The 230686-nt window shown below is 42.4% G+C and carries 206 protein-coding genes and 2 pseudogenes (2 of these 208 only partly in view); 149 read left to right on the top strand and 59 right to left on the bottom strand.

All coding sequences use genetic code 11. The annotated features are described in order from the left end of the window. Nucleotides 1-495, top strand: the 3' end of a protein-coding gene (locus CKW03_RS18740; RefSeq protein ID WP_093099454.1) for a RagB/SusD family nutrient uptake outer membrane protein. Its footprint begins 882 nt before the window's first position; only the last 495 of its 1377 coding nucleotides appear in the window; its start codon lies beyond the left edge, outside the window; it ends in the stop codon at nucleotides 493-495. Between the two features lies 1 nt (nucleotide 496). After that, nucleotides 497-2029 carry a thioredoxin-like domain-containing protein gene (locus CKW03_RS18735; RefSeq protein ID WP_093099452.1) on the top strand — a complete coding sequence of 511 codons (1533 nt, stop codon included), beginning with the start codon at nucleotides 497-499 and terminating at the stop codon, nucleotides 2027-2029. 124 nt (nucleotides 2030-2153) lie between these two features. Here the strand turns inward: CKW03_RS18735 and CKW03_RS18730 are convergent, their stop codons facing one another. Beyond that, the gene (locus CKW03_RS18730) at nucleotides 2154-2504 is read right to left on the bottom strand and encodes a hypothetical protein (protein ID WP_093099450.1); all 351 of its coding nucleotides are present in this window, start codon (nucleotides 2502-2504) and stop codon (nucleotides 2154-2156) included. Nucleotides 2505-2537: 33 nt separating this feature from the next. Then, nucleotides 2538-3020 (bottom strand): MauE/DoxX family redox-associated membrane protein, encoded by a 483-nt coding sequence (locus CKW03_RS18725; protein WP_139185495.1) that lies wholly within the window; start codon nucleotides 3018-3020, stop codon nucleotides 2538-2540. A gap of 1030 nt (nucleotides 3021-4050) precedes the next feature. Here CKW03_RS18725 and CKW03_RS18715 point away from each other — a divergent pair. The 4 genes from CKW03_RS18715 (at nucleotide 4051) to CKW03_RS18700 (ending at nucleotide 8148) form a co-directional block, all read left to right on the top strand. Then, the gene (locus tag CKW03_RS18715; protein WP_139185494.1) at nucleotides 4051-5043 is read left to right on the top strand and encodes a hypothetical protein; all 993 of its coding nucleotides are present in this window, start codon (nucleotides 4051-4053) and stop codon (nucleotides 5041-5043) included. Between the two features lie 65 nt (nucleotides 5044-5108). Next, nucleotides 5109-6158, top strand: a complete 1050-nt coding sequence (locus tag CKW03_RS18710; RefSeq protein WP_095067926.1) for a sensor histidine kinase — start codon at nucleotides 5109-5111, stop codon at nucleotides 6156-6158. Then, nucleotides 6155-6904 (top strand): LytR/AlgR family response regulator transcription factor, encoded by a 750-nt coding sequence (locus tag CKW03_RS18705; RefSeq protein ID WP_093099441.1) that lies wholly within the window; start codon nucleotides 6155-6157, stop codon nucleotides 6902-6904. The genes CKW03_RS18710 and CKW03_RS18705 overlap by 4 nt, the downstream gene beginning before the upstream one ends. Before the next feature lie 74 nt (nucleotides 6905-6978). Beyond that, the gene (locus CKW03_RS18700) at nucleotides 6979-8148 is read left to right on the top strand and encodes a hypothetical protein (RefSeq protein WP_095067923.1); all 1170 of its coding nucleotides are present in this window, start codon (nucleotides 6979-6981) and stop codon (nucleotides 8146-8148) included. A 413-nt stretch (nucleotides 8149-8561) separates the two neighbouring features. On the opposite strand, the gene CKW03_RS18695 is transcribed toward CKW03_RS18700, so the two are convergent. Both CKW03_RS18695 and CKW03_RS20825 read right to left on the bottom strand, forming a co-directional pair. Beyond that, the gene (locus tag CKW03_RS18695) at nucleotides 8562-10235 is read right to left on the bottom strand and encodes a hypothetical protein (protein WP_093099437.1); all 1674 of its coding nucleotides are present in this window, start codon (nucleotides 10233-10235) and stop codon (nucleotides 8562-8564) included. 834 nt (nucleotides 10236-11069) lie between these two features. Further along, nucleotides 11070-11192, bottom strand: a complete 123-nt coding sequence (locus CKW03_RS20825) for a hypothetical protein (protein WP_261771987.1) — start codon at nucleotides 11190-11192, stop codon at nucleotides 11070-11072. Between the two features lie 695 nt (nucleotides 11193-11887). Here CKW03_RS20825 and dnaG point away from each other — a divergent pair. The 3 genes from dnaG (at nucleotide 11888) to CKW03_RS18665 (ending at nucleotide 15274) form a co-directional block, all read left to right on the top strand. Beyond that, nucleotides 11888-13870 (top strand): DNA primase, encoded by a 1983-nt coding sequence (gene dnaG / locus CKW03_RS18675; RefSeq protein ID WP_093099430.1) that lies wholly within the window; start codon nucleotides 11888-11890, stop codon nucleotides 13868-13870. A 119-nt stretch (nucleotides 13871-13989) separates the two neighbouring features. Next, nucleotides 13990-14220: a YraN family protein gene (locus CKW03_RS18670; protein ID WP_093099428.1), complete on the top strand. Its 231-nt coding sequence runs from the start codon at nucleotides 13990-13992 to the stop codon at nucleotides 14218-14220. 1 nt (nucleotide 14221) lies between these two features. Beyond that, complete coding sequence (locus CKW03_RS18665) at nucleotides 14222-15274, top strand: glutaminyl-peptide cyclotransferase (RefSeq protein WP_093099426.1); 1053 nt, start codon at nucleotides 14222-14224, stop codon at nucleotides 15272-15274. Here the strand turns inward: CKW03_RS18665 and CKW03_RS18660 are convergent. Both CKW03_RS18660 and def read right to left on the bottom strand, forming a co-directional pair. Beyond that, the gene (locus tag CKW03_RS18660; RefSeq protein WP_093099424.1) at nucleotides 15271-15906 is read right to left on the bottom strand and encodes a response regulator transcription factor; all 636 of its coding nucleotides are present in this window, start codon (nucleotides 15904-15906) and stop codon (nucleotides 15271-15273) included. The genes CKW03_RS18665 and CKW03_RS18660 overlap by 4 nt on opposite strands. Before the next feature lie 112 nt (nucleotides 15907-16018). After that, nucleotides 16019-17239 carry a peptide deformylase gene (gene def / locus CKW03_RS18655; protein WP_093099422.1) on the bottom strand — a complete coding sequence of 407 codons (1221 nt, stop codon included), beginning with the start codon at nucleotides 17237-17239 and terminating at the stop codon, nucleotides 16019-16021. 98 nt (nucleotides 17240-17337) lie between these two features. Here def and ruvX point away from each other — a divergent pair, with 98 nt between their 5' ends. Together ruvX and ybeY are read left to right on the top strand one after the other, a co-directional pair. Next, a complete protein-coding gene (gene ruvX / locus CKW03_RS18650) occupies nucleotides 17338-17751 on the top strand; it encodes a Holliday junction resolvase RuvX (protein ID WP_093099420.1) in 414 nt (137 codons plus the stop codon). A 1-nt stretch (nucleotide 17752) separates the two neighbouring features. Beyond that, the gene (gene ybeY, locus CKW03_RS18645; RefSeq protein ID WP_175486327.1) at nucleotides 17753-18187 is read left to right on the top strand and encodes an rRNA maturation RNase YbeY; all 435 of its coding nucleotides are present in this window, start codon (nucleotides 17753-17755) and stop codon (nucleotides 18185-18187) included. 18 nt (nucleotides 18188-18205) lie between these two features. On the opposite strand, the gene CKW03_RS18640 is transcribed toward ybeY, so the two are convergent. After that, nucleotides 18206-19240 (bottom strand): DUF6807 domain-containing protein, encoded by a 1035-nt coding sequence (locus CKW03_RS18640; protein WP_093099419.1) that lies wholly within the window; start codon nucleotides 19238-19240, stop codon nucleotides 18206-18208. A gap of 9 nt (nucleotides 19241-19249) precedes the next feature. After that, nucleotides 19250-20602: a Gfo/Idh/MocA family protein gene (locus tag CKW03_RS18635; protein WP_093099417.1), complete on the bottom strand. Its 1353-nt coding sequence runs from the start codon at nucleotides 20600-20602 to the stop codon at nucleotides 19250-19252. A 194-nt stretch (nucleotides 20603-20796) separates the two neighbouring features. Between CKW03_RS18635 and CKW03_RS18630 the strand changes: the two genes are divergently transcribed. Next, on the top strand, nucleotides 20797-22734 hold the full coding sequence (locus CKW03_RS18630; RefSeq protein ID WP_236736535.1) for a gamma-glutamyltransferase family protein: 1938 nt from the start codon (nucleotides 20797-20799) through the stop codon (nucleotides 22732-22734). Nucleotides 22735-22826: 92 nt separating this feature from the next. Next, complete coding sequence (locus CKW03_RS18625) at nucleotides 22827-24659, top strand: Xaa-Pro dipeptidyl-peptidase (RefSeq protein WP_093099416.1); 1833 nt, start codon at nucleotides 22827-22829, stop codon at nucleotides 24657-24659. A gap of 17 nt (nucleotides 24660-24676) precedes the next feature. Here CKW03_RS18625 and CKW03_RS20550 read toward each other — a convergent pair whose 3' ends face one another. Together CKW03_RS20550 and CKW03_RS20960 are read right to left on the bottom strand one after the other, a co-directional pair. Next, nucleotides 24677-24940, bottom strand: a complete 264-nt coding sequence (locus CKW03_RS20550) for a hypothetical protein (protein WP_139185493.1) — start codon at nucleotides 24938-24940, stop codon at nucleotides 24677-24679. A 566-nt stretch (nucleotides 24941-25506) separates the two neighbouring features. After that, nucleotides 25507-26307, bottom strand: a pseudogene (locus CKW03_RS20960) (TOTE conflict system archaeo-eukaryotic primase domain-containing protein). Between the two features lie 342 nt (nucleotides 26308-26649). On the opposite strand from CKW03_RS20960, the gene CKW03_RS18600 reads away from it, so the two are divergent. The 6 genes from CKW03_RS18600 to CKW03_RS18570 all read left to right on the top strand — a co-directional run bounded on the left by CKW03_RS18600 (nucleotide 26650) and on the right by CKW03_RS18570 (nucleotide 32936). Next, nucleotides 26650-27114, top strand: coding sequence for a DUF6088 family protein (locus tag CKW03_RS18600; RefSeq protein WP_093099403.1), 465 nt, complete (start codon nucleotides 26650-26652; stop codon nucleotides 27112-27114). A gap of 901 nt (nucleotides 27115-28015) precedes the next feature. Next, a complete protein-coding gene (locus CKW03_RS20955) occupies nucleotides 28016-28435 on the top strand; it encodes a lysozyme (RefSeq protein WP_197700956.1) in 420 nt (139 codons plus the stop codon). Next, complete coding sequence (locus CKW03_RS18590; protein ID WP_139185492.1) at nucleotides 28404-29279, top strand: hypothetical protein; 876 nt, start codon at nucleotides 28404-28406, stop codon at nucleotides 29277-29279. Before CKW03_RS20955 ends, CKW03_RS18590 begins: the two co-directional genes overlap by 32 nt. Before the next feature lie 1656 nt (nucleotides 29280-30935). After that, nucleotides 30936-31997, top strand: coding sequence for a fatty acid desaturase family protein (locus CKW03_RS18580; protein WP_093099397.1), 1062 nt, complete (start codon nucleotides 30936-30938; stop codon nucleotides 31995-31997). Nucleotides 31998-32271: 274 nt separating this feature from the next. Next, nucleotides 32272-32463 (top strand): cold-shock protein, encoded by a 192-nt coding sequence (locus tag CKW03_RS18575; RefSeq protein WP_093099395.1) that lies wholly within the window; start codon nucleotides 32272-32274, stop codon nucleotides 32461-32463. Nucleotides 32464-32714: 251 nt separating this feature from the next. Further along, nucleotides 32715-32936: a hypothetical protein gene (locus CKW03_RS18570; RefSeq protein WP_093099393.1), complete on the top strand. Its 222-nt coding sequence runs from the start codon at nucleotides 32715-32717 to the stop codon at nucleotides 32934-32936. Between the two features lie 238 nt (nucleotides 32937-33174). Here the strand turns inward: CKW03_RS18570 and CKW03_RS18565 are convergent, their stop codons facing one another. Further along, on the bottom strand, nucleotides 33175-33432 hold the full coding sequence (locus CKW03_RS18565; RefSeq protein WP_093099391.1) for a hypothetical protein: 258 nt from the start codon (nucleotides 33430-33432) through the stop codon (nucleotides 33175-33177). Nucleotides 33433-33530: 98 nt separating this feature from the next. Here CKW03_RS18565 and CKW03_RS20540 point away from each other — a divergent pair, with 98 nt between their 5' ends. Together CKW03_RS20540 and CKW03_RS18560 are read left to right on the top strand one after the other, a co-directional pair. Next, the gene (locus tag CKW03_RS20540) at nucleotides 33531-33707 is read left to right on the top strand and encodes a hypothetical protein (RefSeq protein WP_157739574.1); all 177 of its coding nucleotides are present in this window, start codon (nucleotides 33531-33533) and stop codon (nucleotides 33705-33707) included. A gap of 57 nt (nucleotides 33708-33764) precedes the next feature. Next, complete coding sequence (locus CKW03_RS18560; RefSeq protein WP_093099389.1) at nucleotides 33765-34085, top strand: hypothetical protein; 321 nt, start codon at nucleotides 33765-33767, stop codon at nucleotides 34083-34085. Nucleotides 34086-34117: 32 nt separating this feature from the next. On the opposite strand, the gene CKW03_RS18555 is transcribed toward CKW03_RS18560, so the two are convergent. The 6 genes from CKW03_RS18555 to CKW03_RS18535 all read right to left on the bottom strand — a co-directional run bounded on the left by CKW03_RS18555 (nucleotide 34118) and on the right by CKW03_RS18535 (nucleotide 39740). Continuing rightward, nucleotides 34118-34408 (bottom strand): hypothetical protein, encoded by a 291-nt coding sequence (locus tag CKW03_RS18555; RefSeq protein ID WP_093099387.1) that lies wholly within the window; start codon nucleotides 34406-34408, stop codon nucleotides 34118-34120. 84 nt (nucleotides 34409-34492) lie between these two features. After that, nucleotides 34493-34876 carry a hypothetical protein gene (locus CKW03_RS18550; protein ID WP_093099385.1) on the bottom strand — a complete coding sequence of 128 codons (384 nt, stop codon included), beginning with the start codon at nucleotides 34874-34876 and terminating at the stop codon, nucleotides 34493-34495. 511 nt (nucleotides 34877-35387) lie between these two features. After that, on the bottom strand, nucleotides 35388-37361 hold the full coding sequence (gene mobC, locus CKW03_RS18545; RefSeq protein ID WP_093099383.1) for a conjugal transfer protein MobC: 1974 nt from the start codon (nucleotides 37359-37361) through the stop codon (nucleotides 35388-35390). A gap of 19 nt (nucleotides 37362-37380) precedes the next feature. Further along, nucleotides 37381-38469, bottom strand: coding sequence for a relaxase/mobilization nuclease domain-containing protein (locus CKW03_RS18540; RefSeq protein WP_157739570.1), 1089 nt, complete (start codon nucleotides 38467-38469; stop codon nucleotides 37381-37383). After that, nucleotides 38457-38813 (bottom strand): hypothetical protein, encoded by a 357-nt coding sequence (locus tag CKW03_RS20535; RefSeq protein ID WP_157739568.1) that lies wholly within the window; start codon nucleotides 38811-38813, stop codon nucleotides 38457-38459. The genes CKW03_RS18540 and CKW03_RS20535 overlap by 13 nt, the downstream gene beginning before the upstream one ends. Before the next feature lie 18 nt (nucleotides 38814-38831). Beyond that, nucleotides 38832-39740: a DUF8464 domain-containing protein gene (locus tag CKW03_RS18535; protein ID WP_093099379.1), complete on the bottom strand. Its 909-nt coding sequence runs from the start codon at nucleotides 39738-39740 to the stop codon at nucleotides 38832-38834. Between the two features lie 301 nt (nucleotides 39741-40041). Here CKW03_RS18535 and CKW03_RS20530 point away from each other — a divergent pair, with 301 nt between their 5' ends. The 12 genes from CKW03_RS20530 (at nucleotide 40042) to CKW03_RS18475 (ending at nucleotide 50945) form a co-directional block, all read left to right on the top strand. Next, complete coding sequence (locus CKW03_RS20530; RefSeq protein WP_139185491.1) at nucleotides 40042-40488, top strand: hypothetical protein; 447 nt, start codon at nucleotides 40042-40044, stop codon at nucleotides 40486-40488. A 190-nt stretch (nucleotides 40489-40678) separates the two neighbouring features. After that, nucleotides 40679-40960, top strand: a complete 282-nt coding sequence (locus CKW03_RS18525; RefSeq protein WP_236736539.1) for a DUF4134 domain-containing protein — start codon at nucleotides 40679-40681, stop codon at nucleotides 40958-40960. Then, nucleotides 40849-41304, top strand: a complete 456-nt coding sequence (locus tag CKW03_RS20950; RefSeq protein WP_093099373.1) for a DUF4133 domain-containing protein — start codon at nucleotides 40849-40851, stop codon at nucleotides 41302-41304. Before CKW03_RS18525 ends, CKW03_RS20950 begins: the two co-directional genes overlap by 112 nt. Then, nucleotides 41295-43772, top strand: coding sequence for a TraG family conjugative transposon ATPase (locus tag CKW03_RS18515; RefSeq protein WP_093099371.1), 2478 nt, complete (start codon nucleotides 41295-41297; stop codon nucleotides 43770-43772). The genes CKW03_RS20950 and CKW03_RS18515 overlap by 10 nt, the downstream gene beginning before the upstream one ends. A 5-nt stretch (nucleotides 43773-43777) precedes the next feature. Then, complete coding sequence (locus CKW03_RS18510) at nucleotides 43778-44461, top strand: conjugal transfer protein TraI (protein ID WP_139185490.1); 684 nt, start codon at nucleotides 43778-43780, stop codon at nucleotides 44459-44461. Nucleotides 44462-44466: 5 nt separating this feature from the next. Continuing rightward, the gene (locus CKW03_RS18505) at nucleotides 44467-45132 is read left to right on the top strand and encodes a hypothetical protein (RefSeq protein WP_093099368.1); all 666 of its coding nucleotides are present in this window, start codon (nucleotides 44467-44469) and stop codon (nucleotides 45130-45132) included. Continuing rightward, on the top strand, nucleotides 45129-45779 hold the full coding sequence (locus CKW03_RS18500) for a hypothetical protein (RefSeq protein ID WP_093099366.1): 651 nt from the start codon (nucleotides 45129-45131) through the stop codon (nucleotides 45777-45779). The genes CKW03_RS18505 and CKW03_RS18500 overlap by 4 nt, the downstream gene beginning before the upstream one ends. Before the next feature lie 12 nt (nucleotides 45780-45791). Further along, nucleotides 45792-46991 carry a conjugative transposon protein TraJ gene (traJ, locus tag CKW03_RS18495; RefSeq protein ID WP_093099364.1) on the top strand — a complete coding sequence of 400 codons (1200 nt, stop codon included), beginning with the start codon at nucleotides 45792-45794 and terminating at the stop codon, nucleotides 46989-46991. 17 nt (nucleotides 46992-47008) lie between these two features. Next, nucleotides 47009-47629, top strand: a complete 621-nt coding sequence (gene traK, locus CKW03_RS18490; protein WP_093099694.1) for a conjugative transposon protein TraK — start codon at nucleotides 47009-47011, stop codon at nucleotides 47627-47629. Between the two features lie 388 nt (nucleotides 47630-48017). Then, on the top strand, nucleotides 48018-49322 hold the full coding sequence (gene traM / locus CKW03_RS18485; protein WP_093099362.1) for a conjugative transposon protein TraM: 1305 nt from the start codon (nucleotides 48018-48020) through the stop codon (nucleotides 49320-49322). 8 nt (nucleotides 49323-49330) lie between these two features. Further along, nucleotides 49331-50170, top strand: a complete 840-nt coding sequence (gene traN / locus CKW03_RS18480) for a conjugative transposon protein TraN (protein WP_093099360.1) — start codon at nucleotides 49331-49333, stop codon at nucleotides 50168-50170. A gap of 13 nt (nucleotides 50171-50183) precedes the next feature. Further along, complete coding sequence (locus CKW03_RS18475; protein ID WP_093099359.1) at nucleotides 50184-50945, top strand: hypothetical protein; 762 nt, start codon at nucleotides 50184-50186, stop codon at nucleotides 50943-50945. A 720-nt stretch (nucleotides 50946-51665) separates the two neighbouring features. Here the strand turns inward: CKW03_RS18475 and CKW03_RS18470 are convergent. After that, complete coding sequence (locus tag CKW03_RS18470) at nucleotides 51666-51968, bottom strand: hypothetical protein (protein ID WP_139185489.1); 303 nt, start codon at nucleotides 51966-51968, stop codon at nucleotides 51666-51668. 216 nt (nucleotides 51969-52184) lie between these two features. Then, nucleotides 52185-52379, bottom strand: a complete 195-nt coding sequence (locus CKW03_RS20525) for a hypothetical protein (protein ID WP_139185488.1) — start codon at nucleotides 52377-52379, stop codon at nucleotides 52185-52187. 19 nt (nucleotides 52380-52398) lie between these two features. On the opposite strand from CKW03_RS20525, the gene CKW03_RS20945 reads away from it, so the two are divergent. Then, the gene (locus tag CKW03_RS20945; RefSeq protein ID WP_373865673.1) at nucleotides 52399-52479 is read left to right on the top strand and encodes a hypothetical protein; all 81 of its coding nucleotides are present in this window, start codon (nucleotides 52399-52401) and stop codon (nucleotides 52477-52479) included. Nucleotides 52480-52504: 25 nt separating this feature from the next. On the opposite strand, the gene CKW03_RS18460 is transcribed toward CKW03_RS20945, so the two are convergent. Both CKW03_RS18460 and CKW03_RS18450 read right to left on the bottom strand, forming a co-directional pair. Next, nucleotides 52505-52924: a nucleoside-diphosphate kinase gene (locus CKW03_RS18460; RefSeq protein WP_093099354.1), complete on the bottom strand. Its 420-nt coding sequence runs from the start codon at nucleotides 52922-52924 to the stop codon at nucleotides 52505-52507. Between the two features lie 348 nt (nucleotides 52925-53272). Continuing rightward, entirely contained in the window at nucleotides 53273-53464 is a 192-nt protein-coding gene (locus CKW03_RS18450) for a hypothetical protein (protein ID WP_139185487.1), read from the bottom strand. 381 nt (nucleotides 53465-53845) lie between these two features. Here CKW03_RS18450 and CKW03_RS18440 point away from each other — a divergent pair, with 381 nt between their 5' ends. Next, nucleotides 53846-54334, top strand: a complete 489-nt coding sequence (locus CKW03_RS18440; RefSeq protein WP_093099348.1) for a CinA family protein — start codon at nucleotides 53846-53848, stop codon at nucleotides 54332-54334. A gap of 127 nt (nucleotides 54335-54461) precedes the next feature. Here CKW03_RS18440 and CKW03_RS18435 read toward each other — a convergent pair whose 3' ends face one another. From CKW03_RS18435 to CKW03_RS18410, 6 genes are all read right to left on the bottom strand, one after another. Next, nucleotides 54462-55049, bottom strand: a complete 588-nt coding sequence (locus CKW03_RS18435) for a YdeI/OmpD-associated family protein (protein WP_093099692.1) — start codon at nucleotides 55047-55049, stop codon at nucleotides 54462-54464. 11 nt (nucleotides 55050-55060) lie between these two features. Beyond that, nucleotides 55061-55444, bottom strand: a complete 384-nt coding sequence (locus CKW03_RS18430) for a DoxX family protein (protein ID WP_093099347.1) — start codon at nucleotides 55442-55444, stop codon at nucleotides 55061-55063. A gap of 6 nt (nucleotides 55445-55450) precedes the next feature. Then, nucleotides 55451-55915, bottom strand: coding sequence for an SRPBCC family protein (locus CKW03_RS18425; protein WP_093099345.1), 465 nt, complete (start codon nucleotides 55913-55915; stop codon nucleotides 55451-55453). 2 nt (nucleotides 55916-55917) lie between these two features. Then, entirely contained in the window at nucleotides 55918-56238 is a 321-nt protein-coding gene (locus CKW03_RS18420) for an ArsR/SmtB family transcription factor (RefSeq protein ID WP_093099344.1), read from the bottom strand. A 291-nt stretch (nucleotides 56239-56529) separates the two neighbouring features. Then, nucleotides 56530-56907, bottom strand: coding sequence for a response regulator (locus CKW03_RS18415; RefSeq protein WP_093099342.1), 378 nt, complete (start codon nucleotides 56905-56907; stop codon nucleotides 56530-56532). Beyond that, nucleotides 56876-59386 carry a PAS domain-containing protein gene (locus CKW03_RS18410; RefSeq protein WP_093099341.1) on the bottom strand — a complete coding sequence of 837 codons (2511 nt, stop codon included), beginning with the start codon at nucleotides 59384-59386 and terminating at the stop codon, nucleotides 56876-56878. Before CKW03_RS18410 ends, CKW03_RS18415 begins: the two co-directional genes overlap by 32 nt. A 240-nt stretch (nucleotides 59387-59626) precedes the next feature. On the opposite strand from CKW03_RS18410, the gene CKW03_RS18405 reads away from it, so the two are divergent. The 4 genes from CKW03_RS18405 to CKW03_RS18390 all read left to right on the top strand — a co-directional run bounded on the left by CKW03_RS18405 (nucleotide 59627) and on the right by CKW03_RS18390 (nucleotide 63405). Further along, nucleotides 59627-60064: a hypothetical protein gene (locus tag CKW03_RS18405; protein WP_093099339.1), complete on the top strand. Its 438-nt coding sequence runs from the start codon at nucleotides 59627-59629 to the stop codon at nucleotides 60062-60064. A gap of 106 nt (nucleotides 60065-60170) precedes the next feature. After that, nucleotides 60171-61019, top strand: coding sequence for a 4-hydroxy-3-methylbut-2-enyl diphosphate reductase (locus CKW03_RS18400; protein ID WP_093099338.1), 849 nt, complete (start codon nucleotides 60171-60173; stop codon nucleotides 61017-61019). Nucleotides 61020-61112: 93 nt separating this feature from the next. Further along, complete coding sequence (gene hemH, locus CKW03_RS18395) at nucleotides 61113-62147, top strand: ferrochelatase (RefSeq protein WP_093099336.1); 1035 nt, start codon at nucleotides 61113-61115, stop codon at nucleotides 62145-62147. A 1-nt stretch (nucleotide 62148) separates the two neighbouring features. Further along, nucleotides 62149-63405, top strand: a complete 1257-nt coding sequence (locus tag CKW03_RS18390) for a metallophosphoesterase (RefSeq protein WP_093099334.1) — start codon at nucleotides 62149-62151, stop codon at nucleotides 63403-63405. A 12-nt stretch (nucleotides 63406-63417) separates the two neighbouring features. On the opposite strand, the gene CKW03_RS18385 is transcribed toward CKW03_RS18390, so the two are convergent. Next, a complete protein-coding gene (locus CKW03_RS18385; RefSeq protein ID WP_236736533.1) occupies nucleotides 63418-64107 on the bottom strand; it encodes a FadR/GntR family transcriptional regulator in 690 nt (229 codons plus the stop codon). A 146-nt stretch (nucleotides 64108-64253) separates the two neighbouring features. Between CKW03_RS18385 and CKW03_RS18380 the strand changes: the two genes are divergently transcribed. From CKW03_RS18380 to CKW03_RS18305, 16 genes are all read left to right on the top strand, one after another. Next, nucleotides 64254-67541, top strand: coding sequence for a SusC/RagA family TonB-linked outer membrane protein (locus CKW03_RS18380; protein ID WP_093099331.1), 3288 nt, complete (start codon nucleotides 64254-64256; stop codon nucleotides 67539-67541). 10 nt (nucleotides 67542-67551) lie between these two features. Continuing rightward, nucleotides 67552-69123, top strand: a complete 1572-nt coding sequence (locus tag CKW03_RS18375; RefSeq protein WP_093099330.1) for a RagB/SusD family nutrient uptake outer membrane protein — start codon at nucleotides 67552-67554, stop codon at nucleotides 69121-69123. Between the two features lie 66 nt (nucleotides 69124-69189). Then, the gene (locus CKW03_RS18370) at nucleotides 69190-70113 is read left to right on the top strand and encodes a dihydrodipicolinate synthase family protein (protein ID WP_093099328.1); all 924 of its coding nucleotides are present in this window, start codon (nucleotides 69190-69192) and stop codon (nucleotides 70111-70113) included. Between the two features lie 23 nt (nucleotides 70114-70136). Then, nucleotides 70137-71234, top strand: a complete 1098-nt coding sequence (locus CKW03_RS18365; RefSeq protein WP_139185486.1) for a hypothetical protein — start codon at nucleotides 70137-70139, stop codon at nucleotides 71232-71234. A gap of 4 nt (nucleotides 71235-71238) precedes the next feature. Beyond that, nucleotides 71239-72465 (top strand): MFS transporter, encoded by a 1227-nt coding sequence (locus tag CKW03_RS18360; RefSeq protein WP_093099325.1) that lies wholly within the window; start codon nucleotides 71239-71241, stop codon nucleotides 72463-72465. Further along, complete coding sequence (locus CKW03_RS18355; protein WP_093099324.1) at nucleotides 72449-74527, top strand: GDSL-type esterase/lipase family protein; 2079 nt, start codon at nucleotides 72449-72451, stop codon at nucleotides 74525-74527. Before CKW03_RS18360 ends, CKW03_RS18355 begins: the two co-directional genes overlap by 17 nt. Before the next feature lie 6 nt (nucleotides 74528-74533). Next, entirely contained in the window at nucleotides 74534-75727 is a 1194-nt protein-coding gene (locus CKW03_RS18350; protein WP_093099322.1) for an AGE family epimerase/isomerase, read from the top strand. After that, nucleotides 75720-77663, top strand: a complete 1944-nt coding sequence (locus CKW03_RS18345; RefSeq protein ID WP_093099321.1) for a family 20 glycosylhydrolase — start codon at nucleotides 75720-75722, stop codon at nucleotides 77661-77663. The genes CKW03_RS18350 and CKW03_RS18345 overlap by 8 nt, the downstream gene beginning before the upstream one ends. A gap of 19 nt (nucleotides 77664-77682) precedes the next feature. Next, on the top strand, nucleotides 77683-78840 hold the full coding sequence (locus tag CKW03_RS18340) for a sialidase family protein (RefSeq protein WP_093099319.1): 1158 nt from the start codon (nucleotides 77683-77685) through the stop codon (nucleotides 78838-78840). Nucleotides 78841-78957: 117 nt separating this feature from the next. Beyond that, entirely contained in the window at nucleotides 78958-80064 is a 1107-nt protein-coding gene (locus CKW03_RS18335; RefSeq protein WP_236736532.1) for a family 43 glycosylhydrolase, read from the top strand. Nucleotides 80065-80073: 9 nt separating this feature from the next. After that, nucleotides 80074-81153: a glycoside hydrolase family 43 protein gene (locus CKW03_RS18330; protein WP_093099318.1), complete on the top strand. Its 1080-nt coding sequence runs from the start codon at nucleotides 80074-80076 to the stop codon at nucleotides 81151-81153. Nucleotides 81154-81193: 40 nt separating this feature from the next. Next, the gene (locus CKW03_RS18325) at nucleotides 81194-82246 is read left to right on the top strand and encodes a UDP-glucose--hexose-1-phosphate uridylyltransferase (protein ID WP_093099316.1); all 1053 of its coding nucleotides are present in this window, start codon (nucleotides 81194-81196) and stop codon (nucleotides 82244-82246) included. After that, the gene (galK, locus tag CKW03_RS18320) at nucleotides 82243-83400 is read left to right on the top strand and encodes a galactokinase (protein WP_093099315.1); all 1158 of its coding nucleotides are present in this window, start codon (nucleotides 82243-82245) and stop codon (nucleotides 83398-83400) included. Before CKW03_RS18325 ends, galK begins: the two co-directional genes overlap by 4 nt. 19 nt (nucleotides 83401-83419) lie before the next feature. Beyond that, nucleotides 83420-84592, top strand: a complete 1173-nt coding sequence (locus CKW03_RS18315) for an aldose epimerase family protein (protein ID WP_093099313.1) — start codon at nucleotides 83420-83422, stop codon at nucleotides 84590-84592. A 5-nt stretch (nucleotides 84593-84597) separates the two neighbouring features. Further along, on the top strand, nucleotides 84598-86256 hold the full coding sequence (locus CKW03_RS18310) for a sodium/sugar symporter (protein ID WP_175486323.1): 1659 nt from the start codon (nucleotides 84598-84600) through the stop codon (nucleotides 86254-86256). A 66-nt stretch (nucleotides 86257-86322) separates the two neighbouring features. Then, nucleotides 86323-88275: a glycoside hydrolase family 127 protein gene (locus CKW03_RS18305; protein ID WP_093099310.1), complete on the top strand. Its 1953-nt coding sequence runs from the start codon at nucleotides 86323-86325 to the stop codon at nucleotides 88273-88275. 43 nt (nucleotides 88276-88318) lie between these two features. On the opposite strand, the gene CKW03_RS18300 is transcribed toward CKW03_RS18305, so the two are convergent. Continuing rightward, the gene (locus CKW03_RS18300) at nucleotides 88319-89506 is read right to left on the bottom strand and encodes a trans-sulfuration enzyme family protein (protein ID WP_093099309.1); all 1188 of its coding nucleotides are present in this window, start codon (nucleotides 89504-89506) and stop codon (nucleotides 88319-88321) included. Nucleotides 89507-89619: 113 nt separating this feature from the next. Between CKW03_RS18300 and CKW03_RS18295 the strand changes: the two genes are divergently transcribed. Further along, nucleotides 89620-92115 (top strand): M14 family zinc carboxypeptidase, encoded by a 2496-nt coding sequence (locus CKW03_RS18295; protein ID WP_093099307.1) that lies wholly within the window; start codon nucleotides 89620-89622, stop codon nucleotides 92113-92115. A 187-nt stretch (nucleotides 92116-92302) separates the two neighbouring features. Here CKW03_RS18295 and mfd read toward each other — a convergent pair whose 3' ends face one another. Both mfd and CKW03_RS18285 read right to left on the bottom strand, forming a co-directional pair. Continuing rightward, nucleotides 92303-95638, bottom strand: coding sequence for a transcription-repair coupling factor (mfd, locus tag CKW03_RS18290; protein ID WP_093099688.1), 3336 nt, complete (start codon nucleotides 95636-95638; stop codon nucleotides 92303-92305). 57 nt (nucleotides 95639-95695) lie between these two features. After that, nucleotides 95696-96250 (bottom strand): hypothetical protein, encoded by a 555-nt coding sequence (locus tag CKW03_RS18285; RefSeq protein WP_093099306.1) that lies wholly within the window; start codon nucleotides 96248-96250, stop codon nucleotides 95696-95698. Between the two features lie 163 nt (nucleotides 96251-96413). On the opposite strand from CKW03_RS18285, the gene CKW03_RS18280 reads away from it, so the two are divergent. Together CKW03_RS18280 and CKW03_RS18275 are read left to right on the top strand one after the other, a co-directional pair. Further along, nucleotides 96414-97274, top strand: a complete 861-nt coding sequence (locus CKW03_RS18280; protein ID WP_093099304.1) for a helix-turn-helix domain-containing protein — start codon at nucleotides 96414-96416, stop codon at nucleotides 97272-97274. Between the two features lie 8 nt (nucleotides 97275-97282). Then, nucleotides 97283-97702: a DUF983 domain-containing protein gene (locus CKW03_RS18275; RefSeq protein WP_093099686.1), complete on the top strand. Its 420-nt coding sequence runs from the start codon at nucleotides 97283-97285 to the stop codon at nucleotides 97700-97702. Nucleotides 97703-97887: 185 nt separating this feature from the next. Here the strand turns inward: CKW03_RS18275 and galE are convergent, their stop codons facing one another. Next, complete coding sequence (gene galE / locus CKW03_RS18270) at nucleotides 97888-98916, bottom strand: UDP-glucose 4-epimerase GalE (protein WP_093099303.1); 1029 nt, start codon at nucleotides 98914-98916, stop codon at nucleotides 97888-97890. Between the two features lie 29 nt (nucleotides 98917-98945). After that, nucleotides 98946-99893: a UDP-glucuronic acid decarboxylase family protein gene (locus CKW03_RS18265; RefSeq protein WP_093099301.1), complete on the bottom strand. Its 948-nt coding sequence runs from the start codon at nucleotides 99891-99893 to the stop codon at nucleotides 98946-98948. 56 nt (nucleotides 99894-99949) lie between these two features. Here CKW03_RS18265 and CKW03_RS18260 point away from each other — a divergent pair, with 56 nt between their 5' ends. After that, entirely contained in the window at nucleotides 99950-101197 is a 1248-nt protein-coding gene (locus CKW03_RS18260; RefSeq protein WP_307724188.1) for a 3-deoxy-D-manno-octulosonic acid transferase, read from the top strand. Between the two features lie 11 nt (nucleotides 101198-101208). On the opposite strand, the gene CKW03_RS18255 is transcribed toward CKW03_RS18260, so the two are convergent. The 7 genes from CKW03_RS18255 to CKW03_RS18225 all read right to left on the bottom strand — a co-directional run bounded on the left by CKW03_RS18255 (nucleotide 101209) and on the right by CKW03_RS18225 (nucleotide 111363). Then, on the bottom strand, nucleotides 101209-102258 hold the full coding sequence (locus CKW03_RS18255) for a ThuA domain-containing protein (RefSeq protein ID WP_093099300.1): 1050 nt from the start codon (nucleotides 102256-102258) through the stop codon (nucleotides 101209-101211). 23 nt (nucleotides 102259-102281) lie between these two features. Next, on the bottom strand, nucleotides 102282-103541 hold the full coding sequence (locus tag CKW03_RS18250) for an MFS transporter (RefSeq protein ID WP_093099298.1): 1260 nt from the start codon (nucleotides 103539-103541) through the stop codon (nucleotides 102282-102284). Nucleotides 103542-103602: 61 nt separating this feature from the next. Further along, nucleotides 103603-104457 carry a sugar phosphate isomerase/epimerase family protein gene (locus tag CKW03_RS18245; protein WP_093099297.1) on the bottom strand — a complete coding sequence of 285 codons (855 nt, stop codon included), beginning with the start codon at nucleotides 104455-104457 and terminating at the stop codon, nucleotides 103603-103605. Nucleotides 104458-104484: 27 nt separating this feature from the next. Beyond that, on the bottom strand, nucleotides 104485-107637 hold the full coding sequence (locus CKW03_RS18240) for a PVC-type heme-binding CxxCH protein (protein ID WP_093099295.1): 3153 nt from the start codon (nucleotides 107635-107637) through the stop codon (nucleotides 104485-104487). A 415-nt stretch (nucleotides 107638-108052) separates the two neighbouring features. Beyond that, nucleotides 108053-108985, bottom strand: a complete 933-nt coding sequence (locus CKW03_RS18235; protein WP_093099294.1) for a ketopantoate reductase family protein — start codon at nucleotides 108983-108985, stop codon at nucleotides 108053-108055. 251 nt (nucleotides 108986-109236) lie between these two features. After that, nucleotides 109237-109503: a DUF488 domain-containing protein gene (locus CKW03_RS18230; protein ID WP_169919023.1), complete on the bottom strand. Its 267-nt coding sequence runs from the start codon at nucleotides 109501-109503 to the stop codon at nucleotides 109237-109239. 411 nt (nucleotides 109504-109914) lie between these two features. Then, entirely contained in the window at nucleotides 109915-111363 is a 1449-nt protein-coding gene (locus tag CKW03_RS18225) for a glyceraldehyde-3-phosphate dehydrogenase (RefSeq protein ID WP_093099292.1), read from the bottom strand. A 429-nt stretch (nucleotides 111364-111792) separates the two neighbouring features. Here CKW03_RS18225 and CKW03_RS18220 point away from each other — a divergent pair, with 429 nt between their 5' ends. Continuing rightward, nucleotides 111793-114258, top strand: a complete 2466-nt coding sequence (locus CKW03_RS18220) for a glutaminase family protein (RefSeq protein WP_093099290.1) — start codon at nucleotides 111793-111795, stop codon at nucleotides 114256-114258. Between the two features lie 59 nt (nucleotides 114259-114317). Here CKW03_RS18220 and hemW read toward each other — a convergent pair whose 3' ends face one another. The 3 genes from hemW to CKW03_RS18205 form a co-directional block, all read right to left on the bottom strand. Next, complete coding sequence (gene hemW / locus CKW03_RS18215) at nucleotides 114318-115445, bottom strand: radical SAM family heme chaperone HemW (RefSeq protein ID WP_093099289.1); 1128 nt, start codon at nucleotides 115443-115445, stop codon at nucleotides 114318-114320. Between the two features lie 56 nt (nucleotides 115446-115501). Continuing rightward, nucleotides 115502-115780, bottom strand: a complete 279-nt coding sequence (locus CKW03_RS18210; RefSeq protein WP_093099287.1) for a hypothetical protein — start codon at nucleotides 115778-115780, stop codon at nucleotides 115502-115504. 661 nt (nucleotides 115781-116441) lie between these two features. Continuing rightward, nucleotides 116442-117614: an FG-GAP repeat domain-containing protein gene (locus CKW03_RS18205; protein ID WP_093099285.1), complete on the bottom strand. Its 1173-nt coding sequence runs from the start codon at nucleotides 117612-117614 to the stop codon at nucleotides 116442-116444. 266 nt (nucleotides 117615-117880) lie between these two features. On the opposite strand from CKW03_RS18205, the gene CKW03_RS18200 reads away from it, so the two are divergent. From CKW03_RS18200 to CKW03_RS18180, 5 genes are all read left to right on the top strand, one after another. After that, nucleotides 117881-118300: a hypothetical protein gene (locus CKW03_RS18200; protein WP_093099284.1), complete on the top strand. Its 420-nt coding sequence runs from the start codon at nucleotides 117881-117883 to the stop codon at nucleotides 118298-118300. A gap of 55 nt (nucleotides 118301-118355) precedes the next feature. Then, nucleotides 118356-119426, top strand: a complete 1071-nt coding sequence (locus tag CKW03_RS18195) for a hypothetical protein (protein WP_093099282.1) — start codon at nucleotides 118356-118358, stop codon at nucleotides 119424-119426. A gap of 37 nt (nucleotides 119427-119463) precedes the next feature. Beyond that, a complete protein-coding gene (locus CKW03_RS18190) occupies nucleotides 119464-120018 on the top strand; it encodes a GNAT family N-acetyltransferase (protein ID WP_093099281.1) in 555 nt (184 codons plus the stop codon). Nucleotides 120019-120241: 223 nt separating this feature from the next. Then, complete coding sequence (locus CKW03_RS18185; RefSeq protein WP_236736531.1) at nucleotides 120242-122497, top strand: GH92 family glycosyl hydrolase; 2256 nt, start codon at nucleotides 120242-120244, stop codon at nucleotides 122495-122497. Nucleotides 122498-122618: 121 nt separating this feature from the next. Next, nucleotides 122619-124130, top strand: coding sequence for a sulfatase family protein (locus CKW03_RS18180; protein ID WP_093099279.1), 1512 nt, complete (start codon nucleotides 122619-122621; stop codon nucleotides 124128-124130). Between the two features lie 215 nt (nucleotides 124131-124345). On the opposite strand, the gene CKW03_RS18175 is transcribed toward CKW03_RS18180, so the two are convergent. From CKW03_RS18175 to CKW03_RS18165, 3 genes are read right to left on the bottom strand one after another with little or no spacing between them, the layout of a single operon-like run. Then, nucleotides 124346-126214 carry a M1 family metallopeptidase gene (locus tag CKW03_RS18175; protein WP_093099278.1) on the bottom strand — a complete coding sequence of 623 codons (1869 nt, stop codon included), beginning with the start codon at nucleotides 126212-126214 and terminating at the stop codon, nucleotides 124346-124348. Between the two features lie 41 nt (nucleotides 126215-126255). Next, entirely contained in the window at nucleotides 126256-126684 is a 429-nt protein-coding gene (locus CKW03_RS18170; protein ID WP_093099276.1) for a hypothetical protein, read from the bottom strand. 2 nt (nucleotides 126685-126686) lie between these two features. Then, on the bottom strand, nucleotides 126687-128072 hold the full coding sequence (locus CKW03_RS18165) for a WG repeat-containing protein (RefSeq protein WP_093099275.1): 1386 nt from the start codon (nucleotides 128070-128072) through the stop codon (nucleotides 126687-126689). Nucleotides 128073-128200: 128 nt separating this feature from the next. Here CKW03_RS18165 and CKW03_RS18160 point away from each other — a divergent pair, with 128 nt between their 5' ends. The 18 genes from CKW03_RS18160 (at nucleotide 128201) to CKW03_RS18075 (ending at nucleotide 144480) form a co-directional block, all read left to right on the top strand. Then, the gene (locus CKW03_RS18160; RefSeq protein ID WP_093099273.1) at nucleotides 128201-129724 is read left to right on the top strand and encodes a sulfatase family protein; all 1524 of its coding nucleotides are present in this window, start codon (nucleotides 128201-128203) and stop codon (nucleotides 129722-129724) included. A 13-nt stretch (nucleotides 129725-129737) separates the two neighbouring features. After that, entirely contained in the window at nucleotides 129738-131267 is a 1530-nt protein-coding gene (locus tag CKW03_RS18155) for a sulfatase family protein (RefSeq protein WP_093099272.1), read from the top strand. Between the two features lie 106 nt (nucleotides 131268-131373). After that, nucleotides 131374-132054, top strand: coding sequence for a response regulator transcription factor (locus CKW03_RS18150; protein WP_093099271.1), 681 nt, complete (start codon nucleotides 131374-131376; stop codon nucleotides 132052-132054). Then, nucleotides 132044-133426, top strand: coding sequence for a sensor histidine kinase (locus CKW03_RS18145; protein ID WP_093099269.1), 1383 nt, complete (start codon nucleotides 132044-132046; stop codon nucleotides 133424-133426). The genes CKW03_RS18150 and CKW03_RS18145 overlap by 11 nt, the downstream gene beginning before the upstream one ends. Before the next feature lie 74 nt (nucleotides 133427-133500). After that, nucleotides 133501-134697: a porin gene (locus tag CKW03_RS18140; RefSeq protein WP_093099268.1), complete on the top strand. Its 1197-nt coding sequence runs from the start codon at nucleotides 133501-133503 to the stop codon at nucleotides 134695-134697. Between the two features lie 36 nt (nucleotides 134698-134733). Then, the gene (gene ureA, locus CKW03_RS20810) at nucleotides 134734-135039 is read left to right on the top strand and encodes an urease subunit gamma (protein WP_093099266.1); all 306 of its coding nucleotides are present in this window, start codon (nucleotides 134734-134736) and stop codon (nucleotides 135037-135039) included. Nucleotides 135040-135057: 18 nt separating this feature from the next. Then, the gene (ureB, locus tag CKW03_RS20805; protein ID WP_093099265.1) at nucleotides 135058-135429 is read left to right on the top strand and encodes an urease subunit beta; all 372 of its coding nucleotides are present in this window, start codon (nucleotides 135058-135060) and stop codon (nucleotides 135427-135429) included. 17 nt (nucleotides 135430-135446) lie between these two features. Then, a complete protein-coding gene (gene ureC / locus CKW03_RS18125) occupies nucleotides 135447-137300 on the top strand; it encodes an urease subunit alpha (protein WP_093099264.1) in 1854 nt (617 codons plus the stop codon). Between the two features lie 6 nt (nucleotides 137301-137306). Beyond that, nucleotides 137307-137801, top strand: a complete 495-nt coding sequence (locus CKW03_RS18120; RefSeq protein WP_093099262.1) for an urease accessory protein UreE — start codon at nucleotides 137307-137309, stop codon at nucleotides 137799-137801. 22 nt (nucleotides 137802-137823) lie between these two features. Beyond that, nucleotides 137824-138489 carry an urease accessory protein UreF gene (locus CKW03_RS18115; RefSeq protein ID WP_236736530.1) on the top strand — a complete coding sequence of 222 codons (666 nt, stop codon included), beginning with the start codon at nucleotides 137824-137826 and terminating at the stop codon, nucleotides 138487-138489. Between the two features lie 11 nt (nucleotides 138490-138500). Beyond that, nucleotides 138501-139115: an urease accessory protein UreG gene (ureG, locus tag CKW03_RS18110; RefSeq protein ID WP_093099259.1), complete on the top strand. Its 615-nt coding sequence runs from the start codon at nucleotides 138501-138503 to the stop codon at nucleotides 139113-139115. 11 nt (nucleotides 139116-139126) lie between these two features. Then, nucleotides 139127-140056, top strand: a complete 930-nt coding sequence (locus CKW03_RS18105) for an urease accessory protein UreD (RefSeq protein ID WP_093099258.1) — start codon at nucleotides 139127-139129, stop codon at nucleotides 140054-140056. 1 nt (nucleotide 140057) lies between these two features. Further along, nucleotides 140058-140411, top strand: coding sequence for a hydrogenase maturation nickel metallochaperone HypA/HybF (locus CKW03_RS18100; RefSeq protein ID WP_093099256.1), 354 nt, complete (start codon nucleotides 140058-140060; stop codon nucleotides 140409-140411). Next, nucleotides 140404-141117 carry a hydrogenase nickel incorporation protein HypB gene (gene hypB / locus CKW03_RS18095; protein ID WP_169919022.1) on the top strand — a complete coding sequence of 238 codons (714 nt, stop codon included), beginning with the start codon at nucleotides 140404-140406 and terminating at the stop codon, nucleotides 141115-141117. The genes CKW03_RS18100 and hypB overlap by 8 nt, the downstream gene beginning before the upstream one ends. Next, entirely contained in the window at nucleotides 141117-141566 is a 450-nt protein-coding gene (locus tag CKW03_RS18090) for an urease accessory protein UreE (protein WP_093099255.1), read from the top strand. The genes hypB and CKW03_RS18090 overlap by 1 nt, the downstream gene beginning before the upstream one ends. A 34-nt stretch (nucleotides 141567-141600) precedes the next feature. After that, a complete protein-coding gene (locus tag CKW03_RS18085; protein ID WP_093099253.1) occupies nucleotides 141601-142605 on the top strand; it encodes a FecCD family ABC transporter permease in 1005 nt (334 codons plus the stop codon). Next, nucleotides 142605-143384 carry an ABC transporter ATP-binding protein gene (locus CKW03_RS18080; protein WP_093099252.1) on the top strand — a complete coding sequence of 260 codons (780 nt, stop codon included), beginning with the start codon at nucleotides 142605-142607 and terminating at the stop codon, nucleotides 143382-143384. The genes CKW03_RS18085 and CKW03_RS18080 overlap by 1 nt, the downstream gene beginning before the upstream one ends. Before the next feature lie 52 nt (nucleotides 143385-143436). Then, complete coding sequence (locus CKW03_RS18075; protein WP_093099250.1) at nucleotides 143437-144480, top strand: alpha/beta fold hydrolase; 1044 nt, start codon at nucleotides 143437-143439, stop codon at nucleotides 144478-144480. Nucleotides 144481-144533: 53 nt separating this feature from the next. Here CKW03_RS18075 and CKW03_RS18070 read toward each other — a convergent pair whose 3' ends face one another. Then, on the bottom strand, nucleotides 144534-145394 hold the full coding sequence (locus CKW03_RS18070) for a M23 family metallopeptidase (RefSeq protein ID WP_093099249.1): 861 nt from the start codon (nucleotides 145392-145394) through the stop codon (nucleotides 144534-144536). A 128-nt stretch (nucleotides 145395-145522) separates the two neighbouring features. Between CKW03_RS18070 and mutY the strand changes: the two genes are divergently transcribed. From mutY to CKW03_RS17985, 17 genes are all read left to right on the top strand, one after another. Continuing rightward, nucleotides 145523-146566, top strand: a complete 1044-nt coding sequence (gene mutY / locus CKW03_RS18065; protein ID WP_093099247.1) for an A/G-specific adenine glycosylase — start codon at nucleotides 145523-145525, stop codon at nucleotides 146564-146566. A gap of 25 nt (nucleotides 146567-146591) precedes the next feature. Continuing rightward, nucleotides 146592-147044 (top strand): single-stranded DNA-binding protein, encoded by a 453-nt coding sequence (locus CKW03_RS18060; RefSeq protein ID WP_093099246.1) that lies wholly within the window; start codon nucleotides 146592-146594, stop codon nucleotides 147042-147044. A 61-nt stretch (nucleotides 147045-147105) separates the two neighbouring features. Next, nucleotides 147106-148146: a phenylalanine--tRNA ligase subunit alpha gene (gene pheS, locus CKW03_RS18055; protein WP_093099244.1), complete on the top strand. Its 1041-nt coding sequence runs from the start codon at nucleotides 147106-147108 to the stop codon at nucleotides 148144-148146. Nucleotides 148147-148237: 91 nt separating this feature from the next. Then, complete coding sequence (locus CKW03_RS18050) at nucleotides 148238-148843, top strand: TetR/AcrR family transcriptional regulator (RefSeq protein ID WP_093099243.1); 606 nt, start codon at nucleotides 148238-148240, stop codon at nucleotides 148841-148843. A gap of 195 nt (nucleotides 148844-149038) precedes the next feature. Beyond that, nucleotides 149039-150448, top strand: a complete 1410-nt coding sequence (gene rlmD / locus CKW03_RS18045; RefSeq protein ID WP_093099241.1) for a 23S rRNA (uracil(1939)-C(5))-methyltransferase RlmD — start codon at nucleotides 149039-149041, stop codon at nucleotides 150446-150448. Beyond that, complete coding sequence (locus CKW03_RS18040; RefSeq protein WP_093099240.1) at nucleotides 150449-150850, top strand: hypothetical protein; 402 nt, start codon at nucleotides 150449-150451, stop codon at nucleotides 150848-150850. Nucleotides 150851-150906: 56 nt separating this feature from the next. Next, nucleotides 150907-151662, top strand: coding sequence for a hypothetical protein (locus CKW03_RS18035; RefSeq protein WP_093099238.1), 756 nt, complete (start codon nucleotides 150907-150909; stop codon nucleotides 151660-151662). A 125-nt stretch (nucleotides 151663-151787) separates the two neighbouring features. Beyond that, nucleotides 151788-152477: a YiaD family glycine zipper/OmpA-like lipoprotein gene (locus tag CKW03_RS18030; protein WP_307724189.1), complete on the top strand. Its 690-nt coding sequence runs from the start codon at nucleotides 151788-151790 to the stop codon at nucleotides 152475-152477. 178 nt (nucleotides 152478-152655) lie between these two features. Then, on the top strand, nucleotides 152656-154089 hold the full coding sequence (gene miaB, locus CKW03_RS18025) for a tRNA (N6-isopentenyl adenosine(37)-C2)-methylthiotransferase MiaB (RefSeq protein ID WP_093099234.1): 1434 nt from the start codon (nucleotides 152656-152658) through the stop codon (nucleotides 154087-154089). A gap of 22 nt (nucleotides 154090-154111) precedes the next feature. Further along, nucleotides 154112-155383 carry a sigma 54-interacting transcriptional regulator gene (locus CKW03_RS18020; RefSeq protein ID WP_093099232.1) on the top strand — a complete coding sequence of 424 codons (1272 nt, stop codon included), beginning with the start codon at nucleotides 154112-154114 and terminating at the stop codon, nucleotides 155381-155383. A 121-nt stretch (nucleotides 155384-155504) separates the two neighbouring features. Next, the gene (locus CKW03_RS18015; protein WP_236736529.1) at nucleotides 155505-155915 is read left to right on the top strand and encodes an LptE family protein; all 411 of its coding nucleotides are present in this window, start codon (nucleotides 155505-155507) and stop codon (nucleotides 155913-155915) included. A gap of 20 nt (nucleotides 155916-155935) precedes the next feature. Then, the gene (locus tag CKW03_RS18010) at nucleotides 155936-157051 is read left to right on the top strand and encodes a hypothetical protein (protein ID WP_093099228.1); all 1116 of its coding nucleotides are present in this window, start codon (nucleotides 155936-155938) and stop codon (nucleotides 157049-157051) included. Nucleotides 157052-157064: 13 nt separating this feature from the next. Further along, complete coding sequence (gene secG / locus CKW03_RS18005; RefSeq protein WP_093099226.1) at nucleotides 157065-157430, top strand: preprotein translocase subunit SecG; 366 nt, start codon at nucleotides 157065-157067, stop codon at nucleotides 157428-157430. Between the two features lie 241 nt (nucleotides 157431-157671). Further along, nucleotides 157672-157947, top strand: a complete 276-nt coding sequence (locus CKW03_RS18000; protein ID WP_093099225.1) for a co-chaperone GroES — start codon at nucleotides 157672-157674, stop codon at nucleotides 157945-157947. Nucleotides 157948-158039: 92 nt separating this feature from the next. Continuing rightward, a complete protein-coding gene (gene groL / locus CKW03_RS17995) occupies nucleotides 158040-159677 on the top strand; it encodes a chaperonin GroEL (RefSeq protein ID WP_093099223.1) in 1638 nt (545 codons plus the stop codon). A 133-nt stretch (nucleotides 159678-159810) separates the two neighbouring features. Continuing rightward, nucleotides 159811-160608 carry a M90 family metallopeptidase gene (locus CKW03_RS17990; protein ID WP_093099221.1) on the top strand — a complete coding sequence of 266 codons (798 nt, stop codon included), beginning with the start codon at nucleotides 159811-159813 and terminating at the stop codon, nucleotides 160606-160608. A gap of 89 nt (nucleotides 160609-160697) precedes the next feature. After that, entirely contained in the window at nucleotides 160698-161681 is a 984-nt protein-coding gene (locus CKW03_RS17985) for an aldo/keto reductase (RefSeq protein ID WP_093099219.1), read from the top strand. Nucleotides 161682-161732: 51 nt separating this feature from the next. Here CKW03_RS17985 and CKW03_RS17980 read toward each other — a convergent pair whose 3' ends face one another. Continuing rightward, the gene (locus CKW03_RS17980) at nucleotides 161733-162113 is read right to left on the bottom strand and encodes a hypothetical protein (RefSeq protein WP_093099217.1); all 381 of its coding nucleotides are present in this window, start codon (nucleotides 162111-162113) and stop codon (nucleotides 161733-161735) included. Between the two features lie 242 nt (nucleotides 162114-162355). Here CKW03_RS17980 and CKW03_RS17975 point away from each other — a divergent pair, with 242 nt between their 5' ends. The 3 genes from CKW03_RS17975 to CKW03_RS17965 all read left to right on the top strand — a co-directional run bounded on the left by CKW03_RS17975 (nucleotide 162356) and on the right by CKW03_RS17965 (nucleotide 167374). Beyond that, nucleotides 162356-164662 (top strand): hypothetical protein, encoded by a 2307-nt coding sequence (locus tag CKW03_RS17975; protein WP_093099215.1) that lies wholly within the window; start codon nucleotides 162356-162358, stop codon nucleotides 164660-164662. A 194-nt stretch (nucleotides 164663-164856) separates the two neighbouring features. Next, the gene (locus tag CKW03_RS17970; RefSeq protein WP_093099213.1) at nucleotides 164857-165975 is read left to right on the top strand and encodes an acyltransferase family protein; all 1119 of its coding nucleotides are present in this window, start codon (nucleotides 164857-164859) and stop codon (nucleotides 165973-165975) included. Between the two features lie 301 nt (nucleotides 165976-166276). Next, nucleotides 166277-167374: an acyltransferase family protein gene (locus CKW03_RS17965; RefSeq protein ID WP_186811866.1), complete on the top strand. Its 1098-nt coding sequence runs from the start codon at nucleotides 166277-166279 to the stop codon at nucleotides 167372-167374. 80 nt (nucleotides 167375-167454) lie between these two features. Here the strand turns inward: CKW03_RS17965 and CKW03_RS20605 are convergent, their stop codons facing one another. Then, nucleotides 167455-167616 (bottom strand): hypothetical protein, encoded by a 162-nt coding sequence (locus CKW03_RS20605; RefSeq protein ID WP_169919020.1) that lies wholly within the window; start codon nucleotides 167614-167616, stop codon nucleotides 167455-167457. 360 nt (nucleotides 167617-167976) lie between these two features. Between CKW03_RS20605 and CKW03_RS17960 the strand changes: the two genes are divergently transcribed. The 8 genes from CKW03_RS17960 to CKW03_RS17925 are packed head-to-tail and all read left to right on the top strand — an operon-like array spanning nucleotide 167977 to nucleotide 180247. Further along, on the top strand, nucleotides 167977-169623 hold the full coding sequence (locus CKW03_RS17960) for a ribulokinase (protein WP_093099209.1): 1647 nt from the start codon (nucleotides 167977-167979) through the stop codon (nucleotides 169621-169623). Further along, nucleotides 169616-170308 carry an L-ribulose-5-phosphate 4-epimerase gene (locus CKW03_RS17955; protein ID WP_093099207.1) on the top strand — a complete coding sequence of 231 codons (693 nt, stop codon included), beginning with the start codon at nucleotides 169616-169618 and terminating at the stop codon, nucleotides 170306-170308. Before CKW03_RS17960 ends, CKW03_RS17955 begins: the two co-directional genes overlap by 8 nt. A gap of 28 nt (nucleotides 170309-170336) precedes the next feature. Further along, nucleotides 170337-171833 (top strand): L-arabinose isomerase, encoded by a 1497-nt coding sequence (gene araA / locus CKW03_RS17950; RefSeq protein WP_093099679.1) that lies wholly within the window; start codon nucleotides 170337-170339, stop codon nucleotides 171831-171833. A 31-nt stretch (nucleotides 171834-171864) separates the two neighbouring features. Continuing rightward, the gene (locus CKW03_RS17945) at nucleotides 171865-173562 is read left to right on the top strand and encodes a sodium:solute symporter family transporter (protein WP_093099205.1); all 1698 of its coding nucleotides are present in this window, start codon (nucleotides 171865-171867) and stop codon (nucleotides 173560-173562) included. Between the two features lie 19 nt (nucleotides 173563-173581). Then, nucleotides 173582-175531, top strand: coding sequence for a glycoside hydrolase family 97 protein (locus CKW03_RS17940; protein WP_093099203.1), 1950 nt, complete (start codon nucleotides 173582-173584; stop codon nucleotides 175529-175531). A gap of 18 nt (nucleotides 175532-175549) precedes the next feature. Next, entirely contained in the window at nucleotides 175550-175762 is a 213-nt protein-coding gene (locus CKW03_RS17935; RefSeq protein WP_093099201.1) for a DUF3823 domain-containing protein, read from the top strand. Between the two features lie 36 nt (nucleotides 175763-175798). Beyond that, a complete protein-coding gene (locus tag CKW03_RS17930; RefSeq protein WP_093099199.1) occupies nucleotides 175799-177730 on the top strand; it encodes a glycoside hydrolase family 43 protein in 1932 nt (643 codons plus the stop codon). Between the two features lie 12 nt (nucleotides 177731-177742). Further along, nucleotides 177743-180247 carry a glycoside hydrolase family 2 TIM barrel-domain containing protein gene (locus CKW03_RS17925; RefSeq protein ID WP_093099198.1) on the top strand — a complete coding sequence of 835 codons (2505 nt, stop codon included), beginning with the start codon at nucleotides 177743-177745 and terminating at the stop codon, nucleotides 180245-180247. A gap of 86 nt (nucleotides 180248-180333) precedes the next feature. On the opposite strand, the gene CKW03_RS17920 is transcribed toward CKW03_RS17925, so the two are convergent. Beyond that, nucleotides 180334-181047: an NUDIX hydrolase gene (locus tag CKW03_RS17920; RefSeq protein WP_093099196.1), complete on the bottom strand. Its 714-nt coding sequence runs from the start codon at nucleotides 181045-181047 to the stop codon at nucleotides 180334-180336. A 316-nt stretch (nucleotides 181048-181363) separates the two neighbouring features. Here CKW03_RS17920 and CKW03_RS17915 point away from each other — a divergent pair, with 316 nt between their 5' ends. From CKW03_RS17915 to CKW03_RS17890, 6 genes are all read left to right on the top strand, one after another. After that, nucleotides 181364-183544, top strand: a complete 2181-nt coding sequence (locus CKW03_RS17915) for an outer membrane protein assembly factor BamB family protein (RefSeq protein WP_169919019.1) — start codon at nucleotides 181364-181366, stop codon at nucleotides 183542-183544. Then, complete coding sequence (locus CKW03_RS17910) at nucleotides 183541-183981, top strand: c-type cytochrome (protein WP_197700955.1); 441 nt, start codon at nucleotides 183541-183543, stop codon at nucleotides 183979-183981. The genes CKW03_RS17915 and CKW03_RS17910 overlap by 4 nt, the downstream gene beginning before the upstream one ends. Before the next feature lie 328 nt (nucleotides 183982-184309). Continuing rightward, nucleotides 184310-186679: a PSD1 and planctomycete cytochrome C domain-containing protein gene (locus tag CKW03_RS17905; protein WP_197700954.1), complete on the top strand. Its 2370-nt coding sequence runs from the start codon at nucleotides 184310-184312 to the stop codon at nucleotides 186677-186679. Between the two features lie 28 nt (nucleotides 186680-186707). Then, a complete protein-coding gene (locus CKW03_RS17900; protein ID WP_093099193.1) occupies nucleotides 186708-188186 on the top strand; it encodes a DUF1501 domain-containing protein in 1479 nt (492 codons plus the stop codon). Between the two features lie 13 nt (nucleotides 188187-188199). After that, entirely contained in the window at nucleotides 188200-190350 is a 2151-nt protein-coding gene (locus tag CKW03_RS17895) for a c-type cytochrome domain-containing protein (RefSeq protein ID WP_093099191.1), read from the top strand. A gap of 28 nt (nucleotides 190351-190378) precedes the next feature. Then, a complete protein-coding gene (locus CKW03_RS17890; protein WP_093099190.1) occupies nucleotides 190379-191404 on the top strand; it encodes an NHL repeat-containing protein in 1026 nt (341 codons plus the stop codon). A 2-nt stretch (nucleotides 191405-191406) separates the two neighbouring features. On the opposite strand, the gene CKW03_RS17885 is transcribed toward CKW03_RS17890, so the two are convergent. The 3 genes from CKW03_RS17885 to CKW03_RS17875 all read right to left on the bottom strand — a co-directional run bounded on the left by CKW03_RS17885 (nucleotide 191407) and on the right by CKW03_RS17875 (nucleotide 193872). Continuing rightward, nucleotides 191407-191709 carry a hypothetical protein gene (locus CKW03_RS17885; protein WP_093099189.1) on the bottom strand — a complete coding sequence of 101 codons (303 nt, stop codon included), beginning with the start codon at nucleotides 191707-191709 and terminating at the stop codon, nucleotides 191407-191409. Nucleotides 191710-191961: 252 nt separating this feature from the next. Continuing rightward, entirely contained in the window at nucleotides 191962-193230 is a 1269-nt protein-coding gene (locus CKW03_RS17880; RefSeq protein WP_093099187.1) for a hypothetical protein, read from the bottom strand. A gap of 18 nt (nucleotides 193231-193248) precedes the next feature. Next, the gene (locus tag CKW03_RS17875; RefSeq protein ID WP_093099186.1) at nucleotides 193249-193872 is read right to left on the bottom strand and encodes a Crp/Fnr family transcriptional regulator; all 624 of its coding nucleotides are present in this window, start codon (nucleotides 193870-193872) and stop codon (nucleotides 193249-193251) included. A 268-nt stretch (nucleotides 193873-194140) separates the two neighbouring features. On the opposite strand from CKW03_RS17875, the gene CKW03_RS17870 reads away from it, so the two are divergent. The 20 genes from CKW03_RS17870 (at nucleotide 194141) to CKW03_RS17780 (ending at nucleotide 216604) form a co-directional block, all read left to right on the top strand. Beyond that, nucleotides 194141-194629 carry a c-type cytochrome gene (locus tag CKW03_RS17870; RefSeq protein ID WP_093099184.1) on the top strand — a complete coding sequence of 163 codons (489 nt, stop codon included), beginning with the start codon at nucleotides 194141-194143 and terminating at the stop codon, nucleotides 194627-194629. A 36-nt stretch (nucleotides 194630-194665) separates the two neighbouring features. Further along, a complete protein-coding gene (gene nosZ, locus CKW03_RS17865) occupies nucleotides 194666-196654 on the top strand; it encodes a Sec-dependent nitrous-oxide reductase (RefSeq protein ID WP_093099183.1) in 1989 nt (662 codons plus the stop codon). A gap of 12 nt (nucleotides 196655-196666) precedes the next feature. Continuing rightward, nucleotides 196667-197278, top strand: coding sequence for a hypothetical protein (locus tag CKW03_RS20670; RefSeq protein ID WP_197700953.1), 612 nt, complete (start codon nucleotides 196667-196669; stop codon nucleotides 197276-197278). Next, on the top strand, nucleotides 197265-197714 hold the full coding sequence (locus CKW03_RS20665) for a nitrous oxide reductase accessory protein NosL (protein WP_197700952.1): 450 nt from the start codon (nucleotides 197265-197267) through the stop codon (nucleotides 197712-197714). Before CKW03_RS20670 ends, CKW03_RS20665 begins: the two co-directional genes overlap by 14 nt. A 10-nt stretch (nucleotides 197715-197724) precedes the next feature. Further along, entirely contained in the window at nucleotides 197725-198969 is a 1245-nt protein-coding gene (locus CKW03_RS17855; protein WP_093099181.1) for a nitrous oxide reductase family maturation protein NosD, read from the top strand. Nucleotides 198970-198971: 2 nt separating this feature from the next. After that, a complete protein-coding gene (locus CKW03_RS17850) occupies nucleotides 198972-199691 on the top strand; it encodes an ABC transporter ATP-binding protein (RefSeq protein WP_093099180.1) in 720 nt (239 codons plus the stop codon). A gap of 7 nt (nucleotides 199692-199698) precedes the next feature. Further along, a complete protein-coding gene (locus CKW03_RS17845) occupies nucleotides 199699-200466 on the top strand; it encodes an ABC transporter permease subunit (RefSeq protein ID WP_093099179.1) in 768 nt (255 codons plus the stop codon). Between the two features lie 86 nt (nucleotides 200467-200552). Continuing rightward, nucleotides 200553-201368 (top strand): DUF2249 domain-containing protein, encoded by an 816-nt coding sequence (locus CKW03_RS17840; protein WP_093099177.1) that lies wholly within the window; start codon nucleotides 200553-200555, stop codon nucleotides 201366-201368. 10 nt (nucleotides 201369-201378) lie between these two features. Then, nucleotides 201379-202650, top strand: coding sequence for a hypothetical protein (locus tag CKW03_RS17835; protein WP_093099176.1), 1272 nt, complete (start codon nucleotides 201379-201381; stop codon nucleotides 202648-202650). Nucleotides 202651-202699: 49 nt separating this feature from the next. Further along, complete coding sequence (locus CKW03_RS17830; protein WP_169919018.1) at nucleotides 202700-202969, top strand: metal-sulfur cluster assembly factor; 270 nt, start codon at nucleotides 202700-202702, stop codon at nucleotides 202967-202969. An 18-nt stretch (nucleotides 202970-202987) separates the two neighbouring features. After that, nucleotides 202988-203773 carry a FixH family protein gene (locus tag CKW03_RS17825; protein WP_093099173.1) on the top strand — a complete coding sequence of 262 codons (786 nt, stop codon included), beginning with the start codon at nucleotides 202988-202990 and terminating at the stop codon, nucleotides 203771-203773. Nucleotides 203774-203821: 48 nt separating this feature from the next. Then, nucleotides 203822-205840, top strand: coding sequence for a TonB-dependent receptor (locus tag CKW03_RS17820; protein ID WP_093099171.1), 2019 nt, complete (start codon nucleotides 203822-203824; stop codon nucleotides 205838-205840). 108 nt (nucleotides 205841-205948) lie between these two features. After that, nucleotides 205949-208066, top strand: coding sequence for a ribonucleoside triphosphate reductase (locus CKW03_RS17815; RefSeq protein WP_093099674.1), 2118 nt, complete (start codon nucleotides 205949-205951; stop codon nucleotides 208064-208066). Next, entirely contained in the window at nucleotides 208047-208232 is a 186-nt protein-coding gene (gene nrdD, locus CKW03_RS17810; protein WP_095067913.1) for an anaerobic ribonucleoside-triphosphate reductase, read from the top strand. Before CKW03_RS17815 ends, nrdD begins: the two co-directional genes overlap by 20 nt. Beyond that, nucleotides 208213-208890, top strand: a complete 678-nt coding sequence (locus CKW03_RS17805) for an anaerobic ribonucleoside-triphosphate reductase activating protein (protein WP_093099170.1) — start codon at nucleotides 208213-208215, stop codon at nucleotides 208888-208890. Before nrdD ends, CKW03_RS17805 begins: the two co-directional genes overlap by 20 nt. Nucleotides 208891-208976: 86 nt before the next feature. Beyond that, nucleotides 208977-209534 (top strand): RNA polymerase sigma-70 factor, encoded by a 558-nt coding sequence (locus CKW03_RS17800; RefSeq protein WP_093099169.1) that lies wholly within the window; start codon nucleotides 208977-208979, stop codon nucleotides 209532-209534. Between the two features lie 70 nt (nucleotides 209535-209604). Further along, the gene (locus CKW03_RS17795) at nucleotides 209605-210765 is read left to right on the top strand and encodes a FecR family protein (protein WP_139185485.1); all 1161 of its coding nucleotides are present in this window, start codon (nucleotides 209605-209607) and stop codon (nucleotides 210763-210765) included. 123 nt (nucleotides 210766-210888) lie between these two features. Beyond that, on the top strand, nucleotides 210889-214278 hold the full coding sequence (locus CKW03_RS17790) for a TonB-dependent receptor (RefSeq protein ID WP_093099166.1): 3390 nt from the start codon (nucleotides 210889-210891) through the stop codon (nucleotides 214276-214278). 22 nt (nucleotides 214279-214300) lie between these two features. Next, entirely contained in the window at nucleotides 214301-215818 is a 1518-nt protein-coding gene (locus CKW03_RS17785; protein WP_093099164.1) for a RagB/SusD family nutrient uptake outer membrane protein, read from the top strand. Between the two features lie 84 nt (nucleotides 215819-215902). After that, the gene (locus CKW03_RS17780; RefSeq protein WP_093099163.1) at nucleotides 215903-216604 is read left to right on the top strand and encodes a 3-keto-disaccharide hydrolase; all 702 of its coding nucleotides are present in this window, start codon (nucleotides 215903-215905) and stop codon (nucleotides 216602-216604) included. Nucleotides 216605-216662: 58 nt separating this feature from the next. Here CKW03_RS17780 and CKW03_RS17775 read toward each other — a convergent pair whose 3' ends face one another. Both CKW03_RS17775 and CKW03_RS17770 read right to left on the bottom strand, forming a co-directional pair. Further along, a complete protein-coding gene (locus tag CKW03_RS17775) occupies nucleotides 216663-217088 on the bottom strand; it encodes a DUF4374 domain-containing protein (RefSeq protein WP_139185484.1) in 426 nt (141 codons plus the stop codon). 33 nt (nucleotides 217089-217121) lie between these two features. Beyond that, nucleotides 217122-217367: a DUF4374 domain-containing protein gene (locus CKW03_RS17770; RefSeq protein WP_139185483.1), complete on the bottom strand. Its 246-nt coding sequence runs from the start codon at nucleotides 217365-217367 to the stop codon at nucleotides 217122-217124. Between the two features lie 528 nt (nucleotides 217368-217895). Between CKW03_RS17770 and CKW03_RS17760 the strand changes: the two genes are divergently transcribed. After that, entirely contained in the window at nucleotides 217896-218195 is a 300-nt protein-coding gene (locus CKW03_RS17760; RefSeq protein WP_093099157.1) for a hypothetical protein, read from the top strand. Between the two features lie 111 nt (nucleotides 218196-218306). Here CKW03_RS17760 and CKW03_RS17755 read toward each other — a convergent pair whose 3' ends face one another. Both CKW03_RS17755 and CKW03_RS17750 read right to left on the bottom strand, forming a co-directional pair. After that, a complete protein-coding gene (locus CKW03_RS17755; protein WP_093099156.1) occupies nucleotides 218307-218918 on the bottom strand; it encodes a response regulator in 612 nt (203 codons plus the stop codon). Further along, nucleotides 218911-220863 (bottom strand): tetratricopeptide repeat-containing sensor histidine kinase, encoded by a 1953-nt coding sequence (locus tag CKW03_RS17750; RefSeq protein ID WP_093099154.1) that lies wholly within the window; start codon nucleotides 220861-220863, stop codon nucleotides 218911-218913. Before CKW03_RS17750 ends, CKW03_RS17755 begins: the two co-directional genes overlap by 8 nt. 201 nt (nucleotides 220864-221064) lie before the next feature. On the opposite strand from CKW03_RS17750, the gene CKW03_RS17745 reads away from it, so the two are divergent. The 4 genes from CKW03_RS17745 to CKW03_RS17730 are packed head-to-tail and all read left to right on the top strand — an operon-like array spanning nucleotide 221065 to nucleotide 223853. After that, nucleotides 221065-221817 carry a carboxypeptidase-like regulatory domain-containing protein gene (locus CKW03_RS17745; protein WP_139185482.1) on the top strand — a complete coding sequence of 251 codons (753 nt, stop codon included), beginning with the start codon at nucleotides 221065-221067 and terminating at the stop codon, nucleotides 221815-221817. Between the two features lie 12 nt (nucleotides 221818-221829). Then, on the top strand, nucleotides 221830-222480 hold the full coding sequence (locus CKW03_RS17740; RefSeq protein WP_139185481.1) for a hypothetical protein: 651 nt from the start codon (nucleotides 221830-221832) through the stop codon (nucleotides 222478-222480). Nucleotides 222481-222519: 39 nt separating this feature from the next. Continuing rightward, on the top strand, nucleotides 222520-223311 hold the full coding sequence (locus tag CKW03_RS17735) for a hypothetical protein (RefSeq protein ID WP_093099150.1): 792 nt from the start codon (nucleotides 222520-222522) through the stop codon (nucleotides 223309-223311). A gap of 2 nt (nucleotides 223312-223313) precedes the next feature. Next, nucleotides 223314-223853 carry a hypothetical protein gene (locus tag CKW03_RS17730; protein WP_093099149.1) on the top strand — a complete coding sequence of 180 codons (540 nt, stop codon included), beginning with the start codon at nucleotides 223314-223316 and terminating at the stop codon, nucleotides 223851-223853. 264 nt (nucleotides 223854-224117) lie between these two features. On the opposite strand, the gene CKW03_RS17725 is transcribed toward CKW03_RS17730, so the two are convergent. Next, nucleotides 224118-224402, bottom strand: coding sequence for a hypothetical protein (locus tag CKW03_RS17725; RefSeq protein WP_139185480.1), 285 nt, complete (start codon nucleotides 224400-224402; stop codon nucleotides 224118-224120). Between the two features lie 140 nt (nucleotides 224403-224542). Next, nucleotides 224543-225163 (bottom strand): annotated as a pseudogene (locus CKW03_RS17720) (DUF5712 family protein); the annotation flags it as partial. A gap of 743 nt (nucleotides 225164-225906) precedes the next feature. On the opposite strand from CKW03_RS17720, the gene CKW03_RS17715 reads away from it, so the two are divergent. The 7 genes from CKW03_RS17715 to CKW03_RS17685 all read left to right on the top strand — a co-directional run. Continuing rightward, entirely contained in the window at nucleotides 225907-227007 is a 1101-nt protein-coding gene (locus CKW03_RS17715; RefSeq protein WP_093099143.1) for an efflux RND transporter periplasmic adaptor subunit, read from the top strand. 12 nt (nucleotides 227008-227019) lie between these two features. Continuing rightward, nucleotides 227020-227844, top strand: a complete 825-nt coding sequence (locus CKW03_RS17710; protein ID WP_197700951.1) for an efflux RND transporter permease subunit — start codon at nucleotides 227020-227022, stop codon at nucleotides 227842-227844. A gap of 1 nt (nucleotide 227845) precedes the next feature. Continuing rightward, nucleotides 227846-228112 carry a hypothetical protein gene (locus CKW03_RS17705; RefSeq protein WP_175486321.1) on the top strand — a complete coding sequence of 89 codons (267 nt, stop codon included), beginning with the start codon at nucleotides 227846-227848 and terminating at the stop codon, nucleotides 228110-228112. A 106-nt stretch (nucleotides 228113-228218) separates the two neighbouring features. Continuing rightward, complete coding sequence (locus CKW03_RS17700) at nucleotides 228219-228797, top strand: RNA polymerase sigma factor (RefSeq protein WP_093099141.1); 579 nt, start codon at nucleotides 228219-228221, stop codon at nucleotides 228795-228797. An 84-nt stretch (nucleotides 228798-228881) separates the two neighbouring features. After that, entirely contained in the window at nucleotides 228882-229256 is a 375-nt protein-coding gene (locus CKW03_RS17695; RefSeq protein WP_093099140.1) for a DUF1304 domain-containing protein, read from the top strand. 10 nt (nucleotides 229257-229266) lie between these two features. Further along, nucleotides 229267-230163 carry a 3-hydroxyacyl-CoA dehydrogenase gene (locus CKW03_RS17690; RefSeq protein ID WP_093099138.1) on the top strand — a complete coding sequence of 299 codons (897 nt, stop codon included), beginning with the start codon at nucleotides 229267-229269 and terminating at the stop codon, nucleotides 230161-230163. Nucleotides 230164-230569: 406 nt separating this feature from the next. After that, nucleotides 230570-230686: the 5' end (the start) of an ISAon1 family transposase N-terminal region protein gene (locus CKW03_RS17685; protein WP_197700950.1), read on the top strand. Its footprint extends 225 nt past the window's final position; 117 of the gene's 342 nt are visible here — the first part of the coding sequence; it begins with the start codon at nucleotides 230570-230572; the stop codon falls past the right edge of the window.

The raw sequence follows: 230686 nt of genomic DNA, 5'->3' as shown, positions 1-230686 counted from the left end.
ACGGCCCTGATCGACCTCTACGATAGGGACGACCTGCGGCGCTCGGTGTATTTCTTTGAAAGGGACCCTGGCCGCTACGTCATGAAAACGGGCTATAACGGGATCGCCCTTGTCCCCTTCACCGGGATGGCGGTCGACGAGGTCGTACTGAACAGGGCAGAGTGCCAGGCAAGGGGCAACAGGTTGGATCAGGCGGCCCAATCGATGAACCGGCTCCTGGAAAAGCGCTATAGGGAAGGGACCTATGAGCCGGTTACGTATCAGGATAGGGAGGTGGCCCTAGTCCATATCCTGCAGGAACGCCGTAAGGAACTTGTCTGGCGGTGCCTGAGGTGGGATGACATCAAGAGACTGAACAAGGAGGGTGCTAACATTACCCTGAAGAGGGTGCTGGGAGGCAGGGAATTTATCCTGCTCCCCAATTCCCCGAGATATGTCTTCAATATCCCCCAGGACGAAATTAACAGGAGCGGTATAGAACAAAACAAGAGATAACATGGAAACATCCTACAATAACTTCTACCGGGCTTTCATCACAGTGCTGATGGCCTTTGCAATAACGGGACCCCTGCACAGCCTACGGGCGCAGACCCTGTTCCAGGGAAATGTCTCTGAAACACTGGGGATCGATTCGTTCACGGTCCACTATTCAATTGAACCATTCCAGGAATTCAATATGTACGGTTTTCCGCAGGAGAAACTCGTAAAGGTCCGTAATGGCCGGTTCAGGTTGGTCCTTGAGGATGCACCTGGTCTGTTCTATATCCGGTTTTCATTCCCCAGGGCCGCATATAGAAAAACGGGCACTTCATTGCGGACGGTCGCTGACAGTCCCATACTGGTGAGAGGGAATGCCCCGATAGATGTAACGATTGACGAACAGGGGATATATATGGAAGGGGAGAGCAAGGCCATGTTCGATTTACAGATGGACCTATATTCACTGAATTACCAGCTCTCGGCTTCAAGGGCCGAGATCATGGGGGGATATAATGGGGCGGACATGGAAGATCTCGAAGTGGCGGCCATGGATATGCTGTCCGGGACAAAGGCGCTATATGACCAAGCCCAAGGAAATGCAATGGCAATCGCGGGGCCAGGATACGGGAACCTTCCGGACTCTGTCCGGAACCGCCTGCTCCTCGATTATCTGGGAGATCTGCGCCTGAGGCAACTGTTCGATCTGAAATTTCGCCTACAGGATTCAAGGGTGGGGAGGTTCGTTGCGGATTTCTATGTGGATAGTCTCCTATCGGAACCCGGAGGGGAGATCATTGGGACCTATAAGGGCAACTCTCCATTGTTCTCCAATTACCTGGCCGCCAAGATAAAGCTGGACCTGCAGATGGCCTCCTACCGGGTCGGTCGCAACATCGTTTTCGGCATGCCCGTTTACCTGGACCTCGCATCCAGGAAATTTACCGGCAGAGCGTATGACCAGGTCGCCTTTGCACTGTACATCAACGGCGCAATGAGGCAGGAGATATTGCCCCGTACCTATCAGAAGCTGCTTTCCACCATCGGGTCCGAGGCCTACCGGAAGTACCTCGAAGGTCAGAGGGCAATAAGGGAAGAGGCTTCCAGATCCTACCAGTTCAGCTTTCCCGATGAGACGGGCAGGTTAATCAGCAATAGCGACCTTAAGGGAAAAGTGGTCCTGATGGATTTCTGGTTCACCGGATGCGGAGGCTGCAAGAACCTGCACTTGGCGATGGAAGAGGTCAAGGAAGCTTTCAGGGACGAACCCGATATTGTCTTTGTGAGCATGAACGTCGACAAGAGCAGGGAAGCCTGGCTGCAGTCCGTCCGCTCGGGGGAGTATACGGATCCGGGGGACGTCAAGCTGTGGATTGGGAAGGGCAAAGGAGGTGGAATAATCGATCACTATCGGGTGAGCTCCTATCCGACGATGGTCTTGGTCGGTAAAGATGACAACCTGGTCATGGTAAACCCGCCCGATCCCCGCAACCCGGCAAAAAAGAAAGAATTGATCTACCTATTGCGTGAAGCGCTCAAAAAAGGGGAATGATCTCCAGGTAGCTTGGATGGTAATAGATGACTGGGGAATGGATAGGGACCCCAATTCCAAGAGGTCCCTGTCCTTCCATTCCCGAACCACGGAAAGAGGTCCAGAAATCTGGTGCAAACCAGGCCTATGGGTTCACGTAGGTTCCCTTGCTCATGCTATTGGGGGTGATTAGGCCAGCCTGCTCCAGGGAGTCCGCCTGGGAGGCATTGAAGTTGTCCGGGACGCTTCCCGGTACATCGGTCCTCTGCCAGGAACAGGTATGTTCTCCGAGATCCTCGCAGTTGGAATCCAGGTAATCGCCGGGAGATGGAAGTTTTTCATAGTCCCCGGACGTACTGGTGTTGACGTAGATCTCTCCGGCCATTTGTTTTGCGGCCTGTTCGCTGTTCTCGGTAAAAGCACTGGCCGACAGGGCCAGTCCGATCACGGCCAGTCCCAGAAGGAACGAACCGGATAGTTTTTTGATGGTTTTCATGATTTTTTGATTTATGTTTAAAATTCAGTTATGTTATTTCCTGGTGGACCATATCCCAAGGGCCAATATCGCGGCATTGAACATCAGGTGCTCCATCCATCCCAGGGAACCGATCACCCCGCCGCAGTGGCACAGCTTCTCCTTCACCAGGCTGACCATCAGCAATAGGTACAGCGTGAAGGTGGCCATCAGGGTTACCGAGATCCCAAAGGAAACCCTCTGGACACGGCGCTCCGGTACGACCATGCCCAGGGCCAGCACGAGCTCCAGGAGGGGAACGCCCCATCCGATGGCCTCGGGGAAATGGCCCAGGACCGGGATCCTGGCGATACCCCTGGTAAAGGGAACATGGTCCAGCAGTTTGCTGTAACCCGTGTAGGCGAACAGGAAGACATAGGACAGTCTCACCAAGTTGCGCCATCCTGGGAGGCGTGAGAGAAAGGGTCTTCTCTTGGACGGTACCGAGCACGGATTTCTGCCGTGGCCGGTACCTGGATCGTCTGAATATTTCTGCATATCGGTAAGTTTTGGACTAAGGAAACGGTCATGGAGTATATGTGCCAAAAGGATCTTATCCCCTGGGCAACCTGTTTTATTGGATCCTCCCCCGGACGGGGGGAATACGGCATGTTTCTTCGGTGTCAATTTCATGGTCAGTGTGATTTTATCGGTTATATCATCGGAGCGGGATCCCTTGGCCTTCGTGGTCACGTCCCGGAACGGATGGATGGCCAGCGGCAGGACATAAATTGACCTTCAGGGTTCCAACGGCAAATGCCCGGGATTACCGGCTCATATTTTTTCCGGTTCGCTTTGGGCTTTCCGCACATGGCCCGGCTCCCCTTTCCGGTAGGTGCAGGTGGCTGCGACCGGTCATGTAAAGTTCCGCAGAACATTTGGAAATCTGGAACGGAATTCGCCCAGGTGATAATTCCAGGGACCAGGTTCTGTTTTTGGCGGCGCTGAGAGTATGTAGTTGGGATCTTAGGCCAAATGCGGGACAATATCCCGGTATCGGGGCAGGCTTGATGGGTAAATTCGCCCAGGGTGGTATCCTGTGCCTTGTTGCAGTTTGTTGGTTATCAGTATTTTATATTCTTTTTTGCTGCGTAGGATGCTGTTTTTAACGTACAGGATGCTGTTTTTCCCATTTTTTGGAGGTTTGCCGGGATCCGTCCCGCGCAATCCCTTTTTGGCTCCTTTTGGTTTGCAGGTATCCATAAGTTCTACCATCTTTAGCATAGGATCCACAGAAGTCTTCGAGGCCTGAAGCCGCAGACCTGGTGCGAGACCAGGAAATTGTCACAATTAATTTGGAGGACCCAACAATGGAATGTCAACTGCGAGAGTTTCGCTATGGCATGCTCTCTGACCTGCCCCTTTCCGGGGCGGAGGCAAGGGAGCTGAGCGAGGTAACCGGGGAAGACCCGAAATGCAACATCGTATTTCCCTGACCGCCCGAGGAGCTGCGCACGGTAAGAACCGTGCGCATTCCCCCTTAGGCCCCTCTGCGACATCCATGTGGCCGACCGATGGACCGTTCAATATGCACAACAGAGAACCGCAACCAGTCCCAGGTGACACCGACAGGGTGTCATTTCTACCTATATCAACTGAATTCGCCTATTTTTCTGCCAACATGGGCCACATTTTTCCCGGATACGGCCTGCGGGGCCTGACCGCCGTTTACCGCAGGCTCAAGGACTATGCATCATGGCAGGCCAGGCTGGACCTTCGGCATGGACTGGGAAAGATATCCCCCCAGGCCCACCTGGGAGAACTCTCCTGCGCCGGCCCCGCCATGTACGTCAGCTTCCATTTCGGTTCCTACCGTACCCTTCCCCTGGAGCTGCTTGCCGGCGGGAGGTCCGTGTGCGTCGTGCTCTCGGGTGACCTGCTGGCTGCCTATGGGGAATACCATGCCGGGCTAATGGGGACCGGAATGCCCGGTGCGGGCCAGGGGAGGCTTTACCTGGCAAGCGCAGATGACCCCTCGCTGTTCTTCAGGCTGCGCGGGATGGTGAAGGCCGGAGCGCACATCTTCGTCTATGCCGATGGCGGGCACGGCGCCAGGCGGGACCCAGCTGGAAAAGGGCTCGCAAGGGTCCAGCTCGGCAGCGCTGCAGTGATGGTGCGCTCGGGGTACCTGGAAATCGCCCACCTGCTGGACCTTGAGGTCCATCTACTGCTGGACCATTCTCCCGGACCGTTCCAGCCCATGGGGGAAGGCAGGAGCATATCCTGTTACAAACTCCCCCGGAGAGGGTCAAGGGTAGATTCTGTGCGGGACGGCCTCGGGCTGCTGTATGCAAAGTTCCAGCAGGCGCTCCTGGAGTGCCCCGAGCGATGGGAGGCCCTTCTGTACCTGCACCGCCATAGCCTGCCCAGATCCCACATTGGTGGGTGGGGACCGCAAGGGAGGCTTTTGGGATTCACGGACGGGAAAAGGGCATATGCCCTGGACAGGTATACCTACAGGAAGTACCCCCTGGTGCCCCCCGGGTGTCCGGAGGCCCCAGGGGGAGCGGGCTGGTTCTGAAAAATATTTCATAAATTGGGGGATCACCGCGGGCCCGCTTGGGCCCTGCCAGACCAATTCGGCCTATGATCGCAACAAGGAAAACGCTCTTCAGGCATACCGCTGCCTGGACCCTCTACGGATTCTATTTCTACACCGTCAACGCCCTGGGGAACCGGGACCTTGGCATAGTGACCGCGCTGTGTTCCATGCCCCTGTTCATGTTCGTCTATTACGGGATATCCCATGCGCTGAACGTTCTCCTTTTCAACAGGAGGTACCTGGCGGCTGCACTGACGGCCTCGGCAGTGTATGCACTGGCATTTGCAGTGCTCTATCTCCTTTCACACCCCTCCTCGCACTGGGGATCGGCCTTTGACGACTACATGACCGGCGGGGACTTCAAGTTGAGAATGTTCGCCCAGACCTACCTCAAGCTGGTGGGCAATTTTTCGATTTTTGCGCTCCTGGGGTACCAGTTCAGGCTCCGGGACATGTGGAAGGGGCGCGAGGACCGGGAAAGGTCAAAGAGGCGCCGTTACGAATACACCGTCCTTGCCCACCAGGTCTCCCCGCACATGCTCGCCAATGCCTTCCAGTCCCTGGACGGCCAGCTGGCACGGGCCCTCCCGCAGATGCGCCAGGGGGTGCACGAGCTGTATTCGCTGATGAACCATTTCATGGCCTCGTGTGATCCTAATGCCCCCAGGACCGTTCTCCTGTCCGACGAGATCGGGGCGGCCAGGCAGTTCATTGCCGTCGAGCAGGGGATATCGGGGCGCTCCGATGGCTTCCTCTGGGAGCTCTCAGGGGACATGGGGTCCGCTTCGGTCCCCGCGACCACGCTGATCACGCTGGTGGGCAACGTATTCAAGCACGGGGGGATCTCTGGGGAAGGACCCAGGGGCAGCATCTCCATCCGTGCCGGCAGGGACGGGTTCGGAATCCGCGTGGAGAACCCCATAGGAGGTCCGGCGGAAGGCAGGCAGCAGGGCCACGGAACGGGCCTTGCCAACCTCAGGGGAAGGCTTGAATTCGTTTTCGGGGACGGCTTTGAGCTAAGGCACCGCCCGCACGGGGGGACGTACATCGTAGAGCTGGAAGTATATTATGACACAAAACATAGAATGAAATGAGGAAATACCACGCCATCATCATTGATGACCAGCAGTCCAGCATCGACCTGCTGCTGGAATATTTTGACCGGACCGAGCTGGTCCAGGTAGACGCACACTTCACCGATCCGATCAGGGCCCTTGCCCACGTGAGGGAAAATGTGGTGGACCTGGCCATAATAGATATCGACCTGGGGTCCAGGATGGACGGGTTCGACTGGATTTCCGCCGCGCCAAAGCGCGGGATCCGGTTCATCGTGTACACAGGGTTCCGGCACTTCGAGGACCAGGGTTACCTGATGAACGCCGTTGACGTGCTGCTCAAGCCGGTCAGCTACCCCAGGTTCGCCATTGCGCTTGACCGCCTGGACTCCCGCATCCGACTGGATGAAGGTACGGGCAGGGACCTGGACTCACTCGAGCACTGGTACGATTTCCTCCATATCAAGAAGGACGGGAAGTACATCGGCCGGATTGTGTGGTTCAAGGACATCCTGTACCTGCAGGCCAGCGGGAAGCTGGTCCTGATACACCAGGCCACCGATACCGAGGTGCTGATCTGCAATTCGACCCTTGCCCATGTCTATTCCAGGCTCCCCAGGAAATGGTTCAAGCAATGTGCCAGGGGCGTGGTCATCAACACCAAGTTCTTCCATTCATACACCGGAAGGAAGGTAAGGATGGTCAACCATGGGAAACTGCTTCCGGTAGGTAACCTTGCCAAGTACGCTGAATTCAGGGCCTTCCTGGAGTTCAACCAGGTGTGACGCTTCATCGAGGGTAAGCACGGCACCGAGGTGCCGTTCCGATACCATGGGGTCCTCCCTTGGAAAAACGAAAGATGAAAAAATTAAACCTAAAGGTAATGAACTATTTTGATGGACTACTGGACAGGACCAGCAGCGGGGAACACGTCCCTTCGGAGGCCAGCGGGGCACAGGGAGACCTGGTGGCGGAGATAGCCGCTAGAACGGACCGGTTCCTGGCAAAGATTAGGCGTTCTGCCTTGGACAGGCCGCTGGACGAGGGGGTCTCCCGCAATATCAATGCCCTCTATGCCAGGGCGAGCGCACTGATGGACAGGGCGGCCAGCGAGCGCTCTACTGGCCGGGCAGGTACCGGGGATATAGCCGCAGAGGTCCTGGGAAGCATGGGATCCATCCTTGAAAACCTGGAATCGGCCTATCCCGGAATCCTGGGACCAGAGCTCGCGCTTGGGAAGGGTTCCAGGCTCAGGAAGTTGCCCGAGCTGAGGGAAAGGTTCCTGCAGCTGAGGGAAGACATTCCAGAAGGGGAGATCGGCGAGGCTTTCGCACAAAAGGTCATGGACTTTACCCAGGTGGACCGCAAACCGAGCTTCCCGCTGACCCGCCGGTCCGTGACCTACATGGAGGAACTCCTGCGGAGGCTGGGCGACTGGGACCCGCTCCACCAAAGTGGCCACTTCACCGCCATGGAAAGTTTCCTGGTGTACGTGAACTTCAACAGCAAACGGTGCATGGACCTTATCCTATCGAGGATAAGGTCCAGGTTAGGGGAGGAGTGCCGGGGGGCGAAGGAGACGCTGCTGGCCCTGCTCGATATCCAGAGGGATTTTGCACAGCTGCACAGGAAGGAAGACCTGTGGCTGAATCCCGGTTACCTTTCCGTCGGCAGTTTCGTGGAATCTTTCCTGGAGAGCGAGATTGACTTCTGCAGCGGGGCGATCCGGGCAGTTGGAGAGGACGGGATCCCGAATGGGTTCAGGAAGAGGAATGTCAACAAGCTGACCTGTAACCTCTCAGCTGACCAGATAGCGATCATCCTGCGCCTGCTGGACGAGGAGAGGGTGGTCGATGCACGCTCGCTGAGCCAGGTGTACTCCACGATCGTGCCCTTTCTCAGTACACCTGACAGGACTTCCCTCTCACCGGGCTCCCTGCGGTCAAAGTCCTACCATCCAGAGGAGAGGGACCTCTCAAAGGTCATCGGGACGCTCCAGGGGCTCCTGGAAAGGGCCGGCAGATACTGAAAGAAGGTTCCGAGATTGTGCGTTGAGTTACATGCGACCAGCACCTTGCTTCCGATCCTGGGGGGTTACAGGGCGATGCCGGACGGGGGGCAGGGAAGTTTCCGTTGTTACGGACATTCAGGGACGGGCGGCACCGCTCCTGGCAAGTGAACCCGTAACCGAAACACGGAACACACCTGCCCTGGGGGAGCAGCCGGGGCGATGGTCAGGGAGTGAAAGCCGATCCGCCTGCAAAATTCACCGTTCCCATCTGCGGGACTGCAACTGCATTCCCTCTATCCCAGAGCTGTACCCATACCCGAAGGACGGCCGTCCTTCGGGTATGGGCCATTACATGCCTTATAGATGAACCGGTTCGGAACAGGATGCCTTTGTTTAGGGCCGGTTTCGGGGATCGTCCTGCCGATGGTGACCTATTTTGCGTCCCTGACGCAGCGGATAGGGTTCAGCTCCACCTTCCACCAGCCTCCTAGGCTCGAGTACGATGGCCTCACGTGAAGGGTCGAATAGTTCTCGGCGCCCTGTACGTTCGTTGACCAGTAGTTTGCTCCCTCAACGGTCTGCCTGCCGGTATTGTAGTTTACGAAATTTCCCGTGAACGGAAGGAACAGGTACCTTGACTGCTGGGCGGGATCGGTTGGGGCCTCCTTGAGCTCCACAGTTCCAAAGTATCTCCCGGAGACGTTGTTCTTGCCGTACTTTCCGGGTATCCCCGGGTTCCCCATGTAGCTGGCCCCAGCCATGAGCTTTCTGAAGTCGCTGTCACCTGGGGTTCTCCATTCGGGGGATACCAGCCTGCAGGGATCTCCCGAAGGGTAGTCCCCATATCTTGAAAATGGATAGTTCATGTCCGTATGTGACCTGCCTGGTATTTCCTTGCCGGCCATCCAATAGTCGCCCCCGCTCTCATTGGCGGAATAGTTCTCTTGGCTGGAATGAAAGCCATAGCTCCAGGATCCATTGGTCCTTTCGGCCTTCAGGTTGCCCGGTGCCCAGATCAGATCGCCGATCTGGATGCCATCCGAAGTGAATTCCCTGATGTTCAGCTCGATCCTGTACCGGGTTCCTTGTGTGAAAGGGAGAGGCACCTTGAGGTCGCGCTTGGTCACCGAGCCGATCGTGATGGACCCGATCAACAGGTTCGCTGCTGCCTGGGCAGCCTGCAGGCCTATCTTGATGGGCCCCGTATTTGACGAGGTTACGGTCCTGCCGTTACTGTTGGCGGGAAAAGGTATGCCCTTGAGCTCCTTATCCTGGGGATATGAAAGGGTTCCGCTGTGCAGGTTTGCCGAACCCGAGATGTTGGATTCTATCTTTACCTCGCGGATGGAAACTATGTTGCCCGGTACGGATTCCGAGGCAACGTTCAGCTGTACCGCCGAGATCTCCGCGATCTTGTTGTCCAGGAGGATATCGATCGGATTGTCGCTCCCTGCTGCAAGGGAGAAGGTGCCGGTCGAAAAGTACATGAAACGGTCGTCATCCCCCACGGGTACCGATGGACCTGTCGCTGCCAGTTCTTCGCTCGTTCCCACCGGACTTACCGTCTGGTTGCCGAACGAATAGGAAATGACCCTGTAACCCCCACCCGGCTCCAGGCCCGAGAACGGCTTGTTGTTGCCGTTGGCCGAAAATGTGCGCTGCTGGACGAATTTATTGTTCCTGTATATGACTACCTGGTATGCGGTGTTCGGGGCCAGTGCGGAGGTCTTGGATACCGCGGATGCCCTGGAACCGGGACCGGTTACCGGATTACCGTTGGAAGCGGGCATGGCGGCACTGCCTTCCGGTGTTACGGGGACGACCCTTACGTCCAGGTAATGCCTGCCGTCGAGCATGACTGCCGTGCCCGTATATCCCCGGTGCAACGTCCTTTCCATCGTGGACGATGAGGCCAGTGTGGTTCCGGTGGACAGGGAGGGTCCCTTTGCCCGTGCCTCCATGGTTGACTGTCCCAAGAGCCTGACCGATATGCTCGTGCCTTCCGGGCCCTGCCCGTCCTGGCCGTCCTTTTTGCAGGAGGACAGCGTTTGTAGCGCGATCAATAGGATAGGGAAGAAGAATGCGATCTTATTGTTGAGTTTCATGTTCAATCAATTATTGGTTACCAACTAACGTCATCAGTGAATTTTTCCTCCGTCCATTTCTCACTGGGCCGAAAGTCCCCATCCTGGCCCACTGGCCTGATCGATGCAGATCCACTTGCGATGCCTTCCTCTAGCTCTATGAACGTAACGGATATCTCGGGACTGAGGTATGCCCTTGATCTCCCACCTGTTTTTTCCATTTCTCTGAATTTTTAATTAAGGAACCTGATCTTCCAAGTGACTTGGAGGTCAATTGTGATTTTGCTGGGCAAAGTTAGTGATTGGCAGGTACTGTACCTGATTGGGAGGAGGGATAAAAATAATCTGTAGCCAGACTCCTACAGGGACCGTATTATCCCGCAGTTACGTGAATTGGAGAGCCCCCCGTCGATGGGCCATCAATTAGGTCACAATGTGCAGGTGCCGTTGGACCGGGCGGTGATTGGTCATGGACCCACATTGCCCACTCTAAAATTAAATGCGTGGATATATGGGTTTTCCTAGGGTAGGGGGGCAAGAGCAATCGGGCAATGTTATGGCCGCCTACCATCCATTCCGGCCAGCGGGCCTATCGGGACATATCGAATGTTCCTGTCGGTATAACCCAAGTGCGGGCACTGCGTGTATTGTGCGCCATTTGGCAGCATGTCGCCCGAGATCAGGGACGGACAGCGGCGCTGAGGCGGAAATGGACCTTCGACTTTTTGGAAAACAATATTTCCTTGACTGTTTGGGTTCGCCTCCCAGCCGAATAGAACAGGGTCAATGTAAAAATAATGGGTGCCTTCTAGAGATAAAAGGCACCCGTATGGTAGTATAAATAGTTGTTTCAGCCTACTTGGCTAGTGGACGATTGTCGGAATGGTCCGGATCCTCTATACCAAGGATTGCCAATAGCAATAGGTAATATCCTTTCTCCAGTCCAAGTTTTTTCGCTCTCTTTTCGATTCTTTCCATTTTTCCAGGTTTTAAGTTCTTTGATCCGTTATGTTTCCATTTATATAACAAATCCCGTACAAATGCCCGGGAACGGAAATGTTGACGGCAATAGTTTCCTTATTTTGAGCTGATTTGTCGTTTAAATTAATAGATGTTTCATCCATCGGTAATTATTTGACCTAACAAATGGTTTACCTCAACCATGACCTGTCCTAAAAAATGGACGATGAAAAAGCTTGGGATGGCATCCTTACTCAGTTTGGTGCTGGTAATTCGGTTGCGCCAATCGAGGGTTGGTCTTGGCTCCCTCACGATATTTGGGTCAGGCCTGGATCAGGGGAAGGAAGGGGAGCTGGGTTCCCCTTTGTCCCTTTCATGGTCACGCTGGGCTTCATGGTCACCGAGCTTCGCATACCGCGCCCCTACGTCGATTTCCCCCCAGGCTCGGATTTCCCTAACTGTCCGGTCCCGCGGTTCAGGGGATGTTCATGATGGCCCCTACGGATATGTGCCCCTGACGGTGCCATGAGGATCCTGGCGGGGGGGAAGGTTGACCAGACCGCGTTCGGGAAATCGGTGCATGTCCGCCCTCCGGTCACTTGAATTTCCGCACACCAAGATTTTCCAGCTGGACAAGTGGAATGTGCACTATTTACCATAAGGGGGCCATGTATTAGGGAATTAAGTCCGAGTATTGCTATATTTGTTCTGGCATGATCAAAAAAGAGACCATAGAGAAAGTACTTGACGCAGCTCGGATAGAAGAGGTGGTCGGGGATTTTGTCGATCTCAAGAAGAGGGGCACCTCCCTTATCGGGAACTGTCCGTTCCATAACGAGAAGACCCCTTCCTTCCACGTATCGGTCTCAAAGGGGATCTACAAGTGCTTCGGGTGCGGGGCCGGGGGGGATTCCCTGAAGTTCGTGATGGAGCATGAGAAGTATGCCTATCCAGAGGCCATCCGGTACTTGGCCAATAAATACAATATTCCTATCGAAGAGGTTGAGCGCAGTCCAGCACAGCTTGCAGCCCAGGATAAAAGGGAAAGTCTATACGTCCTGAGCCAGTGGGCTGGGAAGTACTTCAAAACCCAACTTTGGGAAACCGACCTGGGCAAGAGCATTGGCCTGAGTTATTTCCGCGAACGTGGATATCGGGATGAGACCATACAGAAGTTCGACCTGGGCTATTCGCCAGAAGCCTGGACAAGTTTGGTCGATGCAGCCTTGACAGAAGGGTTCAGTAAAGAATACCTAGCAGAGGTCGGACTCGCGGTTGAGCGGGATGATAAGTCGCTATATGATCGCTTCCGGGGCAGGGTCATCTTCCCGATCCATAACCTGACCGGTCGGGTGATCGGTTTTGGAGGCAGGACCCTAAAGACCGATAAGAACGTCCCTAAGTACGTGAACTCCCCGGAGTCCGAAATCTACCATAAATCCAGCGTCCTGTACGGCCTGCACCTCGCCAAGAAATCGATTTCAGAACATGATGTGTGCTATCTGGTGGAAGGTTATGCCGATGTGCTCTCCTGTCACCAGGCAGGAGTGGAAAATGTCGTTTCCTCTTCAGGGACCTCCCTCACCACAGGGCAGATAAAGCTGATATCCCGCTACACAAAAAATGTCGTGATCCTGTACGACGGTGACGAGGCGGGGATCAAGGCTTCCCTGCGCGGGACCGATATGCTATTGGAAGAGGGACTGAACGTCAAGGTCCTGCTATTTCCCGATGGCAATGACCCAGATTCCTTTGTACAGAAGTTTGGAGCCTCGGCCTTCAGGGACCATATCAATAGACATCAGGAAGATTTCGTCTTCTATAAGACCAATATCCTTCTGCGTGATGCAGGGGAAGACCCCATCAAACGTGCGGAAGTCATCCGGGAAGTCGTAAACAGTATTGCCCTGATCCCAGATGAGATCAAGGTCTCTGTTTATATCCGCCAATGTAGCGGATTATTGGATATCGAGGAACGCGTGCTCCTTACCGAACTGAATAAAATCCGGATGGACCGGAACAAGGCCAAGGATAGAAAGGCTTCCAGTGCGGCTTCTGGACCTGGCCCAGATTATCCTACGGATGATTTTATCCCTGCGGAGATGTTGGCTGCGATGGCGGCCGAGGGAATCACGGTTCCGGAACCCCAGGTCCAGCAGATAACATCCGAAATCCTGATGGAAAGGGAACTCGTGCGTGTGCTTCTGAACTATGGGCGTGAGCTGGTTGTCTGGGAAGGCGATGGGGATATCCCAGTTGCCCCATATCTATTGGCGAGCATGGACGATGTCAGATTTGAGGACAAAGCCAGCAGCAAGATCATAGAAGAGTTTAAAAAGCAAGCTGAAAGCTTTGAAGTACCGGAAGCCAAATTCTTTTTCTCCCATGAGGACGAGGAAGTCTCCAGGCTAGCGGTCGACAGCATAGCCACAAAATACGAGATCAGCCCTAACTGGAACGACGATAAGCGTAAGATCTTTGTTCCCGAGGAGAAAGATCAGTTGAAAGACCTGGTCAATCAATTGATCTATAGGGTAAAGAAGAATAAGATCGAACAGGAGATGCATAGGATCAGGGAAGAACTTAAGACATGTAAGGACCCTGATGATATGCTGGTCCTGATCGCTAAATATCAGAAGCTCAAAGAAGGAGAGAAGTTATTGGGCGATTTTTTAGGGAACACCATCGTTAAGTAGATATGATAGACCGCAAGGACCCTTGAACAAAAGGTGAAGAAATGACGGTTTTATTTATAAAAAAGATTGGTTTCCAGATTTTTGAATTAAATTGTCGACATAAAGATCTATAGGTAGATATGATCGCCCATGATAATGACGTTGTGGTATTTGTGGAAGTGAAAGTAAGGTCTTCTTCGGCGTTTGGAACCGAAAGGGATATGATCAATTCACAAAAACAAAATAGACTGAGTAGGGCCGCAGAAGCCTATATCATGCAAAAAGATCATCGTGGAGAAATCAGGTTTGATGTCATTACCTTTATAGACGGAAAATCAACATATATAAAAGACGCATTTTGGAATTATTAATATGAATAAGAAACTAAAGCTTAGCATTCAGGCACTAACTATCCTTTCCATTTCCTTGGTCATCGGTTGTAAGACCCAACAAAGCAAGGTTGAATTTGTAAACCCGACCAATAACAGCAAGGTCCTGAAAGGGGAGAAGGTGCAAGTGAAGTTGAAATTTCCTGACGCTTCGGTAGACTCAGTGGTCTATTCGGTGGATGGTGATATCTTTGACCGTAAAACCGACACAACAGCGGTCGTGTTTGATACTGACGCCTATAGCTATGGAAATAAAAGATTGAGTGCAAAGGTGTATTCCGGGGGCAAAGAGGATATCGCATACAGCGAAGTCTTGGTCGTTCCGCCCGCTCCAAAGCAATACGCTTTTGAAGTGGTAAATACCTATCCGCACGATCAAGGAGCCTTTACCCAAGGGCTATTCTTCGAAAACGGAACATTATATGAAACTACCGGTCAGTTAGGTGAATCTACCCTTAGGAAAGTGGAATTAGCAACAGGCAAGGTCCTTCAGAAAGCAGACCTAGCGGCTGATGAATTCGGAGAGGGGATGACGGTCGTTGGAAATAATATGTACGTATTGACCTGGCAGAACAACAAAGGCCATGTTTATGACAAGAACAGCTTCAAACTATTGAAGTCTTTTGACTACCAAAACAGCAAGGAAGGCTGGGGTTTGACCTACGATGGTAAACAGTTCATCAAATCCGACGGTTCCAATAAACTGTATTTCCTAGATCCAGCGACATTAGCTGAAACAGGTTCCATTGCTGTTTTTGATGATAACGGTCCTGTAGAAAAGTTAAATGAATTGGAATTCATTGACGGCAAGATCTATGCAAACCTCTATTACGGCGATAAAGACGAAATGGTGATCATCGATCCTAAGACTGGAATTGTTGAAGGTAGGATCAACTTTGTTGGCCTGTACAGCGATAACCGTGCTCCTTATGACAATGAGATGAACGGTATAGCCTATAGACCGGACAGCAGGACCTTATTGGTAACAGGAAAGCACTGGAGCAAGTTGTTCGAGGTCCGCTTAAGGGAGCGCTAGATCAATCTGTGCTCCGTCGTTATCTTGATCAGCGACATCATGTTTTTAGCTTTGAACTTGCTCATCATCCTTTTCCTATGGGTTTCGATGGTGAGTGGGGACAAAAACAACTCCTCCGCAATCTGAACTGAAGTCTTCCCCAATGCAATCAGTTTCAAAATCTCAGTCTCTCTTTTCGTAAGCTTGGGTAATAGGGGCAGGTCTGAACCTATCGGATTGGCAATGATCTCCTGTACCGCGGAGCTGAATACCATCTGTTTGTTCACCGCCTGGTCCAGGCATTTCTCCAATTCCACGATATCGATGTTCTTGAGCAGGTAGCCTGATGCCCCATTCTGCATGAGCTGCAGGATCACGCTGCGCTCGGTATGGTTGCTCAGGCCCAGGATGATCACATTTGGGGCGATCCTCTTTATCTCCAGGCAGAGGTCTATCCCATTAATATCAGGAAGTGAAATATCCAGGAGGACAATGTCCACAGGGTCGGTTTCTAGAAATTTCAGTAATTCATGACCTTTGGTAAATGTGGCGGTCACCTCATAGGGTTTTATGCGGTCCAAGAGACTGACCAACCCTTGTAGGATTAGCGAGTGATCATCGACAATAGCTATGCTATAGGCTGGATTGTACATGGTCTTTAGGAAAGTGGTCCAATATTAATCCTAAAGATAACCAAGTTTTCAGTAAAAAAAATGGCCAATTTGAAATATCCCTGTTTACGGGTACAGCGGTTTTATTCCTCAATTAAGGCCTGATACTACCTTTTTGAATCAAAAACTCCACTTTATCTCTCAATGGCTCAAATTCTACCTTTGTCGACTCTTCTATGCGATCAGGGAATAAAATACCGTAAAGATGGTCTACCTCATGCTGGAAAATCACAGCCGTAAAACCTTCGATCAGCTCCTCTTTCACATTCCCTTGGCGATCAATATGCTGTAATTTAATAGCGTAACTTCGCTTTACATCTTGCCTCAGATCAGGAATAGACAGACAGCCCTCTGCACCTTGGCGAGTCAACTTAGAGCGCCAGATGATTTTAGGGTTCAAATAAAACTCAAAAGGCTCATCTTTCTTATCCAATCGCTGAACCCAAATAACATTTTTGTTGATGCCTACCTGCGGACCAGCTATCCCAACACCAGCATGTTCCGGATCCTTGACCGTAAGCAGCATCCTTGCAGCAAGTTTATCCAGCAATGGATCATCAAATTTGATGTCCTCCGATGGTTTCTTTAAAACTGCCAGTTCCTTTTCATCTGTAACCTTGTATACATGCATCAAGCTGTTTTCATCAGCCCCATTGATCAAAGATTTTTCAAAATCGTTAAAGTTCTTTGCCGTACTCTTGTTCACGTTCCTTTCGTTTTTAGGTCCTTTGTACTTTTTCTCCCCAGCTTCTATGGCCGCATTCAAAATATTGTCCTTGGGTGGCTGAGGGCACCGGTATCCATTGCTGTAGGCACAGTAAGGGTTGTATGCCCTGTTGAAATCGACCTTGATCTTTCCATCCTTGATATCGGCTATGCTCAGGTCCATATATCGGCCGCCTTCATAGGTGGTCTCTCCTGTCGAATTGTCCATGAAAGGCACGAAAAGGTGGTTTTTATAGGTCGCATTCTGGAACAGTGCAACACTTTGATAAGCCGTTAGCTTATATTTCTTCCCGTTCAATTCAAAATTCAAGAATCCAAAGCGCTTGTACTCGTTGGAGGTGCCATCATAAGTGGGCATCCTGAAGGTAGGTTCATTGAAAAGCTGCTCTACTGATGCTGTCACCACATAGTCTCGCTTTGCAGGATAGAAGCTCACAAATTCAACCTGATCCTTTCTTAATGGGCCAAACTCGTCCTTCACCATTTCCTGGATCTGTTTGTCCCTATAGGACTGAATTTCCTGTTCCAAAGATTGGGCCATTAATATTACCGGACCAAAGAAGCTGATGAAGTAGATAAGTGCTTTCATTTTTTTGAATTAATATCTATCAAATGTATAGATATTTTGCGATTATCGGATAGGGCTAATCTAAAGTTTAATTGTAATTTTGTGAAAATTGCAGAGACATGAGAATAATGGCGTTTGATTATGGGACCAAGAGGATCGGGATTGCTGTTTCCGACAGCATGCAGATCATTGCAAGCCCATTGACCACCATCCATCCCGAAGGGATCTGGAAATTCCTGTCCGATTACCTTGCCGGGGAACAGGTAGAAACCTTCGTCATTGGTAGGCCGAAGCAATTGGACGGAACTGCATCCGGATCTGACCAACATGTGGTAGGTTTCAGCAGGAAGCTCCGCAAAACCTATCCCAATATCCCGATTGTCGAAGTGGATGAAAGGTTCACTTCCAAGATCGCTTCCAGGGCGATTGCTCAGTCTGGAATGAAAAAAAGCAAAAGACAGGATAAGGGGTTGATTGATAAAGTTTCGGCAGTATTGATCCTGCAGACTTATATGGATAGCAAATCTTATTAATATGGCATTGAAGGACATTCAGTTTTTTTCTGAAGACATCGATTTTACACTCAAGGAAAAGCAAAAGGTTAGGCAGTGGATTGGCGCAACGATTAAGGCCGAAGGTTTTAAGCGCGTAGGGGAGCTGAGCTTTGTTCTATGCTCGGATGCCTATCTCCTTGAAATCAATAAGCAATACCTTGACCACGATACCTTTACGGATATCGTGACCTTTGATTCGTCAGAAGATGAAGGTGTCATTGCCGGAGATATCTTTATTTCCGTGGAAAGGACCATGGAGAACGCTAAAAAATTCAATGTTTCCGAACGCGACGAACTGCATCGTGTCATCATCCATGGTATACTCCACCTTTGCGGCTATTACGATAAGAAAAAGGAAGACAAAACCTTGATGACCGAAAAAGAGGACTACTATCTAGCTAAACGCGAATTCTAGGGACCCTCTTCCTAATCCTTATTTCTTGCTGAATTCCTGAAAGGCGGCATTAGCCTCGGCATCACTCAATTCTGCACCAGAGCTGATGATGACCTTGTATCTAAAAGTAACGGACTCACCTGCCTTCAATTTGAAGTTCAAGGTCTCCTTGCCCTTGCTGAACTCTTTCTGTCCCAGTGGATTGGCAGCAAAAAGACCATAACCCCTAGCATGCCAATAAGTTGGATAGCCAACATTTTTGGGATTATCTAAGATCAATAGTGATACCGGTTCATTTCCAATCTTCCCTATCAGATTGACCCATTTTCCTCGCGTTCCCCAAACTTCGTCACCTTCTATCCCTTCGCTGCTGCGATATTTCCCAGTAACTTTATCATTGTCCAATTTGGAGACAGTTGTTGGATTCCCGTTTGCATCAGTAAAGATCTCCGGTTTATCGGACGGGTGTTCTAGCTCTCGTGCAATCCGGATCCCAATCAGGCCCTCCTTATTATCTGAAAAAGAAACGTCCTCATCCAAAGCCGTCAATTTAGTAGTCATTTCAATCGATCTTTTCTGACCTTCTTCGGAAAAGACATATTGGGTGTTTTCCTTTAGCAGGCTTTTTCCATCAGGGCTTTGCCAATCTTTCAGCACGGCCAATTCCGCATTCTTGTTGCTGGCTTTTATTTTCTCAACAGCTACATGTTTGATCGTTCCAAAATCCTTTTTCCTTTCCGGAGGTATGGCGGTTGAATTGTTCCAGAAATCCAATCCATTGACATTTCCATAATTAAACCACATACCGACATGGTGCGGATGGTCCACGCGTTCCTCAGGCCTTGGGTCCAGTGGCCAGCCACGGGTCACCAAAGTGCCCTTTGTCGTCCGAAGGGGATAAAGCACGGGCTTCATCAACACGCCGGGATAGATATAGGAGGTGAATGGTTTTCCATCAACAGCAATGTCGATCCGCTTTTCCGCTCTGTTTTCCACAATGGAATATTTAGTCTGTGCATGTGCCTGGAACAGCGAAAGTGCCAATAGCAGCACAGGGAATGTTTTAATAAGCATAATCCTTCATTAACTGGTTAGCACTTCTTGTTTGGCATCGTCAAAGGTCACCCGTTTTCCGGTCTCCATGGCTGTCCTTGCCATAATATTAGCGATAGAATGGTTGTAACCGGCTTCTACCGATGCATTTGGCGTCTTCCTGTTACGGACACAGTCCATCCAATTGCGCATATGCAATGAGGTCATCGGGTCGCCACCCGTATTGGCCGAAGTTTCCGTTTTTGCCGCATTATCAAGCGTAAATGGAGTCAATAAATTTGCTTTCACCCCCATTTCAGCGGCAGATCGTTCGTTCAATCCTCCTTCCGCACTTACCTGATTGGTATCCAGGTTCAGCATGCCTGCATTGGAATAGTAAAGCTCCTTGATCCCTCCAGCAGAATTGGTGAAGCGGGAGGAGTACAGCACTTGAAACCCCTTGCTCTTATCATTCTCGGGACCATAGTCCATCACTGCCGTTACGGTATCGGGATTCTCTCTGCCATCCTTCCAGGTATAGATGCCTCCATTGGCAACCACACTTCTCGGATGGTTTAATCCCGAAAACCAGTGCACCGTATCGATCTGATGCGCCATCCATTGCCCCCAGATCCCCGATGAATAGGGCCAGAACAACCTAAACTCCAGGTATTTCCTCGGATCCCAGGCTACTTTAGGCCGGTCCATTAAAAAGCGATCCCAGTCCGTATCCTCTTGACGGATTTCCTTGACCAATTTCGGTAATCGCCAACGTCCGGGCTGATTCACATTCCAGGTCATCTCCACCATGATGATATCCCCAAATTTCCCAGACTTGATGTACTCATCCGCAGCAATATAGTTCGGGGCACTTCTGCGCTGTGAACCAACTTGTAATATCTTGCCTGTTTCCTTTACAGCTTTCAACAGTATCTTGGCATCTTCCAAGGTTTCAGCCATTGGCTTTTCGACATACACGTCCTTGCCATTGCGGACAGCTTCAGCAGCCATCAGAGCATGTTGGAAATCTGCTGTACTGATGATTACGGCATCAATTCCTTTATCTGCATAGAGTTCATCGTTGTTGCGGTATTTCTTGATGGTATTATCCGATTTCTGCTTGATATAGGCCTCAGCCTCGTCTCGCCTTCGGTTCCAAATATCCGATACCGCAACAAATTCAAAGTTGAGTTCCTTAGCATGGTTTAGGAAGGAGGGCACAAGGGAATCCTTGAAACGGTTTGAAAACCCTACAATGCCTACCTGAACCCGATCGTTCGCGCCTATGATCCGGCCATAGCTCTTGGCATCGATGCCCATTGCCGTTAGACCTATCACACCAGCGCCGATGCTAGCTTTTTTAATGAATTCCCTTCTTGAATAATCTGAATTAGGCTTTTCCATAATGGTTAAGTTTTATGTTCGTGAATGAAGCTGTTCGTAAGTTTAGGTTTGTTAAGTGCAGTTGCTTAATAAATAGTAAATTACGATTTTGAATTTTAATTGTTGGAAAAACAATTGTAAAAAATCAAATAGCTATTTAACCTTTTAATAAAGCTCCAAAATCGGTAACTTGTTCCAATAAAAATTTCCTAATTATGAAATTCAAGCTTTTTTCGGCATACAGAGTATGGCTCCCAACCGTCTTACTTTGTTCTATAGGTATTTCCGCCTTTTCTCAAAGGACCCAAAAACCTCCACTCCATGGAAAACATTGGATGGCGATCACCGGAAAACCTTTGGCCGCCACTGCCGGAGCACAGCTTTTCCAGCAAGGGGGCAATGCAGTCGATGCAGCCTGCGCCATGTTGGCCGCGACCTGTACCATGTGGGATGTCCTGAGCTGGGGCGGGGAGACACAGGCCCTGATATATCACCCAAAACTTAAAAAAGTAATTGCCATCAATGCTCTCGGGGTAGCACCGACAGGGGCAACCGTTTCCTTTTTTAAGGGTAAAGGATACGATTTTCCGCCTGAATACGGCCCTCTTGCAGCATTGACCCCAGGTACACCGGGGGGGCTTTGCCACATGCTGGCAGAATATGGGACCAAAAGCCTGGCAGAGGTCCTAGCTCCAGCCATGGAAATGGCAAAAGGCTATCCTATTGATGCGCAGACTGCCAATAGTATTGAACGCGGAAAGGATAGGATCAAGCAATGGCCGTACAGTAAAAAGGTTTTCCTGGTCCATGAAGGTGGGGAAAGAGAGGCTCCAGAAGCTGGAGAGATCTTTGTCCAGGCCGATCTGTTGAATACCCTGACCAAGATGGTTGAAGCCGAGAAAGCAGCCCTAAGAGCAGGAAAAGGCAGAAAAGCAGCGATCATGGCAGCCAATGATAGATTCTATAAAGGGGATATCGCCGATGAGTTTGTACGCGGAAGCAAAGAACAAGGCGGTCTGATCACAAAAGAAGATTTGGCCAAGTGGAAACCCATCGAAGAGGAACCTTTGAAGATCAACTACAAGGGTATCGATGTTTACAAATTGCGGGAATGGACCCAAGGGCCATCCATGCTCCAGGCTTTGCAGATCTTGAAGAATTATGACCTTCCTAATATGGGATACAATTCTGTGGATTATATCCATACCGTTTACCAAGCCATGAACTTAGCTTTTGCAGATCGCGACTTTTATTATGGGGACCCTTATTTCAGCCGAAATATTCCAATCAAAGGCCTGTTGAGTGAAGAATATGGAAAACAGAGAGCTGGAGAGATCGATCCCAAAAGAAACAACCCTGCAACTGCTCCGGGTGATCCCTATGTTTTTGAGGGAAAGAAAAATCCATTTTTGGCATTGCTGAAAGAGCGTCAGGAAAGATTTACACCGACTGAAAAAAATAAGGGTGAGTTTGTTCCTAAGCATGATGTAACTTCTTCATCAAACCATGAACAGTCAACTAACCCCTTGGACGAAGAATATATGGACCGTTTATGGCGTGGAACAACCACCGTTGAAGCGGCCGATGCCGACGGCTGGGTCGTTTCCATTACCCCCAGTGGTGGATGGCTACCGGCCACAATCGCCGGAAATACCGGCGTCGGAATGAGCCAAAGGCTACAGAGCTTCGTGTTGGACTCCTTGATCAACCCTTTCAATGTGGTGGAGCCGGGTAAACGGCCTAGGGTTACCCTTACGCCTTCCATGGCCCTGAAAGATGGCAAACCCTATCTTTCCTTTGCGGTACAAGGCGGAGATACCCAAGACCAGAATCTCCTTCAGTATTTCCTGAATATGGTTGAATTCAACATGACTGCCCAGCAAGCCAGCGAAGCCGCCAATATCAACAGTAACCAATTATGGCTTTCCCTAGGAGGAACCAAGATGGATGACCGGAAACCTCGTGCGGGTAGTTTGTTGCTGGATCGAAAGACCGATCCCAAAACTATTGAAGCATTAAAGACAATGGGTTACTCCATTCAATTAGGCGACCGAACCAGTGGTCCGATCAATGCCATCTTCTTCGACGAAAAGCACGGTAGCCTATGGGGAGGAAGCAGCAACAATGGCGAAGACTATGGAATTGGCTGGTAGTTACAGATTAACTGAGAAAATGTTTAATATTGTAGGATGATCGAGGGATCGGTGTTTTTTGCCGACGATCTAGTCACAAAATTATTATTCCAATGATAAATAAATTATTCGCTTCCGTACTTCTTTTTACGTGTTTTGTGGCCTCTTCATCTGTTCTCCTTGCGCAGACGTTGCCCCTTATCAAAGAAGGCGAAGCTCAGATTGTAGAAGGTTTCAATACACCGGATAAATGGATCCGTGAGGACCTTTGGGTGGAAACCGAATTTGATACCGACGGTGACGGAAAACCGGACAGGATGCATGTCGATGTCACTCGGCCATACCAAACAGAAACCGAAAACCTTAAGCTCCCTGTTATCTACGAAACCAGTCCATACTATGCCGGTACAGCACAGATGGTCGATGGGATCATGTGGAATGTGGAGCATGAGCTAGGAGAGAAGGCCCCCACGGCAAGGGTTCACCCAGAGGTAAAGAGAACAGGTGAAAGACCTATTATTTCCAATAGCCTTATTCGTGAATGGGTAAAACGTGGTTTCATCGTGGTGCATTCTTCATCTCCAGGAACTGGTTTATCTGATGGTTCTCCAACAATTGGCGGCCCCAATGAGTCCCTTGCCCCGAAAGCTGTCATCGAATGGCTGTCTGGAAAGGACAACGGCTATACCAGCCGCGATGGAAACGAGAAGGTGAGGGCCTATTGGTCAACCGGAAAGGTAGGCATGACCGGAACTTCCTTTAACGGTACGCTACCTTTAGCTGCTGCAACCACAGGTGTGGAAGGCCTAAAAGCCATTATTCCCGTTGCACCTAATACTTCTTACTACCATTATTATCGTTCTAACGGACTGGTTCGCAGTCCCGGAGGCTATTTGGGTGAAGATATCGATGTATTATACGATTTTGTCCATAGTGGTGAGGAAGCAAAACGAGCTTATGGCAATAAAGTAATCCGAGATACAGAGATGGCCAACGGATTGGACCGTGAATCTGGTGATTATAATGATTTCTGGAAAGGACGCGATTATCTGAACCAAATGTCGGGAATGAAAGCAGCTCTTTTGATGTCCCATGGATTCAATGATTGGAACGTAATGCCTGAGCATAGCTATAGGATCTATAAAGCAGCTAAGGAATTGGGAATCCCGGCTCAGATCTATTACCATCAAGATGGACACGGTGGTCCTCCACCCATGAAAATGATGAACCGTTGGTTTACCCGCTATTTATATGGTGATCAAAATGGAGTTGAAAAAGACCCTAAGGCTTGGATCGTACGTGAAAATGACAGACAGTTCAACCCTACCGCCTATGCCGATTATCCTAACCCGGCAGCCTCCAATGTGAAACTTTATCTAGCTGCAGGTGCTCCTAAACATGGTTCTTTATCGACCAAGCAAAACTCTGGAAAAGTTAAGGAGACTTTGGTTGATGATGTATCCTTTACTGGTGATTCCTTGGCACAATTAGAAACATCTAAGAATAGATTGCTTTATCTGAGTCCAAAACTGACCAAAGATCTCCATATTTCGGGATTGTCCCGGATCAATATCCGCTTGGCAAGCAGTAAACCGGCAGCAAACCTATCGGTTTGGTTGGTGGCATTGCCCTGGGAAAAGGGAAAGGGAGTGAAGATCACGGATAACATCATTACCCGGGGTTGGGCTGACCCGCAAAACTATGAGTCATTGACCAAAAGCAGTCCGCTGAAACCAGGCAAGTTCTATGACCTGGCTTTCGACCTGCAGCCCGATGACCAGATCATTCCTGCCGGACAACAGATCGGGCTGATGATATTCTCCTCTGATCAGGAGTTTACCCTATGGCCAGAAGCCGGAACAGAACTAACACTTGATCTCAATGGAACCAGTTTGACCCTGCCAGTGGTTGGCGGAGCTCAGGCATTTGAGGCAGCTTTAAATTAAATCAATACCCAGAAATATCACTCAAGATCTTCTTCTGTAGTCGATAGTTTTGGTCGAATGGACAGCTTTACACTGCTCTTGCCATCAGCATTATTGGTCTTCTGATATTGGATACCAGCCATGGAAAGATATTTTTGATGATCCAGATCGTCCAAATTCTGTATATAAGAGAAGATCTCATCAAGATTCTGACCTGCGATGCTCTCGCAGGTCATTTTTATTTCAGCTTCCGTAGCCCCTCTATCTTTTTCCTTATAGAAGTTGTAGTAGAGGGCCCTCATCACATCATTGAGCGACCTCTCGTTCTTACTGGAATTGCGGATAGCTCACAGATTTTCGTCCACGATACTTCAAGGAATAATCTTATATTGGATGACGTGGCCAGGGAACTAAATCAAGGTAAAAAGGCAGCCGGCCCAACCGGACCAACGTCTATGGCTTAGCGAAGGACAGGAAAGTGTAACGATCGTAGGGGTTCTCCCCAATGATATAACTGTTTTCCCAGTCGCTGGTGGTCCTACGATCACCCCGAAATCTTTTTTTCCTACTTCAGATACGGCATTGGCCTGATGCCTTCTCAGTGCGGCATTAAAGGAATGGGATTAGAGCATGTTTACTTCGGTTATCAAAAAGTTCATGCGCTACCTGTGCATCTCTACAGAATCGTAAGAGCTTTCCAATAAACCCTCTTGGGATGAGTATTTCATTTTCAGTTTCTTCGATTAATTTAAAAAATCTAGGTGTTTCGTAAGTACCCCTTCCTGACTTTTTCTTAATCATAAAGGCTGAGTTGGCAAAGTTAAGGTGCTCTTTCAAATAATTAATTAATACTAATGGAATTGCATGACTACTTAGATTTTATCGTATTGCTCAGTATGATCTTAAGTTTTTCGTCAATATTCGAAATGTTGCTTTCTGCAATCGTCCATCTCTCATTATATAGTTCGTCCAATAAATCCAAACTCATTTTTCTTGCCCTTTTCAGATATCCAATCTGATCAGCAATTGGATCCATTGTTTTAGGATCTACAAATGGGCTGTTCCCCTTCTGTACAGCAGGTAAAAATAAAGGCAGGGCAATGAGATTTCCCAACCCTTTACCAGTAAGGTACTCCTGGTTTGGAAACAATCGGTCAAAGCTGGAGCTTTTATCAAATGGCGAGAATGCTCCACATCATTCTAAGATCTCCATGAATATCTTAGGGCTTTTAGATGCTGGGTACGGTTCCTCAAAGAAAATTCAAACATGCGCACCATTTCCCGAACGGGATCGTTCAAGGTAATCAGGTACATTTTTGGATCTGCATCCCTCCAGAAATTTCAATGCCTGCCGCTGCCAATCAGATTTATCGAAATCAGCCACTAAAAACCAGGAGGTATTGTCTTGCAACAACGGGTAAATTCCATTCTGTTGAAGGCCCTGAAGGTGTTTGGAAATTTCTATTTCTGATAAATGCAGAAAACTTTTGTGGTTGTAGTTACTATAAGTACCTCCATTTGCTTTGTGCAGTCGGTAATGATAGGGGTCGTAGCTATAGTCCGGCATATAGCCGCTTTTATTTCCCTTTTCCCACCGTACTGCAAATACATCTCGTCGTCCGTTGAAAATGTTGAGTAGAGATGTTTTGTCATCATTATCGAATTCCACTTATTTTCTTCTTTTGTAGCAAGATAATTAATTGGGAGTTAAAAGATTAAAATTTTTATATCATTGGAGTTTGCCAAAATAGCTCCATATCGAAATCTAGCTTAAAGGTTTCAATAACCTTTGTCTATTAGAATTTATTACATACAGATTTGGGATTCCAAGTTAAAGTTCTTCTGAGAAATACTTTTAATCTTTTCTACTTGAGGAATAACTGGATTTATATTTTATTTCAAATCACTTCTATAAACTATATAATTCATGCACGGGTAAAAATATTTATTTTGTCCAGTTTTTTTAATAAATAACTGGACTTTTATTTTTTTTGAATAAAATTAAAATGTTTTGAAAGTAACTGATATAGTGTTAAATAAAGTTGGCAGACTTCCTGTTGATTATGTTTTTACCTATAAGGATTTTAATGTGCCGGGGAGCAATAAGGAATCCGTTATCAAAGCATTGAATATACTTTTGTCTAAAGGAAAGATTAATAAGATATCAAAAGGGAGATTTTATAAACCTGAGAAGTCTTTTTTTGGAGAATTACTCCCGGCACAGACGCAGGTAGTAAAGGATCTGTTAGAGGAAAACGGTAAGATCGTAGGCTATTTAACCGGGCTCAGTGTTTTTAATACCTTTGGGTTAACCACGCAGGTCAGTAATATCATCCAGATAGGAAAAAATAACGTTAGACCAAGCTTTAAAAGGGAGCGTCATTCCATTGGTTTTATAAAACAGCTGAACTTAATCAACAGGGAGAACATACCTTATTTACAGATATTGGACTGTATTAAATTTCTCAAGTTATAGAACAGACTACAAAGCACGCTATGCGGCCGTTCTACGATACAGGCACATTGATTTACCACAAGGGTCTGTACAATAACAGTTACACAGATTTTCAAATGGAATTGGTAATAAAAGAACTATGATGAACAGAGAGAAAGTAGCGGTAAAATGTAACACTTGGTATGAGTGGGATGCTGTAGAATTTTAAATAATTCCGACTGCAGGATTAAGGTGTTAATGAAGGATGATGCTTTCATTATAACTGGATCTGATTATAGTGGAAGAAGGTTAATAGATAAGCCTAATGCAAATGAATACCAAGTAATCGATTTTAAAGACTATATAAAATCAGTTAAAGCGGGATATATTCATAATTCCTTGAGGGTTTAAATTGCAGAAAAGCCCAATAGGCACTAAACCATTGGGCTAAAAATCGAGTAACGAAATGTGTGGTGTCGTATACGAAATAAAGGTAGGAAATAAAATCCACAGACCCCTATTTCGGTAGGGGCATAAAAAAGGCCCAGCGATATGGATAACTGGGCCACCTGATATGTAAACCCTTTGAGAGGTCTGCATGTTGCGATGGGCAAGATAGGCAATAAAAACAAGAAACCCAACGGCCACTACTCCATTGGGTTCCAAAAACTACTCATTTACCTTTTAACTTTTATCCAAAGTTAATTGGAATATTGTTAAAAAAAAGCCCAGTCTTGTGAAACTGGGCCAGAAAATGAAAAACCTTCTAATTGGGATTGAAGGGTTTAATGAAGATACACATTAAAAACAAAAAACCCAACAGCGGGAGGGTTGCCATTGGGTCATGAATATATAATAGAATTAATGTTCTTAAAGATAGTGAATAAATACAAAAAAGCCCAACAGCGCATATACCGTTGGGCAATTAATTGAGAATGGAAGTGTGTGTGTTGGTATAAATATAATAAAGAAACATGTAAACAGGAGAAAAAGGATTGGCATTAATCAAGAGCTTGAGGGATTCTACCCAAAGCCATATAGGGACCCGATAGGGATTCCTACCATTGGTTATGGCTTCACGTACTATCTGCCCGATTGGCGCAAGGTAACGATGCAGGACAGGCCATTGGCGGAGTACCAGGCCACATGCATGCTACAGGAAATATTGAAGGGATATGAGAACGATGTTCTTCGGCTGGTAAAGGTACCATTAACACAGAACCAGTTCGATGCCTTGGTGAGCTTAACCTTCAATCTGGGGGCTACAAACCTTGGTAAGTCTACACTGTTGCGAAAGCTCAATGTAAACCCAAACGATCATTCCATCCGTGATGAGTTCGCAAAATGGAACAAGGCCGGGTGAAAGGTATTTGCAGGATTGGTTAGAAGGAGAAAATCAGAAGCGGATTTATATTTCAGTAAGTAAGGGGATGATACCAAAAGTTGATGAAGGAACAGCTAAGGCAGCGAATAAATGTCCATTGGTATTTATAGTGTTTGTCCTGTCTTCAATCCTATCCATAGCGATTGACAGAATTTTCTTTAAAGAGGATAGCAGGAACGATGACTGCCAGGAACAGGTGCAGTATTTAAGGGAGAGGGTTGAAAAACTAGAAATTCAAGTGGATGACTTTACAAAAACCATCTTGTTTAAAAATGCTCAAATTGAAAATCGCGACTTGGCTTTGGATTCTTTGAAAAGAGAGGTAGTGAATGAAAAAGAATGTAGGAATTATTTTTTATACGGGATAATAGTTATCCTTCTCATAATGATTTTTTGGTTTCCGAACAGTGGTAAAACTAAAGTTGAACTACCTCAAGAAGCTAAAGAGGCCGTCAATGCAGAGGTGACAAAGATCACCAAGAAGATAGATGAAAACGGAATGGAACACGCTATTATTAGTGATAAGGAAAATGTTATACAATCGTTCTATGAATTAGATGACAGCACAAAGATAAGGCTTGGCACTGTTACCAAACTTTTGGGCATAGAGCGAAAACAGTTCAAGGAATGGAGGCATTACAATACTTCAATTTCTGCAAAGGATTTGCCGGCATTCAAAACAGATACGGGATTCTACTATAAAGACAAATACGCGCACATCGAATTTATCAAAGGAAAGGAAAGCTTAAGCAAAGAGAAATTTAACTTCTCATACAATGCAGAAATCAACTATCAGAATATTACAAAAAGGATTGGTTTTTAGGGCGCAAGAATCATTATATTGATTTTTGGATAGCTGACACAAGGGCAACTGTAAACGGTGTCAAAAGGGTTAAAATACAGCCTAAGCAGGATAATGTTAAAGTTGATGTCAATGCATCTGGATTCTATACCGATAGATTGAATTTAGGTGTAGATGGGGGCGTGACCATTGGGCGTACTCGTTTGGGTGGTAACTATTATTATGACATGGTAGATAGACAATGGAAGCCGTTGGTAAGTGTTAAACTTAGATTGTTGGAGTTTTAAAAGAAAATAATTATGTTTATATAAACTAATTATTAAATATTTATGGAAAATCCAATTGATTTAAAAGAAGCTTTATATGGTAAAAATATGGCTACTTTCTTAAACCATTTTGAAGAATCGGCTAATGATTTTCAAAAAAAAGCACCAACATTGGTTTGATGAAAATTCTAAAGATGGTGAAGTAGACAATGTGCATAAGCACTATCTCTTGCAATGGACTAATTATTGTATTGGATTCGGCTTTTTAAAATCATCCAATATGCCAGATGAAATGCAAAAAGAATTGCATGAAATTTTTACCAAAATGACCAATAAGGAAAATAAATGATAAACATAGCCACTCTAACCAGTGGCTTTTTTATTGAAAAGAAATCCCCAATCTAAACATAAGATCGGGGATATTGAGATGAAATTTTATGGAAAAACTAATTAGCAGCCCGTTAAAACATCCCCTGACACATGGTGTCAGGGGATGTTTTAAATATATATCGATAGGTGAATCTCCTTTCAAATTTAATAAGGGTAGGATTTCAGGTCAAGTGTTTTAAGAATTTTTAACAGTTTCATAAAAGAGATTCAACCTGTCATAGCTTGGGCATTTCTCAATTTCCTTTTACCAGTTGTCACAGTCCCTGTACCGTTTTGCCAGGAACCTCTCGGCATAGCACACTACCATGTGCGGAGCTATCCTGATGTTGTCCTCATATTGCCTGTTCAGTAATTCTCTCCTTAATTCATCTAATGTCATCCGGCAAAAATAAAAAATCCCCTCAAAATTGTCGAATGAGTGGATTTTTTATGGTAACTGGATATAAAAGATACTAAACCTATAATATCAACAGATGCTACCCTTCGTTTATCCAATTATGATGAATTAACAATCGAGTTTCAAAATGGTCTTAAGAATTCCCCGAGACCATGACGAAACGGGGAATCCCAATTTAGTAAACCACTATATTAATTGTTCTTATACATCGAACATACGAGATTGATAATAGTTTGAAAAAAATCCCCAGTAACTACGAAAATACTGGCAAATATCAATACAAAAACCTGGGTATTGCGGGCACCCTACTTCATAGGAACAAACCAATAGGAGAATTGGATAAAAAAAACGCCTACCATAATAAGATAGACGGCCTGGGGTTTTTAATATAGATATTAATTGTTTGCAATGTCCAAATAACCGATAAGATAATTTTGTTTGGGATACTATTCCACTTTTTTAATAATCCAATTGGAATCCTTGGATTGTACGAACTTGTTTTAGAAATCTATGTCAAGTTTATGGTAATTATTATTTAGATATTAAATTTTGGGAGGAATCAAATATTTTTTATTTTAGATGCTGGTTTAGATAATAAGAACTAATTTGCATTGTGCAAGAGGAATGAGTACCAAAATAAAATTTTCTAAGGAAAACACGTCCTTTTCTAGGACGCTTAAAAATAAAATCAACGAATATTTCATTAAGAATAAGTTAAAGAAGTCAGGCAATAGAAAATTGACGATTAAAGCGATTCTGCTCCTTTCCAGTTTAGTAGTGATATATATAACTTTGATATTTATCCAGCCACATTGGTTGATAGGGATCATTCTGTGCATGTTATTGGGTGTAAATCTGGCCGCAATCGGATTTAACATCATGCATGATGCCGGCCATAATACCTTTTCAGAAAACAGGCATATTAATTCCGTACTGTCATACACCCTGAACCTTTTGGGAGGCAATATTTACCTTTGGAAGCTGAAGCACAACATTGCACATCATACCTATACCAATATAGATGGCGAGGACCATGATATCGAGATCAAATTCATGCGCATCCATCACGACCAGCCCATAAGGAAGCACCATCGGTTTCAGCATCTCTATTTTATTCTGCTCTATTCGATTTCTTATCTTGCTTGGATCTTTTATCAGGATTATGAAAAGTTTTTTAGGCAAAGATTAAGCCTCCATTCTTCAAAAATTCTGATCCCCAGGAAGGAAAAGGTAATTTTCTGGATCAGCAAGTTACTCCACATAGTTGTTTTTATTATTGTACCGATCATCTTTGTGGGTTTTATACCTACTCTCATAGGGTTATTGGTTGCAAGTATGGTATGTGGGATATGTTTGGCTACGGTCTTCCAACTTGCCCATGTAGTGTCAATTACCGATTTCAAGACCATTGAAAACCACAGGGTGGAGGACGAATGGATGGTGCACCAGCTCCAATCGACTTCGAACTTTGCAACAGACAGTACATTCCTGACATGGTTGTTGGGCGGGCTTAATTTCCAGGTAGAGCATCACCTTTTCCCGAAAATAAGCCATATCCATTATCCTGAACTGAACAGGATCGTCAAAACGACATGCAAGGAGTATGGGATCATATACAATGAATACCCAACTTTTTGGGCGGCATTTAACTCGCATTTTAAGGTTATTAGATCAATGCGAAAATAAAATTAGGATTATAATTAATTTTTGTTACCTTTGATTATAATCAGGCTCTGCCTACGCTTTCTGAAACCGATCAGTTAATCTATCTTTTTTAGTTTCGCATTTTCAGCTGCTAATTTGTTACCATCTAAACGATGCAGAAACTATTTGAGATTGGACTCCTTCAACCTCTTTTACAAAACATCCTTTCCTTGTCGACAGAATGATTATTGAAACGTTAGGTTTCAAAAGGAACGGCCATAGGCCCCAACAGATTTTTTAATTAATTTTTATTACAATGCAAGAAGGAAAAGTAAAATTCTTCAACAACACCAAGGGTTTTGGGTTTATTTCACCAAATGATGGCGGACAGGACCTTTTCGTACACAGTACGGGCTTAAGGGAAAACATTAGAGAAAATGACGATGTTATTTTTGATGTTGAACGCGGACAGAAAGGAATGAACGCCATAAATGTTCGTGTAGCTTAAAAATACTCCATTTGTTAATAATTGTTTGGCTTTAACTTATGTTAAGGCCATTTTTTTAAAAACAAAGCTATCAAGCTGTATGTGTTAATCAAGAGTGAAAAAGTTATTCAAAAATATTTCAGGAACTGCTCTCGGACACATCCCCAATGCAATATTTTCCTTCATACAATAACCTTTTTGCAGTTTAAGCACGTTTTGGATTTGTATTTGTAATATATGATAAATTATTTATAGGTAGTTTTGGCTTATATATGAAAAAGAAAGAACGACAACAAAATAAAAAGGATATATCAATAAAAACCCAATTTAAGGAGCCAAATAAAAAATTCCTAAAACACCTTCAGGCACAGGCAAATAAAATGTCAGAGCTCCTAGGTGAAAAACAGGGAGAACAGTTTATGAAGGACTCTTTAAAAGAATGGCCGCGACTTTTAGAAAGAGAATTGAAAATTCTTAAAAAGTCGAAAGATTAGAAAACCAAATATTCAATTATAGATTTATTCGATCAAGAATATTTTGATTATGGTTAATAAATCCAAAAGTTGCGATACAAAAAAACTGCGTTGATCTGCAGATTCCCCTTTCAAAATACTCCCTTTTCTGTCTTAGGGGATCATTCAGATACATGAATATAGTTAAGTGTTGAAGGGGAAAGTATTGGTTCATCATCGTGAATGAGACGATGTAAACTTTAGTTATGTAATCATTAAATCATCCGCCAGTATAAACATCTGGATACAAACCCAAATTATGGACTTCCTCACCAATTTTTATTAGCCACTGTTTGCCATCCACGGTGTACATGGTCCACATTTCGCCCTCGATTTCCTTTATATTTGAGTTGGGGAAATAGAAGGGTTCGCCTTCCATTGTAACAGGGAAAGTAATTTTTTTCCTGTTGGTCTCTATTCCCCCGCGCAATAAACTTTTCGCAGTTGAGAGTATGGTATCTATTGGAATCTTTTTCATGTATGATAAACAATTAATTAAGGTATTTGTGTCGAAATAAATTAATTTAAAATAAATCGAAACAATTTTATCTTATATTGTTCTATATAATAAAGGAAATGAATGAATATTCAAAATTAGATGTAAGGGCTTTTGTAAGTAGATATGCTGTTTGGATAGCAAGGACAAGGTCTAAAGAAGAAGCTATCGAATACGCTGAAAAGGTACTAAAGGATAATCCAATAATCCTAAACCTCGTTTTAGGGGATATCCAGGAAGTGGTAGATAAGAAATAGGGTTTATTTAGTTGATGCGCTTGATGAGTTTACTAAAAATATTAGTAATTTTGTTCCGTGTCAGCACCAGCATGGATAAACAGGAACAAGCAAACTCCCAGTGACGTTGTCTCTCTCATTAAGACAGCGAGGGTAAACGGTTGCTGGATATTCCATGAGAGGCGCCAGAGATTCTATACTCCGGACGAATTTGAAGAGAATTGGGAAAAGGTAGTTCACTCAGACGGCAAGGTCAATAACTTCAAGGAATTCAAGATCGTTAACCCTATGTATGCAGTACGCTTGTGTGCAAGATGGGTAGATATAGCCAATCAAAGGCAGCAGGAGATCCTAAAGAAGCTGGAAGGATATAATGGGGAGTTTAAGAGAAAAGCCTAACCAATCAAGATAGATCGAATTCTATGATGTATTTATTGGAGTCCCAGTTTATTACGATTGTAAATATCATTCTTAATTCTCTCAGTAACTTTTTCGATTTGACGGTCAATAACCATATTTATGGCTTCTTTTACAACGTACATCTTATGGATATACAGGTCTGATTTAAAGAATCCACTTATGATATATACATCAGTGCCAATTGGCCATCCCTCATTAATGTGGACGCTGGCATCTGCAAAGGAGTGGTTAATATGATAAGTATCAAATAATGTCTTCAATACTGGTTCAAGTTTATCATAGATATAATCATTCCTGGTCATGTCCTATAGGTTTTACGTTAATGTAAACATTTTGGCCACCTAAAGTTAGGAAAGGAAAATGAGAAAGCCTAACGGTGGGTTAGGCTATAGAACATCCTTTTGGGTCGGAGAAGGGGGCGTGTAAGAAACTGTTACTGTTTCTAGATATCTACTTGTTTCATGAGATGCCTTTATTGAAAAATCATTTAGAGACCAAATGTATAATTTTTCATTATCCCTAATTGTAGGGTCTCCATATTTCTGCTGTATATTTTTATAAGTTTTTACCCAAACCGCTGTTTGATTTTCTTTGGTCCTTTCCTTTACGACAGGAGTGAATATGTACTTGATTTCAACAAGTTTGTTTTTTGCAAAAATATATTCCATTTCACAATTCAGATCAGTTATATCAAGTGAGTAAGTTAAATCTCCGTTGTATTCTCTGACTAATTTTGATGTTTCTATTTTTTTTACTTCTTCTGCTTTCATTCCCCATGAAGTATTACGTAACTGAGAAAATGAGGAAAGAGAAAATAGAAGTAATAATGTTGACAATGCAATTTTCATAATTTCTATAGTTTGGTTATATCAAATATAGTAAAAAAGCCTAACGGTTGGTTAGGCTTGAATGAGTTAATTGATATCGACTTTATACATAAAAATCAAGGAATCTTCTTCTTGAATTTCAGGATAAACCGTAGTTTCACAGGTATTCTTTTCTAAAAAAAATCCGTCATACCTAGGAAAGATTGTTGTACTTTAGAGGAATCAAGCATTTATATAATTCCGCTGGGAAAACCCATCGGAATAAAACAGGAAGGACAGGATGCTAAGCAGAAGGAATTCTCTCATGGCCGGTAAATAAAGGTTTCTGGACCTAAATTTAAGGAATATTGAAATAATTTCCATTAACGGTCCGACAATTTGCGGTCCGTTGCCAGGAATTTCGACAGCGCCGCCTCTCAGGCATGTGCACAGGGATATAGGCCTGGTAACGGGGTCATTTCCCGGAGATGACCAGGTGCCTTGTGGTGGGATCGGAAATCAGCCTGTCCATTTCCGAGTATGTGATGTCCTGGATGTCGCGTTTGATCTGCTGATAGTTCTTGGAGACTATCCCTTCGTTGGGCCTGGTGAGCTCCTGGGCACCCAGGTAACTGGATTCTTCCCTGGCGATCTCACGGTGGTTGTTTATTATCTTGCCATGGAAGGCCTTGAGGGACACCGGCATCTTGGGCTCGTCCGCCACCATTCCCACAAATTCCCCGGAGGAAAGGCTCGAGATCACCGATGGTGGGATTGCCGAATCTAGCTGACTGGACAGACCGATGGACGTGTCGCTGGAATTTATCGATAGGCTCTGCCTGTCCTGCATGATCTTCCCAAACCTTTCGGAAAGCTGTTTTGCAGTCTCCCCTGAGACCTGTCCGCTGATCACGTTTCCCACTATGTTCAATATGACGTCGGCCTGGTCCCTGCCATAGTCCTTTCGGAGCTGGGAAATGTCCTGCACGCAAAGACTGGTGGCCACTTTGTTGCTCCTGGCCGTAGCGATCAGGCTATCAATATTGTTCAGGTAGATGGTCGGGAACTCATCGAAGATAAGGCTGCACTTGAGCATCCCCTTTCTGTTGACCTGCTTGATCAAACGGTTTACGAAAAGCGATATCACGGCCCCATAGATCTGGACCTTCTGGGGATTGTTGCCCATGCAGACTATCTTTGGCGATTCGGGGTTGTTGATGTCAAGGCTGAAATCGTTCCCCGAAAGAACGTAGTAGAGCTGGGGCGAGGACAGTCGGGCCAGGGCGATCTTTGCCGAGGCGACCTGGCCTTCGAGCTGTTCCATGACATTGTTCAGGTAGGCATTGACAAAGGGGTTTATCAGTACCTGGATCTCCTCTTGGCTCCGCAGCAGGGAGAACAGCCTGTCATAGTCCTGCTGCATGAGCTCAATTACGTGCGGAAGGGTGCAGAACTCTCCGTTACGGTAGCACCTGAGGTACCAGATCACGGCGGTCAAGAGGTTGATAGCCGATTCCACGAAGAAATCACCCTGCCGCTTTACCCATTCCCTGTTCAGGCCCAACAGAATGGTCCTGGCAGATTCCGCTGCATCGGTGATGTCGCTCATTGCCGAGGGTTCCAGGGGATTGCACCTGTGGGTCCTGGAGAGGTTGTCAAAGTCAATACGGAAGAAGCTCATTTTCTTTCCTCCCCTTAACCAGTGATGGTATGCTATTTTGGAGAGATCATCGTACTTAAAGTCGTACACCAGCATGGAAAAACCTTTTTTAATGTGCTGGGAGATGATATGGCGGATTACGTAATATGATTTGCCCGATCCGGGGTTTCCCAGGACCAGGGTCGCCCTGAATGGATTGATTATGTTGATCCAGCCCGTTCTCCTTCGGTCACCTAAACGGTACTGGTAGGGAAGGTTGATGGAATATTCGTTTTCCAGCAGGTCCTCCTGTTGGGGAAAGGTCTGGTTCCGCAGGTTGAATATGTCCTGGCCTGACAGACCGGTCCAGAGTATCCGGGCAATGGTGGTCATCCCTTTGATAACGGCCAGGACGCCCGCCGTGCTCAGCACATAGTATACCGACAGTACCGCAGGGGTGGCACCTAACAGGCGGAAAATGAGGCCGCTGGAGAAAAAAAGGCAGATTCCCGAGAGCAGCCAGGCAAATGCTCCGGTAAGATGGAACCGGGTGCCCTTCTTTCCCCTGGTTCCCACCATGGAAACGAGCAGGAACAATAGGCAAAAGAACTTGCAGCGGTTAAAGGTGTCCAGGAGCCCCGTGCCCGCAATGGAGTTCAGGATCCTATCGGTCAAGGGCCAGCTCATACCTATCCTGCTGAACCAGTGATAACCCACATGGTAGAAGTGCAGAACGAGCAAGGACACGGCAATCAGCCTGCCCATGTCCGATATTTTTTTCAGTGCCTGTATATTTTCGGTATTGTTCATTTCGGTTGGGATTTGGGTATCATAGTTTAAGTGACCAGTGCGTGGGAACTTTGTGTTTTTTTACCGAGGTGGATTCCTCCCGCTGGCCCATCCGGAGGGCGCTGATGTCTAGGCCCAGCCTGTTCTCGTGGAGCGCGCACCGCATCAGGTGGTCGACCACCACGATCTCGCAGGGACCCTTGGGCTTACCGGGTGACTCGACAAGTTCGATCCCCTGTCTCCGGAGCCGATCTGCAAGAGAGTTTTCCCTATTTCCGGAATTCTCCAGTTCCCGCTGCAGGATGGTGCGTATACGTGAACGGGAGGTAAGTGCCCCTGGGGAGTCCTTCAGGCTGTATGGGTTGGGGGAACGGAGTCCGGGCGAGAGGTGGGAGCCGGGGATCCCTTTGCTTATGGCCCTTTGGCATTTGTCGGTCATGTAGTAGATCAGGCCTTTTTTCGCTTCGCCCGGACAGTCCCTGGGGCTCAGCGCAAGTATATTGAAAGGCCTTAGCAGGGCGTTCCATTCCTGTAAATCTGAAAAGCTATATGTTTCCTGGAGATAGAGCAATATGTCACGGAGAGCCTTTGTGAGGGGCTGACCGGCCTGGAGGAGCTCTTTCCTGGGCAAGGGACGCTCCTGCTGGTCACGTGCATATCCCATTGCGCTGACCAGTCCGAAATCATCTTCCAGTCGTTTTGCAGCGGGGAAGGAAAGCCGCTGCCCCAGCCTGTGCGTATAGATTTGGCTCCCATCGCTGCGTATGTTCGTTGATACGATGTGCAAATGGGGGTGGAAGGTGTCCGTATGCCTATATACCAAAAAGGGCTGATGTCCAAACCCAATAAGGTCCATATAGCGTTCGGCAATCTCGCTGAACTGGGCATTGGAGAGCCTTCCGTCAAGAGGGTGGAACCCAAGGATGGCGTGCAGGCAGGGAAGCTTGATGTTTGCATTGAGCGTACACCGGTTGACCATGTACCATTTCTTCTGCCTGGAGCTAAGGTCCACTGAGGAAAGTGGCATGTTGGCTGCCAGTAGGCACTCTGCTATCCCAGAGGATACCTTGTTCTCGTGGTAGGCGATTATCCTGGATACGTCCGCCAGGTCGTGGGTCAGGGCAACCATAACGAGAGGAGTTTTTTTACCAATGAGGTCTGCTTTCGCATCTCCAGGTCGATCCGATCCGTGATTTCCAATAGATATGCCCTCTCCGGACTTTCCGTTAGCGCATGGGCCAGCTGGGCCCTGGCACTCTCCAGGCATCTCCTGGACCGCGAGATCTCCTCGAGGATGTCGTCCTGTGAACGGTTCCGGAACGTGGTGACGATCTTGCGGGAATAGAGCCTCTTTCTGAGGTAAAGTGCCATGTTCGGGCAGGTGCTGTTCTCTTTCCGTTTCTGCAGTTCGTCATACTCCTCCTGCGTGAAATTGATTGTGATGGCCTTGGTGCGCAACTGATCGCTTGTCATATCGAGTGGTCTATGGGGTTATCTGGATATTCTTCGGGCATGGGCAGGTGCCGCCAACCTCCCCGGATTCATGGCCCAGTCATTAAGGTCCTTGTGGTTCTTGTACAGGATGCTCTGGTCCCTGTACCTATCGTCCAGGGACAGGGCGTACATGGTCAGCTCGGACCCTGCCCTGTCACGGTCCAGGTATAGGGAGATCTGCTGGTGTGTTTCCATTTTTTCCCTTGCCCTTTCGAAGAAGGATACGGAGTTGAGGACCATGAAGTCCACCCTTGATTCGTCTATTTCCGGATGTAGGGTCCTGAATGTCAGGAAATCCATGAAACCCTCAAAGACCAGGATCTCGCTGCTGCCCGTCCCATGGCTTGAGATGTCCTTGGGTGAGCTGCCCAATTTATAATCGGGGCTACGGATCTCAAAGCCTCCTCCATCATTGGGAAACCCTATTCCCAGGTACCTGTTCCCCGATATTTCATAATTTATCTCCCGACAGTACCTGTCGGCCATATGTACGGAAACCCTGCGTTCCTGGATGTACCGGAGCAGCGAGTCGGACCTCAGGGACCTCTGCTCGACTATTTTGATCCCGCTCTCGGGCCGGGCCGGCCGTTGGCGCAAGGCCCTTGTTGAGGTCATCGTGACCGGTGATCCGTTCCTGAACCCTGCTAGGAATTCGGAAAGGCTGTAGTTTTGGTAGAGGATGGCAAAATCTATCAGGTTTCCTCCCCGGCCCATACCATGGTCGTACCACCTGTTGATCCTGCGGTTCACCTTAAAGGAGGGGACGGTCTCGTCCCGAAGCGGGGAGAGGTACCAAAAATCATTGTTCCGGATCTTAGAGGGTTCATGGCCAAGGTTAGCCAGGTAGCTCACCAGGTCCATGTCCCGGATTTCCTGTAGGGAAACATTCCTTCTGTTGTCTTCCATGTCCAAGTTGTTTTTAGTGTTGGCAAAATAATCCTTCGGTCCAAAGGTAATCGGTCGGGGTCCAGAAAACCCCTCCTGAAAAAAATCGTAGGTAGGTCAGAACATTAATGTTGCGTCCAGTGGTATCCAGGGGGCTGAAATGCGGAAAACGGTATGTAACGCCCCCCCAGGGTACAACCTGGGTACAGCCAATAGTTGTACTTGTGCAAAAAAATCCTTCCATCTTATTTTGTGGAACAATTGGGCTGCTGCCCGCATAGAAGGGACGGCCCCGTGTTATAAACCATTTAAAGGAGAAAAAATGTTAGAAAAGCTGACGTGGTCGCAGGTCCTGCTCCCACTTATGATCGCCCTGGCCATATATTATGGATGGGCCCTATCGAGCCTTTACGGGAAGAGATTCCTGGGCCGGTCCAAAAGGGGTAATGGATTTTCAAGCCTTCAAAGGGAGAGCAGGGACATCCTGCATATCGGTTCGCGCGAAAGCTCCGAGGATGGCCCGGGTAGCGATCACGAGCTCTCCGAGGAATTCCTTGAGCAGCTGCGCCTTTACCTTGTGCCATATCGCAACTCGGAAGGCGGGCCGGAAATCCAATGGGATTCCCTGCGTGACCTGTTGGAAAAGTTCAATCCCACCAAGGACTGGGCGCGCCATGGAAGCCTGATTGAGGCGCTCCTCGTTGAGCTGGCAAACTTCGGTGTCCAGGTCCCCGAATCGACAGTAAGGGAGAGGATAGGTCAATTGTAGAATAAGTTGAGAGTTGGCCTGTGCTCCCGGAACCTGCATGGTGAAAACACCTTCTTTATATCGTATCACAGGTGTCACGGGACCACAAGCCATCCTTTCAATAACATAAAAAATTATTTGTTTCATGAAAAAAGCTATAGAAATGGTCCATAGCGCGACCATAGGGTTGAACCTGCGTGCAGGTGCAGTGATGTTGGCTGTCTATTCCCTGGTCCCTGGAATCTGCCTTGGCCAGGATGGAAATGCCGGAATCGAAGCGGCAAATTCCCAGATAAGGAGTTATTTTGGTGCCGGTACCCAGCTCATGTACGGTGTCGGTGCACTCTTGGGGCTCATCGGAGCGGTCAAGGTATTCCAGAAATGGAACAATGGAGATCCCGATACGGGAAAGGTAGCCGCTGCCTGGTTCGGGAGCTGTGTTTTCCTTGTGGTGGTAACAACCGTAATCGAATCGTTTTTTGGAATCAGTTGACCATGGGAAATTCAATATACAGGATCCATAGGGATATCAACAGGCCAATCGAGTTCCATGGGCTCCAGTCCCAGTACATCGCCTTGCTTGCCCTGGGATTCGTTCTTTTGCTGGGGCTGTTCCTGGTACTGTACTATTCGGGGGCACCCAGGATCATGAGCCTTTCTGGTCTTGTCCTTATTGGCCTCGCCTGGACCGCCCAGGTCCAAAAATGGAGCAAGCGATATGGACGTCATGGTCTTCTAAAGTCGTATGCGCGGAGAAAACTGCCGAGCTCAGTCCGTTTGAGGGACAGAAGGACCTTTATCTGCATCAAGCCTTTGGAGGGAAAGAAATGGAAATAGACTTCAACTTGGCCTTCCCCCTTCTGGACATTGAGCACGACTGCATCCTTAGCAAGATGGGCGACCTCACCCTTGTCTTTCGCGCCAAAATGCCGGAGATATTCAGTTTATCGGACGCAGAGTTCGAGACGTTCCACCAGAGCTGGATAAGTGCCATCAAGGCCCTGCCCAAGGGCAGCATCCTGCATAAACAGGACTGGTTCGAGAAAAAACGCTTCCGAGCGGGCCTTGGGGACCTGGAAGCAGGTTTCCTGGAAAGGGCAAGCGAGCTCCACTTTAACGAAAGGAGCTACCTTGACCATCAATGCTATATCATGTTGACCAAACCGCCCGCGCACAGGAAGGGGGCGAGCAGCCTTTTCTCTAGCTTGGTACGGGGAAACCTGGTGCCGCAGGAAACCATTGAAGCGGAAGCCCTGAAGGGATTTCTTGGGGCCTGCGGACAGTTCCAGAGGATCTTGGAGGATTCCGGCCTGGTCCGGCTTACTAGGGTGCCCGAAGGTGAGCTAAAGAGCTCCGGCGTCCGAACGGGCCTGATCGAACGTTACTTTGGCCTGGGAGACGGACAGGGCCCTCCTGTGATCAGGGATATCGATTTTTCCAATGGGATCAAGGTCGGGGACCGCCACTGCCAGCTGTTTACCCTGAGCGATGCCCAGGATCTCCCCCCGCTGAGCGGGAGCAGGCTTGACTACGAGAGGTACTCCACGGAAAGGACGCGCTTCAGTGTGGGGTTCAGCTCTCCCTTGGGACTGCTTCTCAACTGCGACCACGTCTATAACCAGTACATAATGGTGTCCGACAAGCAGGAGGCTATCAAGCGGTTGGAGCGCAAGCGCCTGAGACTTCAGTCCCTATCGGCATACAGCCGAGCGAACAGGGTTGCCAGGGATTCCACAGAAGATTTCCTGCATGAGGCACTCACGCAGCAACGCCTGCCCGTAAGGGCACATTTCAACGTCCTTGCCTGGACGTGTGACCATAAGGAGCTCCCTTCACTCGTGAACATGGTTACCTCGGCCATGTCCAAGATGGGCGCACTTTGCAAGCACGAAAGCGTAGGTGCACCACAGATCTTCTGGGCCGGTGTCCCCGGTAATGCGGCCGACCTTCCGGTAAACGAGACCTTTGAGACCTTTGCAGAACAGGCGAGCTGCTTTCTCAACCTGGAGACCGGCAGCGAGACTTCAATTAGCCCCACCGGGATCCGGCTCGGAGAACGCCTTTCGGGAAGGCCGCTCCATGTGGATATCTCCGATGAGCCGATCCTCAAGGGGATATGTACCAACCGCAATAAATTTGTCCTTGGACCTACAGGGAGCGGAAAATCCTTCTTTACCAACCACATGCTACGCAGTTACCACCAACAGGGCAGCCATGTTGTACTGGTGGATGTAGGGCACAGTTACCGTGGATTGTGCCAGTTGGTCGGAGGAAGATATTTTACCTATAGCGATGAGCATCCAGTGAGTTTCAACCCTTTCTTCATCAGTCAGGGAGATAACCTGGATACCGAGAAAAAGGAAAGCATCAAGACCCTTCTCCTTGCCCTTTGGAAAAGGGATGACGAGGCCTTCAGGCGTTCGGAATACGTCGCACTCTCCAATGCCATCGCAGGTTACTTCGGATACCTGGCGGCGGGGACTGAGATATGGCCATGTTTTGACAGTTTCTATGAGTATCTACGGGACCTGTACGTACCCTCTCTGCGGGAAGAGGGGGTCAGGCAGAGCGACTTTGACATCGAAAACTTCCTATATGTGCTCAGGCCATTCTATAGAGGGGGCGAATTTGATTACCTGCTCAATTCCCGTGAGGAGCTCAACCTTCTCGAGGAGAGGTTCATAGTCTTTGAGCTGGACAGCATCAAGGAGCATCCCATCCTTTTTCCAGTGGTAACCATCATCATCATGGAGGTCTTCATAGGCAAGATGAGAAAGCTGGAAGGGGTCCGAAAGGTCATCCTGATCGAGGAAGCCTGGAAGGCGTTGATGAAGGAAGGTTTCGCCCAGTACATTAAATACCTATTCAAGACGGTGCGCAAATTCTTCGGTGAGGCAATCGTGGTAACCCAGGATATCGAGGATATCATATCCTCACCCATTGTCAAACAGGCCATAGTCAATAACAGCGACTGCAAAATCCTGTTGGACCAGCGGAAGTTCCTGAACAGGTTCGACCAGGTCCAGCAGTTGTTAGGCCTGACAGACAAGGAAAAGGCGATGGTGCTCTCGGTTAACCGGGACAACGATCCCGCCCAGAAATATAAGGAAGTTTTCATTTCACTGGGAGGTGTCCATTCCAGGGTATACCGTACCCAAGTGTCCCTGGAGGAATACCTATGCTATACAACAGAGGAATCGGAACGGGTGAAACTATCGGAATATACCCGACGACAGCAGGGGGACCTTTCCCGGGCAATTGCCGATATGGCAAGGGACATCCGGAGCGGATTAATTAAAATATGAGGACGATGAAAAGATATACCAGAAAATGTATAGCCCTTACGGTGGTGATCCTTGCGGTTGGCGGCTTTCTTCGCACAAACGCCCAGATCGGACTGGCCGAGGTCATCAGGGCAGGTATAAAACGGGTGGTACGAGCAGTGGACCTAAAGGTACAGAGGTTACAGAACCGTACCATCTGGCTACAGAACGCACAGAAGGTACTGGAGAATTCCCTGAGCAGGCTAAGGCTACAGGAAATTTCCGAATGGACCCAGAGACATACCGAGCAATACCAAGACCATTACCAACAGTTTAGCAAGGTCAGGTCCGCCATTGCCAATTTCCAGCAGGTCCGCCAGATGATTCGGCTCCAATTAGGACTGGTCAGGGAATACCAAAGGGTCTGGGAGCTTTTGAAAGGGGATCCGGTGTTCAGCTCAGAAGAGATCGGTCATATGGAGAAGGTCTATGCTGGGATCCTGGACAGGAGTATCTCCAACCTAGATCAGATCCGAACGGTAATGATGTCCTTTCACCTGGCCATGACCGATAGGCAGCGAATGGAACTCATCAACAATGTAGGTAGCGACATTTACAGGAAATATATGGACCTGGTGGGTTTCAACCGACAGAATCTAATCCTTAGGACCCAGAGGGCCGGAGAAAGGGGACGGATCGAGAATATCAAAAAACTGTATAATTTACAATAGCTCATATGAAAGAGACGAAAATATCCATTTGGTTATTTGGGGTGCTTTCCCTGCTTGCCCAAAACGGCAGTTGCCAAACCCTCAGGGAGTGGATCCACCAAAAAAAAATACAGAAGGAATACCTCACCCAGCAGCTTACCGCCCAGCGGGCTTATTTGGACCTTCTGGAGGATGGCTCGCGGCTACTCCGGACAGGCTGGGGAAATATCCAGGGATCCAGGAGCAGGGAACTTGACCTTCACGGGCTGTTCTTCAGTTCCCGTGGCATTGTCAGTCCGGGCCTGAGGGAACATCCGCTGGTCCCAGAGATCCTTGGCATGCATTACAGCATCCTGTTGCACTATCGGCAGGTAAATGGGCTTTTTCGGTCGACCGATATGTTCTCTGCCCAGGAGGAACATTTGATGGACAGGGCATACTCGGGGATTCTGGAAAAATGTGATGGGGTACTTGAGGATCTGGGTGCCCTTCTGGTAAACGATCGGCTCCAGATGGATTATTTCCAGCGGATGTACCGGATCCGGGGAATTTATGACCAGATGCTGGAGCTCCTGGCAACCTCGAAGGGATGGCTGGATGATTCATACACCACTTCCAGGATCAGGGAACGCATGCGATCGGAGGTGAGCTCCGGTCAACAGCTCTTTGGACCCATAAAATCTGAAAAATGAAAAAACATTGGCTCATGTTACTAATATCCCTTTGCCTGTCCATTCCAGCAAAAAGGCTGTTCGGACAAAGCGCAGATGTTTCCCAGTTGGTCCTTAACGTAGAGAAATTGGCGCAATTGAAAAAAATCCTACTTCAGATGAAGCAAAGCTATTCGATTCTGTCAAAAGGTTACGGAATGGTCAGCCAGCTGTCCCAGGGGAACTTTAACCTCCACAGGGTCTTTTTGGAAGGTCTTATGGAAGCCAGCCCCTCGGTCCGGAAATACCGCAAGGTAAAGGAGGTCGTAAACATCCAGCTCCATCTGGTCTCCCTATGCAATACATCCATTAAGCGGTACCGGAATTCAGGGGCCTTTTCGATCGGCGAACTCCGCTATCTCGCCTCTGTCCAGCAAAAGGTCCTTTCGGAATCTCTGGGGAACCTAGAAGAACTTGCCGTCCTGGTAACGGGCGGACTTGTACAGATGGACGACGGGGAGCGGCTATCGGCAATCGACGGGATACACAGAAAAATGGAAGAGACCATAGGGTTCCTTCGCCGTTTCCTGGTGTCAACCGACATACTGAGCCTCCAGCGAATTCGCCATGGCAGGGACCTGGGCCAGCGGGAGAGCCTTTTCAGGACCGAACAGATGAACCCCAAATAAACAGTTAATACGATGAAGAAAAATATTAGATATGGACTGGTCTGTCTGCCTTTCCTTGGCCCCATGCAGGCCATTGGGCAGGATCACTCCGAAAATTTCACGAATTTCCACCTCGTCCTCGAACGGCTGTACGAAGAAATGATGCCCCTGTGCTCAAGCCTAATCGGGGTGGGCCAAGGCCTTGCGGGGTTTGCTGCCCTTTGGTACATTTCATATAGGGTATGGAAACATATCTCTGCGGCGGAGGCCATTGACTTCTTTCCACTTTTCCGGCCTTTTGTGATAGGTTTCTGCATCTCCATCTTTCCTTCCCTGATGGGGCTGGTGAACAGCGTCCTGTCACCCGTGGTCCAGGTTACCTCGGCCATGGTGGGCGACTCAAACCAGGCGATCTCGGAGCTCCTGAAACAAAAGCGTGAAGCTCTCGAGCGGACCGAGTTGTTCCAGATATACGTAGGTCAGGACGGAGAGGGCGATCGGAGCAAATGGTACCGGTACACCAACCAAGATGCCGATCCAGAGGCTGAGGGCTTTTGGGAAGGCCTTGGCAATGATTATAAGTTTGCCATGTCCAAGGCAGCCTACAACTTCAGGAATTCGATCAAGGAATGGATGAGCGAGGTGCTGACCGTTCTTTTCCAGGCCGCGGCCCTTTGTATAGACTGCCTGCGGACCTTCCAGCTGGTTGTCCTCTCCGTCATGGGGCCCATCGTGTTCGGCCTCTCGGTCTTCGATGGTTTCCAGCACAGCCTTGTGATATGGCTTGCCCGGTACATAAACATATTCCTTTGGTTGCCGGTTGCCAATATTTTTGGGAGCCTGATCGGCATGGTCCAGCAGAATATGCTAAGGCTGGACATCTCCCAGATCGAGGACGGAGGCTATACCCTTTTCTCACCTACGGACAGCGCGTACCTCATTTTCCTGATCATTGGGATCGTGGGCTATTTTGCCGTTCCCAGCATTGCCAACTATATCGTCAATGCCTCGGAGAACGGTGCTTTCGTCAGGAACGTTACCAATATCTTCCTTAGCACAACCACAAGCATTCCGACCAGGATGGTCCAACAGGCCTCCATGGCAGGAGATGCCATGGGCGATCCACCTGCAAGGAACTCGAGCAACATGGCCCAAAGGTCCCAAAGCGAACCATACTTCAAAGATCCTCCCCAGACAAGCTTTATGGGGGATAAACTGAAGGGTAACCCTTAACCATGAATATATGTACGATGTTTAGAAAGATGAAAAATATAGATTCTGCCTTTCGCTATATCAGGACTTTTACGATACTGGTAGTCCTGCTGAGCAGCTCTATAAGCTGTCTGTGCCTGTACTGGTGCTTCAGCTCGATCAGTAGGCAACAGCAAACGGTCTATGTACTTGGAAACGGCCAGGCCTTTCTGGCCAGTTCCTCCACACGGAAGGATAACCTATCGGCAGAGGCCAGGGACCACGTCCAGCGGTTCCACGAGCTCTTTTTCACGCTGGATCCCGACGAGGCCTCCATACGCGAGCATACCACGAAGGCTCTCTACCTGGCAGACCAGAGTGCAAAGAAGATATATGACAATCTCAGGGAGAGGGATTTCTATTCACAGCTCGTTGCGGCAAATGTCAACCAGAGCCTCAGGGTGGACAGCATAGAGGTTGACCTTTCGGAATATCCCTACAGATTCCGTTTCTACGGCACCCAGCTGGTAACAAGACCCACAACCCAGACCACGCGCAGCCTGCTGTGCCAGGGGATGCTAAGGGAGGTCTCCAGGAGCGAAAATAACTCCCATGGACTTCTCATCGAACGGTGGGAGATCCTTGAGAACAGGGATATCAGGACACGTAACCGCAAATAACGTAAAAATGGAAGCTAAAAGAAACAATAAACCCTTACCGCTGCAAAGAGCGTTTTCCTCTAGGCTGGGAAAGGCAGCGGATGGATTGTCGAGACGGACCTTGACTATCTGTCTGTCCATCTTCGTCCTGGCCGGGAGCATCTGCTGCCTCACAAGGATATTCCTTGCGGTCTGGTTTCCAGGATCCCCGCCGTTGTCCCGACCGAGTACTGTGGGAATGCCTGTGATCCAGCGGGGTTCCGGTACTGTACAGGAAAGGGGAAAGGGGAGGGGGACAGTTTTCGGCCAGGGGGACAAAGATACACTCGATGCAAAAACAAACAGGGAGGCAGGACCCCAAAGCCGCACCAGACCTGATTGATCCGTTAAAACCAATAAAAAAAATGCCATGCAGACAAGTAATTCAATTATGAGTAAACAGGTGAGGGGAAGGTTCCTCTTGCTGGCACCTGTGGTTGCAATACCTTTTGTGCTCCTGTTTTTCTGGAAAATGGGGGTCGGAAAAGATCTGTCCGAAGCCCCAAGGACGGAGGAAAATCCCGTTTTTCCTGCAGGTCTCCCAGATATCGTTACACATAAGGGAGAAAACCTTAATAAGCTGGAACACTACGAAAAGGCCGATCGGGATTCCCAAAGGCTCAAGGAGCTCATTAGGCACGATCCGTACTACCTAGAGCCGCAGGGCCCCATCGGATACCCCGATGGTGATCCCGAGGTCCTTGCCGGACATGAAGCCTATGATTTCACGCCCATTGGCCGGCAATCCGGAGAGCAGCTTTCCCAGGACATCTTTAAAAAGCTTTCGGATCTCCAGCAAGAGCTGGAATCGCCCGCGACCAGAAGGGACGCTGACCGGTTTTTCCCCTTCGACGGCCATCAGGGGGCAACCAATGCCCCAAAAAAGGAAATGCTGGACTTTCTGGATGCCCATGAGGCGCATCTGGACTCACTTTCCAGTGATCCAAGCCAGGACATGGAAATCCTGCAGCTCAATGCCATGCTCGACAAGGTCCTTGATATCCAGCATCCGGACAGGTTAAGGTCCCGGGCACAGCAGGAGGAAAACTTAGAAGGTGTGGGTGCCTTACCGGTCGGCCATCCATTGGAAAGGGCCCAAATCTCGGTCCTGGCAGCCCATGGGCACGAAAGGGACACATTTCGGAGAGCCTTCAGGTTCTATTCGCTAAATGACCAGGGAAAGCTTCCACCAGAGCAAGGGGCGATCCCTGCAGCGGTCCATGGTCGGCAGGAACTTATCGATGGTTCGTACATCAAGCTGCACCTTATGGAAACGGTGAACGTTGCCGGTAAGGAGGTCCCAAAGGGTGCCCTTGTGTTCGGCCAGGTCAGGTTTTCGCCACAGAGGATGGACATCAAGATCAAGCACCTCAGGGTCGGACGGTCCATATTGCCGGTCGATATGCAGGTGCATGACCTAGATGGTTTGCCGGGGGTCCATGTGCCGGGCGACATTTTGCGGCAGGGTATCCAGGAATCGGCCGATAGATCGGTCCAAGAACTGGGAATGCCATCCCTGGACCCTTCATGGGAGACCAAGGCGGCCTCCTTGGGGGTACAGGCAGCAAAGAGACTTATGGCAAAGAGGATTAAGGTGAAAAAAGTGATCATGCCCGCTGATTATAGAGTGCTATTATTTGATAAAAAGAAAACAGAAAAGATAAATAAACAGTAAAATAAATCATGGATAAATTACCACATTGTATAATATTATCGGTATTCCTGCTGGCCTTTGCCGCTTTCGCAAATGGACAGTACGCTCCCATGCCCCAGCGCATAAGGGTTAGCGAAAATATGACGACCAACCTCATTTTCTCCATGCCCATCCTGAGCGTGGACCTGGGAAGTTTCGATATCCTGGCCCAAAAGGCTAGCGGGGTACAGAACGTCCTGCAGGTAAAGGCCGCCAGCAAGGAGCTGACACAGACGAACCTCACCGTGATCACACAAGACGGGAAGTTACATTCATTCCTGGCTAGCTATGCTGAATTTGCAGACCCCATCAACCTGATCGTCGGGGAGAACCTGCCCGAAGGTACCTATGTTCCCTCCATCCCGAACCGCACAAAGGTTCCTCCCATCCAGGTGGGGCAAGGTATGGATTGGGTGCGGAATACGGACCTTGTTCCCGTTAGGTTGATGAAGAAATCGGACGGGATCAGCTTTAGCCTTGACGGCATATTTATACAAGGGAAAAGGATGTACCTGCGCTTCCGGTTCTACAACGAATCCCATATCCCTTTCAAGGTCGACCAGTTCAGGCTTTTCCTCAAGGATAACAGAACGGCGAAAAGGACGGCTGCCCAGGAAATTGAAATCATACCGGAATATGTGGACGGGCAGCAGGACAAATTGCATGAACATGTGCCGTATACCTGGATTGTTTCCCTACCGAGCTTTACCATTCCAGAGGGCAAGCACCTGTGGGTTGAACTCATTGAGCTTTCCGGAGGAAGGGATTTGGGGCTAAAGGTCAGGAACAGACATGTCCTAAAGACCCTTCCGGTTCCATTCATCCAATAAAAAAACAGACATCATGAACATACAAAACTTTGAATACCTCAGGAATCAGCTCTTCTACTGCGGTTTCGGACACAAACTTGAAGATGCCCTAAGATCGAAGATGGCAAAGGACAAACAGGAGTTCCAGTTGCAGTACAGGGGACAGATAGATTCCGAGCCTGTAAGGGCAGAACTGCACTTTTCCAGGAGTAGGCAGACGGATAGGTACTACTTCAATTCCTTTCGGGTCGAACTCCCCCAAAACAGTGCCCGGGTAACGGGATCGAGAAGGTTCCAGGTGAACGGAAGTAACAGGTTTACCTTAAAGGAAGCATATAACCTTCTCAACGGAAGGTCGGTTCACAAGGAGCTGACCAATGTCCAGGGGGAACGGTACAGGGCATGGTTCCAACTGGATGGCAAGACCTTGGATATCCAGGGCAACCATAAACTGCTGCAGTTCCATGAAAACTATGGATATGACATCGAAAACCAGCTAGGGCGTTTTCCGATCATGGAACTTAGGGAGGAACAGAGCAAAAAGAGGTTGCTGGAATCACTTGGCAGGGGCAACCGTCAGCTGGTGACCTTTGAGCTGAGCTCAGGGCCCCATAAACTGTACGTAGAGGCCCTGCCAAGGTTCAAGGCAGTCTGCATATACAATGAACAGGGCATAAGGCAGGAATTCATTGATGACCGTTCCAAATTGGACCAGCGGCCAAGTGCCAAGCTTCAGGAGCAGCAGAGGCAGATCCAGATACGGAGCAGGGGGGGAAGGAAGGGACACAGCTTATGAGACCCGATACCTTCAATGCCCTGGCCAAGGTGCTTCCCGATTTCTTTCAGGCCATGGACCGTGACCCCAGGTTGTCAAGTACGCACGTTTCACTCTATTTCTCACTGATAAGACAGTGGGCGAGATCAGAATTCAAGGGGTGCATACGGGTCTATGCCAGGCAAGGTGCCCACAGGGCCAAGATTTCGATGGTAAGTTACATTAAGTGCCTGAAGGACATGCATGAATTTGGGTATATCCGTTACGTGCCATCCTATAACAGCGCTGAGCCCAGTTCGATCTACCTCTTCTGCAGGGGAGAGCTACGCGCAAATGAAGCGCAGAAGGTTGTTGATTCCCCGTTGATCCCCGCGAAAAAGGGAAACTAATGGATGCTATTGATGTTATCTTCAGGCATAATTGAGCCTTTTCGCCAGGTTATACCCAGTTCCCACGGGAAAGGTCCCAAAAAGCCTTTGGTGAGTGGCGTCACTCTCCGGCTCTCACCAAAGGATTCCTAAGGCAAATATGTTTTAGGGAACACAGTACCTGGAATCCCTTGGTCCATTATGTTTTAAAAGGTTCCCTATTGGGTATCAGGCAGCTCGTTTCCAGTAGCTCATTGGATATTGCACTGAACATGTCCTGTAGAGAGGTCGGTTTGGGAGCTACGATGCCACCATTTCTACCCAGGACAAGTGAAACCCCGATCTTGGTGACTCAGGAGCCCATATGGTTGTCTTAGAACCAGTCCGCAGCTTTTTCCCAGTTCCCGCACAGATCTGCACCGGACCCGATTCCTTTCTCCCCATTTCCTTCACTCTGCACTGACCGGTCGGTAAAACCGTAATATCCGATAGCCGATGCCGATACGAAACCCGTAATTCTCTGGCTGTGACCTTTCAATCTCCCCATCAAAAAATCCCCTGCTCCGATGCTAGTTTCATAAACCAATCTTTTGCGATCCCCTGTAAGCGGTGTCCCGTCGTCCAGCTCTGACCGAGAGGTGGACGATATGGTCTGCTCCGTCCAGGGCTTTCTCATCCATGGTCCAGTTTTCCATGTCCCCCTGGTATTCATCTTCAGATCATGGTGCCCTTGTTAATGGTTTATTCTATTACTTTCCCTGGAGCGACTTTAGGTGTTCTGCAATAAAGCTGTCAGCCCCTGTTATTAATGCGGGTGGTACCATGAAGCCTAAAATGAATAGTCAATTAAACAAAGATATGGACCTTCGTACCAATATTAGTTTTGGGGATATTACGGATGAGTGGTTACCTTCAGTTTAGCGTTATGGTAAAATGCCCAAGAGCGACCCACCAAAGTGTTTGGCGACATCGTAGCTATAATGGATACATCTGGGATATTTGGAACCAAATGGAGTTTGCTAATAGTGCATTGACCTTCGGTACGGGAAAGCGAGGTCAATACATTCAAGAAGATCAAAAAGGACATTGGTGGAATTTCAGCAAGGATGCTTCCAAAAGGCCTTAAGGTACTAGAAAGGGACAAAATCCTTGCCGCATCGTCCGCAACAAGGATTTTGGGGGCTTAAATCAAGGACAAGCCGACCCAGGTTCTTAGAACCTCTCGAACTGAGAGAAAAAGAAACCTCCTTCGATCTCAGCATTTTCATCAGAATCGGACCCGTGGATAGCATTAGCATCGATAGATTTAGCGTATTTGCTACGGATAGTTCCTTCACTGGCTTTAGAAGGGTCAGTGGCACCGATTAATGTACGGAAATCCTCAACGGCGTTGTCCTTTTCCAGGATTGCTGCGACGATAGGTCCCGAAGACATGAAATTGACCAGGTCTCCGTAAAAAGGACGTTCCTTGTGAACCTCATAAAACTTGCCTGCATTTACTTCGCTAAGCTGAATGTACTTCATTGCAACGATCTTGAAGCCGCCAGCAATGATGTCATTCAAGATGGCGCCTGTGTGGCCATTTGCAACTGCATCTGGCTTGATCATTGTAAAAGTTCTGTTTGTTGCCATTTTACTCTAAAATTTTTGCAAAGGTAATAAATTTATGCAAGTTGGAAAAGTTTTGGATCGAGGTCACCTTTAGGAGGTTGACAATAAAAATCCATATCCTGGTGGTGGACCGTTGTCTCTATCTAAATTCTTGGATATTTCCTATTTGTAAGGGTGAAAGTCCACATGGTGGCAGGGCATTTCAAGGGGATAAAAATACAAGGGATTATATTGTTCCCTATTCCTGGTTGTGAAACAGTCGATCCCTACGGACCTAAACAGTTACCTTGGCAGGCCAACCTGCTGTTTTCCCTATGTTTCCCTTTTCCTTAACAGTATGAGTCAGGACCGTCATTGGAAACTGACCTTTTATTTGTCTTTGTGGGTGCCATTGGCTCTATTGCCCTTTGGATGGAACTCTTTGGGTATGTTTGATTCCTCTCCCTTGGGAATGAATGGGGGCAATGTCTCCGGACCCCTACTGCTATCTGTTTTTTTCCTGTTGCTGCCTGCTGCCTTGTCATATTGGGGCATTTTTGCTCTTTTGTTGTCTGATTTCATGTCCATCACGTTTAGCGTTTGCCTTTGAACAATCGGAAGGAGGATAAAGTTTTTAATTGTCCATTTATTCATCATGGAAAATATAATGGGAATGTGATCATTTCTATTCTTTGAAAACCGATATTCCATTCCTCGGTCAGGTTAACCTCTTTTAGCGTACTTTGGGATGGGAGGGGAATCAATTTGGATGAAAAGAAGTTTAGGACGGTGTCTTCTGTCCGGCTTTCCCCGTATTTAAGGGAGCCATTTTGGGTCGATCCTGAAGTGACCTTTCGGATATTAAGGAGGACCGGTGTGCTGTTTGGGAAAATATCCAAAGGGATCTTCCAACAAATGGTTTTTGCGATTGTTCTAGGTAAAATGTGTTTTTAGTGTATTCATATGAAAATAAATGAAAAGAAATTGAACCGGCTTGGGGAACTAATAAGTCTAGGCGGGTATAAACTGTCGTTGGCAGAAAGCATGCCCGGAGGCTTTTTTACGAGCATATGGAGTTTACAGACTGAATCGGGGGACTATTTGGAAGGTTCTATTGTATGCTATTCCGAAAATGTTAAAAAAGAGGTCCTAGGTGTTCCTGGTTCCTTGATTGACCGGTTCTCTGCAGAGTCAGAGCGTGTTACGGAATCCATGTTACAGGGTTTGGAGACCGTAATTCCTGCTGATATTCACATAGCTGTGACGGGGAAGGCTTTCAGTGATTCAGAAGGGAGTGCCAATGCCGTTAGGGGCGATGTATTCCTCTGTGTTTCTTGTCAAAACAAGGTGGCATCCCAGAAGTTCCATTTTTCCTCACTTAATGCCGCGCACATATTTATTTCAGCTTTCAACGCGAGCCTGGACATGTTGGAATCTCTCCTTTGCGATTAAATGTTTGGCTCCATATTACCCGGCATTCCCAGCCCGAATCCGTCAATGCAGGGACAAGTCTTTTGGACTGCCATCCCTCTGGTGATTTTGATCAGTTAGTACCGAACGGATGCCGGGGCAATACATCCTATTTTTCATCCAACCCCTTTCCGTCCAGAATCTGCTGATAGTGTTTTTCTATTCTTGCCTCTCTGGTCCTGGATTGTTTAGCTTGATTGAAATAAAACAAATACCCCTTTTGCCGGCCCGGCGTTAAGGAATAGAAAGCTTTTTTTAGGTCCCGGTCCTCTCCAATTGCCCTTTGGAATTCTTCAGGGACTGGATAGTCACTTGCTTTCCTCAACTCTACCTTCTTCCCCGACATTTCAATCTCTATGGCTTCAGCTATAAAGGCCTTGAGGATGGGCAGGAGTGCTTCGATCTGCTCAATACTGGTAAATCTAATCTGCCTCGCCGATTGTACGTTTTCGGTTTGCTGGATAAGTACCTTCTGCGGATCTTTCAGTAAAGCTCCCTTGAGGAAAAGTAGTGCACAATAATCTTTAAATCCGTGTATCAGTACAATGTTTTTCCCATGAAATGTGTAGCACGGGTGCTTCCATTTGTAGGTTTCTTCAAGAGAGGTGTTTTCAAGAACGATCTCGCGCAACAATTGGAACTCCTCTTTCCATCTATCTGCCTCCGCAAAATAATGGTCAATTATCTTCTGGTCCATGGGTAACTTCTTTAGGTTTTTTGAGGGGTGATTTTTCTGCTTTCTGGCCTGAAGTACCATGACAGGACGGTTGCCGAAACCAATATTAATGATGGTACAGCTTCTCCGAATGGCTGTCCAACCGCAAGGTGGGAGGCAAAGGCACCTGACATTGCAAAGAAGAAACCTGCATAGGCCCATTCCTTGAGTATCGGAAATTTCGGGATCAGGATAGCCGCTACGCCCAATAATTTCCAGGCTCCGAGGATGCTCAATAGATAGAGAGGGTATCCCAATGAACTCACGATCGCATTATAGCCACCTACCTGCAACAATTGCTGTATACCCCCGGCGGTCATCCCAATTGACAGGAATATGGTTGCCGCCCAATAGATAATTCTTCGTTTCCTTGCCATATCCAGCTATTTTAAGCGATTAACCTTTTCCTGTAGCCTGTCGTGTGCCATGTTGAGGCCATGTGCGAACGGCATCTGCAATAATCGGTTCCTGAATTCAACGGACCTGAACACTATCTGCATGGTCAGTTTGCTCGTCTGGTTTGTCAGTTCCTCAAACTCCAAAAATTCTAACTGAACGGGAAAAGGGGTGTCCTCCATTTCAAATGTTCGTGTGATTCTCTTCTGCGGTACAAATTCGTGGAAAGTCCCGTTAGCCCGAAATACCACCTTTCCGTTATGCCAAGTTTCAAAAGCATAAGAGCCGTGGTCCCTGTTGTCCATTTTCAGTACTTTGGCGTTCATCCATTCTTCAAAGAGCCCGGGTTCTTCGTATGCTTTGAAAAGCAGTTCCAAGGGCAGGTCAAAAACCCTCGTGATCAGGATTTCCTGTGTGCCATCCTCGGCACTTACTACTGTCTTGTTTTCCATTTTTATTTCCTGTTATACTTTTTCATCACTGTCTCCAGTCTGTTGAACCTGTCGTCCCACATCTGGCGGAACTGTTCAATATAATCTGCGACCTCCTTCATCTTTGAGGCGCTGGCATGGTAATAAATCTCCCTCCCTATTTGCTCCTGTGTCAGCAATTCACACTCAATCAGGATCTGTATGTGTTTGGAGACTGTTGGTCTTGCGGTGGCAAAATTTGAAGCGATGGCACCTGCGGTCATGGCTTTTGTAGCCACCAGCAATAGGATTGCTCGCCTCGATGGATCTGAAATGGCTTGGAATACGTCCCTTCTTAAGTTCATAATGAAGTCATTTGGCTACAAATATAAACGAAGCCATTCGGTTACGCAATGTTTTCGGAAAATATTTCTGCTCTGTTGATCCGGAATAAGGACTGGGCCCATTGACCGGCTGTTTTGGATCAGGGGGTCGCAAACCACCTGGCACTTCTCCTTGGTCGTGGAAAGCGCCGGTATTGGGACATAAGGGTCATTTGGAATATTCTTAACTAGCCCTCTGTTCCGGGACTTTCTAGAACAGGCCCGCGGAGGTGTGTGCAGGTATCGATTCCCGAACCCGATTGCCCATGGATATCACAGTCTTGACCTCAGGGCAAGGAGCCCTGCCCTGCTCAGGGGCTTGGCCAGGTAGGAGACCACGAGCTCATCGCTTGAGGACCTCTCTATGTCCCTAGAGTCAACAGATGAGGTAAGGATGTGGATGGACAGGTCGAGGCTTCCCCCTTGGGACCTTATGGCATCCAAGAACTCCCAACCGTTCATCACTGGCATGTTTATGTCCAAAAAGACCAGGTATGGGCGGTCAGGCTCCTCTTTGATGAGCTCAAGGGCCAATTGGCCGTTCTCCACGGTAAGTATCCTGTTCTCCGGGAAAACGCTTGAAATGATCGTCCTGTGAATGAAATTGATGACGGGGTCGTCATCGATCAAGAGTATCGTCCTTTGTTCCATTTTCTATTGAGTTTGCCTTTTCTGTCATTGTTCTGATTATCATGTCCAGTTCCTCGGCCGATCCCCGGATGAGCTCCATGATTCTTACCGCTTGGAGGCCACCGCCCTCATGGTGAATCGATATGTCCGCAAGTCCCATCAACCTGGTAAGTGGAGCCCTGAGCAGGTGCGATTGAGACCATGCAATGTCCCTTAGGATTCTGTTCTGTTCCTCGATCATCTCAACGTGCCGCCGGGAAATGGTCACGTCCAGTGCTGCCCCGACCAACTGGACTGCATTGCCCTCCGGGTCTCGCAGGACGTGGCACCTGTCCTGGTAGTGGTGGACCGAGCCATCTGCTGCGACTGTTCGGTATTCGGCACACCATGCATTCTGTTCCTTGTCGGCAATCACCTTCCATAGCGAATCCCAGACCCTTTCCCTGTCGCTGGGGGAAATGGTGGTGAACCAAGAATTGTCTATGGAGAACTCTTCGGGACTATCTTGTTCGATGGGCCGCAGTCCCCCTCCCCCTCGGGTATGGGTTTTCCCTTGCACGTCTACGTGCCAGATCATCTCGTTGCTCGCCAGCATGGCAAGCCGGAAGATCTCGTTGCTCATGGATAGCCTTTCCTCGTACGATTTCCTTTCGGTAATGTCCTGGATGGTACCCTCTAGCTTCTGGGGCGTGCCGTCCTCTGAGGTGACCATCCTTACCTCCTGCCTTACCCATTTGATCCTTCCCTCGGGAGTAACTATCCTGTGTTCAAATCCCTTGGCGGCATTTGGTTCCAGAAGGAGCGCAGGGTCCTTCTCTATCAGGTGGCGGTCATCGGGAAAGAAGGTGTTTCTTAGGTTCTCCATGGTGGGTACGAATGTGCCGGGGGCGCGCTCATAGATACTGTAGGTCTCCTCGCTCCAATTCGAGATCTGGGAGTCGACCGGCCGGAACCAATAGCCCAGCTTAGCTATCTTCTGGGCATTTTGGAGCTTCTTGAGGGCCCCATGGAGTTCCTGCTCTGCTCTGTCCTGATCGGTAACGTCCTTTCCTACGGCGACGATCCGCATGGACTCTCGCGAGATGGCAGCAGACCAGAGCAACGTGCGCAAATGGCCCTCAGCGGTGGCGACCCTGCAGCGGTATGGACCGGTGCTCCATCCGTTGACCATGGAAATGAAATCCCTCTTTGCTCGCATGATGTCCTCGGGGTGCACAAATTGAAGGACGGTGCTGCCAGTGGAAATTGCCCCATCGGTCGTTACCAGTGCGGAAAAGGCGCTGTTGCACATCTCTATTTGGCCGTCCCGACCGATGATACAGTGCGGGTCGGGGGATATGTCGAAGAGCATCCGGTATTCGCTCTCCTTCAATTTATGGGCAATCGGTTCAGCAATCCGGGTAGCTGCCCTTTCCAAGAAAGGTCCAGTGGCCTCCAGCCTTTCCAGCGGTCCGGTTGAGTAGCATATCAGGCATCCCAGGAACTTTCCCTCGGCTAGGATCGGGACCCCAAAGGCAGTCTGGTTTCCCGGAGGGGCGTATCGCGCGGTGACAGGCCCCATTTCCATCCAAACCCTTCCGGGCATGCCCTCCCCCTTCCTGCAACTGAAGCTCGGTGAAAACCCCTCTAACAGGTACTGACCATCCCGCTTGCTTGCCCTGCCCCTCAGGCCAAGGGAGGAAGGATCCGAGGACACGATCCAGATCTCTGCCGTTCTGACCTCCTGCAGTCCAAGAATGGCCTGGATGGCCTTATCGACGAGTGTCTCTAACGATGTAGCTTCGGTGATCCCCCTCTCGATCCGCTCGAGGGCCTGTTCGTGCAGCTGGCGTTCGGTCTTTTCGGTCACGTCCCAGAGCACGACCTTGACGGCCTTTCCCTTTCCAGTCGAAACAACAGAAAGGTCGCATGCCATCCACCTCCGCTCACCGTCCTCACGGATGAGTGCATAGGTCCCCGATGGGAACGATCCCCCTTGCATGAGACTTTCAAGGAGCCCTGAGAAGAGCCTTCTTTCCTCCGGATGTAAAAAATCGAGGAGTTTACGGCCCAATAGCTCCCCCGGGGCACATCCCAACAACCTGCAGTGGTCGAGGTCCGCGAACATGAATTTTCCTGCACCGTCGAGCAACGAATGGGCGCCAAGGTCCTTGTTCTGGTCTATAAGTGGACGAGGGTCCTGTTCGACCTCTACTGCGGCTACCAGAATTGCCGCCCTGCCAGCATATGTGACCGGGGCAGTGTTGAGCCTAAGATAGAAGGTCCCCCCATCCCGGTTTCGGTGCCTTTGGACAATCCCTTCGGCAATTCCGGTGCTATGATCCTTTATCTCGGTGTCCGGATCCGCAAGGACGTCCTTCAGGGCCATGCCCGTGAGCTGATTGAGGGAAAACCCATAGAGCCCCTGGGCCTCCCTGTTTGCTGCAAGGAAACAATGGTCTGCTCTGTCTAATATCCACATGGGGATAGGGGAAAGGTCAAAGAGATCGTCACGTTCCATTGGTTTGTCAAATTAGGTGTCTGGCAATTTAGTCTCTTCCATAGTGCGATCTGCCCCATGGAGGATACGAATTTACGTTTTTTTTCCGAGCCCAGTGCCAGCCGACCTGCATTTTCTCGAACTTGACGGAAGAGGTAATTGCAGGTCGGCACTGCGGTATTTCTACTCTAAATGTGGCCCATATGAACAAATGTGCAAATTAAATGTTTATTCCTTGACAGAAACTGTACTTTTAAAGTCATGCCAGAACTCGAAAAAAGGTTGAAACTTCTGGTCCAGGCCATCTCAGCGAACGCGACCAGGCTAGAGGGTTATAGATGGGCCTCTGAGCACGCAGTCAGCAAGGGACATGTTGGACTTAGGAAGGTCTTTTTGGACAAAATGCAAAAATCGATTGATTTCAGGCTCCAGTTCAATGCCCTTGCCATGGCGTTGGGCTCACTTGAGGAAGTTTGCGCGCCTGGGGAGGGAGAGATGGCAAGAAAGTTCTTTGCGATGGGGAGCAATGTTGGAAAGGAGGACATAAACGATGTTCTCCTGCACTGTAGGAGGATTGAGCGGGGTTTCACCGAATCCTACCTCTCCATTATGGCCCAGAGCCATGGGTTCTTCCCGGCGCTTGTGGAGGTTCTACATGAACAGCTCATCGTGCAACAGGCTCAGGACCAGAAGCTCTAGCTGGACTTTTATTGGGCCCCATGGCCAGCCCGAATAGCTTGCTGAGGCTATGTAAAATCTGCCGCCAATCACAAGGAGTGTTAACAAAATTACTTAACTTTGTACCATGTCAAAGAACCTGCAAGTAACTATAGACAAGGACTCGGGCTTTTGTTTCGGGGTCGTCTATGCGATTGATATGGCAGAAGAGATCCTGGACAGGGATGGCTATCTGTATTGTCTCGGGGACATCGTCCACAATGACGAGGAGGTCGCCAGGCTCAAAGCCAAGGGCTTGCGCATTATTTCGCATGGTGAACTGCAAGGCCTAAAGAACGAGAAGGTGCTGATCCGTGCACATGGGGAAGCTCCGGAAACCTACAGGACGGCCCTGGAGAACAGTATCACCCTTATCGATGCCTCTTGCCCTGTTGTGCTGAAGTTGCAGAACCGTATCAAGACTTCACACGATGAAAACGAGAAGATCTTGATCTTCGGGAAGCATGGACATGCCGAGGTCATCGGTCTGCAGGGACAGACCAACAATGAGGCCCTCGTTTTCCAGGATATAGATGAGCTTGATGGAGCGGACCTGCCAGCTCAATTCACCCTTTACAGCCAGACCACAAAGAGCGTCGATCGTTTCTATGCGATCAAGGAAGAGCTTATCAACAGGGGGTATGAGGTAAAGGCCAATGACACCATCTGTAGGCAGGTTTCCAACAGGTATGAAGATCTGGGGACATTCGCCGCGCAGTTTGAAAAGGTCATATTTGTTTCTGGAAAGAAATCCTCGAACGGTAAGGTCCTATTTGATGTCTGTAAAAAGGTCAACCCGAATACCTACTTTATATCCGGCCCCGAGGAATTGGATGCCCGCACATTTGCGGACAATGAGACTATCGGGATCTGCGGGGCCACATCTACCCCGATGTGGCTGATGAGGAAGGTAAAGGAAACCCTTGAATCCTATTAATCGTCATTTCAATTTAAAATTCATTGATGCTGGCCGTTGAAATCTACCATTGCGCCTGTTTTGCTATAAATATTGCCTAATTTTGTGTTCAGAATGAGTAAAAAAGCTAAAAAGGGTGTATTGTTGGTCCAGTTGGGTACCCCCAATTCACCGACTACCGGCGAAGTAAAGAAATACCTGACAGAGTTCTTAATGGACCCACGCGTGATGGACATCCCTTTTGTTTCAAGGACCTTGTTGGTCAAGGGAATCATCGTTCCTAAAAGGGCTTCAAAATCCGCTCATACCTATTCAACCATCTGGAGTGAGGAAACCGGGTCCCCGTTAATGTACTACAGTGTTTTGCAGCAACAGATGTTGCAGCAGGAACTAGGTGAAGAATACCATGTGGAATTGGCCATGCGATACCAGGAACCTTCGATTCCCAATGCATTGAAAAACTTGGAAAGCATGTTCCTGGATTCCATTATCGTCATCCCGCTTTTTCCACAATATGCCTCGGCAACGACCGGTTCGGTCATCGACCGTGTCATGGAACTGATGCGCGGCTGGCAATACTTTCCCAAGGTAAGTTTCGTCAGCAGTTATTGCGACAACCCTTTAATGGTCGAGGTCATCGCAGATAATGCCCATAAACATGACCTGAGCGAATATGACCATTTCCTGTTCAGTTACCATGGGCTGCCCGTTCGACAGTTGGGAAAGGTTGACCCAAAGGGAGAATTGGAGTGTCCTGATTTTGGGTGCGATTCTTGCAAGAGAGAAATGAAATCCTTTTGCTATCTGTCACAATGCTATGCAACCACGCGCGCTATCGTAGAAAAGTTGAACATACCTGAGGAGAAATATACGGTCTGTTTCCAGTCACGATTGGGAAAAACCCCATGGATCCAGCCATATACCTCAGACACACTGCATGATTTAGCAAAACAAGGGAAGAAAAAGCTCTTGGTGTTCAGTCCTGCATTCGTAGCCGATTGCATCGAAACTTTGGATGAGATACAGGTTGAATACGCTAATGAATTTAAGGAAATGGGCGGAGAGGAGGTCCATATGGTGGAAAGCCTGAACGGTAGCCCGAAATGGATCGAAGCCCTGAAACGAATGGTGTTGGAAAACGGGAATTAAGATGTTAAAATTAAATGCAGTAATATTATTCTTACTAGACTTCTATATATTTTTTGCGCTTAGGGCGACGAATATCAGATTTGTCAAGACGAGATGGTTCACCATCCTATGGTGGGGCTATTCACTGTCTTTGCTGGTAGGATTATTTATTTCATTCCAATATAGCATTCCGCTTTCGGTTCGTTCCATTATCCTGGTGGCCTTTTTCCTGACTGCGGTCAGCAAGTTTGTCTATGCCATCGTCTTGATCGTCGATGATCTGCGAAGAGGGGGGATTTGGGTTGGACGTCTGTTCTCCAGGGGCAAGGGCAAGGACCTGGAAGAGAGATTGGAGACTTTGGAAGAACCTTTGCCAGAAGTCCCTAAAAAGGGTATTTCCCGTTCTGACTTCCTGTTGAAATCAGGGATAATAGTTGCTGCCCTTCCAATGGTCCCATTGGCTTGGGGCGTAATTTCCACAGCTTATGATTATCGGGTGAGACGCCAGAAATTGGTGCTTCCGAACTTACCGAAGGAATTCCATGGAATGACCATCGGGCAGATCTCAGATGTTCACTCCGGTTCATTTTATAATAAAAAAGCCGTCATGGGCGGAGTAGAGCTCCTGCTGGCACAAAAGCCCGATGTTATCTTCTTTACCGGTGATCTGGTGAACAATGTTGCCTCGGAGATGCGTGATTATCAAGATATCTTTGCCCATGTCAAAGCGGATCTAGGGGTGTATTCTACCTTGGGCAACCATGATTATGGCGATTATTACTTTGGTCCGGGCGACTCGCCAGCCAAACGTAAAAACCTGCAGGATTTGATCGAAACCCATAAGATTATGGGTTGGGACCTTTTGATGGACGAGAACCGGACCTTGAAAGTAGGCAATGGGGAAATCTCCATTGTCGGGGTACAGAACTGGGGAACTGGCCGTTTCCCTAAAAAAGGAGACCTTCCTAAAGCACTATTGGGAACAGAAGAAAAAGCTGTTAAATTATTATTGTCGCATGATCCATCCCATTGGCGCGCACAGGTACTGGAAACCGATGTGGACGTCATGTTTGCAGGTCATACCCATGGAATGCAATTCGGAGTCCGAGGGGAAAACTTCCAATGGAGCCCAGCCAAATATATCTATAAGGAATGGGCAGGTCTCTATAAACAGGGAACCTCCCAACTTTATGTCAATACAGGTTATGGTTTTTTGGGCTATCCTGGTAGGGTCGGTATTGCACCAGAGATCACCATTTTTGAACTGGTTAAAGGTTAATTACACCTTTTCTCAACCAAGGATCCTTGCAAAATGATTGTTCAGGTGTTTTCTGATAGCATCTCGATAAGCTTCAGCGTCCCTTAATTTCAATACCTGGACCAGCTCTTTGTGCGAAATAAAATCACCTTTCATGATGTCCTTTTCCAATAATCCACTTTGATGTACATATTGGAAAATAGGGAAGAGCATCTCCTGCAGTTCCAACAGTATCTTGTTTTTGGAGATCTTATATAGCTTCCCATGGAAACGGATCTCATCCTCTACATGCCAAGGATTTGCGGTATCCCCGGAAACAATCTCGCTTGCTATCTTTTCAAGTTCTACAATATCCTCATCCGTTATATTGTTGACAATAAAATCAGCCATTCCCACTTCCAGCGCCAATCTCATTTCAAACATTTCCTTCAAGGTCTCATTATCTAAAATAGAAGGGTGGAATACCTTTCTCAATGAACCCAAGACATCGGGATTCCTAAGCACGGCACCTTTATGCTTGATGGATTCTATCAGACCAATGGTCTTTAACCTGAGTAAGGCCTCGCGGACAACGGTCCTGCTCACACCTAGGCTATCTGCTAAATCCAATTCTTTTGGAAGTACGTCCCCTACGCCCATGTTCCGTTCCTGGATGAACTGTATGATCCTTGCTTCTGCCCGGTCCACCAAACTCGAGGTGTCTATTGTTCCAAGTTTTTCCATATTTCTATCTGGTCCCATTTTCACAATATCGTCATAATGGCCACGGTACAATAATATTAAAAAAAAAATTGGAAGTAAAACATTATGTATTACATTTGGTAATTATTATGTTATACATAATCCAATTTTTTTTAAATCATTAAATTATGACAAACCTTTTTTACCATTCATTGCGGGGGAGCCTGTTGCTTGCGATTCTGTGCTGCATCCATTTTGCCGCATTTTCGCAGACCGCTTTAAAGGGAACGGTTACAGATCCTTTGGGGAATCCATTGGAGGGGGTGACCGTTTCAAACCAGACACAAGGGCATGTTACAAAGACCGATGAACAGGGAGGATTTAGCGTACAGGCTAAAGTGTCGGATGTAATTTCATTTTCTTCAATCGGATATCAATCACACAAGCTCACCTTAGAGAACCTGGCTTCAGTAAGGATTTCCCTTGATCCTTCTGGGGAAGACTTAGAGGAAGTCGTGGTATTGGGATACGGTAGTATCAAGAAATCGAACCTGACGGGATCTGTGTCCAGATTGGACAAACGCGTCTTAGAGACTGGGGTCCGTTCAAACCCTGCATCCGCATTGGCTGGAACAATTCCCGGCTTGAGGGTTCAACAGACTTCCGGTCGTCCGGGTTCTGTTCCGAACATTGTATTGCGCGGTGGAACTACCTACGGCGGCGGCGGATCGCCATTGGTGATCGTGGATGGATTGATCCGTTCAGGATTCTCGGATATCAACCAAGACGATATCGAGTCCATCGATGTATTAAAGGATGCTTCTGCCACGGCTATCTATGGCGCTAGGGCATCTAACGGGGTAGTCTTGATTACCACAAAACGCGGTAAAGATGGCGTGTCCAATATTTCGCTGAAATCTAAGATCGGTGTCAATTCCTTGAATATTCCGTTTGAGTTCCTGGATGCCGAGGACTATTTGTACTGGTCTAGAAAAGGGGTGCAGACCTCTGGGATGTACCAACCAAACCAGTTGAACCAATTGACCTCTGTGGGTCCTTTTGGAACCGGCAACAAATACAAGGATGACCAGGGAAATATATTGGATGGGAACAAAGTGAGCAATGCCGTCTGGAGCACCATGTTCTTGGATGATTCCAATAGGGAATTGTTGGAACAAGGCTACCAAACCATGATCGACCCTGTAACGGGAAAAGAATTGATCTACAAGGATTTCGATTATACCGATTATGCCTTGCGCAAAAATGCCCTGACCCAAGACTATAACCTTGCGGTACAAGGAGGTAATGATAAGAGTAAATACTATGCAAGTTTGGGTAAATACTATGAACAAGGGGTGCCAATTGGAACCAATTACGATCGTTTGACCTTTATCCTAAATGGAGATTACAAGATCAAGCCTTGGATTACCTCCAATTCAGGATTGAACTTTGCGAATACGAAATGGAGAGATGCCATCAATGGGGAGGGCAATTATATGACCCGTGCTTTGGGTGCTCCTCCAACCATGCGAGGCTATAACGCAAATGGAGACCTATTGGTAGGACGTGACTGGCAAGATGGTAACCCCGCGGTAAACAATGACCGTTTTATCCGCAATAACCAAAACCAGAAATTTACGATGTCCCAAGCTTTTGTAATTGATCTATATGAAGGATTGAGCTTGAGAACAAGTGGAAACTGGTTTATCAACCAAACCAATAATGAGTCCTTCAACAGAGATTATTTGGCCAGCCCGGGAAACTGGGTAAGGACTCGTAACTCATCGGCAAGCTATGATAAGACCTTGAACCAAACCTATAATGCGGTTTTAAACTATAAAAACACTTTTGGCGAGAAACATAATTTTGATGCGATGGCAGGATGGGAGTTCTTTGATTCCTACAATACTGGATTTTCAGCCTCGGGTTCAGGCGCGCCATCGGATGACTTCATGGATCTCGGCTTGACCAGTACCGAGGCAAACCGCCGAGGTATCGATTCTTACCATGTTCGCAATAGGATCACTTCATTTTTCGGACGTTTGAACTATGATTATGATGAGCGCTATCTAATGACCCTGACCTTGCGTCGCGATGGGTATTCAAACCTTTTGAATAATCGTTGGGGAACTTTCCCAGGGGTATCCTTGGGTTGGAACCTACATAATGAAGACTTCTTCGCCAATATTATGGGCGCTGACCAGGTGATCAACACCTTAAAATTAAGGGCTAGTTATGGTGCGAACGGAAATATCGGAAGCATAGGTGCATATACTTTGCAAGGGACCTATGGAACTTCAAAATATGATGGTAATGTAGGCTATGGCATGACCAGCTTAAGTATTCCAAACCTGAAATGGGAAAGTTTGATTACCAAAGAGGTGGGATTAGAAACTAGATTGTTAAATAGATTAGACCTTTCGGTATCCTATTATCATAGAACAACTTCGGATAAAATCGCAACTCTACTATTGCCAGCATCAGCAGGTTTTACTTCAATTACAACCAATAATGGCGACATGCAAAACCAAGGGGTAGAGATTGACCTGAATTACCAAGCAGTCCGTGCGAATGACTTTACCCTGAGCTTCAATTGGAATACGGCATACAACGAGAACAAGATCTTAAAGCTGCCATATAACGGTGTTGAAAACAACCGCCAGAATGGTTTCCAAGTATATAATCCGAGTACCATGGAACTAAAATGGGTTGGCGGTTTGCAAGAAGGACAGGATCCAAACGTGGCTTATGCATACGAAGCATTAGGTATCATCCGTAACCAACAGGACTTGGATAATTATGCCCTGCAGTTAAAGGATTTGATCGGCGCGAGAACCTTGGTGCATCCAGATGTATTCAATGCGATGACCGCTTCAGAGAAATCCCTGCATTATCCATTGGCTTTGGGGGACGTGATGTGGAGAGATGTCAATAAAGATGGCATCATCAATTCCTACGATAGGGTTTACATGGGGAATACCGTTCCGCGTTGGACCGGAGGATTTGGCCTTTACTCCACCTACAAAGATTTCTCCTTGAGTGCTAGGTTCGACTATGCATTGGGATATGTTGCCTATGATGGACCTAGAGCTTGGTTTTTGGGAATGATGCAGGGAACGTTCAATACCACAACTGAAGTATTGGATACCTATACGCCTGAGAACACGAATGCAAAATACCCAACCTATTACTGGGCAGATCAATTGTTTAAGAACAATACCAGCCGCGAAAGCAGCATGTTCTATAACAAGGGTAATTATTTGGCATTCCGTGAGATCTCCTTGGCGTATCGCTTACCAAGGTCTTTCGCCAACAAGATCAAGATGGAAGATTTAAGCGTTTCAGTAACCGGGCAGAACCTCCAATACTGGACAGCCAATACCCTGTTTTCTGCAGAAAGCGGATCCATAGGACAGGGCGGGGGTGGTTACCCATTGCCAAGAACGGTCATATTCGGTCTTCAATTAACCTTTTAAACCTTAAATCATGAAAAAGATATTTATAGCCTTAGCGATAGCGGCAACGAGCATAACATTTTCATCTTGTAGCAAGATGGATTTAGAATTAACCCCAGAAGATTATTTTGCAAGTGGATCGTTCTGGAAAACACCGGACCAGGTGAAAGGAGCAATGGTCGGGATCCACAGCCAATTAAGGAATGCCCAGCAAACTCTATGGAATTTCGGTGAATTGAGAGGTGGGACTTTAAGGGACGGAACCAGTTTTACCGGAACCGCATCCTTGAATTCGAGTTCCATTATCATCCAAGATATCCGTGAGAGCAGTCCCGGCTTTAGCAGTTGGGCGAACCTGTACGGGCAGATCTTTCAGATCAATAACTTTATTTTCCAGGTGGAATCGGCTACCTACCTGTCGGCATCGGAGAAGGGATATTATTTAGGTCAGGCCTATGGGTTGAGAGCCTATTATTATTTCAACCTTTTCAGGACTTGGGGAAGGGTCCCTTTGGTGGCTGAGGCCAAGGTAGCCAATCAAACACCTAGTTCAGCTGAAGAACTGTACACTGCCCGCAGTAAAACGGAAAAAGAGACTTTGGACTTTATAAAAGCAGATGTTGAAAAATCAGTTTCTAGTTTCAACAACGACTATAATATCCTGAGCCAAAAAGCGCAATGGTCATTAGCAGCGACACAGATGTTGAAAACGGAGGTGTACCTATGGTCGGCAAAGGTGAAGATCGATGGGGCCGTTCCTGCAAGTACAGCGCAGGATCTGCAGACTGCCAAGGCCGCTGTAGAGAGCATTATCCCAAAGTTCACATTGGTCAATGACTATGCGAATGTCTTTGCTACGGCAAGTTCGGCTACAAATAAAGGAAATTCAGAAACCATTTTTGCCTTGAGGTACCAATATGGTGAAGCGACCAACTTCTTCAATAACTTCCTGTATGCGCAGAGTGATGATATTTCAGGCTATGTTGATGATAAAGGGGAGCCAATTCCGGCAGATCCTTTGAAGATTTCCAATACTGGTATTATCCGATATGAATATAAATATGGCTTGTACCAATTGTATGATGCTGCAGATAGCAGAGCCAATGCCACTTTCTTAAACTTCAACAAGGGCGATGTGCATGCTGTGGTGCTACGTAAATTCTTAGGGACCATTGTAGAAGGTGTAAGGAATTATTCAGATGACTATCCGATCTATCGCTTAGCTGATGCATATCTGTTATTGGCAGAGATCAAGAATAAGTTAGGTCAAGACCCGAGCAATGAAATCATGTTGGTGAGGAACAGGGCCTATAAAGGTTCGGCACCGCAATTTGTAAGGGGAGGGTTTGAAGCCAATGAACTTGCCATTTTCTATGAAAGGACCAAGGAGTTTGTCTCGGAAGGCAAGCGTTGGTTTGATCTGCGCCGCATGCAAGATGCTTCAGGAAACCCACTGGTTTTCCGCAAGGACCTGAACATGGTCGGGGTATTGGACAACAATGAATCCCAAAAACATAAAATCCTTTGGCCTATTGACCTTGGAACCCTATCAGCGGATCCAAAGTTAAATGGAGACCAAAATCCTGGATATTCAGGAACTTAATGTTAAATTTAATATAAGCCTGTCCTGCCCAGCAGGATAGGTTATCTAGTTTTTAATAATTTGTATATGCTAACAAACAAAATTGAAGGATTAATTGCTGCTCCATTTACGGCATTTGATCCAAATGGTGAACTGAACCTGGATCTGATCCCTGCTTATTATCGGTCACTTAAAAAGAATAATGTAAAAGGAGCTTTTATATGTGGCTCGACAGGAGAAGGGGTATCGTTGACTTTTGATGAGAAAGTGCAAGTATTGAAGGCTTGGGCAGCGTTGACCAAGGCGGACCCAGATTTCGCCCTGATGATGTTTTTAGGCGGTACGAATGTGAAGGAATGTAAACAATTGGCAGCGATCTCCGAACAAGAAGGAGCAGATGCCATATCCTTTACTTCCCCTTATTATTTCAAACCTGCAAATGTGCAGCAATTGGCGAAATGCTGTCAGGAAATAGCTGCCTCGGCGCCAAATACTGCATTTTACTATTACCATATCCCTGTGCTTACCGGTGGAAACTACAGTATGATCGATCTATTGGGCGCCGTGGATAATGTGATCCCAACCTTCAGAGGCATCAAATATACGCATGAAGATTTTATGGATTTCTTGTCCTGTTTGAATCATAAAAACGGGAAGTACGATATGCTTTGGGGACGTGATGAAAACATGCTGTCCTCCTTGGTATTAGGAACAAAGGGCGCAGTAGGCAGTACCTATAATTATGCGGCTCCATTATACAATGATCTAATGGCAGCTTATGTGCAGGGCAATTTTGAGGAAGCCAATAAATTGCAGCAGAAATCCATTGATATGATCCGTCTGTTAGGTAAATATGGTGGTATTGCAACCGGAAAAGCTTACATGAAATTAGTGGACCTGGATTGTGGCGAATTCCGATTGCCGATAGCCAATATGTCAAAAGAGAATTTCGAACTGTTCAAGGCTGATGTTGCGGCATTGGGCTTTGACTCCTTTAAGTCAATCAATTAATGCGGATTAAGGCAATTTTATCTATGGCGGTTTTAGTGGTTGGTTGTTCTGGTTCGCAGAGCAAGTCTGGATTAGTATGGGAAGAAGCAATTCATTTGCCTGCGGTTTCTGGAAAAAAAAATATAGGTGTCGCAGGGCCAATAGCCGGTATCATTCAGGACAAACTGATTGTAGCCGCTGGTGCTAATTTCCCGGATGGATTGCCTTGGGATGGAGGAAAGAAAGTTTACCAATCTCAGGGATATATCTATTCCATTTCAGGGTCAGGCTTAAAGCTGGATAACATAATTAACCTTGAAGACGGGATTGCCTATACTGCCAATCTCAGTCTTTCAAACTCCATCTATATCGCTGGCGGAGAAAATGAAAACGGTCCAATTGATCAGGTTGCCAAATATGAACTGTCCGAAAGGGGTAAACTGGAGAAGGAAATCCTAAAACCCTTGCCAGTAGCTTTGACCAATGCCGGCTTAGCAGCGGGGACCAATGAAATCTTCTTTATCGGCGGTGAAAATGCAGAATCGGTCTCTGATCAGGTTTATTCCCTGAAATTGGATGATTCAACGGCAAATTGGATGGAATATTTGAAACTGCCCTATCCAGTGAGCCATGCTGTTGTGCTTGGCAATGGCAAGGACAAAATCTATGTCATTGGGGGAAGGAAGAAAAATCCAAATGCCATCAGTGATATCTATGATTGGCTGTTGGAATTGGACCTAAATACCAAAAGTATCCGTGAGCTTACTAAGCTCCCTAAGGCTTTGGCTGCAGGGACCGGAATCTATAAAGATGGGAAAATCTATGTTTTTGGAGGGGATGATGGGAGCACGTTTTCAAAGGTTGAGGAGGCTATAGCCAATATAGCCAAGGAAAATGATCCTCTGAAAAATGATGAGTTGACCCAAGCAAAGAATAAGCTTCAGGAAGGACATCCCGGATTCTCAAGAGAGAATTGGGTCTATGAGCTGAAGACAGGTTCTTGGTCACAATTGGAAGGAATGGAAACAGAGAGTCCAGTGACCACAAGCGCAGTTATAAAAGAAAATCTATTTTTTATTCCAACAGGGGAGGTTCGAGCGGGGGTTCGTACCGATCGGATCCTGGTTGGACAGATAAAATAAACCTATGAAAAACAGTAAAAGATATCCTTGGATCGTTGTAGGCTTGTTATGGTTTGTGGCACTCCTGAATTATATGGACCGCCAGATCTTATCAACCATGCGACCTGCAATGGCCATCGATATTTTGGAATTGGAAAGTGCTGCGGTATTTGGTAACCTGATGGCCGTATTTCTTTGGATATATGGTTTTATGAGTCCAGTAGCAGGAATTGTTGCCGATAAGTGGAACCGGAAATGGTTGATCGTAGGGAGTTTGTTTGTATGGTCGGCAGTTACCCTAGCGATGGGCTATGCCGATACTTATGAGCAACTGTATGCCTTACGGGCGATCATGGGCGTCAGTGAAGCCTTGTACATTCCGGCAGGACTTTCATTGATTGCGGATTACCATTCGGACAGATCAAGGTCCCTAGCCGTTGGGATCCACATGACCGGTTTTTATTTTGGACAGGCCTTGGGCGGTTTTGGTGCCACCGTTGCTGCATCCTATTCCTGGCATTATACCTTTATCCTGTTTGGATTGATAGGAATCATCTATTCCGTCGTCCTTATTCTATTTTTACATGAAACTGATCATCGATCTGATGCCAAGAAGCTAGTGGAAAACAAGGTTCCTTTGTTGAAAGGGCTTTCCATCTTGTTCTCCAATATTGCTTTCTGGGTCATCCTATTATATTTTGCTGTTCCAAGTTTGCCTGGCTGGGCAACCAAGAACTGGCTACCTACCTTATTCTCGGAAAACCTGCATATCCCTATGGAAAAAGCAGGTCCATTGGCAACCATTACCATAGCCCTGTCCTCATTCTTTGGAGTAATCCTAGGAGGGATTATTTCCGATAAATGGATACAAAAGAATGTGCGCGGAAGGATCTATACCAGTGCCATAGGATTGGCATTGACCATTCCGGCAGTTATATTGATCGGATATGGGCACAGTGTCTTTGCGATCGTTGCTGCAGGACTGATGTTCGGCTTCGGTTTTGGGATGTTTGATGCCAATAATATGCCGATCCTTTGTCAGTTTGTGTCTTCAAAATACAGGGCAACGGCCTATGGGATCATGAATATGGTCGGTGTATTTGCAGGTGCTTATATCACGAAGATTCTTGGAGCCTCTGCAGATGAGGGACAACTTGGAAGTGATTTTGCTTTATTGGCGGGAATTGTGTTGATCGTTTTGATCATTCAATTGGCCGTACTAAAACCGAAGGGAAATGAGGCTATCGATTAAATTACTTTTCTTGTTCATTCTATCGTTCAACTTTCTTTTTGCCCAACAAAAGAAGAGGGTGGCCTGTATTGGTGATTCAGTGACCAAAGGATCCAATTTAGCCAAAGGGAAAACCTATCCGGATCAATTGCAGCAATTACTGGGCGATGGCTATGAAGTAGGCAATTTTGGGAGAAATGGTGCAACGCTACTGGAAAAAGGGCATAATCCTTATCTGAAATCAGAGGAACTGGAGGCTGCGCTAGCCTTTAAACCTGATTTGGTTGTCATTAATTTAGGCTTGAATGATACAGATCCAAGAAATTGGCCTAATTACCAAATGGACTTTCAAAAAGATTATAATAAACTGATCTCTCTTTTTAAAAACGGAAATCCGAAGGTGGAAGTCTATGTATGTGAAAATACGCCAATTTTTAGTGGACATCCTCGATTCCTTTCGGGAACTCGAGATTGGTACTGGGATATCAAGGGAGAAATAGGCGCCGTAGCGGTGAGACATTACCACAAGCTCGTGGATCTCTATCCGCCCTTAGCTTTTCGTATCGATCTATTTGATGATTATCTACACCCTTCTGAACAAGGAGCCGAAATTATTGCAAAGACCATTTTCGACAGAATAGTTCCCGTTAGGCAAAAGCTTTCCGTAAATGAAAGTATAGGATCGCATATGGTATTGCAACGGGATCAAACTAATCGAATAAAAGGCAAAGCGAATGCTAGACAGGCTGTAGTTATTGAAATGGATGGAGGAACTTACTTATCCATTGCTGAAGTCAGTGGGGAGTGGGGAATTGATATACCTACCATGCCTGCGGGTGGACCATATAGGATGAAAATCTATACGGATCAGGATACGATAATTTTAGAAGATATATTGTTTGGGGATGTGTTCTTGGCATCAGGGCAGTCCAATATGGCTTTTCCGTTAAAGGATGCCAATGGATCAAAGGAATTGATCAAGGAGGCTTTCAAACACAATGGTATTCGGATTTTTAAGAACAAGGTCCTTAAGGAAACGAATAATGAAGAGTGGGATGAAGCTACTTTAAAGAAAGTAAATGACCTGGAATACTTTTCTGGGAAATGGGAGAAGTTAACAGCAGAAAATGCCGCCAACTTTTCAGCGATTGCCTACAGTTTTGCAGAAGCATTGGAACAAGAAACGAAGGTTCCGATCGGCATTATTGAACTTGCCGTGGGCGGTTCGAATACCGAGTCTTGGATTCCGAGAAGAAGCTTGGAGGAAGATCCGCTTTTGGCGACTTATATCCACGGGTGGCGAAAATCTGATTTCATCCAGGATTTCTGTAAGAACAGAGCGAAGGTTAACCTGAAGAAATCCATGGTCAAGAACCAAAGACATCCCTATGAACCGGCCTATAATTTTGAAGCTGGGTATAATAAGTGGAATGATGCCTCATTAAAGGGGATTCTATGGTATCAGGGGGAAAGTAATGCACATAACGTTGAACTGCACGAACACTTATTCAAGACATTAATAGCTTCTTGGAGAGAGAATTATAAGCCTTTTTTGGGTAAAAGGGAAAGGTTGCCATTTTATACGGTTCAGCTTTCCAGTTTAGATCGGCCCTCCTTGCCAAAATTCAGGGATAGCCAAAGAAAGCTCAGCAATGAATTGAAGGATGTCTATATGGCTGTCAGTTCTGATCTTGGTGATTCCTTGGATGTACATCCAAGGGAGAAGTTAATCATCGGGAAGCGATTGGCAAACCTGGTCTTGAAGCATGAATTTGGGAAAGATAATAATGCAGACAGTCCCCAACCTATATATTCTTATGAAAATGAAGATATACATGAAATAAGGTTCAGTCATGCCAAGCAATTAAGTGCAATGGGATCAAAAGAAGTTACAGGTTTTCAGGCTAAGGATGAAGACGGAAATTTGGTCGATCTCAAGGTCGTGGAAATAAAAGGGAATTCGGTTTTCCTGGAAAATCCCAGGGGTTTAATGGAGATATATTATGGATACAAGCCTTTTTCAAGGGCAAATTTAGTGAATGAGGAGGGAGTGCCTGTTTCCACATTTTCGATCAAAAGATAAAAAAGTATGTACAATAACGAAGAGCTAACTGCACTAGCAGATTTTTATAATGATCAATTGGTCAATGATACGGTTCCTTTTTGGTTTCCGCGGTCATTTGATCATGAGTATGGCGGGTACCTATTGATGCGAGACCAAGATGGTTCATTGATTGATACCGATAAGGCCGTTTGGATTCAAGGTCGTGCTTGTTGGTTGCTTTCTACCCTTTATAATACGGTGGAACCAAGGGAAGAATGGTTGGAAGGTGCGCGTTTGGGCTATGAATTCTTGAAAAACAAATGCTTTGATGCAGAAGGAAAAATGTATTTCCATGTGGATCAGGAAGGCAATCCAATCCGTATGCGCCGTTATTTTTTCTCTGAGACTTTTGCCGTGATTGCCAGTGCTGCTTATGCTAAGGCTTCAGGTGATCAGGAAGCTGCTCAGTTAGCCCGTGATCTGTTTGGGATTTGTTTGGAGTATGCCAATGGTGAACGGAGAATGGAACCAAAGTTTGAGGAAACCCGGCCAAGCCGCGGGATAGGTATTCCGATGATCATGTGCAATACCGCGCAGCAATTAAGGGAGACCATTGGGGATCCTCGCTGTGATGATGCGATTGCAAATTGGATCCAAGAGATAGAACATTATTTTGTGAAAGATGATATCCGCTGTGTGATGGAGCAAGTAGCTCCTGATGGCAGCATCATCGATCATATCGATGGACGGACGCTTAATCCGGGCCATGCTATTGAGGGTGCTTGGTTTATCCTACATGAAGCTGTCCATAGAAATATGGATGAGAAATTGATCAACCTAGGGTTGCGGATGCTGGACTATATGTGGGAAAGAGGTTGGGACAGGGAGTTTGGCGGTATTCTGTATTTTAGGGATGTCTACAACAAGCCTGTCCAAGAGTATTGGCAGGACATGAAATTTTGGTGGCCACAGAATGAAGCCATCATAGCTACCTTATTGGCTTATCTGATAACCAAGGATGAGAAGTATGCTACCATGCATAAGCAGATCCATGAATATGCCTATACCCATTTCCATGATAAGGAAAATGGGGAATGGTTTGGTTATCTACATCAAGATGGAGGAATAGCCCAAACTGCAAAAGGGAACCTATTTAAGGGGCCTTTCCATCTGCCGAGGCAAGAATGGTACTGTTGGTCCATTATCAATCAATTTAAGAACAAGGATAACTATGAATAGGATAGCCCATTATATTTTATTGTTATTCGGTCTGTTTGCTGTAAATAACTTGAACGCTCAGGAAGCTTTGATTCCAATGCCTCAAGAGATACAATGGTCTGAAAATAAACTGGACCTGTCCAAAGGGGTGCATCTTGAAATTGGCACATCCATTGAAAAGAATGAGGTCAAGCTGTTAAAAGATATATTAGAAGGACATAACATCCAGATCCTGAAGAATAAAAAAAGACCTGCTATTTCCTTGAAAGTCGTTTCAAGCCTAGAAGGAATTGATTCTGATGAAGGATATGAATTGAACATCGATATAAAAGGTATCCATATTCAAGCCTTAGCAAGTAAAGGGATTTTCTATGCTCTTCAGACCTTGGCGCAAATGGAATTTCATGAGAAGCAAGTAACTCTAGTGAACATAAAGGACCAGCCTGCTTATTCCTTTAGGGGATTCTTGTTGGATGTGGGAAGGAACTATCAGCCTATGTCCATGGTGAAAGAGCAGATCGATGTTATGGCTAAGTATAAGCTCAATGTTCTGCATTTCCATTTCACGGAGGATATTGCTTGGCGATTGGAAAGTAAAAAATATCCTGGTCTAACCGCTGCGGAGAACATGACCCGTTGGGCAGGGAAATATTATACGGTAGCAGAGTTTCAGGAGTTGATCGACTATTGTAGGGATAGGCATATTTTATTCCTGCCAGAGATTGATATGCCAGGGCATTCTGCTGCTTTTGAACGATTCTTTAAGGTCAATATGCAGAGTGAAGAAGGCATTGTGTACATCAAGGAATTGCTCAAGGAGTTTGCTGAAACCTTTCCTAAGCTCAAGCAAATGCATATAGGTGGGGATGAGGTGAAGATCAGTAATAAGAAGTTCATGCCGGAAATCACGAAATATGTGGAATCCTTGGGTTTCAAGACCTATGGTTGGGATCCGGGAAGTAATTTGGAATCATCTACGCTCCGTCAAATGTGGATGGGTGGTCCCAAAGCCATTGATCCAAATACTAAATTCCAGTATTTGGACTCCAAGCATCTTTATATCAACCACATGGATCCTTTGGAGACAGTGACCACCTTGTTTTTCAGAAGGTTTGCTGAGCAGGAAAAGGAAAGTCAACAGCTCCCTGGTGCCATCCTATGTTCTTGGCCGGACCGTGCCGTTGAAAAGCCTGAGGATATGTTCCTGCAGAGTGCGGTTTATCCAGGGATGATAACCTTTGCGGAAAGAATATGGCGAGGAGGCGGTGAATTAGGTTGGAAGGCCTTTCTTCCAAAAAGAAAAACAGAAGCTTTCCATGAATTTGCAGCATTTGAGAAAAGACTCTTGTCGCATAAATCAAAATATTTCGCCAACCTTCCATTTCCATATCAGAGGCAGACTGAAATGTCCTGGGATATGATCGGTCCTTATGATAATGCAGGCGATTTAACGAAGGAGTTTCCTATTGAAAAAGATCCTTTTAGCGATCAATTCGCCGTTTATAAGAATCAAGTCGGCGGGACCATTGTCTTGAGACATTGGTGGGCTGATATTATTCCGGGGGTGATAGATTCGCCTAAGCCTAATAGTACCTTTTATGCGAGATCTAGGGTCTGGAGTGAAAAGGCAGAAGAAAAGCCATTTTGGATAGGTTTTGCGAACCTGTCCCGTTCTTATGCCAGTGATTCACCAGCTGAAGGGACTTGGGATGATCTGCACAGCCAGGTTTTCGTCAATGGCGTGAAGATCCCTGCTCCGAAATGGAAACATCCGGGACAGAAAGGTGGTCTGGAATTGCCGTTGAGCGATGAAGGTTATTCTTTTAGGGAGCCAAGCATGATCCAGCTGAAAGAAGGCTGGAACGATATATTGATCAAATTGCCAGTCGGAGATTTTAAGGGGAAAGATTGGCAGAATCCAACGAAATGGATGTTTACATTTATCCCTTATCATTAGAAATCAATACACACTATATATGAAAAAACTATTTTTATCAGTATTTGCCGCATGCTTAATATCAGCTGTTTCCGCTCAGGAAACGGTGGTTTTCCGTTCAGGGGAGGATGGCTATGCCAGCTATAGGATTCCTGCCATTATCAAAAATAAGAATGGAGACCTGATCGCTTTCTCCGAGGGCCGTGTGGACCATGCCGGGGATTATGGCAACGTAGATATCGTCTATAAGATCAGTCAGGACCAAGGTAAGACTTGGGGGAAACTGAATGTTGCTGCGGATTATGATAAGCTTCAAGCTGGGAATGTTGCTCCAGTTGTTGATTTAACCGATCCGGCTTATCCATCAGGAAGGATTTTCCTCTTTTATAATACGGGGAATAACCATGAAGGTGAAGTGAGAAAAGGGAAGGGCTTGCGCGAGGTATGGTACATCACATCAACAGATGGAGCCAAGACATGGTCCGAACCGGTGAACATCACGAGCCAAACGCATAGACCAAATCAGCCACAGGTTAATGCTGCTTATACCTTTACAGAAGATTGGAGAACCTATGCGAATACTCCTGGACATGGATTCCAGTTTGTTTCAGGGCCGAACAAAGGAAGGATTTACATTGCTGCCAACCATAGTGCTGGAGATCCAAGTGCGCAGGGTAAGGACTGGAATGCACATGCTTTCTATTCGGATGACCATGGAAAGACCTTTAAGTTGAGCCAGAATGTGCCTTATCCAGGTACTAATGAGTCTACTGCTGCACAGATTGGAGAAAATGAGGTATACATGAGCTCAAGGAACCAACAGTTGAATCCAAAGCAACGTGTCATTTCTGTTTCCAATGATGGTGGTGAAAGCTGGCAGAGTTCTGCTCCAGATCCTAACCTTCCGGATCCAATCAACCAAGGGTCAGTATTGTCCTGGAAGAAAGGAAAGAATTTTGTGCTGGCCCATATCAATGCAGCGGATGAAAAGAATAGGGATAACCTGACTTTGAGACTTTCCAAGGACAAAGGCAAGACCTGGTATTTCACTAAACTGATCGCCAAAGCTCCAGAAGGGTATAAAGGTGCCTATTCGGCCTATTCGGATATCGTTCTGATGAAGCCTAAGCTTGTCGGTATTTTGTATGAAAAAGATAATTACAAAGACATTGTCTTCCTCACGGAAAAGATCAAATAAAGGAAAACCCTAAGCCAAAAAAGCTTAGGGTTTTCTTTTTTATTCCCATGATTCTCAGAAAATTCCTGTAAATTGAACTTTATCTACTTGTTTAACCTGTTTAAACTCAATCAAATTATGTTTCTGAAAGGTGTGGTCTATATAAAAACATTTATCGGTGTTCCTTCGGTGCGCAATTCAATGCTCGTGTCTATTTTGTTGTTGTCGGCTTCTGTTCTTGATTCCTGTGCGAGGAAAAATGCTGCAGTTACAAGCCCAATAAATGGTACCTATCAGAATCCTGTATTTGAACCGGTGCTCGCTGATCCCACGGTTATTCAAGATCCGAAAACAAAACTATTCTATGCCTATGGAACTCAAGATAATTGGGATGATGGGAAAGGATCTCGCCTTGTGCCGATTCTGGAGTCCAAGGATATGGTCAACTGGTCTTATGTTGGTCCTGCTTTTGAATCCAAACCTAATTGGAAAGAGGCTGGTGGTATTTGGGCGCCAGACATTAACCTTGTCAATGGAAAGTATTACCTCTATTATTCCTTCTCTACTTGGGGAGATAAGAATCCAGGTCTTGGATTGGCGATTTCGGACTCCCCTAAAGGACCTTTTATGGATCAGGGGAAATTGCTTGATTCCAAATCTGCCAATGTGCCAAATTCCATTGATCCCTTTTTTATGGAAGATAAGGGCAAGAAATATATTTTCTGGGGTAGTTTCTCCGATAGCCCTGAACAAGGGACATTTGCCTTGGAACTGACAGCTGATGGGAAAAAGATCTTGAATGGGCAGAAGCATAAAATAGCTGCCGGAGACTATGAAGCGGTGACCATCTTTAAGAAAAACGGTTATTTCTATTTCTTGGGTTCTAAAGGAAGTTGTTGCGAGGGCGCAAATAGCAAATACCATGTGCTGACTGCACGATCGAAGAATCTATTGGGACCCTATCTGGATAAAGATGGACGGGATATCAAGGAAAGAAATCATGGAAGTTTGATCCTAGAAGGATCAGAGTCTATTGTTGGACCGGGTCATACTTCAGGGGTCATCAAAGACTCCAAAGGGAAGGATTGGATTTTCTACCATGCCATCGATAAAAACAATGGAAAGCTAGGGAATGGAACGAGCAGAAGGATGTTAATGCTAGATCCGCTGAATTGGAAAGACGGCTGGCCAGTAATCGGGACAGGGAAGCCAGAAAGAAATAAAACTCAGAAACCTATTATTTAATACTCAGAGATGAACATACGATTTTTGCTATTAGGATTGTCATTCTTGTTCTGTTTGCTTGGCAAGGCACAGGAATTACCAGGAAATCCGCTGTCAGTTGCTTTAGGGGATCCTTATATCATATATGATGATCAGAGCGATCTTTATTATTTATATGGAACTGGGGGTACAAAGAATGGTTTTGTGGTCTATTCTTCCAAAGATTTGAAAGATTGGAAAAATGAAGGCGTAATCTACAATAACCAACAAGAGAAATCTTGGGGGACCAAGGATTTTTGGGCTCCTGAGGTCTATAAATGGGACGATAAGTTTTATTTGTTCTATAGCGCCCATTGGAAGGAAAACCCAAACAATGAACTGGAAAACTATAAGATTGGGGTTGCGGTTTCGGATAAACCAACGGGTCCATTTGTAGATATTGAATCTCATCCGCTATTTGATCCCGGATATCCCATTATTGATGCCAATGTCTATGTCGCTGAAGATGGTAAAAAATACCTCTATTATTCCAGATGTTGTTACAAACATCCTGTGGAGTCCGAAATTGCTGATTGGGCAAAAAAGAATGGCATTTATGATGAAATTGAGGAGAGTTGGGTGTATGGTATTGAGTTGAAACCGGATCTAAGTGGGGTGATTGGAAAGCCCAGGCTTTTGCTGAGACCTCCAATGAAAATAAACGATAAACAAGCGGAATGGGAAAGCCGTTCTGTCAATAATAAGGAAATCAACCGACGTTGGACGGAAGGTTCCTATCTGTTCAAGCATAATGGTCTTTTTTATATGATGTATTCTGCGAATCATTATGCAGGGCCATATTATGCGGTGGGTTACGCAATATCGGAAAGTCCTCTGGGTCCTTTTGTTAAATCGGAGTTCAATCCGGTATTGGAAAAGAATACTGAAAAAGGGGGCGATGTTACAGGAACGGGGCATAATTCGGTATTTGTTGGTAAGGATGGCAAAATGTACTGTGTGTACCATGGGAGGACCACAAAAACAGGGAATGACCGGGTCGTTTTCATTGATCCAATAGAAATAGATTCCAAGGGTGTGTTAAAAGTACACGGACCCACTACAATTAATTGATGGAATTTGTATCTTAGGAAAACTAATTTAAGCGCAACCTATGCCTAATTTTGCTATAAATGATGTTCCACACAGGCGTTTGAACCTGTTGACAGGCGAAAGTATCCTTGTTTCTCCCCATCGCAGTAAGCGACCTTGGCAGGGACAAGTAGAAGATTTGCCTGCTGACAATAGGCCTGAATATGACCCAACGTGTTACCTCTGCCCCAGAAATCCAAGAGCCGATGGAAGTGTCAATCCCGATTACAAAGAGAGCTTTGTATTTGTGAATGACTTTTCCGCCCTGTTGAAAGATTCAGAGGAAGGGGAAATGAACGAGGCAGGTCTTTTGGTAGCAGAAACAGAAAGAGGGATCTGTAAAGTAATTGCCTTTACTCCTCGGCATGATCTGACCTTACCTGAAATGGACATCCCTGCAATCAGGAAGGTTGTGGATGTTTGGCAAAGTGAATTTTCTTCTTTAGCAGAGAATGATTGGATAAAATATATACAGATCTTTGAAAACAAAGGCTCCATCATGGGTTGCAGCAATCCTCATCCGCATGGACAGATCTGGGCAGAGAGCAAACTCCCAATGGAGATCCAAAAGGAGGAAAAGCAGCAGAAAGAATACTTTGAAAAAAATGGACATTCATTGCTTTCGGATTATTTAGCCTTAGAGCTCAAGAAAAAAGAAAGAATAATCGTAGATAATGAACATTTTGTCGCCTTGGTGCCATTCTGGGCAGGATGGCCTTTTGAAACCTTGGTCATCAGCAAAAGACAGGTAAAGGACATCAGGGAATTTACCGATGCTGAAAAAACCGACCTCGCCAAGACCTTACAAGAACTGACCATCCGTTACGATAATATCTTTTCTACTTCTTTTCCCTATTCTGCAGGAATGCATCAGGCCCCTGTAAATAGTGGAAATCAAGACTTTTGGCATTGGCACATGCATTTTTATCCACCCTTGCTGCGTTCAGCAACAGTGAAGAAATTCATGGTCGGATATGAAATGTTGGCTAATCCGCAACGTGATATTACAGCTGAAAAAGCTGCGGAAATAATCAGAAATCAACCCACAGTACATTATAAATCAAATACCAAATGATTGAAAGAGACCAAATTAGTGCTAGGTTCAAGGAATTGTATGGAACAGAGCCTACATTAGTTTCGAAATCCCCGGGAAGGATCAATATCATCGGGGAACATACCGATTACAACGAAGGGTTCGTCCTTCCAACTGCTATTGACAAGGCTGTTTATGTAGCGCTTTCAAAGCGGACGGATTCGGAAATACACCTATATGCCGAAGACTTTAAAGAGCCTTATTCAGTTGACTTAAAAGAGGTGGCTCCTTCGGATAAAGGTTGGCCTAACTATATTCTAGGGGTAGTCAACCAATTAAAAAATAGAGGATTGGAACTTTCGGGTTTTAATCTTTACATCGATGGGGATATCCCGGTTGGAGCCGGATTATCTTCTTCAGCGGCCGTTGAATGTGCTACTGGATATGGGCTGAACGAGTTGTTCGGTCTGGGACTGGACAAAGTCGAAATCGCAAAGATCGGTCAACTTGCTGAACATACCTATGCAGGTGTGAAATGTGGGATCATGGACCAATTTGCTTCTGTTTTGAGCAAAGCAAAGCATGTTGTCCGCTTAGACTGTCGGGATCTCAGCTATACCTATGTTCCTTTGGAATTAGGAGAGTATGAGATCGTATTGTTAAATACCAATGTTAAGCATTCCTTGGCGTCTTCTGCATATAATGATAGAAGGTATGCCTGTGAGCATGCTGTTTCCTTGATCCAAAAGAAACATGCCGAGGTAAAGAGCTTAAGAGATGTTGATATAATTATGTTGGATGAATTGGTCAGGCCGTTTGATGAGGATAGTTATATCAAGGCTAGGTTTGTTGTGGAAGAAAACGAGAGGCTAGCGAAAGCCTGTGATGCCATGGAAAGTGGCGATATCGTAGAAATGGGAAGGCAGATGTTCCGAGCACACGAAGGCTTGAGCAATGAATATGATGTGAGTTGTCAGGAATTGGACTTTCTTGTAGAAAAAGCGAAGCACTTTCCTGAAGTGCTGGGAGCGAGGATGATGGGTGGAGGATTTGGTGGTTGCACGATCAATATTGTCAAAAAAGGCTTTGGTCAGCAGCTTGTGGAAGCGCTTGCCCCAGCCTATAAAAATGAGTTTAACCTTGAGCTGACACCTATTTTCGTGAAAACTGATAATGGCTCAGAATTAGTATATTAGAATCAATTATAAACAGAAAATGAAAAGATCAATCCTTAGACTTATGCTAGCATGCGGCCTATTTACGGTCGTGGCATGTCAGCAAAATAGTAAGCAAGAAAGCAATCAGACCACTGATTCCAGCAGCAATACTGTTACTACCTTAGACTCCAGTACTTTCACGTCAGATATTGATGGTAAAGAAGCTAAACTTTACATGTTAAAGAATGCTTCGGGTGCCAAGGCGTATTTTACCAACTTTGGAGCAAGGGTTGTTTCCTTACAGGTTCCGGATAAGAACGGAACCCTTACTGATGTGGTATTGGGTTTCAACAAGGCTTCTGATTATAACAATCCAAAAGAACCCTATTTCGGGCCTATCGTAGGGCCATTTGGGAACCGAATCGCCAAAGGTAAGTTTACTCTGGATGGTGAAAACTTCACCCTTCCGACCAATAACGGAGCCAATACACTCCATGGTGGACTAAAAGGTGTCCATTTTGCTAATTGGGAAGTGACATCAGCTAATGATAAGGCCATTACCTTTGCATATACCCTTCCAGATAAACAAGAAGGCTTTCCAGGCCCTATCCATATCGAAGTGACCTACAGCCTTTCTGATAACAATGAATTGGCAATAGATTACAAAGCAACAGCTGACAAGAAAACTGTGGTCAACTTTACCAACCATGCTTATTTCAATCTTAACGGTGAAGGCAGTGGAACGATTACCGACCACAGCCTAAAGCTATATGCGGATAAATTTACTCCGGTAGATAGCACCTTGATTCCAACTGGCGAGTTGAAGGATGTAAAAGGGACTCCATTTGATTTTACAACTTCAAAAACTATCGGTAAGGACATTCAACTAGATGATGAGCAATTGAAATTTGGAAAAGGTTATGACCATAACTGGGTACTTAACGGGACTAAGGTTGATGGATTGAACCATGCTGCCACATTAACTGGAGATAAATCCGGTATTGTGATGGATGTATATACCGAAGAGCCAGGGATACAGTTTTACAGTGGAAACTTCATGGCAGATAATGTAACCCTAAAAAGTGGTGTAAAGGATAGCTTCCGTACTGGTTTATGCTTGGAAACACAACATTTCCCAGATTCCCCAAACCAACCGAACTTCCCTTCGACTACCTTGAATCCAGGAGATACCTATACCAGCAAATCTATTTATAAGTTTACGACTAATTAATCTCAATGGAAACCAAAGACTATATTGTATTCCTGTGCTACTTCATCATTGTTGCAGGATATGGACTTTATATTTATTATAAAAAGAAATCAGCCTCTGGAGATTCCAAAGACTACTTCCTAGCAGAAGGTTCTTTGACTTGGTGGGCCATTGGAGCCTCCCTGATCGCCTCGAACATCTCTGCGGAGCAATTCATCGGGATGAGCGGTTCAGGCTTTAAGATCGGTCTTGCAATTGCTACCTATGAATGGATGGCAGCGGTGACCTTGGTGGTAGTAGCGGTGTTCTTTCTCCCGGTATACCTCAAGAACAAGATCTTTACCATGCCGCAGTTCCTGAATCAGCGGTACAATGGCACGGTGGCCATGATCATGGCTGTTTTCTGGTTGCTGTTGTATATTGTGGTCAACCTTACTTCGATCCTCTTCCTAGGAGCGCTGGCCGTATCCAGTATCTCTGGCATTGACTTCCAGGCTTGTATGATCGGACTTGCTATTTTCGCTATCTTCATTACCCTAGGTGGTATGAAAGTAATTGGATATACGGATGTTATCCAGGTATTCTTCTTGATCCTAGGAGGTTTGGCGACGACTTATCTGGCGTTAAACCTAGTGTCTGACCATTTCGGTGGTGGAGGCGTATTGGATGGTTTGGGAATCGTTCATAACAAAGCCCAAGATCACTTCCATATGATCTTGAAACCAGACAATCCGAATTATATCGATCTACCGGGGCTTTCAGTTCTAATTGGGGGTATGTGGATCATCAACCTGAATTACTGGGGCTGTAATCAATACATTACCCAACGTGCATTAGGAGCGGACCTTCCAACAGCTAGAAACGGACTGTTATTCGCTGCTGGATTAAAGTTGTTGATGCCTTTGATCGTTGTGTTACCAGGTATTGCTGCCTTTGTATTGTACAATGATGGCCTATTCCAACAAGAAATGTTAGCGGGAGGGGAGTTGAACCCCGATAGGGCATACCCGGTTCTGCTGAATCTATTGCCAACCGGATTGAAAGGTCTGTCATTTGCAGCCTTGACCGCTGCGGTGGTAGCTTCATTAGCAGGAAAAGCAAACTCGGTGGCAACGATATTTACCTTGGATATCTACAAAAAGATCTTCGATAAAGATGCTTCTGAAAGGAAATTGGTGAATGTAGGAAAGATCACGATCGTGGTATCCATGATCTTGGCTATCTTCATCGCTCCTTACCTAGGTATTGATAAAAAAGGTGGATTCCAATATATCCAAGAGTATACAGGATTTGTATCTCCGGGGGTATTTGCGATGTTCCTTTTGGGATTCTTCTGGAAGAAAACGACTTCCAATGCAGCGCTTTTTGCAACCATCGTTGGTTTCCTATTGTCGATCGTATTGAAGTTCCTTCCGGGCTATATGGACCTTTCATTTTTGGCATCCACAGGATTTGCAATCCCTGTGGACGGCGTGTATGAAATCCCATTCATCGATAGGATCGGTTTTGTGTTTATATTCTGTCTTATCGGAATGTACATTATCAGTATGTACGAGCACAAAAAAGGCGTGGTTACCCACGGACTTGAAATCGATGCTACGATGTTCAAAACAAAAACGGGCTTTGCCGTTGGTGCCTTAATTGTTATCGGTATCACTGCAGCGCTTTATACCATATTCTGGTAATAACCAAAGCTGGAAGGGGATAATTCCCCTTCTGGCTTTTTTCATAATTAACCCAACCCTACCATTATGAGAAGCTTTCTGATTTGTTCAGCGGGACTGTTGTTTTCCGCGAGCCTTTGGGCACAAAGCCCTTCACAAAGGATTTATCCTATTAATTTTTCCAAGGTTGCCATCGAAGATAATTTCTGGTCACCCCAATTGGAAAAGGTCGCCAATGCTACCATTGATGCCTGTGTAACCTATACGGAGGACAAAACGGGGCGTATCAGGAATTTTGAGAAGGTGGCCCAGGGTTCTGGCAAACATGAAGGGATTTATTATGATGATTCCGATGTCTATAAAGCGATCGAAGCCATCGCGTATTCACTGAAGAACTATCCAGACAAAGAACTTGAAGCCAATACGGATGTATGGATCGATAAAATAGCCGCAGCCCAACAGCCTGATGGCTATTTGAATACCTATTACACCCTAAATGGCCTGCAAGATCGCTGGAAAGATATGGAAAGGCATGAGGATTATTGTGCTGGACACCTCATTGAAGCGGGTATAGCCTATTACAATACCACCGGCAAGGATAAATTGCTGAAGGTAGCGACCAAGTTTGCAGATCATATTGATAATTACTTCCGAGTGCCCAATAAACCTTGGGTGTCAGGCCATGAGGGAATTGAATTGGCTTTGATGAAATTATATCATCATACCAATGAAAAACGCTATTTGCAATTGGCAGATTGGTTTGTTGAACAGAGAGGAAGAGGTCATGGAGTAGGCAAGATCTGGGATGAATGGAAAGACCCTGATTATGCACAGGATGCTATTCCAGTTCGTGATCAAAGAAAGATAACCGGCCATGCCGTGCGTGCGATGTACCTCTATACTGGGGTTGCAGATATTGCCTCTGAGACCAAGGATGCAGGTTATGTAAAGACCATGGATGCCATTTGGGACGATGTGGTAAACAAGCATTATTATATCACCGGTGGGATCGGAGCCCAAGGTTCCAATGAAGGATTCGGAAAACCTTATGACCTTCCGAATGAATCCGCCTATTGTGAAACCTGTGCATCCGTAGGAATGGTCTTTTGGAACCAGAGGATGAACATGCTTTCGGCACAGGCAAAATACATCGATGTCCTGGAAAGAACCCTCTACAATGCTGCCATTGATGGAATCAGCCTTTCTGGAAACCGTTTCTTCTATGGTAATCCACTGGCTTCAGATGGCAATTACGAACGCAGTGAGTGGTTTGGAACAGCCTGCTGTCCATCCAATATTGCAAGGTTGGTATCTTCATTAGGTTCATATATCTACAGCCGCTCGGCAACTGATCTCTATGTCAACCTATTTGTAGGCAGTGAAACGACGGTAGACCTGAATAACAACGAGGTCTTTGTGAAACAGACAGGGAATTATCCTTGGAACGGACAAGTAAGTATCGAAGTGAATCCAAAGAAAGCGAAAGAATTTGCAGTATTTGTTCGTATTCCAGGTTGGTTAAAGGAACCAGTCCCTAGCACTCTTTATCACTATAAAAATAACAAAACCAATAATTATACCGTAACGGTAAACGGCAAGCCGGTTAATGCTGCAGTAGAAGATGGCTATTTGAAGATTGATAGAAAGTGGAAAAAAGGCGATAAGATCGATATGCTGATGAACATGGAAGTCCAGCGCATTGTATCATCCGATGAGTTGAAACAGAATCAAAACCGCATTGCCTTACAATATGGCCCCTTAGTCTATGCGGTGGAGGATGTGGATAATCCAAATGCAAAGAATGGACTGTTTATTCCGGAGAATACCCAGTTTCAGGTGAGCTTTAAGCCTGATTTATTTGGAGGAGCCAACGTGATCCAATTCAAAGCCCCTATCGTTGCTATCGATCAGGCAAGCAATCAAGTGTTGCAACAAGAAAAGGAAATTACAGCAATTCCATATTTCCTTTGGAACAACAGAGGAAAGAGCGCGATGCAGGTCTGGATACCAGAGAAGTTGACTTCCGTTAGGATTGACTAAAGAATAAGATCAAAATAGAAGAAGCGGGCTTAACCCGCTTCTTCTATTTAATTCCTTCTAGTGCATGTTCAAAATCTGCAATCAGATCGTCTATATGTTCAATCCCGACTGAAATCCGGAGCATGCCATTGCTTATTCCGGAAACAGATTTCTGGGTTTTATCATGATGCGAACCCCACATGCTGGCCGGATGGACCACCAAGGATTCCACACCTCCTAAACTGGCGGCATTGGCAAATACTTCCAGTTTGTTCAATACCGATTGCGCATTTTTATAAGCATCGTCTTCATTCTGCCCTATGACCTCTATGCAAAGCATGCCCGTGCCACCGCGCATCTGTTTTTTGACCAGTTCATATTGAGGGTGAGAAGGAAGCCCAACATAGCCAGCATATTTAATTGCCGGATGTTTTTCAAAGTATTCGGCCAAAGCCAATGCATTGCTGTTGATTTGCTTCACCCGCATAGAAAGCGTTTTAAGACCACGCAATAACAACCAAGAGTCAAAAGGACTCAACGATCCGCCCAGCATCAACGATCTTTTCCATACCCGTTCAATAAATTCCTTGCTTCCACAGACTACCCCGGCAGTTAGGTCACTGTGACCACCCAAGTATTTAGTTGCCGAGTGCACTACCACATCAATCCCGAACTCCGTTGGAGTCTGGTTGATAGGCGAAGCAAAGGTATTGTCCGCCATCGTGGTCAGTTGGTGCTTCTTTCCGAGCTCAGCGATAAACTTCAGGTCGGTGACATCTAAGTTTGGATTCGAGGGCGTTTCAATATAGATCAATTTAGTATTGGCTTTAATGGCCTTCTCAAAGGCTTCGTTGTCTTTTTGGTCCACGTGGGTTACTTCCACTCCATACTCGGTCAAGAAGTTCTTAAAGAAGAGCATAGCGCCAGAATATAGGGAGTTTTGTGTCACCACATGATCGCCAGCCTTCACAACTGATAATATGGCCGTGCTGATAGCTGCCATCCCCGTTGCCAAAACCAGGGCATCTTCCGTTTTCTCCAAACTCGCTACAATTGCCGCAGCCTGTGAGTTGGTCGGATTACCATGCCGATGGTAAAAATTAGGATTCTTGGTCTCTGTAGCGGAAATGATATAGTTCTTTAAATCTTCATCTGCAAAATAGGTAGATGTCTGATAAATGGGTGTTACAACAGCTTTACTACTGTTGAATTCTTGGCCTTTATGGATGAGGTCGGTTTCTAAATGAGCCATAGTAGGTTGGGTTTAAAAAATAAAGGACTGAAAATTAAAAAAATAACTTGTAAATACTTAATTTCAGCAACGAATTATTTTAAATTATTAAACCCTAATTAACCTCTAATACTATGAAAAAAATACTGGCCATCCTGGCTTGTTTTATTTCCACACTTTCTTATGCGCAAATCAAATCCCCCGCTGAATATCTAGGCTATCAGGTGGGAACCAAAGTGACGCCGCATTGGAAGGTTTTGGAATATTATCAGTATGTGGCAGATCAGGTCCCAAACCAAGTGAAAATGGAATCTTATGGAGAAACCCCTGAAGGTAGGCCCTTAAAGGTTTTCTATATTTCTTCTGCCCAAAACATCGGAAACCTTGAAAATATCCGCACCAATAACTTGAAGCTTGCTCATGCTACGCAAGGCGAGGGAAACAGTAATGGTCCTGCCATTGTCTGGATCAGCAATAACATCCATGGGAATGAAACCTCATCCATTGAAGCTTCCATGATGACCTTATTCGAATTGGTAAATCCCAACAACAGAAAGAGCAAAGGTTGGTTGGATAACACCCTGGTTATCCTAGACCCTTGCTTGAATCCTGATGGAACCGAACGTTATAACAATTGGTACAACGGAACCGTGGGCATCAAGTACAATCCGGAGATCTATGCTAGAGAGCACCGCGAACCTTGGCCGGGAGGTCGATATAATCATTATTATTTCGATATGAACCGTGATTGGGCTTGGCAAACGCAGAAGGAAAGTACTTTCCGTGCAGCCATCTACAACAAGTGGTTGCCTCATATCCATGCTGATTTCCACGAACAGGGAATTAACTCGCCATACTATTTTCCACCGGCAGCTGAGCCCTTCCATGAGGTGATCACGCCATGGCAAAGGGAGTTTCAGACCACCATTGGAAAGCATAATGCAAAATATTTTGATTCCAAAGGCTGGCTTTACTTCACCAAGGAACGCTTCGACCTGTTTTACCCCTCCTATGGGGACACCTATCCCATCTATTCTGGAGCCATCGGTATGACCTTTGAAAAAGCAGGAAATGGTTCTGCAGGATTAGGAGTCTATACCGATGAAAAGGATACACTGACATTGGTGGACCGTGCTATCCAGCACCATGCTTCAGGAATGAACATTATTGAAGTGGTTTCCCAAAACTCAGCTAAGGTGGTTTCTGAATTCAAGAAATTCGGAGATGATGCCGCAGCCGGTAAACTTTCTTCTTACCAAACCTATGTGATCAAGTACGACTCTTCCCGTGATAAGACCATGCGCTCCCTAATGGAACTATTGGACAAGAATAAGATCAATTATTACTCTTCCTCAGGTTCTGTAAAGGGCTTTGATTACTTCAGTAAGAAGGAACAGAACCATAGCCTGACTGAAAAGGATTTGGTCATTCCGGGCAATCAATCCAAAGCGGCCTTGATTCGCGTACTGTTTGAACCGGAAGCGAAACTGACCGATTCGATTACCTACGATATTACCGCTTGGTCTTTGCCTTATGTTTATGGTCTTCCAGCTATAGCTTCCCAAACGAAAATCAGCAACCTTAATCCTTACCAATTAGAGACTATCAGCAATGCGACTGGTTCTAATTTTGGATATGCGGTAAAATGGGATGGTTTTTCTTCAGCAAAATTATTGGCTGCCCTATTACGCCATAAGATCACCGTTAAAGTCTCAGATCAGAGCTTCAAGATCGGTTCGGATGAATTTCCAAAAGGATCACTCTTGGTCATGAAGAACGGCAATAAACAAGCGAATGTAGAAAAGATCATGAAAGAAGAGGCGGACAAGTTACAGGTGAAAACCTATGCTATCCAATCTGGAATTGTAGAAGGAGGAAAGGATTTGGGAAGTTCCGATGTGAAGACCATCAAGGCTCCAAAGGTCATGATGATGGCTGGCGAAGGTCTTAGAGCGACCAATGTGGGCGAGGTGTGGCATTTCTTTGATCAGCAATTGCAGTATCCAATTATCCTGATCAATCCTACCGATTTTGCTAGGGTAGACTGGGATGAGATCGATGTATTCATTATGCCTAATGGGAATTACTCTTTCCTAAAGGACAAAGGCCAGAGCGAGGAGTTTGCAAGTTGGATTAGAAAAGGTGGAAAGGTCATTGCTCTTGAAAGTGCAGTAAGTCAATTGGCTGCACAATCTTGGTCCGAATTGAAAACGGTAAAACAAGATACCTCTGCTAAATCTAAACCAAGTCCATTGAAGAAATATGGAGATCGTGAAAGAGGTGCAATGGAGAATTATACCTCTGGAGCCATCTTCAAACTGACCTTCGATAATTCCCACCCATTGATGTTCGGTGTTAAAGATTACTTCACCCTGAAACAGGATGACAATCTATTTCAATATTTCGAACCAAACAAAGGTTGGAATGTGGGCTACATCACAGAAAACTCAAAGATGAGCGGGTTTGTAGGTCATAACTTGAACAAAAAACTGAAAAATGGAATGGTCTTCGGAACGCAGAACCTTGGTAGGGGTTCGGTTATCTATTTGACGGACAATGTGTTGTTTAGGAATTTTTGGGAAAGCGGTAAGCTGATCATGGCTAATGCGACCTTCCTAACGGTTGAATAAAAATACCCTATATCGGGGATTGTATCATGTCCTAATGTGGGTTACTTTTGGGTAACAACATTAGGACATTTTATGTACGTTCATTCGAAAAGAAAATCAAAAAGAAAGTATAGGTTACTATATGTATTAAAATTTATTGGAGGTTATTTTGTCTTCCTCTATAAATTAGCCATTCGACCTTAAAGTCTTATCGCATCTGTTTCAACAATTCAATAGCATATTCAATACTGTTCACATTATTGATAGCTATACGCAATTGACCTTTTACTTCTTTCATATTGGAATTGTTGGCATGTTGCTGAACGAAGCCCAGTACTTTTCCAAAACTATCCGACTGATAGTAGCTAGATTTCGGATTTTTAACGAAATACCCTTTCAAAACATGTTTCTTGTAGGATATTTTCTCCAAACCGATCTCCTTACCCAGCCACTGCAGCCTTAAGGTATTGAACAGTTCAAACACCGGCTCAGGTATTGGCCCAAAGCGATCTATCAATTCCTTCTCAAATTTCTGTAACTGTCCTTCATCCTTCAACTTCGAAATATCGTTGTACAGATTGTAGCGCTCAGAAACATTGGTCACATATTCATCCGGAATCATCACCTCCAGATCCGTATCGATCTGCGTAAAGTTTACGTATTTTCTGTTTTCCTCATCGGCAAATAGTTCGCCGAACTCATCGTCTTTCAGCTCTTGCACCGCCTCATCCAAGATCTTATTGTACATTTCAAAACCGATCTCGGCAATGAATCCCGACTGTTCGGCACCCAATAGGTTACCTGATCCACGGATATCCAAATCTCGCATCGCAACATTGAAACCGGACCCTAATTCAGAGAACTCCTCGATAGCCGATAGACGTTTATATGCTTCGGTGGTCAAGGTTGATAATGGCGGGCTCAAGAGATAACAGAAGGCCTTTTTGTTCGACCTTCCTACACGGCCTCGCATTTGATGGAGGTCACTCAGACCAAACATGTGCGCCTGATTGATAATAATGGTATTCGCATTAGGAATATCCAAACCCGCTTCAATAATGGTTGTCGCAATCAATACATCATATTCATGGTTGATGAACTTCAACATGACATCTTCCAGGTCGTCCCCTTCCAATTGTCCGTGGGCAATTCCCACACGTGCCCCAGAAACCAATTTGCGGATCAGCATGCCCAATTGAGGAAGGTCTGCAACCCGATTATGGATAAAGAAAATCTGACCGCCACGATCGATCTCGAAGCTCACCGCTTCTTGGATTAAACTCTCATTGAAGACGTGTAATTCAGTCTGTACGGGCTGCCTATTAGGTGGAGGGGTCGAGATAATACTCAAATCCCGCGCTCCCATCAGGGAGAAGTGTAAAGTCCTTGGGATCGGTGTTGCCGTCAAGGTCAATGAGTCCACATTGGCACGCATGACCTTTAACTTCTCTTTTACCGATACCCCAAATTTTTGCTCCTCATCGATGATCATCAAGCCTAGATCTTTGAATTTCACATCCTTGCTGACCAAGCGGTGGGTCCCGATTATGATATCTATTTTACCTTCTTCTAGTTTCTTAAGGGTTTCTTTGATCTGCTTGCTGCTTTTGAAACGATTGATATAATCAATGTTTGCCGGCATGCCTTTCAATCTTTCCGAGAAAGTACGGTAATGTTGCAGCGCCAAAATGGTCGTAGGAACCAATACCGCTACCTGTTTGCTATCTGCTACAGCTTTAAAGGCAGCACGGATAGCGACCTCGGTCTTACCGAAACCCACATCCCCGCAGACCAATCTATCCATTGGATGCGGCGATTCCATGTCCTTTTTCAGGTCAGCCGTAGCCTTTTCCTGGTCTGGTGTATCCTCATAGATAAAGGAGGCTTCCAATTCCCGTTGCAAATAGGTATCCGGACTGAAAGCATTTCCCGTTTGGGCTTTTCGCTTAGCATAGAGCATGATCAAGTCCCGGGCTATATCCTTAACCTTTTTCTTGGTCGTCCTTTTCAGTTTCTCCCAAGCGTCCGTTCCCAATTTATTCATCTTCGGAACAGTTCCTTCCTTCCCAGAATATTTGGAAATACGGTTTAAGGAGTTGATATTGACATACAGTAAATCATTGTCTGCATAGACCAAGCGGATCATTTCCTGGCTCTTGCCGTTCACATCCACCTTTTCCAGACCGGCATATTTTCCTACACCGTGGTCGATATGGGTAATGTAATCACCCGGCTTCAATTCACTCAATTCCTTCAGGGTGATCGCCTGGGAGCGCTCATATCCCTTTCTACGTTTATATTTATAGTATCGATCGAATATTTGGTGGTCGGTATAACAGGCTACTTTCAGCTTGTCATCCCTGAAACCCTCTCTTAAGGCCTTGTATATAGGCGTGAAGGTTACGGTCTTGTCCAGATCCTCTAATATGGCATAAATACGTTCAATCTGCTTGGTGGAATCCGAAAAGATATAATTATGGATGGCATGCTTTTCATTTTCCTTAAAGTTATGGATCAATAGATTGAAATCTTTATTGAAAGAAGGTTGTGGATGGGTATCAAAACTGAATTCTTCATCCGGTTTATAGAAAAATTGCTTTCCAAATTCCACCAATGGGTACTCAAAGAGCATGGCATTGAAGTTTTTGTCATCTGTAAAGGTAAATCTCGGATCCACCCAATCCGGATTATCCTTGATTTCCTTTTCTGTCAAGGCTTTCCAATATTTGGAAGCCTTTTTATAGCCTTCTTGCAGGATGTCCAGCGTAAACTGAACATCCTTGATCCAGATAATGGAATCTCTCTCAATATATTCCAATAATGAAATATGGTTATTGCTCAGGAATTTTGCTTGTACATTCGGAACAATAGTTACCGAATTGATCTTGTTGACTGAAAGTTGGGATTCAATCTCAAAGGTCCGGATGCTATCGATTTCATCGCCAAAGAACTCAATCCGATAGGGGAGGTCATTTGAAAAAGAGAAGATGTCCACGATGCCACCGCGGATTGCAAACTGTCCCGGTTCATAAACAAAATCGACGCGTTCAAAATCATATTCATACAAGAACTCATTGATGAAATCAATGCTCAGCTTAGTGCCAACCCGGATTTCCAATGTATTTTTTTCGAGGTCCTTTTTGTTGATTACCTTTTCCGAAATGGCTTCAGGATAGGTAACCACGATTTTTGGCAATTCAGAATTTCGGTTCAGTGAACTCAGCGTTTCCGCCCGTTGCAGAACATTGGCGCTGTCCAAGATGGTAAAATCGAAGGCCTTCCTGTAAGATGCCGGAAAGAACAGGATTTGATTATCAAATAAGCTCTCCAGGTCACTCAAGAAATAAGAGGCCTCCTCATGGGTAGGCAAAATAAAGACGTTCAACCGTTTTTCTATCTGGTAGCAGGCGGCAGCGACCATGGCATCGGACGAACCTACCAATCCCTTTAAATGGACCTTCGGTTTGCCGTTCTGGATACTACTGGTAAATCGCTTGACTTGTTCGGATAGGATGTATTTATCTAATATTTCTTGGATGTTCACGCTAGTATATTTTTGCAAATTTACAAAAATGCTTGGGTAATAGGAATGGATATCAACCTATAAGCTCTGATCGAGCTTATGCTGTTCAGCAAATTCAAGCACATATTCCATTTGGTCTTTCAAGTCAAATTGTAGATCCTCATGAAGATTGCCATATATTTTTACGGCATTTTTGATCCTCGCACCCACATAGCTATGCAGTTTGAATGCAGGAGATAATGCGGATGGACCAAATAGGGAGGGATACCGGTCAAAGGCCTCCTGTAAGATCAAGAGCCTACATTCCACCACGGAAAACTTATCCTTAGTGATCTTCTCATGCTCATTGATCATGCCGCTCGCTTGGCGCAAGCTGCTGTTCAGGCCTTTGTAATTGGAATACATGGGCAGGTTTTTGACCTTATTGCTATTCACATCAAACAAAGATTCCAACGCATTCTTCAGATCGAAAATCCGATCCTCCAAATCGGCCTCATCCTCTAAGAGCTCATAGTGCAATTGCTTCAAAAGCATCTTGTCCTTATTGATTAACCTGACCAATAACTTGTCCTTTTCCTTTGCCGGTAAATTGAGTACCGCTTCCTTGAGCTCCTGATCCTTGTGTAATGACATAAATAAAGATAAATAATATTACAAATAATACCATTCTCAATTTAGGCAATGGTATTAATTATCCCCGATTATAAGGGGTAAATAAATCCAATAAGTAAATAACACCATTGATGGCTGTTTTTATACCATTATTCATGGTAGTTATTGGTTACCTTTGTATCGTATGGCCAAGATACCTGTTTTAGAGCAATGTACAGTATCCTACAAGGAGGATAAAAACTTTTTGGCAGACCGTCTGGAGGTTTACCTAGGTAAGAACAATAACCTGGTTTTTCCACATCGACACAATTTCTACCAAATGTTGTTATTCCTTTCAGGAGAGGGGATGCATGAGATTGATTTCAAACAATACCCCATCGAGCGTGGTCAGGTATATTTCATGGGACCAGGACAAGTGCACTCCTGGATGTTTGAAGGGAAAATGACTGGCTATATCGTCAATTTCGATATCGACTATTTCAAGTCCCTTTTGATCCAACCTGATTATGTGGAGAATCTAGACTTGTTTTCTTCCTTGAATGAAGGTGTTTTCACACTAGAAGAATATCAGGTCCGCGAAATTTCCCGCTTATTCGATCAATTGATCGAACTGAGCAGTCTACCTGTAGCAAAAGATCTAAAGCGTTCTTTACTTCTTTATATTCTGCTGCGGTTTGACCAGGCATATATCCCCAATTTCCCGGCGAAGAGCATCGACTATCATCTGGTGTTGATCAAGAACTTTATTTCCCTGGTCGACCAGAATTTTAAAGAGCTGCATTTGCCAAAGGAATATGCGGAGTTATTATTTGTCACTCCAAACCACCTCAATTCGGTATGTAAGGAATACCTGGGGACCCAAGCGGGGGAAGTGATCCGAAACAGGATCATGTTGGAGGCCAAGCGATTGCTGATCTTGCCAGACTGGACCATCTCACAGGTGGCCTATGAATTGAGTTTTAATGATAATTCATATTTTACAAAATTTTTTAAAAAAGTAGAGGGTAAGACCCCCGAAGAATTCAGAAAATCACAATGGACATAAATATCAATATGGAAACAAAATATACCATACCTTCGGAATTAAAGAGTGCAATAGATGGTAAATGCCCGAGATGCAGAACCGGTAATATGTTCGCAGCACCTCTTTTGAGTTTTAAATCTAAGAGAATGTTGGAAAGATGTCCAGCATGTGAGTTGAAATTTGAAAAAGAACCCGGCTATTTCTATGTTGCCATGTATGTCAGTTATGCCCTTAGCGTTGCTGAATTGGTAACAGCCTGTGTATTGACCTATTTCCTATCCGGTAATTTGGAAAGCCCTTGGTTATATGTCATCGTTGCCCTAGCAGTCACCTTGATCATGGCGCCATTCAACAACCGCTATTCCAGAATCATCTTATTATACTTGATGACACCATCCTTCAAATTCAACCCTAAAATTTTCCAAAGGGTCAAAGAAGAAGGTAAGTAGCATTACCCCATAAAAAGGCGGGTTTTGTTTAACAAAAGCCCGCCTTTTTATGGGGGTAGATATGAGATTTGAGATATGAGTATTGAGATAGAAAGTGTGTCAAAAAATTATCTTTTTTAAAGGATAGATATGAGATGTACAGATATCAAATTTAATATCTCCCATCTCATATCTCAAATCCCTTCCTACCTAATCGGATTATCTTTCAAATATTTTTCCCATTCCCAAGCTGATGACATCATTTCGTCTATTCCTAGCTCGGCTTTCCAACCCAATTCTTTTGTTGATTTAGTTACATCGCCCCAAACTTTGATGATATCACCTTCACGACGTGGGCCAACCTCGAAGTTCAATGGTTGTCCGGATGCTTTTTCGAAAGCTTTGATGGCTTCTAATACCGAATAGCCATTACCTGTTCCGATATTGAAAACATCGTAATTGCCATTAGGATTTCCTTTTTCCAGTAATTTAATGGCAGCAACATGCGCTTTCGCTAGATCCACAACATGGATGTAGTCACGAACTGCTGAACCATCTGGAGTCTCATAGTCATCGCCAAATACGGTCAGTTTCTCTCTCTTGCCGATGGCAGTTTGCGTAATGAAAGGTAATAAGTTTTGCGGAACACCAATTGGTAATTCACCGATCAGTGCCGAACTATGGGCACCTACTGGATTGAAGTAGCGCAAAGCAACAAATTGATAGTTTGAAGCTGCTTTAGCCGTTTCCTCTAATATTTCCTCTGCGATCTGTTTGGTGTTTCCATAAGGAGAAGTAGCTTTCTTTACTGGAGCATTTTCCGTTACTGGAAGGGTATCTGGTTCTCCATAAACGGTACAGCTTGATGAGAAAACGAAATTGATCGGTTTCTCACGGTAAGCTTCTAGTAAATTGATTAAGGAGAAGAAGTTGTTATGATAGTATTTTAATGGGTTCTGAACAGATTCACCAACTGCTTTGGAAGCTGCAAAATGAATAATACCCGTGATATCAGGATTTGCTTTGACAAATTCGTTTACTTTATCGGTATCACATAGGTCAAATTGATGGAATTCTGGTTTTACGCCAATGATTTTTTCAATCTGGTCCAAGATCTTGATATTGGAATTGGAAAGGTTATCAACTAGAACAGGTGTATATCCAGCATTATGCAATTCTACTACGGTATGTGATCCAATGAATCCGGTTCCGCCGGTGACAAGTATTTTGCTCATTTTATTTATAATTATATAGTTGGGTGTTCTTAAAATAATGTTCTATAGTATTCAATTGTTTTCTCAAGACCTTCTTTTCTTCCGATTTTTGGCTCCCACTGCAGAATCTCCCTAGCCTTGCTGATATCGGGGCGTCTTTTCTTAGGGTCATCAATCGGTAAAGGCTCATAGATTATTTTCGACTTACTGTTGGTCAATTGGATGATTTCGTTCGCCATGTCGATCAAGGTCATCTCATCTGGATTACCGATGTTGATCGGTAAATGGTAATCGCTGAAAAGCAGTTTGCAGATCCCTTCTACCTGATCTGAAACGTAAATAAAGGACCTTGTCTGTTTTCCATCTCCAAAAACGGTTACATCCTTGTCCTGTAAAGCTTGGGAGATAAAAGTCGGTAATGCCCGACCATCTTCCAGCCTCATTCGCGGGCCAAAGGTGTTAAAGATCCGTGCAATGCGAGTTTCCATCCCATGGAAATTATGATAAGCCATGGTCATGGCTTCCTGGAAACGCTTGGCTTCGTCGTAAACGCCTCTTGGGCCAACTGGATTTACATTTCCCCAGTATTCTTCATTCTGCGGAGAGACCAAAGGATCCCCATAGACCTCAGAAGTCGATGCAACCAAGATCCGCGCATTTTTGCTCTTCGCCAATCCCAGAAGGTTATGTGTGCCCAAAGAACCTACTTTGAGGGTCTGGATAGGGATCTTTAAATAATCAATGGGACTTGCCGGCGAGGCAAAATGTAAGATATAATGTAACTCTCCGGGTACATGGACAAACTTGGAGACATCATGATGGTAAAATTCGAAATTGGAAAGATGAAAAAGATGTTCAATGTTCTGAAGATCTCCTGTCACGAGATTGTCCATTCCGATGACATGAAAGCCTTGATCAATAAAATGGTCGCAAAGATGAGATCCTAAGAATCCAGCTGCTCCGGTTATTAATATTCGTTTGCGCTTGTTTTCTTGCACAATAGTGAATTTGAAAAGGTTTAAATATCTTTGACGAAGATAAGTAATATTTTAACATGATGCGTTTTCTTTACGACCTAGGGATTTTAATTTACGGCTTGCTGCTTCGCGTATTCGCATTGTTCAATGCGAAAGCCAAGTTGCTTGTTGATGGTCGTGATGGACTGGTGCAGCATATAGAACAATCGGTTGAAAAAGGGCAGCAATACATTTGGTTTCACTTTGCTTCATTAGGCGAATTTGAGCAAGGTAGGTCAGTTATGGAGCAAATAAAAAGTCGCCATCCTAAGGAAAAAATTATTGTAACATTTTTTTCCCCATCCGGATATGAGATCAGAAAAAACAGTCCTTTAGCCGATCATGTGTTTTATCTTCCAGCAGATACCGCTAGCAATGCGCGTCGATTTATCGATATCATCAACCCGAAGTTGGCCATCTTTACCAAGTATGAATACTGGTACCATTACTTCAAGGAACTCGATAAAAGAAAGATCAGGTTATTGATGATCTCGGCGATTTTTAGGGAAAACCAAGTTTTCTTCAAACAATATGGGGGCTTCTTCCGCTCAATTCTCAAGAAGGTTTCCTATTTCTTTACGCAGAATACCGAAAGTGTGAATATGCTGAAATGGATTGGGATTACGAAGGCAGGCTTGGCGGGAGATACACGCTTCGATAGGGTCGTGGAATTGCCGAAAGAACATAAACTGATCCCTGAAGCACAAACTTTCGCCGGGACCGAGGATATTTTAGTCGCAGGAAGTACTTGGCCAGCAGATGAAGCCCTGTTAAAAGTGTTGGTTGAAAACAATAAGGATTTGAAGGCGATTATTGCGCCACATGAAATCCATAAAGACCATATCGATGCCATGTTGAAGCTCTTTCCGCATGCATTGCTGTTCTCAAAATTCAATACCTATACCGATCAGCAAATTGCTGCTTCTAGGCAATTGATCATTGATAATATTGGAATGCTTTCTTCTTTGTACCATTATGGCCGTATGGCCTATATTGGAGGAGGCTTTGGTGCCGGTATACACAATACGTTGGAAGCAGCAACCTATGGGATGCCCGTGATATTTGGTCCGAAGTATGAGAAGTTTCAGGAGGCCATCGACCTGATGGAAATAGGAGCTGGTTTCTCCATTTCCAATGAACAGGAATTGCAAGATGTCTATAATGCCTTGTGTATAAGTGAAAAGCTGGTGCAGGCCAGTATTGCTGCCAAAAACTATGTCCAACAGCGATCTGGAGCTACGCAAATCATTATGAAATACCTGGAAACTGAAAAATTATTGGGTTAATAATCCTGCTACTATAGGTAATCCTTAGGATATTTCCCTTTCACATGGGTTCCGAAACCAAACATAATAGGTTTGAATTCTCCTACAGGATCCACATTGGAATCCGCTTTGATTTCATTTTCCAAACCAACCGCCCAGTAAGAGGCATTCACGATCAGCCTTCTTAGGTTCTTGTCCAATAGGTCAATGGAAGATCCCATGGTCGTGGTGAAAACTTTACCTTTTTTACCACCAGGGATTTGGTAATCCTTGGTCCAAGCAACCGGCATAATTGATTTCTTTCTATTGATAGGGCTTTCTGCGGTCATTCCCAAGGTCGGTTGACCGAAAACCAGGATTTCTGAATTCTTTAAGCTGTTTTTGATCCCATACACATCTGAAGGCACCCAAATGTCCTCAACACCCAAAAGGATAGGGTTTTTGGCATTGATCTGTAGACCATTCATCAAACCTAAAGAGCCTTCTGTGCCATGGTCTCCATGGTGATTGATCCAGGTTTCCCCTAAAATAAATCCACCAAATCCACCTTTCCAATCTCCTTCTTGATTACTGAATCCATAATGCTTATATGCACTTTTAGATTCTTTCGGGAAGTTGAATGCATGGGTTGCTGTACGTAATCCGATAACTGGTTTTCCAGCTTTAAGGAAATTGTCAACATGTTTCATCTGTTCATCTGGCAATTCTCTGAACCGACTTGCTATGATCATTAAATCTGCATTCTGCAGGTTTTCAAGTCCGGGGATGTTCTTTTGGTATTCAGGGTCAATCTGTTTCGTCTCTGGGTTTATGGCAAAGAGAACGAAAGTTTCAAACCCATGCTTTTGAGTTAGGATTTTCGCCAGCATGGGTAAGCTTTCCTCAGAACGGTATTCTTCATCTCCAGAAATCAGCACCACTTTCTTGCCTTTGGCTTGCGCCTTTTCAGGGGTAAAGTGTAACCAATTATTTTGCTGGGCAATACAATTGCTTAGGCCAAAACTGAAGGATAGAAAGGCTATCAACAGGAGTTTATTGGTCCAAAATGAAAGAATAGAGGTGGTTCTGAGTTGATGTGTCATTATTTCTTATGAATGTTTTCGAGTTATATAGTCTCTACCTGTGCATTTGAGGTCCCTTCTTCGGTTTCGTGCTGACCTTTGTAGGCTCTCTTTTGCCAGAAATGGAAGAACAAGAACAAGACAATTAAAATACCTGGGAAGATAGCCAATTTAGCAAGGGTCACCTGACCTACTAATAAATCTAAATTTTCTATCACTTCTCCTGATTGTTGTACAGCAGCTTTAGAACTATCAATCCAACGACCGATTATTGGTTGGAAGATGGAAGTCGAGAACATTCCTACACCACCGATCACGGACATGCCGATGGCACCGCTCAATGGTACGCGCTGTGCTGTTGTGGCAATCATGGTAGGCCAGAAGTAACATACCCCAATCGCAAATAATATGGCTGCTACGTAGACCATTCCTCCTGTTGCAACAGAGAATAGGTAAACACCAATGGTGGCAAAGATGGCTCCGCCCAGTAATACACCGGTTTGGCCTAAAGCTTTGACAACTGGTCCAGCAAAGAATCTGCCTACTGCCATTAGACCTGTAACCAAGGCTAATACCAACATAGGACTGGCACCACTATTTGCCATAATGATTCCTACCCATTGTTGTGGTCCAAATTCAGAGATAGCCGTTAATGCCATACAGCAGAACAAGAAGATAAAGGTAAGCGAGAACATGGCCTTGAAATTATTGGAAAGAGAGGTTGCACTTTCTTCTTTTGGTTTAGGGAATGCTTTTCCGTAAAAGATGATCGCATATAAAATTGTTGGGATCATAATGATCCACATCTGAGTTTGCCAAGTTGCACCCATTTTAGTCATGACCAAGGAAATCAAACTTCCCAATACGATACCACCGGGGAACCACATATGGAACCTGTTCAGCATCTTATCCATTTTCTTGCCCGAATATAGATCGGCAATCAAAGGATTACAAGCCGCTTCGGTACAGCCATTTCCTAAACCGATAAATAAAGTTGAAATCAATAAGGTCGAATAACCAGTCGCAAAGATGGTCAACAATATCCCAAGGGTATGGGAAACGAATGCAAAGCGCATAATATTGCTAGGGCCAATTTTGTAATAGAAAATTCCTCCCAAGATCATGGAGATCGGGAAGCCGAGAAACCACATGGAATTGATAAATCCCAGTTGTTCGGCAGATAAATTGAAGCTTTGACCTAGCTGAGGTAATATCCCAGCACGAATTGAAAAGGTAAGACCTGTAGTGATTAGGGCTAGACAGCTTCCTAAAAACAAGGCACTAGGGTTAACTTGTTTACTCATAATGTGGTTTATTTGTGGTTAAATTATTTTGTGTTGATTTTAAATCAATCAACAAGATAACTTATTTTTTCTCAAAATTCACTAGATTATTTTTGATAAAATGATATCCATGTTCTGCAATCTCCCATGGATCGGAGTATTCTCGCCATACATTGATGGCGTTCGCAAAATCCGGATCCGCTCTTGAGAAGGCCTCAATCGTGTACCAGCCAGAATAATTGACCTCATTAAGGGTTTGAAAAACCTCATCCCAATGCACCAATCCTCTTCCAGGAGTACCACGGTCATTTTCGCTGATATGGACATGCGCCAAAACTGGAGCAATTTTCTGGATAGAATTTCGCATACTTTTTTCCTCAATATTGGCGTGGTGGGTGTCATACATTCCCTTTACATGCGGATGGTCGGTCAGGTCGATCAAATAAGCTAAATGATCGATACAGCTTGCCAGATAGTTTTCAAATCGATTGACAGCTTCAGGCGTAAGGGTTATTCCAGCCTGCTGGGCATGGTCGCCGGCTGCGCGCAAGGTTTCTGCTGCCCAATGGTATTCCTGGTCTGTAGGTGCCGCCCTGGAAAAATAACCATGAGCAGAATGAAAGGGTCCGCATAAAATCGTCGAACCCAAATCATGTGCTCGGTCAATTGCCCACTTTATTCTATCTAATCCTCGACTTCGACTTGCCGTGTCTGTCGAGATGGGACTTTCATTTTCGCCAAGTGTAGTTACCGCGTTGACTTCCAAACCTAGGTCATGGGCATGTTTTGCCAATGCCCTATATTCTTCTTCATCGGGAGATCCTATAAAGACTTCAACACCATCATAACCTATTTTCTTTAATCGATCTAAAATGGGGAATGCCTTTTCGGTAACTCCTGCAGTCCATGGTAAAATGTTAAATCCTATTTTGTTCATTCTTTATATATCTTTTTACAATTAATCTTAGTTTTCTAATGGATGTTCTTTTAATAGATCTTCTGGCGAATAGAAGCCCTTTTTATCTTTAATGGACTCCCGGATTTCCTTTACCTTAGCTGCAGAGATTGGATTTGCCTCATTGGTAAATGAATTCCTGACATAAGTCAGTACGTCTGCAATCTCTTGGTCGTTCAGCATCATTCCAAATGGAGTCATCGGTACCTGACCTGGATACTTCTTGCCATTGACCTCAATTGGTCCCAATAGACCATTCAAGGTTAATTTGATCAATCGATCTTCACTTCCAGTGACCCATTTGCTCGCATTCAACGGCGGGAAGCCAGAGGCATCCAATCCTTTGCCGTTCGGTTGGTGGCAGGTAACACAGAAGCCTTCTTTCGCATAGATCACAGCGCCTCGTCTGTATTGCTCTAAGGCAGGGCCAGTCAATTTCGTTGCCGTTTTACTGGTTTCCGATTTCTCCTTCACCGATTTGTTGTTCAGATGCGCAACGGATGTCAAGTATGCTGGTTTGTTCCACTGATCAAGGCTTGTACTGTCAATCCCATTCATCAAGTCAATACCTTCACTTGGTTTCAGCCATGATGCTGCTGCAATCAACTCTAATTTAACACGACCACTTTCATCTTTTGTTGCCTTGGCCATCAAATCTTTATAATTCTTGATCTTATCGGTATTATAGCGAATGGCGTGGATTGCTGCAGCTCGAGCATGATAGTCGTTAGATTCCAATAATTTTTGGACTAGGTCTGCATTGATCTTATTTGCCCCCCAAGTCGCCCACATCGCTTCCAATAGGTTGTGCAGGTATTTCGGGTCTTTAGTATCCAATTTCTCAGCCCAAGCGGTTGCTTTCTTGGCCACTTCATCATTATCTCGCATTCTCAGTTCCGTACGCGTTCTATAACGGGTCCTGATTTCAGGGAGTTTTAGGTTCTCCAGCAATTCATCAATGGATGCACCATCTATCTTCGCTGGTTTTACCAACGGTCTAGACGGATAGGTAATCCTATAGATTCGGCCATGTACATGGTCACGAAGTGGATCGCGTGCGTTGTGCTGCATATGTCCAATCAGCATATTGTGCCAGTCAACGATGTACAACGAACCATCTGGGGCAATCTCTGCATCAACAGGACGAAAGTTCTTGTCATCGGACCAAAAAAGATCCTGCCTGTGCTTAGATTTATAGCCGGTTCCATCATCTACAAAGGTATGTTGCTTGCCTCCTAAGAAGCCGATGGTATTGTTCAATAGGTAATCGCCTTGAACTGAATCAGGGAAATGGCTTGATGAAATAAACTCCAGTCCTGAAGTAGGACGCACACGATGATTTTCGTCCACTAAAGAAAAGGACTTGTCGTTGGATTCCCCATATCTCGGTTTGATACTTCCGGGAAGCATCCATCTCACATCTGGTCCAGAAGTTTCCAGATAGATGGTTTGTCCCCATTCATCCGTAGCAATTCCCCATGGATTAGGAATGGAAACCTGTGCCACACGCTCCAATTTCTTGGTTTGCGGAGCATATCTGTAAAATCCGCCATTGACACCGCGAACTGGTCCATAGGAAGTCTCTACATTGGTATGTAGGAATACACCCTCTGCCATGAAAATCGCCCCTGAAGGATCCATGCTATAGGCACTGTGGGCATGATGGGTATCATGATCATCAAATCCGCTTAAAATAACCTCTTTATGGTCTGCTTTGCCATCATTGTCGGTGTCTTTCAATAGAACCAAATTCTTTCCTTGGGATAGATAAACCCCTTCTGGAGCAAATTCAAAACCAATCGGAAGATGTAAATGGTCTGCAAAGATGGATTGTTTATCAGCTTTGCCATCGCCATCGGTATCCTCTAGGATAATGATCTTGTCATTTGGTTTTCCATCACCAGCTTTATAATGTGGATAGCTAGGCATGGTGGCTACCCAAAGCCTACCTTTGGAATCAAAGGATATCTGAACTGGGTTTGCCAAATCTGGGAATTCCTTTTCCGAAGCATATAGATCAATCTTATAACCGGGTGCCGTATGGAATTTGGATAATGCTTCTTCTCCATACAGGTATTTAGAATTTGGATCTTGTCCAAAGTCATAATTCGTTTTTACTTCAGGTAGCTTTAGGGTGTTTTTATCCATCGCTGCCAAATCATAGGATTCACCCTCTGCGGCTTTCCAGATTGCAGTATCACGGATATAGCCCATTTCGCGGAGTTTCTTGATTTCAAAAGGATAATTCTCTGGACCAAACGGATTAAAGCGACGGCCGTATGCATGCACGCCATTTGGGATCTTGAAGTCCTGAGTCCAGATCCAGTCTTTTTCTAAAACCGCTTTTTTGATTTCATCTTTATGGAATGAAGCCTTTCCTTCGCCTTTGCCGAATATGCTGGTCACCAAGTAATCAGCGAATTTTCCATAGGCTTTTTCCGAAAGCTGTGAACCATCGATGGTCAGATAATCAGAGCTCTGATCATACCATTTTTGGCTGATGTCAAAAACATCAAGGAAAGGGACTTTCTTGTCTTTCGCCACCTGTTCCATCGCATCCGCATAGAGCTGGATGTTTTTGTTGAATTCTTTTCCGTCTGGTAGGTCATATGTATCGGTCAAATCCTCAAAAGCAATAGGGGAGATCAGCACTAGGGTAGTGCCCTTACCACCATTGTAATCTTGGCTGTTGGTATGGTCAATAAACGCTGCTATTTCGCCCTTGAAGTCCTCAATGCCTTCAGGTCCTCGGAAGGATTCATTATAGCCGAAGAAACCAAGGATCACATCAGGTTTCAATTCTATCAACCATTCATCTTCCGTAGGGAAATGTCCTTCACTGCCTGTATTGATATCAAATTCAGGATTGAACTTTTCCGCTCCCGGGAATGCCCAAGGGGAGTTCCTGGAAGGGTGGGGTCTAAAGCCAGGGGTATTGCCGGGGCTACAGATATTTCGGATAAATAAATTATAGTCAGGGAATCTTGTTTGAAGTTCGGTGTCAAAATCACCATATTCCATCATCCTTGAACCCAAATTGTTTCCAATTAGGACGATGCGGGAATCTTTTTGGATCTTCACTGGCTCCATGGTTGGCTTGTGCGTACAACTGGATAGGACTAAGATTAAAGAGAACAAAATAAATTGCCTAAAACGGTTCATATTAATTGTTATAGCGGTTTGTTTAGATTTATGAGAATCGATACAATTCTGGTTAACCAAATATAACCTTATAATCAATGTTGGGTGTCATGTACTGTCCTGTTGTACAAAAATTTTACAATAACCCTGTTTTTGTGGAAAGAAAATGGTTTTGGTATTATCTTTTAAAGTAATACCAATGGGTTGAACTATAAAATTATGGTGGATAATCGGGGAAATAGGTGTTAAATCTTCAATTTCTAAATCTCATTTCCTCAAAAAGAACAAAAAATAGATAGACCTCGAAAGATGGATATGAGTACGGTGTTAGGCATTCAGAGCACAATTGTCAAGGTATGGGCATGGTCCAAAATAGATGGTCCGATCAAGGTAGGACTGGCATTTGGGTTTGGTTGGAGGTCTTCAGTGTCCAACTTTATTTCTTTTTGAGACTTTCATAAACCATTTGGTGGTAAGGCATTCCAATTCCCATCTCTTTTGATTTAGCCTCGAAGAAACCTATAAGCTCTTCCATTTCGTTCCTAGGGTTGTTATCCTGTAAATCCGAATGAAGGGAAGTGGTGGCGTCAATAGGTGTCGCCATCAGCATACCAATGATATTTTCCTTGGTTCCTAGATTTAGTCTCACGTTCATTTTTAAAGCCAAATCAATACCTTCGTCCAGGAGCGCTAGAAACGTATCGAAAAAATCCCGGTTACTTCTAATCTGTCCAAATGTGGCGTTAAAGTAACATGTCGATGCGGCAGCCGAAGAAATAAAGAGAAATTTGGTCCAGATCACAGGTTCAATCTCTTCTGTAAGTCCAGCATCAATCCCAGCTGAACGTAACAACTGGTAAAAATATGTAAGGCGATCGTCCATCTGGCTGGGTATCCCAAAATGCAGTTTTTCAAATTCTGAAAATTTTTCCACAGCACCGTCCCCCACCTTCCTCACGACTATGTTTGTACATCCGTAACATACCAGGGCAGAGGGGAACCTTTCCTTGATTTGCAAGACCGATTGAACCCCGTTCATCAGGGGTATGATAACAGTACGCTCGCCCACGGATTGCGAAATGCAATCCAAAATGCCCAATAAGTCTGGGGTCTTGGTGCAGATCAATATATAATCGTAGGTTCCCTTTCCCCTTGCATCGTGGAACACATCATCAGGTTTACCGGTAATCTCCAATCCTCCATCTCTTACCATCAAACCTTGTTCCTGAACAAAGGAAACTGATTTTTCCCTCACTAAGAATTCTATTGACAGACTTCCATCATTTGGGTTGGAGGCACAGAGCTTGCAACCAAAATATCCTCCAATTGCACCAAGTCCAGCTATCAATACTTTTGTTTTTTCTATCATGTCCGTTTTTGTTTAGATGATTACCAGTCTTTGGGGTTTTCAGTCACCATGTTATGATATAGTCATAAAGATAATATACATTCGTAGAAAAGGAGGCTCAGAACAATAAACACGCTAATTTATACCCTTGTGTTTCCAGTCACGTCCCAGGAATGCTTAAATTATCCATTGGTCAATTTGGATAAAAAGTTCCTTAAGACTATCGCTTGGTTGTGTAGGGGATCCCTGGCACTATAGAGAAGGCAAAGGTTTTATTTTTGCGCAATGTTTCCTAATCTTAAAAGGTCGTTTTTTTGACTATCTAATTCTGTTTGATACCTAAGGGAGAACTCATCAAATCTTTCGGGTATATGTCCGAACCATTTTCTCAATTCAGTTGAAGGAGCGATATCCTTGTTCCATTCATCCAATTTGGCGCCATTTTTCTTTACTCCTCTGGGCCAAATCCGATCAATTAAAACCCTATACCCATCAAGGGGTGACGGGGGCTCATATATCCTTTTAATTTGGATTTCCATAATATTATATGTTAATATAAGGAATATGAAAGGTTTTTGTTTTGATTTTTCAAAACTTCATCTTGGATTGCCAAATGAATTGTCTTCTTTCCAGTTTATGCATACATTAGTTGTCAAATATTCGGTTTTAAAACGGGTTCATGTACTTTGATAGAGAAATCTTCTCTGGACAAGTTCCGATGAACGCTAATATTTGTTGAGAATAAATTGTATTGACTTAGAACAGTTATACAATAAATGTTATGAATTATAAGGATTTCGTAATTATTTGATTTGTTCCCATCCTCCGTTTTTGTCTCAGATTATTATGTTTGGATGGTTGTTATGGGAATGAACCTGTTAAAAGCAGGAATGAGATTTGAAAAAGAAAAAAGAAAAGGGGCAATTTGATCAAATTGCCCCTATCTATTACTAGTAATAAGTATATCTCCTTACACCAGCGATATGTCTTGCCAATCGCATGACTTGGTGAGAATAACCATATTCATTATCATACCATACATAGATAATGGCTGTTTTTCCATCTTCCGAAACAATGTTTGCAGGAGCATCGATAACGGATGCTGCTGAAGTTCCGATGATATCTGAAGAAACGAGTTCCGAATTGTTGGTATAGCTTATCTGTTCAACCAGGTCACCATCCAATGCAGCCTTTTTCAGGAGATCATTCAGTTGGTTCAAGGTTGTTTTGTTATTTAATTCTAAGTTGAGGATTGCCAATGATCCATTTGGTACAGGAACGCGGATGGCATTGGAGGTGAGTTTTCCAGCCAAGGCAGGCAATACTTTTGCCACTGCTGAGCCAGCACCGGTTTCTGTGATCACCATGTTCAATGCAGCTGCACGGCCCCTTCTGGATTTCTTGTGCATGTTATCGACTAGGTTTTGGTCATTGGTATAGGAGTGGATGGTCTCGATATGACCTTTACTGATGCCCAATTCTTTTTCTAAAACTGCCAATACAGGTGAGATGGCATTGGTTGTACAAGAAGCTGCTGAGAAAATATGGTCCTTTTTAGGGTCTGCATCCAATTCATTTACACCATAAACGATATTTGGAACACCTTTTCCAGGGGCGGTCAATAAGACCATTGCAGCTCCTTTGGATGTCAGATGCCTAGCCAATTCTTTATCATCACGGAAAGCACCTGTATTATCAATAACTAAGGCATCTTTGATACCGTATTTACCATAGTCGATATCTTCAGGGTTTTTGGCTGAGATAATGTACACGGGAATCCCATTGATGATCAATGCCCCGTTTATAGCATCAACTGCAACTTCGCCATCAAAGTTTCCATGGATGGAATCTTGTCTTAGCAAAGCTGCTCTTTTCTCCAATGTTTTTTTATCAACCTCATCTCGTGTTACGATGGCTCTTAAACGCAATTGTCTGCCTGCTCCAGCCTTGCTGATGAGTTCGCGAGCAAGGAGCCTTCCTATCCTTCCGAAACCATAAAGAACCACATCTTTTGGCTGGAAAGGTAAGTGTTGATTGGCTGGTCCCAACTCTTTGCGGACAAATTCTTGGACGTCAGCTTCTTGGATCCGTTGTTTGCGGATGTTCAATGCCAATTTTCCGATATCTAACCTTGAAGGATTGAGATCTAGGGCATAGATAGCCTCGGCAACCTTTAAGGTTTCCATAATATTCAACTCCACACCGGTATACTCTTTTGTTTCTTGATGTAGATTCAGAATAAAACTAACTCGGCGATCGATCAATTGGTTTCTGAAGAGCACGAGTTCTATGGATTGGTTAAACCATAAGTCGCTTATTATTTGAATAAGCTTAACGCATGCATTTTGGTTTGATTTGTAACTTTTGATCTGGTCCTCAAAAGTAGAATTGTGTATCATAATTATTGAATGAAGAAATTTCCCGCAAACTTAGAGCTTTTGTATTGCTTAAAAAATTAAAATTGAAAATTTGGCAAGAATTAGCTACTTAATGCTTGTTCTTTTTGTTATTTTTTAAAAATGACAATGATATTTTGGGAATATATCAACACTCTTCTCTTGTTTGCTAAACGCTTTTTGCTTATTTTACTTAATAAAGTGCTGTTTGGGATAAATATTTAATAATCTAGGTTTATTACACATTTTAATGAATTGTAAAGAATTCCTTACAGAAGTTGCTTAAAACGTTTTAGTTGCTATCTTTAAGCTAATCGATAAGAGATAATAAACCTTTAATCCAGAAAATATTTCATGAGGGATACCTAGAATTCAGTTTTTTGAGTCTCGGACCTCCGCTATATCTATCACAGACGATTTACAGAATTACCTATGATTAATAAAACAAATGTCCTTGGGGTTTTTATATTGCTGCTGACACAAATGTTGTCAGCGCAACATATCAAGAATGATTTACGAGCACCAGCTTTTCCCCTGGTTACCTTAGACCCAAATACCAGCGCATGGTCTTATACCAATAACCTATATGATTCCAATCCTTCACATTGGTCGGATAAGAACTTGCCTTTTATGGGAGTGTTGAAAGTGGACGGACAGTTCTATCGATTTATGGGAGCCGAGGATGTTGAGATGCTAACGGTAATCCCGAACGGAGAGGACAAGGCATGGGATGGAAAGTATGTAACCACGGAACCTGCAAAAGATTGGTCTGCCAAGGGTTTCGATGCTTCTAAATGGCAAGCTGGGAAAGGTGCATTTGGTACAACTGAAAATGAATCGCTGAGCAAGACCAATTGGACCACAGATAAGATCTGGGTAAGGAGAGAAGTGGTACTTGCAGAAGATCTAAGCAATAAATCCGTGTACCTGGAATATTCGCATGATGATGATGTCAAGATCTATGTGAATGGCATTGAAGTAGTCAACCATGGTGGAACTGGAAAGAATAAACGAGTTAAATTAACTGAGGAGGTAGTAAAGACCTTAAAGAAAGGCAAGAATAGTATTGCCGCCTACTGTTTCAACGGAGGCGCAAATGGCTTTCTGGATTTTGGACTGTTGGTGGAGCGTAGTGATAAGGCCTTTTTTGCAAATACAGCAAAGCAGATTTCTGTAGATGTACAGCCTATGCAGACTCTATATACCTTCCAATGTGGAGATGTGGAATTGAAAGTGACCTTTACGGCTCCTGTGTTTTTAGATAACTTGGAATTATTGTCCAGACCGATCAACTATTTGAGTTATGAAATCAAATCGCCACAACCGAAAGAAATTGAGCTGTATTTTGAAGCTTCCCCAAATTGGGCATTGAACCTTCCGACCCAGGAATCGGTTTCAAGTAGCTTTGACAAAAATGGAATTACCTATTTAAAGACAGGGTCAACATCGCAAAAGATATTGGGCAGGACGGGAGACCATGTGAAAAACGATTGGGGATACTTCTATTTGGCCAGTGAAAGTGCCGGAACAACGGCAAAGGTAGCCCCGAGCACGGCATTGCGTTCTGCATTTGCTTTAGGGACTGCTACCGATGCTGATCAAAAGGACGGAGTAAAGCAATTGGCATTGACCAAGAAATTGAAGGTCAATGGTACGGCAAAAGGCAAAGTTGCCATTGGTTATGATGATGTCTATGCCATTCAATATTTTAATACCAACCTAAGGCCTTATTGGAACCGTAAAGAAAACAGCAGCATTGAACAGCAGTTTGAAATCGCCTTTAAGGAGTATGATCAATTGATGGCGGCGAGCAAGAAGTTTGATGATAAATTTATGCAAGAATATCAGCAATATGGAAAAGAATATGCTGAGCTGTGTGCTTTGGCTTATAGACAATCCATTGCTGCCCATAAATTGGTAGAAGCGCCTAATGGTGACCTACTTTGGTTGTCAAAAGAAAACGACAGTAATGGTTCTATCGGTACGGTGGACATTACCTATCCTTCATCGCCCCTGTTCTTGATCTATAATCCAGAACTGGCAAAGGGCCTGGCCAACTTTATCTTTTATTATTCAGAATCTGGAAAATGGCAAAAGCCATTCCCTTCACATGATATCGGTACCTATCCTGTTGGAAACGGTCAGACCTACGGAGGCGATATGCCGATCGAAGAAGGTGGAAATATGTTGATCCTGACTTACGCCATTGCAAGGGCAGAAGGAAATGCTGATTATGCGAACAAGCATTGGGCTACATTGACCACTTGGGCAGATTATTTGGTCGAAAAAGGCCTAGACCCGGAAAATCAGCTTTGTACAGATGATTTTGCAGGTCATTTCGCCCATAATGCGAACCTTTCAGTCAAGGCTATTATGGGAATAGCATCCTATGGTCATTTAGCAAAGATGTTGGGGCAGAATGAAGTAGGCACGGAATATATTAATAAGGCTAAGCAAATGGCGAAAGAGTGGGAGCAGATGGCAAAGGATGGCGATCATTACAAGCTTACTTTTGATAAATCTGGAACCTGGAGCCAGAAATACAACATGGTTTGGGACAAGATCTTTGATATGGGGATTTTTGATCCGAAGATCAGGGAAACGGAGATCAAGTACTACTTGACCAAACAGAATAAATACGGGCTTCCTTTGGACAGCCGTGAAGCCTATACCAAGACGGATTGGATTTTTTGGACAGCTACCATGGCGGATAAACATGAGGACTTCCTGAAGTTCTTGAAGCCTGTTTATCTGTTCATGAACGAGTCAACAACACGGGTGCCGATGTCGGATTGGATTTGGACAGATCGTCCTGAACGCAGAGGATTTAAGGCAAGAGCGGTTGTAGGTGGGTATTACATCAAACGTTTTGAGGATTTGATTAAAAAAGGAAATTAAGATCAGGTTATATATTAGGTTAATTAGAGAGGGGGGTGCGAAAGCATCCTCCTTTGTTTTTAATCGACGATAAATAATTCGGCTGCTATCTGATCCGCCAGTAATTTTCCGGATGGGCTTAAGCTTATAATGCCTTCTTCAGAGATTAAAACTAGCTCCTTGTGAAAATATTCCTCGATATTCTTAAGGATGCTGCTCAGGTAATCGTTTCCAAATTCCTTTTCCACGTATTTTTTGTCGATTCCCCATTTGGTTCTTAAAGAGGTCATGACATATTCATTGAATCGGTCATTCTTACTCAGTTGTTCAGTTTTCAGAGGGAGTTCTTTGGTTAGGATGCCTTTTATGTACAGGGCATTATTGGCAATATTCCAGGACCTGGAAGTGCCGTTGAAGGAATGTGCTGAAGGGCCTATGCCTAAGTACGGTTTTCCTTTCCAGTAATTGCTGTTGTGACGGGCGTAACGATCCGGCTTAGCAAAATTGGAAATCTCATAATGTTCATATCCCGTGGAAGTCAATGTATCGATAAGCATAAACATCTGTTCGGCGCTCTGTTCTTCATTGAGAGCAGGGGTTTTTCCCTTGTTGATCAGATGCGCCAATGCGGTTTTCTTTTCCACTGTCATGGAATAGGATGAGATATGTGGGACTTCCAGGTCAATCAGGGATTGCATATTGGATTTCCATTTGCTATTGGTCAATAGGGGATAGCCATAGATAAGGTCGCAGGTAATGTTTTCAAAACCTGCATCTTGAACGCGCATGATCGATGATCTGGCTTCTTCGGAATTATGGGCACGGTTCATCCATTTAAGGTCCTCCTCGAAGAAAGATTGAATGCCGATGCTAAAGCGGTTGATTTCGGTGTTGCGGAGTTCCTGAACTTTCTTTTTATCCAAGTCGTCAGGATTTGCTTCAAGGGTGATCTCTGCATCCGAACTGATTTCAAAGTATTTGGCAACTTTGCCGATTAAGGCGTCGATTTCCTTTGCTTGGAGGATGGAAGGCGTTCCGCCACCAAAGTAAAGGGATTCTACTTTTTTGTTCTCGAGATAGGAAGCACGGAGTTCAATTTCCTGTTGCATGGCTTGGAGTAGGTCCTCCTTATACTTTAGGGAGGTGCTAAAGTGGAAGTCGCAATAGTGACAAGCTTGTTTGCAAAATGGAATGTGGAAATAGAACATGGGTGCCCGCTCAGATGTTATGAGGCAAAGGTAAGGAATTAAGGATAAAAAGATATTTATATAGAATTATTAAAATCTTTATGTATATCTTTTATTGCTTTTACAACACTTTCAATAGTTGAATCATCATTTAAAGGATTAACCATTAATCGAACAAATGCACCATTTTCTTCCATTTGTATATGCTTTTCTAAAATATTATTAAGTCTTATTACTAAACCCTCATTGCTACTTGCAATTTTTCTCATTTCTCTCCCTAATACAATCGGTCCGATGCTTTTGAAAACTATATTTTTTGTTTCATCAAATAAATCGTTATGATGTTGATATATCATTTCATCATTTAATGTAAATTAATGAACATTGTTTAATAATCAAAGAAATATTATGTGTTTAAAACTTGAATTAAATATATAAGAGTTTAGTTCGTGGATAATAAAACAGATAATGGTTCTATTCTCCGGATATTATCTAACTTCATATAATCGGATTGTCAAAAAACAAAGAAAATACTGTGTTTCTATTTGTTGCTTTAAAATCGCAACTATTTGATTTTTAGACTAATTGAACATTCTGGGTGCCGCTCAGTTGTTATTAGGAAAATGTTCGGTTATTTAGCAGACAAACTTGATTTTAATTTATGAGAACTTAGTTTGTTAGGTAATCAAAAAACATTGAAATTCATTGACAAACATATTTGATATAAATTTATGTGCATCAAACTCATTAGGTAACCAAAAACTATCGAAATTGATTGACAAACCCATTTGTTATAAATTAGTAAAATCCCACGTGTTGCTTTTAACTAAATTAGAGTTATGATTTGATATTAATTAATGTACATCAAACTTCTTAAATGATCATAAACTATGATAAGTGTTTTACAAACCGATATGGCATAAATTTATGTACAATTAGATAAATTTACAATTGGTCCCAAAGTCTTGATTGATTTTGAGCCGTCGGCATGTTTTCTTTTGAAGTCGTATAACTTCCTTAATTAGCTACCTGGCCTTGTCCTTCATTATAGAAAATATACAGTCCATCCTTCCCGGCAACTATCACATCTTTTCTTCCTGAGTTCCTGAGATCAGTCACTGCAAAATAAATCCCTGCACCTTTACCTTGATCCAAAGGGCCATAGCTAATGATGTTTTTCGTAAATGATTCGCCATTCCATTTGAAATAATATAATCCTACAGGATCATTGGCTCCAGGATCTTTTCCATTGTGTGCCCTATACCGTTTTCCGGTGATAAGCTCTTCTTCTCCGTCAGCATCGATGTCAACCCATTCCATGGTATGGTATTGTGAGTTGTTCAGGTCAATAGGGTGTTCTATCCACTCTCGCTTTCCTTTTGAAGCTATCTTTTGTTCATACCAATGTAGGCCGTAGGAATGCCCTTGTCCGACGATAAGGTCGTTTTTTCCATCCTTGTTGATGTCTAGCACCAATACTGGTATGCTCGCGTCTCCAAAATCAAACTCCTGATGTAGCATCCATTCCCCCGTAGGGTCTGCAGGAGCCTCATGCCAACCATTGTTAACAATGATATCCATCCGTTTGTCGCCATTTACATCCCCAAAGCCCATTCCATGGCCTTGGGTTGGTGCAACATCGATCTTACTGAATTTTCCAGTTCCTTTGCCAGTGGCGTCGGTAATCAACTTATAGTACTTCAATGGATGTCCAGGATTGTTTGGAATAATTTCTAGATTGCCATCTCCATCAAGGTCAAAACCTCTAGCGGTTTCAATATTGCCAGTGGAATCGATGCTATGTTTCTTCCAGGCGGCATTGTCTCCAGGGTTCTCCATCCAATATAATGTTCCAGCAAACCAACCTCCGGTGATATAGTCCATTTTTCCATCTCCATTGACATCCATTGGAATATTCATAAACTCATCCCAATATTCGTCGACGCGTTTTACCTCGGCAATAAAATGTCTTTGCACATAATCTGGCCCTTCGTACCAAAATGCACCGGAGACCAAATCTGGCTTTCCATCTCCGTTGACATCGGACACCCCGACAGATTCATAGGTCTCCGAAGAAACCTTCACTTTATTAAAGTGGACAGGTCCGACATAGTAGGCTTTTTTCTGGTCCTGGCCAGTGACGGATAGGATAATTCCTATGCTAAAAATGGTTAAAAAGGTTAGTCGCATAGTTTCAAGTTAAGAAACTTGCATAATTAATCCATCATGTAGTGTCATGGTTTTTTAAGAACAGCCTTTTGGATTCACGGATATGCCCTTAATTAATAGATGCTTACAAGATGGTAATGCACAAAGGGTCCAAAATTCATTAGTTACATGCCTGAAAAATTAATCTCAGAAAGAGCCTTGTTATATTATTGTTAACCTATTGATATTCCTGGAAATATTAATAAATTTAGTCTATATTTTATCCAAACTTATTATCACTAGATACTATGAGCAATATCAAAGAGAGAGTACTATTGATTGCCGAATCGAAGGGGGTGCACAAAGTCGAGTTTTTTAAAGGATTGGGTCTTTCCTATGCAAATTTTAAGGGCGTGCAAAAAAACTCAGCCCTGGGCTCCGATGCAATAGCCACTATTCTATCTAGCTACGCCGATATTTCTCCTGAATGGTTGGTCTCTGGTGCCGGCGAGATGTTGAGAGTTGATAATCAACATCTCCACGAAGTCGCCATTACACTTCCTTCTAAAATCGATAAACCTATCGATAATGGTACATTGTCCGCTGCCCTGGAAAAAGTGATCAGCGCTCAACAGTCTACCATTCAATCACAAGAAATTACGATTGCAGCCTTAACGGCAAGGATTGATCAATTGGAAAAAAAGAAGAAAAACAAGAAAAAACGTTAATGCATTTTCAATAAAAGTTCTTTCACGGAAAGCTGGTTTTTCTTATCTTTTCTGTATGAAACTGCTATTAATTTTATGTGCTTTCCTGCTTCCTAATATCCTTTTTGCGCAAGTCAGAAGAAACCTAAAGGCATTCTACAATGCTGATTCTACCTTGGTCGACTATCAAGATCGGCAAGGAAAAGTTATTGTTCCACTCTCCCTACAAGCTGTCAGTAGGATCCCAAGTTCTTTTGACAATATCATTTCGGTAACAGAGGTCAACGATCAGGAAGAATTTCGTTCTTATTTCCTGACCAAGACCGGAAGAAAGGTTGGCAATGACAGCCTCTACTATTTCGACAATGTTCCGGATTGCGAGAGTGAAGGCTTTATCCGTTTCTATGATCAAGCAAATGACCTGGTAGGGCTGCTCAATGCCGAAGGCGAAATTCAAATTCCTGCTATCTATAATGGTCTAGGACGTGTCAAAAATGGAATGATCCCTGCCTTAAAGGGCGCCCAAAGAAAAAGGGATAGTCCTGGTGACGAACTTTCCTATTTTGTGGGCGGAAAAAGTATGTTGATCGATACGAATAATCAAGTCCTTATTGAGGATTTCCCGTACAATGATAACCTGAATTTTTACCAAGTGAGTATCAATGGCTCTTTACCCGAGGATAGGACATGGGAAAAATTTAAGGGGAAAAATGGTAATACTTATGCCTTTATGGACTATGTAAAGGAGTTTGAACAGCTCTTTCCTAAATTATTTTCCAAAGAAATAACAAAAGAACGATTGATCTCCCATTCCTATGACAGTATCGCCTATTGGCATGAGGACCAAAATCAATGGGTATTTGAGGAAAGTCCTAAATACATCAACCGTCAGGGTGATATATTAAAGGATCTGTTCGAGTCTGTTATCAGCGGATCGAAAAAATACGATATCTCTAAATCCAGCTTAAATTATTTCATATTTGAAGGCGAATCCTATAGTAAGTATCTCGATCAATGTGGTGATTCATTAGATGCAAAGTATCCGGTCATATCCCTGTCTTTGTACGACGAATTCCCATATGTATCAAAGACATTTGAGTTTCTCCGGACGGATGAGGGATACAAGCTCATCCTCGTCAATTTTTAGATTAATTTTTATCTTAGGGCAAAATATTATTTTAACAATGAATATTAGAAGAGGATTAAAGCAGGATTCGGAACAAATAGCAAGTTATTTATTGTTGGCGATGGAAGAGATTGCCTACCGTTTTATTGGTCAAAGAGACAAGGATCAAGCCTTGCATTTTTTGACAGAATTGGTAAGACAAGAAGGCAACCAATATTCCTATAATAATAATTGGGTCATCGAGGAGGAAGGAGAAGTTGTGGCTACTGCCCTCGTTTATGATGGTTCAGAATTACATGAATTAAGAAAGCCGGTTGCACAATATGTAGAAACCCAATTTCGGCGTGATTTCAATCCCGAAGACGAAACCCAGCCTGGCGAATTCTATATAGATTGCATCGGAGTCAATCCCAATCAACAGGGTAAAGGTTTGGGGTCCAAGATTATTGAATTCTTGATCGGGGAATATGTTACGAAGAATAAAACGGTATTAGGCTTATTGGTCGATGATGATAATCCGAAAGCCAAAAAATTATATGAACGTCTAGGCTTCCAAGTGGTCGGTGAAAAATGGTTGATGGGAAAACACCTGGAACATATGCAGATTAAATAATCATTTAAAAATACTGGCAACGCCTATGCACTTGCATAGGCGTTTTTTTATGCTTTTATACTCCCTAAATAATTAGCTAAAACCTTTTTACAACCTATCTATTTTGTAAATTTTTTTATTAAATTTGATAGTGGACCTGTTGTAAACCAATCAATCTAAAGCTTTTGCCAAAGGCGGTATAGCAGTAAACGGTGTTTTTTTCATATTACATTACAAGATCATTATGTTCAAAAATAAAATTCCGCGAATAGGAAAAATATGGAGCAAAGGGAAGAGCTTTGCAACCATGGCATTGATTTTTATCGCTGCAAGCCAAGCCCAGGCGCAGAAGACAGAGGTGGATTATGTCAATCCTTATATGGGTAATATATCCCATCTGTTAGTGCCGACCTATCCAACCGTCCACTTGCCAAATTCTTTACTGCGTGTCTATCCTGAACGGGCTGATTATACCTCAGACCGCATCAAAGGGCTTCCTTTGATCGTCACCAGCCATCGTGGAAGTTCTGCTTTTAACTTAAGTCCAATCGTTTCGGGTACCCGGGATTTAAAACCTGTATTGAACTACAGCTACGATCAAGAGATCATCAATCCATATAGCTATTCCGTTTATTTGGATGAAGACAATATCCAGGTTGACTTTGCGGTATCACATCAGGCAGCAATCTATGAATTGGGCTTCGAAAAAGCGGGTCAGCCTCAGTTGATCTTTAATTCCCGCAAAGGTGATGTGAAATGGGATGGTAATGGTGTCTCTGGAAGTCAGGATATCGGAAACAACACAAAAGTCTATATCTATGCGGAGTTTGATCAAAAACCAACAGAGGTTGGTAGCTTAAAAAATGGTCAGATCAGCAAGGCAACAGAAGCTTCAGGCGATCAGGCGAATTTGGTCCTGACCTTTCCAACAGCTGCCAAGACTTTAAAAGTGCGTTATGGTATCTCCTTTATCGATGCTGCCCAAGCGAAAGCTAACCTGAACCGTGAAATCAAAAACTTTGATTTGGCAAATGTGAAAGCAGATGGAAAAGCAATCTGGAATAAGGCGCTTGGTAAATTGAAGGTGGAAGGTAAAAATGAAAATGATAAGAACATCTTCTACACGTCATTATACAGAACCTTTGAAAGACCGGTCAATATTTCTGAAGATGGCCGTTATTTTAGTGCATTCGATGGTAAGGTCCATTCAGACGAGGGAGTTCCATTCTTTACAGATGACTGGATTTGGGATTCATACCGTGCCCACCATCCATTAAATGTATTGATTGATACCAAAAAGGAAGGAAATATCCTGCAATCATTCGTTCGCATGTCTGAACAGATGCCTAATTTTTGGTTACCTACTTTCCCAGAGATTACCGGCGATAGCCGCAGAATGAACTCCAACCATGGGGTAGCCGCACTTTTAGATGCTTATGAGAAGGGCGTCCGTTCATTTAATGTAGAAGAAGCTTACAGAGCCGCAAAAGGAGCGATCACGGAAAAGACCTTGGCACCTTGGTCAGGTAAACCTGCCGGTAAGATGGATCAATTTTTCTTTGAAAAAGGCTATATCCCAGCTTTGCACCCAGGTGAAAAGGAAACTTATCCAGAGGTACACAGCTTTGAGCGGCGCCAACCTGTGGCCGTTACTTTAGGTACTTCCTACGACCTTTGGTGTTTGGCGCAATTGGCTAAGCATTTAGGCAAGACTGAAGACTATGATAAATTCATGAGAAAGTCTTTCAATTATAGAAATCTATTCAACCAAGAAACTAAATTCTTCCACCCTAAAGATGAGAAAGGGAAATTCTTGGAACCATTCGATTATGTGTTTTCGGGAGGACAAGGAGCAAGGGAATATTATGGAGAGAACAATGCTTGGATCTATCGCTGGGATGTTCAGCACAATATCCCGGATTTGATTAATCTGATGGGAGGAAATGAACAATTCGTTCACTATCTGGATGAAATGTTTGTACAACCTTTAGGTAAGTCCAAGTTTGATTTTTACCAACAATTACCTGATCACACCGGAAACGTGGGCCAGTTTTCTATGGCAAACGAACCATCCCTACATATCCCTTACCTATACAATTATGCTGGTCAACCTTGGAAGACCCAAAAGAGAATCAAGACCTTGATCAAGCAATGGTTCCGTAATGACCTAATGGGCGTTCCGGGAGATGAAGATGGAGGTGGACTTTCCTCTTTCGTGGTCTTCTCCCAGCTGGGTTTCTATCCGGTTACCCCAGGTTCTGGAATGTACAGCATCGGTTCGCCATTCTTTGAAAAGGCCGTTATCCAATTGGAAAACGGAAAGACCTTTACCGTCATAGCTAAAAACGCTTCGGACAGGTTTAAATATATACAATCCGCTAAATTGAACGGCAAACCCTTAAATAAAGCTGAAATCTCCCATAAAGAGATTTTAAATGGTGGAGTCCTAGAATTCGTAATGGGCGAAAAAGCCAATAGAAACTGGGGTGCCGGTAATTAATAAAAAATTAGAAAGAACTGGAAGGCTGCCTCATCACGGGCAGCCTTCTTTATTTGCCCCCTTTTCTGCTCATTACAATAAAATCTGTATATTCGGTTATATTCTAAACCCAATCATTTCTATGAAAATCCTTTATTTAAAGCTTTACCAAGCTTTATTCTTGCTGTTATTCCTCCCTTTATTGAATTTCGGCCAACAGAAACCGAATGTGGTCATGATCTATGCAGATGACTTAGGCTATGGTGATTTGAGCGCCTATGGGGCAACGAAAATCAACACCCCAAATATTGATGCACTAGCTAATCAGGGCATCCGATTTACCAATGGACACTCCTCTGCGGCAACCTGTACCCCTTCTCGATATTCGCTGATGACCGGTAAATATCCATTCCGAAAGACCGGAACTGGTGTATTGCCCGGAGATGCTGCTTTGATAATCGATCAGGGCGAGATGACGCTGCCGGAGCTTTTTAAGCAACAAGGATATGAAACCGCAATCATCGGGAAATGGCACCTAGGCTTAGGTAGCCAAGTCGAAAAAAATTGGAATGAAAGCATTAAACCAGGACCATTGGAAGTAGGCTACAATTATTCCTATATCTTCCCTGCCACTGCAGACCGTGTTCCAACCGTTTTTTTGGAAGGGTATCGCGTAGTAGGCGTCGATCCTAATGATCCTATTGAGGTTTCTTATAAACAGAAAATCGGCAATGAACCGACAGGACTTGAAAATCCTGAGCTCTTGAAAATGAAAGCGAGTCCCAACCATGGACATAATCAAACCATTATCAATGGTATTGGCCGAATAGGCTGGATGACCGGCGGTCTGCAAGCCAGATGGGTGGATGAAGAAGTGACCATGACCTTTGCCGACAAGACCGTACAGTATATCCGTGAGCATGGTGAGAAGCCTTTCTTCTTGAGCTACCATGCGACCGAACCTCATGTTCCAAGGATGCCTTCCACCATGTTCAAGGGAAAGAGTGGCTTAGGTTACCGAGGCGATGCAATCCTTCAATTGGACCATACCGTAGGGGAGATCGTTCAGGCATTAAAGGATAAGGGAATCTATGAAAATACGATCATTATCTTTAGCAGTGATAATGGGGCAGTATTGGATGATGGCTATGTAGATGGAGCAGTGCCCCAATTGAATGGACATAATCCTTTTGGGCCCTATAGAGGTGGGAAATATTCGGCGTTTGAAGGCGGTACCCGCGTACCCTTTATCATAAGTTGGCCAAAAGGCATCAAGAAAGCACAGGTTTCAGACGCTTTAGTTTGTCAAATGGACTTGCTTTCCAGCTTTGCCAATTTCTTTAAAAAACCGCTCTCTAATCAAGATGAATTGGATAGCCAAAATATCTGGAATGCACTGATAGGAAAGGATAAAGTAGGTAGAGAGTATCTAGTGCAATCGGCTGGCACCTTCTCCATTACAAAAGGTAATTTAAAATATATCAAATCTAGTAAGGGCCGAGCCTATAACGAACTGACTGGAACTGAACTGGGCATTAATCCTGAAGACCAACTCTATGATCTGTCCAAGGATCCCGGTGAAAAAGTTAATATCGCTAAACAAAATCCGAAGGCTGTTCAAGAATTGAAACAGCTTCTTGAAAAGCAACTGTGATAATCCAAAGCTTGTCAAGCGTATAAAAATTTTGGGACTAGCTCCGAGAATCGTATTACCCTTATTCGAGACATATTCGGAAAATTCGGAATGTGTCTCGAATAAGATTAAGCCGATTTCCTAGAAAAATCTAGGATAAACTGAATTTAGAAATCAAAATAAAGGCTGTTCCCCAGAATGAGGAACAGCCTTTTTACTTGCAAGATTTTTAATATTTATAGACCGTAGGCATTGTCATCATAGTTGATGTCAGCAAGCCTTTGGGTAGGGTCAATCCACGCTTTCTTCACTTTCTTGGAAACTGGAACCGAATAAGTCGGTTTTGTCCAGAACCAATCCGTAAGAACGGTACGCTTTACTCCTTGGTATATATCATACTGCTCAGCAGGTTTTTCACCGCGCATCTCACGTAATGGGATATAGAAAAGTTCCTTGCTTCCATCTTCATATTCTACCAATAGGTCGATAGGCATAGCCAGGTTAGATTTATTTTGGATTTCAATGCTCTTATCAGAAACATTGGCAATAGCATAATCAATAGTTCTAGTCGTATTGATGAATAGGTTGAAATACCATTTCAAATTAATTCCAGAAGTTTCTTCAGCTACCCTTTTGAAATCATTTGGAGTAGGGTGCTTGAATTTCCAGATATCATAGAAGTTCAAGAAAGTCTTTTGCAGATTTTGCTTACCGATGATATAGCCCATTTGTTCAGCCAATACACCGCCTTTGCTATAGGCTTCGATGCTATAGGCGAAGTTGGTATTGTAATAGTCTGCTAATAGACTCATTGGTTCCTCTTTTCCTGATTTAGCCAAACGATAGTAAGAGTTGTAGGCAGAACCAATAGGATTAAGTGCTCTTGCTTTTGGTTTCTCAAACAGTTCCGTATAGGCCAGTTCCTCAATATAGCTGGTGAAACCTTCGTCCATCCACTCATCTACAGTTTCATTCACACCAAACAACTGTTGGTACCAAGAGTGAGCTGCTTCATGGAAGATAACGCCCACTAAGCCTTTCAGGTTCCTTCCACCAGTGATCAAGGTTGCGGTTCCATATTCCATACCGCCATCACCACCTTGTACGATCGAGTATGTTTTCCAAGGATAAGCTCCGAAGTGCTCACTGGTAAAATCGAAGAATTCTGTCGCCAAACCTAATGCAGTTTTCCAATTGTCCTTTACCTCTTGGTCAGTAGGCAGGTAAATGGTATAGATTGTAGTTCCCAATTTTGTTTTGGCAGAATCCACTTCGAATTTAGGGTCTGCTGCCCAAGCAAAATCATGGATGTTCTCTGCTTTATAATGCCAAGAAGCTTTGTTGTTCTTAGTTTTGATCTTTGCATTTTTCACATAACCCTTTACCTCAGATGGGTTCTGTAATTTTCCAGATGAACCGATCACATAATCCTTGTTGATATGGATAGTGACGTCGAAATTTCCGAAAGGGGCGATAAACTCACGACCAATGTATTCATCCAAATGCCAACCGAACTCATCGAATTGAGCCATTTTAGGATACCATTGGGTCATGGAGAATGCAACTCCTTCTTTGGAGTTACGTCCGCTTCTACGGATCTGTTCAGGAACCTGTGCTTGCCAAGTCAAATCAAACTCTACGGTACTGCCATCTTTGATCGCCGTAGGTAAAGTCACTTCTAGGATCGTACCGTCTTCCTTGAAAGAAACATCTGTGCCGTTGTACTTAACCGATTTGATTTTCTGAAATCCGATCTGTTCTGGGGATAAAACAGAAATACGGCTCTGACGAATCGGATTTTCTTTAGTACCGATATTGGTTACCATCCTCGCATCCGGATCAGGAATGGTTTTCAAACGTTCATCCATCATGCTTCCAGGTTGGAAAGCATTGAAATAGAGATGAAAGTAGACTTTGCTCAATTCTTGTCCAGAATTGTTGCTGTATTTCAGGTTCATCTTACCATCGTATTGGAATGTCTTTTCATTGACATCAATATCCATGGTATAATCGACTTTCTGATCCCAATATGCCTTGCGTTGTGCAAAGGATGATAGTGAGCAAAGAGCCAAGACTAGTAAGCCAAGAGTGTTTTTTAGATTCATATTGCCAAATATATAAAATTTAACATTTGAAAATGACAGGCTTATCCGATGACGATATCGATTCCTAGGTCTTTGATCGCTTGGATTAATTGATCGAATTGATCATTGCTGGCAAAAATCTTGTTTCTCCAGATCCGTACCGTGCTCATTTTTCCCTTTTTATGAAAGGCTAAAAGGTTTCCTCCGGATCGGATATGGTTCTTGAGATAGCTGATTTCTGCAATGGGGATTTGAACCTCTTTGCCGAACTTGGTAATGTTAATGTTACGGTCATCGATCTGCCAAGTGGAGTTCTGTTTGCTGAAACGGACCGCCGCCCACATGATGGCAGGAATGCAGAACAATAGGATCAAGATCTTGTAGATTTCTTGTAGCGTACTAAGTGATAATAAATAACCAACCACAAAAAGGCCGCCTAGCAATATCCAGATAAATCTCCCTCTATGTAAGGTATTGATTTGGTAAGTCATGTTTAGGGGTTGCTAATGAATTTTCCTTTGCTATTGATGACCCTTTCTTCGGATTCACCATTTTTTAAAACGATAGCTTTTCCATTTTCAAAAGGATTAATATAGCTATATTCCAAAGGAAGAATAGTTTCTCCTTTTGAATTTATCAATCCGAAGTTTTCACTATCTTTTGAAATGATGAATAAGTCATCCTCATTGGATAATCCTAGATAGTAATCTCCTGAAGTAATCAGTTTATTGCCATCAATTTGATATATTTCGTATAGTCCATCCTTTTCTGAAACATAGTATTTGTTGTCATTACTTAAGATGACGTTCTCCCCTAAGGGCAATACAATATTACCTTTTTGATCTACAAGTCCAAACTTAAGCGAAGTCATTACAATGGTATAATCTGCAGAGAAGGGGGTGATATATTCAAATTCATTGTTCCAGAGTTTATTTCCCTTTGTATCCATTACACTCATCATTCCTTCTAAGGAGAAAAGGTAATTATTCAGAACGGGGTCATACTGGATATTGTCAAATTTGAATTCGGACAGGTTTTTACCGTTTGCATCAATCAAACCCGCAAAATTCCCTTCATCTACTGCCACAGCTATTCCATTGTTAAATGGTGCTATTGTCAAATAATTCGGTTGGGTAATGATTTCTCCATTTGGATTTTTTAGGCCAAATAAAAAACTTGTTGAATCGTAATATGCGGTCATTCCATCGCCTAAATCCATTTCCGTTAATTCTTCATCCGTATAATCTGAAGGGATATCAAAGAAATTATCGGGTACCTGGGTTTTTGATATTTCCATCACCTGAAAGGCAGCGCCAAATGCATTTACTCTCAGGGCTAGCCCCGGTATTCGATCTAGATATTGGTATTTACCCCAAAAAATTGCAGGTATCTTATCAGTATACCATACCTCCACTGATTCAGGTTGCTCAGCATTAGAGTCATCCTGTAATTCTATAGTTGCTAATTTGCTGGGAAATCCAGCGATCATTTCTGTCTTTTCAGAGTCTAAGTTTACTCGCAGATTAAATTCACTCTCGGGAGCATATACTTCCTTTGAAAAACTTTTTGATAATGAATCTAAAAAAAATAGGGTTTTGTTTTTTGTATCTCTAAGTTGTAGGGTGGGTGGAAAGTACAGGTTATGGATTTTGTTTTGATGCTCACTGATCCATACCTCCATCAGTGGTTTCCCTTCCATTTCAGCCAAGAGCGATAGAAATAATTCCGTTTCGTCACTTTCAACTTGTCCCAGTTCCTTGATGTTGGACTTGAAAGACTCATCTAAGGAGAGGGTATAAATGATTTTATAAACCTCTTGTTGGGCAAGAGCTAACTGGAAAAGAAGAGTTGATACAATCAGGGAAAAAAGCTTTTTCATGTAATGAAATTATTACGCAAAAGTCCTCATTTTTATTGATTCTGCAAATTACTGAAGGCAATATTTTACAGTATTACTGGATTTATTTAAATCAACAATATTTAACCTTGAATTTGTATATTTAATGTATGATTAGATTATCTACCTACCTACTATTTTTCGTTTTTGGAATAAATGCACTTTTGGCTCAAAAGGTTCCAAATATTCTGATCATCATATCCGATGACCATTCTTACCAGAGCATTTCTGCTTATGGTTCAAAAATTGGCAATACGCCCAATATCGACCGCATAGCTAAGGAAGGCTTGCTTTTCAACCGTGCCTATGTGAACAATTCCTTATGTGGGCCCAGCCGTGCAAGTTTGCTGACGGGGAAATACAGTCATAAAAACGGATATCGGGAAAATGAAAAGTCACATTTTGAGCATAGCCAGAACTCCTTCGTCAAAGAGCTCAGAAAAGCAGGTTATACAACCTCATGGATCGGCAAACAGCATTTAGGCGATACCTTGGAAGGCTTTGATTACTTTGATGTGTTGCTGAACCAAGGGCATTATTTCAACCCAGATTTCAAGAATCAAAAGGGGGAATTGACCCGAGAGAAAGGTTATGTGTCAGATATTGTTACTGAAAAAGCCTTGAACTGGATAAGTTCATTGGATGGAGAAAAGCCATTCTGTTTGATCTTAGGGCACAAAGCTACACATAGGGAATGGGATCCAGATCCACAGGACTTTGGGAAAAATGACCATAAGAAATTCCCTTTACCCGATAATTTCTATGATGATTACAAAGGGAGAGAAGCTGCCAAGATCCAAGAAATGCAGATCAGCAAGGATATCAAATTAGATTATGACCTTAAGCTATTCAAAACCGAAGAGGATTGGATGAAGGAATCTAACTTCAGGAGAATGGATGAGGCCGACCGTGAAAAGTACAGGGAGTATTATGCAAAGGTAAAAGCTGATTATGCAAGCCAGGATTTTTCGGATCCCAAGAAATTGGCGGAATGGAAATTCCAACGTTATATGACCGATTACCTGAATACAGCAGAATCAATGGATAGAAATATCGGGAAGGTATTGGACTACCTAGATGAGCATCAACTGACTGAGAACACGATTGTGATCTATATGTCGGATCAAGGTTTCTATATGGGTGAACATGGTTGGTTCGATAAACGTTTTATGTATGAGGAATCTTTCCGTACTCCGATGATGATGCGTTTCCCTAAGGAAATCAAAAAGTCCAGAAAGGTCAATGATCTTCTGATGACCGTGGATATTGCTCCAACGATGTTGGATCTGGCGGGTGTGCCGATTCCAGAGGAAATCCAAGGGGAATCGTTTAGTGCAATCGTGCATGGTAAAAAGGGAGATCGGAAACAATTATACTACCATTACTATGAGGATGGAATCCATAATGTTTCACCGCATTTTGGGGTGAGTGATGGGCAATATAAACTAATCCGTTTCTACAATAAAGTCAATTCTTGGGAGCTTTATGATATGCGAAAGGACCCTAGGGAAATGGAGAATCTATACAATAATCCTAAGTATGCTGAGAAACAAGCAGAAATGATGAAAAAGTTAAAAGATGAAATCCAGAAACAGGATGATTCGGAAGCAATGCTTATATTTGAAGCTTCCTAAACTTTTAGAATACATGCGCATACTAACTTTAATCTGTTTTTGCCTAATCAGCTTGACATCGTTCGCTCAGCGTAAACCCAATATTGTTGTCATAATTTCGGATGATCATTCCTATCAGACCATTGGAGCTTATGGTTCCAAGATTGGCCATACGCCAAATTTAGACCGGATTGCAAAAGAAGGAGCGGTTTTTACGCGCGGCTATGTTACCAATTCGATCTGTGGACCTAGTCGTGCCAGCTTATTGACTGGAAAATACAGCAACAAAAACGGATTTAAGGATAATGAGACCTCTAATTTCAACCATGGACAGAACTCCTTTGTTAAGGAACTCCATAATAATGGCTACCAAACAGCTTGGATTGGCAAGATCCATTTGGGGAGAAAATTGGAAGGCTTTGATTATTATAGTATCCTGACTGGTCAGGGGCATTATTTCAATCCGGACTTTATCAGCAGTAAAGAAGGAGAGAAGGAAGTCGTGGCAAGAGAAGAAGGTTATGTTGCGGATTTGGTGACGGATAAAGCCTTAGATTGGTTGAAGGAGAAGGATAAACAAGAGCCCTTTTGTTTGATCATCGGACATAAAAATACCCATAGGACATGGATGCCCGCCATCGAGGATTTTGGTAAAAATGATGCAAAGGAAATCCCTTTACCTGAAACCTTTTATGATGATTATGCAGGCAGAAAAGCTGCTGCGGAGCAAGAAATGAGCATTGATAAAGATATGCAGATGGGCTATGACCTGAAGATGTTTGAAAATATCGAGAAAATGCGTGCTGATGGAAACTTCAGCAGGATGAGTGATGAACAATTCCAAGCTTACGTAGACTATTATAAACCAATATACGAGGAACTTAAAAAATCAAACCTGAGCGGAAAAGCTTTGGCGGAGTGGAAATATCACCGTTATATGGTTGATTATCTAAACACTGCCGAGTCAATGGACCGCAATATCGGTCGCGTATTGGATTATTTAAAGGAGCACAACCTAGAAGATAATACCTTGGTTCTTTATCTATCGGATCAAGGATTTTATATGGGTGAGCATGGCTGGTTTGACAAACGCTTTATGTACGAAGAATCCTTCCGTACGCCTATGTTGATGAAGTTGCCTGGCATGATCAAACCAAGTTCCAAAATTACGGGAATGGTTTCCAATGTTGATATTGGTCCGACTTTCTTGGAATTAAGTGGGACGAAAGTTCCAGCTGATATGCAAGGTAGATCTTTCTTGAGCTTGTTGAACGGTAAGAAAAAAGATATACAAAATCAGATCTATTACCATTATTATGAAAATGGGGAACATGCAGTTTCACCACATTTTGGGGTAAGTGATGGACGGTATAAATTAATCCGTTTCTACAAAAGGGTAGATGCTTGGGAGCTATATGATATGAAAGCGGATCCGCGTGAGATGAAGAACGTCTATGGTCAAGCAAAGTATAAGAAAGTACAGGCACGTTTAGAGAAATTATTGAAGCAGGAAATCGATCGATTGGAAGATGAGGACGCGAATGTTGTATTATCTAAAAATTAGCTTAATGTAATTTTTTAATTATTTTGCCAGCTGATTTTAGATTTTAGGCAAATAATTTTCATTTTTTTGTATATTTATTACGAATCACGTATTTATATATAAAGTATTGGAATTACTATTAGTCGAAGATGAAAGTTTAGTTATTTCCTTAATTCAACGGGGCTTGAAATACGAGGACTTCCAGATTACTGTTGCAAATGATGGTTTGACAGGTCTGAAGATGGCCAGGTCAAAGAAATTTGATCTGATCATATTGGATGTCATGTTACCTCAGATGAATGGATTGGATGTTTGCCGGCAGATCCGCAGTTTCGACAAAGATGTGCCTATTTTGATCTTAACAGCTTTAGACCAAACTGAAGATGTTGTTGAGGCCTTTAACAGGGATGCAGATGATTATATGACCAAACCCTTCCAGCTTGAAGAGCTCAAGGCTAGGATACACAGACAATTGCGTAAATCGAACAGTAATAATTCCAACAATCACCTTATTCAGATTGATGACCTGATATTAGATAGGTCCAGTAAATATGTTTCACGTGACGGAAAAGCTATTACGCTGACGGCTACAGAATTCCGCTTATTGGAGTACCTGATGGTCAACAAGAATAAAGTAATTTCTAGGATGGATATCCTGGAGGAAGTTTGGGAGATGGATATCAATATGAGCACTAATGTGGTTGATGTCTACGTCAATTATCTCCGCAAAAAGATCGATAAAATCTATGAAAACAAATTAATCCATACCGTTATTGGTATGGGCTATGTGATGCGGAATGAAAATTAAGGTAAAGATCATACTGTCCTTCTCCTTAATAGCCATTAGTTTGATCGTACTATTTGCTTATTATGTATCCTATTTCACTCGAGATAGCCTACAAACCAAATTTTTCCATCGTTTAGAAGAGAATGCCCGTATTGTTGGTGAACATATCGTCCAAAATGATGAGTATAACAATCAAATCTACTATGAGGTAAAGCGTAAATACCTGAAACAATTGTCAGAAGGGAAAGATTATTACCTCAGGATTGTCAAAGGGAGCAACCAATTGCGGATCAGACCCGATTTACCCATGCCTTCAGAGTTTTATCAAACCGCCATTGAAGAAGGGAAGGCTATCTATTTGCATAATAAAGTTTCCTATCTAGCCTTGTATTTTGAGGATAAGCAACATGCTGAGAACTTATTGGTCATTTCAGAAGGAATTGATGATTATGGGCATGGAGAGCAAAAGGACCTTGACCAAACATTGCTGACCGGCGGCTTGATTTCCTTGGTGTTTATCATAGGTTTGGCCTTTTATTTTGCAAACAGGATCCTCAACCCACTAAAGGTATTGAATGATGAGCTGGAAAAGGTCAATATTGCCACCCTTGATCATCGACTCACAAATAAATTCAGTAGCGAAGGCGATGAAATTGATCAATTATATACGAACTATAATTCGATGCTGGACCGCTTGGATATTGCAGTCCAATTGCAGAAGAGTTTTATCGGCAATGCTTCCCATTCCCTTCGGACCCCATTAACCATTATCGGTGGGGAGGCCGAGCTAGCCCAACAGCAAATCGATCTGTCCCATGATGCCCAGCAATCCATAGATACTATCATCCATCATACCAATCGGATGAAATTTATGATCAAAGATCTTTTGGTGATGTCCAGTTTGGGCAGCCAAAGAAAAATTAAGGATGTCCTGCCAGTACGTATTGATGAATTATTGTTTGAGGTGATAAAAACCGAAACGGAGTTAAACAGCAATTGTAAAGTTCAGTTTGACCTCAGTAATATCCCCGAAGACAGTGATGATCTTTTGGTTAAGGCTAATCCAGACCTATTTTATATCGCATTCAGCAATATCCTTTCCAATGCCATAAAATATGGAAGTAATGAACCTGTTAAAGTTCTCTTGGAATTCGATGCTGAACATATCATTATTAAAATAATTGATAAAGGAATCGGTATTCCCGAGAAAGATCTTGCCAATATCTATTATTCCTTTTTCAGGGCGTCCAATGTAGGTGAGATCTACGGAAATGGCCTTGGCCTTGTGCTTGCGCGCAATATTTTCATTCTACATGATGTTCAATTAGCGTTAGAAACACAAGAAAATAAGGGAACATCCGTAACTGTAAAAATCCCAAAACCTACATTCTAATCTCGTTCTAATTTCAGGCTAATTTCGTTTTTATATGTTGCAACTATATTTGGTCAGTACCGAATAATTTCGACATGAAAAAACATCTGCTGACCATCCTTTTGCCCCTCCTGTTTTTACAGCTTTCCCAAGCTGAAGTATTGACCGATTCCTTATCGAAAAATCTAGCCGAACAAGACAGTATTGTTCAAAAAGAACCCAAAACCTCCAAGTTGTTCAATTTGGATGTGCTACTCCGTGCGGGATTAAATGCCAACAATTTAGGGAATGATGAGAGTAAGCTGAATGCCAATCTGGATGAGGCCCGTATTTTAATAGGTGGAGATTACAATGATCAGCTATCCTATAAAGTTAGGTTCAGGCTGAACCGCTCTTTCGCCCCAACCAGCCAAGATAACGGATCGGCGGCTTTGGATTTTGCATTTATGAAATACAAATTCGGTAAAGACAATAAATGGTCGGTTACCCTAGGAAAGCAAAGTGCGGTCGTTGGTAGTTATGAGTTCGAAAACAATCCCATCTATGAATATAAATTTACAGACTACGTAGACCGTATCTTAAATCTATTTGTGGTTGGCGGGATGTTAAGCTACGAGGTGAATCCGAACCACTCCTTGAATCTTCAAGTCTATAATACCAGTAACCACAGTTTTGAAAGGTTGTTGGCAGACAATAGTCTTTCAGCAACGGATCTAGAAGCCTCAAAGGCGCCATTAGGAGCATATTTTACCTGGATTGGAGCATTTGCTGATAATAAGTTCAATACAAAATGGTCCTACAATATATCTCAATTTGCCAAAGACAATACCAACCATGCCGTTTCTTTAGCCAATAAATATAAGACAGACCGTCAAATGATCTATTTAGATCTTCAATATTCATTTTATGCCGTGGATCATGCCTTGATTGGCTCCAATGTCATCAATGATTTCTATGCAAGGACAGGTGGGGCAAGAACACTTGCTAAAGATATCGTTTATAAATCTGCGGTTTTAAGGCTTGACCAATTCTTGGCTGACAAATGGGAAATCGCATTAAAAGGTGGAATAGAAACAGCAGGTTCCAATGTGGATGATGAGTTAGGGAATGATTTCAGGACGAACTATACCTATTTCGCTGCCTTGCAGCATAAGCCTTTTTTAACGAAAGACCTACGGTTTTACTTGGGTTATATGGGGAATACGGTGACTTTCAAGGATGTGGTAAACATAGAGAATCAACAATTTAACCGCTTGTCCCTAGGGGCTTATTTTACCATTCCAGTTTTGTAAATGAGGATAAGAAATAAAAATATATACAAATAACATATGCGATTAACACCGAGAGAGACTGAAAAGTTGATGTTGTATCTAGCCGGAGAGCTAGCTGCAAAAAGACTCCAGAAAGGGGTCAAGTTAAATTACCCAGAAAGCATAGCGTATATCAGTTCACAAGTTGTGGAAGAGGCACGAGTAGGAAAGAAATCTGTTGCGGATTTAATGGAGTTTGGTACTAAGCTATTGACAAAAAGCCAAGTGATGGAAGGTGTCCCAGAGATGATCTATGATATTCAGGTTGAGGTAACTTTTCCCGATGGGACAAAACTAGTTACCGTAAATAATCCAATTCGTTAACCTTTAAAAATAAAGAAGATGGTTCCAGGAGAATACATATTAAAAAAGGAAGAGATCATTGCCAATGACGGGCACAAAACCGTGGATATCTCTGTAAAGAATGAAGGCGATCGACCTATTCAGATTGGGTCACATTATCATTTTTTTGAAGTCAATAAGTTTTTATCTTTCGATAGGGAAAAAGCCTTTGGGATGCGATTGAACATTCCTGCCAGTACTGCAATCCGATTTGAACCCGGAGAGGAGAAGAAGGTCATTCTAGTGGAGATTGGTGGCAATAAAGAGGTCCATGGATTCAATGGTCTGACCAATGGGAAAGTGACAGATGCCAAGGTGAAATCGGCAGCCATGGCGAAAATTAAAGAACTAAAATACAGGAATTCCAAATAACATAAAACAGCGTAATAATGGGAACATGGAATAGAAGAGAGTGGATCAAAGTGGTTGGATTGACAACCGCTGGTACTGCAGCAATGCGTTTGGATGCACTTGGATTGGAAAAATTAGGAATCGATAAATCATCGGTTAAATACATAGATGGTGTACTACATATCCCTAGGGATAAGTATGCCTCGCTTTTTGGTCCGACTACCGGAGATAAGGTTAGGTTGGCTGATACCGAACTATTCATCGAAATCGAAAAAGATTTCAATGTATATGGTGAGGAAAACAAATTTGGTGGCGGTAAAACCATCCGTGATGGAATGGGACAATCTGCACGTGCCTTGCGTGATGGAGGAGTCTTGGATTTTGTAATTACCAATGCCATCATCATTGATCATTGGGGAATTGTAAAAGGCGATGTGGGTATTAAGGATGGAAAAATCGTGGGAGTTGGAAAAGCGGGTAATCCAGATATTCAAGCTGGGGTGACTGAAGGCATGGTGATCGGTGCATCCACCGAAGTCCACAGTGGTGCAGGTATGATCCTTACTGCTGGTGGAATCGATACGCATATTCACTTTATCAGTCCTCAACAGGTTGAAACTGCATTGTACAGTGGTGTAACGACATTTATTGGAGGTGGAACTGGACCCGCTGATGGTACCAATGCTACAACAGTTACACCAGGGAAATGGTACTTGGAAAAGATGTTTGAAGCATTTGAGAACATCCCTGTCAATGTTGGATTCTTTGGAAAAGGAAATGTTTCCACAATGAAGCCAATTGAGGAGCAGATTGAAGCAGGCGCATTGGGCGTAAAGATCCATGAGGACTGGGGTGCTACTCCATCTACTATTGATTCCTCGCTGAAAGTAGCCGATAAATATGATGTTCAAGTTGCCATTCACACCGACACATTAAATGAAGCAGGTTTCTTGGAGGATTCCGTTGCTGCCATTAATGGACGTGTAATCCATACCTTCCATACCGAAGGGGCCGGCGGTGGGCATGCTCCAGACATTATCAAGATTGCCATGTATCCCAATATCCTTCCGGCATCCACCAATCCGACCAAGCCATTTACGGTAAATACGGTAGATGAGCATTTGGATATGCTAATGGCGGTGCATCATTTGGACAAAAAGATTAAGGAAGACGTAGCGTTTGCCGATTCCCGGATCCGTCCCCAAACGATGGCCGCTGAGGATATCTTCCAAGATATGGGGGTATTCTCCATCATGAGTTCGGACAGTCAAGCTATGGGACGAGTTGGGGAAGTGATTTCAAGAACTTTCCAAACAGCCCATAAGATGAAGGTTCAGCGTGGCCCCTTGGCAGAAGATAAAGGCAAGGACAATGATAATTTCCGGGTGAAACGTTATATCGCCAAATACACCATTAACCCAGCGAAAGCACATGGTATAGATGAATATATCGGTTCGATTGAGAAAGGTAAATATGCCGATCTAGTATTGTGGAAAACGAGCATGTTTGGCGTGAAGCCTGAATTGATCATCAAAGGAGGAATGATCTTAAGTTCGAAAATGGGAGATGCCAATGGTTCCATCCCTACTCCACAGCCGGTCATGTATAGACCAATGTTTGGTAGTTACGGACGTGCATTGCCTTCTGTATGCTATAATTTCGTTTCCAAAATTTCTATTGACAATGGAAATATGGAGAAGTTGAAGTTGAGCAGAAAGAACTTGCCAGTGAAAAATTGTAGGACTGTTATGAAAAAAGATATGGTCCATAATAGTGCAACTCCAAATATTGTGGTTAATCCAGATACGTATGAAGTTACTGTTGATGGAGTTTTAGCGACCTGTGAACCGGTTAGTGAAATTCCAATGGCACAAAGATATTTCTTGTTTTAAGTAATCATGCTGGTATCAAGAGCAATAAAAGGCAACATCCACCATTCAAGCCCTGGAACATTCCAAAATCCTATAGAATATTTAGAGTTGGAATGGTTTGATACAACAAAAAGGATTATCCGCGCATATAGTACTGCAGGGAAGGAACTAGGCTTCAGGAACCTGGATTCCGTGGCACTTGAAGATGGAGATGTGCTATATGATGCGGAAGGAATTTGCATAGTTGTACGGGTATTGCCTTGCTCTTGTATTGTATTTGAGCCGCAATCGATCAAGGAAATGGCGATAGCCTGTTTTGAAATCGGGAATAAGCATATTCCAATTTTTATCAATGATAGAAATGAGATAATAACTGCTTATGAAAAGCCTCTGTTTGATCAGTTAAAGAGGGCGGGTTTCCAGCCCATGGTTGAAGAACGTGTCATTGAAAAAACAGATGTTTTGAAGATGCACCAAGTAACAAATTTTAAGAATAAAATAGTTTTAGTAAAGGAAGATTAAGATGAATCCACTGTTGACCCTTATGCAAATTAACGATTCGGTTTTTCCGATCGGAGGATTTACGCATTCCTATGGTTTGGAAACTTATATTTTTAAGGGAATCGTCAAGGATAGCAAGACCGCCCGTGAATACGCAAGTTCCATGCTAGAGTACAGCTTTTACTATAATGATGCCGCTTTCTTCCATAAGACATGGGAGATATGTGAATCTAGGGCTACCAAGAAAAGAATCGCAGAATTAGATGCATTGATTACAGCGTACAAGGCACCATTTGAAATCAGGGATGCGAGCAAGAAACTTGGGATTAGGTTTCTGAAGCTAACTGAAAAGCTACAACCTGTGGCTCGATGCAGCAGTTATTTGAAAGGGATCCAAGCAAATGAATACCATGGGCATTATGCCATGGCGTTTGCGATGTATGCACATGCACAAAAGATTGATTATAAAGATGCATTGAGTGCATTCTATTATAATTCCTTAAATGGTATAGTAACGAACTGTGCCAAGCTTGTGCCTATAAGTCAAATGGATGCTCAACAGATCTTATTTAAACTTCAACCACTCATCAATGAATTGGTTGAAAAGCAAGCTGACCTAGAGGAAAATCTGGTCGGGAATTGTTGTGTAGCTCAGGATATACGTTGCATGCAACATGAGAAATTATATACCCGGATCTACATTTCATAAATAAAAAAAATATGCCAGCAAGAAATTACGTAAAAATAGGTGTAGCAGGGCCTGTTGGCTCTGGAAAAACCGCATTGATTGAAAGATTGACAAGGTCAATGTCTGAGGATTACAGCATCTGTGTTGTGACCAATGACATCTATACAAAAGAAGATGCCATGTATCTTCAACAGAATTCAGCCTTACCGGCTGAACGCATCATGGGAGTGGAAACGGGGGGATGTCCTCATACAGCAATCCGTGAGGACGCTTCAATGAATATTGAAGCTGTGGAGGATCTAGCCTCCCGATTTCCTGATGCTGAGATCATATTTGTGGAAAGTGGTGGAGATAATCTAACGGCTACCTTCAGCCCTGATCTGGCGGATGTCACCATTTTTGTATTGGATGTGGCAGAAGGCGAGAAAATGCCTAGAAAAGGTGGACCTGGAATTACGAGGTCAGATCTGTTGTTGATCAATAAAATTGATTTGGCTCCTTATGTCAATGCCGATCTGGAAGTTATGAGAAAGGATACATTAAAGATGCGTGGCGATAGGCCGTTTATTTTTACCAATATGATGACTTTGGACGGTTTGGAAGATGTAAAGAATTGGATTAAGAAATATGCTCTTTTAGAGAATTAAATACGGTTTTTATGGATAGTGCAATTAAGATAAATGCGGAGAAAGAGAACCAGAAAACTGTTTTAAAGGAGAGTTACCACAGTGCTCCCTATAAGTTGACTTATTATGGTTCGCCTACCTTCCATGAACATTTGGAAATGATCATTATGAGTGCATCTCCCGGTGTCATGGATGAGGATAAATTGACCATAGATGTTCATGTGAAAGAGGAAGCGGAACTTAAATTGTTTACCCAATCCTTTAATAAAGTCCATCCTATGAAAATAGGAGCGGTCCAGGAAACGCAGATCCAATTGGATAAAAAGGCATTGTTTCATTATATCCCACACCCTATAACTCCTTTTAAAGAATCGATATTTCTTGCCAAGAATGAAATCCATATGGATAAGGAATCGGTGTTGATTTGGGGAGATATAATCTGTTCAGGAAGGGTTCATATGAAGGAATCCTTTGTATTTACACAACTTCATTCCTTAACGAAGATCTATAAGGATAATAAACTCATTTTTATTGATAATCAGTTTCTAAGTCCAAGCAGGCAACCTATTCAAAAGATGTTGTTTTTTGAGGGATATACCCATCAAGCGACCTTATTGTTTTCAAGCTCCTTTGCCACGGACCTGAAAATTGAGCTGGATGAGATCTTGCAGCAGGATTATGAAGACATTTCCTACGGATTTACCCAAGCGGCGGATGATGTGGTCATCTTTAGGGCATTGGGAAATAATGGGGAGTTATTATATGATTTTCTGTTGATGCTAGGGCAGTTATGTTGGGAGTTTTCAAAGCATAAAATTGAAGAGCTATATCCTCAAGTAGAAGCCGTAGAAGAAAAGCTTATCCAAGATGCAACTTTAAAAGAAGCAGTTAAAAAGAATGGCGTTAAGAAAGCTGTCAAAAAAGGGAAAAGCATTAAGAAACTAGAAGTAATAGCGGAATAGTATGCACGAACTATCGATTGTCAAAGATATTTTCCAAACCTTAGAAGAGGCATATCCAGAAACATTCAGGGATATCGTTGGGGTAGAAATACAAGCTGGTTTATTAAGTAACATTCAGCCGGTGCTGATCCATAATGCCTTCGAGGCCTACAAAGAGGAGTTTCCTGAATATGCCGAGGTTGAACTGGATGTTGAAATTTTACCAATCATAGCTTACTGTAAAGATTGCAGTAAGGAATTTGAGGTAAAGTTCCACCGCTTTGTTTGTGAATGTGGAAAAGGCTCGGATAAAATAGTGCAAGGTGAGGAGTTGAAAATTAGTAAAGTGACATTTAAAAAGAAAGAACATGAGTAATCGTACAGCAAAAAGTAATCAGATGCCAGTAGGCTCTGTACAATGTGATAATACCTCTTTGAATTTATTGAAGGCGAATGATTTTGTTGCCAAAGCCATTCGTGATAGGATTCCCAATATATGTGTTATCAATGTTTGTTCTTCACCCGGAAGTGGAAAGACTACCTTGATGCAAGAGACAGGCAAGCGATTGGGCAAAGAATTAAATATTGCGGTGTTGGTTGGTGATCCAGAAACGGAGCGGGATGCGGTTCGTATGCGTGAAGTAGGCATCAATGCCCTTCAGATCGTAACAGGAGGGATGTGCCATATCGAAGCACAGATGATATTGCAGGCATTAGACCATATCGATTTAACCGATGTAGACCTTTTGTTTATTGAAAACGTTGGAAATTTGGTTTGTCCTGCCGCATTTGACTTGGGAGAAGATTATAGGGTTACGGTATTGGCAGCAACAGAAGGAGATGATAAGCCAAAGAAATACCCAAGGATGTTTTTGACCAGTGAATTGATGTTGGTATCCAAGGCTGATTTATTGCCCTATGTGCCTTTTTCAGTGGAAGCCGCAACCAAGGATGCTAGGGAGGTCAATCCTAATCTGGAAGTGATATCCATCAGCAGTTTGAAGGGCGAAGGGTTGGATGAGTGGTGTGATTGGTTAAAGAATAAAGTTTCTGAAAAGAAAGCTATCGTGCAGGTTGTCTAATGATCTTCATTGAAAAATTACCTCAGGATTTAGTTGTCCAGCAGAATGAGGTTGATTTTCTGGAATTAGAATGGTACGAGGTCAATAGAACTTATTTGAAGAGGAAGACGGTTTTAGGTGTTCCTGTAAAAATTCAATGGACTGAAAAGCTGACCTTGCAGGATGGACAGGTTATCTATCAAGATGAGGGTGTCAGCATTCGCATACGCATTAAAGAGTGTCTTTGTATCCTTTTGACTTCGGACTCTATCCATACGATTGGAAAGTTCTGCTATGATGTTGGAAATCGACATCTTCCAATCTTTCAAGTTTCAGATCAAAGAATCGCTGTCTCTTATGATGCAAGATTATTTCAGGCATTGAAGGAGAAATATGAAGATCAGGTGGTTTTAGAGGAAATGAAATTATTGCCAAATACAGCATTGAAGGCCTTCGGGAACTTTATTTAAGGTTGATTTGAAGCTTTTGCAAATATAAAATGGAATGATCAAGCGGTTGAAGATTGTCTTACTTTTTTTAGTTCCTGTATTTCTTGTTCTATTGTCTTTGGCTTGGGGTAGTTCAGGGATGCTTGGTATTGGGGAGCTGTACAATCATATCGTTGCGGCACTTCAACCCACTGGAAATAGCGCCGCTGTCAATGAGAATATGGCTACTATTCTATGGCAAGTTAGATTGCCGAGGATCTTATTGACCTTTTTGGTTGGGGCAGCTTTAGCAGTCTCCGGAGCGGTATTGCAAGCAATTTTTAGGAACCCTATTGTGGATCCTTTTTCACTTGGGATTTCCTCTGGGGCAGCATTTGGAGCGGCACTATCTATGTTGGTATCCTTCTTTTCCATTACATTTTCGGCTTTTTTATTTGGTGTTTTGGCGGTAGGGATTACCTATTTGGTATCCTATTCAAAGACCAGAACGACATTGATCACCATGGTTTTGTCAGGGATGATAATTTCTGGTGTTTTTACGGCCTTTTTAACGGTGCTGCAATATATGAGCGACCCTTATAAATTGCAAGCTATCGTGCAATGGACCATGGGAAATCTGCATACTGCTTCTTGGGCCAAACTAAATAGTTCATTCTTGCCCATTGTTGGAGGGATCTTGTTGATCATCATATTCCGTTGGAGGTTGAATCTATTGGCGTTGGGTGATGAGGAGTCGATGGCAGTGGGTGTAAATCCCAAAGGAATGAAGCTCTTGATGATTGGTTTGGCAACCATGATTACTGCAGCTTCAGTTTCTGCTGTAGGTATGATCAGTCTGTTTGGGTTGATCGTTCCACATATCACCAGAATTATCTTTGGTCCGAACAATCAAATTGGTGTCTTTGCAAATATTAGTATTGGGGGTTCGTTTTTATTGTTAATTGATGATCTATCCAGAACCTTAATGCCTTTTGAAATACCTATTGGAGTATTTACGATGTTATTGGGCGCACCTTTATTTATCTACCTGATGCGGAAGAACGCTGTAAACTGGAACTAATGGAAGAGTTGATAAAGATAAACGGATTGACATTTGGTTTTTCGGGACAACAGGTTCTGAAGGATCTTTATGCTGAATTCCGATCTGGAGAGTTCAGTGTTATCCTAGGTAGAAATGGGTCGGGGAAATCAACGCTTTTTAATATTCTTTCAGGTATGGAAAGGGAATATAAAGGGGAGGTTGTATTTGCAGGGATAGAGCGGAAAAAAATCAAGCCTCATCAAAACGCCAAGGTTAGGATAGGATTTATGCCGCAATTTCATCATAGTACCTTTCCATTTAAGGTATTGGATGTATTATTGACCGGTAGGGCAGCATTCTCTAAATTTTCACCTACTATACAAGATAAGGCCCTAGTTGATGCTGCCTTAGAATCATTCGGTTTGATCCATCTCAGGGATAAGCCTTATACTTCACTTTCTGGGGGCGAGCGGCAATTAATACTATTGTGCAGGGTTCTTTTGCAGGAGCCTTCAATACTATTATTGGATGAACCAACCAATCACTTGGACCTACATTATCAAGTGGCAGTTTTGGATCACTTAAAGCGCTTGGTAAAAAATGGCACAACGGTTATCTGTATTATGCATGATCCAAACTTGGCATTGCTGTATGGAGATCGGCATTTTCTGATGAACGAAGGAAAACTGAAAGAATTAATTGCTGATGATCCTAAAGAAAGGATCTCTGCACTAGAGACTACCTATCAAGTAAAGTTGGACGGAGTAGATTATTTAGATGGACAGTTAATTGTGCCAAGATTATTTGATAAAAAGTAAGTTATTCCGATCAAGCTGTTATTTTTGAGAGGAATTCACTTAGCTAATTTCTATGCCTCGTATTCTTCTTTTATTTCTTGGTTTGTTACTGGGAATTCCTGTTTATTCTCAAGAGCATGATGCTGTCATCTATAAAGAATACCAAAAGGACAAAGCAAGGTTTCAATCCTTTGAATCCCAGCATAGAAAGTTTATTCAGACTAAAAATCACAAAATTTCTTATTTAAAATGGGGCGACCAAGAAGGAAAGATCTTTATATGGTTGCCGGGCAGTCTATTATCTGCCTATGATTTTTATCCCTTTGCTGAAGATTTGGTTAAGGAAGGCTATAAAGTCTTATCTGTTGATCATTATGGGCATGGGTTAACTGATATTCCAACGAAGGATTTAGATTTCTGGGACTTTGCAGATGATCTTGCACTTCTATTGGAGCAGGAGAATGCCACAAAGGCGGTTATTGCTGGGTTTTCAAGAGGAGCTTATCTTGCCACAGCCTTCTATCAGCAATATCCCGAAAAGGTGGAAGCTATAATCCTCGAAGAAGGTGGTTCAGTTTCTTTTAAGCGTATTTTTAATGAAATGGGGACAGATAAACTGGAGGAATTCCTGCTGTCAGTCGAAGTTTCTGAAGATTTAAGAAAGTTGTTATTTGAAGCCTATAGTTCAGATTTTGAAACATATAAGAATATAAAATCAATTGAAGATTCGGATTCAATTTGGCAATCCTTTGGTTTTATGAAGCAGCAAGGAAAGCAATGGATTTTTTATAAAGGATTAAATGAGTATATGAATATGCAGGATAGCCTCCATTACTCGCAGGTATTAAATTCGCCAGAATCCATCAGTAAATATGCAAGGTCGATGGTGAATATTGATCCCTTGAGCATTTATGCTGAATTGCATGTTCCTCTCTTAATTATTGAAGAAAGAGGAGAGGATGATCTATTTGATATGAGAAAAGGGAATAATGACCTGAAAAACCTACATCCAAATCTAATCCAGCTAACGGTATTTGATTGTGACAGCCATAATTTACATTATGCTTGTCCGGATCAATTTAAAAAGATATTGCAATCCTTTCTAAAGGAGCTATAGAAAAAAAAGCTTCCTATTCTTAATAGAAAGCCTTTTGTATAGGTTATGATCTTTTAGTTGAAGATCAATGTTTTTTCAGGGTTTATTTTTCTACCGAAACTCAATAGCTCATAATGAAGATGAGGTCCAGTTGATCTACCGGTACTGCCTAGTCTTCCAATTTGTTGTCCGGCTTCTACCTTTTCACCTTTTTTAACTTTTGTGCTTGAAAGGTGAGCATATCTTGTTTCCCAACCATTGGTATGCTCTACGATTACCACTTTGCCATATTGGCCTTTATAGCCTGCATAAACAACTTTTCCTGCTGCAGTAGCTGTGATGGGTTCACCAGTTCTACCACTGATGTCAATTCCAGAGTGCATTTCAATGCCACGGTTGGTAAAAGGGTTTCTACGGTATCCGAATCTTGAAGTGATCCTACCGTTATGTGGAGTTCCCAAAGGAACGCCTTCTAATTTTTTGTCCAGTTTCTTGACAGTAGCTTCGTAGTACTTGATCAGTTCAGGTAGATTAACTTCTTCTTCTACGGGTCCACCAGCGTTTTTAAGCTTAGGTGCGAACTCTTTTAAACCTCTTCTGCGCATTTTGGCATTAATTTGGTTTACTGCACTATCGATAGCATCGAAGGATTTTTGAATTTGAACAGTGCTAAGTTGGTTGGTCGCTTCTTCCAAGGCCAAAGATTGCTTTGCTTTTTCAAGTGCTTCAATCTTCTTAGTCAATTGTTCTTCGTAATGGTCGCTTGTCGTTTTAGTGGCAACATATACAATCGTTGCACATATCAAGCAGATGCAGAAGATTCCTCCAGCTAGGATATATTTCCAATTTTTCAAAACAATAGTTGGAATCTGAATCTTCAAATTCGAATCGCCGTTTGAGTCTAGAATTTCAACGGCAGTCTTCTTTTTTGTCATAGTATTTTACTCTCCCACTTTATGTTAGCCGGGCGTAAAAATAGAAGATGTTAAAATAATAGCAATGAATTTTAACATTTTATAACTTTTTAAGGAATAGGGAGGGCTAAAATTATCATCTTTGTATTATGTCATTTTCGGAACGAATCTTAACATGGTATGCTAAGCATAAAAGAGCTCTACCATGGCGTGAGACCAAGAATCCCTATGTAATTTGGTTATCAGAAATTATCCTTCAACAGACGAGGGTCGAACAGGGCATGCCCTATTTTTTTAAATTTTTAGAAAACTATCCGAATGTAACAAAGTTTGCGGAAGCTGAAGAGCCTGAGATTTTAAGATTATGGCAGGGCTTAGGTTATTATTCAAGGGCAAGGAATATGCATAAGGCCAGTAAACAGGTCTTGGACAGGCATAAAGGGGAGTTTCCGACTGATTATCAGTCGCTTTTAGCCTTACCAGGTGTTGGGGAATATACTGCTGCTGCAATTTCATCATTTTCAAGCAACCAAGGCTACGCTGTTTTGGATGGGAATGTCTTTAGGGTTTTATCCCGATATTTTGGAATTGATGAGCCAATCAATAGTAGTTCGGGGAAAAAGCTTTTCTCTAAATTAGCTCAAGAGATGTTGGATCAGGATCACCCGGGAGAATATAACCAAGCCATTATGGATTTTGGTGCTCTTCAATGCAAACCTAAGAGTCCAAATTGTGAAGAATGCGTTATGAGGTTGGATTGCAAAGCCTACGAAGAAGGCTTAGTTGATAAATTACCAGTTAAATTAAAAGGTAAAAAAAGTAGAGATAGGTATTTTCATTACTTTATAATTGAAAAAGAAGGGTCGATCTTGATGTCTCAACGATCCGAGGGAGATGTCTGGGCGAACTTGTTTGAGTTTCCGATGATAGAGAGTGACCGAGAATTGAATGTAGCAGAATTGGTACAATTGGAAGAGTACAGGATTAATTTTGGGGAAAATGTACCAAAGATGATAAAAGGGCAAGTCAAGCATATTTTAAGCCATCAGAATATTTTTGCCCGATTTTATAGCCTTGATATGGATAATGGGGAATTGGCCAAAAAAAGTTTTTGGAATTATTTTTTATTAGAAAAATTAGATACATTAGCTAAACATAAACTGATTAGTTCCTTTGTGGAACATTATTTTTAGTGCTCACTAAATCCTAAATTATTGTATGTCGGGAGTAAATAAAGTTATTTTAGTTGGTCATCTTGGAAAAGACCCAGAAATCCGCTATTTAGAAGGAAATGTAAGTGTTGCTAGTTTTCCATTGGCGACATCGGAGACTTTCAACAAGGATGGCCGTCGTGTAGAGCAGACCGAATGGCACAATATCGTATTGTGGCGCGGGCTTGCAGATGTTGCTGTAAAGTACCTCAGTAAAGGAAAATTAGTCTATATTGAGGGGAAATTGAGGACGCGTTCATATGAAGATAAAGAGGGTATCCGTCGCTATACGACAGAGATCGTAGCAGAGAGTTTTAATTTATTGGGAAGGCGATCAGATTTTGAACCGCAAAGCCCACAACAGAGTGCCGCGAGTGGAGCAACCTCCAGCAGTGAACCAAAGGAACAAGCCGTCGACTTTACAGAGAATGACGACGATAGTGATGGTCTACCATTTTAATCTACCTAATTAAATATTGTACCATTTCATTTATTTTTTAAAATTGCTGTATCTTTGACACATGTTGCAAGATAAGATAACGCAGTATACTGAAGAGATAAAGGCATTTGCGCCAAGTTCAGCCCAAGATGTTGAAGCATTTAGATTAAAGTTTTTGGTGTCAAAAGGCATCGTTAAAAACTTGTTTGAGGAGTTCAAAACCGTGTCTTCCGATGAGAAGAGGGTTTTAGGAAAAGTATTGAATGAATTCAAGCAGTTCGCTGAAAACACTTTTAAAGAGGCATCAGAGCAATTTGCAGATCAATCTGAAGGTCAGTCGGCAAATCCTGAAGGAGATTTAACCTTACCAGGTCCTGGTTTTACATTGGGATCTAGACATCCACTTTCTCTTGTCAGAAAAGAGATCGTTGAGATTTTCAAGAAGTTAGGTTTTGTTGTTGCTGAAGGAAATGAGATTGAAGATGATTGGCATAACTTCTCGGCGTTGAACTTTGCTCCAGAGCATCCCGCAAGAGATATGCAGGATACTTTCTTTATCAAGAAACAGGATGGGAATGATGTCGTATTGCGCACGCATACCTCGTCGGTTCAGGTGCGTTTGATGGAAGCAGGGCAACCTCCTTTCCGTGCAATCATGCCTGGAAGAGTATATCGCAACGAAGCAATTTCGGCTAGAGCGCATTGTTTCTTCCACCAGATCGAAGGATTGTACGTGGATGAGAATGTATCATTTGCTGATTTGAAGCAGACATTATATCACTTTGTGAAAGAATTGTACGGAGAAGATACTAAGGTAAGATTCCGTCCATCCTATTTTCCATTTACAGAGCCTTCCGCAGAAATGGATATTTCTTGTACAATCTGTAAAGGTGCAGGCTGCCAGATGTGTAAGTACTCGGGTTGGGTTGAGATCCTTGGTTGTGGTATGGTAGATCCTAACGTCTTGGATAATTGCGGAATCGACAGTAAAAAATATTCAGGTTTTGCTTTTGGTATGGGTATCGAAAGGATTACGAACTTGAAGTATGAGATCAGAGACTTACGTTTGTTCTCTGAAAACGATGTTCGTTTCTTATCTCAGTTTGAAACAGAAATTATTTAAACCAATTGGTTTGTGTTCCACCCAAGGTTCTAATAGCCTTAGGTGGAACATTATAAAATAAGTTGAATCCCAAATTCAAAAAAACAGCTTCATGGAAGACAAAGTAGTTATAGCAATAAAGAAATCTGCAAGAGATCTATTTAGAAAATATGGCTATAATAAAACCAGTGTTAATGAGCTGGCGAAAAATGCTTCCATAGCTAAAGCAACCTTCTATAAATATTTCGCAAGTAAAGAGTTGATATTGCATGAGGTTCTGATGGATTATATACAAGACAATGTATATGATATCTTGAACAAGAACGTAAATGAGAAAGATCTGGCTCTATTCCTTGCCAATACTATTTTGAGGGTGAGCCGTGTGACCTATACGGTTTGTAATGAGTTTGTAGGTTGGGAATTTATCCGGGAGTCTGTCAATGCCCAGGAATACCTTAAACTCCTTTCGGATGACCTTGAGTTTCTTTTGCTGCGCTCGTTTATGCAGAATGAAACCATTGCCAATATGATCCCCGAAGAACGATTGACCTTCCTTATTAAAACCTCTAAAAATATTGTGTTTTCCTTCGCGTTCACCGCAGTCTCCGAGGCTGATGTTCGTAAGAATTTTATTTCCTTCCAGAAAGAAATCCTGCCGTATCTGGTAGAAGCTACGCTTTTGGAGTCTAAGAGAGAGGCTTTAGATATTAGACAATAAGACAACTTTCGTTCGCTCTGCTAGCAGTGACAAAATTTTCTTAAAAGAAGAAACAGCTCAGAAGGTGATATAAATTATGTTTGTATGGGGCGGGCTTATGCAATAAGGCCTACAGTATTGTCGACTTTCCGGCGAGATGTTGAACAAAATCAAAAATCATTCTGCTATTAAATTTTTGCGTATTTTTGCGCCAATATGGGAAGAAGAATACCTCAGGAAAAGAAATTTATTACGGATGTTGAAATTATCGACATTGCGGAAGAGGGCAAGGGAGTTGCCAAGCATGATAATTTAGTGTTATTTATTGAGCGGGCAGTGCCTGGAGATGTTGTGGATGTTGAATTGATTCGCAAGAAGAAGAATTTTGCAGAGGGTAAGATTTCTGAGGTAAAAAAGGCTTCTGAATATAGGATAGATCCTTTCTGTTCTCATTTTGGAATATGTGGGGGGTGTAAATGGCAGCATATGACCTATGAATCTCAATTGAAATTCAAAGAACAGTATGTAGGAAATGCCCTGTCCAGAATCGGAAAAGTTGATGTTTCTGGCATGGAGCCTATTTTAGGTTCGGCTCAGACTGAATATTATAGAAATAAGCTTGAATATACTTTTTCCAATAAACGGTGGTTAACTAGCCTTGATGAGGTTGAACTGGGGGATTCTATGGATGCTTTGGGTTTCCATGTACCTGGTAGGTTTGATAAGATCTTGACCATTGATCATTGCTATTTACAGCAAGAACCTTCTAACTATATCAGGAACAGCATTTTTGAATTTGCTAAGGACAACTTTTTTTCATTCTATGACCTGAGAGACCATGAAGGGTCTCTTCGGAATTTAATCATCAGAACTTCTTCCACTGGTGAATTAATGGTAATCGTGGTTTTTGCTTATCCTGAAGAAGGACAGGTGGACTTATTGATGTCCTTTATTAAAGACAAATTTCCTGAAATCACCTCCTTATTATATATCATCAATCAAAAAAGGAATGATACCATTTTTGATCAGGATATCCATGTTTACTCAGGACGTGATTTTATCTATGAGGAAATGGAAGGGCTTAAATTTAAGGTTGGACCTAAATCTTTCTATCAAACGAATTCTAGACAAGCATACGAATTATATAAGATTACCCGGGACTTTGCTGACCTCAAAGGCGATGAGCTGGTTTATGACCTATATACAGGAGCAGGTACTATTGCGAATTTTGTTGCTAGATCGGCGCGTGAGGTTGTAGGAGTGGAATATGTTCCCTCAGCTATTGAAGATGCTAAGATCAATTCGGAGACCAATGGAATCCATAACACCAAGTTTTATGCTGGTGACATGAAGGATGTGTTAACTGCTGATTTTATCAAGGAACATGGCAAGCCGGATGTAGTCATCACAGATCCTCCACGAGCGGGCATGCATGCGGACGTCGTGGATAGGATATTGGAAATGGAAAGTGATAAAGTAGTCTATGTAAGTTGTAATGCTGCAACTCAGGCACGTGATTTGGAAAGCTTAACGAGTAAGTATGAGGTGGTACGGATAAAACCGGTTGATATGTTCCCTCATACACAACATGTTGAGAATGTGGTATTGTTAAAATTGAAAAAATAAATGGATTTACAGGATCTATTAAATAAAGGGCCCGAGGAAGAAGGAAAACCGAAGAAAGGACAGAGTCCATTAGTAAGCTTGAAGAAAGACTTGGATTTTTATAAAGAATCTATCCAAGAGGTTTCTGCTGAAATGATGGCAGAAGGCTATACCTTGTATCCTATTTTTGTCGCCCATCAATTGAAGGTTGATCTGGGTGAGATGATCTTAGACAGGGATGAGCTAAATACACAATGGAGCATTCAAGCAAGTTCATTAGAAGAATTTGTTGATCGTGGAATCATTAAGGAAGACAAGAAGGAATATTTCGAAAGGAATTTCAAGTCGGCAAATGATTTTATGTGTTTGTTTGTGGTGGTTCCTGAAGGGGCAAACTTTGTTTTCTATCCATATAATACATAGTGATTTAAAACTTTTTAACATTTCCTAGTCAAAAGTATTATTACCTTTAAAATTGGATGTATAATAAAGTAAAATATATTGCCCTACTATGTGCATTCTTTTTCCTGGCGCTAGCTGCACATGCCCAGGAACAGGATAACATAATTTCTGGATTGGTTCTAGAAAAGGGGACAAGCACTAGGATTAGTGATGCGAATGTGGTCAATCAGAGGACCAAACAGATCGTAAGGAGTAATTCTTACGGTGTTTTCAGTATCGAAGTAAATGTTGGTGATACGATTTCCATCAGTAAAGTTGGATATGGACCGATAAAAACCAGGATTAACACCTTAGAAGATGTTTTAGTGGATTTGCAGGCGGGGAACCGGATTGAGACCGTCGTTGTGACGCGTAGTACCAAGGAGATGGAGATGAAGGAGATGATGAACGATTACGAGAGCAAAGGAGTGTATAATGGTGGGCATAATAAATTTGGCACCTATGTCTCTAGCCCAGCAACCGCATTGTATAATCTCTTTGGTAAGGAAGCCAAAAATGCTAAGCGTTTTGAGAAGTTCATGAACCAAGAGCTTGAAGAGACTAAAGTTGACCGTATTTTCAATAAAACCATCGTTGCCAAGCTCACTCACCTGGATGGGGAGGAATTACAATCTTTTATGGATATCTATAGGCCGTCTTATGCTACAGCATCGCGCTGGGGTCAGTATGACCTGATGAATTACATTAATTCATCATTTAAGACTTGGAATGCTCAAGGACGCCCAAAATCACAACGTTTACCGAAGTTGGATATTCCAGTTCAAGAAAAATAAGATACTGATAATTAATATGTTGCAACTTGCAAAAGCAATAAAAATGCTTTTGGCATTGGCTTTGCAAATACGTTGATTATAAATTGACAATAAATTATTTAGTATAAAAGATAAACAATTTGATTATGAAAATGAATAAAAGACTAGCGGTTTATGGATTGACAGTAGCTACATCAGCGATGTTATTTGCTAGCTGTTCAACAATTCAAAATAGTAGTAACACAACAAAAGGAGCCGTAATCGGTACAGCATCTGGTGGTGCTCTTGGAGCATTAATTGGTAGTAAAGCAGGTAACACAGCAGTTGGAGCGATCGCTGGAGCTGTAATCGGTGGAGCTGCAGGTACATTGATCGGTAAGAAAATGGACAAACAAGCCAAAGAGATCGAAAATACAGTAGCCGGTGCTGAAGTTGAGCAAGCTGGTGAAGGTATTTTGGTAAAATTTGACTCTGGTATTTTGTTTGATTTCAATAGTACAGCTTTGAAACCATCGGCGAAAGAAAACATTGCAAAATTAGTTGAGACCTTGAATAAAGAACCAGATACTGAAATCTTAGTGTTAGGTCATACAGATAACATAGGTACATTACAAGCAAACCAAAAAGTTTCTGATGGACGTGCAGCATCTGTAAAATCATTCGCAGTTTCTCAAGGTTTAGCAGGTAGCCGTATCAAAACAGAAGGTAAAAACTTCGCTGAGCCAATTGCATCAAACGATACTGAGGCAGGAAGAGCAGAAAACCGTCGTGTTGAGATCGTTATTGTTGCAAGTAAGAAAATGCAAGAAGAAGCTAAAAGAGAAGCAGGTCAATAAGACTGTTAAAAATAATTAGAAAAGGGTGTCAAGAAAATTGACGCCCTTTTTTTATGGGTTTCTGAAGTAATAATGGGAAGGGTTAGCTGGAAATTTTAGTTAAATTTTCCTCAACTGCTGACAAACTGTCATTTGTTTAATAGATAATTACTAACTTTGTAGTCTTTGAAAATTGACTATGTTAGAGTTATCGCATACAACAAAAACGCATGATGAATCTCGTCAAGGCGAGGCTTTAGATATGCTGCCTACAGGGAAATCCACTGGGCGTAAATTATATATAGAAAGTTACGGGTGTCAGATGAATTTTTCTGACAGTGAGATTGTAGCATCCATCTTAATGGATAAGGGTTTTGAGACAACGAAGGATTTTAAAGATGCCGATGTCGTATTTATCAATACCTGTTCGATCCGTGAGAATGCTGAACAGCGAGTGAGAAACAGATTGAAGGAGTTTGAATCAGCTAAAGCTAAGAACCCAGGGATGGTTGTCGGTGTGTTAGGCTGTATGGCGGAGCGTTTGAAGGCTAAATTCTTGGAAGAGGAGAAGTTGGTGGATGTTGTTGTTGGGCCTGATGCATATCGTGATCTTCCTAATTTGATCGAAAAGGTTGATGAAGGAGGTCGTGCTGTGAATGTATTGCTTTCTAGAGAGGAAACTTATGCAGATATCAGTCCGGTTCGTCTAAACTCGAATGGTATTTCGGCCTTCATTTCCATTATGCGTGGATGTGACAATATGTGTTCGTTCTGTGTAGTTCCATTTACCAGAGGTAGAGAAAGAAGTCGTGATGTTGTCTCTATTGTAAAAGAAGCGCAGGACTTATTTAATGCTGGCTACAAGGAAGTGACCTTATTGGGACAGAATGTAGACTCCTATAAATATACTCCAGCAGTGGCAGAAGGTGAAGAGGCTAAGCCTACTGTAAACTTCGCACAATTATTGGAATTGGTTGCTCAAGTAAGCCCTGAATTAAGAATCAGGTTCTCTACTTCGCATCCTAAAGATATTACAGATGAAGTATTGTACACTATGGCAAAGTACGAGAACATCTGTAATTATATCCATTTACCGGTACAGTCTGGAAACAGCAGAGTATTGGAGTTGATGAACAGAACCTATGATCGCGAGTGGTATATTAACAGGGTTGATGCCATTCGTCGTATTATTCCGGAATGTGGAATTTCTACAGATGTAATCACTGGTTTCTGTACAGAAACTGAGGAAGAGCATCAAGAAACTCTTTCCATGATGAAATATGTAAAATATGATTACGCCTATATGTTTGCATATTCAGAACGTCCAGGTACATTAGCAGCTAAGCGCTATGAGGACGATATTCCTGAGGAAGTTAAAAAACGCAGGTTGACTGAGGTTGTAGATTTACAACGTGAGCATAGCTTATATAGAATTGAGAAATTTGTAGGAAAAGTACATAAAGTATTAATCGAAGGTACTTCCAAGCGTTCTGATAAAGATTTCTGTGGAAGAAACGATCAAAATACCATGGTTGTATTTCCGGTTGATGAGCGCTTTAAAGTTGGCGATTATGTCAATGTACTGGGCGAAAGCTGTACATCTGCAACATTGATCGGTAAAATAGTTGATTAATATCAAACACTAAAAATTAATAATGGATCATCAAGATATTAAGAGCAGGTTTGGGATTATTGGGAATTCTCCATTACTAAATCGTGCGATCGATATTGCACGTCAGGTAGCACCTACCGATATCTCGGTTTTGATTCAAGGTGAAAGTGGTTCTGGTAAAGAAGTGTTTTCACATATCATCCATCAATTATCTGGACGCAAGCATGGTCCGTTTATCGCGGTAAACTGTGGTGCGATTCCAGAGGGAACTATTGATTCAGAATTGTTTGGCCATGAGAAAGGATCCTTTACAGGAGCTCATGAAGCAAGGAAAGGATATTTCGAAGTTGTTGATGGTGGTACCATTTTCTTGGATGAGGTTGGTGAATTACCGTTAGGTACCCAAGCGCGTTTGTTAAGGGTATTGGAGTCAGGAGAATATATCCGTGTTGGATCATCCAAGGTTCAAAAAACCAATGTTCGCGTAGTTGCTGCGACGAATGTTGATGTTTATGAAGCGGTAAAGAAGGGGAAATTTAGGGAAGATCTATACTATAGATTGAACACTGTTCCATTGCGCATTCCAGCATTGCGGGAGCGTAAGGAAGATATTGTCCTTTTATTTAGAAAGTTCGTGGTGGATTTTTCAGATAAATATCGCTCTCCAGGTATTCAGCTTACTGAGGATGCGCAAGAAATGTTGCGTAACTATAGTTGGCCAGGAAATGTGAGGCAATTAAAGAATATTGCGGAGCAGATTGCCGTTCTAGAGAAGGAAAGGTTGGTCAATGCCCAGATTTTGAGTCATTATCTTCCTGTAGAAACCCAAAGTACTACCTTGCCGATGCCTTTAAAGGACCAGTCGAAGGAGAATTACTCAGAAAGAGATCTGTTGTACAAGGTTCTATTTGATATGAAGAAGGATATGGTGGATCTGAAGAAGTTGGTGGTTGAGTTGATGCAGAAAGGTTTTAATCAAGGGACGATGGATCAAAACTCTCCATATATCAATCAATTATATCAGGAGATTAGACCAAGTTCTGCGGCAATTGGAAATGAAGACTATCCGGTCAATCCAAATCCAACAATTACCATCCATAATCCAAATCAACCGAACGGGAATGCGAATGATTATTTGTATGATACCCAAGACGTGGAAGAGGTGGAAGAATCATTATCATTACTTGATAAGGAGTCTGATTTGATCAAGAAAGCGCTCAAGAAGCATAAAGGCAAACGTAAAGCAGCGGCACAGGAGCTAGGTATTTCTGAGCGTACTCTTTATAGGAAGATTAAGGATTTGAACTTAGATTAATATGTCCAATTTTAAGAATAAAGGCAATTTCATTACATTTATTATTGCTGCTATAGTAATATTTACATTTAATGGTTGCGGAGTTAAATATAGTTTGAGTGGAGGGTCAATTCCCGAGAACATGAAAACCTATTCGGTGGAGATATTTGAGAATATTTCGCCATTTGTATCTGCTACTTTGAGCCAGACCTTTACGGAAGGGTTGAAAGAGCGTATCAGGACCCAGTCTAAGCTAAGTCAAGTGAACCAAGATGGAGATGCAATCTTTTCCGGGGTGATCACCAACTATGCCATTACCCCTGCGGCAGTTGAAGCTGGAACGGATTTGGCAGCTTTGAACCGACTTTCAATTACGGTTAAGGTGAAATACGTGAATAGGAAGGATGAGACAGGGGAAAGTGACTTTGAGGAATCTTTTACACAATTCAAGGAATTTAGAGGGCAAGTAAATAACCAGGAGATGACCTTGAACCAAGAGATTGTTAAGATGTTGACTGAAGATGTATTTAACCGCGCATTTAATAACTGGTAAAACAAGAGCCTTTGAATCACATGGATCAAGTATATATTTTTAGAAAAGCACTGGAAAACCCAATGGAAGTTAGTGTTGCTGATTTTGAGCAACTCCTGACTAAGTATCCATATTCCCAGCCTATAATATATGCCTTTGAACGGAAGAAGTTTTTGGAAGGACAAAGCATTGATAAGCAGCGGACTCTGATCTATGCCAACAATCCATTCTGGTTGCGTGATTATCTTCAAAAACCCGTAGAGGTTATCCCAGAGCTTGAAGTCGATTCTGATGATTATATAGCATATGAAGAGTTGGAAGGAGAAGAGCAGATTGAGGAAACGGAGGTAGAGGCAGTTGATGTGGAGAGTATCCCTGATGTCGAACAAACTATTGAGGAGCCAGCAAATGACCTTGACGGAGTTGAAGATGAGTTAATTGAGCAGGAAGAAGATGAATCAGAATCAACAGAGGAGGAGCCCGCTTTTGAATTTGCTGCTGGATATGATATAGAAAGGGAATATTCAGGAGAAGAAGAAACAGCATTAGAAGTAGAAGAGCCAGTTTCATCTGAATCGGAAGAAATTATCACCACAAAGGAAGAAGAAAATAAAAAGAGCCCAGAAGAAGATATCAGTCTGTACAATGATGAATTGATGCCCTATAGTTTTAGGTGGTGGTTGTATAAGACAAGATTGGAACATGCAGATACCTATCAACCTTTTTCATCGCCAGTTTTACCGAAGCAACAAAAAGGGCAGTTTGATCCTAAAAAATTAGATGAAGCTATATTGGATCAGCAGATTAGGGAGAATATCTTCCATTTGCAGGATCCATCAGATAAACTTAGCGATAAGCATAGAAAAGAAACGGTAGAGTTTAAATCCACAGAGAAGATGGATGAGGTGATTGAGAAATTCATTCGTGAAGAGCCTCAGATCCAGCCTCCAAAGGCGGAAACCATCAATACGGAAAATAAGGCTCGTAGCAGTTCTGAGGACCAATTACAGGTTGTAACAGAGACCCTAGCGAACATTTATGAGACACAGGGGATGTACGAAAAAGCGATCATGGTATTTAGAAAATTAATTTCGGAGAATCCAGAAAAAAAATCGTACTTTGCGACCCGAATTAAAGAGATTGAACAAAAGTTATAATTGAAATATAGAAATGGACGTATTATTTATTATCCTAATTATTCTAGCAAGCTTATTATTAGCGTTTTTTGTATTGATTCAGAACCCTAAAGGGGGTGGTTTATCCTCAGGATTTTCTGGTGGCGCTAATTTAATTGGTGTGCAACGCACAGGTGATATTTTAGAAAAAGGAACTTGGATTTTTGCGATTGCCTTAATGGTTTTTTGTATTGCAATAAATATTATTGGTCCATCATCATCAAACAGAGGTGGTTTGGGAGATCAAATTGAGGCGCCAGTTACAGCCCCTAACTTGAATCTTAATCCTACGGCGACTCCTGCAACAGGAGCACCAACAGGAACGACTCAAACTCCAGCTCCTACTGATACGACGAAGTAATCAAGCTGAATAGCTAAAGAAATAGAACCCTGTCTAGAATTAGACGGGGTTTCTTGTTTTCAAGCTTTTAGGGTTGGATTCGGTAATTGGTGTCATGATGACATTAAGATGATGGTTAACTGACATGAAAAATGACAGTTAATGCAAAAATGGCAAAATATTCTGCTTAATTTCAATTGGCATAGTTAGTGATGCCTTTGAGTTACGTAATCTTAAAAAAAATAAAAATTGATATACAATTATGGCATTAAGTATTAAACCTATCGGAGACAGAATCCTAGTTGAACCTGCTCCAGCAGAAGAAAAGACAGCATCAGGTATCTATATTCCTGACACAGCGAAAGAAAAACCATCCCAAGGAACAGTTGTAGCTGTTGGAGCTGGCAAGCCTGAAGAACCATTAACTGTAAAAGTAGGCGATAAAGTATTATACGGGAAATATTCAGGAACAGAGATTACCTATGAGGGTAAGGAATATTTAATTATGCGTGAGGCTGATATTTACGCAGTACTGTAATTAAAAATCAACGATAAATATTAAAAACACAGTAGGTTTTGGGTTTGAGATCTATTGAAAAACCTAATTCCTAAGATTCAATTTCAAAAAAAATGGCAAAACAAGTAAAATATAATGTAGAAGCGCGTGACGCCCTGAAAAAAGGTGTTGACACACTTGCAAATGCAGTAAAAGTTACCTTAGGTCCAAAAGGTCGTAACGTAATCATTGAGAAGAAATTCGGTTCTCCAGCAATCACTAAAGATGGTGTTTCAGTTGCGAAAGAAATCGAATTGAAAGATGCTTTAGAAAATATGGGAGCACAAATGGTTAAAGAAGTTGCATCTAAGACTGCTGACCAAGCGGGTGACGGAACAACTACTGCTACTGTTTTAGCTCAAGCTATCGTAGCTCCAGGTATTAAGTCTGTAGCTGCTGGTGCAAATCCAATGGATTTAAAACGTGGTATTGACAAAGCTGTTGCTGCCGTTGTTGAGAACTTAAAATCTCAATCGCAAGTAGTAGGAGCTGACAATAATAAAATCAAACAAGTTGCTTCAATTTCTGCAAACAATGATGAGATTATCGGTTCATTGATCGCTGAAGCAATGGAAAAAGTTGGAAACGACGGAGTAATCACTGTTGAAGAAGCAAAAGGTACTGAGACTGAAGTAAAAACAGTTGAAGGTATGCAATTTGACAGAGGGTATTTATCTCCATATTTCGTAACTAACTCGGATAAAATGGAAGCGGAATTAGAAAGCCCTTACATTTTGATCTACGACAAGAAAATCAGCAACATGAAAGAATTGTTGCCAATCTTGGAAAAACAAGTTCAAACTGGAAAACCATTATTGATCATTGCAGAAGATCTAGACGGAGAAGCTTTAGCTACATTAGTAGTGAACAAAATCCGTGGTTCACTGAAAGTTGCTGCTGTTAAGGCGCCAGGATTCGGTGACCGTCGTAAAGCAATGTTAGAAGATATCGCAATCTTAACTGGTGGTACAGTAATTTCTGAAGAGAGAGGTTTCAAATTGGAAAATGCTGAATTATCGTATTTAGGACAAGCTGAGAAAGTAGTTGTTGATAAAGACAACACAACTATTATCAATGGTGCTGGAAATGTTGAAGACATTAAAGCGCGTGTTGCACAAATCCGTTCACAAATTGAAACTACAACTTCTGATTACGATCGCGAGAAATTGCAAGAGCGTTTAGCGAAATTATCGGGTGGTGTTGCTGTTCTTTACGTTGGTGCTGCTTCGGAAGTAGAGATGAAAGAAAAGAAAGACCGCGTTGATGATGCACTTCATGCAACTCGTGCTGCAGTGGAAGAAGGAATCGTTGCAGGTGGTGGTGTAGCTTTCATCCGCTCGACAGAAGCTTTGGTTAACTTAAAAGGTGAAAACGAAGATGAGCAAATCGGTATCGATATCATCAAACGTGCTATTGAAGAGCCATTGCGTCAAATCTGTGCAAACGCAGGTATTGAAGGAGCTGTAATCGTTCAAAAAGTGAAAGAAGGAACAGCGGATTATGGATACAATGCTCGTACAGACAAGTTTGAGAACTTGATCTCTGCAGGTGTTATCGATCCTACAAAAGTATCACGTGTGGCTTTAGAGAATGCTGCTTCAGTAGCTTCTATGTTATTGACTACAGAGTGTGTACTTGCTGATGAACCAGAAGATAACCCAGTAGGTGCTGGCGGTCCTCCAATGGGCGGTGGCATGGGTGGAATGATGTAATCATCATCCCTTATAGATATAAAAGAGCTTTCCAATTCGGGAAGCTCTTTTTTGTTTTATACAAACGATTATTACCGACTTCAAAGCTGCATTATTTGTATATTAGAATTTGTGCTATCTCAATTTAATATGTATGGAAACTTATAATATCATCGCTCTCATAATCGTCTTTGCAATAGGTATCGGGCTAGGGATTTATATCTGGCGGAAAGTGGGCAATAAAAAGGTGGTCAATAAGGTGATTCCAGATGATGTTGAAATTCGAGATGTGCTTAGTGAAAAGGTTAATTTTTTCAAGCAATTGAATCATAACGAACAGGATAAGTTTATTAAAAGGGTATCTTATTTTTTGGCTACGACAAAGATATCTCCTGAAAAAGGAGCTGTTATCAATGATGAGCACAGGATTTTGATCGCTGCGAGTGCAACTATTCCACTCTTTCATTTTGAAAACTGGTCTTATGAAAATTTGGATGAAGTGCTTGTATATCCGGGCACCTTCAGTGAAAAATATGATATTGAGGATGAAAAAAGGAATATTCTTGGGATGGTCGGAGATGGTGCCATGCACAGGAAGATGATCTTATCGCTCTCTGCTTTGATGGCCGGCTTCAATCAAAACGGTGAAAGTAATACTGCCATCCATGAATTTGTCCACCTGATCGATAAAGCGGATGGAGAGGTTGATGGGATTCCAGAATATTTGATTCCTAAAAGTTTGATTCATCCTTGGTTGGAGGAAATGCAAGCGACCATTTCAGCAATCAGGAGAGATAAGTCGGATATTCGGGATTATGCCGCAACTAATCCTGCAGAATTCTTGGCTGTTGTATCGGAATATTTTTTTCAGAAACCGAAAATGTTGGAATCCGATCATCCAGAGTTATATGCTATGTTGAATGAAATCTACAACGGGAATAAAGAAGAATAATACTAAACATTTTTTATTAATGAGCTGTTGTTTAGTAGGATAGGTAATGCAATGTCGTTTTATAACATAAACAATAAATTTTAAATATTATGGAATACAGGTATATAGGAGACAGCGAAATCAATGCTTCAGTGATAACTTTTGGTGCATGGGCAGCAGGAGGATGGATGTGGGGATCGACAGATCGAAAAGATGCTATTGAAGCTATTGTCGCTGCTTACGAAGTTGGTGTGACTACTATTGATACTGCTCCTATTTATGGACAAGGTACAAGTGAAGAAATTGTTGGGGAAGCATTGAAGGATATCCCTAGGGATAAAACTCAAATTTTGACCAAGTTTGGGATGCGTTGGGATCTTGCCGAAGGTGATTTTGCTTTTCATAGCAAAATGAACAATGGTGAGGACATTGAAATCTATAAATTTGCTGGTAAGGACAGTATAATTTATGAATGTGAGCAGAGTTTAAAAAGACTTGGAACGGATTATATTGATCTATATCAGATCCATTGGCCCGATTCTACGACCCCACTGGATGAAACCTTTGAAGCGGTTGCCCAATTGATTGAACAAGGAAAAATTAGATATGCAGGTGTGTGTAACTATAATGCACAGTTAATGGCTGAAGCAGAGAAGACATTACCACTGGTGTCGAACCAGATCCCTTTTAGTATGGTGAACAGAGCAGTCGAGGAAGAAACTATTCCATACTGTATCAAACATAATAAGGCCGTGCTAGCTTATAGCCCTTTGGAAAGAGGTCTTTTGACCGGAAAGATCCATGTAGGTCATCAATTCCAAGAAGGTGACCATAGAGCTAAGCATCCGCATTTTCAACCTGATTTCATTGAGAAAACAGATATCCTATTGGAGCGAATCAAACCTCTCGCAGATGATAAAGGGGTTACTTTAGCGCAATTGGTGCTTAGATGGACAGTGGAGAGACCTGGTATAACGATTGCATTGGCTGGGGCAAGAAATGCTCATCAATCTGTTCAAAATGCTAAAGCAATGGAATTTAACCTGACCCAAGAGGAGTTAGATTTCATGAATGCCGTAGTAGACGCATTTTAATCTGAAAAAATAAAAAAACTGAACGTTATTTTCCATGATAACGTTCAGTTTTTAACTGATATCTTTTAATACAATAATTTTATTTTCTGGACTGAATTCGAAGATAGATTTTCCCTTTAGGCTAATGCTGTCTCCAATATTCAATTCTGGCGAAAGATCTTTAGATAGTTTGGCCGTATAATCAATATTGATTTCGCTATGATTTTCGAAATGTTCAATGGAAGTGATCTTTTGATGGCGTTCCGAAAAAATGGATTTGGCTTGTTCCGCCTGATTAATAAATTCTTGCTTCCCCAGAAGAGAATCAGTTACATTGCCATTTGAGATGTTTTCGAAAAGAAGCTGCTCGTCCAGATCCCTAGCCATCATCTCGGTATTGAAACTGTTATAACCGTCAATGTAGTTTTTGATTATTTCTTCCCTGATTTTCATGTTGGATTTTCGAATTAGTGTTTGAATTAAAGATAAGAGAATTCTACTTTAATATAGGTCATTTTAATGCTCGTTTTTATTGAATTGGATTCCAGTTAGTTGAAAAAAAGCTATATTATGAAAATGTTAACCTTTAAAAACTCAGAAAATAGCTATTATAAATGAAGTTTAACTTTCGTATTTTGCTATAGGAATTAGTGTTGATCAAAGCTTAACATATTGTTAGCATTAAAGGCAAATAGATGAGTTACGAAGAATTAGAGCAGTTATTTTATGCTGGGGAATTGGATTTGTGTATCAGCGAGGGGGAGGAATATTTATTGGATAATCCCAAGGATACGGATGTTCTTTTCCTGATGTCGATTGCACATCATGATAGAGCTTTAGAAGAAGGTCCAGATGAAGCATATAGAGTAATTCATAAGCATGTAATTCCATACTTGAAGCGTGTGTTAAATTATGAACCCAATAATCCAAGGGTGCTATATAATCTGTTAAATTATCAATTAGGAAATCAGTATGTTTTAGAGCAAATCGCTAGGCCAAATATTGATTTAACACAGAAAAACAAGCCTGAGCTGCTTGAATATGCAGAAAGGCTTAAGCAAGATCCATTAAACAAAGTTTTTGGATTGGAATTCGAAATCAAGATTTATGAGATCTTGAAAGAGGATGAAGCTCTTTTGAAGGCTCTAAATGAAGCTATATCTTTTTTTGAAATTGAATTTGCAGAGAATAGGGAATTGAAAGACCGGAATATATCGATTTGCTGGATTAAGAAGATTTATTTTCTTGATCGAGATGGTGTAACCGAAAAATCGGCAATAGCAGAACAAATCGATAAGGGGATTTTTCATTTTGTAAGTCCTCAGGATATCGAATATTTAGATTTGGCTGAGATAGCTTTTGAAGCTAATGCATTAGATGTGGCTTTAAAAGTACTATTAAAGTTGATAAAAGGAGATAATCATGAACCGGAGGTGCTGGAGGGTTTTTTGAAGTGGCACCAAAGATTTAAAGAGCAGATCGAACTTGGTTATACCAATCCCGAAGTATTCTATTATCAATTGATTATTGAAAGGAATTATTTTGAAGCATTAGAAGTTCCTGAAGATTATTACTATCAACATGGATTGGAAATCTTAGGGAAATATCCCAATAATTTTGCGGCAAATCATTTCGTGGGTACCTATTTATATGAAATGGGCAATTTTGATGAAGCCTATTCTGTTTTGAAAAAAGGGGTAAGTATCCATCTTGATGTGACTACTTGGCGCAGAATGGTTGAATCTCAATTGTTGTCCACCGGATTGGTTGAGCAAGAGGTTCCCGTGTTTTCAAGTTTGCCTAGAGACATCTACAACGAAGGGGTTAATTTGGATGACTTCCTGAAAAACATGGCTGAAGATGCCATAAAAGAGGCTTTGAGGACACTAGATGTTAAGCTTTATCAACAATCCTTTGATGCGTTTAGAAAGTATTTTGAAGATTTCGCTTATGAAAGTGACTTTTATGGTGATGAGCATTGCTGGGCGATGTGTTGTAATAATCTAGCGATCGTTTATACCGTATTAGGGAATTACCAAGCCGCTGTTTTAGCGATTGAAGAAGGGATGAAACATTCGGAGTTTCCTGAACTGCACCATACCTTGATAGATGCACTTTTAAAACAAGAAGATTTTCAAAAAACCCATAAAGCCTTAGAGGCTTATTTTAGCATTTATGATGAAAAAAGTGCTTCATTCTATAGGCATTTGCAGCATAAAGCAGATTTGGTGATTGTAAATCAAAAATTAGAACTGTCCTCTGATATCAAGTGGGATGCGGAGGAGTTGCTCTTTGAGATTTACGAACATTATAATGAGAACCCTGATATATCTGATTTTGACTTCAGAGACTTTGAGGCAGCTAAAAATACAGTTGAATCTATCTTATACCATGAGTTAGAAAATAATACAGCTCCAGAAAGAATAAATTATTATTCAATTATTGCTGAAAAGTATCCAGACGAAGCCAATCCACAATATAACTTAATGCAGGCGTTTAACGAGCTAGAAGATTATGACCAAGTGAATAAATCTGCAAGACTTTATCTAGAAAATAAAGCGTCTTTTTTATTGAATGATTTTGATAAAGCAAAAACTATCTATTTGATTGTAAAAAGCCATTATCTTTTGAGTCAATATAGGGAAGGGGCAGCCATGTTCAGTGATTATGATGAGTTTTGCTTAGCAACGTTAGAGTGTAATGAATATGTGCTGTGGCTTAGTTATGGAATCAAATTATATGATAAGCAGAATGACCTGAGTCAAGTGAATGGATTGGTGGATAGATTTCTTGAAATCTATAAGGTTGAGGAATGGGCTTATGATAACTTATCAGAAGAAATTTTATTGGCCAAAGCTCATGTGAATTACCAAAAAGGATACTTAAAGGACGCTCATAAAATTTTGGATTATATCTTGTCCTACGATGATCATAATGCAATTGCTGAACATTTTAAGCAGACTTGGAAAAAGCCAGGATTGTTGTCGAAGCTAGGGTTTTAAGGAGCGAAAAAAAATCGCTATGTTTTTTTGGTAAAGGTTTATTACACGAATTCTATTATGTGTAATATTGCTTGATTTTTGGAAAGAAATAATGTCTTGCAAAAGGCTTGTGCCGTTATGCACGCTTATTGAAATGCCAGAATTAACTATTAAAAAAAATATTTCCCTTATTGTACCTTGTTAATTATTCAATTATGAATAGTGAAAAGCTGTCGAAGGTTATCGACACGATGAGAATGCCCTTGATTTTCTTGGTGATAATTGCTCATTTGGCGCCATTTACCCAACCAGTCATTAAGTTCAATATTTCTCCCAATGACACTTATGTCTTGGTTTCGGAGATGTTTTCCCACCATATTGCGAAGTTTTCTGTCAGGTGTTACTTCTTGGTTTCAGGTTTTTATTTTTTTAAGAATTATTCTGGAGAGCTGATTCCTTTTTATAAAAAGCAGTTAAAAAGTAGGTTTAGAACAATCGTCAGTCCTTACTTCATTTGGATAATAATTACTTCAATTGTGATTTTTTCAAAGAATATGGTTTTTGTGAAGCTGGGAAAACCTATCGATGAGGATTTTGGAGTATTAATGAACTCGGGTTGGTATCATAATATTTGGGAAGTGCCCATTAATTTTCCTTTGTGGTATCTCCGAGACCTAATTTGTATGGTCCTTATTTCCCCTTTGATTGTATTTTATATTAAGTATTTCAAAGGCTTTGGTATTATTACCCTAGCTATTCTATATCTGGCTCTCATTGAGATTCCAATACCTGGATTAAGTATGACGGCTATATTTTTCTTTAGCTTAGGAGCCTATTTTTCTTTAGAAAAGAGAGATATGCTACAGCTGTTTTCGAAAATCAAAATCACTGCCTATGTGGTTACTTTGTTATTTCTTATTTTATCCTTGAAAACCAATGGTACAGATTATCATGAATATTTTTTGAGAGTATTTATTTTGACAGGAGTAATTTCAACGTTTAATTTATTTTCATTTCTCAATGGTAATTTTAAGGGGATGAATAGGTTAACTGGCTTCAGTTCCCTATCCTTTTTTATTTATGTAGCCCATGAGATTTATATTATAGCCTGGTTGAAGGGATTTTTCTTCAATCACCATTTATTTGTCGATGGTTGGGAAAGGTTTATTGCTTACTTTATTATTCCAATATTATGTGTTGCAGTGTGTGTTGTAATTTATTTTATTATGATGAAAGTTATGCCTAAGGTCTTTGTTTTCTTATTAGGAGGCAGGGTTCCAAATTATCACCGCATTGAATCGACTAAATCCCCAAAAATCTTTAAGGCTGGATAATTTTCAACGATAAGTTAGGTCTTATCTCATCTTTCCTGTTTAAGGATGTTTTCATAAATATTTTATTTATTGGTACTTTTTTTACCTTAATAAGTTAATAATAACTAAATAATTAAAAATAATTCATACTTTGGTAATGACTATTGTTTGTTATAAAAAAAATAAACAGACATGTCTGACTTGTGTGTCTAACAGCTCCTTATGAATAATTTTCTCTTAGGTCTCACCTATGAGGATTAATAAAAAACGTGAATCAGGTTTAACAATGCTAAATAATAAGCTGTCGAAAATAATCGACACAATGAGATTGCCCTTGATTTTTATGGTGGTTATTGCTCATTTAGTCCCTTTTACTCTTCCAGAAGTAAGTTTTGGTCTCAGTGGTAATAATATTTATACATTGATATCTGAATTATTCTCGCATCATGTTGCAAAATTGTCTGTGAGATGTTATTTCTTAATATCTGGTTATTATTTTTTTACTCATTATTCAGGAGATTTAAAATCCTTTTTGAAAAGGCAATACAAGAGCAGATTAAAAACTTTAGTTATTCCCTACCTGATTTGGAACATCATTACGGTGATTGCAATTCTTTCTAAGAATAAGATATTCGTTTTTATGGGATTGCAATATGATGAAATCTACCCTGGAATTATGAGTTCTAATCTATATAAGATATTATGGGAGGGTCCAGTGAATTTTCCTTTGTGGTTTATCAGGGATTTAATTTGCATGGTTCTGATCTCACCAATAATATTATATTTTATCAGATATTTTAAGCTCTTTGGAGTAATTCTACTAGGAGCTCTTTATGTATTTGTCATTGAACCTCCAGTCATTGGTTTTAGCATGATCGCAATATTCTTTTTTAGTCTGGGAGCTTATTTCTCTTTAGAAAAGCAAGATTTATTGAAGTTATTTGAAAAGATTAAGCTGATTTCATTTTTATTGATGCTGGTGTTTTTATTCCTTGCTTTAAAAAATAATGGAAATGAAAATCATGAATTTTATGTAAGAATATTTATTTTATTTGGTGTTATTTCAATTTTTAATCTCTTTTCGTTTTTAAATAATAGATATGTAATGATGAATAAATTGACAGGTTTTAGTTCCTTGTCTTTTTTTATTTATGTTATTCATGAAATATATATAATAAATTGGTTAAAAGGATTCTTTTTTAATTTGCCAAGCTATGAGTTGCTTTGGGTTAGATTTTTAGTTTATGTATCAATTCCAATTATCTGTATGGCTATTTGTTCGATGTTATACTTTTTGTTGATGAGAATTATACCTAAAATTTTTGTTTTTAGTCTTGGAGGTCGCTTGCACAATTATCAAAAAATTATCGATAAGAAGGCAGGTAAAGTCAATAACTTGGAAAAAATAACAGTGGGTTAGCTAAATCTGGAAAAATAAAAAAGCGACAGGTCATTGTCGCTTTTTTATTGATGCAATTTCAAAATTTTCCTCAAGAGAATTTACCAATCGATATTTCTATTGTCGTCATCTTCTTGAATCCATTGTTCTTCCATGAAACCATTTTGATTCCGAGGGTCAACTCTAGCCGAACCTGCTGCAATTCCTTCTTCGGTATATATTAAAGTAACCTCAACCTTAGGTTGCTTATATTCCTTTTTCATTTTAATTGTTTTAATAGCTGTGTGTATTCTATTATCACTAACAAATAGTTGGGTGACTATTGTATAGTGTACAAATTTAATGCTATTGAACTTTCTCTTAAGTTGATTTTAGCTATTAAGTTTTAATTGTAGTGTATGGTCTACACTTATCACGTGATATTTTATCCCATTTAGTTAAATCAATTATTAAGAATTTACAAAATCTCATTAGCAATAAAATATTTTGAATAATTAAGTGTTAAAATGACGTTAATTAAAATTTTTACATATATTGCATTACGAAATGTGAAAATTTCATGAATCAACCATCTGGTTTGATCGATTATAAACTATCTAATTTACCAACAACAGAAATTCAAAATGCGAGGAAATTATGTCATAGGGATAGATTTCGGTACAGATTCCGTCCGCTCTATTTTGGTTAATGCTAATAGTGGAGAGGAAGTCTCTTCCGATGTGTTTTACTATCCAAGGTGGGCCAAAGGGCTTAACAATAATCCTGGAAAGAATCAATTTAGGCAACATCCCTTAGATTATATCGAAGGGATCAGCTCAACCATTAAGAGATGCCTAGAAAAGGCAGGTCCTGAAGTTGCTTCGGAAGTAGTCGCTATTTCTGTAGATACAACTGGGTCCACTCCAATTGCAGTCAATAAGGATGGCGTTCCGCTTTCTTTATTACCAGAATTCGCTGAAAACCCTAATGCGATGTTTATCCTTTGGAAGGACCACACCGCTGTGGCCGAGGCAAAAGAGATAAACAACCATGCAGAAAAGTATGAAAATAACTACTTGAAATATGTTGGAGGGGTATATTCTTCAGAATGGTTCTGGTCTAAAATATTGCATATTTCTCGTGTAGATGAGGTTGTTAGAAGCCATGCCTATACTTGGATCGAGCATTGTGATTGGGTTCCATTCCTTTTGACTGGAGGGAATTCTGCTGATGAGATCAAGAGAGGGGTCTGTGCCGCAGGGCACAAAGGGCTTTGGGCAGAAGAATATCAGGGTTATCCCCCGAATGAGTTTTTTGAGGAATTGGATCCCATATTGAAAGGACATGTCGAGAAGTTAGGAGCTGAAACAGTTTGTTCATCTGAATCTGTTGGTACTTTATCAGAGGAATGGGCTGAAAAATTAGGGCTTAGCACGCAAGTAAAAGTTGGGGCTGGTGCTTTTGATTGTCATATGGGAGCCGTAGGAGGTGAAATTGAACCTTATTTCTTGAGTAAGGTAATGGGGACATCGACCTGTGATATCTTGGTAGTACCTGGTGAACTTGATTTTACTGTTGAAGGGATATGCGGGCAAGTGAATGGTTCGGTCATTCCAAAAATGACAGGCTTAGAAGCAGGGCAATCTGCTTTTGGAGATGCTTATGCTTGGTTCAAAGATCTATTGATGTGGCCATTGATAGAAATTTTTGGAAAAGACAATGAACAAGTGAAGCTTGCGGAAAAGAAGATTATCCCAATGCTTAGCGAAAAGGCGAGTTTGATTACGCCAGCCCTTTCCCAACCTTTGGCAATTGACTGGTTAAACGGCAGAAGAACTCCTTACGCCAATCAAAATCTGAAATCTGCATTCTTTGATTTGAATCTATCCACTGATGTGATTTTATTGTTTCGTGCAGTGGTAGAATCCACCTGTTTTGGAGCAAAGAAAATTGTGGAATGCTTTGTTGATCAGCAAATTCCAGTGAAAGGAATAATCGCTTTGGGTGGAGTAGCGAAGAAATCTCCATTCGTTATGCAAATGATGGCCGATATCATCAACATGCCAATTAAAGTTCATAAATCTGAACAAACTTGTGCATTAGGAGCTGCCATGTTTGCCGCAGTGGTAGGAGGCATCTATCAAACCGTAGAAGAAGCGATGGAGAAAATGGGACAAGGATTTGATGTGGAATACCAACCTAATCCTGATTTTGCTCCTATCTATGCAGAACGATATAAAAAATATAGCCAACTATCTGATTTACTAGAAAATAACCTATACCATGTATAACAGAATTAAACAGGAAGCATACGATGCAAACATGGAATTACCCAAACTGGGCTTGGTTCTATTTACATTTGGTAATGTTAGTGTCGTAGATAGGGAAAATAAAGTCTTTGCTATCAAGCCAAGCGGTGTGCCATACGAAGACCTAAAACCTTCAGATATGGTCATAGTCGACTTTGATTCAAACATAATTGAAGGCGATCTTCGACCATCTTCAGATACCAAAACCCATGCAGTTCTTTATAAAGAATGGGAAGGCATTGGGTCAATTGTTCACACGCATTCCACCTATGGAACCGCATGGGCGCAAAGCAATAGAGACATTCCAATTTATGGAACAACCCATGCAGACCATCTTACAAAGGACATTCCATGTGCTCCGCCGATGCACGATGACATGATAAAGGGGAATTACGAATATCAAACTGGATATCAGATTGTTGATCATTTCAGGGATTGCCATTTAGATTATAAGGAAGTGGAAATGATGTTGGTGGGTAATCATGCGCCATTCTGTTGGGGAAAGGACGGGAAAAAAGCAGTTTACAATGCCGCGGTATTGGAGTATGTAGCAAAGATGGCCTTCTTAACCGAACAGATTAACCCTGAAGTGCATCGGATGAAAGATTCATTAATTAACAAGCATTATGAAAGAAAGCATGGAAAAGATGCTTACTATGGACAATAAATCATCAATAACCCTAAAAAATAATTACATGTCTACCTTAAAAAATTTAGAAGTTTGGTTCATAACTGGAAGTCAAGATTTGTACGGAGAAGAAACCCTAAAACAAGCCGCAAATCATTCCAAAGAAATAGCAGCCTACTTTAATGATCATTCAAATATACCGGTTAAAGTAGTTTTTAAGCCAATTGTTAGGAATTCTGAGGAAATCTTCGCTACAATTTCTGAAGCGAATACCGAGAAGGATTGTATCGGAATCATCACCTGGATGCATACATTTTCACCTGCAAAAATGTGGATTCGAGGTCTGCAAGCCTTGCAAAAACCGCTTTTGCATTTACATACGCAATACAATCGTGATATCCCTTGGGATGCGATTGATATGGATTTCATGAACCTTAATCAAAGTGCTCATGGCGATAGAGAATTTGGTTTCATTGTATCTAGAATGCGTATTGGTAGAAAAGTCGTTACAGGTCATTGGCAAGATGAAGAGGTTATTTCGCAAATCAATGTTTGGTGCAGGGCGGCTGCAGCATGGCATGATTGGCAAGGAGCTAAATTTGTCCGTTTTGGAGATAATATGCGATATGTTGCCGTAACGGAAGGTGATAAAGTGGAGGCCGAGATTAAATTCGGATTCTCCGTGAATACACATGGAATTGGGGATTTGGTCGCTGAAATTGATCAGGTATCCGAGAGTGCAGTTAATGATCTTGTAAAAGAATATGAGCAGTCCTATATTCTTGCTGAGGATGTTATGGAAAATGGTATAAACAGAAAACAAGTCGTGGAGGCCGCAAGAATTGAACTTGGATTACGATCATTTTTAGAAAAAGGAAATTACAAAGGTTTTACAGATACTTTTGAAGATTTGCATGGCATGGTACAATTGCCAGGTTTGGCTGTACAACGTTTGATGCAGGATGGATATGGTTTCGCTGGTGAAGGTGACTGGAAAACTCCTGCAATGGTAAGGGCATGTAAAGTGATGGCAACGGGTTATGAGGGGGCAAATGCTTTCATGGAAGATTATACTTACCATTTCGATCCAAAGAATGAAATGGTCCTGGGTTCACATATGTTGGAAGTAGATGCTTCTTTAGCTGCAGAAAAACCGAGGTTGGAGGTTCACCCATTAGGAATTGGAGGCAAATCCGATCCAGCTCGTTTAGTATTTAATTCCAAAGGCGGAAAAGCCTTGAATGCTGCCCTTGTGGACATGGGCGATCGTTTCAGATTGGTTGTAAATACAGTAAAAGGAGTGGAAATCAAAGAAAATCTTCCAAATCTGCCTGTAGCTCGTGTATTATGGCAGCCGGAACCAGATATGAAGACAGCCTGTACGGCTTGGATTTACGCAGGAGGGGCCCACCATACTGTTTACAGCCAGAATTTAACGACAGAATACTTGGCAGATTTTTCCAGAATAGCTGGATTAGAATTAATCGTAATTGATGAGTCAACCAATCTCAAAGATTTTGAAAATAACTTAAAATGGAGTGAGGCGTTTTTCAAACTTCAATAATCAACAATAACCAAAAATAAACCTTAAAATCATGGAAAAATTCGCTACAATTGACTACGTCATATTCTTGATTTACTTCATCGTAGTCTCAGGTTATGGATATTGGATTTATAGAAGGCAGAAGTCAGCAAGTGAAAGCAGTAAAGATTATTTCTTAGCAGAAGGTTCCTTGACTTGGTGGGCTATTGGGGCCAGCTTAATTGCCTCCAATATCTCCGCAGAACAATTTATCGGCATGAGTGGGAACGGCTTTACGGTAGGTATTGCAGTTGCTGCCTATGAGTGGATTGCTGCCATAGCGTTGATTATTGTTGCGGTATGGTTTATTCCGGTCTATCTGAAGAATAAAATATTTACCATGCCCCAGTTCTTGAAGCAGCGGTACAATGAAACAACAGCCCTTATCATGGCCATCTTCTGGCTATTCCTCTATGTATTCGTCAATCTGACCTCCATTTTATACTTAGGAGCATTAGCGATCAGCAATTTAGGCGGTGGTGAGAATTTCCATATCATTATGCTTGCACTTGCGGTGTTTTCAGTAATTATCACTCTAGGAGGCATGAAAGTTATTGGATTCACGGATGTGATCCAAGTTGTAGTTTTAATTATTGGAGGCTTGGCAACCACTTATGTGGCATTAACCTTGGTGTCCGATCATTTTGGCTTAGGAAAGGATGCCTTAGCGGGCTTTAAACAATTGATGGTGGATTCTCCCAAGCATTTTAACTTGATTGTGGATAAACCTACAGAACAGAGCACGCAAGAGGAAATCAATAAGTACCTCATGTTACCGGGTATAGGCATGTACCTTGCGGGAATATGGATTGTCAATCTAAATTATTGGGGTTGTAATCAATATATAACGCAACGCGCTTTGGGAGCAGATTTAAAGACTGCGAGGACAGGTATCTTATTTGCAGGATTCTTGAAATTACTGATGCCTATCATCGTGATGCTTCCTGGGATTGCAGCCTATGTACTCTATAAAAATGGAGCATTACAAGAAGAGATGGCTCCAGGAGGGAATTTCAATGCTGACAATGCCTACTCGGCAATCTTAGGATTCCTTCCTAATGGCATGAAAGGTCTTTCCTTGGCAGCTCTTACAGCGGCAATTGTGGCCTCATTGGCTGGAAAGGCTAATAGTATTGCGACCATCTTTACCATGGATATTTACAATAAATACATGGATAAGAATGCCTCAGAAAAGAAATTGATTAAAGTAGGTAAGATCACAATTGTTGTCTCCATCATTGTTTCATTATTATTTACCTGGGATGATCTTTTAGGAATAGGAGGCGCAGGTGGATTTACCTTTATACAAAAATATACAGGCTTTATCTCTCCAGGAGTTTTCGCCATGTTCTTATTGGGAATGTTTTGGAAAAGAACAACCGGTTCGGCGGCTATTGCAGGTTTGATTACTGGATTCGTTTTGTCTGTGGTTTTCAACAACTATGCACCAGCATGGTTCGGCCATGAAACCTTCCTATATACAGCATATCCAAACGCACAAGGTAACTATGAAATACCTTTCCAGATCTGTATGGGACTAGCTTTCCTATTTACCATGATTGTGATGGTTTCCATCAGTTTATTGGGACCTAAAATTAATCCTAAAGGTTTGGAGCTGGACAGAAGAATGTTCAAGCTAGAGCCTTCTGTAACCGTTATGGTGGTAGTTACTATCCTTCTTGTAGGAGCTTTATACGTTAAGTTTTGGTAAACTAAAAAATTAAATCATTATGCTATCGTTATTTTCAAATACCAAGTTCTGGGTCCTGAGTTTATTTCTTTCCATTTTTAGTTTAAGTGAAACTAAGGCACAATCACAACTAGAAAGTCCAGATGGAAGGATTAAAGTTGAAATCCAATTGAATGAGAAAGGAGAACCCTCCTATGCTGTTAAATTTGAAAATAAGGTAGTTTTAGAAAGTTCAAAATTGGGATTGATGGTAGGCGATGAATCTTTTTCTTCTGGCTTATCACTTGTAAATAATTCCAAAGTAAATACAATTAATAAATCTTATGAGAGCATAAATGCCAAACGAAGGCTCAATGAATATCAAGCAAATGAGCAGTTGATCAGTTATGTTAATAAACAAAAACATAAGTTCAATATCCGCTTCCAAGTTTCCAATGATGGTTTGGCCTTTCGATACGAAATCCCCCAAATAGATCGTGAAAAAAGGTTGCTGAAAGCAGAAAGAAGTTCCTTTAAGTTTCCTAAGACTGCAATTGCATGGTTACAGCCCATGGCTATTGCAAAATCTGGCTGGGAGCAGACAAACCCATCCTATGAGGAACATTATTATCAGGAAATAAAAGTAGGTTCCCCTGAACCTACACATACCGGTTGGGTATACCCGGCACTTTTTAAAGTTGGAGATACTTATGCCCTAATTTCCGAATCTGGTTTGGAACCAAATCATGCTGCCAGCAGGTTAGACCCTAAGTCCGAAAATGCAGAGTATAAGATTGCCTATGCAGGGATTAAGGAAACCATTATGAATAAAGAATTGGAAACAGTAGTTGAAGGCGATTTCCACAGTCCATGGCGTTTAATTGCCGTAGGGACATTGGGCACTATAGTGGAGTCCACATTGGGTTTAGACCTTGTAGATCCTACGATAAAGTTAGACCAAAGTTTTATTAAGCCTGGGAAGTCTTCCTGGAGCTGGATTAATAGCAAAGACGAGTATATCATTTATGATGAGCAGAAGAAATATATTGATTTTGCTGCTGATATGAATTGGCAATATTGTTTGATCGATGTGAATTGGGATAGAAATATTGGCTATGAAAAAATTCAGGAATTGGCCGATTACGCCAAAGGGAAGAATGTAGGTTTGATTTTGTGGTATAACTCTGCTGGAGATTGGAATACTGTGGGCTATACCCCCAAAAATAAATTATTAACCTCTGAAGCTCGAAGAAAGGAGTTTGCAAAACTTCAAGAAATGGGAATCAAAGGAGTGAAAATTGATTTTTTCGGTGGTGATGGAAAATCAGTCATTGCTTATTACCACGAGATCCTTCGCGATGCTGCAGAGCACAAACTATTAGTGAATTTCCATGGAGCTACCTTGCCAAGAGGCTGGTCAAAAATGTACCCTCACCTAATGACGGTCGAGGCAGTGCGTGGTTTTGAAACCGTGACATTTACTCAGGACGATGCCGATAGGCAGGCCGAGATTTGTGCCACATTGCCATTTACTAGGAATGTTTTCGATCCTATGGATTATACCCCCATGAATCTTTATAAAGTTAGCTCGAATGTAAAGAGAAAAACTACTTCTTCCTTTGAGCTGGCGACTTCTATTTTGTTTTTGTCGGGCATCCAGCATTTTGCAGAATCTCCAGAAGGAATGACTCATGTACCAGAATTTATTAAACAGTTCCTACGCGATTTACCGGTAAATTGGGATGATGTCAAATTCATCCAAGGTTACCCGGGAAAAGAAGTTGTGATTGCAAGGAAATCAGGGAATAAATGGTATGTGGCTGGTATAAACGGTGAAAACAAAGAAAAGCAGATCACAGTAGACCTTTCTGGCTTGGCTACCAAGGGAAAGGTAAAACTCATTACCGATGGCAATAATAATGCTGAGTTTAGAACACAAGAGTTTGATGTGAAAGATCAAAAAACTATATCATTGAAACCTAATGATGGATTTCTTATGGTATTGGACTAACCATCAAGTTCCCTTTATATGAGTGGTAGAGCCATATTGGATCAGGTGGACAATCAGTTTAATACTGACCTGAACGCTGCAAAGATCAAATTGGGTGCTGCAAACACTTATACCGTTGATATCCCAGAAAATCTTGCCAAATTGGATGGGGTATTTGTAAGAGTGGGACTGAAGTCAAACTCTTCAGGTGAATATAGTTACTCACAGGCACAAAAACTCTCAGCAAATTAAAATAAATTATAAATAACTAAACACAAAGACCTTAAAATGCAACTTAACCGTATTTATTATTTTCTCACACTGTTACTATGTACAGCAGCATTTTCTAGCAGCATGGCCCAACCCTATAAATCGGGCCCTGATGAAAAAGATTTTGTTTCTTATCTTTTTACATATTTCAAAGGAAATGCTGTGCAAGATGAAGCAGTATGTTATGCGATAAGTACGGATGGGTATAATTTCAAGGCTTTAAATAATAATAATCCCATTCTGGATTCCGACAAGATCAGTTCTACTGGAGGTGTCCGCGATCCCCATATTTTAAGAGGTGAAGAGGGTAAGTTCTATATGGTGCTGACCGATATGACATCCTCCAAAGGCTGGGATTCGAATAGAGCGTTGGTTCTGCTCCAATCTGATGATTTAATTAATTGGAAGCATTCCATTATCAACATTCAAAAAAGATTTCAGGGCCATGAAGACCTGAAAAGAGTTTGGGCCCCCCAGGCAATTTTCGATTCTTCTGTTGGAAAATATATGGTTTATTGGTCAATGCAACATGCTAATGGCCCTGATATTATCTATTATGCCTACGTGAATTCCGATTTTACTGATTTTGAGGACGAACCTAAGATTTTGTTCACACCCAAAAACAAAAAGTCTTGTATTGATGGTGACATCATCAATAAGAATGGTTTATACTATATGTTCTATAAAACGGAAGGCCATGGAAATGGAATTAAGTTGGCAATCACAGATTCCTTGACTTCAGGGAAATGGATTGAACAACCGGGATACAAGCAACAGACTCGAGATGCGGTAGAGGGGTCTAGCATATTTAAGATGAACCATTCTGACAAGTACATCCTGATGTATGATGTATATGGAAAGGGCAAATATCAATTCTGCGAAACTTGTGATTTGGATGAATTTAAAGTTATTGATCATAATATCACTATGGATTTCCACCCAAGACACGGAACCATTATACCGATCTCAAGGGATGAGCTGGTTAATCTTACCACAAAATGGGGTGTTCCCTCTGGGATTGAAATACCAAAGGCCGTAAATCCGGTTCTCAAAGGATTTTACGCAGATCCAGATGTGCTCTATTCCAACAAGACCAAAAAGTATTATATCTATCCAACAAGTGATGGTTTTGATGGTTGGGGTGGGTATTATTTTAAAACCTTTTCATCTGATAACTTAAAAGATTGGAAAGATGAAGGAGTCATCCTTGACTTAAAGAAGGATGTTTCATGGGCGGATCGGAATGCTTGGGCTCCAACAATAACTGAGAAAAAGATAAAAGGACAATACAAATACTTTTACTACTTCACAGCAGCACAAAAGATTGGTGTCGCTACTTCGGATAATCCAACCGGACCATTTAAGGATTCTGGAAAACCATTAATTGATTTTAAACCTGAAGGAGTAAAAGGTGGGCAAGAGATCGATCCAGCTGTATTTAATGATCCGAAATCTGGAAAGAGCTATTTATACTGGGGGAATGGCTATTTAGCTGTTGCTGAGCTCAATAAGGATATGGTTTCTATCAAAAGAGAAACCCTAAAACTGATGACACCATCGGATGGAACCTTTAGAGAAGGCATTTATGTAATTTATAGAAATGGAACCTATTATTTCCTTTGGTCTGAAGATGATACGCGGAGCGAGAATTATAGGGTAAGATATGGTACCTCCAAATCTCCTTTTGGACCGATCGACATTAAACCCAATAATTTGATCCTCGCGAAAGATTCAGCCCAAGGAATTTATGGAACAGGACATAATTCTGTCCTGCAGATACCAGGCAAAGACGAATGGTATATAGTGTATCACCGCTTCAACTATCCTAAAGGAATTCACATGGGCGATGCAGCGGGCTTCAACCGAGAGGTGTGTATAGAAAGGATGTATTTTGATGAAGAAGGGAATATCAAGCCTGTTAAACCGACTCATCAAGGAATTAATGATTAATAGTTAGAAATCATGAATCAAGGAAAGCCTTTATTAATTATTTTTCTACTGTATTCGATTGCTCTTTTCCAGACAACTGATTTGATTGCACAACCTGGCTTTGGGAAAGCTGAAAAAATTAACAGCGATTGGTTCTTTTCACTCCAAAAGGATAAAAAGATCGATGAAAACAGTAATCGTGATAAATCTTGGAAGGAAGTTCGGATCCCGCATGATTGGACAATAAAGCAAGCCCTTAGCCCTACATTGGCTAGTGCGTCAGGTTATCTTCCTGGTGGTATTGGCTGGTACCAAAAAGAAATTGAAATTCCGGCTGATAAAGATGCTGAACAGGTGTTTTTGTATTTTGAAGGGATTTATAACCGAAGCGAGGTATTTGTCAATGGTAAATCAGTTGGCAAAAGACCAAATGGTTATATTTCTTTTTCCTACGATATCAGTCCATTTATTAAATATGGTGAACGGAATGTAATCTCAGTAAAGGTTGACCATAGTAAAGATGCAGATTCTAGGTGGTATACCGGTTCAGGTATTTATCGGGATGTCTGGTTGGTTTATGCCAATAAAGTGCGGTTAGACCAATGGGGCGTTTATGCTTTCCCAGAACTCCAGAATGGAAAATCTGAACTGAAAGTTCAAGTTGGATTAGTAAACGAAACGGACAAGTTGGAGAACCTTTCCATAGAAACGGAATTGTTTGATCCTCAAGGAAATTCGGTATCAAAAAAAGTTTCCAAAACTAAATTAGGAGCCTCCGAAAAGAAAGAAGTTTCGGTTCAATTAGCAGTCAAAAATCCTGAGCTCTGGACTTTGGAGACTCCAAATCAATATATCCTGAAAACGAAAGTATTAGCGGGGAATAAAGTTCTTGATCAGTCTGAAATTAAGACCGGTTTCCGAAAGTTAACTTTTGATCCCAATAAGGGTTTTGCTTTAAATGATCGATGGATGAAAGTGAAAGGGGTGTGTATTCACCATGATGCTGGAGTCCTAGGTTCTGAGTTTTATCCAGAAGTGTGGAGAAGGAGACTGATGACACTTAAAGAGATTGGTGTTAATGCTATCCGCACTAGCCACAACCCTCAAGCCAGTTCATTATATGCTCTTTGCGATGAATTGGGAATATTGGTCCTCAATGAAGCTTATGATGAATGGGAGTTCCCAAAAAGAAAATGGTTGGAAGGTTGGAACGAGGGCGTTCCTGGATTTCAGAGTTCAACGGATTTCTTTGGGGAATGGGGCGAGAAAGATTTAATAGATATGGTAAAGAGGGATAGAAATCATATTTCGATTTTTGCATGGAGCATCGGTAATGAAGTCGATTATCCTAATGACCCTTATTCTCATCCTATCTTGGATGGCAAAAAGGAGGGAGGATTCACTCAAGCCATATATGGCGGTTATAAAAAGGATGCCCCAGGTGCAAACCGCTTAGGTGCTATAGCCAAGAAATTGGCGGCTGCAGTCCGATTATATGATAAAAGCAGACCAGTAACCGCTGGATTAGCTGGTGTCGCCATGTCCAATGAAACGGAATATCCAGACGCACTTGATATTGCAGGATATAACTATACTGAGGGTAAGTATAAAGAAGACCATGTTACCTACCCTAACCGCGTAATCTATGGCAGTGAAAACCGACATGACCTAGAAGCTTGGAAAGCCGTACAAGACAATGACTTTATTTTCGGACAGTTTTTATGGACTGGGATAGATTACCTAGGGGAGTCAAGGAAATGGCCATCCAGAGGGTTTTATTCGGGACTAATGGACTTTGCGGGTTTTATTAAACCTAGGGGATACTTTCGCCAATCTTTATGGGCTGAAAAACCAATGGCTTATCTTGGGACGTATCCTATTCGCCAAAATGAAGATGGATTGGACAAATGGACTGCCCAAGAGAATAAATATCTGCCAAATCCAGCAGGAGCGCCCTGGATGGATGCTCTTCCGAATTGGAATTATAAGGAAGGCCAACTCATACGAGTTGTTGGCTACAGCAACGCCCCGAATGCCTTACTACTATTAAATGGTGAACAAATAGGGTCGATAAAAACTTACGATACTAAAACAGGCATCTATTTCTGGGATGTTCCTTTTAAGGAAGGTAAATTGGAGATTGTTGGATTAGATAAGGATGGAAATAGGATTTCACATGCTGAGATCAAAACAATTGGACCAGCAAAAAGAATAAAAATCATAGGTCCTGATCTTATTGAAATCAATAAAAATGATGGAATAGCACAGGTCGTCCTACAAATTCGAGATCAGGAAGGAAATGATGCTTTTCTTGCCGAAAATGAAATTACCTGCCATATTCTTGGTGATGTTCGATTATTGGGGATGGAAGCGGGGAATAATACGGATATGGCCGACTATACAGATAATAGACAGCGCGTATTCCATGGGAAAATGATTGTTTATTTACAGGCTAAACCGGAATCAACAAACTCGGCATTTGTTAAGTTTTCCTCTGCCTGGTTGGATGCAGCTGAGCTTGAAATTAAATTTAAATAAGCAGATCTTTCAAAATCGGACTGCCCCTTAATGTTTCTAAATTTTGGGGCAATCATTCAAGTAAAGCTATTAATTCTTCACTTGTATTAAATCCCCATATCCTGTGCGGACCAGCTTGGCAGGTACCGTAAGAACGACATGATCTGATCCTTATAGATATCCTTATTCAACACATAATAAAAGGCCCCTTTTTTAGAATTCTCCTTATCCTTTTCGTTTAATTTTATCAACAGATTAGAAGAGAGTAATTTCCTATTGAAATTCCTTTTATCGATTACAATATCATAAACAGCCTCATAAAGACTCGATATTTGTGGCAAAGTGAACTTCTCTGGCAATAATTCAAACAAGATAGGGTAGAGGGCAGCCTTACTGCGTAATAAACGTTTTGCAGTATTGATCATTTCTACATGATCAAATATTAATGGAGGGTAGTCATCAATTGGGAACCATTTCGCTTTGAATTCTTCGGAAAGGATATGTTGGTATTCCTTGCTGTCTATCAATGCGAAATAAGTGATGCTCACCACTCGGCCATGTTTTTCTCGATTGGGCTTGCCAAAAACAGCTGATTGTTCCATGTACACATCGTTCAATCCCGTTAGCTTGTACAAAATCCTTGATGCAGCCTCATCCGGGCTCTCATCAGGCTGTACAAATCCGCCCATTAAACTCCAATTATTGATTTCAGGTTCAAAGCCTCTCTTGATCAGTAGGATTTGTAAAGATTCACCATCAAACCCAAAAATGATACAATCTACTGCCAGGAGTGTGCTTGGTTCATCCTTATAAAATTCCATATACTTTTTTTCCACTAATCTAAATTTGGCATTTTCATCTTATCCACCAAATTGATGTCTAGCCAAAATACAAAATTTAATTAAAAATATTAAAATTCAATTGTTGTGGTATTTTCTTGATTAGGTTTAAAACTTTCATATTCGCTCAAAATATGCCTTTTCTACTGCTCAGGTATTAAAATCCTGTTATAATTGGTTAAATTAAGGTCAGCAGCTTTCTTTTCTATTTTCCTTTAAATTATTTATTAATTTAGGGTAACCTAAATCTTACTCCGTACCCATGAATTGCAGACCTAATAATAATCATTTTATAAATATGTTTTCCTATTTATTTGGAATCCTACTGCTCCTCCTCTTCGTATGCTGTAGCGGGGAATACAAGGATTTAGGAAAACAATACAAAAGTTGGACGGTTGCAGGAGGGTCAAAGGAAAACATTAAATATGCTGATCTCCAGCAAATCGATACCCAAAATGTGAAAGATTTAGAAGTCGCATGGATTTATCATTCTGAAGGTGCTGATAGTCTAAAATTCAGTCCTATGGAAACTAATCCCATTATCGTCGACAATATCCTATATGGCGTTTCTCCAAAAATGAAGCTATTTGCCTTAGAGGCTGGAACTGGCAAGGAAATCTGGGTTTTTGATCCCCGTGATTCCTTGAAAACCGGGAAATGGGTCCGTAATAGCGAGAATATGAACCGAGGGGTAACTTACTGGTCTAGTTCAGAAGACAAGAGGATTATCTATACCGTGGGACCTTATGTTTATTCCATTGATGCCGTCTCTGGAGCATTAATTAAAACCTTTGGAGATCAAGGCGGAATTGACCTAAGGAAAGGCTTAGGCCGCGATGAAAAGAAGTCCAATATGACTCCAACCTCGCCCGTGATGGTCTATAAAGACCTCTTTATAGTAAGTGGTCAGGTTGATGAGGAAACCCCTGGACATATCCGCGCTTTTGATGTAAGGACTGGCGAGCAGCTATGGATATTCCATACCATTCCCCATCCAGGAGAATTTGGTTTTGATACCTGGAAAGATAGCACCGCTTATAATACCAAAGGGTCTGCAAATGCTTGGTCCGGCTTTAGCTTGGATGAAAAGCGAGGATTAGTTTTCGCTGGGATAGGAAATCCGACCAATGATTTCTATGGCGGAAAGCGTTTAGGGGATGGCCTATTTGGAAATTGTATTTTGGCTTTAGATGCCGAAACCGGAAAAAGGAAATGGCATTTCCAGACTGTACATCACGATGTGTGGGATATGGATCCATCAAGTGCACCTATTTTGGTCACTTTAAATAAAGAAGGGAAGAAAATCGATGCCCTTGTACAAACCACAAAGACAGGATTGGTTTTTATCCTCGACCGTGAAACTGGAACTCCGATCTATCCCATCGAAGAGCGTGCTGTACCTACCTTCGGAGCTGTTGAAGGCGAGGTGCTTTCCCCAACACAGCCATTCCCTGTAAAACCAGCCCCATTTGCGAGACAAGGGATGACAGAAAAAGACCTCAACTCCTTGGTATCGCCCTCATCCTATGAGGATATAAAGAAAAGATATGCATCCTATAATTCCCATGGCATCTATACGCCGCCATCGATCAACGGAACAGTGATCTTCCCCGGTTATGACGGAGGTGGAGAATGGGGAGGACCGTCTTTCGATCCTGAAACTGGTATTCTCTATGTCAATTCAAATGAAATGACCTGGGTGCTCAACCTGGTCAAATTGGAAAAGACCACAAATACCAAGAAAACAAACCTTGAAGCGGGAGCTATTCTCTATAAAAAACATTGTATGTCGTGCCATGGACCTGAAAGATTAGGTGCTGGAGATTACCCTACGCTGATTGGTGTGGATAAGAAATATAGCCTCATAAAATTTAATGAACTCCTAGCAACTGGGAGAAGGATGATGCCGCCTTTTAATCATTTGAGCTTAGCAGAAAAAAATGCAATCGCCTCCCTAGTTCTTGAAATGGATAAAAAGCAAGCTGAAATATATGCAGGAAAACCTGAAACGCTAGAAATTTCATCTGGAGAAGAAAATGAAAGTCCGGATTATTCCTTTACAGGCTATAATAAGTTTCTGACCCAAGAAGGCTATCCCGCCGTGAATCCACCTTGGGGAACCCTCAATGCCATCGACCTGAATACTGGCGAGTATGTCTGGAAAATTCCATTCGGTGAGTTTGAAGAATTGAAGAAAAAAGGAATTCCAACCACCGGAAGGGAAAATTACGGCGGATCTGTCATTACCTCTGGTGGATTGTTGTTCATCGCCGCTAACTCCGATGGGAAGTTCCGGGCAATCAATAAATCCAATGGCAAAATTCTATTCGAAACAGACCTGCCAGCGCCTGGAGTCGCTACTCCTGCAACATACGAAGTCAATGGAAAGCAATTTGTTGTTATTGCTTGCGGCGGCTCAAAATGGGGTGGAAAAAAAGGAGATGCGTATGTTGCCTTTGCCTTACCTGATAAAAAATGAAAAATTCAATAAGAAATATCCTCTATGTTACCGCTCTTTCGATCCTTTGCTGGTCTTGCCAAGAAAGGGTAGAGAAGAAAACGGAAGTATTACAAGCAAAATCACAGAAAACACGAGATGAGTACATTCGGGCTATTGCTGGCGAGGATGAAAAGCTAGATTCTGCAGCATGGCAAAAGGGGGAAGTCCTGCTTTCCTATTCAGATTGTTATACCTGCCATAAAGAGAATAAAAAAGTGTTAGGGCCGTCTTTTCAGGATATTGATCTCCGCTATCCAAGACAACAAGTATTTATAAAGATCTTAGCGCAGAGAATCATTCATGGAGGCTCGGGAGCGTGGGGACATGTTGCAATGAAAGCGCATCCTAAACTATCGGCAGAGGATGCCGAGGCCATGGTCACTTATATTCTTTCTTCCCCGTCAAAGCTTCAATAAGCTTGGCCTAACTTATTGGCATGTAACGTAATAATTACGCGTATTTTCTCTTCGATTCAATTAATCTTTCCTTTTGTTAAAAAATTGTACTAACTTGATTCCAATAACCAGTTGATTCTGAGTTAATGAATGGAAACATTTGGCTCTGAAGAAACTTAAACCTTATACTACACCCTCAAAAGGAGCTTTGGCTCCAAATAAAAACTAACATCAAAATACAATCTATGATTGTGTTGGATATCGACTGTAAAAAATTCTTTTTCCCATGCTAACCGGGATAAGGGATAGATCGATGGTTTTTAGGTAATAATTTGACTAAACATAAATTATGATGTGTAGAAAAAATCTAGTTTCAAAAAATTCACTCACCATTGCTGCGGTATTTTCAGTCTTCGGACTGTTGATCCTTCTATTGCCCATGTGCCGTCCTAGTGCTGGATCAGACGGGGCAGATGGGGGTAGTTTTGTCCTGCCAAAATATGTAGACTATAATTATGATATCAAACCCATCCTTTCTGATAAGTGTTTTGCCTGCCATGGTCCAGATAATAATACCCGTGAAGCAGGTTTAAGATTAGACACCGAAGAAGGTGCCTATAAAGCCCTTGCCGAAAGTCCCGGAAAACATGCTGTGGTTCCCGGAAAGCCTCATATCAGTGAAGCTTTCCTTCGAATTACCTCGGATGATGAGTCCATTAAAATGCCACCGACAGCAGCTAATTTACCATTGAGCAATTTTGAAATCGATTTGATCGAACGTTGGATTGAACAAGGAGCTGTCTATAAGCCGCATTGGGCATTTACTGCGCCTAAGAAACCAGAAGTGCCACAGCAGGATAAAATTAAATGGGGAAACAACGAGGTCGATAATTTTGTGTTGGATAAAATGACCAAATCAGGGTTCAAGCCTAATCCTGAGGCAGATAAGAATAGACTCCTGCGCAGGGTGAGCCTGGATTTAACTGGCTTGCCTCCTGACGAAAAATTGATGGAACGCTTCTTAAAGGACGATTCACCACAAGCTTATGAAAAACTGGTCGATGAACTTATGGCTAGTCCTGCCTTTGGCGAACAAATGGCTTTACATTGGATGGATGTTGCTCGCTATGCAGATTCTTATGGCTATCAAGATGATGATATCAGGACCCAGTGGCCTTGGCGAGATTGGGTAATCCATGCCTTTAATGAAAACATGCCTTATGACCAATTCGTCACTTGGCAATTGGCAGGTGATTTACTCCCAAATCCAAATAAAGAACAAATTTTAGCTACTGCATTCAATAGAAACCATAAAATCACCGAAGAAGGTGGAGTGGTGGAGGAGGAATACCGAGTTGCCTATGGATTGGACAAAACCAATACTTATGCAAAGGGTATTTTAGGAATTACCATGGAATGTGCCCAGTGTCATGACCATAAATATGATCCTTTTACCCAAAAGAACTATTATGGAATGTACGCCTTCTTCAATAATTCCTTGGAAAAAGGCTTGGAAGGATTAGTGAATTCAGGACCTTCAAAAACTCCGAGACTGACTGTGACCCAAGAGGACATCAAAGGAATCCTCAATTTCATCAATCAAAATGCCGATGATGGGGATGTTACTGTTTCGGTAATGGGGGAAAGAGATAGTATCCGCCCTACCTTTATTCTGGATAGAGGGGTTTATGATGCCCCTACGGTACGTGTCTATCCGCAAACTCCAGAAGCGGTGTTGCCTTTTGATAGCACCAAGTATGCCTCCAATAGATTAGGCTTGGCGCAATGGACCTTCAGTGATAAAAATCCTTTGACCTCTAGGGTCTTTGTGAACCAAATGTGGGCACTTATCTTCGGACGTGGATTGGTGGCTTCTGTTGCTGATTTCGGAAATCAAGGCGATCTCCCAAGCCACCCAGAACTCTTGGATTGGTTGGCGGTTGACTTCCAGCAAAATGGCTGGAACATTAAGCGACTGATCAAACAACTGGTCAGTACAGCCACTTATAAACAGTCTTCTGTCATTGAACAAAAACACTTGGAAAAAGATCCTGATAATATCTACCTGGCTCGGGCGAAAAGGTTGCGATTGCCCGCACAGATGATTCGAGATCAGGTCTTGGCGACCAGCGGTTTGTTGAACCGGAAAATTGGCGGTCCGAGTATCAAACCTTACCAACCTGAAGGAATTTGGGAGGTCAGCAGTTCTGGTCGTGGTGCTTTGGCGCAATATGTACAAGACCATGGACAGGATCTTTATCGCAGAGGGATGTATGTCTTCTTTAAATTGACCTTGCCTCCGCCTAATATGCTGATTTTTGATGCCAGCAATCGAGATGCCTGCGAAGTCCAAAGGCAAAGGACCAATACACCGCTGCAAGCATTGGTCATGATGAACGATCCTGCCATTTTGGAAGCTTCAAGGATCTACTCCACGAATCTCATGTCGGATCAGCCAAATCTTAAACAGAGCGATTATATCAATAAAGTTTTTAAAAGGGTGCTCTGTCGAGAACCTTCAGAAAAAGAATTGGAATTGTTAGGGTCTTATTATCAAGATGAACTTACTCGGTTTACACAAAATAAAAAAGATGCAGCCTCTTTTTTGAATGTTGGAGAAGCACCGCAGGATAATTCTCTACCGAAAGAGAAGTTGGCCGCATTGATGTCGGTCGTACATGCCATTTATAATCTGGAAGAAACATTGAACAAAGGATAGGGTCAAGGGAAATACAATATTGATAATCATGAGAAAAAAGACAGATAATAACTTAGATAAAGAAGTAAAAGAAGCTCAGCTGTTTCAAAACCGCAGACAATTTTTATCGAGTTTAAGCATAGGAATTGGAAGTATTGCCTTAGGATCCTTATTGATTCCAGACCTCTTTTCAGGCAAACCTGGAAGCCAAGAAGCTTTTGAAAAAGCCTTGCCCCATTTTGCCCCAAAAGCGAAACGAGTTATTTACCTTTTCCAATCCGGTGGGGTTTCCCAATTGGAATCTTTTGACCATAAACCCAAGCTAAGAGAAATGATTGGGCAAGATCTGCCTGAATCCATCCGCGGAGGTCAAAGATTGACTGGTATGACTGCCGGACAAGCTACCTTTCCACTTGTAGGTTCTTATTTTGATTTTGCCCAATACGGACAAAGCCGAGCTTGGGTAAGTAGTTTATTTCCCCACATGGCGAAGATTGTGGATGACCTTTGTATCATTAAATCCATGCATACAGATGCCATTAATCATGACCCAGCAATCACTTTCTTCCAAACAGGCTCTCAGCAAGGGAGCCGTGCAAGTATGGGTGCTTGGTTGAGTTATGGGCTGGGCAGTGAAAACCAAAACTTGCCAGGCTTCTGTGTATTGGTTTCAAAAGGCAAAGGAAACGGACAAGGAGTCTATTCTAAACTTTGGACAAACGGTTTCTTGGATTCTGTGCATCAAGGAGTGCAATTTATGGGAGGTCCAGACCCGGTGCTTTATCTCAATAATCCTGAAGGAACAGATAAGATGAGCCGTAGAAAACTATTGGATAAGCTTGCCGAATTGAACAGCATGCAATTCGAAACCTTTAAAGATCCAGAGATCACGGCAAAGGTCCAGCAATATGAAATGGCCTATAGGATGCAGACTTCGGTGCCGGAAGTAACCGATCTGTCCAAAGAGCCTGACCATATCATCAAAATGTATGGACCCGAGTGTTTGGTCCCCGGAACCTATGCAGCAAATTGTCTATTGGCTCGAAAGCTTTCTGAGAATGGAGTGCGTTTCGTGCAACTCTACCATCAAGGTTGGGATCAACATGGAGGTCTTCCAAATGAAATGGCTATGCAAGCCAAGGATGTGGATCAAGCTTCTGCAGCATTGGTTTCCGACCTTAAGCAAAGGGGGCTCTTAGATGAAACCCTGGTGATATGGGGCGGAGAATTTGGCCGAACTAACTATTGCCAAGGTGGATTGACCGTGGATAATTATGGTCGTGACCATCACCCACGATGCTTCAGCATTTGGATGGCAGGTGGGGGTGTCAAGCCCGGGATGGTCTATGGTGAAACGGATGAACTTGGCTACAATATTGTAAAAAACCCAGTGCATGTGCATGATTTCCATGCTACCATTTTACATACACTTGGTCTGGATCATGAAAAACTAACCTTTAAGCATTTGGGAAGAAGATATCGGTTGACCGATGTAGCGGGTAATGTAGTCAAGGATATCTTAGCATAAACGGGGAAGCTAAATGACGATCAAAAATTTGCATTTCAATATATTGATAGGCCTCAATAGCTTTATCATTTTCTTTCTGCTGTTTGAAAACAGCATTCAAGTACCAGCCTATTTGCAGGTCGTGGGTAGAATGCATCCCTTGCTGCTGCATTTTCCTATCGTACTCTTAGTAATCTGCTGGATCTTGTACTTATTCCGCAGTCGCTTGGAAAAAGAGGTTCCGGCTCTTCAATCTATCCTCCATTCTTTGTTGTTTATCAGTTCCTTGCTTACTGCCATCACTGTCATTATGGGATTGCTACTTTCAAAAGAAGGCGGTTTCGAAGGGACGACTTATGAAATCCATAAATATACTGGCGTGGGGCTATCTTTATTGACCCTTGCCTTACTGGCTTTTATCCGCTTCAATCCCAGTGGCAGATACCAAAAAGTCTTTGCCGTTGGCATGAATGTTTCCATTGTTCTTTTGCTGATGGTCGGGCATTTTGGAGCCTCCCTTACTCATGGTGAGGATTTTATTATGTCACCGATCATGGAAAAGAAATCGAAGGAATTGGATGCTGAAACAGCCATCGTATTTGAAGATGCGGTTATGCCTATCCTTCAGGCCAAGTGCGTGGGTTGCCATAACTCTAGCAAACCTAAAGGCGGACTTGTTCTATCCGATAGCAGCTCTATCTTAAAAGGAGGGGAGAATGGTAAGGTCTTTATAGCAGGGAATGCTTTAACCAGTTTAATGATCGAACGCATCCTGTTGGATATTGAACATGAACATAAAATGCCACCAAAGGGCAAACCGCAATTGAGTATCGATGAAGTCTCCCTATTACGAGCTTGGATCCAAAGCGGTGGTAAATTTGATGTTCCGCTTTCTGCCTTTGCCGTACAAGACACCCTTTTTCAAGCGGTCAAATCTGTCTATGGCTTTGCGGGAACAGAGACCTATGAATTCGCCGCTGCCGATGAGGCTGAAGTGAAGAAATTGAACACACCCTACAGGATCATCAATCCTTTGGATGCCGGCTCTCCGGCATTGGATGTAAACTTTTATGGAAAGGATTTCTTTACCGATAAATCCCTTTCTGAACTTTCGCCTATAGCGGACCAGGTAGTCTCCGTAAACCTGAGTTCCATGCCGATAAAAAAGGCGGACATCCAAACGCTCAATAAATTTAAAAACCTCCGGACGCTAAACCTCAATAATAGCAAGATCACAAATGAGGATCTAGCTTTGTTGAAGGACCATGAAAATCTGAAAAGTGTTAGTCTAATCGGTACTGGAGTGTCTATTGATGGAATAAAATCTCTGGTCAAACTGCCAAATATGAGAAAGATATTCGTTTGGAATACTGCATTGAAACCTGCAGAACTGGAGGCTATCCGGAAAGATTTTCCAACAATCAAAATAGATGCTGGATTTAAAACCGATGATTCGCAAAAGTTGGCCCTTACGCCACCAAGGATAAATCCTAACCGAAGCTTTTTCCAAAAAGAAATCAGCCTTTCTTTAAGCCACCCCATTGTAGGCGTGCAATTGCGATATACGCTGGACGGAACTCATCCTGATTCTTCAACAGCCAAAATTTACAAAGAGCCAGTCCTATTGAAGAAAGACGCGATGTTGCGGGTTAAAGCCGTAAAAGATGGTTGGTTACCAAGCAATGAAATCAATCAAAGTTTCTATGCCACATCCTTTAGTCCAAACACAATCGTTTTGGAAACTAAACCCAATCAACAATATAAGGCTAGAAAGGAGCAAAGCTTCTTTGATCTGGAAAGCGGTGGAAATAATAACGCGGATGGTAAATGGCTGGGTTTTCAAGGAAATGATCTATCGACCACAATGTCCTTTGATCAAGCTATTGCCTTGGATACCCTTGCTCTCAGCATTAAACAATCCTATAATGAACATATCTACCCGCCAGAATACGTTGAAATTTGGGGTGGAACGGATTCCCTGAACCTGAAACTCCTGAACAAGGTCAAACTTGATCTGGATAAGGTGGATAAGGTGCGCTATAAACGAATGATTGCCTGTGCTATCCCAAATCAGAAAATCAGCTTCATCCGGTTGAAAACAAAACACTATCCTAAAATCCCACAAGGCTTTCCCGGAGATGGTAATCCCCCTTGGTTATTTGTGGATGAAATCATATTGAAATAACATTGTTGAAAACCTTTAAATCTACATAATGAACAGAAAAGCATTTATCCAAAAATCCTCAGTCCTAACAGGGAGCTTGTTGATCATGAAAGACTTGTTTTCCAAACCGAAAAATATTGTCTACGGACATAACCGTATGAAATACAGTCTGGATACTGCTTGGGCAACTAAACATGGCCCGAAGTTAACCGTCAATGATTGCCATGAAATGGTTCAGGATAAGAATGGACGGATCATCCTATTGACCAATGAAGTGAATAATAACATCATTGTATTCAACAAGGATGGGAAGGTTTTGGAATCCTGGGGAAATGACTTCCCCGGAGGACATGGACTGACCTTACATAATGAAAATGGAACCGATTACCTTTATATCACCGATACCGATAAACATCAAGTCTATAAAACCAGCCTTTCTGGAAAAGTACTATTGACTATCGATGCGCCATTAGGCATTGGGCTTTACAATAAAAAGGAAGAGTTTGTGCCAACAGAAACCGCAATTGATGATAACGGCGATATCTTTATTGCCGATGGTTATGGTGCTCAGCATATCCTTCACTATGACAGCAAAGGAAAGTTGATCAATCATTTTGGTGGTAGAGGTGAAGGGGACCAATTCCTGGATAATGCCCATGGGATTGCCTTTGATAAAAGAAAGGGTAAAAAAAGCCTTTTGATCACCGATCGAACTAGAAACTGTTTCAAACGATTTGATACCGCTGGAAAATTGCAGGAGATTATTCAATTGCCGGGGGAATGTGTGTGCAGACCGGTTATCAAAGGAAACCATATCTATGCCGCAGTTTTGCGATCCCCTAATATGGATGTCGCAGGTTCAGGTTTTGTGACTATCCTGGACAAAAACAATAAGGTGGTCAGCAATATAGGCGGAACAGAGCCGATCTATCAAAACGGAGCCTTAAAGACCATGCAGCAACAAGACAAGATATTTGTGCATCCTCATGATGTATGTGTGGATGATGATGATAATTTATATGTGGCGCAATGGGCTTCGGGAAAGGTTTTTCCGTATAAGTTGAATAGAGTTTAGGTTTAACTCTTCTTGTACATTTCCCTATACTTGATTTTTTCAGCTTCACGTTCGATTAATAGTCTGGCTAAGGTATGTCCGGGGGATCTGATTCCTGCTTCTTCGGCTAGTGCTCGTCTTGCTCTTTCTTCGGAGACATCGATTCGATAAAGGATACTGATCAGTTTATTGAAATTTGTGGAAACCAATTCATCTAAATGGTTGGCTAATTGTTCAAATTGTTCTTTCTCGGTCTTGTATTCCGAGACTTCTTCCAAGTGAAGCTTATCAGCAACCAAAAGCACAGGATAATTCTTGTTTTCCATATCTAACCTGCTTTACGAAGGGAAATTTAAATTAATTTTATCCATTTCCATTAGGTAAAATGACCATTTGTAGCTGTCAATTTTACCCTCTAATTCTTTTAAAATTGATAAGGTGCTTCTGGTTTGGCTTTGCTCTTATTCGAGCCATATTCGGAAATTTCAAATTGTGTCTCGAATGAAGTCAAACTCTTATTGAGAAAAGCGACTTAATCGGAATAGCCAAAATATTATCCTTTATAGAGCTGCTATTCTTTATTCAATTTTCTCCTGTGATTCTACTTTTGAGGAACAGAAGATCTGTTTATGGATAATCAGGCAGAGGCTGATGACAATAATTATAGCAGCAATCCCGAGGATTTCGTGAGTCATTGGAAAACTATGCCGCATAAGCCCCCCTATTCCTTGGATCATTAAAACAAATTCATTCAGGAATATCCCAAGCAATAAGCCATAGACAGCTTTTTCGATGCCTTTGTTCATTTTTAAAGCCTGGCTATTGAAGGCATAACCCAATAAAAATAAGGAGATGATGACCAATAAAACCAAGTGCAGATAGGCAATGACAATAGGCCTGAAACCATAGACTAATTGGCTAAGGGCTGGGATAATCGATATCGCTTGAAGGATCAATTTGATACAGACAGCCAATGCCACACAGGTCCACAGGATAAAAACTATTTTACTTAGCCGTAACGCCTCTGTTTTCTTTTTAGCAGCAAAGAATTTGACAAGGAATTTAGCCCATAGAAAGATCTGTACCAATACGGTGAGTAACAATAATCCATAGAGCCAATTTGGGAATCCTTTCCACCATAGTACCGAGAGAAAATAAGCCGGAACAACCGTTGAAATATATACCCAAGAGAACCTTGGGGAAATGATGCCCTGTCCATAGTTTTTGAAAATCCAATGGTTCAATAAGCCAAAACAACCAAAGAAGAACCAGCCATTGTATTGGAAATGCAGGTAGAAATAGACCGATGCCAATTGTTTCAATGGATCTAGTTGATGGGTAATTTTCAGGTAAACTAAGGCAAATGTTCCTATCGAAGAGAGCACATTATATATAACAGCGGCTTTGATCAGGATCGATATGGCTTTTGGTATAGCGGATTTATTCAAGTCTTTCCAGATGACCACTGCAAACCAATAGGATACCAATACCACACAGGTAGAGAAGCTGATGGATAGAAAAGCATAACCCATTATGGTAAATGAAATCAGCATGCCTAAGGAAGCCAAAAAATTGGCGAACAGGATATTTCTATAAGTTTTGGGAAGGCTCTTTTCTATGTTGTTTCCAGTAACGATCAGGATCAAGAAAATCATGATCGCCTGTGAGACCCAACCTGAAAAGGCAAAGTGTGAATGCGCATGCATCAGGTTTTTTTGTTCCAGAAAGGGTAGAGGGAAAAGGAATTTAAGGCGCATCAATAGACCGTAAATACCCACGATCAGAAAACTGAACATGGTTAACAGAGTCCAATCCTTAGCAGAATTATATTTGAGAGTAGCTGTCATTCCTTTTTTCTAAGCTAATTAGCCTTCAACCTTTCCGGTGCAATAACTCGGAATGAAGACCTTTCCTTTGACAATGGTCAATTTATCTTCCTTTTCTAGGTTCTTCATCGCACGGATTATCGTCTCCACTCTTAATCCGGTCATATTCGCCAGTTGCTGTCGGGTCAACATTAAGCGATGGCATTCCCCACAGATCAATTTGTTTTCATCGTTTAATTTGTTGAGCAGATGGAAGAGGATTTCCTCAGGCGAATAGCTGCAGATCATTTTGGTCATGAAGAGCTTGAACCGAAGTTCCCTTGCGATTCGCTGGGTCACCAAGAGCATGAAGCTATGGTAATCTTTTAAGATTTCCATAAATGCGCTCGAAGATAGCTTTAGCATGGTACATGGTTTATCTGCGATGGCAGAAGCTACATGGAAACCGTTATCAAGTATGGCAACCTCCCCAAATCCCTCGCCAGCACAAACGACCTTTTGCAGTACTTCTTTCCCATCGGGAAGGAAGTTGCATACCCTGACACGGCCACTGATCACTTGATAATAGAAATTCGAAGGACTATTCTCATGGAATATCACTTCAGCGCTTTCCACTTTTTTAACGGTTGCGCCTTTTTCAATAAGTAACTCGGATGGGATCATATCCTTGTTTTTTTTGTCTTTCTATTTAAGGCAAATCTATCTAGAAAGACGTTTTTCATAGTTGATGGTGGTCACTCAAAATAGTGATTAGAATCAAAATTAGACTTAATTCTCTAAGTGTCAAGGGGATGGGATGCTAATTCCCATAGATCAATACTGTTAATCAATAATTTATGATTAGCCTCATAAAATTAGCCTCGAGCTTGCCGGTACCTTTGTAATAAACATAATACACAATCATTGATTGAATTCAAAAATCTAAGAAACTATGAAAAAATTAACCGTACTCGTTTTGATGGCCATGTTCATATACGCCTGTTCATCAAACAATAGTGAGCAAAAATCAGAACGGTCCTTCCCAGAGGAAACAGCCGCCGCATCTAGCGATGCTGGTACTGACGCAAGCTCCTATGACCCTAACCGCGGAGAAGGAAAATTTACAACAGTTGACCTAGGAGCCAAGCTAGATGTAGCGATGGCTGAAGCAGGCAAGACCATTGTAGATCTAAAATGTGCATCATGCCACAAGATGACCGATGAGAAATTGGTTGGACCAGGATGGAAAGGCGTTTCAGAACGTAGAAAACCAGAATGGATCATGAACTTTATTACCAACCCAGATGCGATGTTGGATAAAGACCCTGAGTTGCAAGCGCAATTGGAATTGTGTTTAGTGCGTATGCCTAACCAAAACTTAACAGACGATGATGCCCGCAAAATCTTGGAATTTATGCGTCAAAATGATGGTGTGAAATAATTCGAAAGCAAGTTATTATATCTAAATCATACTATAATGGAATTTAAAAAATATTTTCTATCAGGGATTGCTGTGGCCACGCTGCTCACTTCATTCCAAGCTTGTAAGCCCAAAGGGGCGGGTGAAGCTGTCAGTGGTAATGCCGCAGAAAAGACCTATGTCGCTCCAGGGAAATACGATGAGTTTTACAACTTCGTATCCGGTGGTTTCAGCGGACAGATGTCTGTATACGGACTGCCTTCAGGACGTCTGTTAAGGGTCATCCCGGTATTCTCTGTGGATCCTGAAAAAGGATGGGGATTCAGTGAAGAAACGAAACCTATGCTGGAAACTTCCCATGGTAATGTGCCTTGGGATGATTTGCACCACGTTCAATTATCAAAAACCGACGGTAACTATGACGGTCGTTGGGTATTTGCCAATGCCAACAATACACCACGTATTGCGCGTATCGACTTGACTACCTTCCGTACAGCAGAGATCCTTGAATTGCCGAACAGTGGTGGTAACCACTCTTCACCTTATATCACAGAAAATACAGAGTATGTGGTAGCAGGGACACGTTTTTCTGTTCCATTAGATGGTGAAGGTGGCGATGTGCCAATCAATACCTTCAAGCAGAATTTCCGTGGTTCATTGAGCTTTGTCAGTGTAGATAAAGAGAGTGGAAACATGGAATTATCCTTCCAGATTGAAACACCGGGTGTCAACTACGATTTAAGTCGTGCTGGTAAAGGTGTATCTCATGGTTGGTTCTTCTTCTCTACCTATAACACTGAACAAGCAAACACCTTGTTAGAGGTAAATGCGTCTAAAAATGACAAAGACTTTGTTTTAGCAGTAAACTGGAAAAAAGCAGAGGAATATTTAAAAGCTGGTAAAGGTAAAAAGGTTACTGGTCTGAAATATGCCCACAACAAGTATGATGAAAAATCACATACTTCTTCTACTGAATTCAAAACGGAAACTATCGTCTTGAAGGCAGAAGAGTTAGAAGGATTGTGTTACTATATCCCTTGTCCTAAATCACCTCACGGTGTAGACGTTGACCCTACGGGTGAATATATTGTAGGTTCAGGTAAACTTGCCGCTTTAATTCCAGTATTCTCATTCGATAAAATCCAAAAAGCGATTGCTGGAAAACAATTCGAAGGTGAATTTGGTGGTATTCCAATCATTAAATATGAAGCAGCATTACATGGCGAGGTTGAAAAACCAGGTTTAGGTCCATTGCACACTGAGTTTGATGAAAAAGGAAATGCGATCACTTCATTCTTCGTTTCCTCAGAATTGGTGAAATGGAATGTGAAGACTTTGAAAGTTATTGACCGTGTTCCCACTTATTATTCAACAGGTCACTTGATGATCCCTGGTGGTGATACCAAAAATCCGTATGGAAAATATGTGGTTGCTTATAACAAGATTACAAAAGACCGTTTCCTTCCTACAGGACCTGAATTGTCACAAAGTGCGCAGATCTTTGATATTTCAGGAGACAAGATGCAGTTGATCTTGGACTTCCCTACAATCGGTGAGCCGCACTATGCGCAAGCGATCAAGGCAGACAAAGTCGTAGACAAGAGCGTTAAGATCTTCAAAATCGAAGAAAATACGAATCCATATGCTACAAAAGGAGAGAGTGAAGCTCGCGTAGAACGTAAGGGTAACCAGATCCATGTTTACCTAACTTCTATCCGTTCCCACTTTGCACCTGACAATATTGAGGGTGTTCAATTAGGCGATGAGGTCTATTTCCACGTAACCAATATTGAGCAAGACTGGGATATGCCCCATGGATTTGCCGTAAAAGGAGCCAAAAATGGCGAGCTTTTGGTTATGCCAGGAGAAACCCAGACCTTAAAATGGGTACCAGACCGTGTTGGTGTGTTCCCATTCTATTGTACGGACTTCTGTAGTGCATTGCACCAAGAAATGCAAGGTTATATCCGTATTTCGAAGAAAGGAAATAATGTTCCGTTGACCTACAGCGTAGGCACAAACATGCCTAAAGAGAGTACTAACTAAAGCTACATAGAGATGAAATCTACAAACAACTTGTCAGTCTTGCACCGTGTCTTATTGGTACTATGCGGCCTGGCTTTAGTAGCAGTCATCTTCCTTCCGATTTGGCGTATTGAGCTGGATGCAGCTCAATACCCAGAAGGGTTGGAACTGCAGATATTCAGCCATAAATTGTCTGGACAGGTGGATATCATCAACGGATTGAACCATTATATCGGCATGAAAACCCTACATAAGGAGGATTTTAAGGAATTCACAGTCCTTCCTTATATCATTGGATTCTTTGCATTGGCCTTTACCGTTGTCGGTCTTGCCAACAAAAGAAAGTGGGTATACTATTTATTTGGAGCATTCTTGCTATTTGGGATCGTAGCCATGGTAGACTTCTATGTTTGGGAGTACAACTATGGACATAACCTTGACCCGAATGCACCGATCAAAGTACCAGGTATGTCCTATACTCCTCCATTGATCGGCTATAAAAAGCTGTTGAATTTCGGAGCTTATTCCGTTCCCGATATTGGTGGTTGGATTTTTATCCTTTGCGGAATTATTTTGGCTTTTTGTGTCATTCAAGAATGGCGCAAAACGAAAACTTCTAAAAAACTTAAAAATGAACAGAACTAAGATATTTCTTATCTGCTTGAGCAGTGTCCTTCTGATCATGTTTGGATTGCAAGCATGTCAAGGCAATAGTGAACCAAAGCCCATAAAATATGGCTCTGAACAATGTGCTTATTGCAAGATGACCATTAGCGATGCTCGATTTGGCACACAGTTGCAGACTAAAAAAGGACGTGTTTACAATTTCGACGATGTACAATGCATGATTTCCTTTGTGAAGGAAAGCAACGTGAAAAAGGAAGAGGTTGCAGCCTATTTTTTACCGGATTATAGCAGTAATAAATTGTTGCCAGCAGACAAGATGTTCTATTTGAAAAGCGAAGAGCTGAAAAGCCCTATGCGCGGAAATATTGCAGCCTTTGAAAAGACAGAGGATCTGGAAAAGGCAAAAGCTGAATTAGGAGGTACCGCCCTTAGTTGGGAAGACCTTTGGAAATAAAACCTGCATCATGGGAAGATCAGTTTGGAAGATATTTAGTGCGTTGATTTGTTTATTTATGGTAGGTGGCATGTCTCATGCCACTACCATTAAAGTAGGCAAAAATCATTCGGTGACATCCATAAAACAAGGGATTGCCCTGGCAAAAAAAGGCGATACCGTACTGGTTCAATCTGGAACCTATAAGGAGGGAAATATTATCATCGACAAAGCTATCAGCCTGATCGGTGAGGGCATGCCGACATTGGATGGAGAGAAAAAACATGAGCCAATCTCCGTAAAATCACCCTTTGTCCATATTCAAGGATTTAAGATCAAGGGCTCTGGACATTCCTCCATCAATGATGTAGCGGGAATAAAGATTTACAATACCCATCATGTCAACATTATCAACAATGTATTGGATGATAATTTCTTTGGGGTCTATTCCCAAAACTCCAAACATCTGGAGATCAGGGGTAACAAGATCCAGGCTTATGGAACGGCCGAACAATTGATCGGAAACGGTATCCATGGTTGGAAATCGGACAGCCTACTCATTGAGAACAATGAGATCTTAGGACATCGGGATGGCATCTATCTAGAATTTGTAACCCATACCCATGTCAACAAAAACCGCTCAGAGGGCAACCTGAGATATGGCCTGCATTTCATGTTTTCACATGACAACAGCTATATAGAAAACATATTCCGGGCAAATGGTGCCGGAGTGGCCGTTATGTACACCAAGAATGTACATATGGAGAACAATAAATTTGAAGAAAACTGGGGGGATTCCGCTTATGGTCTGCTCCTAAAAGATATATCAGACAGTAAAATAATCAACAATACATTTGATCGCAATACCGCCGGAATTTTTATGGAAGGTTCCAATAGGATCCAAATCGAGAACAACCTTTTTCAAGGAAATGGATGGAGCGTAAAAATCCAGGCGAGTTGTATGGACAATGATTTTAAGAATAATAATTTCTTGCAAAACACATTTGATGTGGCAACCAATGGAACGTTGACCCTTAACAATTTTGAAAATAATTATTGGGATAAATATGAAGGCTATGATCTGGATAAGGATGGGATTGGGGATATTCCTTTCCGCCCAGTAAGTTTATTTTCCATGTTGGTCGAGCGCTATCCATCTGCCATGTTGCTTTTTAGAAGTTTTATGGTGACGCTGTTTGATCGTACAGAAAAACTGTTGCCTAGTTTGACCCCAGAAGGGTTGAAAGATGAAAAACCACGTATGAAATCAGTTTAATTATGATCGAAATCCAACATATTTTCAAAGACTTTGGCAAGTTTAAGGTGCTGAAAGATATTAACCTTTCCTTGAATGGGGGAGAATGTGTCGCCTTGATAGGTCCAAACGGAAGTGGAAAGACCACGCTAATCAAAACTGTTTTGGGCATGGTAGTTCCCAGTTCAGGGATTATCAAATTTGACGGCGAAAATATTCAAAATAAATATTCTTACAGAAAGGAGATCGGCTATATGCCACAGATTGGCCAATATCCGGAGAATATGAGCATAGGACAGGTTTTAGATATGATGAAAGATATTCGGAAGATGCCCGAGGATCAGTTAGACCTGGATCTGTACAATGCATTCCACCTACCGGCCCTGTTGGATAAGCGTATGGGGACCTTGTCTGGCGGAACTCGGCAAAAAGTTAGTGCCTGCTTGGCCTTTCTTTTTAATCCAAAGGCTTTGATCCTGGATGAACCAACGGCGGGCTTGGATCCACTTTCTTCGGAAATATTGAAAAACAAGATCCAGAAGGTGATGAATGAAAATAAATTGATCATTATCAGTTCTCATGTACTCAGTGACTTAGATGATCTAGTTTCGCAAATCATTTATCTGCAAGAAGGAAAATTGATGTTCCATAAATCGCTTCAACAATTAAAGATAGATACCGGTACAGATAAACTGTCAAAGGCCATAGCCCAAGTCATGTCTGTTCCAAATCAAACTAAATAGGCTTTCCATGAATAAAATTATACGCTACGTTTTTGTTGATTTACTGAGAAATAAAACTATTATTTTCTATACACTTTTGCTATTTGCGTTATCGGTAAGTGTCTTCAGCATGGAAGATAATTATGAAAAAGGATTGGTGAGTTTGTTGAACATTGTACTTTTTGTAGTTCCTCTGGTAAGTATCGTATTTTCAAGCATATACCTCTATAATAGTGCTGAATTTATTTGTTTATTAGTGAGTCAGCCCCTTAAAAGGGGCAATATATGGCTAAGCATATTTGCAGGTCTGGCAGGGACCCTATGTCTCTCTTTTTTCATAGGCGTAGGCATCCCCACATTCTTATATGCATTTAGCAGTTCTGGGTTAATATTGGTTGGTTGCGGTTTATTGCTTTCTGTGATCTTTGTGTCAATAGCCTTATGGACCTCCGTATTAATCCGGGACAAATCTAAAGGCATCGGACTTGCAATCCTATTGTGGTTGTATTTCGGATTGCTGTTCGATGCCTTAGTTTTATTTATGTTGTTCCAGTTTTCCGATTATCCAATCGAGAACTTTATGGTCGGATTGTCCATGTTCAACCCCATCGATGTCTGTCGGATCTTGATCCTCTTGCAACTCGACCTTTCCGCCATGATGGGTTATACTGGAGCAATTTTTAGAGACTTCTTTGGAAATGCCCTCGGCATGAGCATTACAATTGCTGTCCTGTTTTTGTGGGCTATCATACCCCTATGGCTGTCGGTCAGGTATTTTAAGAAGAAGGATCTATAAGAAAAAGTACGGCAATTGGTACTATGCCAAGTAAATGACAGGTCTGATTGACGATTTTATTCATTGTCATAAAATTCATTTTTGCCATGATAATTAATCAATTCACAAAAATCTCAGAGCTTATCAAAGCTAATGAGTTGTGCATTGATGCCATTGCATCAATAGCGAAACCCTTACGGAAAATCAAAATCCCATTATTGCGTAAGGTCCTGACTCCACGTGTCAATATCATGGAAGCTGCAAAAATTGCAAACTGTTCTGTAGATGACTTTAGACGTGTTCTAGAACCATTAGGATTTACATGGAAAGAGGCCGCAGAAACAAAGACTTCTCAAGAAAAGAAGGAACAAAATAAACCGGCATGGTTGATTGAATGTGAACAGATTGTTCCATTGGATGTCAGGCCAATTCTAGATGCTGACCGGGACCCCTTAAAAGAAATCATGATAGCCTATAAAGCACTTCCTGAAAAAGCAGTGCTAGAAATCATCAATAGCTTTTTGCCATTTCCACTTATTAGCCGCTTGGAAGATAAAGGTACTTTCAGTTATACCGATGAGATTTCAAAAACTGAATTCCATACTTATTTCTATAAGCCAATGGCAGAAAAGGCCGTAACCAAGATAGAGTCCATGATCTCTTTTGTATCCTTTGATGTGATCGAAAAGATATTGAATACCAAGAGTTTCGATATGGTAGAGTTGGATGTCAGGAGTTTGCCTATGCCACAACCTATGGAGCGAATCTTGGAAACCTTGGGGCAATTAAAGGCCAATGAAGGCCTTTTTGTCCAACACAAGAAAGTGCCGCTTTATCTTTTGGAAGAATTGGGCAATTTACCTTATCGGGTATTTGTCAGTGAGATTGCTGAGGGAGATGTAAGAATATTGATCCATCCATAAAAATAGGGACATGACTTTAAGTTCGACCGATAATGCCACCAAAGGATATGTAGTCGTGCCATTTTTTGCCACGGCAGCTGTCTTTTTCCTTGTATTTAGCATCTTGTTAGTATTGACGGGAAGCCAAATCCTGGGGCATTATTTTCAGCCTAGAGTTCTTGCTATAGTCCATACCCTGGCATTAGGATGGGGAACCATGATCATTTTTGGTGCAGCTTATCAACTGGTGCCAGTCATATTCGAACACAGCTTGTTCTCTCCAAAACTGGCCTTTTTCAGTTATTTCATATTGACCATTGGCAGTTGCCTATTGATTTATTGCTTTTGGAATTTCCGGACTGATTGGATGATGATTTTAGCAGGGTCTCTGGTCTGCATGGCTTCTTATATATATTTTCTTATCATTTGGATGACCAGCAAGAAGCACGAAAAATCATTTGAGTTCAATCTGTTTTTTATGTTTTCCGCTTTTTGGCTATGTTTTACCACTACGGTTGGTTTATTATTGGCCATCAACTTGGAACATCATTATATTTCAAAGAACCATTTGGATATCTTGAAACTGCATGCCCATGCCGGCTTAGCTGGATGGTTCCTGCAGCTGATTTTGGGTGCCGGAGCAAAGATGATCCCTATGTTCGTGATGGGGAAATCGGCCAAAAGAAAAGCGTTGTTTATTTCCGTTACCCTGATCAATACCGGTTTATTGATGTTTTTGATCCATGGTTACCGAAATCAGATTGACTACAGACTGCTGATATGTGCCACTTTGATCCTTGCAGGAGTGATTAGCTGGGGCGTATTTATACAGGACTGTTTGAAGAATAGGTTGCGCAAGAAGATTGAGATTCCGATCAAACATAGCTTATTGTCGATAGGAAACCTTTTTGCGGCTTTTGCAACTCTGCCACTGGTGCTGAATCAGGAGTCTGGGAATTGGGTTACACTCTATATGGTTTGGATTTTCTTGGGTTGGATCACGGGAATAATCTTAGGGATGACCTTTAAGACCCTCCCATTTATTATCTGGAATATACAATATAAAAACTTGAACGGAAGGGCAAATGTGCCCATGCCGAAAGAACTTTATAGCCATAAATTATTAAAGGTTCAATACCTCTTATTTCTTGGGAGTTTGTCTATTACGGTGATTGCCGTAGTGTTCAAACTCAAATGGTTGATCAACCTAAGTACTGTCCTGTGGGTATTGCTTTCGGTTTCGTATTTATTGAATGTACTGAAGGTTTTGACACATAAGAGAAAGGAGGAATATGGAAGTTGATTTTACCGCTCCGTTTGCTTCGGAGCAACTCAAAGCAATACAATCGCTGATGCTGGTTATGGATCCTGAACTTGGTATTAATGTCATTGATATGGGCCTGGTTTATGTATTAGACTTTACTGAGAGCAATAAGCTCCAGGTTCAAATGACCTTGACGACTCCCTACTGTCCGATGGCGGGTTCCATAACGCAAGCTGTGCAAAAAAGTATGGAAAGTACCTTTCCTGATCGTGAAATCATATTGGAATTGGTCTGGCAACCTGAATGGTCGCCGGATCTGATGACCGAGTCGGGGCGGGAACAATTGAATAGACAATAAAACTAAATTAATACTACTATGAAAAATGTAATCTATTTGATCTGTTGGAGCTTATTTGCCCTGACAATGGCTTCTTGCCAAAAGGATGATAATCTGGAGAATCCTTTGGAAGATAAAAAGATCATTGCTGAAAAAACGATTAACGCCTCTAAGCAAGTCCAGCTCTTGGCTGATAAGGATTTAGTTGTAGGCTATCAAAATGTATACGTCAGGGTTTTGAAAGATGGAAAAACAAATCCTTCGGATAAGATAGAATTTTCTCCTGTTATGGACATGGTGACCATGAAACACGGTGCACCTACTGGTAAATTTGCTTTCAACTCTAGCGTTGATGCCTTTCAAGGGTTTGTGGTTTTTACCATGCCTACGGCCAATGATGGTACTTGGGCAATTGACCTAAAAATAAATAATGAAACCCTAAACATTCCGGTAGTGATCAAACCTGCTGTCACTGGAAATGTTCCTGTGAAGTCCTTCACGGCTACAGATAATAAACGCTATATCATGGCATTGGTACAACCTTCTTCCCCAAAGATTGGAATCAATGATTTAGAGGTGATGGTTTTCTGGAGAGAAAATATGTTCTCTTTCCCTGTTGTGGATGGATTGACATTGGATTTTCATCCGGAGATGACTTCGATGAACCATGGTTCAAGCAATAATGTCAGCCCTCAAGGTTCGGGAGCTGGGATTTATAAAGGAAAAGTGAATTTCAGTATGTCGGGAGATTGGAGACTGTTCTTCAATGTTAAAAAGGGTGAAACAGAACTTGCGAAGGATGTCTTTCTAGATGTACTGTTTTAGTGAATAAGGCTCAATAAATTTTTAGGACTCGGTAAAATTTCAAGGCTTATGAAAAGGATTTCTTTTATTTTAAGTTTTTGCTTCCTTGTGGCCGGACAGTATGTCCAAGCGCAACATCATCACCATGATACATTGAAGAATGTTGCTATTGAGGAAGTGGTAGTAAGTACTCAGGTTTCTGTAAATAAGCAACTTGAATATGAGCAACGAGCTTCTAAACAAGCGAATATTGACCAGATCTTGGATAGGATTGCTGGCGTTCAGATGGTTCGTAGGGGCAATTATGCTTGGGAACCTACTATCCGCAGCCTAAATGCTGCGCAGATCAATCTGACGATAGACGGGATGGCTATTTTTGGAGCCTGTACAGATCGTATGGACCCGATTAGCTCCTATATTGAGCCCAGTAATCTGCAGCAGATCAATGTGAATATTGGTCCTTCATTCAATAGTTATGCTGGAGGAATGGCTGGCGGAATGAACTTCAAGCTTGCCAATCCGGAACTTTCGAAAGTCCCTCAGTTGAATGGAATGCTGGGGACAGGTTATGAATCTAATTCACAGGCGGTTCAAACCTTAGCATCCCTGCAATATAGTACGGAAAAATTCGCATTCCTAGTGAATGGGATCTTTAGAAAAGCACAGAACTATAAAGCAGCAGAAAGGGCAATCGTTCCTAATTCCCAGTTCCAAAAATGGAATGGATCTATTGCTGCGACTTATAAATTAAATTCCAAGAATCAAATACTAGCCCAATATCTTGCCGATTATGGTCAGGATATTGGGTATCCTGCATTGACCATGGATGTTGCCTTTGCCAATTCAAATATTGTTTCCTTGACGCATGTCTATAAAGGCAGTAAAGAGGGTATGAATGAAATCCGTTCGAAGGTTTATTTCAACCATATCGACCATGCGATGGATGATAGCAAAAGGCCTGCGGAGACTGTTCCTATGCACATGGATATGCCAGGTCTATCTCGGACGGCTGGCTTTTATTCTGAAACAGGCTATCAGTTTGCTAAGCATCATTTGCAAGCAAGGTTGAATGGATACCTCAATAGGTTGACCGCTAATATGACCATGTATCCAAAAGACGGAAATCCTATGTTTATGTATACCCTGCCGGATGCGCAACGCGATCTGCTGAGTTTGGATATTTCGGACCGTTATTACCTGAGTGAAAAATGGATGATGGATTTTATGGGAACCTATAGTTTTGCCAATTCAAGTATCTATAGCCAGCAAGGTGAGGAACAGCTATCGAGCTTAACGGATGCCTCTCTTGGACGATCCAATCACCTTGGAAACATCAATCTGACCGGCCATTACCATCCTTCCGCCAATTTGCATTGGATGGCAAAGTTAGGTTATGCCAATCGTAGCGCCAGTCTGCAGGAGTATTATGGTTTCTACCTTTTCAATAGGTTGGATAACTATGATTACCTGGGAAACGTGGATTTGAAAACTGAAAAATCTTTTCAGGCGAGCTTTGGGTTAAGCTATCAACTACCTTGGCTCAGACTTGAGGCGAATCTCTATAATTATTATTTCAAGGACTACATTGCTGGCAGGATTAATCCTGATTTCCATGTGATGACCATTGGAGCAACTGGAGTGAAAAAGAACCAAAATTTGGATCATGCTAATTTAATGGGCGCTGAAATGGCCATGAAGATCAAGTTCTTGAAGAATCTGGAATGGTTAAGTACCGTAACTTATTCGGAAGGAAAGGATGATGGAGGCAATTACTTGCCATTGATTTCGCCATTTACCAATAATAATACTTTCCTGTTTAACCATCAGGGTTATGTGGCCCAGTTTGAAGTAAGTTATTTTGCCAAACAAAATAAGGTTAGTTCAGCAATCTATGGAGATAGCAGGACGCCAGCTGCCACTCTGTTCAATGTAGGGGTCAGGAAAGCATTCCAATTAAAACAACAAAAACTAACTGCCAATTTGAGAGTGGAAAATATCTTTGATAGATATTATTTTCGCCATCAAGATATCATGAAGATTGCCAGACCGGGACGAAATTTGATCGCCCAGATCAACCTTTCTTTCTAATTTTTTGCATATAATTGGGCTTTATGTTCCACCTCATAAAATATTGAGGCTTTTGTTGTTAGCTTTAAATAATTCTTGAAATCTATCTCTTAATCTAAAACCATGCCTATGAAAAACGTGATCAAACGTGATGGTTCTCTTGAACCTTTTCATTCCTATAAAATAGAAGATGCCATAAAAAAAGCATTCGAAAGTGTGTCTGTTCCTTATGATGAGCAAATCATAGAAACCGTCTTGGAGGAACAAAAAAATGCAGACCTCTTTGATGTGGAAGACATTCAGGACGTCATTGAAAGAAAGCTCTGTGTAGCTGGATATTTCCAGGTGATGCGCTCGTTTATGCTGTTCCGTCATACGCGGAAATTGCAGCGAGAGCATATCGATCGTTTTGTAGATTCCAGTACTTATGTGGATAGCAGCCATGCTGTGGAAGAATACATTTACCAAAACGATTGGCGTATTCAGGCGAATGCCAATAATTCATTTTCCAATGCTGGTTTGGTAAACAATACGGCCGGAAAAATCATAGCGAATTATTGGTTGGATAAAGTTTACAATAGGATTGAAGGCCATGCACATCGTAATGCGGATATCCATATCCATGACTTGGACTGTTTAACCGGTTATTGTGCCGGTTGGAGTCTAAGGGTTTTGTTGGATGAAGGTTTCAATGGTGTCAGGGGTCGGGTTGATAGTAATCCACCTTCGCATTTCAGGGAGTCCCTGGGCCAGATGGCCAATTTCTTGGGCATTCTGCAGAGTGAATGGGCAGGAGCTCAGGCCTTCAGTTCGTTTGATACCTATCTTGCACCTTATGTCTTTAAGGATTGCCTAAGCCAGATTGACGTCAAGAAAGCTATCCGTAGCTTCGTCTATAACCTGAATGTTCCTGCTCGTTGGGGGCAATCTCCATTTACCAATATTACCCTCGATTGGAATGTCCCACAGGACTTGAGGGACCAAATCCCTACCAAAGCAGGAAAACATCTGTTCAGGGGCATCAATAATGAAGTCTTGAAAACATTGGCGCTTGAAAGAGGCGTTCAAGAATTGGAAGATTTGACCTATAAACATTTCCAGCCGGAAATGAACATGATCAATCGGGCTTATTATGAAGTCATGACCGAAGGCGATGCAAATGGACAGCCTTTTACATTTCCTATCCCTACCGTGAACATCACAGAGGACTTTGATTGGAACGGAGAAAATGTGGATGTCCTGTTTGAGAACACGGCCAAGATAGGGTCCTCTTATTTCCAAAACTTTATCGGTAGCCAATATTTTATCGATGAAAATGGTGATCGACAGGAAAATCCGGATGCCTATAAACCGAATGCCGTACGGAGTATGTGCTGCCGTTTGCAACTTGACCTTCGGGAATTGCTGAAACGTGGAAATGGTCTCTTTGGAAGTGCCGAGATGACCGGCAGTATCGGTGTGGTAACCATTAATATGGCCAGATTGGGTTATCTGTACCAAGGAAATAGGGATGGTCTGTTTTCCCGATTGGATGAACTGATGGAAATCGGACGCTCGACCCTCGAAAAGAAAAGGAAATTTATTCAGGAAATGTACGATAATGATTTGTATCCATATACCAAGAGATACCTTTCCCATTTCAGGAATCACTTTTCGACCATCGGTGTCAATGGGATGAATGAAATGATCCGCAATTATACCGGCAATCAGGAGAATATTGTTTCGGATTGGGGGATTGAATTTGCCAGTGAGATCCTGGATTATATCCGCGAGCGCTTGAAAAAATTCCAAGAAGAAACCGGCAATCTATACAACCTGGAAGCGACACCTGCTGAAGGGACAACCTATCGTTTTGCTAAAGAAGATAAAAAACGCTTCCCTGATATTTTGCAGGCTGGGCAAGATCAGCAGATCTATTATACCAATAGTTCCCAAATTCCGGTAAATCATACAGACGATCCATTTGAAGCTTTGTTGCTGCAGGATCAACTGCAATGTAAGTATACCGGCGGGACGGTACTGCACCTGTACATGCGGGAAAAGATCAGTACTCCTGAAGCCTGTAAGCTGTTTGTAAGGACCGTATTGAGCAATTTTAGATTGCCTTATATCACGGTAACTCCTGTATTTAGTATCTGTCCTGTGCATGGATACCTGAATGGGGAACATGAATATTGCCCAAAATGTGATGATGAAATCGTGAATCAATATAATTTAAATAGTGAATATGGAAACCATGAAGAATGAAAGATTGCTATTGTTGCAGCAACATCAGCAAGAACGCAGTAAATGTTTGGTCTATACTCGTGTAATGGGGTATCATAGACCTGTTGAAAGTTTCAATATCGGTAAACAAGGAGAGCATAAACAGCGGACCCTGTTCCAAGAAGGATATGGCAAATGCTCTATATGATATAACTCCTTTTACCTTATTGGATTACCCTAATAAAGCAGCCTGCATCCTTTGGTTTGTGGGCTGCAATATGCGTTGCCAATACTGTTATAATCCTGATATCGTATTCGGCAAGGGTAAGATCGGTATGCAACAAGCCGAGGCTTTTTTGAAGTCGCGGAAAGGCTTACTGCAAGCTGTCGTCTTTAGTGGTGGGGAATGTACCATGCATCCCGATATGATGCCCTTGGTCAAGATTGCCAAATCTTTGGGGTATCTCATTAAAGTCGATACCAACGGCGCTAGACCAAAAATGATCAAAACACTGATCGAAGAAAATCTTCTGGATTATGTAGCTCTTGATTTTAAGGGCTTGGGTCAGCGTTTTCAAGAAATAACGGTGACGGGTTCGTTTGAAGCTTTTGAAGAGACCTTGGATCTGTTGCTGAATGCTGAAATTCAGTTTGAGGTCAGGACAACGGCCCATTCCCAATTGTTGTCTAAAGCGGATGTGGAGGAAATGCTGAGGTTCTTGGAAGGGAAGGGGTATGAGAACAATTACTATGTGCAAAAGGCATTAAATAATGTTAAGATGATTGCTGAACTGGATGATTCGAATTATAGGGAGGGGGATTTGAGGTTTGGTTCGGGTAAGGTGGGAGTGGTTGTGAGGAATTAATTGCTTATTTAATTGATTATATCTAGGTTTGTTTTACATTTGATTTTTTTAAATACATCACCAAATTAATAAAAGCCTAAAGTCTAATGTTATTTCATGATTTATCTGATGAAGAACTTTTCTTGCTTCTAAAAGAAGGAGATGAACGTGCATTAAATGCAATTGTGAAAAGGTATTGGCAACCTTTATTTCAGATGGCTGCTTATACGTTGAAGGATTTACAGGAATGTGAGGATATTATCCAAAATATCTTTGTGAGAATCTGGGAAAGGAAAGAAAAAATAGATTTTAATTACTCATTAAAGGCTTACTTATTTGCTTCCACTCGATATGGTATTTATAATCATGTCAAAAAAATGCATTTGCAGGAGAATAGTCTTTCGCAAAAAGATTTTCAATTTATAGAATATTATAATCCAGAAAATGAACTTGAGTGCAAAGAATTATTAGAGAATGTTGAAAAGATTGTCAATAGCTTACCCAACCAATGCCGAACGATATATCAGCTAAGCCGAAATGAAAAGCTTAGCCACCAAGAGATATCATCGCTATTAAATATTACTCCAAAAACTGTCGAGAACCAAATAACGATTGCCTTAAGACGCATTCGGACAGGATTAGGCAAGGTTTTATTCTTGTTATAAAAAAATAAAAATTCTTTTGGGGGGTACCTACCGTTTCTAACTCTACTACTTAAACAAGCAGAAGTAAGAGGTGGAAAAGAAAAACTTATATATTCTAATTAAAAATATTTTAACTCGGAAAGTTGATCCAGAGGAGGAGAAGTTGATGGATCAGCATTTGTATAAGTATTTTCAGCAGGAGGAATGGGATTCTAAGAGGTTTGGTGATCGCGATGAAATTGAAAACCGAATTTTAGATTCCGTAAATAAAAAGGTTGGACAAAATACCCCAGTGATTCCAAACAGGAGGAATTGGATCCTGTATGCGGCTGCAATTACGATATTTCTGTCGATTGCCATAACCCTATACACTTATTTGAACTTCAATAAATCTGATGGAGATTTGTCTTCCGGGTCCTTGGCATCGAAGGATTCTGTATTGGCTCCTGGTGACCAACATGCTTCATTGGTTTTAAATGATGGAACCATAGTCAAACTTGATGAACTTGAATCTGGAGAAAAAAAGACAGTTGCCAATTTGACAATTACCAAGAATACGCAAGGAAATCTTGAATATTCTGTTAATAATAAAGCTTCTGCTGGTCTGGAAGAAATGAACACGCTCACTACGCCTTTGGGTGGGACTTATAAAATTATTTTAGAAGATGGTAGCCAAGTATGGTTGAATTCTGGAAGTACCATTACTTTCCCAACCGTATTTAATGCTATTCAACGGAAAGTTGAAATAACAGGAGAAGCTTATTTTGAAGTAGCGCATAATGCTAAAGTTCCCTTTGTCGTAAAAGTAGATGTATTAGATATTCAGGTATTAGGGACTTCCTTTAATGTTTCTGCGTATAAGGATTCCAAGTATCAGAATAATTTATCCGTTGCATTGCTGACCGGTGCTGTCGCATTAAAAAAGAACAATACAACGACCAAATTAGTTCCTGGGAAAAAAGCCACGGTTGATCATGAAAACATAAATATTTCTGCTTTTGATGTGGAGTCAGAAGTTGCCTGGAAAGACAATTATTTTGTTTTCAAAGATCAGAACATAAAAACCATCATGGATGAATTGGCGCGCTGGTATAAGGCTGAAGTTGTGTATGAAGGAGATAACTGGTCGGATAAGAATTTTACTTTAAGAATGTCTCGTGATCAAGAGATTAAGGAAATACTCACATTAATTGAATTAACCCGAAATGTGAAATTTAAAATAAAAGGAAGGAGGATAATCGTAAGTACATAGAATTTATTATTGCCTATCTATATAACTAAAAAGAGTCAGTATGCTCGAACATACCAACTCCAAAAGTTAATAGACGTAATCATTTGCGACAATTTTTACTTAACTAATTAACCAATCAAATCTATGAAAATTCCAATAGAAAGAGAACGCTATATGTTCTTTTTTAAGATCACCCTAATTATGAAATTACTGTTTTTTCTATGTAGTTTTTATTTTTTGCAGGCTAGTACTTTTGTCTATGCTCAAAAGATAAATATCTCTCTAAAGAACCAAAGTTTAGAGAATGCATTGAATGTAGTTTGTAAGCAAACAAACTACGATTTGGTCTATGATTCCAAAATATTCAAGAAAGAATCAAAGATCAGCTTAAACCTAAAAACAAACTCGATTGAAGAGGCTTTGGATAAGATTCTCATGAATCAAAATTTAGAATATGAAATCCGAAAAAACACTTTGATCGTTAGGCAAAAAGAGGCGCCAAGACTAAGTCAATCGCCTGAAAACTTAATTCCATTTATTAAGCAACAGGTTTTAACCGGTACTGTTAAAGATGAACATGGGAAAGCCTTGGTTGGTGTTACGGTTCAGGCAAAAGGTTCTAAGGAGGCAACTAGCACGGATGAGAATGGATCATACTCCATCACCTTATCGAGTAACACTGTCTTATTGGTTTTTTCTTCCATTGGTTTTGAAACCCAAGAGATCAATGTATTAAATAAATCTACTGTCAATGTGGTTTTGTTTCCAAAGTTGGCTGATTTAGATGAGGTAGTGGTGGTTGGTTATGGAACTCAACGAAAAGCTGATGTTTCTGGATCTATTACTACTGTATCCGGGGATAGGCTAGCTAACTTGCCTACTGCAGGAGCAGCTGAGGCTTTGCAAGGTATGGCTTCTGGTCTTTCCATTAATATGGGAAGTGGTGCCCCTGGTGAAAACCCAAGTATGATGGTTCGTGGGGTTACCAGCTGGGGCTCTAGTAACGATCCATTGGTCGTGATTGATGGTGTCCCGGGTGAAATGTCTTTTGTAAACCCTGAGGACATTAAATCCATTAGTATCCTTAAAGATGCTGCTTTAGCTTCTATTTATGGTGCACGATCAGCGGCAGGTGTAATACTAGTTGAGACTCAAAGAGGGCAAAACAAAGCACCAAAAATGCAGGTATCTGCTTATTATGGTGTTGAAGATCTGCCTAAGAGAATGGAAGTAGCTAACTCTGCAGAATATATCAAAATCAACAAAATGGCTCTCCAAAATGCTGGAATAGCACAAAATAGGTGGCCAAAATATATAGAAGAATACGAGAAAAATCCTAGCCAATTTGCCGATACTGACTGGCAGGATGTCTATTATAGATATGGAAATACAAGTAAGTATAACTTAGGCTATACAGCAGGAAATGAGTTTTCAAATGTTGCATTCTCTGGGTATTATTCCAAAATCAAAGGGATCGTCATTGGTACTGACTCTGAAAAGTATGGGTTTAGGATAAACTCGGATGTCAAAAGAGGGAAATTCAAAATCGGAGAATCTATAAATTATGGAAGAGGAGTCCAAAGGCCTGAAGCAAATACTGGTTTTCCAGGGATGTATCAAACCACCAATATTCAGCCATTGATCCATTTATACGATGCTAATAATGAAGGTGGATTTGGAGGTGCAATTCCAGGTCTTGGAATGACGGATGCTGCCAACCCTGTTGCCTTTAATCAATTGATTTCTACAAAAGATGCCAATGACTATCTAGCAGCTTCAGGATACGTTTCTTATCAACCTTTAGATGGTCTTGAATTCAAATTCCGTGCGGGAAGGACGATGGATTTTATTCATTATAAATCCTTTACTCCAACTTATTATGTTGGGGCCAATAGTGTAAATACCATTGCCAATTTAACGGAAAGAAGAAGTAAAAGGATTGAGGATATCATGGAATTAACCGGAACCTATTCCACTACAATAAATGAAAAACATAATCTGGATGCTTTACTTGGTATTTCACAGGAAGAGAACAAATTTGAAGATCAAGGCGGGAATGTTTTCCGTTTTGAAAATAATGAAGATCCTTATTTAGGAAAAGGACAGGATAATGCATCAGTAACAGGAGGTTATCTTCGTTCAGCCTTACGTTCTGGATTTGGAAGACTATCCTATAATTATGATTATAAGTATTTGGCTATGTTCTCTGCGCGATATGATGGTTCTTCCCGTTTCGGTGAAGGCAATGAATGGGGATTTTTCCCATCAGCCTCTATTGGATGGAACATTGCAAATGAAGGTTTTTGGGAAGATCTAAAGGATAAAGTCAGTAATCTGAAATTACGTGCTAGTTATGGTAGTCTAGGAAATCAATCTATTGGGAACTATATGTTTATTCCAAGGCTTTCAAATAATACTTATGCATTAAATTATCCTTTGAATGGCAACCAGGTGAACTTGGGTTATGCAATTGACGGATTGCCTTCATCAAAGATCAGATGGGAGACCACCTTATATAAGAATATTGGATTGGATATTACCTTGTTGAATCATAAGCTTGATTTAACCTTTGAAGCATACGTAAAAGATACGTATGATATGCTTTCCTCAAAGAATATCAGTTTAGCTACCGGATTCCCTTCGCTGATCGTCAATGAAGGAAAACTGAAGACGAAAGGTTTGGAATTCCAAGCGAACTATAAAGACCAAATTTCGGATTTTAAATACCAGTTTGATGTGAATGTTTCTCATTACAAGAGTGTCTTGAAGGAGATGTCAGATCCCGGATACCTATTCGAATCAGGTCCAGCGCGCACTTATGTAGGCGGAGAAATTGGGGAGTTTTGGGTTACCCAAACTGCTGGAATCTTTCAATCGGAGCAAGAAGTTAAGGAATGGAACCAATTGCATGGATCAAAAGATGCGAGTGGACAATGGATTCCATTGCAACCAGCTGCAAAACCTGGCGATATCCGTTTCATAGATCAAAATGGCGATGGAAAATTAGATTCTTATGATCGAGTTTTTGTAGGGAGTGGAAACCCAAAAATGCAATTAGGCTTCAATATCAATTTAGGTTATAAAGCATTTGACTTGATGGCTAATTTCTATGGAAACTTTGGTGTGAAGCGTTTTAACTATATGAAACGCCAGCTTCAAAGAATGGATAAAAACTTCAATTACGGTAAAGATGGTCTATTAGCTTGGACTCCAGAAAACACAAATACCGATATCCCTCGTGCTGTAATTGGTGACCCGAACGGAAATATCCGTATCTCAGACCGATTTGTTGAAAATGGAGATTATCTAAGATTGAACAATCTGCAAATTGGATATAACCTGCCTGCGAGTTTGAAAGAGAAATTAAACGTAAATGATCTTCGCATCTATGTTGGTGCGACTAGACTTTTCACCTTGACTAAATACAAAGGATATGATCCGGGAACTGGTTCAGAAACGGGTAAAATGGGTGTAGATGATGCGATTTATCCTCTAAGTCGCACATTTATGATGGGAATAAGAGTTGGTTTTTAGTCATAAATTAATATTGGAAAAAATGAAAATTACATATAAAAAGATTTTATTTACTGCTTTCATGTTTACCTTGTTTAGCTGTAAACAGGATTTCTTGAGTGAAAAAACAAATCCCAATTATTTAACACCTAATAATTTCTGGAAGTCAGAAGCCGATATCTTGAAAGGTTTGACAAGTGTTTATGGGCAATTGCAGCCGAATATGGATTGGGGTACTCCATTTGAAAGATTTATTGTTGTTGATAATTATAGAAGTGATGAGTTGGATTTTAGAGCAGATGTTACGTCATGGTTAGAAGTAGCAACCTTTGTCAACACTTCAACAAATGCAATCTCTCGCAAGGAGTGGAAATTCTTATATACAGGAATAAACTTTGCAAACCAGTGTATAGATAATATTCCAAATGTTCCTCAAGTTTCTGAAGAGCTTAAAAAAAGCACTATCGGTGAGGCTAGATTCCTAAGAGCATATTTTTACTATCGTTTATTGTTGAATTATGGAGAAAATATTCCTTTGTTCAAAAATGAACTTAAGGGTACTGAAGATGAGTTCTATCCAAAACAAGCAGGGAAAGGAGTGCTAATTTCTTTCTTAATTGATGAATTGACTGCAATTCAGAAAGACCTTCCAGAGCCTAATGCTTATTCAAGTGCACAAGCAGGAAGAGTAAATAAATATGCGGCTGCAGCTTTATTGGGGAAACTTCACATGTTCCTGAAAAACGTTGATAAAGCCGAAGTTGAGTTTGCAAAAGTGATTGGCAAATTCGACCTGATGGAAAAGTATGAGGATAATTTTAGTGGTCTACATAAGAACAATAAAGAGTCTATTTTTGAAGTACAGTATTCTGGAGACCGATCGGGAGGACAGCGTGAATTTAATCGAATTGCACTCCATTTGGCATCTTCAAATGCAGAAGGTTATGAAGAAGCATATCCTTCAGATTGGTTGTTTGAGACTTTGAAAAAAGACAAAACAAGTGATGGGAGTTATACCACAAGGTTGTATTCGACTGTTTTGTTTAATGATAAGGATTCAAAGGCTTTCTATTTTGAGGCTGGGAAGAGCTTTTTAGACTATCATCGAGACGGTGAAATATTTTGGAATAAATTTGTTTCATGGCACCCTTCACTCAGTCAACATTGGAGCCAAAGTGCTTTTAATATTCCAGTGATTCGATATGCTGATGTGTTATTGCTATATGCAGAATGTCTAAACCATAGAGGCGCCACGGCGGAAGCAATCAATCATATTAATAGAGTTCGTTCTCGTGCGAAAGCAGTAGCGATACCAAATACTTTATCTAAAACAGAAGTCCTAAAACATTTGCAGGATGTGGAACGCCCTACAGAATTGGCGCTAGAGGGAAGTAGATGGTATGATTTAATTCGTTGGGGATTAGTTGAGAAGGCATTGAAAGACCATAAAAAGCCTTTTGTGGAGAATTATATCAACACGAAGCATCAATTGTTTCCGATTCCTCATGATGAATTTTTGTTAAATCCTGATTGGGTTCAAAATCCAAATTTTAGTAAATAAAATAATAATCAATTGAAAAGCATGGTTTATAGAATTTTAAATAACAAACTGACTTTTTCATCCATTATTCTTATGTTTTGTGCAATGCAGATTCTTGTGTCCTGCAGTTCGACAAAAGATGCGCAAAAGTATTCGAAGGATAAGCAAAGTAATAAAAGCGACAAAAATGAGTTTTTGCCATTATTTGATGGTGTTAGCACAAAGGGATGGAATACTTATGGCAAATCGACGGTTGGGAAGGCATGGAGGGTTTCTGACGGTGCTTTGCACCTGAGTGTGGAAGGGCAGCCTAAAAGTGAAAGGGGGGATTTGGTAACCAATAAGGAATATGAAAACTTTCATTTAAAGCTGAAATGGAAAATTTCCAAAAAAGGGAATAGTGGAATCATTTTTAATATTAAAGAAGATACTACATTGTACCCAGCGACCTATAATTCTGGAATGGAAATGCAGGTGCTTGATAATGATTTGCATGGCGATGGAAAAATCAAGAAGCATAGGACCGGGGATCTATATGATTTGATTTCTAGTTCTTCTGAACCGGTAAAACCCGTTGGAATGTGGAATCAAGTAGAGATTATTTCTAACCGAGGACAATTGGATTTTTATTTAAATGATGTGCATATCCTGTCGACCACTTTGTTTGATGATAGTTGGAAAGAGTTAATATCGAAGAGTAAATTTCGAAAAATGCCTGGATTTGGAACTTACAAAAAAGGGAGGATTGGCTTACAAGATCATGATGATGAAGTTTGGTACAAGGATATTTTAATAAAAGAGTTGTAAAATAAAATAAGCGTCCCTCGGGACGCTTATTTTATTTTATCAAAAGATATCCGAAATACTATTTCTTTTCTACGAAAGTTGCTGCTTCAATGCCATTAGCATCCTTAACAACTAATCCTTTTTTAGCATTACCTGTTTGAGGATCGACAGTATAGAATTGTGGGAATTTATCCAAGGCTGTAAGCCCAATAAAAGCTCTGCCTTCATATACGTATGGCCAGCTAATGCCTTCAGGGATATCATTCTTAGCTGGAATACCTTTTAACCAAGTGATTTTTTTCTGTTTTATGTGGGCTACCGCATATTGTGAGGAAGCATCCGTGCCTGGTTGTTTTCCGGCTTCATATTTCTTGTTGTAGAATTCAATCAAGAAGATATCGTCGACTAAAGGCCATACTTTACTGAATCTATAATCATCTGATGCGGCCTCTAAATCCCAGAAGTAAATTTTGTCAAAACTTGTTGCACCTTTTTTGACCATCAAAGCAGCTGCTTTTTTAGTTCCGAAGTTATTTCCTTAGAAAATATAAATAACGCCGTTTGAAGTAACCCCAATTTGTGAGTATCTGTCTGAACGGTAAAACCCACCCGAAATAGATAGGCGAGAATCGTTATAAACCGCTTCGGTTTTTAAAGTCTTAGCATTGATTTTAGCTACAGCAACAACATCGATGCCAGTGTCTTCGTTGAAGTGCAGGCTGGTATAGAATGAATCGTCCTTTCTATCTGCAAAAGCCAATAAATACGGTGCTTTTGCCTTCACAACCATTGAATTGATTGACTTTGAAATTAAGGATTACCAACAGCCAGTCCGATTCGATTCATGGTTCCTACTGATTGAATTTCTGAAAATTGACCAAGTAGATTTTGAAAGAGGAATGTTATTGATTATGGGACAAATCCTAAATTTACCTTTAATTGTCATTGGGCTATTTCTTATGATAAGAGGTTTACGCCAAAACAAGGGTTATATTGCAACATCTCCCTAAGATAATAATTTACAAATTTCTTATTGGATTTAGTATGGATTCTGCGTGAAGTGCAAGAACTGTATAACCTTAGAAACACAAGGTGAAATTTTTCACCTTGTGTTTCTTTAAGACTTCATTTGAAAGGTTATTTTAAATCTTTGTCTTTTTATTCTTTCAGCCTTTTTATTTCTTCTTTAGCCCGTTCCGCCTGCTCGGTTGATTGCCTTTCCCGTTCCTAAATGCTAAACTTAAGGCTTTTAGAAGTGTGTTCCGTGGGGTGAGGGATACTAAATTCTTCCTATATCGTGTAATGAAATTATATGCTTAAGAATTATCCCCCCCCCCCAATTCAGCTTAATCCCTGTAAACTCGAAAACTTCCGATTGGAAAGGGAAACGGAAAGGATCGATGCCATATCAAAAAACAAGCAAGTGATATTGGAGATTTTTGAATCCGGTATGGAGTCAATTCTGAACAGCCAATTGGACACCGGAAAAGTCCGTGCCGATAATTCAGAATTAAGGAATCAGCTTTCCATAAGGGAGGGCGAGATCGCCTCCCTTGAAAAGAGGGTGAATATAATCGCCCGTGAAGTTGTTGACATCCTTGAAAAGACATAGCGGGAATAGAACATCCAATCTGCCCATTCCATACTGTACTTACCTTTCCCTGCGATATATTTTCTTATTTTTGTTTGGTCCCTGTTTCGATAGCCTTACCCTGAAGTCACATCATATCAGTTTTCGTTCGATGGCTATCCTTACCAACACAGCAGTGTTTTTAGCATCCAGTTTCAGCAGCAGGTTCTTTCGGTAGCTTTTGATCGTTTCCGGGCTCAGAAAGATACGTTCGGCTATTTCACCATTGGTCAGCCCTTCGGCTACCAGTTTCAACATCTCGCGCTCCCGCTGGCTTAGCCAAAGCTGGGTGGCTTTGGGCCGTTTCATCAGCACATCTATTTCGTGGCAAAGGAAAGTATCACCATCGGCAACGACCTGTATTCCTGCCAGCACTTCTTCGGTCATCGCATTCTTGATCAGGTAGCCCGATGCACCGTTTTCCAGCATCTGCCGCACCACGCTGTACTCGTTGTGCGTGGTCAGTACCAGCACTTTGAGTTCGGGATAACGCGCTTTGAGCTCTTTGCAGAAATCCACCCCACTGATATCCGGCAGGCCCACATCAAGGAGCAATACATCCGGCTTCCAGAAAACGATCGAATTACGGCATTCGGACGCACTGTTCGCTATACCGACCACATTCGCTATGCCTGATTCTTCGATAAGACTTTTTAATCCATCGGTAAGGATCTTATGGTCGTCCACAATGGCTACCTTAATCATTTTGTTCCTTTTTTGTCAGTTTCAGTTCTACATGCACCTCTGTTCCTTCACCCGAAGTGTAAATATCCAGTTTACCCTGAAACGCTTCCACACGCTGTTGGATGTTCCGTAACCCCATACCCTCGGAAACGGTATGCTGACCGAAGCCTTTTCCGTCGTCCTGTACCGTAAAGGAAAGACGATCTGCCTCTTGTACCAGCTGCACGTTGATATGTTCTGCCCCCGCGTGCTTCAGTGCATTGTTGACCAGCTCGTGGATACATCGGTACACCATAATTTCCAGCTTATTGGACAGGCGGGTTTCATCCCCGAAATAGTGGAAATCCACTATCGGGATGGCCGCGCAAAAATCGGCAAGGGACACCTTCAGTCCGTACCTCAGCAGCGATTCGGGCATCATGTGGTGCGCCACACGGCGCAGTTCCTGTATGGAATCGTCCAGCATGCCCAAGGCGGTCTGAAAGCGGGTCACATCCACCGCCTCCAATAAAGCATTACCCTTTATCTGGGGCAGGTTCAGTTTCACTGCCGAGAGCATACCGCCCAATCCATCGTGCAGGTCTTTGGCGAGACGACTGCGTTCAGCAGCTTCGCCATCAAGGGTAGCCTGCACAGCTACCAGTTGTTTTTCCTGTTCCAAACGGCGCGATTCTTCTTCCGCCAGTTTTCTGCGGCTTACGGCAAGGCGGTAGCGTACATAAGCAAAGCCAAGAGCGATCAAAAGTATAAGCAGCCCCGCGATTCCAAGCCAGGTATATAATTGACGTTGTTTTTCCAATGCTTCTATTTTTAGCTCTTTCTTTTCGGTCTCGTATTTGACCTCCAGGGTGGAGAGTGAATTTTGATAGTTTTCGTTGCTGTATGTGTCTACGGTAGACTTATACCGTTCCATATACTCTTCCATAGCATCAAGGTTCCCCAAGTGTGCATATATAAGGGGTAGGTTGGAGAATATCGTTAGTTTTAAATGATGATCTGTCGAATCGGTTTCCAGTGCCACCAAAGCTGTTTCAGCAGATTTGTCATATTGCTTCATGTAATAACTGATGCTGGAGATATCCGAATAGGAGTGCGCAATTAGATTTGCATTGCCGATCTTTTTTGCTAGATGAAGGGCTTCTTCTGCGTATTTCATTGCACTGGGATAGTCATCATACTGAAAATATGCTCCGCAAAGTGTTTGCAGCGCACTGATTTCGTTCGAAAGGTTACCCGATCTACGATGGGTCCTAAGCGATTCTTTTGCATAATAAATCGCTTTATCCTTACCGCCATCCTCGTTTTTGTAGACACTGCTCAATGAGAGATAAATGTCGCCCAAGTTTTGCTCGTTCCCATGCTTCAATGCAATTTTCTCTGCTTTCCCGTAATAGCGTAACGCTTGCTTATCATTTTGCATGAGGTGATAGGTTCCACCTATCCCCATGTACACATCACACAATTTTTGATCATCTTGCAGTCGTTCACCCAGTTTTGCCGCTTCGAAATATCGTTCTAAGGCTTTTTTGTAATAGCCTTGCCGGCGATAGAGTTGACCGTACATCTTAAGGATTGGCACTTCTTCATCTTTGTCCTTATTTTGGCGTGTAAGTACCAATGCTTTATCCAAATAAATGGCGGAAGAGTCGAAGACCATGCTCACGTAATAAGCAGACCCCAGATAATACAGAAATTTGGCCATGGATTTTTGATCGCCCGTCACTTCCGCCCAATGTAGCCCTTTCAGACTAAATGACCTCGACCGGATAGGATCGTCATTTATATACCCAAGCGCCAAACCCTTATATTTGTCAACCTTCTCTTGATCGGTCAGTTTATTCGTTTTCACGACCTGCTCCAAAGAATCGAGATTCTGTCCGGAACCTATCATAGGTATGCACGTCATAAATAGCAACAGTTCTAAGCAGCGTGTACGCTGTATCTTTCTATGTATCTCTCTTTTCATTATATCGTTTGATTATCAGGGTCTGTTCCGGTTATCCATTATGCAAAGCTAGCAGTGTAAGCCACAGATAAAAACCCCATTTAGGGGGTATCGGGTGAAATTTTGCCGCTATACCTTTGTTTTTATCAAATGAAGGAAAACAGGTACTGCATGCGCTAAGCCTTCATCCCGATAAAAGTTATAAACTATAAAATTAATAAAATGAGAACAACAATCAGAAAAACAATGGTACTGCTCCTTGTTGTGGCAACTTTCACAGCCTGCGCCAAATCGGACAGCGGCGATCCAAATGATGCTGAAGAAGGTTATGCCACCGGTAAGGTAGTGAATGAAGCGGGAAAACCGATTGCAGGGGCAAAGATCCTGCTGGACAATACCGTATTCTATGCTTCCTACATTCATGGGAGCACCAAAGAGGACGGTACGTACAGGGTAAAGGTGGAACCCGGATCATGGCGGACATTTGCCTATGTCGAAACAACCTACAACGGACGCAAATATAAAATGGAGCTTTTTCCCGACGGAACAGATGCCTTTTCCGAAGATGGTGCGGTGCGCAATTTTATATGGAAGCTGGAAGGCCGGATGCCCTGGGAGGCAGAAAACTATTACGGAGGCTTCGTGATGTTGAGGTCGGGAGATGGTTTTTACGAGGATGAAAAAGACATCGAACTGGTATTCACATCTGTCGGACCTCTCATCGACGGTTCGGCGGGACGTACCTTGACGGTCCGTTATGGTGAGGACAAGTGGCAGAACCGCTATGAACTGCAGGACATTCCCATTGGACGGTATAAGGTGAAGGCAACATTGAAAAAGATCGGCGCAAACCGGGCATTGAAGGTCGAAGACTGGGATAAACAGGATGGCCCGAAGCCCGAGATCCAGCTGGATTTCCTGCCCGACCCACCGAACAGAGGTCACAATTCGGCCTCTATAGCTATAGGGTATTAAATACATACGGTTATGAAAAAATATTTTTATATCCTATCCGTGTTATTCCTAATCATAATGCTTGGAGCCTGCTCCAAAGACAAGGAAAACTGCAATCCCGATGACGAGGAAAGCCCTTGCTATGCAGGTGTAGGAAAATCGAATGCGGAATGCTGGTATAGTGTAACAATCAATGGGAAAACAACGCTTCCCAATGCATTTGGTCAGGACAAAATAGTGCTTACATCCGGAGAGAATGAAGAGCTCCCGGACGGCAATGGGTTTAGTTTTATGATCCGGCAGGCAAAAGCAAATTCATCCGATCCAGCTATATTATCTATGGCGGCCAATGCACTTCTGAATCATAAATTACCCAAGGGCACCTATCCGGGAATAGCCTTTGCAACCATGCCGTTCAGCGTGCCGGAGTTTACCGCATGGCCTTATTATCTTAATGAGGAGGACAGTGATTTGCCAAGATTTAAAGTTACTATCATGGAGAATTCGGATAAACGCATGTGGGCCAAGATGTCGATAATGACAGAAGAGATAATGCCGGAATCAACAGATGAACCTCGGGTCACCCCGATAGAGGTAGAAGTAAAAATAGGTCGGAAGTATTTCGCTGAAATGCCCCTCAACGGTAAATTATACGGTGGAGCAGTCTGCAACTGCCAGAAATAAAGCCCGATATCAACAATTCTTAAAATAAAACACATTATCATGAAAAAATATTTTTATATCCTATCCGCGTTATTCTTGACCGTAACGCTTGGAGCCTGTTCCAAAGACAAGGAACACTGCGATCCCGATGACGAGGAAAGCCCTTGCTATGTTGGCTTGGCAGTCGGTGATAAACTACTGTTGACTGAAGAGAAGACAAATGGCAAATCGGAAATGCGGTTTGAGTACAACGATCAGAACCAGGTTATCGTACGGTATGTCCATGGTGTTGATGGAAGTGTAGTCACCGAGAATTTTACCTATAGTGGCAATCATGCGACAAAAGTAGAACGAAGATCGGATGGTCAGCTGGTCATGAGCGAAGTATATTACTATGGTAGCGGGGATAAGCCCACGACTGGGGTTTTGAAAGATAACAAAGGTAAGATCATTGCCAATGTTATATACGCCTATTCGGAAAAAACAGTGACAGAAACATCATTCAATATGGAGGGCGAACAGATAGGCAGCCATACCTATACGTTCGATAGTTCGGGCAAGAATATCATAAAAACCGTGATCCGAATACAGAACCTTCCTCTGTCTACACTTGAATATGGAGATTATGACGACAAACCCTGCCGCTACACAAATTACCCTTGGATGTGGAAGCTGGGTTCGATGAACAACGCCCGGTCGCATTCCTTGATAACGGGTTCTAGCGTTACAAGGAATGACCGTTGGGAGTATACCTACAACCAGGCGGGCTATCCGATCAAGGCAGAGGTATATGACAGGGCAACCGATGAGTTATTGGAAACAAGAGTATTTACCTATAAAAAAGCAAATTGATTATGAAAAAAACAATCTTCACCCTTATGGCGGTTATTGTTGCCATCGCTACACAGGCGCAGCAATTTCAAAATGGAACCACCACTGCCAATCTCGGTATCGGTTTGGGCACCGCTCTGGGCGGCCTCGGGAAAGCCCGGCCCGCCATTTCGGTATCTATTGACCACGGCATGTGGGGCATCGGCGGTCCCGGAGTGATCAGTCTCGGTGGGTATGTCGGTAATACGGGGTATAAATATGATGGATTGGGCTATACCGCCAAATGGAACTATACCATTGTAGGTGTTCGTGGGGCTTACCATTACAACGGTTTTACCAATGTACCAAAACTGGACGTCTATGGAGGTGCGATGTTTGGATATAACTTCGTTAAATATTCCTCGGATGGTGATGATAGCACAATTGCCGACAGTTACGGCAGCGGCCTGGGTTTAAGTGGATTTTTAGGGGGACGTTGGTTTTTTGCTCAACGCATCGGTGCTTATGCCGAGCTAGGCTATGGCGTCTCTGTCCTCAATGCAGGTATCACTTATAAATTTTAAAAGAAGAGTAAAGTTTCCGCGAAATCACAGGGAGATTCCCAAATCACCTATTGACCCGCCGCCCCCTGTCGTTAATGAAAGGGGGCGGCCATGGACAGAATTAAGTATAAACTATTATACTTAAATTTCCGGATATGGAAAAAATATACATTTTTTGACGGGCAATCCGAATTTTCTTTGAACCTTTTGGGAACATGGGGTTGGCAGGCAAACCTTTGGTGCCTCACTATCTACAGTTCCCCTCCCGAAAAGCACAGTCATTTTTTATTCTCTATCTTGGGCATCAGTTCCCTGTACCATATTTTCCAATCTTCCGCTGAACATATAAAATTCGTCGTCCCTGTAAAAATCCCTATAGGACAACACCTCAACGGTGGTTCCGTTATCTTCGCGTTTTTCCGCAACTGTATATCCCGGGCCGAGGATGTCCTTAATCTGTTCCTTTTTCATGTCTAGCTCCAGGCGGTCCATTTTCTCGCCCGGTAGGCGAGGAAGTGAAGCACAGGCTGAAAGAAACAGTACAATTGGAATATAGAATGTATACTTCATGCTTTTTTGCGGATTAAACATGTAAATAAACTTTGCATTTCTATCTTAATAAAGATATAAAATATCAATTTGACAGATTCGAATCAGCGTTAAAATAGTGCGATTGTTACTCATATTGTTCGGAAGTAACATTAAAACCGTTACCTTCCCACCCTGTAGCCTTTCTTCTTTTTCTTCTTTCGTGGTTCCTGTTCCTGTACGATGCCCACTCCCGGAGGCACGGGTTCAAGCAGGGTACCCAGTAGCCCACCTAGGCCATGGGTTATCTGTTCGACAAGGTCGATGGATGACGTATAGCTTTCCCTTGATATTTCTGTCGCCAGCTCGTTGATGAATGAGCCATCACGCCCGATATCCCTTTCCGCTTCCATCAGCAGGTCCAGCTGTTCACGCTGAGCAAGGCTCCCGTCCTTAAGGATATTGGCATGCGCTAGGGTATGTTTCAATCCCCGATCAAAATCGAACTCCCGGTCGAACAGGGATTCGCCCGATTGCTTGAATGCTACACGGTCGAACTGGCCCATTTTCTTGGAGTGTTCGGCATTCCTTCCTTTGGAGCTGTTCATGGGACTGAGCATGTAGCGCCCGGTGATGTCCTTCCGGCGTACGAGGATCTGGATGTAGCGCTGGTCGTCCTCTTTCTTTTCGCCACGTTTCCTCAGTCCCTGCTGTACCTCTTTGTCCTTATGCGTATAATATCTGTGGTCTTCCAGCTTGGCAAACCACATCAGGTCCCTGTTGCCGCCAATGCCATCACGCTTAAAGTTCCTAGCTCGTCTCCAATACTTCTATAACAGAAGCACCAATGCCTCGACAGGATCTTTCAATAAAAAACTTAAGGCTTTTAGGAGAGTCTTTCGCGGTGTAATGGACACGACATTCTTCCTGTACAGAGTGATGAAATTGTATGCTTAAAAATATTAATCCCCCAAACTTTCGGTATGATCCACTAAAAGTTTGCGAATTTCTGAACATTTCGACCTGCCGTAAAAACAAAAAAGCCTGCAAACGTTAAATTTGCAAGCTTTTGTATGTTTTGATCTTCGATTTGGTAGCCTGTAGGGGAATAACACCTTTAGATCATTAGTCTCTTTATCAGTGTTTTAAAACCCATCTATTTCTCTACTCACCGAATCGCTCACTGGTTTGACATACGTTTTAGCCGCAATTGCTATAAATTTAATATAGGCTTTTTTTATAAATAACAAACAAATTTTAAGTGTTTCACCGAACCGCAAGTCTGCACGTAAAGGTAACTACTTTGTTGTACCCGTATATAATTTATGCAGTTAGTTTCGTAGCATTTAAATGACATACTACGAATTCAAATATAGAATTAAAAAACTTAGCTCACGATTTTCCCCACTTCAGTTGTAATTTTCCCCACTTCAGTTTCTTTTACATAAATGCAAGTGCGTAACAGATTTACTTTTGTTACCAATAATGATTTTAAAGAAAGAATCGATGATACGTCTGATAAGTAAAAAAAACAATGTAATGGTTTTTGTTCTTTGCCGCTGTGCTGGCTTTGCAAAGCTGTAATTGGAAAGAGCAAAATAACCAAGAGGCTCCGCAAGCTGTGGATGCAGAAGTGTTGACGCTTCAACTAACTGATGCTGTTATTGAACAGTCTTTTCCGGCAAGTCTACAAGGTAAAACCAATATCGACCTGCGTCCTCAAATAAGCGGTTATATCGACAAAATATATGTGGATGAGGGTGCGTATGTACAAGCAGGACAACCTTTGTTTCGCATCAATGCTAGCGTTTATGCTGAACAGAAAAATAACGCTTTAGCTTCATTAGATATGGCTAAGTCACAGTTAGCGACAGCAGAATTGGAATTGGAAAAATATAAAGTATTAAGTGACAAAAAAGTTGTTGCTGATTTCCAGTACCAAAAAGCAAAAACCGCCTACGACAACGCTAAAGCAAGTGTTAAGCAGCAGCAAACCTTGGTCGCTTCGGCTAATGTAAACATGGGCTTTAGTGTGGTAAAAGCACCTGTAAGTGGATACATTGGTCGTATTCCGAATCGTTTGGGCGCATTGGTTGGCCCTTCGGATACAGAAGCACTGAGCACTTTGTCACAGGTGAATGAAATGTATGCTTATTTTTCATTACCTGAGAATGAAATTCTGAAAATCAACGCAACGCGTCAAGGTGCTAATTTATTAGAAAAACTAAAAAGCTTCCAAGACATCAACTTGCTTCTGGCAGATGGCTCGACATACAATCATCTAGATAAAATAGACATGATGGATGGACAGTTTGATGCGACCACGGGTTCTGTCATACTGCGTGCTTCTTTTCCGAATCCAGAGTCATTACTAAGAACTGGAAACACGGGTCGCATTGTATTAAGATCTACGGAACCGAATGTATTTCAAATTCCATTATTGGCGACGTACGAAGTACAAGATAAACTATTTGTGGGACTATTGGATGCAGAAAATAAAATGCAACGTGTAGCCTTACACGATTATACCAAGTCTGGTGATTATTATATTGTAAAATCAGGCTTTAAAGCGGGTGATAGAATAGTGGCAAATGAATTGGTACCTATTCCAGAAAACAGTGTCATCCAGCCCAAAACGAATAAATAAAACATAAGAAAGATGTTAAATAAAATCATAAAAAGACCCGTACTCGCTACGGTTATCTCCATCATATTGGTACTTTTGGGCATTCTGGGATTACTACGGATTCCAATGACTCAATTCCCAGAGATTGCTCCACCTACAGTATTTGTGTCAGGAACATATCCTGGAGCCAATGCTGAAGCCGTGATTCGTTCGGTGGTAACACCATTGGAACAAGCCATTAATGGTGTAGAGAACATGGAGTACATTAATTCCAGCGCAGGCAATGATGGAAGTTTTTCCATTACCATTATTTTTAAACAAGGTGTAAACCCTGACCAAGCGGCTGTGAACGTGCAGAACCGTGTTGCTCAGGTCAATTCGCAATTACCGCAAGAGGTCATTCGCCTTGGCCTGACGACTACCAAGCAGCAGACCAGTTACTTGATGATTGTAAATGTAAATAGTGAAAAGCCTGATAAATACGATGAAGGTTTTTTGCAAAACTACACCAATATCAATCTTTTGCCTGAGCTGAAACGTATTCCGGGTGTAGGTAATGTAAGCTTATTTGGTTCTAAGGAGTATTCGGTTCGGGTATGGTTAGATCCCAACAAATTATCTTCCTATGGATTAGTACCAGCGGATGTAGAAGCAGCTATCCAACACTATAGTTTTGAAGCTTCACCAGGTACTTTAGGAGAAGAAAGTGATGCAACTTTACAATACACATTACGATACAAAGGTAAGCTAAATAAGCCAGAAGAATTTGAAAAAATCATTCTGCGCTCCAAAACCGACGGTGCTATTTTGCCTCTAGGAGATATTTCTCGTATCGAGTTTGGAACTATATCTGCGTAAAATGCAGCAGAAATTTAGGGAGTGCACGACTACCTTCTGTGGTTACGGTGTTTATACCGATAATTTTTTGAACCCCATGATCGATTGGGATCTTAATAATACCTTTATACAGGACAAGGGTATTAATCAGGATTTTGGGCTCTTTGATTCACCGGATTCTTTCTATGAAAAACACCAACAGAAATTAGGAGTTTTGAAACAGCTTGTTTATCGTTATGTAGTAAGGCATATCATGAATAGAAATTTTGAAAAAATAAGAAGTGCGTAGACCATAACGATTGTCGGTAGAATAATAATCTTAATGGGGGGCTGAGTTTTTTAATTAAGATAATATCACTATTTTTTAGCTAACTTGCGGTCCATTTTTTTTGCCAATGACCGATTACACATCATATAGTGATATAGAGTGGGCTGATCTTGTACGGTCAGCAGATGATCGTGCATTCAAAGAAATCTACGATAGGTACAATAAGCTACTTTATTTATTTGCCTACAATAAGCTCCGCAACAAAGAAGAGGCTAAGGATGTTGTGCAGGATGTATTTGCCTGGGTCCTTAACAATAGGACCCGTTTTGCCATCAATTCCTCGGTTTCTAGCTTTCTTTACAAATCAGTACTCAATAAGATCTTTGATATCTTTAGACACCAGTCCGTAATCCGTAAATATATTGAACAGGGAGATCATTATATTGATATTGATAGCACGGAGACCGACTATCTGATTCGCGAAAAAGACATTGCCCAGATGATCCGGCAAGAGATCGATGCTATGCCCCAAAAGATGAAAGAGGTATATCTACTTCGCTTTGAACAGTATCTCAGTGCTAAGGAGATCGCCGAGCAACTGAATATCTCTGAAAACACCGTAAATACGCATTTGAAAAGAGCGGCAAAAAAGCTTAGAGATAATCTTGGGATGCTGATCTATGTGGTCTACATCATGAACAGGTAGTTTTTTTATATTGTAAAACAAGTTGTCCGTTTATATTGTTTCTTAGGTTAGTAAAGAATGTTAGAAGTTATGGAGATTTAAAATATGGAAACTTTAAGCTTAATATTAACGGGAATTGTAGCTCTTGAACATTTGTATATCCTTTGGATGGAGATGTTCGCTTGGGAAACGGTTGGCAAAAAGACTTTTAGAGGTGCTTTACCGGAAGAACTGTTTAAGGCAACCAAAGGCTTAGCGGCTAATCAAGGTTTGTACAATGGCTTTTTAGCGGCGGGGCTGATATGGTCTTTTTTTATCGAAAACCCAGAATGGAGTTTTAATATCCGTGTATTCTTTCTGGGATGCGTGATTGTTGCAGCACTTTATGGAGGTATAACCTCTTCTAAAAGTATCCTTTTAAAACAAGGGCTGCCCGCAATACTTGCGCTGATTTGTGTATTGATTTCTTATAATTCTTAAAACAAAAAGTATGGAGTTTAAAAATGTAATAATAGCGGGAAGCGGTGTATTAGGCTATCAAATCGCTTTTCAAACGGCTTTTCATAACTTTAATGTAACTGTTTACGATATTAATGATGAAGTTTTAGAAAAGGCAAAAGCAAAGTTTGCTATTTTAAGTGCTGCTTTTAAAAGAGACTTAGGTGCTACAGATGAACAATTGGCAGCTACCAAAGCAAGATTATCCTATAGTTCGGATTTGGGAGAGGCTGTAAAAGATGCCGATTTAGTTATTGAAGCTGTTCCTGAAAATCCGGAGATTAAGATTGATTTCTATCAGAAATTGGCAAAATTGGCACCCGCTAAAACGGTATTTGCAACAAATTCATCGACTATGTTGCCTAGCCAGTTTGCCGAGTATACGGGGCGTCCGGAAAAATTTGTTGCACTTCATTTTGCGAATGAAATATGGAAACATAATACCGGTGAAGTGATGAAGCACGCAGGTACATCTGATGAGGTATTTGAAAGTTTGCTGCTATTTGCTAAACAGATAGGCATGGTGGCTTTGCCTTTGCACAAGGAACAGCCCGGTTATATTGTAAATTCCCTCTTAGTACCGCTTTTAAGTGCTGGTATGGATTTGTGGATAAGAGATATTGCGGATATTGAAACGATCGATAAGACTTGGATGGTAGCTACAGGAGCGCCGCTTGGTCCCTTTGGAATATTGGATGTAGTAGGTATTACTACTGCTTATAATATTAACAAAATGGCCGCAGACGCGACTAAAGATCCTGTAAAGGTTGAAATTGTAGAAAAATTAAAATCGGAGTTTATAGATCAAGGTAAATTAGGCGTTGCAACAGGTGAAGGATTTTATAAGTATCCTAATCCAAAATATAAAGAAGAAGATTTCTTAAAGTAATTAAAAATGCCTAATTATCAATATCTTCTGGCTTGTAACCTTTAATGTTATAAGGGTTGAAGGTTGAGATGTTAAACATGAACTTTATAAAATGGTAATTGTCAGTCCAAGAGGCACTGGGAATTACCATTTCTAGTTAGTACTGCTGCCTTGATACTATAATCTATTTGACCCAGATCTGCGATTTTTCGGTGATTTTTACCTTTAGTAGCACTATTTATCCTTGTCAAACACCTACTTGATTTTGTTTTTTTGAGTTGTTTTTGAAATAATCCAAAAAAAAGTTTTCTCCTTGTCACCAATTGGGTATAGTTGGATCATGTACAAAAGTTGTGGAGGGGATAAAAAATAATTAGATATTTGTGCTTTGATATTTATACAGATGCACGAATCTTTCAACACTTTAATGCCCTTAATTATCCCCGAAGGAGTTTCCGATTATTTTGAGATGACCCACTATTCCAAAGAAGAAAAAAGACTAGATATCTTTCTGGAGGAACTCAATAATACACCTGAAGAATAT

It is taken from the genome of Sphingobacterium mizutaii, assembly GCF_900187125.1.
Lineage (GTDB): Bacteria > Bacteroidota > Bacteroidia > Sphingobacteriales > Sphingobacteriaceae > Sphingobacterium > Sphingobacterium mizutaii.
Note: the sequence above shows the minus strand (reverse complement) of the source record. Positions and strands in the feature narration are given on the sequence as shown.

What these genes read in the sequence shown, in the direction of transcription:
- CKW03_RS18735 (WP_093099452.1), top strand. Translation starts at nt 497, where the DNA reads ATGGAAACATCCTACAATAACTTCTACCGGGCTTTCATCACAGTGCTG.
- CKW03_RS18730 (WP_093099450.1), bottom strand. Translation starts at nt 2,504, where the DNA reads ATGAAAACCATCAAAAAACTATCCGGTTCGTTCCTTCTGGGACTGGCC.
- CKW03_RS18725 (WP_139185495.1), bottom strand. Translation starts at nt 3,020, where the DNA reads ATGCAGAAATATTCAGACGATCCAGGTACCGGCCACGGCAGAAATCCG.
- CKW03_RS18715 (WP_139185494.1), top strand. Translation starts at nt 4,051, where the DNA reads ATGCACAACAGAGAACCGCAACCAGTCCCAGGTGACACCGACAGGGTG.
- CKW03_RS18710 (WP_095067926.1), top strand. Translation starts at nt 5,109, where the DNA reads ATGATCGCAACAAGGAAAACGCTCTTCAGGCATACCGCTGCCTGGACC.
- CKW03_RS18705 (WP_093099441.1), top strand. Translation starts at nt 6,155, where the DNA reads ATGAGGAAATACCACGCCATCATCATTGATGACCAGCAGTCCAGCATC.
- CKW03_RS18700 (WP_095067923.1), top strand. Translation starts at nt 6,979, where the DNA reads ATGAAAAAATTAAACCTAAAGGTAATGAACTATTTTGATGGACTACTG.
- CKW03_RS18695 (WP_093099437.1), bottom strand. Translation starts at nt 10,235, where the DNA reads ATGAAACTCAACAATAAGATCGCATTCTTCTTCCCTATCCTATTGATC.
- CKW03_RS20825 (WP_261771987.1), bottom strand. Translation starts at nt 11,192, where the DNA reads ATGGAAAGAATCGAAAAGAGAGCGAAAAAACTTGGACTGGAGAAAGGA.
- dnaG (WP_093099430.1), top strand. Translation starts at nt 11,888, where the DNA reads ATGATCAAAAAAGAGACCATAGAGAAAGTACTTGACGCAGCTCGGATA.
- CKW03_RS18670 (WP_093099428.1), top strand. Translation starts at nt 13,990, where the DNA reads ATGATCGCCCATGATAATGACGTTGTGGTATTTGTGGAAGTGAAAGTA.
- CKW03_RS18665 (WP_093099426.1), top strand. Translation starts at nt 14,222, where the DNA reads ATGAATAAGAAACTAAAGCTTAGCATTCAGGCACTAACTATCCTTTCC.
- CKW03_RS18660 (WP_093099424.1), bottom strand. Translation starts at nt 15,906, where the DNA reads ATGTACAATCCAGCCTATAGCATAGCTATTGTCGATGATCACTCGCTA.
- def (WP_093099422.1), bottom strand. Translation starts at nt 17,239, where the DNA reads ATGAAAGCACTTATCTACTTCATCAGCTTCTTTGGTCCGGTAATATTA.
- ruvX (WP_093099420.1), top strand. Translation starts at nt 17,338, where the DNA reads ATGAGAATAATGGCGTTTGATTATGGGACCAAGAGGATCGGGATTGCT.
- ybeY (WP_175486327.1), top strand. Translation starts at nt 17,753, where the DNA reads ATGGCATTGAAGGACATTCAGTTTTTTTCTGAAGACATCGATTTTACA.
- CKW03_RS18640 (WP_093099419.1), bottom strand. Translation starts at nt 19,240, where the DNA reads ATGCTTATTAAAACATTCCCTGTGCTGCTATTGGCACTTTCGCTGTTC.
- CKW03_RS18635 (WP_093099417.1), bottom strand. Translation starts at nt 20,602, where the DNA reads ATGGAAAAGCCTAATTCAGATTATTCAAGAAGGGAATTCATTAAAAAA.
- CKW03_RS18630 (WP_236736535.1), top strand. Translation starts at nt 20,797, where the DNA reads ATGAAATTCAAGCTTTTTTCGGCATACAGAGTATGGCTCCCAACCGTC.
- CKW03_RS18625 (WP_093099416.1), top strand. Translation starts at nt 22,827, where the DNA reads ATGATAAATAAATTATTCGCTTCCGTACTTCTTTTTACGTGTTTTGTG.
- CKW03_RS20550 (WP_139185493.1), bottom strand. Translation starts at nt 24,940, where the DNA reads ATGAGGGCCCTCTACTACAACTTCTATAAGGAAAAAGATAGAGGGGCT.
- CKW03_RS18590 (WP_139185492.1), top strand. Translation starts at nt 28,404, where the DNA reads ATGAGTTCGCAAAATGGAACAAGGCCGGGTGAAAGGTATTTGCAGGAT.
- CKW03_RS18580 (WP_093099397.1), top strand. Translation starts at nt 30,936, where the DNA reads ATGAGTACCAAAATAAAATTTTCTAAGGAAAACACGTCCTTTTCTAGG.
- CKW03_RS18575 (WP_093099395.1), top strand. Translation starts at nt 32,272, where the DNA reads ATGCAAGAAGGAAAAGTAAAATTCTTCAACAACACCAAGGGTTTTGGG.
- CKW03_RS18570 (WP_093099393.1), top strand. Translation starts at nt 32,715, where the DNA reads ATGAAAAAGAAAGAACGACAACAAAATAAAAAGGATATATCAATAAAA.
- CKW03_RS18565 (WP_093099391.1), bottom strand. Translation starts at nt 33,432, where the DNA reads ATGAAAAAGATTCCAATAGATACCATACTCTCAACTGCGAAAAGTTTA.
- CKW03_RS20540 (WP_157739574.1), top strand. Translation starts at nt 33,531, where the DNA reads ATGAATGAATATTCAAAATTAGATGTAAGGGCTTTTGTAAGTAGATAT.
- CKW03_RS18555 (WP_093099387.1), bottom strand. Translation starts at nt 34,408, where the DNA reads ATGACCAGGAATGATTATATCTATGATAAACTTGAACCAGTATTGAAG.
- CKW03_RS18550 (WP_093099385.1), bottom strand. Translation starts at nt 34,876, where the DNA reads ATGAAAGCAGAAGAAGTAAAAAAAATAGAAACATCAAAATTAGTCAGA.
- mobC (WP_093099383.1), bottom strand. Translation starts at nt 37,361, where the DNA reads ATGAACAATACCGAAAATATACAGGCACTGAAAAAAATATCGGACATG.
- CKW03_RS18540 (WP_157739570.1), bottom strand. Translation starts at nt 38,469, where the DNA reads ATGGTTGCCCTGACCCACGACCTGGCGGACGTATCCAGGATAATCGCC.
- CKW03_RS20535 (WP_157739568.1), bottom strand. Translation starts at nt 38,813, where the DNA reads ATGACAAGCGATCAGTTGCGCACCAAGGCCATCACAATCAATTTCACG.
- CKW03_RS18535 (WP_093099379.1), bottom strand. Translation starts at nt 39,740, where the DNA reads ATGGAAGACAACAGAAGGAATGTTTCCCTACAGGAAATCCGGGACATG.
- CKW03_RS20530 (WP_139185491.1), top strand. Translation starts at nt 40,042, where the DNA reads ATGTTAGAAAAGCTGACGTGGTCGCAGGTCCTGCTCCCACTTATGATC.
- CKW03_RS18525 (WP_236736539.1), top strand. Translation starts at nt 40,679, where the DNA reads ATGTTGGCTGTCTATTCCCTGGTCCCTGGAATCTGCCTTGGCCAGGAT.
- CKW03_RS20950 (WP_093099373.1), top strand. Translation starts at nt 40,849, where the DNA reads ATGGAACAATGGAGATCCCGATACGGGAAAGGTAGCCGCTGCCTGGTT.
- CKW03_RS18515 (WP_093099371.1), top strand. Translation starts at nt 41,295, where the DNA reads ATGGAAATAGACTTCAACTTGGCCTTCCCCCTTCTGGACATTGAGCAC.
- CKW03_RS18510 (WP_139185490.1), top strand. Translation starts at nt 43,778, where the DNA reads ATGAAAAGATATACCAGAAAATGTATAGCCCTTACGGTGGTGATCCTT.
- CKW03_RS18505 (WP_093099368.1), top strand. Translation starts at nt 44,467, where the DNA reads ATGAAAGAGACGAAAATATCCATTTGGTTATTTGGGGTGCTTTCCCTG.
- CKW03_RS18500 (WP_093099366.1), top strand. Translation starts at nt 45,129, where the DNA reads ATGAAAAAACATTGGCTCATGTTACTAATATCCCTTTGCCTGTCCATT.
- traJ (WP_093099364.1), top strand. Translation starts at nt 45,792, where the DNA reads ATGAAGAAAAATATTAGATATGGACTGGTCTGTCTGCCTTTCCTTGGC.
- traK (WP_093099694.1), top strand. Translation starts at nt 47,009, where the DNA reads ATGTTTAGAAAGATGAAAAATATAGATTCTGCCTTTCGCTATATCAGG.
- traM (WP_093099362.1), top strand. Translation starts at nt 48,018, where the DNA reads ATGCAGACAAGTAATTCAATTATGAGTAAACAGGTGAGGGGAAGGTTC.
- traN (WP_093099360.1), top strand. Translation starts at nt 49,331, where the DNA reads ATGGATAAATTACCACATTGTATAATATTATCGGTATTCCTGCTGGCC.
- CKW03_RS18475 (WP_093099359.1), top strand. Translation starts at nt 50,184, where the DNA reads ATGAACATACAAAACTTTGAATACCTCAGGAATCAGCTCTTCTACTGC.
- CKW03_RS18470 (WP_139185489.1), bottom strand. Translation starts at nt 51,968, where the DNA reads ATGAGAAAGCCCTGGACGGAGCAGACCATATCGTCCACCTCTCGGTCA.
- CKW03_RS20525 (WP_139185488.1), bottom strand. Translation starts at nt 52,379, where the DNA reads ATGTCCTTTTTGATCTTCTTGAATGTATTGACCTCGCTTTCCCGTACC.
- CKW03_RS20945 (WP_373865673.1), top strand. Translation starts at nt 52,399, where the DNA reads ATGCTTCCAAAAGGCCTTAAGGTACTAGAAAGGGACAAAATCCTTGCC.
- CKW03_RS18460 (WP_093099354.1), bottom strand. Translation starts at nt 52,924, where the DNA reads ATGGCAACAAACAGAACTTTTACAATGATCAAGCCAGATGCAGTTGCA.
- CKW03_RS18450 (WP_139185487.1), bottom strand. Translation starts at nt 53,464, where the DNA reads ATGAAATCAGACAACAAAAGAGCAAAAATGCCCCAATATGACAAGGCA.
- CKW03_RS18440 (WP_093099348.1), top strand. Translation starts at nt 53,846, where the DNA reads ATGAAAATAAATGAAAAGAAATTGAACCGGCTTGGGGAACTAATAAGT.
- CKW03_RS18435 (WP_093099692.1), bottom strand. Translation starts at nt 55,049, where the DNA reads ATGGACCAGAAGATAATTGACCATTATTTTGCGGAGGCAGATAGATGG.
- CKW03_RS18430 (WP_093099347.1), bottom strand. Translation starts at nt 55,444, where the DNA reads ATGGCAAGGAAACGAAGAATTATCTATTGGGCGGCAACCATATTCCTG.
- CKW03_RS18425 (WP_093099345.1), bottom strand. Translation starts at nt 55,915, where the DNA reads ATGGAAAACAAGACAGTAGTAAGTGCCGAGGATGGCACACAGGAAATC.
- CKW03_RS18420 (WP_093099344.1), bottom strand. Translation starts at nt 56,238, where the DNA reads ATGAACTTAAGAAGGGACGTATTCCAAGCCATTTCAGATCCATCGAGG.
- CKW03_RS18415 (WP_093099342.1), bottom strand. Translation starts at nt 56,907, where the DNA reads ATGGAACAAAGGACGATACTCTTGATCGATGACGACCCCGTCATCAAT.
- CKW03_RS18410 (WP_093099341.1), bottom strand. Translation starts at nt 59,386, where the DNA reads ATGGAACGTGACGATCTCTTTGACCTTTCCCCTATCCCCATGTGGATA.
- CKW03_RS18405 (WP_093099339.1), top strand. Translation starts at nt 59,627, where the DNA reads ATGCCAGAACTCGAAAAAAGGTTGAAACTTCTGGTCCAGGCCATCTCA.
- CKW03_RS18400 (WP_093099338.1), top strand. Translation starts at nt 60,171, where the DNA reads ATGTCAAAGAACCTGCAAGTAACTATAGACAAGGACTCGGGCTTTTGT.
- hemH (WP_093099336.1), top strand. Translation starts at nt 61,113, where the DNA reads ATGAGTAAAAAAGCTAAAAAGGGTGTATTGTTGGTCCAGTTGGGTACC.
- CKW03_RS18390 (WP_093099334.1), top strand. Translation starts at nt 62,149, where the DNA reads ATGTTAAAATTAAATGCAGTAATATTATTCTTACTAGACTTCTATATA.
- CKW03_RS18385 (WP_236736533.1), bottom strand. Translation starts at nt 64,107, where the DNA reads ATGGAAAAACTTGGAACAATAGACACCTCGAGTTTGGTGGACCGGGCA.
- CKW03_RS18380 (WP_093099331.1), top strand. Translation starts at nt 64,254, where the DNA reads ATGACAAACCTTTTTTACCATTCATTGCGGGGGAGCCTGTTGCTTGCG.
- CKW03_RS18375 (WP_093099330.1), top strand. Translation starts at nt 67,552, where the DNA reads ATGAAAAAGATATTTATAGCCTTAGCGATAGCGGCAACGAGCATAACA.
- CKW03_RS18370 (WP_093099328.1), top strand. Translation starts at nt 69,190, where the DNA reads ATGCTAACAAACAAAATTGAAGGATTAATTGCTGCTCCATTTACGGCA.
- CKW03_RS18365 (WP_139185486.1), top strand. Translation starts at nt 70,137, where the DNA reads ATGGCGGTTTTAGTGGTTGGTTGTTCTGGTTCGCAGAGCAAGTCTGGA.
- CKW03_RS18360 (WP_093099325.1), top strand. Translation starts at nt 71,239, where the DNA reads ATGAAAAACAGTAAAAGATATCCTTGGATCGTTGTAGGCTTGTTATGG.
- CKW03_RS18355 (WP_093099324.1), top strand. Translation starts at nt 72,449, where the DNA reads ATGAGGCTATCGATTAAATTACTTTTCTTGTTCATTCTATCGTTCAAC.
- CKW03_RS18350 (WP_093099322.1), top strand. Translation starts at nt 74,534, where the DNA reads ATGTACAATAACGAAGAGCTAACTGCACTAGCAGATTTTTATAATGAT.
- CKW03_RS18345 (WP_093099321.1), top strand. Translation starts at nt 75,720, where the DNA reads ATGAATAGGATAGCCCATTATATTTTATTGTTATTCGGTCTGTTTGCT.
- CKW03_RS18340 (WP_093099319.1), top strand. Translation starts at nt 77,683, where the DNA reads ATGAAAAAACTATTTTTATCAGTATTTGCCGCATGCTTAATATCAGCT.
- CKW03_RS18335 (WP_236736532.1), top strand. Translation starts at nt 78,958, where the DNA reads ATGTTTCTGAAAGGTGTGGTCTATATAAAAACATTTATCGGTGTTCCT.
- CKW03_RS18330 (WP_093099318.1), top strand. Translation starts at nt 80,074, where the DNA reads ATGAACATACGATTTTTGCTATTAGGATTGTCATTCTTGTTCTGTTTG.
- CKW03_RS18325 (WP_093099316.1), top strand. Translation starts at nt 81,194, where the DNA reads ATGCCTAATTTTGCTATAAATGATGTTCCACACAGGCGTTTGAACCTG.
- galK (WP_093099315.1), top strand. Translation starts at nt 82,243, where the DNA reads ATGATTGAAAGAGACCAAATTAGTGCTAGGTTCAAGGAATTGTATGGA.
- CKW03_RS18315 (WP_093099313.1), top strand. Translation starts at nt 83,420, where the DNA reads ATGAAAAGATCAATCCTTAGACTTATGCTAGCATGCGGCCTATTTACG.
- CKW03_RS18310 (WP_175486323.1), top strand. Translation starts at nt 84,598, where the DNA reads ATGGAAACCAAAGACTATATTGTATTCCTGTGCTACTTCATCATTGTT.
- CKW03_RS18305 (WP_093099310.1), top strand. Translation starts at nt 86,323, where the DNA reads ATGAGAAGCTTTCTGATTTGTTCAGCGGGACTGTTGTTTTCCGCGAGC.
- CKW03_RS18300 (WP_093099309.1), bottom strand. Translation starts at nt 89,506, where the DNA reads ATGGCTCATTTAGAAACCGACCTCATCCATAAAGGCCAAGAATTCAAC.
- CKW03_RS18295 (WP_093099307.1), top strand. Translation starts at nt 89,620, where the DNA reads ATGAAAAAAATACTGGCCATCCTGGCTTGTTTTATTTCCACACTTTCT.
- CKW03_RS18285 (WP_093099306.1), bottom strand. Translation starts at nt 96,250, where the DNA reads ATGTCATTACACAAGGATCAGGAGCTCAAGGAAGCGGTACTCAATTTA.
- CKW03_RS18280 (WP_093099304.1), top strand. Translation starts at nt 96,414, where the DNA reads ATGGCCAAGATACCTGTTTTAGAGCAATGTACAGTATCCTACAAGGAG.
- CKW03_RS18275 (WP_093099686.1), top strand. Translation starts at nt 97,283, where the DNA reads ATGGAAACAAAATATACCATACCTTCGGAATTAAAGAGTGCAATAGAT.
- galE (WP_093099303.1), bottom strand. Translation starts at nt 98,916, where the DNA reads ATGAGCAAAATACTTGTCACCGGCGGAACCGGATTCATTGGATCACAT.
- CKW03_RS18260 (WP_307724188.1), top strand. Translation starts at nt 99,950, where the DNA reads ATGATGCGTTTTCTTTACGACCTAGGGATTTTAATTTACGGCTTGCTG.
- CKW03_RS18255 (WP_093099300.1), bottom strand. Translation starts at nt 102,258, where the DNA reads ATGACACATCAACTCAGAACCACCTCTATTCTTTCATTTTGGACCAAT.
- CKW03_RS18250 (WP_093099298.1), bottom strand. Translation starts at nt 103,541, where the DNA reads ATGAGTAAACAAGTTAACCCTAGTGCCTTGTTTTTAGGAAGCTGTCTA.
- CKW03_RS18245 (WP_093099297.1), bottom strand. Translation starts at nt 104,457, where the DNA reads ATGAACAAAATAGGATTTAACATTTTACCATGGACTGCAGGAGTTACC.
- CKW03_RS18240 (WP_093099295.1), bottom strand. Translation starts at nt 107,637, where the DNA reads ATGAACCGTTTTAGGCAATTTATTTTGTTCTCTTTAATCTTAGTCCTA.
- CKW03_RS18235 (WP_093099294.1), bottom strand. Translation starts at nt 108,985, where the DNA reads ATGATAGAAAAAACAAAAGTATTGATAGCTGGACTTGGTGCAATTGGA.
- CKW03_RS18230 (WP_169919023.1), bottom strand. Translation starts at nt 109,503, where the DNA reads ATGGAAATCCAAATTAAAAGGATATATGAGCCCCCGTCACCCCTTGAT.
- CKW03_RS18225 (WP_093099292.1), bottom strand. Translation starts at nt 111,363, where the DNA reads ATGATACACAATTCTACTTTTGAGGACCAGATCAAAAGTTACAAATCA.
- CKW03_RS18220 (WP_093099290.1), top strand. Translation starts at nt 111,793, where the DNA reads ATGATTAATAAAACAAATGTCCTTGGGGTTTTTATATTGCTGCTGACA.
- hemW (WP_093099289.1), bottom strand. Translation starts at nt 115,445, where the DNA reads ATGTTCTATTTCCACATTCCATTTTGCAAACAAGCTTGTCACTATTGC.
- CKW03_RS18210 (WP_093099287.1), bottom strand. Translation starts at nt 115,780, where the DNA reads ATGATATATCAACATCATAACGATTTATTTGATGAAACAAAAAATATA.
- CKW03_RS18205 (WP_093099285.1), bottom strand. Translation starts at nt 117,614, where the DNA reads ATGCGACTAACCTTTTTAACCATTTTTAGCATAGGAATTATCCTATCC.
- CKW03_RS18200 (WP_093099284.1), top strand. Translation starts at nt 117,881, where the DNA reads ATGAGCAATATCAAAGAGAGAGTACTATTGATTGCCGAATCGAAGGGG.
- CKW03_RS18195 (WP_093099282.1), top strand. Translation starts at nt 118,356, where the DNA reads ATGAAACTGCTATTAATTTTATGTGCTTTCCTGCTTCCTAATATCCTT.
- CKW03_RS18190 (WP_093099281.1), top strand. Translation starts at nt 119,464, where the DNA reads ATGAATATTAGAAGAGGATTAAAGCAGGATTCGGAACAAATAGCAAGT.
- CKW03_RS18185 (WP_236736531.1), top strand. Translation starts at nt 120,242, where the DNA reads ATGTTCAAAAATAAAATTCCGCGAATAGGAAAAATATGGAGCAAAGGG.
- CKW03_RS18180 (WP_093099279.1), top strand. Translation starts at nt 122,619, where the DNA reads ATGAAAATCCTTTATTTAAAGCTTTACCAAGCTTTATTCTTGCTGTTA.
- CKW03_RS18175 (WP_093099278.1), bottom strand. Translation starts at nt 126,214, where the DNA reads ATGAATCTAAAAAACACTCTTGGCTTACTAGTCTTGGCTCTTTGCTCA.
- CKW03_RS18170 (WP_093099276.1), bottom strand. Translation starts at nt 126,684, where the DNA reads ATGACTTACCAAATCAATACCTTACATAGAGGGAGATTTATCTGGATA.
- CKW03_RS18165 (WP_093099275.1), bottom strand. Translation starts at nt 128,072, where the DNA reads ATGAAAAAGCTTTTTTCCCTGATTGTATCAACTCTTCTTTTCCAGTTA.
- CKW03_RS18160 (WP_093099273.1), top strand. Translation starts at nt 128,201, where the DNA reads ATGATTAGATTATCTACCTACCTACTATTTTTCGTTTTTGGAATAAAT.
- CKW03_RS18155 (WP_093099272.1), top strand. Translation starts at nt 129,738, where the DNA reads ATGCGCATACTAACTTTAATCTGTTTTTGCCTAATCAGCTTGACATCG.
- CKW03_RS18145 (WP_093099269.1), top strand. Translation starts at nt 132,044, where the DNA reads ATGAAAATTAAGGTAAAGATCATACTGTCCTTCTCCTTAATAGCCATT.
- CKW03_RS18140 (WP_093099268.1), top strand. Translation starts at nt 133,501, where the DNA reads ATGAAAAAACATCTGCTGACCATCCTTTTGCCCCTCCTGTTTTTACAG.
- ureA (WP_093099266.1), top strand. Translation starts at nt 134,734, where the DNA reads ATGCGATTAACACCGAGAGAGACTGAAAAGTTGATGTTGTATCTAGCC.
- ureB (WP_093099265.1), top strand. Translation starts at nt 135,058, where the DNA reads ATGGTTCCAGGAGAATACATATTAAAAAAGGAAGAGATCATTGCCAAT.
- ureC (WP_093099264.1), top strand. Translation starts at nt 135,447, where the DNA reads ATGGGAACATGGAATAGAAGAGAGTGGATCAAAGTGGTTGGATTGACA.
- CKW03_RS18120 (WP_093099262.1), top strand. Translation starts at nt 137,307, where the DNA reads ATGCTGGTATCAAGAGCAATAAAAGGCAACATCCACCATTCAAGCCCT.
- CKW03_RS18115 (WP_236736530.1), top strand. Translation starts at nt 137,824, where the DNA reads ATGCAAATTAACGATTCGGTTTTTCCGATCGGAGGATTTACGCATTCC.
- ureG (WP_093099259.1), top strand. Translation starts at nt 138,501, where the DNA reads ATGCCAGCAAGAAATTACGTAAAAATAGGTGTAGCAGGGCCTGTTGGC.
- CKW03_RS18105 (WP_093099258.1), top strand. Translation starts at nt 139,127, where the DNA reads ATGGATAGTGCAATTAAGATAAATGCGGAGAAAGAGAACCAGAAAACT.
- CKW03_RS18100 (WP_093099256.1), top strand. Translation starts at nt 140,058, where the DNA reads ATGCACGAACTATCGATTGTCAAAGATATTTTCCAAACCTTAGAAGAG.
- hypB (WP_169919022.1), top strand. Translation starts at nt 140,404, where the DNA reads ATGAGTAATCGTACAGCAAAAAGTAATCAGATGCCAGTAGGCTCTGTA.
- CKW03_RS18090 (WP_093099255.1), top strand. Translation starts at nt 141,117, where the DNA reads ATGATCTTCATTGAAAAATTACCTCAGGATTTAGTTGTCCAGCAGAAT.
- CKW03_RS18085 (WP_093099253.1), top strand. Translation starts at nt 141,601, where the DNA reads ATGATCAAGCGGTTGAAGATTGTCTTACTTTTTTTAGTTCCTGTATTT.
- CKW03_RS18080 (WP_093099252.1), top strand. Translation starts at nt 142,605, where the DNA reads ATGGAAGAGTTGATAAAGATAAACGGATTGACATTTGGTTTTTCGGGA.
- CKW03_RS18075 (WP_093099250.1), top strand. Translation starts at nt 143,437, where the DNA reads ATGCCTCGTATTCTTCTTTTATTTCTTGGTTTGTTACTGGGAATTCCT.
- CKW03_RS18070 (WP_093099249.1), bottom strand. Translation starts at nt 145,394, where the DNA reads ATGACAAAAAAGAAGACTGCCGTTGAAATTCTAGACTCAAACGGCGAT.
- mutY (WP_093099247.1), top strand. Translation starts at nt 145,523, where the DNA reads ATGTCATTTTCGGAACGAATCTTAACATGGTATGCTAAGCATAAAAGA.
- CKW03_RS18060 (WP_093099246.1), top strand. Translation starts at nt 146,592, where the DNA reads ATGTCGGGAGTAAATAAAGTTATTTTAGTTGGTCATCTTGGAAAAGAC.
- pheS (WP_093099244.1), top strand. Translation starts at nt 147,106, where the DNA reads ATGTTGCAAGATAAGATAACGCAGTATACTGAAGAGATAAAGGCATTT.
- CKW03_RS18050 (WP_093099243.1), top strand. Translation starts at nt 148,238, where the DNA reads ATGGAAGACAAAGTAGTTATAGCAATAAAGAAATCTGCAAGAGATCTA.
- rlmD (WP_093099241.1), top strand. Translation starts at nt 149,039, where the DNA reads ATGGGAAGAAGAATACCTCAGGAAAAGAAATTTATTACGGATGTTGAA.
- CKW03_RS18040 (WP_093099240.1), top strand. Translation starts at nt 150,449, where the DNA reads ATGGATTTACAGGATCTATTAAATAAAGGGCCCGAGGAAGAAGGAAAA.
- CKW03_RS18035 (WP_093099238.1), top strand. Translation starts at nt 150,907, where the DNA reads ATGTATAATAAAGTAAAATATATTGCCCTACTATGTGCATTCTTTTTC.
- CKW03_RS18030 (WP_307724189.1), top strand. Translation starts at nt 151,788, where the DNA reads ATGAAAATGAATAAAAGACTAGCGGTTTATGGATTGACAGTAGCTACA.
- miaB (WP_093099234.1), top strand. Translation starts at nt 152,656, where the DNA reads ATGTTAGAGTTATCGCATACAACAAAAACGCATGATGAATCTCGTCAA.
- CKW03_RS18020 (WP_093099232.1), top strand. Translation starts at nt 154,112, where the DNA reads ATGGATCATCAAGATATTAAGAGCAGGTTTGGGATTATTGGGAATTCT.
- CKW03_RS18015 (WP_236736529.1), top strand. Translation starts at nt 155,505, where the DNA reads ATGAAAACCTATTCGGTGGAGATATTTGAGAATATTTCGCCATTTGTA.
- CKW03_RS18010 (WP_093099228.1), top strand. Translation starts at nt 155,936, where the DNA reads ATGGATCAAGTATATATTTTTAGAAAAGCACTGGAAAACCCAATGGAA.
- secG (WP_093099226.1), top strand. Translation starts at nt 157,065, where the DNA reads ATGGACGTATTATTTATTATCCTAATTATTCTAGCAAGCTTATTATTA.
- CKW03_RS18000 (WP_093099225.1), top strand. Translation starts at nt 157,672, where the DNA reads ATGGCATTAAGTATTAAACCTATCGGAGACAGAATCCTAGTTGAACCT.
- groL (WP_093099223.1), top strand. Translation starts at nt 158,040, where the DNA reads ATGGCAAAACAAGTAAAATATAATGTAGAAGCGCGTGACGCCCTGAAA.
- CKW03_RS17990 (WP_093099221.1), top strand. Translation starts at nt 159,811, where the DNA reads ATGGAAACTTATAATATCATCGCTCTCATAATCGTCTTTGCAATAGGT.
- CKW03_RS17985 (WP_093099219.1), top strand. Translation starts at nt 160,698, where the DNA reads ATGGAATACAGGTATATAGGAGACAGCGAAATCAATGCTTCAGTGATA.
- CKW03_RS17980 (WP_093099217.1), bottom strand. Translation starts at nt 162,113, where the DNA reads ATGAAAATCAGGGAAGAAATAATCAAAAACTACATTGACGGTTATAAC.
- CKW03_RS17975 (WP_093099215.1), top strand. Translation starts at nt 162,356, where the DNA reads ATGAGTTACGAAGAATTAGAGCAGTTATTTTATGCTGGGGAATTGGAT.
- CKW03_RS17970 (WP_093099213.1), top strand. Translation starts at nt 164,857, where the DNA reads ATGAATAGTGAAAAGCTGTCGAAGGTTATCGACACGATGAGAATGCCC.
- CKW03_RS17965 (WP_186811866.1), top strand. Translation starts at nt 166,277, where the DNA reads ATGAGATTGCCCTTGATTTTTATGGTGGTTATTGCTCATTTAGTCCCT.
- CKW03_RS20605 (WP_169919020.1), bottom strand. Translation starts at nt 167,616, where the DNA reads ATGAAAAAGGAATATAAGCAACCTAAGGTTGAGGTTACTTTAATATAT.
- CKW03_RS17960 (WP_093099209.1), top strand. Translation starts at nt 167,977, where the DNA reads ATGCGAGGAAATTATGTCATAGGGATAGATTTCGGTACAGATTCCGTC.
- CKW03_RS17955 (WP_093099207.1), top strand. Translation starts at nt 169,616, where the DNA reads ATGTATAACAGAATTAAACAGGAAGCATACGATGCAAACATGGAATTA.
- araA (WP_093099679.1), top strand. Translation starts at nt 170,337, where the DNA reads ATGTCTACCTTAAAAAATTTAGAAGTTTGGTTCATAACTGGAAGTCAA.
- CKW03_RS17945 (WP_093099205.1), top strand. Translation starts at nt 171,865, where the DNA reads ATGGAAAAATTCGCTACAATTGACTACGTCATATTCTTGATTTACTTC.
- CKW03_RS17940 (WP_093099203.1), top strand. Translation starts at nt 173,582, where the DNA reads ATGCTATCGTTATTTTCAAATACCAAGTTCTGGGTCCTGAGTTTATTT.
- CKW03_RS17935 (WP_093099201.1), top strand. Translation starts at nt 175,550, where the DNA reads ATGAGTGGTAGAGCCATATTGGATCAGGTGGACAATCAGTTTAATACT.
- CKW03_RS17930 (WP_093099199.1), top strand. Translation starts at nt 175,799, where the DNA reads ATGCAACTTAACCGTATTTATTATTTTCTCACACTGTTACTATGTACA.
- CKW03_RS17925 (WP_093099198.1), top strand. Translation starts at nt 177,743, where the DNA reads ATGAATCAAGGAAAGCCTTTATTAATTATTTTTCTACTGTATTCGATT.
- CKW03_RS17920 (WP_093099196.1), bottom strand. Translation starts at nt 181,047, where the DNA reads ATGGAATTTTATAAGGATGAACCAAGCACACTCCTGGCAGTAGATTGT.
- CKW03_RS17915 (WP_169919019.1), top strand. Translation starts at nt 181,364, where the DNA reads ATGTTTTCCTATTTATTTGGAATCCTACTGCTCCTCCTCTTCGTATGC.
- CKW03_RS17910 (WP_197700955.1), top strand. Translation starts at nt 183,541, where the DNA reads ATGAAAAATTCAATAAGAAATATCCTCTATGTTACCGCTCTTTCGATC.
- CKW03_RS17905 (WP_197700954.1), top strand. Translation starts at nt 184,310, where the DNA reads ATGATGTGTAGAAAAAATCTAGTTTCAAAAAATTCACTCACCATTGCT.
- CKW03_RS17900 (WP_093099193.1), top strand. Translation starts at nt 186,708, where the DNA reads ATGAGAAAAAAGACAGATAATAACTTAGATAAAGAAGTAAAAGAAGCT.
- CKW03_RS17895 (WP_093099191.1), top strand. Translation starts at nt 188,200, where the DNA reads ATGACGATCAAAAATTTGCATTTCAATATATTGATAGGCCTCAATAGC.
- CKW03_RS17890 (WP_093099190.1), top strand. Translation starts at nt 190,379, where the DNA reads ATGAACAGAAAAGCATTTATCCAAAAATCCTCAGTCCTAACAGGGAGC.
- CKW03_RS17885 (WP_093099189.1), bottom strand. Translation starts at nt 191,709, where the DNA reads ATGGAAAACAAGAATTATCCTGTGCTTTTGGTTGCTGATAAGCTTCAC.
- CKW03_RS17880 (WP_093099187.1), bottom strand. Translation starts at nt 193,230, where the DNA reads ATGACAGCTACTCTCAAATATAATTCTGCTAAGGATTGGACTCTGTTA.
- CKW03_RS17875 (WP_093099186.1), bottom strand. Translation starts at nt 193,872, where the DNA reads ATGATCCCATCCGAGTTACTTATTGAAAAAGGCGCAACCGTTAAAAAA.
- CKW03_RS17870 (WP_093099184.1), top strand. Translation starts at nt 194,141, where the DNA reads ATGAAAAAATTAACCGTACTCGTTTTGATGGCCATGTTCATATACGCC.
- nosZ (WP_093099183.1), top strand. Translation starts at nt 194,666, where the DNA reads ATGGAATTTAAAAAATATTTTCTATCAGGGATTGCTGTGGCCACGCTG.
- CKW03_RS20670 (WP_197700953.1), top strand. Translation starts at nt 196,667, where the DNA reads ATGAAATCTACAAACAACTTGTCAGTCTTGCACCGTGTCTTATTGGTA.
- CKW03_RS20665 (WP_197700952.1), top strand. Translation starts at nt 197,265, where the DNA reads ATGAACAGAACTAAGATATTTCTTATCTGCTTGAGCAGTGTCCTTCTG.
- CKW03_RS17855 (WP_093099181.1), top strand. Translation starts at nt 197,725, where the DNA reads ATGGGAAGATCAGTTTGGAAGATATTTAGTGCGTTGATTTGTTTATTT.
- CKW03_RS17850 (WP_093099180.1), top strand. Translation starts at nt 198,972, where the DNA reads ATGATCGAAATCCAACATATTTTCAAAGACTTTGGCAAGTTTAAGGTG.
- CKW03_RS17845 (WP_093099179.1), top strand. Translation starts at nt 199,699, where the DNA reads ATGAATAAAATTATACGCTACGTTTTTGTTGATTTACTGAGAAATAAA.
- CKW03_RS17840 (WP_093099177.1), top strand. Translation starts at nt 200,553, where the DNA reads ATGATAATTAATCAATTCACAAAAATCTCAGAGCTTATCAAAGCTAAT.
- CKW03_RS17835 (WP_093099176.1), top strand. Translation starts at nt 201,379, where the DNA reads ATGACTTTAAGTTCGACCGATAATGCCACCAAAGGATATGTAGTCGTG.
- CKW03_RS17830 (WP_169919018.1), top strand. Translation starts at nt 202,700, where the DNA reads ATGCTGGTTATGGATCCTGAACTTGGTATTAATGTCATTGATATGGGC.
- CKW03_RS17825 (WP_093099173.1), top strand. Translation starts at nt 202,988, where the DNA reads ATGAAAAATGTAATCTATTTGATCTGTTGGAGCTTATTTGCCCTGACA.
- CKW03_RS17820 (WP_093099171.1), top strand. Translation starts at nt 203,822, where the DNA reads ATGAAAAGGATTTCTTTTATTTTAAGTTTTTGCTTCCTTGTGGCCGGA.
- CKW03_RS17815 (WP_093099674.1), top strand. Translation starts at nt 205,949, where the DNA reads ATGAAAAACGTGATCAAACGTGATGGTTCTCTTGAACCTTTTCATTCC.
- nrdD (WP_095067913.1), top strand. Translation starts at nt 208,047, where the DNA reads ATGGAAACCATGAAGAATGAAAGATTGCTATTGTTGCAGCAACATCAG.
- CKW03_RS17805 (WP_093099170.1), top strand. Translation starts at nt 208,213, where the DNA reads ATGGCAAATGCTCTATATGATATAACTCCTTTTACCTTATTGGATTAC.
- CKW03_RS17800 (WP_093099169.1), top strand. Translation starts at nt 208,977, where the DNA reads ATGTTATTTCATGATTTATCTGATGAAGAACTTTTCTTGCTTCTAAAA.
- CKW03_RS17790 (WP_093099166.1), top strand. Translation starts at nt 210,889, where the DNA reads ATGAAAATTCCAATAGAAAGAGAACGCTATATGTTCTTTTTTAAGATC.
- CKW03_RS17785 (WP_093099164.1), top strand. Translation starts at nt 214,301, where the DNA reads ATGAAAATTACATATAAAAAGATTTTATTTACTGCTTTCATGTTTACC.
- CKW03_RS17780 (WP_093099163.1), top strand. Translation starts at nt 215,903, where the DNA reads ATGCAGATTCTTGTGTCCTGCAGTTCGACAAAAGATGCGCAAAAGTAT.
- CKW03_RS17760 (WP_093099157.1), top strand. Translation starts at nt 217,896, where the DNA reads ATGCTTAAGAATTATCCCCCCCCCCCAATTCAGCTTAATCCCTGTAAA.
- CKW03_RS17755 (WP_093099156.1), bottom strand. Translation starts at nt 218,918, where the DNA reads ATGATTAAGGTAGCCATTGTGGACGACCATAAGATCCTTACCGATGGA.
- CKW03_RS17750 (WP_093099154.1), bottom strand. Translation starts at nt 220,863, where the DNA reads ATGAAAAGAGAGATACATAGAAAGATACAGCGTACACGCTGCTTAGAA.
- CKW03_RS17745 (WP_139185482.1), top strand. Translation starts at nt 221,065, where the DNA reads ATGAGAACAACAATCAGAAAAACAATGGTACTGCTCCTTGTTGTGGCA.
- CKW03_RS17740 (WP_139185481.1), top strand. Translation starts at nt 221,830, where the DNA reads ATGAAAAAATATTTTTATATCCTATCCGTGTTATTCCTAATCATAATG.
- CKW03_RS17735 (WP_093099150.1), top strand. Translation starts at nt 222,520, where the DNA reads ATGAAAAAATATTTTTATATCCTATCCGCGTTATTCTTGACCGTAACG.
- CKW03_RS17730 (WP_093099149.1), top strand. Translation starts at nt 223,314, where the DNA reads ATGAAAAAAACAATCTTCACCCTTATGGCGGTTATTGTTGCCATCGCT.
- CKW03_RS17725 (WP_139185480.1), bottom strand. Translation starts at nt 224,402, where the DNA reads ATGAAGTATACATTCTATATTCCAATTGTACTGTTTCTTTCAGCCTGT.
- CKW03_RS17710 (WP_197700951.1), top strand. Translation starts at nt 227,020, where the DNA reads ATGTTAAATAAAATCATAAAAAGACCCGTACTCGCTACGGTTATCTCC.
- CKW03_RS17705 (WP_175486321.1), top strand. Translation starts at nt 227,846, where the DNA reads ATGCAGCAGAAATTTAGGGAGTGCACGACTACCTTCTGTGGTTACGGT.
- CKW03_RS17700 (WP_093099141.1), top strand. Translation starts at nt 228,219, where the DNA reads ATGACCGATTACACATCATATAGTGATATAGAGTGGGCTGATCTTGTA.
- CKW03_RS17695 (WP_093099140.1), top strand. Translation starts at nt 228,882, where the DNA reads ATGGAAACTTTAAGCTTAATATTAACGGGAATTGTAGCTCTTGAACAT.
- CKW03_RS17690 (WP_093099138.1), top strand. Translation starts at nt 229,267, where the DNA reads ATGGAGTTTAAAAATGTAATAATAGCGGGAAGCGGTGTATTAGGCTAT.